General features: G+C 36.4%; 209 protein-coding genes, 2 tRNA genes and 2 riboswitches (2 of these 213 only partly in view). Of the genes, 83 read left to right on the forward strand and 128 right to left on the reverse strand.

Going from position 1 to position 230,686, the window contains the following annotated elements; all coding sequences use genetic code 11:
* The 4 genes from obgE to J2T03_RS15720 form a co-directional block, all read left to right on the forward strand.
* Nucleotides 1–665 carry the 3' portion of a GTPase ObgE gene (gene obgE / locus J2T03_RS15705; RefSeq protein ID WP_307212451.1) on the forward strand. Its footprint begins 319 nt before the window's first position, so 665 of the gene's 984 nt are visible here — the last part of the coding sequence; the start codon falls outside the window, past its left edge; its stop codon occupies nt 663–665.
* A 15-nt stretch (nt 666–680) separates the two neighbouring features.
* Nucleotides 681–1,460 (forward strand): hypothetical protein, encoded by a 780-nt coding sequence (locus tag J2T03_RS15710; RefSeq protein WP_307212453.1) that lies wholly within the window; start codon nt 681–683, stop codon nt 1,458–1,460.
* Between the two features lie 63 nt (nt 1,461–1,523).
* Nucleotides 1,524–2,012: a DUF6438 domain-containing protein gene (locus J2T03_RS15715; protein WP_307212456.1), complete on the forward strand. Its 489-nt coding sequence runs from the start codon at nt 1,524–1,526 to the stop codon at nt 2,010–2,012.
* Between the two features lie 88 nt (nt 2,013–2,100).
* Complete coding sequence (locus J2T03_RS15720; protein ID WP_306843782.1) at nt 2,101–3,396, forward strand: DEAD/DEAH box helicase; 1,296 nt, start codon at nt 2,101–2,103, stop codon at nt 3,394–3,396.
* A gap of 173 nt (nt 3,397–3,569) precedes the next feature.
* Here J2T03_RS15720 and J2T03_RS15725 read toward each other — a convergent pair whose 3' ends face one another.
* From J2T03_RS15725 to J2T03_RS15765, 9 genes are all read right to left on the reverse strand, one after another.
* The gene (locus J2T03_RS15725) at nt 3,570–4,724 is read right to left on the reverse strand and encodes a hypothetical protein (RefSeq protein WP_307212459.1); all 1,155 of its coding nucleotides are present in this window, start codon (nt 4,722–4,724) and stop codon (nt 3,570–3,572) included.
* 9 nt (nt 4,725–4,733) lie between these two features.
* Entirely contained in the window at nt 4,734–5,498 is a 765-nt protein-coding gene (locus tag J2T03_RS15730) for a TatD family hydrolase (RefSeq protein WP_307212461.1), read from the reverse strand.
* Between the two features lie 4 nt (nt 5,499–5,502).
* Nucleotides 5,503–6,030, reverse strand: coding sequence for a DUF4269 domain-containing protein (locus J2T03_RS15735; RefSeq protein WP_307212464.1), 528 nt, complete (start codon nt 6,028–6,030; stop codon nt 5,503–5,505).
* Nucleotides 6,023–6,982 (reverse strand): GSCFA domain-containing protein, encoded by a 960-nt coding sequence (locus J2T03_RS15740; protein WP_307212466.1) that lies wholly within the window; start codon nt 6,980–6,982, stop codon nt 6,023–6,025. Before J2T03_RS15740 ends, J2T03_RS15735 begins: the two co-directional genes overlap by 8 nt.
* Nucleotides 6,983–7,062: 80 nt before the next feature.
* The gene (locus J2T03_RS15745) at nt 7,063–8,034 is read right to left on the reverse strand and encodes a polyprenyl synthetase family protein (protein WP_306843776.1); all 972 of its coding nucleotides are present in this window, start codon (nt 8,032–8,034) and stop codon (nt 7,063–7,065) included.
* A gap of 105 nt (nt 8,035–8,139) precedes the next feature.
* A complete protein-coding gene (locus J2T03_RS15750; RefSeq protein ID WP_306843775.1) occupies nt 8,140–9,282 on the reverse strand; it encodes an inorganic phosphate transporter in 1,143 nt (380 codons plus the stop codon).
* Nucleotides 9,283–9,300: 18 nt separating this feature from the next.
* Complete coding sequence (locus J2T03_RS15755; RefSeq protein ID WP_116013646.1) at nt 9,301–9,939, reverse strand: DUF47 domain-containing protein; 639 nt, start codon at nt 9,937–9,939, stop codon at nt 9,301–9,303.
* A 150-nt stretch (nt 9,940–10,089) separates the two neighbouring features.
* Nucleotides 10,090–11,799: a DEAD/DEAH box helicase gene (locus tag J2T03_RS15760; RefSeq protein WP_306843774.1), complete on the reverse strand. Its 1,710-nt coding sequence runs from the start codon at nt 11,797–11,799 to the stop codon at nt 10,090–10,092.
* A gap of 203 nt (nt 11,800–12,002) precedes the next feature.
* Entirely contained in the window at nt 12,003–12,140 is a 138-nt protein-coding gene (locus J2T03_RS15765) for a hypothetical protein (RefSeq protein ID WP_307212469.1), read from the reverse strand.
* A gap of 153 nt (nt 12,141–12,293) precedes the next feature.
* Between J2T03_RS15765 and J2T03_RS15770 the strand changes: the two genes are divergently transcribed.
* Complete coding sequence (locus J2T03_RS15770) at nt 12,294–12,956, forward strand: DUF2461 domain-containing protein (RefSeq protein ID WP_307212471.1); 663 nt, start codon at nt 12,294–12,296, stop codon at nt 12,954–12,956.
* 257 nt (nt 12,957–13,213) lie between these two features.
* Here J2T03_RS15770 and J2T03_RS15775 read toward each other — a convergent pair whose 3' ends face one another.
* The 11 genes from J2T03_RS15775 to J2T03_RS15825 all read right to left on the reverse strand — a co-directional run bounded on the left by J2T03_RS15775 (nt 13,214) and on the right by J2T03_RS15825 (nt 23,440).
* Nucleotides 13,214–14,272: a diphosphomevalonate/mevalonate 3,5-bisphosphate decarboxylase family protein gene (locus tag J2T03_RS15775; RefSeq protein WP_307212473.1), complete on the reverse strand. Its 1,059-nt coding sequence runs from the start codon at nt 14,270–14,272 to the stop codon at nt 13,214–13,216.
* A gap of 57 nt (nt 14,273–14,329) precedes the next feature.
* Complete coding sequence (locus J2T03_RS15780; protein WP_307212475.1) at nt 14,330–16,099, reverse strand: AMP-dependent synthetase/ligase; 1,770 nt, start codon at nt 16,097–16,099, stop codon at nt 14,330–14,332.
* Nucleotides 16,096–17,109, reverse strand: a complete 1,014-nt coding sequence (locus J2T03_RS15785) for an NAD-dependent epimerase/dehydratase family protein (protein ID WP_307212478.1) — start codon at nt 17,107–17,109, stop codon at nt 16,096–16,098. The genes J2T03_RS15780 and J2T03_RS15785 overlap by 4 nt, the downstream gene beginning before the upstream one ends.
* A 370-nt stretch (nt 17,110–17,479) precedes the next feature.
* A complete protein-coding gene (locus tag J2T03_RS15790) occupies nt 17,480–18,484 on the reverse strand; it encodes an MvdD family ATP-grasp ribosomal peptide maturase (RefSeq protein ID WP_307212482.1) in 1,005 nt (334 codons plus the stop codon).
* Nucleotides 18,481–19,434, reverse strand: coding sequence for an MvdC/MvdD family ATP grasp protein (locus J2T03_RS15795; protein WP_307212485.1), 954 nt, complete (start codon nt 19,432–19,434; stop codon nt 18,481–18,483). Before J2T03_RS15795 ends, J2T03_RS15790 begins: the two co-directional genes overlap by 4 nt.
* An 81-nt stretch (nt 19,435–19,515) precedes the next feature.
* Nucleotides 19,516–19,743: a microviridin/marinostatin family tricyclic proteinase inhibitor gene (locus tag J2T03_RS15800; RefSeq protein ID WP_307212487.1), complete on the reverse strand. Its 228-nt coding sequence runs from the start codon at nt 19,741–19,743 to the stop codon at nt 19,516–19,518.
* A 55-nt stretch (nt 19,744–19,798) separates the two neighbouring features.
* Entirely contained in the window at nt 19,799–20,035 is a 237-nt protein-coding gene (locus tag J2T03_RS15805) for a microviridin/marinostatin family tricyclic proteinase inhibitor (protein WP_307212489.1), read from the reverse strand.
* Between the two features lie 36 nt (nt 20,036–20,071).
* Nucleotides 20,072–20,317: a microviridin/marinostatin family tricyclic proteinase inhibitor gene (locus J2T03_RS15810; RefSeq protein ID WP_306843764.1), complete on the reverse strand. Its 246-nt coding sequence runs from the start codon at nt 20,315–20,317 to the stop codon at nt 20,072–20,074.
* Nucleotides 20,318–20,431: 114 nt separating this feature from the next.
* Nucleotides 20,432–21,211 (reverse strand): alpha/beta fold hydrolase, encoded by a 780-nt coding sequence (locus J2T03_RS15815; RefSeq protein ID WP_307212490.1) that lies wholly within the window; start codon nt 21,209–21,211, stop codon nt 20,432–20,434.
* Between the two features lie 109 nt (nt 21,212–21,320).
* On the reverse strand, nt 21,321–22,040 hold the full coding sequence (locus tag J2T03_RS15820; RefSeq protein ID WP_307212493.1) for a pyridoxine 5'-phosphate synthase: 720 nt from the start codon (nt 22,038–22,040) through the stop codon (nt 21,321–21,323).
* A 131-nt stretch (nt 22,041–22,171) separates the two neighbouring features.
* Entirely contained in the window at nt 22,172–23,440 is a 1,269-nt protein-coding gene (locus J2T03_RS15825; protein WP_307212495.1) for a mechanosensitive ion channel family protein, read from the reverse strand.
* Between the two features lie 121 nt (nt 23,441–23,561).
* Between J2T03_RS15825 and J2T03_RS15830 the strand changes: the two genes are divergently transcribed.
* Nucleotides 23,562–24,053 (forward strand): DUF456 domain-containing protein, encoded by a 492-nt coding sequence (locus J2T03_RS15830; protein WP_306843758.1) that lies wholly within the window; start codon nt 23,562–23,564, stop codon nt 24,051–24,053.
* Between the two features lie 12 nt (nt 24,054–24,065).
* Nucleotides 24,066–24,575 (forward strand): hypothetical protein, encoded by a 510-nt coding sequence (locus tag J2T03_RS15835; RefSeq protein WP_307212497.1) that lies wholly within the window; start codon nt 24,066–24,068, stop codon nt 24,573–24,575.
* Here J2T03_RS15835 and J2T03_RS15840 read toward each other — a convergent pair.
* Nucleotides 24,562–25,203, reverse strand: coding sequence for a uracil-DNA glycosylase (locus tag J2T03_RS15840; RefSeq protein WP_307212498.1), 642 nt, complete (start codon nt 25,201–25,203; stop codon nt 24,562–24,564). The genes J2T03_RS15835 and J2T03_RS15840 overlap by 14 nt on opposite strands.
* Before the next feature lie 43 nt (nt 25,204–25,246).
* Nucleotides 25,247–25,756, reverse strand: a complete 510-nt coding sequence (locus J2T03_RS15845) for a GNAT family N-acetyltransferase (RefSeq protein ID WP_307212500.1) — start codon at nt 25,754–25,756, stop codon at nt 25,247–25,249.
* A gap of 107 nt (nt 25,757–25,863) precedes the next feature.
* Between J2T03_RS15845 and J2T03_RS15850 the strand changes: the two genes are divergently transcribed.
* From J2T03_RS15850 to J2T03_RS15860, 3 genes are all read left to right on the forward strand, one after another.
* Nucleotides 25,864–28,011, forward strand: coding sequence for an endonuclease MutS2 (locus tag J2T03_RS15850; protein WP_307212503.1), 2,148 nt, complete (start codon nt 25,864–25,866; stop codon nt 28,009–28,011).
* 248 nt (nt 28,012–28,259) lie between these two features.
* Nucleotides 28,260–29,057 carry a hypothetical protein gene (locus J2T03_RS15855; RefSeq protein WP_307212508.1) on the forward strand — a complete coding sequence of 266 codons (798 nt, stop codon included), beginning with the start codon at nt 28,260–28,262 and terminating at the stop codon, nt 29,055–29,057.
* 52 nt (nt 29,058–29,109) lie between these two features.
* Nucleotides 29,110–29,288, forward strand: a riboswitch (cobalamin riboswitch).
* A gap of 115 nt (nt 29,289–29,403) precedes the next feature.
* Nucleotides 29,404–29,787: an acyl-CoA thioesterase gene (locus J2T03_RS15860; RefSeq protein WP_307212513.1), complete on the forward strand. Its 384-nt coding sequence runs from the start codon at nt 29,404–29,406 to the stop codon at nt 29,785–29,787.
* Nucleotides 29,788–29,940: 153 nt separating this feature from the next.
* Here the strand turns inward: J2T03_RS15860 and J2T03_RS15865 are convergent, their stop codons facing one another.
* Nucleotides 29,941–30,531: an HD domain-containing protein gene (locus J2T03_RS15865; RefSeq protein ID WP_307212515.1), complete on the reverse strand. Its 591-nt coding sequence runs from the start codon at nt 30,529–30,531 to the stop codon at nt 29,941–29,943.
* Nucleotides 30,532–30,549: 18 nt separating this feature from the next.
* Nucleotides 30,550–31,233: an FG-GAP repeat protein gene (locus J2T03_RS15870; protein ID WP_307212518.1), complete on the reverse strand. Its 684-nt coding sequence runs from the start codon at nt 31,231–31,233 to the stop codon at nt 30,550–30,552.
* Nucleotides 31,234–31,519: 286 nt separating this feature from the next.
* On the opposite strand from J2T03_RS15870, the gene J2T03_RS15875 reads away from it, so the two are divergent.
* The 5 genes from J2T03_RS15875 (at nt 31,520) to J2T03_RS15895 (ending at nt 36,159) form a co-directional block, all read left to right on the forward strand.
* The gene (locus J2T03_RS15875; RefSeq protein WP_034728860.1) at nt 31,520–31,849 is read left to right on the forward strand and encodes a PadR family transcriptional regulator; all 330 of its coding nucleotides are present in this window, start codon (nt 31,520–31,522) and stop codon (nt 31,847–31,849) included.
* Nucleotides 31,850–31,860: 11 nt separating this feature from the next.
* The gene (locus J2T03_RS15880; RefSeq protein ID WP_307212521.1) at nt 31,861–33,576 is read left to right on the forward strand and encodes a PspC domain-containing protein; all 1,716 of its coding nucleotides are present in this window, start codon (nt 31,861–31,863) and stop codon (nt 33,574–33,576) included.
* Between the two features lie 310 nt (nt 33,577–33,886).
* A complete protein-coding gene (locus J2T03_RS15885; protein WP_306843740.1) occupies nt 33,887–34,489 on the forward strand; it encodes a 1-acyl-sn-glycerol-3-phosphate acyltransferase in 603 nt (200 codons plus the stop codon).
* A gap of 77 nt (nt 34,490–34,566) precedes the next feature.
* Nucleotides 34,567–34,998: a PaaI family thioesterase gene (locus tag J2T03_RS15890; RefSeq protein ID WP_307212524.1), complete on the forward strand. Its 432-nt coding sequence runs from the start codon at nt 34,567–34,569 to the stop codon at nt 34,996–34,998.
* Nucleotides 34,999–35,193: 195 nt separating this feature from the next.
* Entirely contained in the window at nt 35,194–36,159 is a 966-nt protein-coding gene (locus tag J2T03_RS15895) for a chorismate-binding protein (RefSeq protein ID WP_307212528.1), read from the forward strand.
* A 102-nt stretch (nt 36,160–36,261) separates the two neighbouring features.
* On the opposite strand, the gene J2T03_RS15900 is transcribed toward J2T03_RS15895, so the two are convergent.
* From J2T03_RS15900 to J2T03_RS15950, 11 genes are all read right to left on the reverse strand, one after another.
* Nucleotides 36,262–36,456: a hypothetical protein gene (locus tag J2T03_RS15900; RefSeq protein WP_306843734.1), complete on the reverse strand. Its 195-nt coding sequence runs from the start codon at nt 36,454–36,456 to the stop codon at nt 36,262–36,264.
* A 5-nt stretch (nt 36,457–36,461) separates the two neighbouring features.
* Nucleotides 36,462–37,064 (reverse strand): MarC family protein, encoded by a 603-nt coding sequence (locus J2T03_RS15905; protein WP_111960736.1) that lies wholly within the window; start codon nt 37,062–37,064, stop codon nt 36,462–36,464.
* A 44-nt stretch (nt 37,065–37,108) separates the two neighbouring features.
* The gene (locus tag J2T03_RS15910; protein ID WP_307212530.1) at nt 37,109–38,848 is read right to left on the reverse strand and encodes a BatD family protein; all 1,740 of its coding nucleotides are present in this window, start codon (nt 38,846–38,848) and stop codon (nt 37,109–37,111) included.
* On the reverse strand, nt 38,848–39,597 hold the full coding sequence (locus tag J2T03_RS15915) for a tetratricopeptide repeat protein (RefSeq protein ID WP_306843730.1): 750 nt from the start codon (nt 39,595–39,597) through the stop codon (nt 38,848–38,850). The genes J2T03_RS15910 and J2T03_RS15915 overlap by 1 nt, the downstream gene beginning before the upstream one ends.
* 101 nt (nt 39,598–39,698) lie before the next feature.
* Nucleotides 39,699–40,706, reverse strand: a complete 1,008-nt coding sequence (locus J2T03_RS15920; RefSeq protein WP_307212532.1) for a vWA domain-containing protein — start codon at nt 40,704–40,706, stop codon at nt 39,699–39,701.
* Entirely contained in the window at nt 40,706–41,698 is a 993-nt protein-coding gene (locus tag J2T03_RS15925) for a VWA domain-containing protein (protein ID WP_307212535.1), read from the reverse strand. Before J2T03_RS15925 ends, J2T03_RS15920 begins: the two co-directional genes overlap by 1 nt.
* Nucleotides 41,691–42,587, reverse strand: a complete 897-nt coding sequence (locus J2T03_RS15930; RefSeq protein WP_373425315.1) for a BatD family protein — start codon at nt 42,585–42,587, stop codon at nt 41,691–41,693. Before J2T03_RS15930 ends, J2T03_RS15925 begins: the two co-directional genes overlap by 8 nt.
* A gap of 44 nt (nt 42,588–42,631) precedes the next feature.
* Nucleotides 42,632–43,495 carry a DUF58 domain-containing protein gene (locus tag J2T03_RS15935; protein WP_306843723.1) on the reverse strand — a complete coding sequence of 288 codons (864 nt, stop codon included), beginning with the start codon at nt 43,493–43,495 and terminating at the stop codon, nt 42,632–42,634.
* A gap of 75 nt (nt 43,496–43,570) precedes the next feature.
* Nucleotides 43,571–44,029 carry a GNAT family N-acetyltransferase gene (locus J2T03_RS15940; protein WP_307212538.1) on the reverse strand — a complete coding sequence of 153 codons (459 nt, stop codon included), beginning with the start codon at nt 44,027–44,029 and terminating at the stop codon, nt 43,571–43,573.
* Nucleotides 44,029–45,033: an AAA family ATPase gene (locus tag J2T03_RS15945; protein ID WP_073060603.1), complete on the reverse strand. Its 1,005-nt coding sequence runs from the start codon at nt 45,031–45,033 to the stop codon at nt 44,029–44,031. Before J2T03_RS15945 ends, J2T03_RS15940 begins: the two co-directional genes overlap by 1 nt.
* 288 nt (nt 45,034–45,321) lie before the next feature.
* Entirely contained in the window at nt 45,322–46,617 is a 1,296-nt protein-coding gene (locus J2T03_RS15950) for a hypothetical protein (protein ID WP_307212542.1), read from the reverse strand.
* Between the two features lie 135 nt (nt 46,618–46,752).
* Here J2T03_RS15950 and J2T03_RS15955 point away from each other — a divergent pair, with 135 nt between their 5' ends.
* The 7 genes from J2T03_RS15955 to J2T03_RS15985 all read left to right on the forward strand — a co-directional run bounded on the left by J2T03_RS15955 (nt 46,753) and on the right by J2T03_RS15985 (nt 55,097).
* Entirely contained in the window at nt 46,753–48,090 is a 1,338-nt protein-coding gene (locus tag J2T03_RS15955; RefSeq protein ID WP_306843718.1) for a peptide-N-glycosidase F-related protein, read from the forward strand.
* Between the two features lie 252 nt (nt 48,091–48,342).
* Nucleotides 48,343–48,816, forward strand: a complete 474-nt coding sequence (locus J2T03_RS15960; protein WP_306843716.1) for a DinB family protein — start codon at nt 48,343–48,345, stop codon at nt 48,814–48,816.
* A gap of 114 nt (nt 48,817–48,930) precedes the next feature.
* The gene (rlmB, locus tag J2T03_RS15965; protein ID WP_307212544.1) at nt 48,931–49,680 is read left to right on the forward strand and encodes a 23S rRNA (guanosine(2251)-2'-O)-methyltransferase RlmB; all 750 of its coding nucleotides are present in this window, start codon (nt 48,931–48,933) and stop codon (nt 49,678–49,680) included.
* A 98-nt stretch (nt 49,681–49,778) separates the two neighbouring features.
* Complete coding sequence (locus tag J2T03_RS15970; RefSeq protein WP_306843712.1) at nt 49,779–50,828, forward strand: DUF6263 family protein; 1,050 nt, start codon at nt 49,779–49,781, stop codon at nt 50,826–50,828.
* Nucleotides 50,829–50,972: 144 nt separating this feature from the next.
* Nucleotides 50,973–51,200, forward strand: coding sequence for a hypothetical protein (locus tag J2T03_RS15975; RefSeq protein ID WP_306843711.1), 228 nt, complete (start codon nt 50,973–50,975; stop codon nt 51,198–51,200).
* Between the two features lie 31 nt (nt 51,201–51,231).
* A complete protein-coding gene (locus J2T03_RS15980; protein ID WP_307212547.1) occupies nt 51,232–53,772 on the forward strand; it encodes a YfhO family protein in 2,541 nt (846 codons plus the stop codon).
* Nucleotides 53,773–53,798: 26 nt separating this feature from the next.
* On the forward strand, nt 53,799–55,097 hold the full coding sequence (locus J2T03_RS15985) for a glycosyl transferase family 1 (RefSeq protein ID WP_307212550.1): 1,299 nt from the start codon (nt 53,799–53,801) through the stop codon (nt 55,095–55,097).
* A 41-nt stretch (nt 55,098–55,138) separates the two neighbouring features.
* Here J2T03_RS15985 and J2T03_RS15990 read toward each other — a convergent pair whose 3' ends face one another.
* On the reverse strand, nt 55,139–55,783 hold the full coding sequence (locus tag J2T03_RS15990; RefSeq protein WP_307212552.1) for a hypothetical protein: 645 nt from the start codon (nt 55,781–55,783) through the stop codon (nt 55,139–55,141).
* A 116-nt stretch (nt 55,784–55,899) separates the two neighbouring features.
* On the opposite strand from J2T03_RS15990, the gene J2T03_RS15995 reads away from it, so the two are divergent.
* Nucleotides 55,900–56,868 (forward strand): YpdA family putative bacillithiol disulfide reductase, encoded by a 969-nt coding sequence (locus J2T03_RS15995; protein ID WP_306843704.1) that lies wholly within the window; start codon nt 55,900–55,902, stop codon nt 56,866–56,868.
* Between the two features lie 65 nt (nt 56,869–56,933).
* Here the strand turns inward: J2T03_RS15995 and J2T03_RS16000 are convergent, their stop codons facing one another.
* The 3 genes from J2T03_RS16000 to J2T03_RS16010 form a co-directional block, all read right to left on the reverse strand.
* On the reverse strand, nt 56,934–58,964 hold the full coding sequence (locus J2T03_RS16000; RefSeq protein ID WP_307212557.1) for a TonB-dependent receptor: 2,031 nt from the start codon (nt 58,962–58,964) through the stop codon (nt 56,934–56,936).
* A gap of 61 nt (nt 58,965–59,025) precedes the next feature.
* Nucleotides 59,026–60,195 (reverse strand): MFS transporter, encoded by a 1,170-nt coding sequence (locus J2T03_RS16005; protein WP_307221105.1) that lies wholly within the window; start codon nt 60,193–60,195, stop codon nt 59,026–59,028.
* Nucleotides 60,196–60,481: 286 nt separating this feature from the next.
* On the reverse strand, nt 60,482–62,155 hold the full coding sequence (locus J2T03_RS16010) for a glutamine--tRNA ligase/YqeY domain fusion protein (protein ID WP_307212561.1): 1,674 nt from the start codon (nt 62,153–62,155) through the stop codon (nt 60,482–60,484).
* A 156-nt stretch (nt 62,156–62,311) separates the two neighbouring features.
* Between J2T03_RS16010 and J2T03_RS16015 the strand changes: the two genes are divergently transcribed.
* Both J2T03_RS16015 and J2T03_RS16020 read left to right on the forward strand, forming a co-directional pair.
* The gene (locus J2T03_RS16015; RefSeq protein ID WP_307212564.1) at nt 62,312–63,442 is read left to right on the forward strand and encodes an alpha/beta hydrolase; all 1,131 of its coding nucleotides are present in this window, start codon (nt 62,312–62,314) and stop codon (nt 63,440–63,442) included.
* Nucleotides 63,443–63,884: 442 nt separating this feature from the next.
* Entirely contained in the window at nt 63,885–64,037 is a 153-nt protein-coding gene (locus J2T03_RS16020; protein WP_307212566.1) for a hypothetical protein, read from the forward strand.
* Here J2T03_RS16020 and J2T03_RS16025 read toward each other — a convergent pair.
* On the reverse strand, nt 64,034–65,053 hold the full coding sequence (locus J2T03_RS16025) for an o-succinylbenzoate synthase (RefSeq protein ID WP_307212567.1): 1,020 nt from the start codon (nt 65,051–65,053) through the stop codon (nt 64,034–64,036). The two genes, J2T03_RS16020 and J2T03_RS16025, sit on opposite strands and share 4 nt — an antisense overlap.
* On the reverse strand, nt 65,053–66,069 hold the full coding sequence (fbp, locus tag J2T03_RS16030; RefSeq protein WP_040998657.1) for a class 1 fructose-bisphosphatase: 1,017 nt from the start codon (nt 66,067–66,069) through the stop codon (nt 65,053–65,055). The genes J2T03_RS16025 and fbp overlap by 1 nt, the downstream gene beginning before the upstream one ends.
* Before the next feature lie 325 nt (nt 66,070–66,394).
* Here fbp and J2T03_RS16035 point away from each other — a divergent pair, with 325 nt between their 5' ends.
* The 5 genes from J2T03_RS16035 (at nt 66,395) to J2T03_RS16055 (ending at nt 72,442) form a co-directional block, all read left to right on the forward strand.
* Nucleotides 66,395–67,633, forward strand: coding sequence for an aspartate kinase (locus J2T03_RS16035; RefSeq protein WP_306843690.1), 1,239 nt, complete (start codon nt 66,395–66,397; stop codon nt 67,631–67,633).
* Between the two features lie 22 nt (nt 67,634–67,655).
* Nucleotides 67,656–69,497, forward strand: a complete 1,842-nt coding sequence (locus tag J2T03_RS16040) for a lysophospholipid acyltransferase family protein (protein ID WP_306843688.1) — start codon at nt 67,656–67,658, stop codon at nt 69,495–69,497.
* Between the two features lie 106 nt (nt 69,498–69,603).
* Nucleotides 69,604–69,676: transfer RNA gene (locus J2T03_RS16045), tRNA-Phe, on the forward strand.
* 250 nt (nt 69,677–69,926) lie between these two features.
* The gene (locus tag J2T03_RS16050) at nt 69,927–71,147 is read left to right on the forward strand and encodes a site-specific integrase (RefSeq protein ID WP_307212569.1); all 1,221 of its coding nucleotides are present in this window, start codon (nt 69,927–69,929) and stop codon (nt 71,145–71,147) included.
* A gap of 107 nt (nt 71,148–71,254) precedes the next feature.
* Nucleotides 71,255–72,442: a hypothetical protein gene (locus tag J2T03_RS16055; RefSeq protein WP_307212571.1), complete on the forward strand. Its 1,188-nt coding sequence runs from the start codon at nt 71,255–71,257 to the stop codon at nt 72,440–72,442.
* Between the two features lie 184 nt (nt 72,443–72,626).
* Here J2T03_RS16055 and J2T03_RS16060 read toward each other — a convergent pair whose 3' ends face one another.
* From J2T03_RS16060 to J2T03_RS16070, 3 genes are all read right to left on the reverse strand, one after another.
* Nucleotides 72,627–73,706: a GIY-YIG nuclease family protein gene (locus J2T03_RS16060; RefSeq protein ID WP_307212574.1), complete on the reverse strand. Its 1,080-nt coding sequence runs from the start codon at nt 73,704–73,706 to the stop codon at nt 72,627–72,629.
* Nucleotides 73,707–73,940: 234 nt separating this feature from the next.
* Nucleotides 73,941–76,616, reverse strand: a complete 2,676-nt coding sequence (locus tag J2T03_RS16065) for a DUF4365 domain-containing protein (RefSeq protein WP_307212577.1) — start codon at nt 76,614–76,616, stop codon at nt 73,941–73,943.
* Between the two features lie 202 nt (nt 76,617–76,818).
* On the reverse strand, nt 76,819–77,187 hold the full coding sequence (locus J2T03_RS16070) for a hypothetical protein (protein WP_307212580.1): 369 nt from the start codon (nt 77,185–77,187) through the stop codon (nt 76,819–76,821).
* A gap of 1,294 nt (nt 77,188–78,481) precedes the next feature.
* On the opposite strand from J2T03_RS16070, the gene J2T03_RS16075 reads away from it, so the two are divergent.
* Nucleotides 78,482–78,811 carry a hypothetical protein gene (locus tag J2T03_RS16075; RefSeq protein ID WP_307212583.1) on the forward strand — a complete coding sequence of 110 codons (330 nt, stop codon included), beginning with the start codon at nt 78,482–78,484 and terminating at the stop codon, nt 78,809–78,811.
* 1,355 nt (nt 78,812–80,166) lie between these two features.
* Nucleotides 80,167–80,484 (forward strand): hypothetical protein, encoded by a 318-nt coding sequence (locus tag J2T03_RS16080; protein WP_307212584.1) that lies wholly within the window; start codon nt 80,167–80,169, stop codon nt 80,482–80,484.
* 141 nt (nt 80,485–80,625) lie between these two features.
* Here J2T03_RS16080 and J2T03_RS16085 read toward each other — a convergent pair whose 3' ends face one another.
* The 3 genes from J2T03_RS16085 to J2T03_RS16095 form a co-directional block, all read right to left on the reverse strand.
* Nucleotides 80,626–82,008 (reverse strand): RagB/SusD family nutrient uptake outer membrane protein, encoded by a 1,383-nt coding sequence (locus J2T03_RS16085; protein WP_307212588.1) that lies wholly within the window; start codon nt 82,006–82,008, stop codon nt 80,626–80,628.
* Nucleotides 82,009–82,118: 110 nt separating this feature from the next.
* Nucleotides 82,119–85,337 carry a SusC/RagA family TonB-linked outer membrane protein gene (locus J2T03_RS16090; RefSeq protein WP_307212591.1) on the reverse strand — a complete coding sequence of 1,073 codons (3,219 nt, stop codon included), beginning with the start codon at nt 85,335–85,337 and terminating at the stop codon, nt 82,119–82,121.
* A 188-nt stretch (nt 85,338–85,525) separates the two neighbouring features.
* Entirely contained in the window at nt 85,526–86,815 is a 1,290-nt protein-coding gene (locus tag J2T03_RS16095) for a TlpA family protein disulfide reductase (protein ID WP_307212593.1), read from the reverse strand.
* A 667-nt stretch (nt 86,816–87,482) separates the two neighbouring features.
* Here J2T03_RS16095 and J2T03_RS16100 point away from each other — a divergent pair.
* Nucleotides 87,483–87,779 (forward strand): hypothetical protein, encoded by a 297-nt coding sequence (locus tag J2T03_RS16100; RefSeq protein ID WP_307212596.1) that lies wholly within the window; start codon nt 87,483–87,485, stop codon nt 87,777–87,779.
* 185 nt (nt 87,780–87,964) lie between these two features.
* On the opposite strand, the gene J2T03_RS16105 is transcribed toward J2T03_RS16100, so the two are convergent.
* From J2T03_RS16105 to J2T03_RS16120, 4 genes are read right to left on the reverse strand one after another with little or no spacing between them, the layout of a single operon-like run.
* Nucleotides 87,965–88,834: a thiopeptide-type bacteriocin biosynthesis protein gene (locus tag J2T03_RS16105; protein WP_307212599.1), complete on the reverse strand. Its 870-nt coding sequence runs from the start codon at nt 88,832–88,834 to the stop codon at nt 87,965–87,967.
* Nucleotides 88,835–88,852: 18 nt separating this feature from the next.
* The gene (locus J2T03_RS16110; RefSeq protein WP_307212602.1) at nt 88,853–91,087 is read right to left on the reverse strand and encodes a lantibiotic dehydratase family protein; all 2,235 of its coding nucleotides are present in this window, start codon (nt 91,085–91,087) and stop codon (nt 88,853–88,855) included.
* On the reverse strand, nt 91,088–93,286 hold the full coding sequence (locus J2T03_RS16115) for a prolyl oligopeptidase family serine peptidase (protein ID WP_307212604.1): 2,199 nt from the start codon (nt 93,284–93,286) through the stop codon (nt 91,088–91,090).
* A gap of 11 nt (nt 93,287–93,297) precedes the next feature.
* On the reverse strand, nt 93,298–93,474 hold the full coding sequence (locus J2T03_RS16120; protein WP_307212606.1) for a hypothetical protein: 177 nt from the start codon (nt 93,472–93,474) through the stop codon (nt 93,298–93,300).
* 208 nt (nt 93,475–93,682) lie between these two features.
* On the opposite strand from J2T03_RS16120, the gene J2T03_RS16125 reads away from it, so the two are divergent.
* The 6 genes from J2T03_RS16125 (at nt 93,683) to J2T03_RS16150 (ending at nt 100,169) form a co-directional block, all read left to right on the forward strand.
* A complete protein-coding gene (locus tag J2T03_RS16125; RefSeq protein ID WP_307212609.1) occupies nt 93,683–95,425 on the forward strand; it encodes a helix-turn-helix domain-containing protein in 1,743 nt (580 codons plus the stop codon).
* Between the two features lie 256 nt (nt 95,426–95,681).
* Nucleotides 95,682–95,882, forward strand: coding sequence for a hypothetical protein (locus J2T03_RS16130; protein WP_307212612.1), 201 nt, complete (start codon nt 95,682–95,684; stop codon nt 95,880–95,882).
* 26 nt (nt 95,883–95,908) lie between these two features.
* Nucleotides 95,909–96,118, forward strand: a complete 210-nt coding sequence (locus tag J2T03_RS16135) for a hypothetical protein (RefSeq protein ID WP_307212615.1) — start codon at nt 95,909–95,911, stop codon at nt 96,116–96,118.
* A gap of 53 nt (nt 96,119–96,171) precedes the next feature.
* The gene (locus J2T03_RS16140) at nt 96,172–96,951 is read left to right on the forward strand and encodes a GLPGLI family protein (RefSeq protein WP_307212618.1); all 780 of its coding nucleotides are present in this window, start codon (nt 96,172–96,174) and stop codon (nt 96,949–96,951) included.
* Complete coding sequence (locus J2T03_RS16145) at nt 96,944–99,556, forward strand: carboxypeptidase-like regulatory domain-containing protein (protein ID WP_307212621.1); 2,613 nt, start codon at nt 96,944–96,946, stop codon at nt 99,554–99,556. The genes J2T03_RS16140 and J2T03_RS16145 overlap by 8 nt, the downstream gene beginning before the upstream one ends.
* 253 nt (nt 99,557–99,809) lie before the next feature.
* The gene (locus J2T03_RS16150) at nt 99,810–100,169 is read left to right on the forward strand and encodes a tetratricopeptide repeat protein (protein ID WP_307212625.1); all 360 of its coding nucleotides are present in this window, start codon (nt 99,810–99,812) and stop codon (nt 100,167–100,169) included.
* 319 nt (nt 100,170–100,488) lie between these two features.
* Here J2T03_RS16150 and J2T03_RS16155 read toward each other — a convergent pair whose 3' ends face one another.
* On the reverse strand, nt 100,489–101,055 hold the full coding sequence (locus J2T03_RS16155; RefSeq protein WP_307221108.1) for a cysteine hydrolase family protein: 567 nt from the start codon (nt 101,053–101,055) through the stop codon (nt 100,489–100,491).
* Nucleotides 101,056–101,515: 460 nt separating this feature from the next.
* Between J2T03_RS16155 and J2T03_RS16160 the strand changes: the two genes are divergently transcribed.
* Both J2T03_RS16160 and J2T03_RS16165 read left to right on the forward strand, forming a co-directional pair.
* Nucleotides 101,516–101,588: transfer RNA gene (locus J2T03_RS16160), tRNA-Phe, on the forward strand.
* Between the two features lie 348 nt (nt 101,589–101,936).
* Complete coding sequence (locus J2T03_RS16165) at nt 101,937–102,302, forward strand: helix-turn-helix transcriptional regulator (protein ID WP_273637280.1); 366 nt, start codon at nt 101,937–101,939, stop codon at nt 102,300–102,302.
* Between the two features lie 374 nt (nt 102,303–102,676).
* Here J2T03_RS16165 and J2T03_RS16170 read toward each other — a convergent pair whose 3' ends face one another.
* The 15 genes from J2T03_RS16170 to J2T03_RS16240 all read right to left on the reverse strand — a co-directional run bounded on the left by J2T03_RS16170 (nt 102,677) and on the right by J2T03_RS16240 (nt 127,197).
* Nucleotides 102,677–104,434: a hypothetical protein gene (locus J2T03_RS16170; protein ID WP_306843657.1), complete on the reverse strand. Its 1,758-nt coding sequence runs from the start codon at nt 104,432–104,434 to the stop codon at nt 102,677–102,679.
* Nucleotides 104,434–105,792 carry a PKD domain-containing protein gene (locus tag J2T03_RS16175; RefSeq protein ID WP_307212626.1) on the reverse strand — a complete coding sequence of 453 codons (1,359 nt, stop codon included), beginning with the start codon at nt 105,790–105,792 and terminating at the stop codon, nt 104,434–104,436. Before J2T03_RS16175 ends, J2T03_RS16170 begins: the two co-directional genes overlap by 1 nt.
* A gap of 26 nt (nt 105,793–105,818) precedes the next feature.
* Nucleotides 105,819–109,082, reverse strand: a complete 3,264-nt coding sequence (locus J2T03_RS16180; RefSeq protein WP_307212629.1) for a SprB repeat-containing protein — start codon at nt 109,080–109,082, stop codon at nt 105,819–105,821.
* A gap of 31 nt (nt 109,083–109,113) precedes the next feature.
* A complete protein-coding gene (locus J2T03_RS16185) occupies nt 109,114–111,207 on the reverse strand; it encodes a fibronectin type III domain-containing protein (RefSeq protein ID WP_307212632.1) in 2,094 nt (697 codons plus the stop codon).
* A 159-nt stretch (nt 111,208–111,366) separates the two neighbouring features.
* Nucleotides 111,367–112,863: a hypothetical protein gene (locus J2T03_RS16190; RefSeq protein WP_307212633.1), complete on the reverse strand. Its 1,497-nt coding sequence runs from the start codon at nt 112,861–112,863 to the stop codon at nt 111,367–111,369.
* Nucleotides 112,864–112,890: 27 nt separating this feature from the next.
* Complete coding sequence (locus J2T03_RS16195) at nt 112,891–113,523, reverse strand: hypothetical protein (protein WP_307212635.1); 633 nt, start codon at nt 113,521–113,523, stop codon at nt 112,891–112,893.
* Between the two features lie 86 nt (nt 113,524–113,609).
* Complete coding sequence (locus J2T03_RS16200) at nt 113,610–114,101, reverse strand: pentapeptide repeat-containing protein (RefSeq protein WP_307212637.1); 492 nt, start codon at nt 114,099–114,101, stop codon at nt 113,610–113,612.
* Nucleotides 114,102–114,422: 321 nt separating this feature from the next.
* Nucleotides 114,423–115,028, reverse strand: a complete 606-nt coding sequence (locus tag J2T03_RS16205; RefSeq protein ID WP_307212638.1) for an REP-associated tyrosine transposase — start codon at nt 115,026–115,028, stop codon at nt 114,423–114,425.
* Nucleotides 115,029–115,196: 168 nt separating this feature from the next.
* Nucleotides 115,197–115,694 (reverse strand): CPCC family cysteine-rich protein, encoded by a 498-nt coding sequence (locus J2T03_RS16210; protein ID WP_307212641.1) that lies wholly within the window; start codon nt 115,692–115,694, stop codon nt 115,197–115,199.
* Nucleotides 115,695–115,871: 177 nt separating this feature from the next.
* Complete coding sequence (locus tag J2T03_RS16215; protein ID WP_307212643.1) at nt 115,872–116,183, reverse strand: hypothetical protein; 312 nt, start codon at nt 116,181–116,183, stop codon at nt 115,872–115,874.
* 36 nt (nt 116,184–116,219) lie between these two features.
* Entirely contained in the window at nt 116,220–116,792 is a 573-nt protein-coding gene (locus tag J2T03_RS16220; RefSeq protein WP_307212644.1) for a hypothetical protein, read from the reverse strand.
* A gap of 4 nt (nt 116,793–116,796) precedes the next feature.
* On the reverse strand, nt 116,797–117,276 hold the full coding sequence (locus tag J2T03_RS16225; RefSeq protein ID WP_307212645.1) for a pentapeptide repeat-containing protein: 480 nt from the start codon (nt 117,274–117,276) through the stop codon (nt 116,797–116,799).
* A complete protein-coding gene (locus tag J2T03_RS16230) occupies nt 117,260–117,781 on the reverse strand; it encodes a hypothetical protein (RefSeq protein WP_306843640.1) in 522 nt (173 codons plus the stop codon). The genes J2T03_RS16225 and J2T03_RS16230 overlap by 17 nt, the downstream gene beginning before the upstream one ends.
* A 2-nt stretch (nt 117,782–117,783) precedes the next feature.
* Nucleotides 117,784–122,463, reverse strand: a complete 4,680-nt coding sequence (locus J2T03_RS16235) for a fibronectin type III domain-containing protein (RefSeq protein WP_307212647.1) — start codon at nt 122,461–122,463, stop codon at nt 117,784–117,786.
* A gap of 51 nt (nt 122,464–122,514) precedes the next feature.
* The gene (locus tag J2T03_RS16240) at nt 122,515–127,197 is read right to left on the reverse strand and encodes a hypothetical protein (protein ID WP_307212648.1); all 4,683 of its coding nucleotides are present in this window, start codon (nt 127,195–127,197) and stop codon (nt 122,515–122,517) included.
* A 1,586-nt stretch (nt 127,198–128,783) separates the two neighbouring features.
* Between J2T03_RS16240 and J2T03_RS16245 the strand changes: the two genes are divergently transcribed.
* The 3 genes from J2T03_RS16245 to J2T03_RS16255 are packed head-to-tail and all read left to right on the forward strand — an operon-like array spanning nt 128,784 to nt 130,794.
* Nucleotides 128,784–129,959: a thioredoxin family protein gene (locus tag J2T03_RS16245; protein ID WP_307212650.1), complete on the forward strand. Its 1,176-nt coding sequence runs from the start codon at nt 128,784–128,786 to the stop codon at nt 129,957–129,959.
* Nucleotides 129,960–130,583 (forward strand): DUF3575 domain-containing protein, encoded by a 624-nt coding sequence (locus tag J2T03_RS16250; protein ID WP_307212652.1) that lies wholly within the window; start codon nt 129,960–129,962, stop codon nt 130,581–130,583.
* A 4-nt stretch (nt 130,584–130,587) separates the two neighbouring features.
* Nucleotides 130,588–130,794: a hypothetical protein gene (locus tag J2T03_RS16255; RefSeq protein WP_306843624.1), complete on the forward strand. Its 207-nt coding sequence runs from the start codon at nt 130,588–130,590 to the stop codon at nt 130,792–130,794.
* Nucleotides 130,795–130,902: 108 nt separating this feature from the next.
* Here J2T03_RS16255 and J2T03_RS16260 read toward each other — a convergent pair whose 3' ends face one another.
* Nucleotides 130,903–132,099, reverse strand: a complete 1,197-nt coding sequence (locus tag J2T03_RS16260) for an exo-beta-N-acetylmuramidase NamZ family protein (RefSeq protein WP_307212653.1) — start codon at nt 132,097–132,099, stop codon at nt 130,903–130,905.
* Between the two features lie 4 nt (nt 132,100–132,103).
* Between J2T03_RS16260 and J2T03_RS16265 the strand changes: the two genes are divergently transcribed.
* Nucleotides 132,104–133,333, forward strand: coding sequence for an ABC transporter permease (locus J2T03_RS16265; RefSeq protein WP_306843620.1), 1,230 nt, complete (start codon nt 132,104–132,106; stop codon nt 133,331–133,333).
* Nucleotides 133,334–133,590: 257 nt separating this feature from the next.
* Nucleotides 133,591–134,574: a PLP-dependent cysteine synthase family protein gene (locus J2T03_RS16270; RefSeq protein WP_307212655.1), complete on the forward strand. Its 984-nt coding sequence runs from the start codon at nt 133,591–133,593 to the stop codon at nt 134,572–134,574.
* Nucleotides 134,575–134,639: 65 nt separating this feature from the next.
* On the opposite strand, the gene J2T03_RS16275 is transcribed toward J2T03_RS16270, so the two are convergent.
* From J2T03_RS16275 to J2T03_RS16285, 3 genes are read right to left on the reverse strand one after another with little or no spacing between them, the layout of a single operon-like run.
* A complete protein-coding gene (locus tag J2T03_RS16275) occupies nt 134,640–135,167 on the reverse strand; it encodes a hypothetical protein (protein ID WP_307212657.1) in 528 nt (175 codons plus the stop codon).
* A 43-nt stretch (nt 135,168–135,210) separates the two neighbouring features.
* Nucleotides 135,211–135,513, reverse strand: a complete 303-nt coding sequence (locus J2T03_RS16280) for a chaperone modulator CbpM (RefSeq protein WP_307212658.1) — start codon at nt 135,511–135,513, stop codon at nt 135,211–135,213.
* 3 nt (nt 135,514–135,516) lie between these two features.
* The gene (locus tag J2T03_RS16285) at nt 135,517–136,431 is read right to left on the reverse strand and encodes a DnaJ C-terminal domain-containing protein (RefSeq protein WP_307212661.1); all 915 of its coding nucleotides are present in this window, start codon (nt 136,429–136,431) and stop codon (nt 135,517–135,519) included.
* Between the two features lie 92 nt (nt 136,432–136,523).
* On the opposite strand from J2T03_RS16285, the gene J2T03_RS16290 reads away from it, so the two are divergent.
* On the forward strand, nt 136,524–137,723 hold the full coding sequence (locus tag J2T03_RS16290; protein ID WP_307212663.1) for a dicarboxylate/amino acid:cation symporter: 1,200 nt from the start codon (nt 136,524–136,526) through the stop codon (nt 137,721–137,723).
* A 59-nt stretch (nt 137,724–137,782) separates the two neighbouring features.
* Here the strand turns inward: J2T03_RS16290 and J2T03_RS16295 are convergent, their stop codons facing one another.
* From J2T03_RS16295 to J2T03_RS16305, 3 genes are all read right to left on the reverse strand, one after another.
* Nucleotides 137,783–138,166: a DUF779 domain-containing protein gene (locus J2T03_RS16295; RefSeq protein WP_306843610.1), complete on the reverse strand. Its 384-nt coding sequence runs from the start codon at nt 138,164–138,166 to the stop codon at nt 137,783–137,785.
* Nucleotides 138,167–138,351: 185 nt separating this feature from the next.
* Nucleotides 138,352–139,386, reverse strand: a complete 1,035-nt coding sequence (adhP, locus tag J2T03_RS16300; protein WP_306843608.1) for an alcohol dehydrogenase AdhP — start codon at nt 139,384–139,386, stop codon at nt 138,352–138,354.
* 323 nt (nt 139,387–139,709) lie between these two features.
* Nucleotides 139,710–141,239: an aldehyde dehydrogenase family protein gene (locus J2T03_RS16305; protein ID WP_307212664.1), complete on the reverse strand. Its 1,530-nt coding sequence runs from the start codon at nt 141,237–141,239 to the stop codon at nt 139,710–139,712.
* A gap of 180 nt (nt 141,240–141,419) precedes the next feature.
* Between J2T03_RS16305 and J2T03_RS16310 the strand changes: the two genes are divergently transcribed.
* The gene (locus J2T03_RS16310) at nt 141,420–142,352 is read left to right on the forward strand and encodes an AraC family transcriptional regulator (RefSeq protein WP_307212665.1); all 933 of its coding nucleotides are present in this window, start codon (nt 141,420–141,422) and stop codon (nt 142,350–142,352) included.
* A gap of 71 nt (nt 142,353–142,423) precedes the next feature.
* Here J2T03_RS16310 and J2T03_RS16315 read toward each other — a convergent pair whose 3' ends face one another.
* The 10 genes from J2T03_RS16315 to J2T03_RS16360 form a co-directional block, all read right to left on the reverse strand.
* Entirely contained in the window at nt 142,424–143,752 is a 1,329-nt protein-coding gene (locus tag J2T03_RS16315; RefSeq protein WP_307212668.1) for a hydroxymethylglutaryl-CoA synthase family protein, read from the reverse strand.
* A gap of 148 nt (nt 143,753–143,900) precedes the next feature.
* Nucleotides 143,901–146,408 (reverse strand): M1 family metallopeptidase, encoded by a 2,508-nt coding sequence (locus tag J2T03_RS16320; RefSeq protein ID WP_307212673.1) that lies wholly within the window; start codon nt 146,406–146,408, stop codon nt 143,901–143,903.
* An 11-nt stretch (nt 146,409–146,419) separates the two neighbouring features.
* Complete coding sequence (locus tag J2T03_RS16325; protein ID WP_307212675.1) at nt 146,420–146,650, reverse strand: hypothetical protein; 231 nt, start codon at nt 146,648–146,650, stop codon at nt 146,420–146,422.
* Between the two features lie 84 nt (nt 146,651–146,734).
* Nucleotides 146,735–147,529 carry a thymidylate synthase gene (locus J2T03_RS16330; protein ID WP_306843594.1) on the reverse strand — a complete coding sequence of 265 codons (795 nt, stop codon included), beginning with the start codon at nt 147,527–147,529 and terminating at the stop codon, nt 146,735–146,737.
* A gap of 153 nt (nt 147,530–147,682) precedes the next feature.
* Nucleotides 147,683–150,445, reverse strand: coding sequence for a M4 family metallopeptidase (locus J2T03_RS16335; protein ID WP_307212678.1), 2,763 nt, complete (start codon nt 150,443–150,445; stop codon nt 147,683–147,685).
* 411 nt (nt 150,446–150,856) lie between these two features.
* Entirely contained in the window at nt 150,857–151,297 is a 441-nt protein-coding gene (locus tag J2T03_RS16340) for a hypothetical protein (protein ID WP_307212680.1), read from the reverse strand.
* 138 nt (nt 151,298–151,435) lie between these two features.
* Nucleotides 151,436–152,782 carry an alpha-amylase family glycosyl hydrolase gene (locus tag J2T03_RS16345; RefSeq protein ID WP_307212683.1) on the reverse strand — a complete coding sequence of 449 codons (1,347 nt, stop codon included), beginning with the start codon at nt 152,780–152,782 and terminating at the stop codon, nt 151,436–151,438.
* A 128-nt stretch (nt 152,783–152,910) separates the two neighbouring features.
* Complete coding sequence (locus J2T03_RS16350) at nt 152,911–153,507, reverse strand: IS1096 element passenger TnpR family protein (protein WP_306843586.1); 597 nt, start codon at nt 153,505–153,507, stop codon at nt 152,911–152,913.
* Nucleotides 153,508–153,640: 133 nt separating this feature from the next.
* The gene (locus J2T03_RS16355) at nt 153,641–154,672 is read right to left on the reverse strand and encodes a sensor histidine kinase (protein WP_111956847.1); all 1,032 of its coding nucleotides are present in this window, start codon (nt 154,670–154,672) and stop codon (nt 153,641–153,643) included.
* A 46-nt stretch (nt 154,673–154,718) separates the two neighbouring features.
* Nucleotides 154,719–155,396 (reverse strand): response regulator transcription factor, encoded by a 678-nt coding sequence (locus J2T03_RS16360; RefSeq protein WP_027379708.1) that lies wholly within the window; start codon nt 155,394–155,396, stop codon nt 154,719–154,721.
* Nucleotides 155,397–155,594: 198 nt separating this feature from the next.
* Here J2T03_RS16360 and J2T03_RS16365 point away from each other — a divergent pair, with 198 nt between their 5' ends.
* Together J2T03_RS16365 and J2T03_RS16370 are read left to right on the forward strand one after the other, a co-directional pair.
* A complete protein-coding gene (locus J2T03_RS16365) occupies nt 155,595–158,243 on the forward strand; it encodes a TonB-dependent receptor plug domain-containing protein (protein ID WP_307212686.1) in 2,649 nt (882 codons plus the stop codon).
* Between the two features lie 28 nt (nt 158,244–158,271).
* Nucleotides 158,272–159,471, forward strand: a complete 1,200-nt coding sequence (locus J2T03_RS16370; RefSeq protein WP_307212689.1) for a hypothetical protein — start codon at nt 158,272–158,274, stop codon at nt 159,469–159,471.
* 143 nt (nt 159,472–159,614) lie between these two features.
* Here the strand turns inward: J2T03_RS16370 and J2T03_RS16375 are convergent, their stop codons facing one another.
* The 7 genes from J2T03_RS16375 to J2T03_RS16405 form a co-directional block, all read right to left on the reverse strand.
* Nucleotides 159,615–160,853: an amidohydrolase gene (locus tag J2T03_RS16375; RefSeq protein WP_307212692.1), complete on the reverse strand. Its 1,239-nt coding sequence runs from the start codon at nt 160,851–160,853 to the stop codon at nt 159,615–159,617.
* Between the two features lie 82 nt (nt 160,854–160,935).
* Complete coding sequence (locus J2T03_RS16380; protein WP_307212695.1) at nt 160,936–161,778, reverse strand: AraC family transcriptional regulator; 843 nt, start codon at nt 161,776–161,778, stop codon at nt 160,936–160,938.
* A 70-nt stretch (nt 161,779–161,848) separates the two neighbouring features.
* On the reverse strand, nt 161,849–163,183 hold the full coding sequence (locus J2T03_RS16385) for an amidohydrolase (protein WP_307212696.1): 1,335 nt from the start codon (nt 163,181–163,183) through the stop codon (nt 161,849–161,851).
* Between the two features lie 374 nt (nt 163,184–163,557).
* Nucleotides 163,558–164,841, reverse strand: a complete 1,284-nt coding sequence (gene hemL, locus J2T03_RS16390) for a glutamate-1-semialdehyde 2,1-aminomutase (RefSeq protein ID WP_307212698.1) — start codon at nt 164,839–164,841, stop codon at nt 163,558–163,560.
* A gap of 75 nt (nt 164,842–164,916) precedes the next feature.
* Entirely contained in the window at nt 164,917–165,978 is a 1,062-nt protein-coding gene (locus J2T03_RS16395; protein WP_307212700.1) for a glucosaminidase domain-containing protein, read from the reverse strand.
* 16 nt (nt 165,979–165,994) lie between these two features.
* Complete coding sequence (locus J2T03_RS16400; protein ID WP_307212701.1) at nt 165,995–166,903, reverse strand: 1-aminocyclopropane-1-carboxylate deaminase/D-cysteine desulfhydrase; 909 nt, start codon at nt 166,901–166,903, stop codon at nt 165,995–165,997.
* 186 nt (nt 166,904–167,089) lie between these two features.
* Entirely contained in the window at nt 167,090–167,416 is a 327-nt protein-coding gene (locus tag J2T03_RS16405) for a hypothetical protein (protein ID WP_307212704.1), read from the reverse strand.
* 40 nt (nt 167,417–167,456) lie between these two features.
* Here J2T03_RS16405 and J2T03_RS16410 point away from each other — a divergent pair, with 40 nt between their 5' ends.
* The 3 genes from J2T03_RS16410 (at nt 167,457) to J2T03_RS16420 (ending at nt 170,030) form a co-directional block, all read left to right on the forward strand.
* Nucleotides 167,457–167,636, forward strand: coding sequence for a DUF5522 domain-containing protein (locus tag J2T03_RS16410; RefSeq protein ID WP_040998584.1), 180 nt, complete (start codon nt 167,457–167,459; stop codon nt 167,634–167,636).
* Nucleotides 167,637–167,641: 5 nt separating this feature from the next.
* Complete coding sequence (locus J2T03_RS16415; RefSeq protein ID WP_306843566.1) at nt 167,642–168,169, forward strand: DUF4136 domain-containing protein; 528 nt, start codon at nt 167,642–167,644, stop codon at nt 168,167–168,169.
* 334 nt (nt 168,170–168,503) lie between these two features.
* Nucleotides 168,504–170,030 (forward strand): endonuclease, encoded by a 1,527-nt coding sequence (locus tag J2T03_RS16420; RefSeq protein ID WP_307212709.1) that lies wholly within the window; start codon nt 168,504–168,506, stop codon nt 170,028–170,030.
* An 87-nt stretch (nt 170,031–170,117) separates the two neighbouring features.
* Here J2T03_RS16420 and J2T03_RS16425 read toward each other — a convergent pair whose 3' ends face one another.
* The 17 genes from J2T03_RS16425 to namA all read right to left on the reverse strand — a co-directional run bounded on the left by J2T03_RS16425 (nt 170,118) and on the right by namA (nt 186,230).
* Entirely contained in the window at nt 170,118–170,519 is a 402-nt protein-coding gene (locus J2T03_RS16425) for a hypothetical protein (protein WP_307212711.1), read from the reverse strand.
* The gene (locus J2T03_RS16430) at nt 170,485–171,045 is read right to left on the reverse strand and encodes a LemA family protein (protein WP_307212714.1); all 561 of its coding nucleotides are present in this window, start codon (nt 171,043–171,045) and stop codon (nt 170,485–170,487) included. Before J2T03_RS16430 ends, J2T03_RS16425 begins: the two co-directional genes overlap by 35 nt.
* Nucleotides 171,045–171,827, reverse strand: a complete 783-nt coding sequence (locus tag J2T03_RS16435; RefSeq protein ID WP_306843561.1) for a hypothetical protein — start codon at nt 171,825–171,827, stop codon at nt 171,045–171,047. Before J2T03_RS16435 ends, J2T03_RS16430 begins: the two co-directional genes overlap by 1 nt.
* Nucleotides 171,828–171,889: 62 nt before the next feature.
* Complete coding sequence (locus tag J2T03_RS16440; protein WP_306843559.1) at nt 171,890–172,681, reverse strand: hypothetical protein; 792 nt, start codon at nt 172,679–172,681, stop codon at nt 171,890–171,892.
* 8 nt (nt 172,682–172,689) lie between these two features.
* The gene (locus J2T03_RS16445; protein ID WP_307212717.1) at nt 172,690–173,400 is read right to left on the reverse strand and encodes a hypothetical protein; all 711 of its coding nucleotides are present in this window, start codon (nt 173,398–173,400) and stop codon (nt 172,690–172,692) included.
* Between the two features lie 11 nt (nt 173,401–173,411).
* Nucleotides 173,412–174,035 (reverse strand): hypothetical protein, encoded by a 624-nt coding sequence (locus J2T03_RS16450; RefSeq protein WP_307212719.1) that lies wholly within the window; start codon nt 174,033–174,035, stop codon nt 173,412–173,414.
* A 4-nt stretch (nt 174,036–174,039) separates the two neighbouring features.
* Nucleotides 174,040–176,862 carry an OmpA family protein gene (locus J2T03_RS16455; protein WP_307212720.1) on the reverse strand — a complete coding sequence of 941 codons (2,823 nt, stop codon included), beginning with the start codon at nt 176,860–176,862 and terminating at the stop codon, nt 174,040–174,042.
* Nucleotides 176,863–176,873: 11 nt separating this feature from the next.
* Nucleotides 176,874–177,362 carry a DUF4280 domain-containing protein gene (locus J2T03_RS16460; protein WP_306843551.1) on the reverse strand — a complete coding sequence of 163 codons (489 nt, stop codon included), beginning with the start codon at nt 177,360–177,362 and terminating at the stop codon, nt 176,874–176,876.
* A 2-nt stretch (nt 177,363–177,364) separates the two neighbouring features.
* Nucleotides 177,365–178,405, reverse strand: coding sequence for a hypothetical protein (locus J2T03_RS16465; RefSeq protein WP_307212723.1), 1,041 nt, complete (start codon nt 178,403–178,405; stop codon nt 177,365–177,367).
* A gap of 16 nt (nt 178,406–178,421) precedes the next feature.
* Nucleotides 178,422–179,462 (reverse strand): hypothetical protein, encoded by a 1,041-nt coding sequence (locus J2T03_RS16470; protein WP_306843548.1) that lies wholly within the window; start codon nt 179,460–179,462, stop codon nt 178,422–178,424.
* A 53-nt stretch (nt 179,463–179,515) separates the two neighbouring features.
* A complete protein-coding gene (locus tag J2T03_RS16475; protein WP_306843546.1) occupies nt 179,516–180,934 on the reverse strand; it encodes a T6SS phospholipase effector Tle1-like catalytic domain-containing protein in 1,419 nt (472 codons plus the stop codon).
* A gap of 52 nt (nt 180,935–180,986) precedes the next feature.
* A complete protein-coding gene (locus J2T03_RS16480; RefSeq protein ID WP_307212725.1) occupies nt 180,987–181,961 on the reverse strand; it encodes a DUF2931 family protein in 975 nt (324 codons plus the stop codon).
* 64 nt (nt 181,962–182,025) lie between these two features.
* Complete coding sequence (locus J2T03_RS16485; protein WP_157963379.1) at nt 182,026–182,196, reverse strand: hypothetical protein; 171 nt, start codon at nt 182,194–182,196, stop codon at nt 182,026–182,028.
* A gap of 1 nt (nt 182,197) precedes the next feature.
* Nucleotides 182,198–184,129 (reverse strand): type VI secretion system Vgr family protein, encoded by a 1,932-nt coding sequence (locus J2T03_RS16490; RefSeq protein ID WP_307212727.1) that lies wholly within the window; start codon nt 184,127–184,129, stop codon nt 182,198–182,200.
* 157 nt (nt 184,130–184,286) lie between these two features.
* Complete coding sequence (gene tssD / locus J2T03_RS16495) at nt 184,287–184,691, reverse strand: type VI secretion system tube protein TssD (RefSeq protein ID WP_307212730.1); 405 nt, start codon at nt 184,689–184,691, stop codon at nt 184,287–184,289.
* Between the two features lie 185 nt (nt 184,692–184,876).
* Nucleotides 184,877–185,170: a DUF2752 domain-containing protein gene (locus J2T03_RS16500; RefSeq protein WP_307212733.1), complete on the reverse strand. Its 294-nt coding sequence runs from the start codon at nt 185,168–185,170 to the stop codon at nt 184,877–184,879.
* A gap of 7 nt (nt 185,171–185,177) precedes the next feature.
* Nucleotides 185,178–186,230: an NADPH dehydrogenase NamA gene (namA, locus tag J2T03_RS16505; RefSeq protein WP_307212736.1), complete on the reverse strand. Its 1,053-nt coding sequence runs from the start codon at nt 186,228–186,230 to the stop codon at nt 185,178–185,180.
* 99 nt (nt 186,231–186,329) lie between these two features.
* On the opposite strand from namA, the gene J2T03_RS16510 reads away from it, so the two are divergent.
* The 3 genes from J2T03_RS16510 (at nt 186,330) to J2T03_RS16520 (ending at nt 190,220) form a co-directional block, all read left to right on the forward strand.
* Nucleotides 186,330–186,812: a cytidine deaminase gene (locus tag J2T03_RS16510; RefSeq protein WP_111956797.1), complete on the forward strand. Its 483-nt coding sequence runs from the start codon at nt 186,330–186,332 to the stop codon at nt 186,810–186,812.
* A gap of 286 nt (nt 186,813–187,098) precedes the next feature.
* Nucleotides 187,099–187,272: riboswitch (cobalamin riboswitch) on the forward strand.
* 31 nt (nt 187,273–187,303) lie between these two features.
* Complete coding sequence (locus J2T03_RS16515; protein ID WP_307212738.1) at nt 187,304–189,163, forward strand: TonB-dependent receptor plug domain-containing protein; 1,860 nt, start codon at nt 187,304–187,306, stop codon at nt 189,161–189,163.
* A 13-nt stretch (nt 189,164–189,176) separates the two neighbouring features.
* The gene (locus tag J2T03_RS16520) at nt 189,177–190,220 is read left to right on the forward strand and encodes a hypothetical protein (RefSeq protein WP_307212741.1); all 1,044 of its coding nucleotides are present in this window, start codon (nt 189,177–189,179) and stop codon (nt 190,218–190,220) included.
* 153 nt (nt 190,221–190,373) lie between these two features.
* Here J2T03_RS16520 and J2T03_RS16525 read toward each other — a convergent pair whose 3' ends face one another.
* From J2T03_RS16525 to gldB, 11 genes are all read right to left on the reverse strand, one after another.
* Nucleotides 190,374–191,795 (reverse strand): CCA tRNA nucleotidyltransferase, encoded by a 1,422-nt coding sequence (locus J2T03_RS16525; protein ID WP_307212743.1) that lies wholly within the window; start codon nt 191,793–191,795, stop codon nt 190,374–190,376.
* A 42-nt stretch (nt 191,796–191,837) separates the two neighbouring features.
* Complete coding sequence (locus J2T03_RS16530; protein WP_307212745.1) at nt 191,838–192,182, reverse strand: nuclear transport factor 2 family protein; 345 nt, start codon at nt 192,180–192,182, stop codon at nt 191,838–191,840.
* A 107-nt stretch (nt 192,183–192,289) separates the two neighbouring features.
* The gene (locus J2T03_RS16535) at nt 192,290–192,838 is read right to left on the reverse strand and encodes an L-threonylcarbamoyladenylate synthase (protein WP_306843528.1); all 549 of its coding nucleotides are present in this window, start codon (nt 192,836–192,838) and stop codon (nt 192,290–192,292) included.
* A 283-nt stretch (nt 192,839–193,121) separates the two neighbouring features.
* Nucleotides 193,122–193,547: an IS200/IS605 family transposase gene (gene tnpA / locus J2T03_RS16540; protein ID WP_307212748.1), complete on the reverse strand. Its 426-nt coding sequence runs from the start codon at nt 193,545–193,547 to the stop codon at nt 193,122–193,124.
* Nucleotides 193,548–193,696: 149 nt separating this feature from the next.
* Nucleotides 193,697–194,203: a DinB family protein gene (locus J2T03_RS16545; protein ID WP_306843525.1), complete on the reverse strand. Its 507-nt coding sequence runs from the start codon at nt 194,201–194,203 to the stop codon at nt 193,697–193,699.
* 73 nt (nt 194,204–194,276) lie between these two features.
* Nucleotides 194,277–194,729 (reverse strand): GNAT family N-acetyltransferase, encoded by a 453-nt coding sequence (locus tag J2T03_RS16550; RefSeq protein ID WP_307212750.1) that lies wholly within the window; start codon nt 194,727–194,729, stop codon nt 194,277–194,279.
* Nucleotides 194,730–194,734: 5 nt separating this feature from the next.
* A complete protein-coding gene (locus tag J2T03_RS16555) occupies nt 194,735–195,217 on the reverse strand; it encodes a DUF4440 domain-containing protein (RefSeq protein ID WP_307212752.1) in 483 nt (160 codons plus the stop codon).
* A gap of 18 nt (nt 195,218–195,235) precedes the next feature.
* On the reverse strand, nt 195,236–196,375 hold the full coding sequence (locus tag J2T03_RS16560) for a cystathionine gamma-synthase (RefSeq protein ID WP_307212754.1): 1,140 nt from the start codon (nt 196,373–196,375) through the stop codon (nt 195,236–195,238).
* Nucleotides 196,376–196,387: 12 nt separating this feature from the next.
* Nucleotides 196,388–196,945 carry a hypothetical protein gene (locus J2T03_RS16565; RefSeq protein ID WP_307212756.1) on the reverse strand — a complete coding sequence of 186 codons (558 nt, stop codon included), beginning with the start codon at nt 196,943–196,945 and terminating at the stop codon, nt 196,388–196,390.
* Nucleotides 196,946–196,976: 31 nt separating this feature from the next.
* Complete coding sequence (gene gldC / locus J2T03_RS16570; protein ID WP_116010852.1) at nt 196,977–197,303, reverse strand: gliding motility protein GldC; 327 nt, start codon at nt 197,301–197,303, stop codon at nt 196,977–196,979.
* 188 nt (nt 197,304–197,491) lie between these two features.
* A complete protein-coding gene (gldB, locus tag J2T03_RS16575) occupies nt 197,492–198,475 on the reverse strand; it encodes a gliding motility lipoprotein GldB (protein ID WP_307212759.1) in 984 nt (327 codons plus the stop codon).
* A gap of 55 nt (nt 198,476–198,530) precedes the next feature.
* On the opposite strand from gldB, the gene J2T03_RS16580 reads away from it, so the two are divergent.
* The 7 genes from J2T03_RS16580 to J2T03_RS16610 all read left to right on the forward strand — a co-directional run bounded on the left by J2T03_RS16580 (nt 198,531) and on the right by J2T03_RS16610 (nt 202,496).
* Complete coding sequence (locus J2T03_RS16580; RefSeq protein ID WP_307212761.1) at nt 198,531–199,169, forward strand: leucine-rich repeat domain-containing protein; 639 nt, start codon at nt 198,531–198,533, stop codon at nt 199,167–199,169.
* Nucleotides 199,170–199,177: 8 nt separating this feature from the next.
* The gene (locus J2T03_RS16585) at nt 199,178–199,702 is read left to right on the forward strand and encodes a GNAT family N-acetyltransferase (RefSeq protein ID WP_307212763.1); all 525 of its coding nucleotides are present in this window, start codon (nt 199,178–199,180) and stop codon (nt 199,700–199,702) included.
* Nucleotides 199,703–199,706: 4 nt separating this feature from the next.
* Complete coding sequence (locus tag J2T03_RS16590; protein ID WP_307221110.1) at nt 199,707–200,240, forward strand: GNAT family N-acetyltransferase; 534 nt, start codon at nt 199,707–199,709, stop codon at nt 200,238–200,240.
* Nucleotides 200,241–200,251: 11 nt separating this feature from the next.
* On the forward strand, nt 200,252–201,046 hold the full coding sequence (gene nadE, locus J2T03_RS16595; protein ID WP_307212765.1) for an NAD(+) synthase: 795 nt from the start codon (nt 200,252–200,254) through the stop codon (nt 201,044–201,046).
* A 22-nt stretch (nt 201,047–201,068) separates the two neighbouring features.
* Nucleotides 201,069–201,584: a ribonuclease domain-containing protein gene (locus tag J2T03_RS16600; RefSeq protein WP_307212767.1), complete on the forward strand. Its 516-nt coding sequence runs from the start codon at nt 201,069–201,071 to the stop codon at nt 201,582–201,584.
* Nucleotides 201,585–201,666: 82 nt separating this feature from the next.
* Nucleotides 201,667–202,188: a matrixin family metalloprotease gene (locus tag J2T03_RS16605; RefSeq protein WP_307212769.1), complete on the forward strand. Its 522-nt coding sequence runs from the start codon at nt 201,667–201,669 to the stop codon at nt 202,186–202,188.
* Nucleotides 202,185–202,496, forward strand: a complete 312-nt coding sequence (locus tag J2T03_RS16610) for a barstar family protein (RefSeq protein ID WP_307212772.1) — start codon at nt 202,185–202,187, stop codon at nt 202,494–202,496. Before J2T03_RS16605 ends, J2T03_RS16610 begins: the two co-directional genes overlap by 4 nt.
* An 82-nt stretch (nt 202,497–202,578) precedes the next feature.
* On the opposite strand, the gene J2T03_RS16615 is transcribed toward J2T03_RS16610, so the two are convergent.
* Complete coding sequence (locus tag J2T03_RS16615) at nt 202,579–203,895, reverse strand: T9SS type A sorting domain-containing protein (protein ID WP_307212775.1); 1,317 nt, start codon at nt 203,893–203,895, stop codon at nt 202,579–202,581.
* A 149-nt stretch (nt 203,896–204,044) separates the two neighbouring features.
* Between J2T03_RS16615 and J2T03_RS16620 the strand changes: the two genes are divergently transcribed.
* Together J2T03_RS16620 and J2T03_RS16625 are read left to right on the forward strand one after the other, a co-directional pair.
* Nucleotides 204,045–205,694 (forward strand): helix-turn-helix domain-containing protein, encoded by a 1,650-nt coding sequence (locus tag J2T03_RS16620; RefSeq protein ID WP_307212777.1) that lies wholly within the window; start codon nt 204,045–204,047, stop codon nt 205,692–205,694.
* Nucleotides 205,691–206,821: a hypothetical protein gene (locus tag J2T03_RS16625; RefSeq protein WP_307212778.1), complete on the forward strand. Its 1,131-nt coding sequence runs from the start codon at nt 205,691–205,693 to the stop codon at nt 206,819–206,821. Before J2T03_RS16620 ends, J2T03_RS16625 begins: the two co-directional genes overlap by 4 nt.
* Before the next feature lie 42 nt (nt 206,822–206,863).
* Here J2T03_RS16625 and pafA read toward each other — a convergent pair whose 3' ends face one another.
* Complete coding sequence (pafA, locus tag J2T03_RS16630; RefSeq protein ID WP_307212780.1) at nt 206,864–208,510, reverse strand: alkaline phosphatase PafA; 1,647 nt, start codon at nt 208,508–208,510, stop codon at nt 206,864–206,866.
* Nucleotides 208,511–208,613: 103 nt separating this feature from the next.
* Between pafA and J2T03_RS16635 the strand changes: the two genes are divergently transcribed.
* From J2T03_RS16635 to J2T03_RS16675, 9 genes are all read left to right on the forward strand, one after another.
* On the forward strand, nt 208,614–209,393 hold the full coding sequence (locus J2T03_RS16635; RefSeq protein ID WP_306843509.1) for a hypothetical protein: 780 nt from the start codon (nt 208,614–208,616) through the stop codon (nt 209,391–209,393).
* Nucleotides 209,394–209,452: 59 nt separating this feature from the next.
* Complete coding sequence (locus tag J2T03_RS16640) at nt 209,453–209,794, forward strand: VOC family protein (RefSeq protein WP_307212782.1); 342 nt, start codon at nt 209,453–209,455, stop codon at nt 209,792–209,794.
* Between the two features lie 23 nt (nt 209,795–209,817).
* Complete coding sequence (locus J2T03_RS16645; protein WP_306843507.1) at nt 209,818–210,351, forward strand: GNAT family N-acetyltransferase; 534 nt, start codon at nt 209,818–209,820, stop codon at nt 210,349–210,351.
* A gap of 84 nt (nt 210,352–210,435) precedes the next feature.
* Nucleotides 210,436–211,059 carry a TetR/AcrR family transcriptional regulator gene (locus J2T03_RS16650; protein ID WP_307212785.1) on the forward strand — a complete coding sequence of 208 codons (624 nt, stop codon included), beginning with the start codon at nt 210,436–210,438 and terminating at the stop codon, nt 211,057–211,059.
* Nucleotides 211,060–211,128: 69 nt separating this feature from the next.
* A complete protein-coding gene (locus tag J2T03_RS16655) occupies nt 211,129–211,866 on the forward strand; it encodes an SDR family oxidoreductase (protein WP_307212787.1) in 738 nt (245 codons plus the stop codon).
* 321 nt (nt 211,867–212,187) lie between these two features.
* On the forward strand, nt 212,188–212,556 hold the full coding sequence (locus tag J2T03_RS16660) for a hypothetical protein (protein ID WP_307212792.1): 369 nt from the start codon (nt 212,188–212,190) through the stop codon (nt 212,554–212,556).
* A 26-nt stretch (nt 212,557–212,582) separates the two neighbouring features.
* Nucleotides 212,583–213,095 carry a hypothetical protein gene (locus J2T03_RS16665; RefSeq protein ID WP_307212794.1) on the forward strand — a complete coding sequence of 171 codons (513 nt, stop codon included), beginning with the start codon at nt 212,583–212,585 and terminating at the stop codon, nt 213,093–213,095.
* A 117-nt stretch (nt 213,096–213,212) separates the two neighbouring features.
* A complete protein-coding gene (locus J2T03_RS16670; RefSeq protein ID WP_307212797.1) occupies nt 213,213–214,136 on the forward strand; it encodes an alpha/beta fold hydrolase in 924 nt (307 codons plus the stop codon).
* A 37-nt stretch (nt 214,137–214,173) separates the two neighbouring features.
* On the forward strand, nt 214,174–214,713 hold the full coding sequence (locus J2T03_RS16675; RefSeq protein WP_307212799.1) for a hypothetical protein: 540 nt from the start codon (nt 214,174–214,176) through the stop codon (nt 214,711–214,713).
* Nucleotides 214,714–214,862: 149 nt separating this feature from the next.
* Here the strand turns inward: J2T03_RS16675 and J2T03_RS16680 are convergent, their stop codons facing one another.
* From J2T03_RS16680 to J2T03_RS16690, 3 genes are all read right to left on the reverse strand, one after another.
* Nucleotides 214,863–215,789, reverse strand: a complete 927-nt coding sequence (locus J2T03_RS16680; protein ID WP_307212803.1) for a malate dehydrogenase — start codon at nt 215,787–215,789, stop codon at nt 214,863–214,865.
* A 116-nt stretch (nt 215,790–215,905) separates the two neighbouring features.
* Entirely contained in the window at nt 215,906–216,457 is a 552-nt protein-coding gene (locus tag J2T03_RS16685; protein ID WP_307212806.1) for a biliverdin-producing heme oxygenase, read from the reverse strand.
* A 27-nt stretch (nt 216,458–216,484) separates the two neighbouring features.
* Complete coding sequence (locus J2T03_RS16690; RefSeq protein ID WP_307212809.1) at nt 216,485–218,674, reverse strand: ATP-binding protein; 2,190 nt, start codon at nt 218,672–218,674, stop codon at nt 216,485–216,487.
* 565 nt (nt 218,675–219,239) lie between these two features.
* On the opposite strand from J2T03_RS16690, the gene J2T03_RS16695 reads away from it, so the two are divergent.
* The 5 genes from J2T03_RS16695 to J2T03_RS16715 are packed head-to-tail and all read left to right on the forward strand — an operon-like array spanning nt 219,240 to nt 225,223.
* Nucleotides 219,240–220,400, forward strand: a complete 1,161-nt coding sequence (locus J2T03_RS16695) for a porin (protein WP_307212810.1) — start codon at nt 219,240–219,242, stop codon at nt 220,398–220,400.
* 21 nt (nt 220,401–220,421) lie between these two features.
* Nucleotides 220,422–221,852, forward strand: coding sequence for an anion permease (locus tag J2T03_RS16700; RefSeq protein ID WP_307212813.1), 1,431 nt, complete (start codon nt 220,422–220,424; stop codon nt 221,850–221,852).
* A 17-nt stretch (nt 221,853–221,869) separates the two neighbouring features.
* Nucleotides 221,870–222,526 (forward strand): succinate dehydrogenase cytochrome b subunit, encoded by a 657-nt coding sequence (locus tag J2T03_RS16705; RefSeq protein ID WP_307212815.1) that lies wholly within the window; start codon nt 221,870–221,872, stop codon nt 222,524–222,526.
* A 12-nt stretch (nt 222,527–222,538) separates the two neighbouring features.
* The gene (locus tag J2T03_RS16710) at nt 222,539–224,455 is read left to right on the forward strand and encodes a fumarate reductase/succinate dehydrogenase flavoprotein subunit (protein ID WP_307212817.1); all 1,917 of its coding nucleotides are present in this window, start codon (nt 222,539–222,541) and stop codon (nt 224,453–224,455) included.
* Between the two features lie 12 nt (nt 224,456–224,467).
* On the forward strand, nt 224,468–225,223 hold the full coding sequence (locus tag J2T03_RS16715) for a succinate dehydrogenase/fumarate reductase iron-sulfur subunit (protein WP_307212819.1): 756 nt from the start codon (nt 224,468–224,470) through the stop codon (nt 225,221–225,223).
* A 75-nt stretch (nt 225,224–225,298) separates the two neighbouring features.
* Here the strand turns inward: J2T03_RS16715 and J2T03_RS16720 are convergent, their stop codons facing one another.
* Nucleotides 225,299–226,258, reverse strand: a complete 960-nt coding sequence (locus J2T03_RS16720; RefSeq protein WP_307212821.1) for a hypothetical protein — start codon at nt 226,256–226,258, stop codon at nt 225,299–225,301.
* A gap of 61 nt (nt 226,259–226,319) precedes the next feature.
* Nucleotides 226,320–227,333 (reverse strand): nucleoid-associated protein, encoded by a 1,014-nt coding sequence (locus tag J2T03_RS16725; protein ID WP_306843492.1) that lies wholly within the window; start codon nt 227,331–227,333, stop codon nt 226,320–226,322.
* Nucleotides 227,334–227,748: 415 nt separating this feature from the next.
* Between J2T03_RS16725 and J2T03_RS16730 the strand changes: the two genes are divergently transcribed.
* The 4 genes from J2T03_RS16730 to J2T03_RS16745 all read left to right on the forward strand — a co-directional run bounded on the left by J2T03_RS16730 (nt 227,749) and on the right by J2T03_RS16745 (nt 228,928).
* On the forward strand, nt 227,749–227,910 hold the full coding sequence (locus J2T03_RS16730; RefSeq protein WP_307212823.1) for a hypothetical protein: 162 nt from the start codon (nt 227,749–227,751) through the stop codon (nt 227,908–227,910).
* A 4-nt stretch (nt 227,911–227,914) separates the two neighbouring features.
* A complete protein-coding gene (locus J2T03_RS16735) occupies nt 227,915–228,271 on the forward strand; it encodes a DUF7674 family protein (protein WP_306843490.1) in 357 nt (118 codons plus the stop codon).
* An 81-nt stretch (nt 228,272–228,352) separates the two neighbouring features.
* A complete protein-coding gene (locus tag J2T03_RS16740) occupies nt 228,353–228,484 on the forward strand; it encodes a hypothetical protein (RefSeq protein WP_306843489.1) in 132 nt (43 codons plus the stop codon).
* Between the two features lie 48 nt (nt 228,485–228,532).
* Nucleotides 228,533–228,928 carry a DUF7674 family protein gene (locus J2T03_RS16745; RefSeq protein WP_306843488.1) on the forward strand — a complete coding sequence of 132 codons (396 nt, stop codon included), beginning with the start codon at nt 228,533–228,535 and terminating at the stop codon, nt 228,926–228,928.
* A gap of 338 nt (nt 228,929–229,266) precedes the next feature.
* Here J2T03_RS16745 and J2T03_RS16750 read toward each other — a convergent pair whose 3' ends face one another.
* Nucleotides 229,267–229,785, reverse strand: a complete 519-nt coding sequence (locus tag J2T03_RS16750; RefSeq protein ID WP_307212826.1) for a thioredoxin family protein — start codon at nt 229,783–229,785, stop codon at nt 229,267–229,269.
* 155 nt (nt 229,786–229,940) lie between these two features.
* Nucleotides 229,941–230,686, reverse strand: the 3' portion of a protein-coding gene (locus J2T03_RS16755) for a RagB/SusD family nutrient uptake outer membrane protein (RefSeq protein WP_307212829.1). 793 nt of this gene lie beyond the right edge of the window; 746 of the gene's 1,539 nt are visible here — the last part of the coding sequence; the start codon falls outside the window, past its right edge; its stop codon occupies nt 229,941–229,943.

Consider the following 230,686-nt stretch of genomic DNA (forward strand, 5'->3'; position numbering starts at 1 on the left):
AAATCCTTGAAGACAAGCAGGAAATTATCTTGATGCAGGGAGGAAAAGGAGGAAAAGGAAACGAACATTTCAAATCATCTACCAACCAGACTCCAAGGTATGCACAGCCAGGAATGGATGGCGAGGAAGGCTTTGTTGTTTTCGAACTTAAAATTTTGGCCGATGTAGGTCTAGTTGGTTTTCCAAATGCCGGAAAATCTACGCTTCTTGCATCCGTATCTGCTGCAAAGCCTAAGATCGCGAATTATGCATTTACAACACTGACTCCCAATCTTGGTATAGTGGACTACAGGAATTACAAATCATTTGTAATGGCTGATATTCCGGGAATCATTGAAGGTGCTGCTGAAGGAAAAGGTTTGGGACACAGATTCTTAAGACATATTGAAAGAAATTCCATCTTATTATTCTTAATTCCGGCTGATTCTGAAAGCCATTTCCAGGAGTTTAAAATTCTGGAAAATGAATTAACGGAATACAATCCTGAACTTTTGGATAAAGATTTCATCATTTCTATTTCGAAATCCGATCTTCTGGATGATGAGTTGAAAAAAGAAATTTCTGCCGAATTCCCCGAGAACAGGAAACCATTATTCTTCTCCGGTGTCACGGGAGAAGGCCTTGTAGAACTGAAAGACGCAGTCTGGAAAAAACTTCACGGATAAAAGATGATACACTCATTGAAGAAAATAACAGCGAGTGCTGTTATTTTTGTTTCATTTCTGCTGCCTGCCCTGGCTTATGCTCAGGACAGCTTTTCATTCATGGAAACATCCAAACAGGATGAGCCGGCTCCTTTAAACCATAAGGCGTTCTTTAAGTATGAATTCAATAGAAGATTAAAGTATAAATTTACTTACGATAAAGCAGAAGATCATGGAACAAGTAATGAGGTGAGCGATACTGTAGAATATTACACGAATGAAACGGATCTCACTGTCCTGTATTTTAACAACAGCAGAAATGGGATTATCTATAATTTAAGCAAAGAAACTAATCCTGTACTTCCTGTTTTGATCAAGGAGGAAAGCAAAGATATTAAACCTGGAAATTTTGATTATTTTAAAGGTGATATTGCTTTGGAGTCGGAAATTGCTGAAATAAGGAAAAGAAAAAAAGTAAAAACCGATCAGATTTTAGAACTGGTTGAAAAGAAAGCTGAAAATAACCTGACTCATTACAAGTACAACCTTATTCGTAATAATAAAGGGAAAACAAATCTGGGAATCATTGAACTGGATGTTACCAATAGTGATCAGGATTTCAACAACAATATCCTGTATGATATGGAACCTTTGTTCTTCAAAAATAAAATCATGTTTGACAAAGGCGAAATAAAAAACTATTCCCATTACAGCTCTGCAAAAAAGAGGACAAAGCATTATGAATCAATGAATAATGACTCCGTACTTTTAAGATTATCATTCACCAAAGGCTGTTGTGTTTCATCTCTGGAATAGCTTCTACACCGAGACTGTTCTGCATTTGGAACAATTATTGAAAGAAACCAGAAAACATCCGCAATGAAATATATATTAAGTCTCTGTGCATTTATATTTTTATTATCCTGCACAACCCAGAAAACCGATTCCCAATATGCCAAAATTGAATATCAAGCGGGAGCATGCTTCGGATCCTGCCCTATCTTCACGATGACTATCAATCCGGACAGGACAGCCATACTGGAAGCGGAACATTTTAATTTCTCGAAAGATTTTTCGAAAGATGAATTTTCAAAATCGCTTGAAGGAACTTTTCAAGGGGTGATCAAAGAAGGAGATTATAATAAATTGGTCAGCCTGCTGAATGGTCTTGATGTAAAAAACCTGAAAGACAAATACGGAACAAAAAATATTACGGATCTTCCGACGTCATATCTTAGAATTAATTTTACGGACGGAACTTCCAAAAACATAGAAGACTACGGCAAAAGAGGAAGTGAAAAACTGAGAGAAACTTATATGTTCATTGAAGAACTGAGACATAATCAACAGTGGACAAAAGTAAAATAATCCGTTTAAAAATATTTAGACTACCTTTGCATCGTATAATTCCTTCACATTGAGGGAATTTTATTTTAAATTAAAAAAAACAGTTCATTTGAATTTTACAGACCTAAACTTAATAGAACCTATTGCAAAAGCAATTGAAGAACAGGGATATACTAATCCTACGCCCATTCAGGAGAGATCTATCCCTGAAATCTTAAAAGGCAGCGACTTTTTAGGATGTGCACAGACAGGAACAGGAAAGACAGCGGCGTTCGCCATTCCTATTCTTCAGAATTTATCAAAAAACAAGACCAAAAATAACCATATAAAAGCCCTGATCTTAACGCCGACAAGAGAACTTGCCATACAGATCGAGGAAAATATTAATGCATACGGGAAATACCTTCCGTTAAAACAGCTCGTGATTTTCGGAGGTGTAAAGCAGGGAAACCAGGAGGCCGCCTTAAGAAAAGGCATCGACATTCTGGTAGCAACCCCGGGCAGACTTCTGGATTTTATCGCTCAAGGTATTATCAGCTTAAAGAATATCGAAATCTTTGTTCTTGATGAGGCAGACAGGATGCTTGATATGGGCTTTGTACATGATGTAAAAAGAGTCATCAAACTTCTTCCGCAGAGAAGACAGACTTTATTCTTTTCAGCGACAATGCCTTCTGAAATCCAGAAACTGGCAGATTCTATCCTGAATAATCCTGTGAAGGTAGAAGTTACTCCGGTTTCTTCCACTGCAGAAACGATCAAACAGTCGGTTTATTTTGTTGAAAAAGACAATAAGCTGAACCTTCTTTCCCATATTTTAGAGAACGATATTGCAGATTCTGTACTGGTATTTTCGAGAACGAAACACGGTGCCGACAAAATTGCAAGGAAACTGCAGAAAGACAATATCTCTGCAGAGGCTATTCACGGGAATAAATCTCAAAATGCAAGGCAGAACGCCCTGAATAATTTTAAGTCCGGAAAAACAAGGATTCTGGTCGCTACAGACATTGCTGCAAGAGGTATTGACATCGATGAGCTTAAATATGTAATCAACTTCGAACTTTCCGATGTTTCTGAAACTTATGTTCACAGGATTGGAAGAACAGGAAGAGCGGGAGCTGAAGGATCTTCAATTTCTTTTGTAGACAGCCTTGACCTTTTAAATTTAAGGAATACTGAGAAACTTATAGGAAAGAAAATTCCTGTTATAAAGGACCATCCCTTCCATACAGATGATCTTGTAGCACAAAAAAGAGATTCTAATAACAAGCCTATGGCTGCCGGTGGCGATAGAAGACCCCCGAGATCACCAAAGCCGCAGAATAATAACAATAAACCTGCAGGCAGCACCCCAACCAGTTTCAAGAAACCTAAGAATAAAAATTTCACCAGAAAAAAATAAAAAAAGCCCTTTCCAACGAAAGGGCTTTTTTTATATAGAGATTTCAAGCTAGAAAACAATTGTTCCCTGACAGGCAAATTTGTGTTTTGCGATTTTAAACATTAAAAAGATGAGTGGCTTGGTATAAATAAGATATTTTAAGAATCTATGTTTAAACTCACTGATCTGAATACTTAGACTTTCTCTATTTCTTTCCGAACTGAAAAGCAGTAAGCAATAATGCTGAAAGGCAGACAGGCTGCCAGATAGGTAGTTGAGAAAAGGTTATGCTGGAAACCAAATCCGGAAAGCAAATACTTTTCCAGTACAAAACTGAGCATCACCAGAAAAACAATACATGTCGAAAAGTAGAATACATCATTTATTGTTCTTGCACAAAACGACATCGCCAGAGTTGCCCCCAGAAAACCCAGCATGACAAATTTATTGCTCTGTCCCTGAAGCGTCAGTGGATTGTGTTGTATAATGTAGTCAAGATTTTCAGCAGGAAAAAAAACGCTCAATAGTAATATGGCTACAGTCAGTATAAATGCTGCAACTGTTTTTATTTTACGGTTTATACCTGTTGCTAAAAAAGGCTTGAGTAAAAAAATAATCAGCGGAATAACTGCCACACTCCTTGTCAGAAATAAAATACCCAGGCACACTCCCAACAGCATTGGTTTCTGAAAATAATCTCCTTTAAACTTACTGTGCCAGAAAAGGATGAATGCGGCCACGAAAATAAAAGAGGAAATAAAATCACTCTTGCAGACCGCTTCGTAAATGTAAGACAGGGATATTCCCAACATCAGTATAGCCGTGAACCTGATCAGATTATTCTTAAACTCCAGAAGAACAGCGTACGAAAACAGCAAAAAAGCAGCTACCTGAAGATAGCCCACATTTCCTAGAAGATAAGCAGGAAGAGCCAGTAAAAGCTGCCCGGGAAGATATGAGGATAAATTCCCCATAAAATTCCGCGTGTTATAGATATATTTCCCTTGAATCCAGTAGTCTAAAGAAAAATCCAGTGTCTGCCAACGGTCTATATTCATTTGGTAAGGATCTTTTAAGATGTGGCATAAAGCAATATACCCAACTCCTAAAATCCCCGTCAAAACATAGACAAGCTTTACATTAATCTTTTTTACCAACAGTTCATTCTTTCTTACAAGAAACAGGAAAACATGAACAGCAATAAAGACAGCAATCAGTATACTCATGGGTATAAATGACTGTCGGATACCATATTTGGTCAGAAATAAAAAATTAATCACAAAATAGACTGCAAACAGCATTAAACTGCTTACTTTACTGTTTTTTGTAGAGGTTAAAATTTTATTCATATGAATAAGTTAACGGGAAAAAATTCTCTTTGCATTTTCCGTAGTTATTTTATCAATTTCAGAAAAATCCTTACCATAGATATTTACGAGCTTTCCGGCTACGAGGTCCAGGTAAGAGCTTTCATTTCTTTTTCCTCTGTGCGGAACCGGAGCCAGGTAAGGTGAATCTGTTTCCAGAACGATTTTATCCAGAGGAATTTCATTCAGAAACTGATCGATCTTTCCATTTTTGAATGTCACAACTCCGCCTACCCCCAATATAAAATTCAGATCTATAGCACGTTTAGCCTGTTCCAGATCTCCTGAAAAGCAGTGGAAAATTCCACGAAGCCTTGGATGTTTTTTTCTTTCCAGGACCTCAAATGTTTCATCAAAGCTTTCTCTTGTATGGATCACGATAGGAAGATCCTTTTCTATGGCCCAATCGATTTGCTGTTCGAAAGCCTTAATCTGGATATCCAGCGTTGTTTTATCCCAGTAAAGGTCGATCCCGATCTCTCCTATTGCTGGAAAATCCATCTTTTCCAGATAATTTTTAACGATATCAAGCTCTTTTTCCCAGGATTCAGGCTTTACATAGCACGGATGAAGCCCCATCATTGAAATAATCTGCTCCGGATATTCAGCTTCCAGCTGAAGCATCTTTTCATGAGATTCTGAATCAATGGCAGGAAGATAAAATTTTGTAATTCCTTTGTCTACAGCTCTCTGTATAGCCTCTTTTCTGTCTTCATCAAATTCTTCAGCGTATAAATGGGTATGTGTATCAATCATTGTCTTAAAATTTTAACAGATCTTCATAAGGGCTTTTCAAACCCATCAGTAAACCGAAAGCCGGTTCAGTCTTGATTCCCTGTTTCTTAAGTTCTATTATTTTATGTTTAAAATCTGTTCCTTTTTCCTTTAATATTTTGTATTCAGCAAGCATATGCCGGTAAGCATTCTGTTCAAGTGAGGGTTTGTTCTGTCCGAAAATCTCTATTGGAAATTCTTCCAGCATAAAGTTCAGAACAATACTTTTTTCTCCGTTAATAATATTATTTTCAATTTTCACTTCAGTATCTACAGGAATTAACCGGCTGGACATAATGTAATCCAGGAAATCTTCTTCAGATTTAAGATCAACTTCGCAAATGATATCCAGATCGCTGTTTTCAATATCAATTTCAATCGGAATTGTTCCGGCAAGAACTGGAGAATAGGGTTTTAATTTCTCAAAGACCTGGTATTTATCAAGAACTTCATAAGCTCTTTTCTGTTTTTCATTTCCGGATTTTAAATAACTGAGATTCGTGAAATCAATCATTTATAAAAATTTTATGCCTTACTTTTTCTCTCTGGGCTTCAATTCTACGTCCTAATTTTTCTCTAAACTCAATATATTTCGGATCCTTTTCATCATCAGTCCTGTGTTCCAGTGCTTTGCTGATCTTAAAATTTTCTTTGATAAAACTTTTTGTATCATCTGAAAAATAAGCTTCCCCGAATTTATCAAAGATGTAATGAACAGCCTGCGATGTCGGATGAATCATATCTTCCTTATAAAAACGGTAATCACGCAGATCATCCATGAGTATTTCATAAATAGGCAGGTAATGGCAGTTTTCCAGCGGCAAAAGAGCTTCATGAACAGCCGTGATCAGTTTGGATTTGCTGAGCTGATTCTCAATCATTCCATCTTTGGTATGTCGTACGGGTGACACGGTAAACAGGATCTGTACATCATCCCTGCAGATATCTTTCAGGTTTAAAACCGTATTATAGATGGAATCTGTAAGCTCCTGATGGGAAAGCAGCCGTTTTTCAAAAAACTTCTGCGGAATCTTGTGACAGTTGGCCGCCAGTTTTTTCTTGGGGATGAATTCATAAATAAATGAAGTTCCGTACGTAATGATCACCCATCCTGCATCCTGTAAGAAACTGTTTCCTACTTCTATCCCCATATTGATCCTGTCCAGCGTTTGATGGACATATCTTCTGTCGAAGCTGCTGTGATGGTCCAGGGAGATAAATTCGTCGTTAAAAGTGATCAGCTCATCTTCTGTATAAAACTCTGAATCATGGAGCCTTTTAATGGCATTACTGATCGAAAAGGGATTAAAAATAGTTCCGAATGGATTATTGACCGTCTGAAGCTGCCCCTGACCCAGCAAATCTGCCATTTCTGATGCAAAACAGGATCCTATTGAAAATATTCTATCTTCAACATCAATCTTTTTTTCTGACTCGGGAATGTCAACTTCAGTTCTGAATTTCATTTTCTTAGGTAGCAGGTAGCAGGTAATTGGCAGCAGATGTTTGACGGCTATGAACCTGCTACCTAGTATCTGCAATCTTATTAACTCTCTCTTCTCAACAGATAATTAGCCAGTTCTATAAAAGGTTTCTTTTTTTCTTCAGGAATGTTAATCTTCTCGAGGTAACTCTGCCCTATTTCGTTGTGCTTTTCGATCAGACGTAAGGCTTTCTCATCCACTTTAGTTCTTCTAAAGATCTTTTCTACTCCGTATACTTTATCAATATTATCGGTTTTCTTCCCATACCAGTGGTCCAGCTCTCTTCGTTCTTCCTCAGTAGCATATTCTCTGGCTAAAAGATAAAGCACCGTCTTTTTATTTTCGTAAATATCTCCGGCATGCTTTTTCCCAAACTGAGCCTGGTCTCCAAATACATCAAGATAATCATCCATGATCTGGAAAGCAATCCCGATATGTTTTCCAAAATTGAAGATAGCTTTGGCATCTTTAAAATTGGCTTTTGCAATAAGTGCCCCTATTTCAAAGGAAGATGCACTCAGAACTCCTGTTTTATAAGTAATCATTCTGATGTAATCATCATATGTTACATTCTCCTGGGTTTCAAAATTAATGTCGTATTGCTGTCCTTCACACAGAAGAAGTCCTGTGTGGGTAAAGATCCTAATACATGCCTTGAAAATTTCAGGTTCAAGATCTTCGAAAAACTTATAAGCTTTCAGCATCAGCCCGTCTCCGGAAAGGATTCCGACATTGATCCCATGAAGGGTATGGATAGTAGGTTTATTTCTTCTTAAAGGAGCCTCATCCATAATATCGTCATGGATAAGAGTAAAATTATGGAAAAATTCAATGGCCAGTGCAGGTTTTATTGCTTGTTTAAGGTCTCCCCCGAAGAGATCACAGGCCATCAGTACCATAATGGGACGAAGACGCTTTCCGCCATGGGAAATGATGTAGTTCATCGGGTCATAGAGTTCCGCGGGCTTGTCTTTAAAAGTATACTTAGTGATGGCTTCAGCAACGATCTGCTGGTATCTGTCTAAAAATTCCATAAAAATTTTTTAAGTTTAAACAAAAATACAATTTTTCAAGGCTTTATAAAACAAAAAACTTCGTCCCGAAGGACAAAGTTTATATTCTGTATTTGAACTTTTAAATTAAGTCAGAAATGTTACGATAAGGTAAGTAATTCCTGCAACGATTGCTGAAATCGGGATTGTAAGTACCCAAGCCCAAAGAAGGCTTACTGTAATACCCCATCTTACAGCAGAAACTCTTTTTGTTAATCCAACACCGATGATAGAACCTGTGATCGTGTGTGTGGTAGATACAGGAATACCAAAGTGATCCGTGATGAATAATGTGATTGCTCCTGCAGTTTCAGCACTTACCCCTTCAAGAGAAGTTACTTTTGTAATTTTAGTTCCCATCGTCTTGATGATCTTCCATCCTCCGCTCATGGTTCCTAAACCAATGGCAAGGAAAGAAACTAAAGGAACCCAAAGGTAATGCTCTGCAAAGTAATCAAAACGTCCTGCTGAAGGAATGCTCAGGTATACAGGATCCTGCAGCATCTCAACATGATAGTAGATCAGGGCTGCCCCAATGATTCCCATTACTTTCTGAGCATCATTCAATCCGTGTCCTAAGCTAAATAAAGCTGAAGAAGCCAGCTGTAATCTTTTGAAAGACTGATCAGCCTTATGTGGATTTGACTTTTTGTATAGGTGAACAATAATTAATGTAATTATGATTGAAATAATCATCCCTATTACCGGCGCCATAAAAATGAACAGGAAGATAGGAATTACTTTCTCAAATTTTACAACACTCTGTGTCGTTACCTGATGAAGAGCATGCTTGCATGTCTCAAAGAAGCCTAAATTTGGTTGTGCTACGGCCACATCATGATAATCCAGCATGAAAGCATTCATCAATGCTGCTCCCAAAAAACCACCAATTAAGGTATGTGACGATGAGGAAGGAATCCCAAACCACCACGTTAAAAGGTTCCATGCAATAGCTGCGACCAAACCTGAAAATATAACTTCAAGGTTGATAAAATTCTCATTAACGGTTTTGGCAATGGTATTACCAATTTTAAATTCGCCAATAATATAGGCTGCAATAAAAAATGCTGCAAAGTTCCAGAGTGCTGCCCAAAGTACAGCCTGAAAAGGAGTTAAAACCTTTGTAGAAACAATGGTTGCAATTGAATTGGCTGCATCATGAAAACCATTAATATAGTCGAAAATTAAAGCCAAAGCAATAATAACCGTAAGTAAAATCGGAAATTCCATTTCGTAAGTTATAATTGTTTAAGCGTATTTAATCATGATGTTCTCAATCGTGTTGGCAACATCCTCTGCTTTGTCAGTTACTATTTCAAGATAATTAAGTACAGATGAAACTTTGATAATGTTAATGGCATCATTAGTTTCAAAAAGATCTACCATTGAGTTGGAAAGCAGGTCATCTGCAATGTTTTCAATAGAGTTCACTTTGATACATGCTTCTTTTACCTGATCCATATTTTTGAAGCCCTTAAGGTTTTTCATTGCATTCTGGATCTCAAGACATGCCTTGTGGATCAATAATGAAAAATCTGAATAAGCCTTCATTTCAGGCGATTTGTACAGGAAGATGTATTTTGTGGAAGCGTAGATGTAATCAGCGATATCATCAAGGCCGGTTGCCAGTGTGTGAATATCTTCACGGTCGAACGGCGTAATGAAGTTTTTTCCTAATTCAACAAAGATCTCATGGGTAAGCTCATCGTTTTTATGCTCGTAGTCACTCATTCTTTTCAACATTGTATCATCGTTAAGATCGAAATCTTTGATACCGTGATTAAAGTCTTCAGACATTGCAACTAGGTTCTCCGTTACTTTTTCAAAAAGCACAAAGAAAATTTTATCTTTTGGTTGAAAAGCGTGGAAAATATTACCAATCCCCATTTTTATGTATTTATAATTTGAGTGCAAATTTCTTAAAAAAGGATTTGCCCTGAAACAATATAACATTAAGTTTTGTTAACATTAGGTTAACACTTGATTATCAAACAAAAAAACCGGCTAAAAGCCGGTTTTATATATCTTTGAGATGCCTTAGTTTGCTACTTCAGCTCTCATTTCTTTTCCTTTAAATTTCATTGAAGGAATATTACTCATTACATTTTCCTGAAATGATTTTTCCACTTCAAAGAAAGAGAATTTTTCTAGGATTTCAATATCACCGATTTCCGCTCTTTTTTTGCTTTTTCCGGCTGTCGCTTTATTGATGATATCTAATACATCAAGCTTTTTCAACTGATCTTTTTTCCCAAGGTTGAAGAAGAATCTCACCATGTTTTCGTCCTTTCTTCTAGGCTTTCCTCCACGGTCTCTGCTATCTCTGCTTCCTCTGGTGTCACGATCTCCACGATCTCTTCCTCTGTCCCTGTCTCTGTCACGCCCTCTGTCTCTTCTTGAGTAATCATCATCTCTGCTGCTGAACTTCTGCTCAACAAGATCATGCTTATCTTTGTAGTACAGCGCAAGATCTTTCAACTGGAACTGTAACAATTTATGAACAAGTTCTTCTTTAGTGAAAGCACTTAGATCAGGAATTAAGCTATCATTAAATTCAAAGATATCTTCTTCGTGCTCTGTAAATAATTTTTCGAAAACTCCTCCAACCTGAGCTTTGATAATATCATCACCTGTTGGGATAAATTTTTCTACAATATCAATCTTAGTTGCAGATTTGATCTGCTTCAGTTTCCGGCTTTCTTCCGGCTTTATTAAAGCCATTGAAATACCGTCTTTTCCAGCTCTACCCGTTCTTCCACTTCTGTGAACGAATACTTCCGGATCATCAGGTAAAGAATAATGGATAACGTGCGTTAAAGAGTTCACATCCAATCCTCTTGCGGCAACGTCAGTCGCTACAAGGATATCAATGTTTTTCAGTCTGAATTTCTTCATTACCGTATCTCTCTGCGCCTGGGAAAGATCTCCGTGAAGAGCATCCGCTGCATAACCATTCTGCATCAAGAAATCTGCAACTTCCTGAGTTTCCATTCTTGTTCTGCAGAAAAGAATAGAATACTGGTTAGGGTTTGCATCAATTAATCTCTTAAGAGCTTCTTTTTTCTGACGGTAACCTACCACATAATATTCATGCTTAATGTTCTTTTTAACCTCGTTAATAGAACCTACAGAAATACGGTGCGGGTTGGTAAGATAATTTTTAGAAATTCTCTCCACTTCCTTGTTCATCGTTGCCGAGAATAAGAAAGTCTGCTTTGTGTCCGGTGTTTCACTTAAAATTGTTTCCAACTCATCTTTGAAACCCATAGAAAGCATTTCATCAGCTTCGTCTAAAACTAACCAATGAATGGCCGAAAAATCAAGTGCTTTTCTGTTGATAAGGTCGATTACTCTTCCCGGAGTACCCACGATAATCTGTGGTTTGTCCTTTAAAGAACGAATCTGATCCATAATACTGCTTCCACCGTAAACCGCTGTGGTTTTGATGTCTTTCATGTACTTGGAATAATTTTTTATGTCTTTAGAAATCTGAAGACATAATTCCCGTGTCGGACAAAGGACCAAAAATTGGATTTTGCGACTCGTTTCGTCAATCATATCCAAAATCGGAAGCGAAAACGCTGCTGTTTTGCCTGTCCCTGTCTGCGCAAGTGCGATCAAATCGCGAATATCTGAAAGAATGAAAGGGATAGTCTGTTTTTGGATTTCTGTCGGGCTTTCGTAACCCAGTTCGCCAACTGCCTTAAGGATATCAGGACTTAAATTGGACTCCGTAAATAAATTCATTAAATATTTTAAAATTTTTGCAAAGATACAACAAATATTTGATTTGTTTTTGAATAAAGTTTTAAATATGTAATCTTTAATTCAGAATCCTTTAATATTTTGTTAATTTTTAAAAAATTAAATCCAAAAAAACATGGCCTGCGTTAAAAACATGTTAAACATTATTTTTTTTTATTAAATTGGATTGATTTTTTCGGTATTATTTATGAATTTTCAAAAATAACATGATTCATGGTAAATTTTTCTTTAAAAATATTTTTCTTCCCAATCCCGATCTTTCCTTTAACCGCCACAGTTTTTAGGTATTTATTACTCAAATAATTAAGGATTTTTTCTTTCATCTTCAGTTATTTTTATAAATTATATTTTTTTTAACTGTAGTAATTGCTGCTTTTATTTAAGCATACGATGCTCTGTATAATTTTGGTCAACATCAGTTTATTTTTTAACTTGGCTTAAATAATTCAACAGCATATCATCTTAAACATTAAAACATGAATATCATAAAGCCGGAAACTCTAACCTTTCTAAAAGATCTTACTGTAAACAATACCCGTGAATGGTTTAATGAAAATAAGGCTCTTTATACAGCAGCCCAGGAAAATGTTATTGCCTTTCTAGACGGACTGATCAAAGAAATGTCCGGTTTTGATGAAGCATTGGGAAAAATTGACGGCAAAAAATCATTATTCAGAATTTACAGAGACACCCGATTTTCAAAAGACAAATCCCCTTACAAGACTAATTTCGGAGCCTCTCTCGGTATGGGTAAAGGGAGCCAGAAAGGAGGTTATTATCTTCATCTGGAACCGGGAAAATCTTTTCTGGCGGGCGGTATCTATATGCCGGAATCTTCTGTCCTGAAGGAAGTGAGGAAAGAAATTTCGTTGTATGGTGATGATTTTCTTAAGATCATCAACCAAAAAGAGTTCAAAAAGCATTTTGCAGAACTGGATCAGGATGATAAGCTGAAAAAAATTCCTCAGGGATTTGAGAAAGAAGATCCTATGGGTGAGTATTTGAAATTAAAGAATTTTATTGTGGTCTATACTATGAAGGATGAAGAAATCCTGGATAAAAATGCCATAAAAAACATGACCAAGATCTTTAAGCTTATGAAGCCTTTCAATGATTTCCTGAATGCACCTTTTCAATAAAATTCCGATTAACCTGCTTTGCGTAAAAACTGCATATTTTTAACACAAAGGTAGTTAGCTTGGAATTTTAAGGTTGAACAGATCAATCACATTGATTTGATGAAGCTAAAACATTATAGTCTGATCAATTGTTGCAGTCTTTTTTAATTTGTATTAAAAGAATCTGCTTGATCTGCTAAATCTGCAAGCGCAAAGGTCTCTCGTAGATTTAGCAGATCAAGCAGATATTGATTTTCTTTATTCTTTATCCTTTATCCTTAAAATTTCATTATATCCTTCACTACTCCATTCTTCTGGGTATGCTGCAGTAATTCTGTTTCGATGAAAGCTTTAATCTTGTCTTCGGATCCGCAGTTTGGAAAAAGAAGATGAACATTGGCTCCTGCATCTAGTGTAAAGAATAGCGGAAGACCTGTTTCCCTTCTAAAATCCCAGATCTTATTGATCACTTCCAGTGTTCCGGTTTTCATCAGGATAAAAGCAGGATCACTCATCATCATCATGGCGTGAAGAGTAAGCGCTTCATGTTCTACAAGCTTGATAAACTGTCCTATCTCCCCACTTTTAAGAATTTCTTTCATCGGAACAAAGTTATCTCTTGCTTCCTGAAATCTTCTTTCAGCATAAGGATTAGTATTCATCAGGCCATGCCCCACGGTTGAGGAAACACTTTTCTGGCCTTCATGAATCAGCAGAACCCAGTCGTTAAAGTTTTTAAAAATATCATGAATTTCTGTATCAGGATATTTTACCGCAAACAGGTCCGAACTTCCTTCTACCTCATCTGATGTTCCCCAAACTACCAGCCCGTTGTATAAGCTTCTGCACGCGCTTCCGCTTCCCAACCTTGCTAAAAATGACGCTTTTCTTAATGATTCTTCTTCAGATTCGCTTCCTGAAAATTCCTTATCCAGTTTCATCAGGCATTTAGCTATAGCCCCAAATCCGGAAGCAGAGCTTGCAATCCCGGAACTGTGAGGGAACGTATTTTCTGTTCTGATGATATATTTCCCTTTCAGTATCCACGGAAGATACTGCTCTATATTTCTAAAATATTTTTCTATTTTTTCAGCAAATTTCACCTCTTCATTTCCCGACAAAAAGGTTTGCACAGAGAATGTTTCGCCCGCAAAAAATTCCATAGAAGTATTGGTTTTACAATGATTCAGAGTATAACTTATACTTGGGTTGGCGGGAATCTGGTTATCGTATTTGCCCCAGTATTTGATCAGGGCAATATTGGATGGGCAGCTTTCTGAAACGGCCTGGGTATGGATGGTAAAATTTTGTTTTCCTAAAAATTCCTGTGTTGTCATAGTGTAATTTAAAATAATAAAACTCTTGTGCGTTTTGTAGTCGATTAAGCTCTATTTTTAATACATTTTCTCTATAATAGCTGCATATTTTTTAAGAACCACATTTCTTTTGACCTTCAATGTAGGTGTAATTTCGCCGGTATTGATGTCAAATTCGGCGGGCATTAATGTGAATTTTTTCACTTTTTCATAATCCGCCAGGTGAACCTGTAATTCTTTAATTTTTTCTTTATACAAAGCAATGATCTTCTCATGCTCCACCGCTTCTTCCCAATTGGTAAAAGGAATGTTGCTTTTCTTCATAAAATCTTGCAAGAACTCAAAATTGGGAACGATAAGAGCTGAAACAAACTGTCTGCCCTCCGCCACAAGCATGATCTGCTGGATAAAATTATTATTGGTAAGAAGATTCTCAATTTGCTGAGGGGCCACGTACTTTCCGTTGGATGTTTTCATCAGGTCTTTTATCCTGTCTGTGATGATCAGGTTTCCTTTATCGTCAAATTTACCGGCATCTCCGGTTTTGAACCAACCGTCTTCCGTGAAAACTTTCTGTGTTTCTTCAGGCTTGTTGTAATATCCCTTCATGATGCCGTTTCCTTTGGTCTGGATCTCATCATTTTCACCGATACGGATCTCCACACCGGGTAAAGGTTTTCCGCTCGTTCCGTGCTCAAAATGTGTTAATGGGAAAAGTGTAAGTGTTGCTGTTGTTTCAGTCAGTCCATAGCCTACCGTGACATGGATACCCACCGAATCAAAGAATTTTGTAACTTCAGGTGACAGGGATGCTCCTCCACAAGGTAAGAACCACAACCTTCCACCCATCTTTTCTTTAATTTTACTGAAAACCAGCATATCTGCTACAGATTCCTTCACTTTTAACCCGAAAGGAACCGGTTTTTCGTTTCTTCTCAGTTCCGCAGTCTGCCACCCTGCTGCCAATGCCCAGTTGAAGATTTTTTTCTTCAATGATGAACCTTCTTCTGCTTTTTCCAGCACTCCGGCATATACTTTCTGGAAAAATCTCGGCACAGCACACATCATGGTAGGCTTTACTTCTTCCAGGGTTTTGGCAATATTCTTTGGATCTTCCAGGAAATACACTCTTGCCCCACCATATAAACAAAGTAGGCTCCAGCTTCTTTCGAAAACATGGCTCAGCGGGAGAAATGCCAACGATAATTCTTCTTCAAAGTTTTTGAATTTAAAAAATTCAAAGTGGGAATCGAAAGCTTTGATGAAATTCCCATGAGTAAGCATGACACCTTTCGGTGTTCCTGTAGTTCCGGAAGTATAAATCAGCGTAGCTGTATCGTCATATTCTTTTTTGCAGATCTCCAATTTAGAAGAGGACTTTGCAATGAAGTCTTCAAGATAAAAACTATTGAATTCTTTCTTGATCCAAACTGATTTTTTGGAAACAATAATGGTTTTCAGCAGGCTTTCTTCTTTCTGCAAAAGTTCCAGGCATGCATCATACTGCTCCTGGCTGCCAACAAGCACAGCTTTTGCGGAAGAATCATTAATGATATATTCTGCCTGCTCCGCATTATTGGTGGAATAAACAGGTACGGTAACAGCACCAATGGCCATTGAAGCCAGGTCAAAGATCATCCATTCAGAGGAATTATCCGAATAGATGGCTACTTTATCATTTTCCTGAATTCCTGCATTTTTCAGTGCATTTGCTGTTTTAAAAACGATTTCACTGAATTTTTTCCAGCTCAGCTCTTTCCAGGCTTCGTCTTTCTTTTTAAAGCCTATTGCTGATTTTACCGGATGTTTTTCTACATTTTTAAGGATAATTGCTGCTGCAAGATTCATGAATTCAGCTTTTTGTCGTTAATATAATTTTTAAGATGAAAATCAATGCTCTCTTTTACAGGAATAAATTGATAATCAAGTTCTTTTTTAATTTTTTGGTTGGAAATGGTATTGAGTGATGATATGGATTCAACGTTTGATTTTGTGATGATTCTCAGTTTCGGAATCAGCCAGCCAAAAAGGATATTAGCGAATCTTCCCAGATTCAGCTGAAATTTCGTGAGGATCTTCGCATCTTTCAGACCAAGCTGCGACCTGATCTGTTTTCCCAGTTCAGCATATCTTTTATTTTCAGAAATAAGAATAAAACGTTCTCCGAAAGCATTCCTGTCCATCAACTCAATGGAAATTTGAGCAGCATCTCTTACGTCTATATAACTTGTTCCGCCGGAAAATGTAAATCCATTTTTCTCAAAAGTAGGAAAGATATCTCCACTGCTCTGTCCCCAGTTTCCGCTTCCGATGATCATTCCCGGATTTACAATTATGGTGTTCAGCCCTTCAGCAGAAGCCCTCCAGACTTCCATTTCGGCAAGATGTTTAGAGATGGCATACGCAGAATGTTCTTCTTTGGAATTAAATTCTGAACTTTCGTCTAGTTCTCCATTTTCATTAAAAATATCCAGAACGGCGATGGTACTTACGTGCAGAAATTTTTTAACCTCCGAATCTTCGCATGCAAACAGCAGATTTTCTGTCCCTTTTACATTGGTATGGTACATTTCTTTTTCATCATGAGGATGAAAGCTTACTTTTGCGGCACAATGATACACTTCTTCTACGTCTTTTAAAGCAATCTGCAGTGCGTCCAGATCGTCAAAATCTACATCTACCCAGTCGATCCTATTAAAAAGATCATCAGGGTCTTCTGTATAGAAGCCATAAGAATGCCTTACGTCGTTTAAATTGCTGCCCGGTCTTTTGGAGGCACGTACGTCTTTTCCTTTTTTCAGAAGTTCCAATACGATCACCCTTCCCAGAATTCCCGTTGCACCCGTTACAAAAATCATTAATTATTTACTTGATTGCTGACTAAAATATGACAATATTTCCTATCCGGCAATTCTTCCTTTTTCTGTAAAGATTTATGAAAAACTGCTTATGCAAATTTGCAATTTTTAAAGCAGAATTCCACTTAATTTAACCAATATTATCATTATGAAGGTCTTTATATGCAGCAATCTTTCTGTCAGTAGAATAACAGATCAGTAATTTGAATCACAAAAGTCACATTTTTTTAATACTTAATTTATTAAATTATCTATAGAAAAGTGCTTCCGGAAATCTGTGATTTTATCTTACGCGTATTTCTTTATAGAAAATGATTAAAACTTTAGTTATTCTTTGTGACTTTTGTGGTTTTAAGTAGTCATGCCCTTTCTAAGCCAGAACCATATTATTCCTTCTGGGAGCCTTGTCACAAAGAACATCTGCAATACTCTTGGAAATCAGATTATCTTCGGTTAAGTTATCTAACCAGAAAAATTCGCCTGCGGCATTAATCTCGATGAAATAGTACTCGTCTTCGGGAGAAACAATGATGTCTATCGCACCATAATCTACATTGTAAACATCTAAAAGCTCCAGAAGTTTTGCCTCAACATCAGAAGGAAGCTCTGTTCTCACCCATTTAGTAAGTAGGTTCACCCCGTCTTTTCTCCAATCAACTTTTGCATCTTCAGACTGCTGTGAATCTATTTCAAAAGCATATACGTCCTGCCCTACGATGGTAACACGCAATTCTTTTTTCTTCTCTATTTTTTTCTGGAACTGCATCGGGCAATATACCAGTGAATCCAGTTCTTCAAGTTTGTCTTCACTTACTACATTGGTAAAAACTACATTTTCTACGCCGTCTTCATAGATAGCAAAACCGGTCTGCATTTTGGCTATTACATTCTGATGCTTTAGAATGAATTGCCTTGCTTCTTCGGGGTTATTGGTCAGGCAGGTTTCCGGAATCTTAAGTCCTAGTTTAACAGCAATTTTCAACTGTTCTTCTTTACTGTCCAGCCTTCTGTAAACTCCCGGTTTTCCCAATGCATAAGCATCTACAGATTCTATAAATCCAAAAAGTGTGTTACGGATCTCTCCCATTGCGGCACCGTAGAATTTTTTATCCATTTCTTCTTTTACCCCGTTTCCTATGTTATAAGCTCTCCGGTACCAAACCGCAGCAATATCATCAAGACGGTGTTTTGCCTCTTGGGTTTCAAGGATACTTACCCACTCACCATCCTGAAATACAGTAGACAGTTTATTTTGTATAGGATACAGATCTACATCGAAGCGAATGACCTCACAGCCGTTTTTCTTTATGTACTCTGCTACTTTATCAATTGAAAAATTATCTTGAGTATGCGTAATAATTAGTATTTTATTCATTGGATATTGATTCTTTTTATAAGGTTATCGGCAATTTTTTCTGCGATGGGAAATCCAAGTTCTTTCTGGAGCATTCCCCATTCTCCCTGAGGATTTACTTCAAGGAAATAATATTCTCCGTCTTTTCCTCTAATCATGTCTATGGCTCCGATATAAAGCCCCATTTTTTCCATCATGGAAGCAAGACCGGCCCTGACATTTTCCGGCAGTTCATAGGCGGACCATGCATAATTTCCATAAGCTATCCTCCAGTCCGCATTTTCACTATTATTGATTTTTCCGGTAAAAAACTCTCCGGCTATGTAAACGATTCTTAATTCATATTCTTTATCAACATAAGGCTGAAAGATCATCGGACAGTAAGTAATATCTGCAATATGCTCCAGGGTATCTTCTTCAATGATCATGGTTGAGATAAGATTCTCGCCATTCATGGTTTTAGCTGTCAGACTGTGAAGTTTTGCAACCGCTTTACCATTGCAGAATTCATGAAAAAAGGCAGTGATCTTTTGTTCATCGTTGGAAAAAATAGTTTTAGGGATGGGCAAATTATTTTCTTTTGCCATTTTCAGCTGAAGCATTTTGTTTCCATCAATCTTTCTTTCATTTTCATAGGGATTGATCCATGGAATATCTTCCAAAACAGAGATCAGGTTATAACGTAGATTTGCATACGCACTTAGGAATATTTTTTTGTAATCTTCATCCAGTTCTTCAGGAACGGTTATTCCCCAGGCCTTTCTGTGCCACACTGCTTTGATATCTTTGGAGTGAACGGTATTTCCATACTCATCGGTCAATTCAAATGAATTTTCATCCACGCTGATCTTCTGAAGATGATTCATACGGTCAGAATTCAGTCTGAAATAAGGAACATCCTTAGAAGCAAGATATTCAAAAAAGATATCGATATTGTAAAAATCCTTTGAGTGGGTAATGCAGAGAATCATTTGCCGGTTTTTATTAAAAAAGGAAACTTAGTGGTAAGTTTCCTTTGAAAGATTGTATAATACGATTATTTCTTTAAAGTATTAGTCTAATGGTACTGTTGGGGCATCGTCATCTCCGTCAGATGGATACTTCATTGTATGCATCAGATCATCTTGAGGGGAAGTTACTGTATCAATTGATGGTTTTGTGATCACATCTCTTTCAGGAATAGTAACCTCACCACCTCCTTTCACTGTTTCAGGATCTTTAAGCTGCTTTTCTAAAAATGACGCAAAAAATGGTTTCTTTTGTGAATTTTTGTCTTTCATAATAATTTAGTTTTTGGTTAAGATATGCTTGTAATTTCTTATTCTATAGAGAAATTTAAACAACGTCATCATCACCGTCAGAAGGATACTTCATGGTAACCAAAAGATCCTTACTTGGAAGTGTCACATGATCAAAAATCTGCGCTGTAACATTATCAACCGAAGGTGCTGTAGCGATATCATTATCAGTGTTTGTAATAATTCCGCCTCCCTGGATGGTTTCCGGATCTTTGATCTGCTTTTCCAGGAATGAAGCAAAAAAAGGCTTCTTTTTTGAATTCTCGTCTTTCATGGTAATTGAGTAGATTATGTTATTTTGTAATGCTGATTATAGTGCATCCAGATCTCCGCTCTCGTCGCTGTCGGAAGGATACTTCAGTGTTACCAACTGATCTTTTAGCTGCGATGTTGCATTATCAAGAAAAGGTGAAGTCGTGACAGTGTCTCTCGTGGGCACAGTAAGTATATCAGTAGTGGGTGTCGTAATTCCACCTCCCTGAATGGCTTCAGGATCATTGATTTGTTTCTCTAAAAATGAAGCAAAGAATGGTTTTTTTGAGTTTTTCTTTTCCATAAGTTATTATATTTAGTTTTATGAAAACTAAAGTACAAAAAATTTCAATACATGGGGATATATCGATCTATTTTAAGAAAATTTTAACTAAACCAATAAAAAGACAGAATTAAATCAACCCAAACTTAAAAATTCTTTAACAACTTTCGCAAAATCAACTGGGTTTTCGGCCTGAACCCAATGTCCGGCATTTTTTACTGTAACAATTTTCGCTTTTGGAAACTGCTGTTTGATCCCATATTCATCCTGAGGAAGGATATAATTTGATTTTTCGCCTGCAATAAATAAAGAGTCACCTTCGAAAACTCCAAATTTTACAGCATTAGAAACGAATTCGTTATATTTTTCAGATAAAGTCTTAAGATTGAATCTCCAGTTCAGCTTTTTATTGTCGTCCCAGTATAGATTTTTTGCCAAGAACTGGATTGTTGACTTTTCAGGAATATATTGGCTTAATACAGCTTCTACATCGCCACGCGAGGCAACTGTATTGAAATCTACCGTCTCAAGGGCTTTAATAATTCCCTGATGATGTGGAGGATAAGCTTTTGGTGAAATATCCACTACAATCAGCTTTTCTACTCTTTCGGGATACTTTAAAGCAAACTGCATCACTGCCTTTCCACCCAGAGAATGTCCCAAAACATGGGCTTTCTGGATACCGTAATGATCCATATAACGGGCAATATCATCTGCCAGATCATCATGCGACATGCTTTCGGAATGAAAGCTTCTCCCGTGATTTCTAAGATCGATCAGGTGTACGGGAAGGTATTCTCCTAAGTCTTTTCCAAAACTTCCCCAGTTGTCGAGCATTCCAAAAAGTCCGTGAAATACAAGAAGCGGCGTAACCGTAAGATTTTCGCCAAATATTTTTGAATTTAAGATTTCCATTTTTTAGAGTTAGAGGTTAGATGTTAGAAGCTAGAAATTAGAGATTGGGGTTAATATTTAAAGTTCGTCTTTAACACTAACTTCTAAACCCAAATTTCTAATTTCTTCTTTACCATTTTGCCAGTCTCTTCAGATAAGCCTGAACTGTATTTTCAAGTCCCATATAAAGGGCTTCAGAAACCAAAGCATGTCCGATTGAAACTTCAAGAAGATTAGGAATATGGTCGGCAAAGTATTTTAAATTTTCCAGGCTCAAATCGTGACCCGCATTGATTCCCAAACCGAATTCTGTAGCAGCAACCGCTGTATCATAATAAGGTTTTATAGCCTGTTCTTTATTGGTAAGATAGTTTTTTGCATAGGCTTCAGTGTAGAGCTCAATTCTGTCAGCTCCTGTTTTTGCAGCATGTTCTACCAGCTCAGGAAGAGGATCAAGAAAAACAGAGGTACGGATTCCTGCATTTTTAAACTCTGCAATAATTTCGGTCAGAAAGCCTAAATGCTTTTTTGTGTCCCACCCGGCGTTGGATGTAATGGCATCATCTGCATCAGGAACCAGAGTTACCTGCTCGGGTTTTACTTCCAGAACCATATCAATAAAAGAGCGGTGCGGGTTTCCTTCAATATTGAATTCAGTCGTAACCAGCGGCTTAAGATCATATACGTCTTTTCTTGTAATGTGTCTTTCATCAGGCCTCGGGTGGATGGTAATTCCCTGTCCTCCAAATTCCTGGATTTTTATGGCAGCTTCTGTTACGCTTGGTGTTTCACCTCCTCTGGCATTTCTTAATGTCGCAATTTTATTAATGTTTACGCTTAGTTTTGTCATTTCTTTATTTAGATGTTATTTTCTTAAGAAATTAGATATTAGAGGTTACTTCTTCTATATCTCTAAAGCCAGATAAAAGTAAACGGTCGAATTCCACTAACTTCTAATCTCTAGCTTCTAACTTCTCTATTTTATACCTTTACACTTATCTGCATCACCTGAAGATCAAATTCTTTAGAAGCCACCAGAAGATGATCGAAAATATCAGCCTGGATCTGCTCAAAGTGCTCCCATTTGGAATCATTTGCAAAACAATATACCTCAAGAGGAAGTCCCTGTGGTGTAATATCCAGCTGGCGGACCATTTTAGCTCCTTTTTGATCTATATCCGGATCATTCTCTATATATTTTTGGGCATAATATCTGAAAACTCCAATATTGGTAAGCTGTCTTCCATTGATCGTTTTATCATTATGTTCCAGATCCTGCTTTTCTTTTTCAATTTCCAGTGTTTTTTCTTTCAGATAATCTGAGATCAGGTTGATTTCTTTTAAGCGTTCAATATCTTCTTCATTCAAAAATTTAAAAGAATTGATGTTAAAATAAATTGACTTCTTAATTCTTCTTGTATTGGATTCGGACATCACCTGAAGGTTTCTGATCTCTGTAGTCAAAAGGTCATATGTCGGAATTGTAGAAACGGTTTTATCAAAATTCATGATCTTCGTTGTCAGAAGACTGATATCTATAATATTTCCCTCCATACTGTACTTCGGAATGCTTACCCAGTCTCCTACCTTAAGGTTTTTGGAAGTAGCAACGTGTATCCCGGTTACAAAACCTAAAATGGTATCTCTGAAAACCAGTACCAGTACAGCCGTAATAGCTCCTAAACTCCCGACAATAGTGGTTCCTTTAATTCCAAACATGACGCATACTCCCAATACGGAAAATATGAAAATTCCTAAGATCTTTACGGTTTCTGAAATAGCATTCAGCGCCATGATTTTATAAAAATCCTGCTTTATGGTAAAATAATTCCTGAAACCTGTTAATGACCTGTAAAGCATACCGGCAAGGATAAGTACAAGCCCCAAATTGATAGACCTGTTTATAAAAATATTTGTTTTAGGAAGTGCCGTTGCCGGAAATATAGAAGGATGTATTCCTCCTACCACCAAAAGCGCCGCAAAATGAGCCACAGAATTGGAAATCTTGGACTGATAAATAGATCTGATAACAGGATATTTTTCATCATTCCGGAAAAATCTGAAAATAAAGTTGATCGCAAATTTAAAAACAAAATCTACCACTAAAAATACGGCACACAAAAGCGCCAGCTTGATAATTATATGAACAATCCAATCCATTCCGCCAGGCGTTACCTGACTGATATAGATATAAAGCTGGTCACTTATTTCCTGTAAAAAATTCTTAGTGTCTTGTATTTCGTCTTTCATTACGGCAAATTTATAAATTAAGAATGATGATCTTACTATTGACAATCAATTTTCATCCCAAATATGAAAAAGGTTCCTGCAAATCTTCTTTTTTCCTATCTTGCATTGATAATTTAAAAGAATGGATACAACCCTAATTAATATTCTCTGTCTTATTTTATTGGTTCTCGGAATACTGGGAACTTTCCTGCCCGTACTTCCGGGACTTGTGCTAAGCATCTGCGGGCTTTTAATTTATAAATTCGGGACGGATGCTGATCTGCCAATGATCTATATCTGGGCATTTGGGATCCTCACAGCAATTTCTGTAGTTTTGAGCTATGTAATTCCTGCAAAGACCAACAGGAAATATGGAGGAACCCGCTGGGGAAGCATCGGATCCATCATCGGAACCATTGTAGGAATTTTCATTCCTATTCCCTTAGGATTTCTGATAGGAATGTTTGCAGGGGTATTTATCGGGGAGCTTCTTCATGACAGTAAGGATATGAATAAGGCGTTACAGTCTACTAAAGGCGCCTTTATCGGCTTCATTTACGGAACAGGTTTTAGTCTTGTGGTAGGTGTGGCAATGTTTTTGGTAGTAGTTCTAGATATGCTTGATATTATTTAAAAAAAAGAAAATATGTTCCATAAAGCCATCATACTCAGCCTGGGACTGCTCACTTTAGCAGGATGCAATGCCCAAAAGAAAACAAAAACTCCGGAATCAACTGCCGGAACCTCCTCTCCTATGAATGAAACCAAAAATTCAGCACAAAAAGGAGGCGTCATTTATTTTAATCAGGGAGAAAATAAATTCCTTAAAGAATATGAAATGAATGTGACCTTCAAAGGTATTTCTCAAGACAGCCGCTGTCCTGAAGGAGTTGTATGTGTTTGGGCAGGAGTTGCCGTAGCACAGGTAGAAGTAATGGGAACCTACACCCGGCCTACCATCTTAAATCTTGCCACTTCTGACCATGGAGGACGAGATTATCACAAATCTGCAGAATTCAACGGATATATCATTTCACTGGAAGAATTAACTCCTTCTCGGAAAGCGGAACCCGGAGGAAAAGATCTGGATGGAAAATACAGAATCGGAATCAAAATTACAAAATCTGACGGGTCATTAAATCCTACCACGAAATAGGCTTCTTCCCTTTTGAAACCAGATATTCATTGATCTTTGAGAAGGGTTTGCTTCCGTAAAAACCTCTATGTACAGAAAACGGTGACGGATGCGCCGATTTTAGAATAAAATGCTTAGCCGGATCAATGAGTTCGGCTTTTTTCTGTGCAAAAGCTCCCCATAGAACAAAAACTACATTTTCTTTTTTATCTGAAATTTCCTTGATGATAAAGTCTGTAAATTTTTCCCAGCCTAAATCTTTGTGAGAGTTCGGTGAATGAGCACGAACCGTTAAAGTGGCGTTCAATAATAAAACGCCCTGTTTTCCCCAGTCATCGAGTTCCTTTGATGTTCTTATAACTCCCAGGTCATCCTTCAGTTCCGTGAAGATATTTTTAAGGGACGGCGGTGCCGCTACCTGCTCCGAAACGGAAAAACACAAACCATTAGCCTGATAATCATTATGATAAGGATCCTGCCCGATGATCACCACTTTTACCTCTTCAAAAGGTGTAATTTCCAGTGCTCTGAATATTTGGTTTTTAGGAGGAAATACTTTGGTCTTTGCATATTCCTCCTTTACTTTTCCCCAAAGGCTGGTAAAATACTCTGTGTTTTTTATCGGGGCTAAAACTTCTGTCCAGGTCATGGCTTGAATTTGAAAATATGTTAATTTGATAATTAATTTAAAGCTAAATATTCTTTTTTAAACGGAAAACAATATTGTCAGGAAAACCGTCATCTGTTCTTCCCTCTTCCAAAACAAAATTATGTTTTAAAAGAAGACTTTTTGAGTTTTCGTTGAGCTTACTGGTAAAAGCTAAAATTTCCTGTAAATGTAATTCATTAAATCCGTAATCTAAAACAGCTTTTAAGGCTTCAGACATAATTCCTTTTCTATGATAGTCAGGTAATAATTCATAGCCGACTTCAGCCGTTTTTCTGTCTTCTGAAAAATTCCAGAGACAGATGGTTCCGATAAGATTCGACTGATTTTTACAAGTGATTCCCAAATAAACAGTCTGATTATTTTGAGTTCTTTCTTTGATGGTTAAAATAAATTGAAGCGCATCGTAATTGTTTTTTGGTGAATTTCTCTGCACAAATTGATTAATTACCTCGTTACTTCGAATCCGCAAAATATCTTCAGTATGGCTTTCGCTGATTTCTTTTAATAGTAATCTTTCGGTTTCCAGTTTCATATTTCAAATTTAATAAAAACTAGGAAAACAACACTTTCAAATTCTCAAATTAGCTCATTTTCAAATTGCCCGGTAAGACATTCACATTTTCTCACTAAATTTGCAGTGTGTATATAAATAAAGAAGATTTAAACGAATTAGAGTTTCCGCAATTGCTCGCGGAAATCTCTCCATTTGCGTATTCTCCGAAAACGAGAGAAAAAATTCTTCAACTTCGTCCCATGGAAATTGACGAGGCGGAACTTTCACTGAAAAAAACGTCGGAGTATCTTTCGAGTTTTGAAAGTTCAAATGCAATTCCGTTCGATGAATACGAAGATATCGAAAGTGAGCTGAAATTAATGCTGATCGAGAATTACCGTCTGGAAAACAGTGCTTTCATTAAAATAAAAACCTTAACCGAACAGATAGGAAAACTTCAGAAATTTTTCCCGACCATGCCCGAGACCTTCCCTAGTCTAATAGGTGATGTTTCTGTGCTGGAATTTAAAAAGGAAATCATTGATAAGATTGATAAGGTCTTTAACCGTTTTGGGGAAGTAAAAAGTGATGCATCTCCTGTGTTAAAAGAACTTAGAGCTGAAATTCAACATGCTAAAAAGGCAATTCAGGAGAATTTCAACCGTGCACTGTTCAATTACGGACAAAGCGACTTTCTGGATGATATCCGCGAAACTATTATTGAAGATCAAAGGGTTTTAGCTGTAAAATCCGGGTTCAAGAAAAGGGTGGCAGGAAGAGTTTTAGGAATTTCAAAAACAGGTTCTATTACTTATATCCAGCCGGACAGCGTTGTAAAGCATTACTTCAAACTGCGCGAAAGTGAAGAGGAAGAGAAGAAAGAGATAGATAAGATCCTTAGAAAACTGACTGCAGAACTGGCAGAATTCCAGCCCCAGCTTTGGAAATACCAGGTCTATATTTTTGACCTGGACCTTACAAGAGCGAAAGCTAAATTTGCTGAGGTTGTCAACGCAATCCTCCCGAAGATCAACCGTCACAGAACATTAAAGCTTAAAGACGCGTACCATCCGTTGTTATGGCTGAGAAATAAAGCTGAAAACAAAACGATTCACCCTCAAAGCCTGTCATTAACGGATCACAACAGAATTATCTGTATCTCCGGACCGAATGCAGGAGGAAAATCCATCACACTGAAAACCGTTGGGTTGCTACAGCTGATGATCCAGAGCGGAATTTTAGTTCCGGTACATCCTAGGTCCGAAATGTTCTTCTTTGAAAAGATCATGACGGATATCGGGGACAACCAGTCGATCGAAAATCACCTGTCTACCTATTCGTCAAGGCTTAAAAAAATGTCGGGGATCATCCGTGAGGCTGATGCCAATACACTTTTACTTATTGATGAATTTGGAACCGGATCAGATCCTGAACTTGGTGGTGCCCTTGCAGAGAGTTTCATGGAATATTTCTATGATAAAAAGAGTTTTGCCATCATTACCACGCATTATACAAATATCAAACTGGTGATAGAACAGCTTCCGAATGCTGAAAATGCGGCAATGCTTTTCGATGAAGAAACACTGGAACCGATGTATAAGCTGGAAGTAGGACAGGCAGGAAGCTCATTTACTTTTGAAGTAGCAGAGAAAAACAGAATTCCAAGATTTATTATTCATGCTGCTAAAAAGAAGGTAGAACATGACATTGTCAATCTTGATAAAACGATCGTAAAGCTTCAGCAGGAAAAATTTGAAGTTGAGAAACTGAAAACCGATCTTGCCGAGAGGAAAGAATCTGTGGAAGACAAGCGCGATAACCTCCAGAAGCTGAACGAGCAGCTGCAGCAAAAGCTTTTCAACTTTCAAAAATTATATGAAGAGGAACATCGAAAGCTTCAGTTTGGAAATAAGATTGAAACGTTTATCGACAGCTACGTAAAAGGTAAATCAAGAAAAGACGTTGTAAAGGATTTTGTGAAACTGCTGGAACAGGAAAAATTCAGAAAAATAGGCGCTGATAAAGATGAATCGAAGCGTCTTCAGGTTGTTAAAAGAAAGATCACGCAACAGCTTAAGAAGGAAGATGTAATCGAAAAGATTGCTGAAACCAATGAAAAGCTGGAAGAAAAACGCAAAACCGACCGAGCCGTCTGGATGAAAGAAGGCCAGCGTGTCCGTATTCCGGGAAGTACCAGTGTAGGAACTATTGAGAAAATTTCCAAGAATAAAGTGATCGTGAACTATGGAACTTTTAAGACGACGATTAATGCGGATGAACTTGAGAGAATTTAATGAAACAACATTTTGACCATTGTCAAATATAAATATTAAGATATGATAGCGCTGAGTTTCTCAGTGCTATTTTTGAATTTCTAAATAACCTGAGATTTCTTTACTTTTTTGAATAATAAATAACTTTGATAGGAAGAGTTTTTACCTTTTTATGGAAATATTGATTATTTCAATCAAAATACAGTTATATTTTACTGATCAAAAAAACATTTAATTTATATATTTGAAGGATCAAAAATTTCAAAAAAATGATTTCCATAAACAAAGCATTGTACCTTTCCGCTTTCAGCCTTTTTTCTCTGGCATTTGTCAAGGGACAGAATAAAGTTCCTTTTGGTGTTGTAAAAGCTGAAGAAGGCTATGCCAATGTGCGTGTCCACAAGGATGACTACAGAAAAATCGTAGACAAGATCCGGATGCGTAAAGGTGATGTATTTGTTTATGTAAAACCTGCTCCGGGAGAAACGGAATGGGTATGGATAAAATATCCTGAAAAGCAGGATGAGGAAAAACCTTTTGTGAGATATGAGAATCTTGAGAAGGAAGGAATGGTCAATAAGGAACGTATTGCTTTTATAGATCAGCTTCCTCAGTTTACTCCTTCCAAATCCAAGAATGGGAAATCACTTATTTTCACAGATAACAGCAATCAGAAAATACCGACTTCACAAAGAACCAAGGTGGTTATTGATGTTTATCCGTCGAATGCCGGCTACAGAAAGCAGGAAAAAGATGCCGACGGAAAGATCCTTACGATAGATAAAGTAAAGCCATGGGGCATTAAGGACGGACTTCCGGAAGGGATGACAGAAATTAAATCTATCAGAGTACAGCAGCCGGGAAGAGGTTCTGTATTTGTAAGGGAAGCTATTAAAAATATGTTCCAGCCTACTATGGATTTCAACAATGTCGGAGTAACAGCTCTTGACAAAGATCATATCTATCTTTATATGATTAACGGCTCGGGAGAAAACAGATATGTCACACTTTGGACCATCAAGGAAGGACGGGTGATGAGCCAGATTATTTACAATAATCCGGAATAATTGCTGCTTTTCACAGTAATATTCTTATTTTTGCACTGAAAAAGTTTAACGCTAATTCATCACAGAAACTGGTTCTGCTTAACGCAGATTAAAAGGGAACCGTGTGAAAATCACGGACTGTCGCGCAACTGTAAGTAACCGAAGTCTTTATCAAGGATCCACTGTGCAGGGCACGGGAAGGAGATAAAAGATGTTACAAGTCAGGAGACCTGCCTATTTCTTTAAACAAGAAACTTTCGCGATTTGAAGTTTATTGATCTGATGGACTGCTTCAGGAATTTCTGTGATTCCTGTCACTGTTCTGTTATTTTGATCTATTTCATTTCGCATTAATTAATAATGAAATATGACTACAGAAGAAAGAATTGCAGCATCCGAAACCAGAATTTTCAAAGCGGTTTTCCCCAACACTACCAATCATTATGACACTCTTTTCGGAGGTACTGCCATGCAGCTGATGGATGAAGTAGCTTTTATCACGGCAACCCGTTTTGCAAGAAAAAGAGTGGTAACCGTAAGCAGCGATAAGATTGATTTCAAAAAACCTATTCCCGCAGGAACTATTGTGGAACTGATCGGAAAGGTTTCCTATGTCGGAAAAACAAGCATGAAAGTGAATGTAGAAATCTATACAGAGCAGATGTACTCTTATGAAAGGGAAAGAGCTATTGTGGGAGATTTTACCTTTGTGGCGATTAATGAGTTTAAAAAGCCGATCAGAATAATGTAAATAAATAGTTTCGGGCGGCCTTTGGCCGCCCGAAACTATTTATAATATATAAAATAATTGTATTAAAAATTCTATTAGGTCTGATAAGTGAAACGCCCTTGTTTATCTTAAAAAAACAGCAATTTAAAAATCTTAGTCTCTCTTTGTGATAATCTACCGAACCACCTTGTCAGTATCCAGACTTCTGATCAGTAATGTTTCAAAAGCCTCTCCCATCTCATCTGATGCCCTCCTAATAGCATTTTCCAGCATGTTTCTGATCTGCTTTTCAGTAACGCCGGCTTCCGTCCAGCTTTTTCCTGAAGTGTGAGAATTCAAGATAAATGGCATGATACGGTCAATGGAGCAGGCAAAAATAGCATCCGGTGTCTTTTCTTCTTCAAATTCAAGCCATAGCTCAAGAAATTCTGTGCGCAAAGGCTCATCCAGGATTCCAAAAATTTTCTGCGCTGAAACCTTTTCCCTTTCGAATTTTCCTATCATTGCCTTTTCATCAAAAAGGAAAGTGTCTCCTGCCTCTATCTCAACTAAATCATGAATGGAAAGCATTCTTATTACCCTTAAAAGATCAATATCCGCACAGTTTTTAGCGTATGGATAAAGGATTTGCGCCAAAATAATGATCTGCCATGAGTGTTCGGCAGTATTTTCCCTTCTGGAATCATCGGCATTATAGTTTCTTCTTTGTACGTTTTTCAGGGCATCAACTGCCAGGATAAAATCGATTTCCTTCTGTATCTTCATTTTTATTATACTCTTATATTAATATTGGGATGATTTTTTAATTACCCATTTGTTGTTGATCTTTTCTCTTATGGTTACTTTTGGCGGTTCTTCACTCAAATCTCCAATTTTTTCATAAACCAGATCTAAACCTTTATTGGGAATCACCTGATATTTGTAGGTGTAATGTAAAGAAGCCCCGGATCTGGCATAAGTGGTTAATCGTTTTCGCTTGGGATCCACCTCAAACATTCCCTGGTAGGAACTGGCAATCTCAGTAAGTTCTTTACTCAGGACAAATTGTTTCTTCGTGGAATTAAAAACATACACATCAAAGGAAGCACTGCCATAGTTTCCGCCACTCCCGTTTCTTATCGCTACATCTTCCGTACCGTCAAAGTTGAAATCTCCAAAAACCACAGGATCATCGTGGACCATTCCGTGAGTTAGTGTTATTATATTGGTATTTGATGCTTTTACCTCTTTATCAAAATACATGACAAAATCTCCAGAAGCAAGAGTCTGTAGCTTACCTCCGCTTTTACTGAATAGTATGATATCAGCTTTATTTCTACAGGCATCAGCTTGGCATTCTTCAACTGTAATCTCTGCATTATATTTCTTGGATGCATCTTCAATGGCAAAGCGATATTGTCCGAAGCACAAAGGGCCGAGCAGCAGCAATGCATATAAAGATCGGCAAAATAGAAATGTATTGGTCATTTGGAGTAACATTAATTTTAAAAATCCATAACAAAAATACGAATCATCAGTCAAAATTTGCCATTTTTTTGATTGATTTTCAATTGATTCTCGTTTACTCAAATTTTCAATTAAAATTTATCACATTGAAAATCAATTAATTAAACTATTTATTTAAAAAATTTACTACTTTGTATTGCATATTACCATTTTAATTACATATCTTTGTAATATAAAATCGGAATAAGGTTTATCTAGCTAGGAACATTATTCTGAAACTATAACTAATTAACAAAACTTATTAAAGATGAATACTGAAAATACCAAAGCGCAAATGCGCAAAGGAATTCTGGAATTCTGTATTTTAAGTCTCATCAACCATCGTGAAATGTATGTTTCCGACCTTATCGATGAACTTAAAAAAGGAAAACTGGATGTAGTGGAAGGAACCCTCTATCCTCTCCTTACAAGACTGAAAAATGGCGAGTTCCTTTCCTACAGATGGGAAGAATCTACAGGAGGACCACCAAGAAAATACTACCAGATTACAGAAAAAGGAAAGCTTTTCTTGGACGAACTTCAAAATACCTGGGCAGAACTGACAGCGTCAGTAAACCAAATTACTCAAAAAATTTAAAAAACAAAGCTATGAACAAGACACTCTCAATAGGACTCGCAGGTTTTTCTTTCACTATAGAAGAACACGCATATATAAAGCTAAGCGATTACCTGAATGCACTGAGAAGCTCATTGGATGCTTCAGAGGAGGAGGAGGTAATGCATGATATAGAAATAAGAATGGTAGAAATCTTCAGAGATTCTTTAGGAAAACGTGAAGTTGTAAATGATTCTGATGTAGAAAGAGTAATTGCTCAGATTGGTTCTCCTGAAAAGATCGAAGAGCAGGAAGAAGCTTATTTTTCTGAGAAAAACTCTAAAAAAACCCATACTTCAGGTACTGAATATACAGATAAAAAGCAATTATTCCGTGATCCTGAAAGACAAAAGATCGCAGGAGTATGTGCAGGACTTGCTCATTATGTAGGAATGGACATTACCGCGATGAGAGCTATCTGGCTGGGAATCTTTGTACTGGGGATCTTCACAGCAGCTATTTCTTCTTCACTGATTGGACTTCTTTATGTAATTCTCTGGATCGTACTTCCAAAAGCAGAAACAGCTGCAGATTTCCTGAAAATGAAGGGAAAGCCTATGAACTTCGACAATCTTAAGAATGAGTCTAATAAATTGGTTCAGTTTGCCAATGAATCTACTCAGAGAGTTGGAGAAATTTACATCGAAAACAAACCTTATATCAATAATGCAGGGAGCGGAATCTGGAATGTAATAAGATATATATTAGGAGCGATTTTTGGAGTTTTAGCATTTTTAATGCTTATTAGTTCATTTGTGGTATTTGCATTTATGGGAAATAACGATTTTCCTCCTATAAATCATATGAATTATTTGTTTGATGACGGAAACATGAAATATGTACTGATGGCTATGATCATTATCGGAAGTTTAATTCCTGCAATGATATTTGCCCTGTTAAGTATCAAATTAATTTCACCAAAAACGAAATTAAGAAATACAGGATGGGTTTTGGGAGCACTATTCCTTGGACTGATCGCAGTATCCACTTATTTCGGAATCAACATGGCGAAAAAAGAAATGTTCCTGAAAGGACACAAGGAAGATACGGAAGAGATTTCCATCAATACAACTTCTGATAGCTTATATGTCGATATGAAACAGATATCAATTCCACAAAACTTTACAGGGTACGATGATGATCTTTATTCTGACAAAGTATCTGTGTTTGAAAAAGACTGGATACATGTAGACGTTACGAGAAAATCGGATATTAAAACACCTTACCTGATTATTAAGAAGGAAGCTAAAGGATACAATCTTCCTCTTAACGTAAACGTTCCGGTAGAAATTGTTAACAACAAAGTGATTCTTCCAAATTATATTAAATATCCTTATGAACACAGATTCAGAGATTACAGTATTGATTACGAACTGGTAGTTCCTCAAAATATGATTGTCCTTCCAGTAAAAAAAGACGGAATCAATTTTAACGGAGATCTGAACGGAGACGGAATCAACGACAGTGATCAGGAAAAAGATGAAGACGGAAAAATCAGAATCGAAAAGAACAAAATTTCTGTAAACGGCTCTACCATAGAATATAACTCTGATGACAAAGACAGCATCATCATCAATGGGAAAAAAGTTCCGAATTCCCAAGCCGATCAAGTAATTGATTCCATGAAGTCTACACTTAAAAAGGCTAACAAAAATGTAGATATCAAAATTAAAGACGGAAAAGACGAAATTTCCATACAAACTAAATAATTAACTTCAGAGAGTGCAGAAGGTGTGAATGGAAGGCAACCGTTTGAAATTCACACTCTTCTTCTCTCAGAAATTAGAAAAATATTATTATTTAGTTCGCTATATAAAAAAAATGTTATACATTCGTGTAGTTAAAAAATAATTAACCAAATCATTAAAAAACACCTTAACCATGGTACAAGTTGCACTAGAAATTGTAATGAAAATCGTAGATTTAATCAGCGGTTTGTTTTAAGAGCGATAATATTTCAATATATTTGTAAAGTATAACCTGTTTGGTTATACTTTTTTGTTTTTAATCTAAAGATATATGAAAAAACTGATAGGTAAATTAATGTTAAAGATATTGGGCTGGAAAGTTGTCCTGCAGGGCGATGCGAAAAGTCTGAACAGATGCATCCTTGTCGTTGCACCTCATACACACAACATGGAATATCTGTTAGGAAATCTTGCCTATTGGTCTTTAGAAAAACCTTTGAAAATCATCATCAAAGATGCCCATACAAAAGCATGGTACGGAAGTGTTGTAAAAGCACTTGGTGGTATTGGTATCGACAGAAGCCAGAAAAACGACTTGGTTAATTTTGTTGCCAAACAGTTTGAAAAAGAAGATTTCAGCCTTGTGATCACTCCTGAAGGGACCAGAAGCTGGGTTCCGAAGTGGAGAAAAGGATTTTATCATATGGCATTGGCCGCAAAAGTCCCTATTGTTCTTGCTGCAGGTGATTTTAAAAGAAATATTGTTTATTTAGGGTATACCATACCTTATGAAAGGATCGCTTCAGTTCCTTTTTCAGAAATCATGGAGGAAATTCAGGATTATTATATAAAAAATGATATTGTTCCTAAAATCCCAGCGAACTGGAACCCGAATATTATGGGAACCGGCAACGAAGATGAAGTTAGAAGTTAGAAGTTAGAAGTTAGAAGTTAGAAAATTTACTTACTCATTAGATAATCATTTATCATTCATTATTTATCACTTATAAAATGAAAGGTCAGACCAAAGAAGAGCTCCTTACGTTCTTAAACAACTGGGGAGAAAATATAACATTAGCAAAAACGCTTGAAATACAGTTCATCGATATTGACGTTGAAAATGAAATTTTAATAGCTACCATGCCGGTACAGCCAAAGGTACACCAGCCTTTCGGAATCCTGCACGGAGGAGCAAGCTGCGTACTCGCTGAAACTTTAGGATCAAGCCTGTCCAATATGTTTATCGACGGCAGCAAATATTACGGGGTAGGAACCAATATCAATTCCAACCACCTGAAAAGTAAAAAAGACGGGATTGTAACAGCTACAGCACGTTTCATTAGAAAAGGAAAAACCATGCATGTTTCTGAAATTGAGATCAGGGATGAAAAAGGGGTACTGATCAACCATACTACGATGACGAACAATATTCTCCTGAGATAATTCGGAATATCAATAAAAAATAAAAGATTCAAAAAATTTGGGTCTTTTTTAATGCTCTTATGCAAAATATTTCGTTAAAAACAGTTCTTTTAATTTTGACAGTTTTAAGACTAATAATACCTTTGCTAAAAGGAAAATCAACTTGGGAATTTCCTACTTTTTTTCCGGGTGATTTTCAAAACCTATCTACAGCTCATGATTTATTTCAAACTTCCTTTCGACGAAACATTATATTCAACTGATCCAAAAACAAACGGGGAGTCCGTAAGTTTTCATTCTTTTGACCTGTTGAGGCAGATCAGTTTTCAAGGCAGTATTACCGAAGCTTCAGAACAATTGGAACAGGACAGCATTACCAGTGAAACTCTTTTGAAAGATGAAAGCTTTTTCAATGCGGAAACAAAAGAAGAGTATATCAACAGCCTTCATCAGGTTATTAATGTCATTAAAGACCATCAGCTTCCCAAACTGGTATATTCAAGAAGGAAGATTTTCAAAGATTTCAACCGGATAGATTTCAAAGAAAGTTTTAAAAAACTATGCACATCTTATCCTAATGCATTCAGATATATTTTCAATGACGGACAGAATGCCTGGATGGGAGCTTTTTCAGAGACTCTGGGGAAATTCAACAAAACAACCCATGAGTTTGAAACCATGAGCCTCGCAGGAACTCTTCCTGTAGCTGAGGCGTGGACAGAAAAAGAAATTGAAGAGCAAAAACCTGTCACCTCTTATATTCAGGATACGCTTAATAACTATTCCGGAAACATACAAGTATCAAATACCTACGATCATATATCAGGAAATATCAAGCACCTCCGGACAGATTTTAAAGCTCATGTCAAGCCTGAAGATCTGGACAGCCTTATCAATGATCTCCATCCTACTCCCGCAGTCTGTGGTATTCCAAAGGATTTCTGTAAAAAAAGTATTCAGGAACTTGAAAAATTTCCGCGTGAACTGTATTCCGGTTTCAGTAAAGTGGAAACAGATGAAGATATCATGTATTTTGTCAACCTGCGATGTGCAAGGCTCTACAAAGATTCTGTACATGTATTTGTAGGCGGCGGCATTACTGCCCTGAGCAGCCCTGAAAAAGAATGGAGAGAAACAGAGCTAAAATCGGAGGCAATTTTAAAGAATCTAGTGGTTTCTTAGCAAAAATTGTGGCATCGAGAGTCTCAGCCATCTCTCTCAAAAACAAAAAAACCTCCTTCCCACGAAAGAGGTTTTATTATATAGAATAATGTAATCTTTTAATTATTTCTTCACTCCGATTTTGCTCCATGTATCCAGCACGAAAAGCAAAATGAGACCAAGCACTGCTGAAGCGATTGAAAATACAAACTTCAGGTTATCTTCTGATAAAAGGTCCGTCTGCCAGTCCAATGCATAAAGATTGATGGCAATAAAAACGATAAACACAACTAGAAATACTTTATAAAACTTCTGCATGATTCTTAAAAATTAATATAGTTCAGCACCAATTGGGCAAAGTTTGCGGTAAATAATTTTATTGAAATAGCCAAAAGAATGATCCCGAAAACCTTTTGAAGAATAGACAGGGTAGCCTCCCCCATTTTGTTTTCCAGCCATTTCGCTGATTTCAGCACCAAATATACGAAAATTGTATTGAGAATGATTCCCAAAATAATATTAATATCATGAAATTCAGCTCTAAGGGATAAGGTTGTTGTAAGTGTTCCAGCCCCTGCAACCAATGGAAACGCAATAGGAACAATGGATGCAGCCTTTGCTTCGGTAGTTTTGTTAATCTCAATACCTAAGATCATTTCAAGAGCTATGATAAAAATCACAAAAGCTCCTGCAATAGCAAAGGAATTTACATCTACACCGATCAGCTTAAGAATTTTATTTCCTACGAAAAGAAAAACAATCATAATGGCACCGGCTGTGATGGATGCTTTCCCAGCTTCGATCTGTCCAAACTTCTGCTGAAGGCTTACGACAATAGGAACAGAGCCGATAATATCGATTACAGCAAAAAGAACCATAAAGCAGGTAACGATTTCTTTAATAGAAAAATCATTAAATATTTCCATCTCTTTGTAATTAAAAATTTCGCAAAAATATGAAAAAAAATTGATTATTTGCTAATTCGTGAATACAAATTAACAACTGCTTTTAAAAGTTCCTCTATCCCTTCTGATGATTTCAGAGGTGAGTATTTCTCCATTTGGATTCTCTGCAACAGATTTCTGTACTCTTCTGCAACAGAAAGTCCTTTATAGCTTTCCAAGAATACTCTGAATTCCTGTGAAGAACTCTGAAAATACTGTTTTCTGACATCCATATCCATTTCTTCCAGAGTATCAAAGAACTTTTGATAATCTCCGTTATCTTTAAGATTTTCAAGATAACTGAAGTAATCGTTAATATCCGTTTTCAGTGTTTCCCTGATCTGTTTTTCTGTTTCAGCCACAGAACCAAGCGGTTTCGGGGATGCTGTTTCTTTAACTAACGTTCGTTTTTTTTGCCATGTCTTAAATAACAGATACATAATAAATAACCCGATAAGAATGGAAATATTGGTTAAAAGAATGTTCCAGTGGAATTTACTTTTTTCCTTTACTTTAAATGTTGTCGTCTTCAGAACAGGGGTATTTACCGTTTCTAAAAGCGTGTTGGTATATTCGTTCACCTTCTCAACAGTGGTACGGGATTCCAGAATCTGATCATGGGAAAATGCATTCAGGGCAAGCGTTTTCTTCCCAAGGTCGATATATTCGTGACTGGCCGGATCAAAGAATGCAAACTGCTCGGTCTGGATCGAAATGGCACCCGCTTTTTTAGGAATGATAACATAGTTAGCCAAGATCTCACCTTTCATTCCTGTGATTCCTGGAGCCACTTTGGATGTAATTTTAGGAGTGAAGACCTCATAATCCGGAGATGAGATAATTTTAGGAAGGTGCATATCCGGAAGATTTCCCTCCCCAGAAACTTTAACAATAACATTGATCGGTTTATCAACCTCTATTTTATTCTTTGATGCATTATATACATTCACGTTGAAATTACCTACTGCATTTTTAAAGTATTCAGGTGATCCCTCCGGAAGCTTTTTTACATTAAGCTTTACTTTATTGGAAACAATTTTATTCTTATTCGAATAAGAGCTTACCGATGCCGATACCGATGGAACATCTACATACCCTGATTCATTAGGAAATACCATAAATACAGCCACAACCTGGGAAGCCATATTTCCGGCACCCGAAGGATCTATTTCCGATTTGTTTAAGTTTACAGGATGTACATTAAGATTATCCTGACGAGGGAGACGAACATCTTTCACTTTTCTGAAGTTATCCATGTTTTTGGAATATACCCTCAACACAGCTACTGTAGCCTGATCCTGATAAACCTCACGGTCTTCTATCTCCATATTGAGATAGATTTCGTTGGCAAGATTGCTGGCTAATGATCTTTTTTCAATAATCTCTTTTATATTGACATCAAAAGGCTCTGTTTTGTAAATCTTATTATTGACTGTTACCAGTACGGAACCGATCTTGATTTTACCTTTCTTTTTCGGCTCAAGAGCTATTCTGGATATTTTCTGGGTAATAAGTGTATTGGTAGCCGGATCAATTAATGTATTCGTCATTGATCCGCTTCCTATGATATTGAATTTGGAAAGGTCAGGAAGCTGAAAACGGGTTTGCGGCTCAAGATCTATTCCATTAAGTTCCAGAACAATTGTAAGATTTACAATATCCTTTCCATTATATTCTGATTTATCAGATTCCATAAACAAGTTGACCTGTCCGTAAGAAATTACGGATGCAAAAAGGAATAATATGTAAATCAGTTTATGCTGCATCACCAATCTTTTTCGTTGCTTTGGGGCATCGAATAAGAATTCTTGTTTAAGATTCTTCTGGCGGTTTCTTTTTCTTTTTCGTTGACTTTATCTAATATCGCATTTTCAAGATTCTTGGGCATTTTTCCTTCATTATCCTGGTTCTGCTTAGGAGTATTTCCCTGCTCGCTTTGCCCTTCATTCTGCTGGCCATTGCCCTGATCCTGCTTTTGATCTTTTTGGTCACCTTTCTGATCATCATTTTTATTCTGATCATTTCCTCCTCCGCCTTTTCCTGAATTGTTCTGTTCGTTTTTCTGCTTTTGCTGTTTCTCTTTTTCTTTCAGCTTGGCAATTTCATAATTTTTCCGGGTTGCTTCATTATAAGGATTCTGCTTCAGAGCCTGCTTATAATAGTCAGCCGCTTTTTCCGGTTGGTTCATTTGCATGTATGTATTGCCCAAGTTATGAAGAGCAGCCGTTTTATCCGGCAGAGTTTGAGAAAGCTTCTGAGCTTTGTCAAATTCAGCTTTGGCCTCTTCATATTTTTTGCTTTTATACAATGCATTTCCCAAATTATAATGGGCTGTAAAATCTTTTTCATTTTCTTTTACAGCTTCCATATACTTTGAGGATGCTCCGTCATAATCTTTACCGTTAAATTTCTGATTACCTTCATAAACTAAAGTTCTATAGTTTTCCTGCCCAAACAGTACGTTTGAGAGTGAGAAAGCTATAAGAAACGATAAAAAAATGATTTTAGTATTCATTACCTGCAAAATTATTCCTTTATATGTTAATAAACAGACTTCTATTTGTTAAAGTTCGGTTAAAGTACTTATTTAAAATATTGATAAACAAAGTATAAAAACTAAATATTAAAATCTTTTTTCGGGTTCAAGATATAAATTAAAAAGAAAAAGAAAATGGAAACTATTAAAAAATACTGATAATAGTGATTGGCATTCTGGGACTTCACCAAAGTCTGTGCAGATGAGGATTTTTTATTCACAGCATCAATGATCTTATCGGGAGCTTCATGGATATTATTTCCGTCTACGTAATCGCCTCCTGTAGATTCTGCCATCTTTTTAAGAGCTTCCGTCTGTCTCTTAGAGATCACTGTTCCACCATCCATATCGGTTTTATAGCCCATCAGCTGTCCAAAAACATATTCCGGAACCGGTGCCCCTTCATCCGTCCCTATTCCTACTGATGTTATGGAAATCCCCTCTTTATTAGCCAATCTTATGGCTGCATTATCATTTCCTTCATTATCTTCACCGTCACTCAGCAGAATGACTTTTCGTGAGCCTTTGCTGACATTTTTAAACTTTTCTGCTACAGCCTGCATTCCTTTCAGGAAATCAGTCCCTTGGATCTTCATAGAATTTGTTTCTACTGCACTTATGTAGGTTTCAGCGGTCCCGTAATCTGTAGTAAGCGGCATAATAGAAACTGCTTCACCGGCAAAGATCACAATCCCTATCTTATCATTCTTCATCTTCTGCATGGTAGCCAGCATCAGGTTTTTCGCTTCTGCAAGGCGACTGGGATCAATATCTTCAGCATTCATGGAATTCGAAACATCGAGCATAAAGATGATATTGTTAAGCCTTTGATTGGTTTTCACTTCCTCAGAACCGTTCAATAAATCTATGATCGAAAATATGAGGAAAAGTGTTCCTAAAAGATACAAAGCAGGAAAAAATTTTGTAAACCCAGATTTTTTTTCGAATAAACCGTCATGAAACCTGATGTCTGCAAAAACCTCTCTTTTTTTCTTTTTCCATCTTAAAAAACGGATCAAAAAGAAAGAAAGCAGCGGCAAAAGCAACAGCAAAAATAAATACCAGTAATTTCCTAAAGACCAATTCATCAGCTTAAAAATTTATATAACACCCATCGCAGCAATGCATCAAAAAATAGCATTCCCAATGCGATCCAAAGGAAAATTTTAAAATATTCATCATAGTTGTACAGCTTGGCAACCTTGATATCAGTTTTCTCCAATTGATTGATCTCATCATACACTTCTTCCAGGCTGCTGTTGGAGGTCGCTCTGAAATAGCGTCCGCTTGTCGTCTGAGCTACTTCTCTCAGCGTATTTTCATCAATTGTAACTTCTGTTTCTGTGAAGATCAGATCTCCGAAAATGTCCTGTGAGGTAGGCATCAGGGCAAAACCGTTGGTCCCTATCCCAATGGCGTATACTTTTATATTATTATTCTTGGCAAGCTCTGCAGCAAGCTGTGGAGGAATTGCATTCTGGATATTGCTTACTCCGTCCGTCATGAGAATGACCACCTTACTTTTAGCTTTGCTTTTGATAAGATGGTTTACTGCCACAGAGAGCCCTTCTCCGATGGCTGTTCCCGGCTCGAGGCCTGCAGAATTAAGGTTTTTAATTTCATCTATAACCACCTGATGGTCAGAAGTCACAGGTACTTTTGTAAATGCTTCTGCAGCATAAGCCACCACTCCTATCCTGTCATTCGGACGTTTCTGGACAAATTTTACAGCAATATCTTTTAATGCAGTAATACGGTCCGGACTAAGGTCTTTGGCCAACATACTCAGGGAAACGTCTATGGAGAGCATAATGTCTACCCCTTTGGTATCATCTCTGTCCTGGGAAACCGTAAAAGTCCTCGGTCGGGCCATAGCAATAATCAACGCAGAAAGGATAATATATTTCGAAAGTTTAAGCAGAACAAGCACAGCACGGATTCCTCCACTGCCATCCATATTCCGGACTGTAGGGACTTTTATGCCCTTCTTCTGCTTTCCACCCGCATCTTTAATAAAAAGGGGAATAAACAGCAGAAAAAGCAGCAGGAACCACGGACTGTAAAATTCAAAATCAGGCATCCTTTCTTAAGTTTTCAAATTCTAAATCTTTTGATGATCTCTTCACAAAATCGCGGATATCTGCAAAATCTTTTTCCATGGTGGTCTGATCAGGGAAAGTCTTGGCAAATTTCACCAGGTCTCCTCTTAAAAATACATCTTCCACTATTTTTTCATTTTCCTGGGAAATGGTATTGTTCTTTTTCATGACATCAATAAGATCATCTGTAAGAAGAACATCTGCAGGGAGATGGTATTGTTTGGCAATGAATTTCCTGGATATATCTATCAGCTCAACATAGAACGCACGGAAATCGCCTCCTTCAATATATTTTTTCTTTTTTAGGGAATCCAGCTCTTTTAAAGTCTGGTTGGTGGCAACAGCAGGTGAACTTTTTGATTTTCTGCCCCATTTGATAAACATAATAATTGCAATAATCAAAGCGATAACTGCCAAAGCCGCTAGAATATAAAATTTATAAAGCTCCCAGTAATCTTTAGTTTCAAGCTTTACTTCCTTATTATTCATGATATCATTGATCTGGTCTGCCTTTTGGGCGGTATTCACCACATCTATTTCATAAGGAATGGTCTTTAAAATCTTACCTCCTACATTAAATTCCAGCTCTGGAATGGTAAATTTCCCTTCTTCATATACTGAAAATTCAATTTTTCTTTCGTAGGAATTCTGGTTTTGCCCAATGCTGTCTTTAATTTCTTCAAAATGGAAAGGCAGCAGTTCATTCTTAGGGGCAGCAACGACCTGCAGCTCATGCACATTGTCTATCTTAATAACCAAACGGTTGACCTCGCCTAAGGCAAGCGTTTTCTTTTCCAGATTGGAAGATAATATCTGCGAAAAAGCGTTTCCACAGATTAAAAAAGAAAGTATGAATAATATTTTTTTCAATTTCAAATAATGATAGTTGAGGCCGGAGCCTTTGTTATTGATATTTACTTCTTCTGAAAATAATTATACAGCATTTTAGAATAATCAGCACCAGTGCTCATATTCATAAAACTGGCTGAACTGGTGGCAAAATCTTCTTCCAGAGCACGGACTTTCTGCTTTTGGGCTTCAGCAAACGTATATCTCCATCTTGCACTTGAAGTATTGGCCCAGACTTCTTTTCCTGTTTCAGCATCATACAGAAGAGCATAGCCCACATCAGGAATTTCATTATCTTTTTCGTCATAGATCCGCATACCCAGCAACTGATGTTTTTTTGATGCTACTCTAAGCATTTTGGAATCATAAGGATCTTCAAAGTCTGAAAACAGAAAAACCAGAGACTTTCTTTTGAAAATTCCCATCATATATTCCATTGCCTTATCAATATTTGATACTGCCGGGACATAATCTGCTGTCAGAATATTACTGATAATGGAAAGAATATGTTTTCTGCCTTTCTGGGGCGGAATTACTTTATACACTTTGTCTGCAAACAGGATCAATCCTACTTTATCATTATTTCCTGCCGCTGAAAACCCAAGGCTGGCAGCAATTTCTGCTACATATTCCCTTTTCAGCTGACCTTTGGTTCCGTAATCCATCGAAGCGGAAATATCTACCAGGATCATCATGGTTAGTTCTCTTTCCTCTTCCATTACCTTGACAAACGGTTCGCGGAAACGGGCTGTTTTGTTCCAGTCGATCCTTCTGATCTCGTCTCCGAACTGGTACGGACGGACTTCAGAGAAAGTCATCCCCTGTCCTTTGAAAGCACTGTGATACTGTCCCATAAGCGAAGCTTCCGTCTTCTTTCGGGTACGGATCTCTATCTGCTTTACTTTTTTTACAATATCTTTTATTTCCATAAATGCGTTGCGGGTTTCGAGGTTTTGGTATTCAGGTTACAGGGTTTGTGTGCCCCGCTTCCACCTTCTCTTCTTCTAATCCTTCAATTCTATCGAAACATTCAGCCATTCATTATCAAATTTCGGACTGTATTTCTTATAAAAATTAATAGCGGGTTCATTCCAGTTCAATACCTGAAAAACCATTCCGCTGTATTGGTTTGATTTCCCATATTCCAAAGTAGCATCGAACAGAAGTTTTCCGATCTGCCTTCCTCTCATTTTTTCAGTCACTACCAGATCTTCGAGATAGAGTCTTCTCCCCTTCCAGGTTGAAAATCTGTCATAATACAGGGAAATTCCCACAATTTTATTATTCAGTTCTGCAACAAAAGCCCCCCAAACCGGAGATTTCCCGAAACCGTCTTCCGTGAACTCATCCAAAGTTATAGTCACCTCATGAAGTGCCTTTTCATATTCCGCCAGTTCCCGGATCAGCTCCAGCATGGCAGCACAATCTTCCTGAACAGCTTTTCTGATAACTACTTCACTCATTATGGTGCCTGAATTTTTGCCAAAATCCTGTTAATGATTTCTTCTGATGAAATTTCTTCTGCTTCCGCCTCGAAAGTAAGACCAATTCTATGTCTTAATACATCCTGAGCCAATGCTTTTACATCTTCAGGAATTACAAAAGCTCTTCCCTTCAGGAATGCATAAGTTCTGGATGCAATGGCAAGGTTAATGGATGCTCTGGGAGAAGCTCCGAATCCGATATAGTTTTTAAGTTCTGAAAGTCCGTAATTTTCCGGATAACGGGTTGCAAAAACCATATCCAGAATATATTTTTCAATCTTTTCGTCCAGATAGATCTGGTTGATCAGTTCTTTGGCGTCTACAATATCCTGCAGTGATATCACAGGTTTGATGACAGGCTGATGAGAGGTGGAAACCATTCTCATGACCGTTCTTTCATCTTCAAAATTAGGATAATCGATCTTACATTTCAGCATAAAACGGTCGCTCTGTGCTTCAGGTAACAGATAAGTTCCTTCCTGATCGATCGGGTTTTGAGTTGCCAATACCAAAAACGGCTTCGGAAGTTTCATGGTTTCATCCCCAATCGTTACCTGCTTCTCCTGCATCACTTCAAGCAATGCAGACTGTACTTTTGCCGGCGCACGGTTGATCTCATCCGCCAGTACAAAATTGGCAAAAACCGGTCCTTTCTTTATCGAAAAGTCATTGTCTTTGATATTGAAGATCATGGTTCCTACCACATCCGCCGGAAGCAGGTCAGGCGTGAATTGTATCCTGGAAAATTCACCATGAACAGCTTCTGCCAGGGTTTTAATCGCTAAAGTTTTTGCCAGCCCCGGCACTCCTTCCAACAGGACATGCCCATTCCCCAGAAGACCTACCAGAAGGCGGTCTATCATATATTCCTGGCCAATAATCACTTTATTGATTTCCTGTCTCAGAAGGGAAAATAAGTAATTTTTTTCTTTTACTTTTTCCGTCAACTGGCGGATATCTTCAGCTTGATATGTATCTGACATAACTTTAATTAAAATAGGTGGTAAATTTCTGATAAATACTGGCATTAATCAACATAATGAATGCCATTTTAGAGTTAAAGTTTGTTAAATATTCCTTTATTTATAATGGATCCAGGTAATGAATCAAAGTTTTTTTCATATAGAATCTATTACCAGGCAGGAAGCCACAGCTATTAATTTCCTTTAAAACAGCCTGTTGGATCAGCTGCTTTTTTATGTAAAAGACATATTGATTCTCATGATAGCTCCTAATTATCATCTATAGCATTGCAGGATGTTATTTACAGGCTAAAGTTTAGTAATGGTAATAGTAAAAACCTTTTCCGGCATATCGGTTGCTTCTTCGTAGGCTCCGACATTTATAAAATATTCGGTTCCTGCCGTTGTTGTGAAGGTATAGGTTTCTGCAGCTCCGCCACCACCATTATCCACTGCACTTACACACGCCAAACTGTTGCACGCACCGCTGTATATATCCATTTGAGGATCGTAAGCACTACCTGCAGGCATGGTTGTTTTAACAGTGAACTGACCTCCGTCTCCGGTAAATTTAAACCAGGTACCATCGTTCATCGCATCCGGACATGCAGTTATGAACCCACCATTGTTAGTAGCAGATACAGCATCACTCTGGGTGTAGGTGTAAGGAAAAGCAGATGCCGCCAAAGCTCCGGAACACGCATCATTAACAGGTACAGGAGGAACTGTAGTAAAAACAACATCTGTACAGCCGGAGGATGTAAGGCTTCCAGTAACGGATGTGACTTTCAGATAATAAGTAGTATTCGGATTAAGAGGAGCGGAAGGAGAAAAATCTGTAGCAGTCACTACCTGCTGATTAATAACTTCTGTACCTCCTGCAGTTGTTCCCAATGAAATTTTATAAGAATTAGCTCCGGAAACAGGAAGCCATTTAAAATTCGGAGTTAAAGAAATGAACTGGGCATTATTGGCTGGATCATTAACAAAAGGGCACGCAGGTGTAGAACTAGGTGTTAATCCCGAAATTGTCACTGCAGATTTATAATCCGCTCTTATTCCTCCGGGTGGCGTTGCAGGATCAACGATCATACGGTCTCCTTTATAATAAAGTGTGGAATACGGGATATGCTGATAAACACGAAAGGCTTCATCAAAATTATTAATATCAATACTTTGAGAATTTTCCTTTGCGGCAATGACTAAATTATCACTGTTATTATAGGCAAATGGTGTTGTAAAAGTAACTTCTACCTTATTATTAGTTTTGGTGACACTACCTGCAAATACCTGAGTCAGCTGTGAAGCAGGAATCCAGTCTGTTCCGGACGTGAATGTTGTTTTTGTGGTATGCCCAATATAAACGGTCCAGTCTGAAGAATCATTAATACTGGCCGAAGGATCTACATAAAATGTAAGACCTGTAATATTCCCTGCTGCAGCCGCATTTAATTCCTGTTTAGGATAGATCTGCTGAACATAAGAATAGGAAAAAAAACTACTTATAGGAGCCGTTCCGACATTTGGGCTTGTAATGTTTAAATGTATTTGGGCATCAAGCATTAAAGCTATCGATAACAAAGATAAAAGTAAAATTTTTTTCATTATTGATTAATTAATATTGAACATTGCGCTAATTTAATTATAAAATTTCAATTTTTCAAGCAAATGTGAATTTTAAATACAATATAATAATATTTTAAATGAATATTTAATATATTTGTGGTAAACACCGACAATATGTATCAAAAGCTATTTTTTCTAAGCATCCTTTTTGCAGGGCTTTTTCAATCGCAGACCACAAGCAGAATGAATTTAATTTCAGATGCAGTTTATTATGACGGTTACGCAGCCACAGTATCCGATCCGGTACCTGCTGGTCTTATCAGACTCTCAAATACCAGATATGCAAGAAAACTTACAGATGCTGAACTTAATTCCTTCAAGGCAAAAATTGCGATGAGAGTGGCCATAGGTGCTCTCTGTGATAATTATGACCGCCTGGGAAGTGTTTATTTAGCTATGATACCCAAAAACCAGCCGACCTATACTATCAACGATGCCAATGTAAAAAGAATTGAAGTGAGCAGGTACATTACTCCATTTATGAGTAAAAATCGTACTCCTACAGAGGTTCCTTACACTTATGATTTAAGTAATTTGTACAGCGTATTTCATGATACCGCATTACGTGCTTCTTATGATATGTATATGGAGCTGGACGTTTTTGGTGTTCCTTATGCAGCGCAGACACAGGTTGCGGGATGTGCAGGCAGAATTGATGTTTTTTCGGGAACCCTTACTTTCTTTTCAACAGATGCCGGAGCTACTCCCACAGACTATAATACTCTTGTTCCTATATTAACGTATAACAGATTAAATAATTACAACAGCACTGATGTGACAGGCGAAACCGTTAGAATCGTCACTTTCAATCTTCCAAATGCAGTGGCTAATGCCCGTTTCTATGTAATATCCACTCCTCACGGTGCCAACAACGGTGGTGAAGAATACGTAAGAAGACAGAACTATACCTTTATAGATGATGTACAGATGCTTACCTATACTCCCGGAGGAATTTCCTGTGAACCGTTCAGAGTATATAATACGCAGGGTAACGGGATCTATGGCTCCGCTCCGAAATCATTTGCAGAATGGACTTCATGGAATAACTGGTGCCCGGGCAACTCAGTCCCTGTCAGAGGTTTTACAATGCCTACTATGACTGCCGGAAGCCACACCCTGAAACACACCATTCCAACTGCTGTTTTTAACCAACAGCAGGGAGAAGTATATTTATCTGTCTATATGCAGGGAAAAAGCAATACCGCATTGGATGTAAAGGATATCAAGACTGTAGATGTCAGCATATACCCTAATCCTACTTCTGATTTCGTTAATATAAGATCAAAGACAGGGGTAGCTTCGATAAGCCTTTACAGTATTGACGGAAAAAAATTAGCTGAAAATCATGGAGAAAACGGGATAAATGTTTCCAGCTACAGCCCCGGAGTTTATTTTTTAAATATTACCATGAAAGATGGAACAACATTCAAACATAAGATCATGAAAAAATAAAAAGCAGTTCATTCTATGTGACATTTCCAAAACAAATATCACGATAAAATCATATCCAGATTGTTTGAATCTGAAAAACAGTAAAGAACTCCTCATGAATAATTTTCAGAGGAGTTTTTTATGATGGACAAAAAGAACATCACAATTAACATCTTTTTTCAGGATTTAAGAACATTTAATTCAATCCCTTATCCAAAAAATTGTCACTTCCAGTTTATTAAACTATTTTTGGTGATTAAAAATTTTTGTAAAATGAATTATCATTTTCAAGCACACAGACAAGTGAGAAAGAACCTTTTAAGTATTCTGCAGAACACTTCCCACGAAGATCTTCTGCTGATTCCTGATGGTTTCAACAACAATATGTACTGGAATATTGCGCATACGGTTGCCACTCAGCAGCTATTGCATTATTATCTGAGCGGAAATCCCTTCAGAATAGATAAATATTGGATAGAAACCTACAAAAAAGGAACTCTTCCGAACCTGAATGTACAAAAATCTGAAGTGGAAGACCTTGAGTTTTTACTCACTGAAACTTCAAAGATTTTGATGAAAGATTATGACAGCGACTTCTTTTCAGACTACACACCGTACACAACAAGTTTCGGCATGGACCTGAAAAGCATCCAGGATGCCATCATCTTCAACAATATGCATGAAAGCCTTCATTACGGCTATACCATGGCACAGAAAAGAGCAATACTAGGAGAGAACGGAAGATAGTGAATCTTCACTGCGTAGGTCAATGGTCAAATGTGAATTTTATCCATACCAAATTTGACTTATGAAGTAAAATTCACCATTGACTATTCACCATATAATTTATAATAAATTTCAATGAAAGACGATTTTATTTTCGGGCTGCGTCCCGTGATTGAAGCAATTGAAGCGGGAAAAACGATTGACAAGATCTTTGTGCAGAATGCACTTCAAGGTCCTATTTATGCTGAGCTGAAAACGATTTTAGCCAAAAATAAAATTCGTCCCAACTATGTTCCAATTGAAAAGCTGAACCGTTTTACAAGAAAAAACCACCAGGGAGTGGTTGCTTTTATTTCAGACGTTCCGTTTCACAGAGTGGAAAATATTGTTCCACAATTATTTGAAGAAGGAAAAACGCCTTTCCTGCTGATCCTGGACAGACTCACAGACGTGAGAAACTTCGGAGCCATCTGCAGAACAGCAGAATGTGTGGGGGTAGATGCAATTATTATTCCTGAAAAAGGAGGAGCACCCATTAATTCAGATGCCATCAAAACATCGGCGGGAGCGCTTTATAATATCAAGATCTGTAAGGAACCGAATCTTGCGCATGCCGTAGATTTCCTTCAGCAGAGCGGTATTTCTGTATTTGCAGCTACTGAAAAGGCTCAGAAACTTATTTATGATGTGAATTTCACAGAACCCTGCGCCATTGTAATGGGAAATGAGGAAACAGGAATTTCTAAAGAGGTAATGCATCATTCCGACGAAAAAATAAAGCTTCCTATCGAGGGAAAAACACAGTCGCTAAATGTTTCTGTAGCATGCGGAGCCATTTTGTATGAAGCGGTAAGACAGAAAATTGTAGCAGCCTCAAATCTTTAATCAGTCAGGGCATAAGTATTTTATCGTGATGTTTTGTGGTATCGTTATTGATGCACAGAACGGAAATATCAGTAAAATTTAAACTTAAAAAAAATCAAATGAAAAACGTAGCAGCATTAATGCTAATCTCATCTATAGCTCTTGTATCTTGTAAAAAAGAAACAGCAACCATTACTAAAGTAGATCCTAAAACAGGAAAAACAGTTACAGTAGAAGTTCCTGCCGATTCTGTGGCTAAAGTGGCTGAAAACCCAGCAATTAAAGACTCTGCAGGAGTTTTCACCCAAACGTTTAAGCTGGAAAAAGGAAAAACCTATCCTCTTACTACGTACCAGAGAGATGTAAAAACAATGGAAGATCCTCAGGGGAAAACGATTACAGCAACCAGCGAATCTACGGATGAAATGAGCTTCACCATTAATGATATCAAAGGTAACGTATATGATATGACCCTTAATCTTGTAGCTAAAAGAAATTCGCAGAGTGCACAGGGCAAAACGGTGATCGTAGATACCAAACTGGCTATTCCGAAGGAAGATGACCTGAAGATGATCTGGAATATCAATAAAGCATTGACCGGAAATAAGCTTAATATGAAGATGGATACTAAAGGAAATGTAGTTTCTATTACAGGTTTTGATGCTGTTTATACTAAAGTTACCGCTGCTGTAGGAACTCTGATCAAAGATGCCAATCAGAAAGCAAGCGTTGTAGCCAGCCTTAAAGAAACTTTCAATGAAAAAGTGCTGAAAGACCAGCTGAATAAAAACTTAACGATTATTCCTAAAAAAGGAGTGAAAATCGGTGAAAAATGGACCACTTCTGAAAATGCAGATCCAAGCGGAAGCATTAAAGTAACTTCAAACTACATATTGAAAAGTGTAGGAAACGGAACTGCAGAAATCTCTGTAACGGGAGGAATTCCTAAAAAGACTGAAAAGAAAACGCAGGGACCCATTACACACAGTCTTAGCAGTGAGCTTGCCCAGAACGGAACCATTAAGTTTGACCAAAGTACAGGATGGATCACCAATCAGAATATTGATGTAAAAACAACGCAGGTTGAGACTATTTCAGACGGAAAACAATCACAGTCTATGAAAAGTACGTCCAAATCTTCTGTAATGGTAAATCCTTCTGCAAAATAATTGAATTAAAGACGTTTTAGAATCAAAGTGTTTGATGGTGAGAGTGTTTTTTATTGTTGATCATAACTTTCAGTACAATTTTATAAACCTTGAACTTCAAACTTTGAACTTTAAATCATAAACTTTGAATTTAAATTAGAAATTATGAAGTACATTCTTGAGTTAGTTCTCTCTGCCATCATTATTTTCTTTGTCTGGAATATTCTGAAAAGGGTATTCTTCAAGACTTTTTACAGTTACAGATTTGATAACAATAAAAATAATAACAGGCAGCAGGATTCAAACAGCTCGAATAAGAATAAACAGAACCTCAACTGGGATGCAGAAACAGTTGACTATGAAGAGATAAAAGAAACTAAAGACAAAAGGTAAAATTCCAAAGAAATAAAAGATAATAACCCGTATGGCTAAAAATAAAAACTTAATTTATATTGCAATTTCATTAGTTGTATTTATAGTTTTAGCATTTTTATACTCCACTCCTGTTTTTTCAGGAAAACAGCTTTTTCAGCACGACATCGTACAGTACAGAGGAGGTGCAAAAGAACTTCTGGACTACAGAGCCGATACCGGAAATGAAACCTACTGGAGCGACTCCATGTTTGGTGGAATGCCGACCTACCAGATGGGAAGCCAGTTCAAAGGTGATATCATCAAAAAGATCGACAGCAACCTGAACTTCCTTCCAAGACCGGTCAATTATCTCTTCCTCCTTTTTGCAGGATTTTTCTTCCTTGGAATGGTAGCCGTCAGAAACTGGAAATACGCTTTACTGGGCGCCACTTTCTTCGGATTGTCCACCTATTTTTACATTATTATAGCAGCAGGACACAACGGTAAAGTAAATACCATCGAGTATTTCGCACCGCTTCTTGCCGGAATTATATTGGTTTACATCAGGAAAAGCTACATCTGGGGATTTATTACCACGACCCTGTTTATGGGCCTTCAGATTGCAGCCAACCACCCACAGATGACGTACTACCTGTTTCTGGCATTAGGATTTTTATTCCTGTCCGAATTGGTAAGAGCCATTCAGAAAAAGACTCCAATGAAACATTTTTTGATTTCATCAGGAATTATTGCCGCTTCATGCGCCATTGGTGTTGGAATGAACTCCCAAAGAATCATGGCCAATTCCGAATACATCAAAGAAACCGTACGTGGGAAACAGATCCTGACAAATGAAAGCCATACTTCAGGACAATCAGGACTGGATAAAACCAGCATCCTGATGTGGAGCTACGGAAAACTGGAAACCCTGAATCTTTTCATACCAAGGCTAATGGGTGGCGGAAGCCAGGAGCCGGAAGCTAAAGAAATGATGAACAGGGTTCAGGAGCTTATCCAGGAAAATGTAGGATCACAGGCTGAAATGGACAGAATTTCGAAAGGCTTCAGCGGTGTTACCTATTGGGGAGACCAGCCAGGAACTTCCGGTCCTGCCTATCAGGGAGCTGTAGTATGTTTCCTCGCCTTATTGGGATTCTTCTTTGCATGGAAAAAATACCGCTATTGGATCCTTGGAGCTTCCATTCTGACCGTTTTGCTGGCGTGGGGAAGCAATTTTATGCCGTTGTCTGATTTCTTTATCGACTACGTTCCTTTTTACAGCAAATTCAGAGCACCATCGTCTATATTAGTAGTTGTAGAATTATTATTTCCTTTAATTGCTATTATTGGCATCTACAGGTTCTTTACAGACGAAAAACTGACAGAGGAATATAAAAAGAAAATCCTTACCTACATAAGTGGCGGAACTTTGGGACTGCTTCTGATTCTTCTGATTTTTGGAAAATCACTGCTTGGTTTTTATACGGATGGAGAAAAAACATATTTTCCGCCTTTCCTGCTAGACTATCTGGCTGATGAAAGATTTAAACTGTTCAGAGTTGATGCCATAAAAGCATTGATCTATGTAGCTATAACGGCCACAGTCCTTTTCATGACCATGAAAAAGAAACTGAGCCAAAATATTGCTTTGATCATCATTGGAGCTGTAAGTTTATTTGATCTCTGGACGGTAAACAGGCGTTATCTGAATGATGAAAATTATGTAGACAAAGTATTCGCTGAAAATCCTTTCCAGACAGAGAGTTCAGATCTTCTGGCGGAAAAAGTTCAGGGAAATCCGAATTTAGAATCTATTCTGGCGAATGTCAACGTTAATAAAACGCTTGAAACTATTGCTGAAAGAGACAAAACACATTACAGGGTTTTCAATAATATTTTAGGAACATTCAGCGAAACGAATACATCATATTTCAAATCTTCAATCGGGGGTTACCATGCCGTAAAGCTGAGAAGATATGATGATGTGATTAATGAATATTTCCAGATCATGGACTCTGTGAAAGTACCGAATATCCTGAATCTTCTGAACGCAAAATACTGGGTAATGGGAGGTCCGGAAAATCCTCAGGCAATGCCGAATCCTAAAGCCAACGGAAATGCATGGTTTGTAAGCAATCTTAAATTTGTGAACACACCGGATGAAGAAATCAAATCTATCGGGGTCATCGACAGTAAGAAAACAGCCGTCATTTCATCGTCAGACAAATCATATTTTACGGGTAAAACGGTTCAGGCAGATTCTGCTGCGTTTATCAATTTAACGAAGTATCAGCCGAACGAACTGGAATTCAAATCTCAGTCTAAAACACCTCAGCTGGCTGTATTTTCTGAGATCTATTATCCTCATGGCTGGAAAATGTTTGTGGACGAAAAAGAAGTTCCTTATATCAAGGCAGATTATCTTTTACGTGCGGTACACGTTCCTGCAGGAACTCACAACATCAGAATGGTCTTTGAACCTGAAGTGATTGAAAAAGGTAAATGGCTGTCACTTTTATGCTTCGGACTGTTTATCGCACTGAGTGCATTCGGGATCTTCTGGATGAATAAAAATAAGAAAAAAGAACAGCTTGTTGAAAAAACTGTTTAACGTTTAAAGTTTATTGTTCAAGGTTAATGGAACAAAAAAAAATACTAATCATCACCTATTACTGGCCTCCTGCGGGAGGTCCTGGTGTTCAAAGATGGCTGAAGTTTGCAAAATATCTGCCCGAATTCGGCTGGAATCCCGTGATCTATACTCCGGAAAACCCAAGTTATCCCCTTCTCGATGAAAGTCTTCTGAAGGATATCCCTCAAAATCTGGAGATCATAAAAACCAAAATCTGGGAGCCTTATCAGCTGGCCGAAAAACTGAATAAAAGCAATAAAAAATTCAAAGCCGGGCAATTTGATGTCGGCAAAAACCAGAGCTGGAAATCCAAGCTTTCTATTTGGGTGAGAGGAAATTTCTTTATTCCGGATGCAAGAGTATTTTGGGTAAAACCCTCTGTAAAATTCTTAGAACAGTATTTAAAAGAAAATAAAATAGATGTTGTGGTCACTTCCGGACCGCCCCACTCTCTTCATATGATCGGCCTGGGACTGAAAAAGAAATTCCCTACCCTGAAATGGATTGCAGATTTCCGTGATCCATGGACAGAAATATCTTATTACAAACATTTAAAGCTCACCAAAGGTTCCGACAGAAAACACCGTCAGCTTGAAAGTACTGTTTTTAAAACAGCTGATATAACATTGGCAACAAGCTATACCGATGCTGAAAATTTCAGGAAATCAGGAGCCAATGCAGTATGTATTACAAATGGATTTGATGAAAGTGACGCTTCTGTCCCAACCGATGTAGCGGATGAAAAGAAACAAAAAACCTTTACTTTAAGCTATATCGGAGTTCTTGAGCAGTTGAGAAATCCTGAAAACCTCTGGAAGGTTCTTGATGAGCTAGTGAAAGAAAATCAAGAGTTTGCAGATAACTTCACTTTGAAATTTGCAGGAAGAGTTGATGATAAAATCCTTCAATCTATTGAAAGCTCAAACCTTAAAAATCATATCCTGAACCTTGGTTATATTTCCCATGACAGAGCTGTTGAAGAGATGGCCAATTCAAATCTGTTATTGATCACCAATTTCCCAAATGAATCTTCCAGAGGAATTATCCCCGGGAAAATATTTGAATATCTGGCAACTGGAAAACAGATTATTTCTTTCGGCCCTGACGCAGCAGACGTTTCAAAGATACTTACGAAAACTGGCGCAGGAAAACATTTTGGTTATGAAGATTCTAAAACCGTCAAAGATTTTATCCTTGAGAAATATGAAATCTGGAAAAAGGGAAATCTTCTTGAAAACACTCAGGATATTGAACAGTTCTCAAGAAAAAACCTAACTAAAAAGCTTGCTGAAATTTTAAGTTAAGCTTACTTTATATCCTCGTCCAGTTGCCTTGGCCGTGGTTATTAAATCGTCCATTGGTCATTGACAACAGCTATCAGATATTGTTTTCCCTGGAATTCTTCAAAAACAAGACGGATGGTCTTCCAATCCATTTCGCCATTCTTTTCAGTACCTTTTATATAGTTCTCAGTAAAGTCTTTACCGGGATATATTTCTTTTAAATTATTAAGTGAGTTTCCGCCACCCAGGAATTTATTTAATGAATACTGTGCAGTGGTAAAATCTTTGGAGAAAACCCATTTTGCAAAATAATCATTGATGGTTGCTTTGTACGGATCTCCTGAGCCATCCTGAGCACCCCAGGTAAACACCGTCTTTGTCGGCTGAAATTTCACAAAGTCCTCTTTAGAAAAATGCTTGTCTTCTTTTGGACTAACAAATCCATACATTGAGAAGGAGACTCCTTTCTCCGGATGAATAAATGATGCAAAAGTTTTATAATCTTTACTTTTTAAAGCCTGCAGAATCCCATCGTTAGCTGCCTTTACAGCTACCTCATCCGTTTTCTTTTGTTGTATTGCCGTCTCAATATTCTTTTCTCTGGCCTGAGCCATAGAATCTATCACATTGGGAATAGGCTTTTCTGGATTCTTCTTACAACCTGCTAACAAGGTTAATGACAATACTGGAATAATGAAGTTTTTCATCTTTTCAATTTTTAATTCATAAAAATACCAAAACTGGTGCCAATACAATACTTATGATAGATAAGTTCTGTTGTCAATTTTCTGTTTAATATAGTGGTTTTAAGTAAATTTGTTTTATGGAAATTTTAGATATCCTTATTATCGGGGGCGGACCTATAGGCCTCAACTGTGCTCTTGAAGCCCGGAAAAACAATCTGACTTACCTGATCATAGAAAAAGGGACTATTGTCAATTCATTATACCATTATCCTTTATATATGCGTTTCTTCTCCACGGCAGAAAAACTGGAGATAGACGGTATCCCATTTATTTCAACAGCTCCAAAGCCCGGCAGACAGGAAGCTCTGGAATATTATCAGGGGATTGCAAGACAAAAGGAAATCAACATTAATCTCTATGAAAAAGTTCTGAAAGTTTCTAAAACCGGAGATGTCTTTGATATTGAAACCTCAAAAACAGCTTATAAAGCGAAGAACGTCATTATTTCCACCGGATTTTATGATATCCCGAACCTGATGAATATTCCCGGAGAGAACCTACCAAAAGTAAAGCATTACTATACAGAACCATATCCTTATGCAAAGCAGAAAGTGGTTGTAGTAGGGTCAAGTAATTCCGCAGTAGATGCTGCCCTGGAAACCTACCGGAAAGGAGCCGATGTAACCATGATCATCCGTCATTCCGAAATTTCCAAAAGTGTAAAATACTGGGTAAAACCTGACATTGAAAACAGGATTGCAGAAGGAAGTATCAAAGCTCATTTTAACTCAGAAATAATGGAAATTACCGAGAATTCTGTTATTTTTAAAGATAAAAACGGGCAGGTCAACGAAATTGAAAATGATTTTGTTCTTGCCATGACCGGTTATCTTCCCGATTTTGAGTTCTTAAAGAACTCCGGACTGGAACTACAGGGTGACTGCCTGAATCCAATGTACGCCCCGGAAACCATGGAGACCAATGTCCCGAATCTGTATCTGGCCGGCGTTGTATGCGGAGGAAAGGATACCCATCTCTGGTTTATTGAAAATTCACGTATTCATGCACAGATGATTGTTCAAAATATACTTTCCAAGCAATATTAATGATGCCTTTTGCAGATGTATAGATTTGAATTGAAATTTGTAAATTCTGATGGAATTATAATCTGCTAAAATTCAACATTGGCTCCAAAGATAAAGTTCCTTTTTGCCGCAGGATTATAGAAACGGCTTCCAAAGGCATTGATATCAAAACCGGCAACGTAATTTGTATTGTAAAGGTTCTGAATCTGCAGATATACATTTAGTTTTGCCCCATCAATCTGTATTGGAAATCCTAACCGGACATTTCCTACCAGGCTAGATTTTGACCAGACAGAATTGCCGTCATTCAGAGGCATTTTTGAAATATAATAATGAGAATAGTCTACAGTAAGCTTTTTAAAAAAAACAAAATTGAATAAACTGTTTACCGTTGTGTCCGGTACTCCTGTAACCTTATTTCCTGAAAAATCATTGTCCAGCTGTTTGTAGTTTCTGAATTTAAAATCATAAAAGCTTCCGGAAAACCTAAACTTAAAGCTGCTGAATATTTCATTTTTAAGATTAAAATTTTTAGACTCTAAAAGAATTTCTATCCCTTTCTGCGTGATATTCCCCTGATTGGTAAAATATTCCTGTCCGCTTTCATTTTGCCTTCGTACGATAGCATCTTTCATTCTGAAATCAAAATAACTTCCTTCAATAAAAATACTATTTCCAAACTGCTTTCTGAGGCCGATCTCTTTATTCCAGCCGTATTCAGGAACAAGATTAACATTAAACTCCTGGTTGGACGACCGGATTTCTTCACTTGTAGGAGCAGAATTTCCTTTTCCTATTTTTCCTCTTATAGAAAATCCCTTTCCCAGCAGATAAGTAATTCCAATGTTCGGAAGCCACTGTTCTTTAAATTTCACTTTATCCTTCCCAGAAACCGGATACATCCTCTCCCATTCGTAGGAATTTGAATTTAAGCTTATCGAAATATCGGTAAAAAGCTTTTCATTAAAATTCAGTTTTTGTGATAGAAAATAAAAGCCGGAATTATTTTTTAACTGATCAAAATTCTGAGGATCACCAGGTATTCCTTTATTATTGTTATAATTCTTAACCAGAATATTTTGATTTCCACCCTCAAATCCTAACCTCAACGCTAAGGATATATTGTTCCAGCTTTTTTCATAATTAAAATGGGTCCTCAAGGCGAAATTCCTTTCAAATCTTTTTTCAAAATTCGTGATGAAAGGATTTTTAAAATCCACATAGGAACCCTGTACTAAAATAAAGTGTGAAAAATTTGGGTTAATAGCAGTTTCATGTGAAATTCCTGCTAAAACCATTTTATTGCGGATTCCTGCATTCTGTTCCTTTGCGCCTAAAAGCCCACCAGCAGCTGGCCTTGCCTGCTTTCTGTCAGATTCCATCTGTTGCAGGGTAAGTCCGCCCGGAGTTTCATAATCCAGATCAGAAAATAATAGTACAGCATTCAATGAAGCCCCGGAAGCATATTTAAAATGATCTTTAAGATAGATCTGCTGCCTCTTTACGGCCGACTGCTCACGGTAAGAATCTGTCTGGTAATAATTCTGGAAAAGCTCAAAAAAATGTTTTCCTTTCTGACCGGCAACATTAAAATTCTGTTCGAAGGTTCCGTAACTTCCTATAGAAATTCCGGCAGATAAATGATCTGATTTTCTGGTCTGCAAAAGTACTGTTCCACCGGTTACGGCACCGTAATCTCCACTTTCCGGGCCTTTATAGATCTCCATCCTTTCGATAAGTTTCGGGGATATGATATTAAAATAGGTATTCCCGGAAGCATCCGACAAAATGAAATCATCCAGATAGACTTTGATATTCCGTACGCCAAAAGGAGACCTCAGTGTGCTTCCACGGATTGATATCCTGTAGCTGGCCGGAGAGCGCTCTTCCATTCTGGCTCCCGCAATTTGATTGACAGCTTCCAAAAGTCTTTCCGGAGGATTCTGCTCCAGAAGATTTTCAGAAACAACAGCAACGGATTTTGTAGAGGCCATAAAGGGAACCGGTTTCTTATAGACATCAATTTTCACCTCAGATATCAGAACAGCAGTATCCTTTTTCTGTGAAAAGAAAAACGACACAGTGAGAATAAAAAAGAATGCTAATAATCTCGTCATCAGCACAAAGCTAAAAAAGTTTTACTGTATCTTTATGTATAATATAAAAAACACGTGGTCTTTAGCTATTAATTTCCCTTTTTTTAAGCATCCAGGGAATCACAAAATAAAACCCGACAGCAATGCCCACAGCCAATACTCCCGTTCCTATCCACAGGATATTGAAGCCTAGTTTGTCTGCAGTCATGGTTCCTACATATGGAGTAATGATAAAAGCAAGCGCAACGGATATTCCGTTCATTCCCATATAAGCGCCTTTATTGTTTTTGCCTGAACGCAGGGCCGTTATTGTAGACATAAACGGAAGTGTCCAAATCTCGCCAATGCACAGCAATGTCATGGAAACAACAAGTGTAAGAATGGAATGATCAAAGACCAGCATTACATAAGAAACCCCACATAATACAGTTCCGATGAACAAAGTAAAGGCCAGGTTGAAATATTTTTCCGCGATCTGTACAAAGCCCATCTCCAGAAGTACAATCAGGAAACCGCTATAGCCGAGAATATAACCGATACTCTGCTGGCTTAGATGCGCAGTATCCTTATAAAAAATAGTAAGTGTGCTGAATAACTGGAAAAAACAGATGGCAAACAGCATACAAAAGAAACTGTAAAGCAGGAATTTTCCGTCGCGGTATGGAGAGTTTTCTTTTCTAACGGCAATAGCTTCTTTTACTTTTTTCGGCTTCAGTGAGGCCAGCTTATTCCGTTTTCCGAAGAAGCGGATATACATCAATCCTGCCAGCAGTGCGGCCAGGGCATTACTGAAAAATAAAAATTCATAAGAAATAGCAGATAATATTCCTCCCAATGCAGGCCCAATGGAAAACCCCAGGTTTACAGCCATCCGGTTAAGCGAAAAAGCCCTGGTGATATTTTCAGGTTTAGCATATTTTGTAATGGCTACTGAGTTGGCAGGACGGAAAGTCTCGCTCACGATACTCTGGATAAGAATAATAGCGGCCAGCCCCACTTCTGTTTTAAAAAGCGGAATAAGGCAAAATAAAGGTACGCTCAGAAGCAGGCTCAGGCTCTGAACGCGGTATTCACCAATTTTATCGGTAATTAGCCCTCCCAGCCATGATCCCAATACGGAACCTATTCCGAAAAAGCTGAGAATAATCCCTGAGTTTTCAATACTGAAATGAAGATGCCCCGTCATATATACTCCCAAAAAAGGAAGCACCATAGAACCTGCACGATTGATGAGCATGACCAGCGCCAGCATCCAGCTTTCTTCTGAGAGTCCTTTGAAAGAACCCGTATATACGCTAATTAATTTCAAAATATTATTATTTTATGGGGAAGAAACTCGAGTGAAGGTGCAAAAATAGGCAAATTGTCCAAGAATGCCTTTTAAAAGGCACTTTTTTTTATCAATTATATTGATAGAGGGTATAACACATGAATGGGAATTAATAGAAAAATGATCTTTATTGTTCAATTGTAAACAATGAAAACAAAAAAGCAGGACCTTCAACAAGTCCTGCTTTATACTTTTAATTATTCTAATATTATTCCGGTTTGAATGAATCTTTCAATGTTACCGTACGGTTAAATACCAAATTAGAATCCGTAGAATCCTTATCTTTTGTAAAATACCCGATTCTCTGGAACTGAAGCGGCTCTCCTACAGCAACATCTTTTAAGCTTGGCTCGGCAAATCCTTTAATGGTTGTTACAGATTCAGGATTGATGAAGTTCAGGAAATCTACATCCTTCTCTGCATCAGGCTGCTCTACAGTAAAGAGTTTATCATAGATTCTTACATCTACCGGGATTGCATGAGTAGCAGATACCCAGTGAAGAGTACCTTTTACTTTTCTTAAGCTTTCTTCGGTTCCGCTTCCGGATTTGCTCTTTTCATCATAGGTTGCATAGATCGTAGTGATCTCACCGTTTTCATCCTTCTCTACTCTTTCCGCTTTGATGATGTAGGCTGATTTTAAACGAACTTCCCCGCCTAATTTCAGCCTGAAGAACTTATTATTAGCCTCTTCCTTAAAGTCTTCTCTTTCGATGTATAATTCTCTGGAAAAGGGAACTTCTCTTGTCCCTGCATTTTCCTGTTCAGGATTATTTTCAGTTTCAAGCCATTCTTCCTTACCTTCAGGATAATTTTCAATAACTAACTTAACCGGATCTACGACTGCCATCACACGTTTTGCCACTTTATTCAGATCTTCACGCACACAGAAATCAAGCAATTGGATCTCGATCAGGTTTTCTCTTTTGGCAACGCCTACTTTTTCAATGAAATTTTTGATCGATGCCGGTGTGAAACCTTTTCTTCTCATTCCGGATATGGTAGGCATTCTTGGATCATCCCAACCTGTCACTACTTTTTCAGCAACCAGCCTTTGAAGCTTTCTTTTGGAAGTAATCATATAAGAGACATTCATTCTTGCGAATTCTCTTTGCTTAGGCGCTATTTTAGATTCATCATATACCTGCTCCAGATACCAGTTATAAAGCGGTCTGTGATTCTCAAATTCTAATGAACACAATGAGTGCGACACTTGCTCCAGATAATCTGATTCACCGTGGGCCCAGTCGTACATCGGATAGATCTTCCATGCCGTCCCTGTTCTGTGATGAGGTCTTTTCAGGATTCTGTACATCACAGGATCACGTAAATTCATATTCGGGGAAACCATATCGATCTGCGCACGAAGAGACATTGAACCTTCCTCAAATTCTCCGTTTTTCATTCTTTCGAACAGATCAAGAGATTCTTCTACCGGACGGTTTCTGTACGGCGACTCTATTCCCGGTTCTGCAGGATTCTTTCTCTGCTCCGTGATCACTTCGGAAGGCTGCTCATCTACATAAGCTTTTCCGTCTTTAATCATCTGTACGGCCCATTCATAAAGCTGTTGGAAGTAGTCGGATGCATACAGCTCTTTATCCCATTTGAAACCTAACCATTCAACATCTTTTTTGATAGAATCCACGAATTCCTGCTCTTCTTTCTCAGGGTTCGTATCGTCGAAACGAAGGTTAACGGGAGCGTTGTATTTTTCGCCCAGCCCAAAGTTGATGCAGATGGCTTTCGTATGACCAATATGCAGGTAACCGTTAGGCTCAGGAGGAAAACGGAAACGGATCTGTTCTTTTTTCAGACCGTTTGCCATATCATCTTCAATAATTTGCTCAATAAAATTGAGTGATTTTTTTTCTTCTTCCATTTAAATTAGCTTTTATTGTATGCAAAAAAAGTTTGGCAAAGTTACGGAAAATTTAGAGCTTACGGAAATGATAATCTAAATGCTGAACGGGTAATAATTTCATTATTTTTAGTTAACTTTAGATAAAACTAAAAACTGTTTCCAAAATTACTGACTATGGCTGTTTACATCCTAAGCAATCGTAAGATCGTCCGTCACAAAGGCGAAAAGGCAGATTCATTTTCCAATGATGAATACTCTATTCCCAATTTCAGGATCGCAAAATGTGATTTTGACACTTATAAAGAGCCTACTGCAGCAACCAGAAAGAAGAAGGATTCTACCAACCGTAATATTTTAAATTACAAATTATTTTCTGAGCCGGAAAAGCAGGGCTATGAAGATGTCCTGGAAGTTTTACGGAATGAAAAAGGCATAAAAACTTCAACACTCACAGCCAATAATCTCGGTGGAACCCAAAGAATGTTCTATGAATTATACAAGAATATGTCTTCTACAAAGGAAAGAAGCGATGTTCTGATCTTCATTCATGGGTATGCGTATGATTTTGATGATGAACTAAGGGCAATTATCGATCTTAAAAAACTGTTTGTCGATAATCCGGCATCACCCATAGAGCATATTCTGTTCGTGAGCTGGCCCGCATCAAGCAGTATTATTCCACTGACTTATTTTGATGATAAGGCATCAAGTATTAATTCCGGATCATCACTGATGCGGCTGTTTTATTTTTACACCCAGTTTTTAAAAGATATTTTTTCAACCCGCGACCTGGCTCCATGCAATCAAAGAATACACCTGATGGCCCATTCTCTTGGAAATAGGGTTCTTCAAAGTATGTTGTACAGCCTTAAAAAGGAAAATATCCTCCGCGTTATCGATCAGGTCCTGCTTTTAAATGCTGATGTAACGTATAAGGTTTTCGAAGATTCCGAAGATTCATATAATAAGCTTCCGCTACTGGCCAACCGTATTTCTGTTTATCTGAACAGAAAAGATACAGTCTTGGGAATTTCACAATTCACTAAAAATATCCTGACTCCCAGACTAGGTAAAAATGGCCCAAGCGATATTGAGAGAATGAAAGATCTCGTTTCCATTATTGACTGTACTTTTGTAGAGGACGACATCCTGAGCAGCCTCAAATATCAGATAGGAAATCATTGGGGATATCTTTCCAGCTCAATGGTTCAAAATGATATTTTCCAGAATTTACATGGAATTGACAGAAACCTAATCACAGGCAGAATAAAGAATAACGAAAATATTTTCACAATTATTTCTTAAAGATTAATTAAAAACTCTTATAAAATGAATTATATGTTAAAGTTTTGTTTATTGCTTTAAATGGCATAAAGATTGTAAATCATTATAAAGAGAAATAAAATATTTTATCATGAAAAGAATTAAAAACAAGTTTTCCTACATAGTAAGATATATTAAGAAAGCAATTTTTGTAAAAGACGTGATTTAATAGTGAGTATCAACCTCTAAAATAAAATTATCCGACCCTAATACTACTTTTTTAGTTTCATTTTTACAATCCAGCTCTATCTTCTTTATTAGTTTAAAGAAGCTTTTTGTACATCTCTTAATTTAAGTTTCAACAGATAATATTGACAAAATAATTCCTTATCTTGTGATTTTAGTTAATTTGAGTTAAATTCTTGTGTAATAAAAAAAAGAGATTGATATTTACCATATTAATCAAATTTAAAACCATTTTACTATGAAAAACATGAAAAAACTTAAAAAAGCTGAACTAAAAGTAATTAAAGGAGGTATAGTTCCACTTGGTTGTAACAATTGGGATACAAGAAGAAGATGCTGCACATCATGGGATGAAGAGCATATGTACAACCCTATCTGCCCAGAGATTTAATTACTTTCTCTGTGGGTTTTAAAGCAGAGCATCTCATTGTTCAGTTCTAACCTAGATTCAAAATTATTTACAAATAAAGATCCGGTTCCCAAACCTTGCGGCATCGGATTTTTTTTTGTGAATGTATACTGTGCAATAGCATTCAGTCCAATATTACTTTCGAGGGCAGAAGTGATCCACCAGCCAATATTCTGCTCCTCTGCAAGTGAGATCCATTCGTCTGAGCCGGCAAAACCACCAACCAACGCAGGTTTAAGAATAATATACTGCGGTTTAATGGTTTCCAAAAGTTTTCTCTTTTCAACAGGATTTGTAATTCCTATCAGCTCCTCATCTAAAGCAATGGGAGTTGGAGTTTCTGAACATAAAAATGCCATATTTTTCCAGTTTCCAGCCTTGATAGGCTGCTCAATAGAATGAATATGAAGATCTGCAAGCTGCTGCAGAACGATTTTAGCTTCTTCCCTACTAAATCCGCCATTGGCATCTACACGGAGTTCCAGCTTTTCTTTTGAGAATTTTCCTCTTAATTTTTGAAGGATTTTGTGTTCAGATTCCCAATCGACGCCAATCTTCAGCTTAATACAGTGGAATCCTTTTTCAAGCTTTTCCTGGATCTGCTCTTCCATATACTGAATATCTCCCATCCAGATGAGCCCATTGATCACGATAGCAGATTTTCCTTCAGTAAATTCACTTGGAAAATACAGATGATCTCCGTATTTCAGATTCAAAACCGCCTGCTCATACCCGAACCATATAGACGGAAATTCTTTCAGTTCTTCTTTTAAATACAGATAATTCTGATTAATATTTTCACAGAGCCATTGCAGCTTTTCTTCGTAATCCGGTCTGTCATCAAAACTCAGCCCCCTGAATAAAGCACACTCTCCTGTTCCTATTTTCCCGTTTGCTTCAATTTCGAAAATAAAGGTTTCTTTTTCATGTAAAACGCCGCGAGACGTTCCGCTCGGGCGTTTAAATTCTAATAAATATCTGAAATATTTTGCTTTCATTATTTTACACTGTCAATCCGCATGAATTCCTCTGCTTTTTCTACCATTTGAATACTTCCGCAGAAAAACGGAATTCTCTGATGAAGCTCCGTAGGTTCTACTTCAAGAATTCTTCTGAATCCGTCCGTCGCTTTTCCTCCAGCCTGCTCTGCAAGGAATGCCATAGGATTACATTCGTACAGCAATCTTAGTTTTCCGTTCGGAGCCTGGGAATAGGAAGGATAAATATAAATTCCTCCTTTCAGCATATTTCTGTGGAAATCTGCCACCAGAGAACCAATATATCTTGAGGTATAAGGACGGTCTCCTTCTTCCATCTGGCAGTATTTAAGATAATTTTTTACACCCTGAGGGAACTTGATATAGTTTCCTTCGTTGATGGAATAAATCTTCCCATTGGTAGGAAATGTCATATTAGGATGAGAAAGATAATAGGTTCCCAATGAGGGATCCAGCGTAAATCCGTTCACGCCATTCCCAGTAGTATAAACGATCATGGTAGAGGAACCGTAGATCACATATCCTGCTGCAATCTGGTTGATTCCTTTTTGAAGAAAATCTTCCAGCTGAACCGGAGTCCCGGGTTCTGTTACCCTTCTGTAAATAGAGAAAATAGTTCCAACGGAAACATTCACATCAATATTGGAAGATCCGTCCAAAGGATCGATCAGCACGACATATTTACTTAAATGACCGTTTTCGCCACATTTAATGTCAATAAAATCATCATTTTCCTCTGAAGCAATACCACAAACAACCTCTCTCTGAGACAAAGCCGTAATAAAAATTTCATTGGCAATCACATCAAGTTTCTGCTGTTCTTCGCCCTGGATATTTTGGTTTCCGGCAGCTCCTGTTATATCTACAATTCCGGCTTTATTTACTTCTCTGTTTACCACTTTTGAAGCCAATCTTATGGCGCTCAGAAGACGGGAAAATTCACCTGTAGAATACTGAAAGTCGTCCTGTTTATCTATAAGAAATTCTCCTAAAGTCTGTAATGGTTGATTTGACATATTTTTCTTTTTACGTTTTCCCCAAATTTCGGAAAATTTATCGGAGAAAGAAAGCTTTTATTAGAAAAGACCTTAACGGTTGTTTTTCAATATCATACGAAAGCAACAATGATGTAGGCTTAAAATTATCACTGCATCATTAATCCCCATTTGATGATAATAAATCAATGAAATTCTGATAATATTCATTAAGTTTCAATTTTAATTAAATCTTAATTTCATCTGGCCGCCAGAAACTTTCATATCTCGTTGTAAATTTATAATTTTGACCTCCGTAAAAAACTCATGTAATTTTTAATCTAACAATTTTATTTTTAACAAATTAATGAAAATTTTCAAGTTTGGTGGAGCATCTGTAAAAGATGCCGAGAGTGTAAAAAATGTGTCCATGGTTTTACAAAGCCAGGGATTTGCCAAATGTCTGCTGGTTATTTCAGCAATGGGCAAAACGACAAATGAATTGGAAAAGGTTGTAGAACTTTATTTCAAGAAGGATAACTATCAAACTGAGATTGAAAAGATAAAACGAAAACACATCGAGATTGCGGAAGGCCTGTTTCCTGAAAACCATGCAGTTTTTGCTGAGATCAATATATTTTTTGATGATATCGATTCTTTCTTAAGAAGAAACAAATCTCCTAATTACAGCTTCGTCTATGACCAGGTCGTAAGCTGCGGGGAAATGATCTCTACAAAAATCCTGAGTGAATACCTGAACGAAATTCAGTTTACCAATCAATGGCTGGATGCCAGAGATTATATCAAAACCGACAGTTCTTACAGGGAAGGTACGGTAGATTGGGTAAAAACAGAGGAATTCATTTCAACTTTAAATACAGATATCTGCTATGTAACGCAGGGATTCATCGGTTCTGACGACAATAATTTTACGGTAACTTTAGGAAGAGAGGGTTCTGATTACTCTGCCGCTATTTTTGCATATTGTCTGAATGCGGAAGCCATGACAATCTGGAAAGATGTTCCGGGAGTAATGACCGGAGATCCAAGGAAATTCAGTGATGTTTCTCTTCTTTCAAATATTTCTTATGAAGAGGCCATTGAAATGGCTTATTACGGTGCAAGCGTCATTCACCCGAAAACGTTACAGCCTCTACAGCAAAAAAATATTCCTTTTTATGTAAAATCTTTCGTAGATCCTACCAAAGCAGGAACTAAAGTGGGAGCTTCAGATAAAAACCAGCATGAAGAATCTTACATCTTAAAAGAGAACCAGGTTCTGTTAAAGATATCAACAAGAGATTTCTCATTCATTGCAGAAGACCATATGAGTCTTATTTTCGGATATCTTTCCAAATATAAGATCAAGGTATCTCTGATGCAGAATTCTGCTATTTCATTGGCTTTATGCCTGGAAGACAAATTCAACCAGGTGGATGAGCTTAATGATCAACTTCAAAAAATATTTAAAACTAAAGCAGTTAAAAATGTATCTTTATTCACAGTAAGAAATGCGAAGATGGATCATATTGACAAATTTTACCAGGAAAAAAATGTATTATTGGAGCAAATTTCCAAAAATACGGTCCAAATGGTAACACAATAATTTTAACTGCGACTAAACACATATGAGTTTAATTTCGAAAAACGATCTTATCACAGCTTCCGGCTTAAGCAAAATTGGGTTCCTGAAAAACCCGGTCGCATCAGCTGTGATGAGCATTGCCAAAATCAATGAAGTTAATAGATTATACAACAAATTAAAAGATAAAGAAGGCAAGGATTTTTTCGACTCATTTGTAAGAGAAAGAAACTTAAGCTATATCGCTTTTGAAGAAGATCTGGCAAAAGTTCCTAAAACCGGACCATTTATTCTGGTCTCAAACCATCCTTTAGGTGCTATTGACGGAATTTTAATGTGTAAAATACTTTCGGAAGTACGTCCGGATTTTAAAGTAATGGGGAATTTCCTTCTGGAAAAGATTAAACCCATGGAACCGTACGTGATTTCTGTAAATCCTTTTGAAAACAGAAAGGAAGCTTACAGCAGCACTTCGGGAATGCGTGAAACCCTGAAGCACCTTCAGAACGGAGGCTGTGTAGGTATTTTCCCAGCCGGAGAAGTCTCCAATAAGAATAATCCTTACGGAGAGATCCTCGACAGAGACTGGGAAAAACCAGCCCTTAAACTGATCAGAATGGCTAAGGTACCAGTAGTTCCTTTATATTTCCATGCTAAAAACAGCCGCCTGTTTTACCAGGTCGCCAAGCTTCATCCAAGTTTACAGACACTGATGCTTCCTGCGGAAATGATGAACGACAGGGAAAAACCGATCAGAATCAGGATAGGAAAGCCAATCACTGTAAAGGCCATGGATGAGATGGAAACCATTGAAGAACTGGGGGAATTTCTGAAGCGTAAGGTATATATGATGAAATCTTATTACGAAAAGAGAAAATCATTGGCCCAAAGCATCAATCTTAAAAATTTAACGTTAAAGTTTCCGCTGTTAAAAGAAGAAAATATCGTTCAGAATATCATTGATGAAACCCCTAAGGAAGACATACTGAAAGATATCAACCGATTGAAGGGTACAGACAAGATGCTGTTCAGCAATGGAAATTACGAAATCTATTTCACAACTTATGAGGAAATTCCTTCTGTAATGAGAGAGATCGGCCGCCAGAGAGAGCTTACTTTCCGGGCTGTGGGAGAAGGAAGCAATCTTCCGTTTGACCTTGATGAATATGATAAGCACTATCATCATCTTTTCCTTTGGGACAGCAGTGCAGAGAAACTTGCCGGGGCCTACAGAATGGCTTTAGGGAAAGAGGTTATGAAGAAATACGGTATCAAAGGGTTCTACACAAGTTCTTTATTTGAGTTTGAACAGGACATTCATCCATTCTTCAAAAAAGTAATCGAAATGGGCCGTGCTTACATCTGTGAAGAATATCAGCAGAAGCCACTGCCGCTTTTCCTTTTGTGGAGAGGAATAGTTCATGTATGTTTAAGAAATTCCGATCATAAGTTTCTGATGGGCGGTGTAAGTATTTCCAATAAATTTTCTGAGTTTTCGAAATCTCTGATGATTGAATTCATGCGTTCAAACTACTTTGATTCAGCAGTTGCACAGTATATCACACCAAGAAACGAGTACAAGGTAAAACTTCGCGACCGGGATAAAAATATTTTCTTTGAGGAAATGGAGTCTGATCTGAATAAGCTTGACAAAATTATTGATGATCTTGAACCTGAGCTAAGATTACCTGTTCTGATCAAGAAATACATCAAACAGAATGCGAAAGTGATTGCTTTTAATGTGGATCCGAACTTCAATGATGCTATCGACGGATTGATGTATATCCGAATCAGTGATCTTCCGGAAAGTACGATAAAGCCTGTATTGGAAGAGATGAGTGATCATATCAGAAAGGAACAGGAAAATAATTCAGCTGAAAATCAGTAGGTTTTATTTTTATTTTAAAAAAGTACAGTTAATACTTGCTTCATATAGGAAAACTTACTACTTTTGCATCACTTTAAAACAACGAAGTAATCAACAAAAATATAATGGTTTCTTAGCTCAGTTGGTAGAGCAATGGATTGAAAATCCATGTGTCCCTGGTTCGATTCCTGGAGAAACCACTGGAAATTAAACAATTTCTAACAAAACCCCTCAAATTGTACAATTTGAGGGGGTATTTTTTTGATCTTATATCAAAATAAATCAAATTCTCTCAAAGTAAAGGTGCCCTTTTCGGTTACCTGAGCTTATTAATTTTTTAGGTAACCGAATTTCTCCGAAAGTCCCGCTATCAAAGCAAGCCTGTTCAAAATTTGAACATCTTGACTAGCGGGTCACAGAAAAGTAATTTAACCTTTAAAATCAATAATCATGAACACCAAAGTTTCGGTATTATTCTATGCTAAAAAATCTAAAGCAAAAAGCAATTTGTGTGTCCCAGTTTATTTAAGAATTACAGTTAATGGAAAACGAGCTGAATTCTCAACAGGTAAAACTGTAGAGGCATCTAAATGGAGTTCGGAAATGAGCCGTTTAAAAGGCAATTCTGAAGAGGCACGCACAACAAACAAGTATTTTGACGTTTTGCTATCAAAGATCCTTGAAATCGAAAGAAACCTTATTCTATCAGGTGAATCCTTTGACGCAATGGATATCAGGAATCTTTTAACAGGAAAGCAAGAGACAGAACGCTATCTAATCTCGATTTTCCAAGAGCATAATAACAGAATGGAAAAACTCATTGGAAAAGAATATGCACTGGCTACTCTCAAAAATTATAAAACATGTTTATCCCATTTAAAAAAGTTTCTATGGAACTTTTTTAAAAAGTCAGATATTAATATCAAAAAAATAGAGCCTGCATTCCTCAATGATTTTGATTTCTTTCTTAGAACAGTGGCAAAATGCAATAATAATTCTACAGTTAAGCATTCCAAAAATCTAGCAAAGATTCTGAAAATATGTTACCATAACAATTGGATTGAAAAGGACTTGGTGGTGTATTACAAGGGAAAGTTTAATGAGGTTACCGCAAATTTTCTTACAGAGGAGGAAATTAAAACCATGCAGGATAAAGATTTTTCAGGTCAGGGATTAAATCTGGTGCGGGACATTTTCATTTTTAGCTGTTATACAGGCCTAGCATACATTGACATTTATAATTTAACGAAAGAACATATTTCTACAGGAATTGATGGTAACTTATGGATTATGACCAACCGACAAAAGACTAGTACTATTTCAAATATACCTTTGTTACCTATTTCTGAAGAAATCATCCGAAAATATGAAAATCATCCTCTCACTTTGGAAGCAGGTAAATTACTGCCTGTTTATACCAATCAGAAAATCAATGAATATTTGAAAACCATTGCCGATAATTGTGAAATCAATAAAAAACTTACATTTCATGCTGCCCGACATACATTTGCCACAACAGTAACATTAGGAAATAATGTATCTATGGAAAGTGTGAGTAAAATGTTAGGCCATAAAAGTATTAAAACGACTCAGCATTATGCTAAAATTCTGGATAAACAAGTCAGTGAGGACATGAAGAATTTAAAAAGCTTGTTACAAAAAAATAATTGACTGTTATTACTTACCCTAAATAATGATTGATGTATGAAATTTATAAGTATATTTAATAAAACAAATGAAAATTTATTCAGGTAAGAATCTTCCCAAATTACACAAAAATGACTCAGGAAAAATATTATTTTGAAAATCCCAAATCTTCTATAAGATCTTTAACAGAGGATGAGATAGAAGCCGCAATAGCAGATTATGAAAATGGAGTTAAAATTTCAGAGATTTGTCAGAAATATCCTAAAGTAAAAGTAAGTAGTTTTTACAAACAACTACCATACAAACTTAATCAAGAGAAATGTGAATATTGTAATAATCAAATTTACACAAAAGTTAGAAAAAATGGTTATGGTAATGATTTAGCTAAATTATGTATCTATTGTAACCATGATTACACAAAAAATTGTAATTGTGAACAGTGCTTTCATAATACAAATGTGGCTCTCGAAGAAAAAAGGAAAGAACTGCAAATTGTTTGGAAAAACTTTTATACTGAATACTATAACCTAAATTATACACTAAATGATATCAGTATTTTTGATGAAATATATTTAGTATTACTCATACAATCATATAAAGGTACATTTGAGAATACATTGGACTTCTCGTATTTTAAACAACTTAAGTTTCAAGTTCATGCATCATCTCATGAATATTATTCTGTAATAAACAACCTTATTGACAGAAAGATTCTGATTCCCAACATATACTATTTTGATTCGTATGATTATATTTATTCATCAGAACCGTCTCTTCCAACGATCAACTCTACAAAAATAAACTGGATTCCAAATATAATTAAAACCTCCGGTACTTTACTTTCTGTTTCAGAATTAGATAAAATCTTAAAAGAAAGGACTTACTCAGTTGAAGACAAAAAAATTTTATGGAGAGAAGTTTATTGGTCAGAAATCAAAAGTTATATAAATGACCAATCAAATAAATATTTAAAGATGGTAATTGATGATCAGACCATTGAACAGGTCGTTGATGGTCTTCAGCCAACTTTTCCACTATCAAAGGCTTATAATCTAATTTATATTGCAATTAATGCTTCCCATAGGTATATGCAAGATTATTCTAAAAATGAAAGAAAAGTAAATTCATATTTCAGAAATAAGATGAACGAACTCATCTTAAGATATCAAGATCATAAAAACCTGAAAGACTATAATCGCTTATTGTATATTGAACTAAGTTACTTTAATCAGTATGTTCTTAAAAATATTCTTAAACAGGAAAATGCATATTTTTATCTTTCAACAGATAAGATATTGGATAATCCGATAGTAGGCTAATATGAATTAGTCACGATTTAATCTGAACACTTATCATCAAATTAAATAACTTTAAAAATAGGTTAAGTATTATGTGTAATAGGTACTACTTGATCTGACAGTTTGGATGTACGGTTACTAAAAAACTGTCAGTTATTCTTTAAAGGATAATCTCTTTTATTCTGTTAACTAAAATGGATAAGTCTCATATTGATTTTGTTCTATTTTCCCATTTCTTCAAATGTGAAACAATTTCTTCATAAAAACCTTCTGCACGTGCTTTACTTACTGCCCCACCAAATCTTGATCGAAATTCACTTCTAGTTTTGCATTGCAATGCTGCTTGTTTGCAACTTTCATAAGTCCAAGTACCTTTTGGCGATCTTTTATAAATCATATGGTCACATACTTGCATCCAATTATTTCTATGAGCTGCATTGTAAGCATTATTACTATTATCTTGAAAATCACTTCTAGTTTTGTACTTAAGTGCTTCTTTTTGACACTTTTCAAACGTCCACTTTTTTTCGCTCCACCCCAGTCCACCTGCTTTTGCTTTATTTAAAATTATCCACTCATTTTGTTTATAGATTTTAATTGTCTTATCTTCTAATTTCTGAGCCTTATCAGCAGCAATGTATGATTTTGAAATTGATTTATATACCGGATTCAGGTTATTTTTCAAAGAATAATTATATACTGGCGATGTTTTTTCTTTTAGATGTTGTGCCTGCCTCCCTTCCTTGTTACAGGTTAAACCAACATATACAGCGTTATTTGGAAACTCATAAGCATATACCAATCTTTTATTTTGATTACCTACTGCATTCATGTGAGAACAAATAAGAGGAATCCAACCTTTTCTTAGACTAATACTATAAGCTGATGAATTATCTCTTTTGAAATGAACTTTGGTTGTATACTTTAGTGCTTCTTTTTGACATTGATCAAAATTCCAAAATTTATGTGGCTTCCGCCGAGGAGTCATATGCGAGCAAATTTGATCTAAAAAGCCTTCAATTATCGCACGATGATAAGCAGATGAAGAATAGTGGACAAAATCAGTTCTATTTGTATATTTGAGTGCTTCATTTTTGCACTTATCGAATGTCCATACTTTGTTCCAATTTCTTAGTTCAGGGTTTTTGTAAATTTCTCTTCTTCTTGCATTTCTGCAACTGCTACAACGATGCCTACGACCACTTTTAGTTGCTTTGCTAATGGCAAAATCATGAATGGATTTTTCAATCTTGCATTTTGTACAAAACCTAGTTAGAATGTTCATACATGAAATATATTATTTACCCCCAAGCCTAAACCCTTGTTTCGACTGCCAGATAACTACGAAGTAATTACTAAAAAAACTCATATTTCAATGAGGGATTTTAATCTTAAAGAAGCAGCGAGGTAATTGTAATCTTAGTGGTTTATGTATCCTAGCATTTGTCATTTCAATCGAATCGCACCCTATAAAGTTTGCTACCCGTTCAAAGTAATGACTACTATTTCTTTTGCACAATCAATCTACCAAGTTTTCTAAATAAAATTTTCCAATTTCATTATCATAGTCGCTTTTAAGATACTCTTTCAAATAATCAAGAAGAGGTTTTGATTTTTTAAAAGTATTAATATAATATTTTAAATTGTTTCCTATTAACCAGTAAGGATTGAACTTAGAATAATCAAATGTATCCAAATGTACTAGCCAATCGTAATAATCTTTTTTAGATGAAACATTATAATCAATATACTTTTCTAATTTTTTTAGAGAGAATCCTAATTTAAAAAAAATATTAATTGCCTGATCCAGTCTATAATTCTCTGGTGAACCAAATGCCTCTCTTTCTTTTGATAAGTTAGGAATTCCCTCAATGAATTTTTCTAATAATTGATCTCCTAAGCGAGGCACAATAGTATCCAAAACAACTGCTGTACTATATAATTCAGAATTAAAATTGTTTTCTAACTCTTTACAAACCTTTTGTTTGATTCTATTCTGTAGTTCATCATCTAAAAAACTTAATCCATACCAATACTTAAAATAGTTATCCTTTTTGGAAAAATCAATATCCTCAATATTTGAAACATCATTAATACCTTTGATTATATCAATAATTTCTTCTGAGGTAGCTTTTTCAAAATAGAGTTTTGTAAGAAAAGAAAAATTAGATATTCTTACATTATCATCAACACCAAGTTTAATAAGTTCAAATAAGTTCTCCTTAGAGATTATATCTTCTTTTTCTGAAACAACCTTCATTAAATCTGAAACAAGAGATAATCTTTCAATCTTGTTTATTTTGATGAATTTTAAAAGTTTTGAAAAAAGAATATTTAAATTTTCTTTATCAATTTCAACTTTAGAAATAATGCTGACTATATTTTGAATAATATTACTAATTTTCTGAACTAATCTATATTTATCTTTATTTTTTTCAAGATTATTAACTGATTTTATCAAATTATCTATATAAATCTTAAACTGTCCTAAAATAAGATTGGAACTTTGTATTTTAATACTTTTTATTTCATACTTATTTAACAAAAATGCAGCATCTTCACTTTTAACATAGAACATCCACATTTCAAGTATTTTAAAATCAAATTCATACTTTTCATAGTCAGGGTTTCTTAATGTATAAATAATGAGTATACCTTCTAATATTTTTCGACATAATTGTTCATATTCGTTGTATTGATTGAGAAGAACAAAATTAAATTTAAAGAAATTATGAATTCTCAAGAAATTACTTTGTAATTCAAGTAATTGTGTGTTTGATGTCCACCCCCCTTTTCTATCTCTTAACCAAGTTTTTTGTAATTCAAAAAGCAAATTGTCTATGTACACAATATTCCGGTAAACAAATCGAAAATCTTTTAAAGTCTTATATATATCTAAAAAATGTTGTGCTTTATCTAAAATAAATTTTTCTTCCGATTTATCATCTACATCTTTAAATCTCTTTTTTGTTTCATCATCAAAGTAAAAACTACTTTCGCTTAGTTGCTTTAATTCTAACAAATTTAATTTCGCAATCAGATAGGTGATAGGATTTTTATTTTTGTCTTCATTTCTGTATATATCTAAAAATATATCTATTGACTGTTCTACATTTCCAAATAAAAATGAGGCGTATGCTTTCCTTAGTTTCTCATAACTCGAATACTCAGGTTTATTAAGTTTTAAAAGATTTTCTGTTTTTCTTATATCTAATCTCTCGAAAGTACACCTTTCACAGTTGCAAGTTCCTGAAAGAAAAAGATTATGGATACAGAACCTATTTCCTTCTTTTAATATTCTGCCTCGAAAATAAATATGTTCAATTGCATTTATGCGAAAGAAACTAATTATAGATTTTATTTTTTCTTCTTGTTTTTCTACAAAAGTATGGCCACCGGAAATTTTATAAGTTTTTCTTTTTCTGTTAACATCGAAGTCTTTTATTATATTATAAAATTCCTCATTATTTGTAGATATACTCATATCATTAAGATATGTATTTTCTCCAAAAGTATGATATAATATTTCGCTTAGAATATTTTTAGGGATAACTTTTATACACTCAAACTTTTCTATTATGTAATTAAGTTTATCAATGGTATGTAGTCCTTCCGTTTCCTTTTTAAAAATGGAGTAATCCGATTTATGAGATTCAAATAGATTTCCATGTAACTTTTCAATTTGTTTAATCTTTGCTGTACTTATTTCATCAAGAAATTTATCAAAATTCTCCTCATTGAGAATATTATCTTTCGGGATGTATATTTGAAAACTCTTTACCTTTTTATTTTTTTGTTCACTTATCCTATTTAGAATAGTGTCATCATTTTGAATAAAATAATAATAAATTTTATTTGATACAATATCACAGAGGGTAAAAACAAAAGGATCAGAAATTTTATTATACCACGAAATCGGATGTCTTAAACTTGTTAAGGGATAAGAAATAACGTCTGCATTTTTTTTTGATTTTACAACTGCATTTTTGCCCTTATTTTGATTAAGAAAAATAAATTCATCAACGGACTCTTCTCTATCAACGATTTGATAGAAAAAGTCGATTCCGATTTCCCTTCTTCCAGACTCATGTTTGATCATTTTTAAATTTTTTGACCTAAACAATTCAGATAAAGTATCATTGAGAAGTGAATTAGCTTTATCTTCAATTTCTGTATTATCTAATTTACTTGACATAAATAGCAGTCGTTAATTTTATTGTATTTATGCAATATTAAGTATTAAGTACCATAGAATCTAGCAAACACTAACTATTTATTAATAAAATTAGTTTGCATGTCTAAAACTATCAAAGAAAAATGGAGCTATTGCTTTCTAAAAAACATAGCTCCATTTTTCTTTTTTTTCATTGTTAGAAATGGATTTAGATCCGAGAAGATTAACAATTTTTAGCAATTAAATAATAAATTTTTGTAAAAACTTTGTTTTGCTGTTCTTTCAGTTCAGTAATTGTTTTTAGTTTTTCATTAAACCCTTTCAAAGCTTCGACATTCATAAATTTTTGAGCATTGACTATTTTTGCCACTTGATTGATATTAGTTTCAATCTTTACGAAAATATTGTCCTGTTTTTCAATAAATGCCAGGATTTTTCTTCTTTCATCATCAAAAATTCTGTTCTCCACTGAATTGGTAATTAAGCTGCTCAAAGAAATTTGTTTTTTGAAACAAAGCTTTTTCCAGCTTTCTTTCCTGTGTTTTTGGATTCTTATGAAAATACGTGCTTCTTTTTCGCCATAGTTCTTCATTTGTATATAATAATTTGATTGAAAAATATTTGCAAAATTGAAGTATAAAAACCGTGAAAGCAATAGTATTCGTAGGGTTTGGGCTAAATAAGAACAAGCTGGAATAACGTAGAATTTCCAAAGATTAAAAAAGAATATACTGGGTTAATTTGAATCCTTTTAAGATTTCAAAAAATAAAAACTGAGTTCCGAAGTTTTTCCCCTTTTTGCAAAAAAGCAAGATCGTCTTTGTAGTACAACTTGAAAAGTTTGTACGTACAAAGACACATCTTGCTCTCGCTCTCGCTCTCGTAAGCCACACTTTTTTTAGAGCTCTGAAAAAAATAAGACACAACAACACAAAAATATGACAATCACCTACTTATGTTGTTTAAAATATTTTTTGCTATTGAAAGAAAAAAAAGATGATGAGTTATGGAAAGAAAAATAAGCCGACCTGTATCCATTTTATGCAGGTAAGGATGTAACCTGATACTATTTACACAGGTATATATAATAAGGTGGGTAAATTTTACGCAGGTTGGATGAAAACCTGCGCAATTTTCACACAGGTTAGGCCTTAAAGTATATCATTACATAAAATGAGAATGTAGCTCTGATACTATTTTACACAAATATTATGATAAGGTGAGTAGATTTTACTCAAGTTGAAGGAAAACCTGCGTAATTTTTACACAGGTTAAGGCATAACCTGTGTCTATTTTACTCAGGTAAAAGGAAAGCATAGGTGTTTTTTACTCATATTGGAAGAAAACAGAGGTAATTTTATATAAGCTCAGATATTTATGATTGAATTGATTTGGTTTCGAGGACACTCGACTTTTTTCTTTGTCCTTTACAGTCGTAACAGCTGGATTTGTCTTTTTTATATTGGATGTGTTCTATTAATGTTAAGTAATTATGATTGAATTGATTCGTATGACTGAGGTTCCGACTTTTTCTTTGACAATGACCATAGTACAGGAACAGGCACATAAACCGGAATGGAAAGCATTGAAATGGAGGCCCCGAAATCTTTTTGTACGCAGGATTCAGGAGTTTCTGAAAAAATTATTGGACTCCAGTGGAAAGAATTTTTTGAGATACCCAAAAAGATTTTTTTATGTGAATGATGCTGTCCTAAGTTTGCAAGAGTAAAAAGTAACAACAGATAGAAAAAATCAAATAGTTTTACTTACCATTCAAGGCAAATCACAATACAGACTTCTAAAAAATAAAACTACAAGCAAAGTAGATTACAGAAGAACTACAAAACAGGAATAATAGTACATCTAATAACAAGAATTCTCTTCTGGTGTCCAATCCAAATATTTTTGCTGGTGAAAGAAAAAAATATCTGGATTCTGTTTTAAGTACCCTTGAAAAATCGATAAGGTATGAAAGGTTTAGAAATCCGAATAAAGACCGATCTGATTCCCAAAATCTTATTCAGGAAATGAGTAATATCTGTGAAAAAACGGCGAAGGAAAATAATATTCCTTTTTCTGCTTTGGATGAGATTTTTAAGGATTCGGGAATTGTAAAATCTTTATTGTTTTTGTTAAAAGGAGGATCTCAGGAAACAAATAATGACATTTCACAAGAAGAAAATCAACAAAAAAGCAGAAAAAGAAGGCTCAGATAAGGGATGAAAATTAAAAAAAGATAATGAGTCTTGTAAATAAATATAAATTTCTGTAAACGACTATTAACACTCACTTAAAAGAGATTTTTTAGTGGAGCCGATTTATAAATCGGCTCCTAAAAATTTATAAATCGGATCCACAAGTATTTTTTTTAAACATTTATTCCTTATAGTTTTGAAATAGAAATCAAGAAATTAAAAAAAATTATACATCATGTAAAAAGACAATTTTAAAATAAATGTTAATTTTTCTCATTTTTCATGATGTTTTGGACAAAATATGTAACAGTATGATTATATAATTTATAAAACTTTAAAGGGTGAAAATTAAAAAAAGAAAATGAAGTCTTGTAAAAAATCTAAATTTCTGTAAACGACTATTAACACTTACTTGGGAGTTGTTTTTTAGTTGATACGATTTATAAATCTGCTCCTAAAAATTTATAAATCGTATCAACAAGTATTTTTTTTATGCAGGTATTCCGTATAATTTTGAAACAGGAATCAAGAATTAAAAAAAACTTACTTAAAAAGAAATCAAATTCCGGTAAACAGCTATTGACATGCATTTTATAAAAGTTTTTTTGTTGTCATGATTTAAAAAATTTGACGTCAAAATTTTTAAATCACACCAAATTATATTTTTTTATGCATTTATCCTTTTTTTACTTTTGAAAAGGATCAGAGTTTTTAAATAATCATAATATACACATAAAAATTAAAATTCAAACAAGCGTCATTTTTTGCAATGTTTTTGTCACTTTTTACTATGTTTTGGACAAAATATATAATAGTATAATTATATATTTTACAGAACTTTACATAACCAAACCCAAAATACTAATAACATGAAGAACTCAATTCAGTATCAAAAAGATCAGTAATACAACTGTAGTGAAGAACAAGTAACTACAACCAATCCATTCGGAAATTTTTTCATATATCAATATATAGAAGGAGTGTACACTTAGAAACAGTACCATAGCTTACATGATCATAGGCTACGGAAGAAGAGAATTTGCCTTAATGATTCATTGTTTAACCTTTAACATCAGATTGTCGAAAGCATCTGAGTCCTTAAATATAAAGAGGATCAGAGATAAACTATCTATCAGAAACCTCTTTAAAGAGTTTTATCAAATGTATTTTTTAACCAAAATCCGGCAGGAATATTTTTATATTCTAAGTCTGGCAAGTGCTTTAGAAAAAAGAAGTAATCAATTCAGGTATAGCTAAGAATTTCGGATTCTTTACATACATATTATTAAACAAAGGCTTCTTTGGGTACATGCTAAGCTGCCGGATGATTAAAGTTTTTAAGGTAATCTTTTTTGATCAGAAAAAAGACCAGCAAAATGAAAATTAAGCAATTTTTAAAAATCAATGTATTAGCCATCGCTGCGCTATTATTATTTACAGGCAGTATTATGTCGTTTACATTAATGGAAAAGAAACCTGTTCTGGCGACGACCTATTTCTATAACAGCGCTGATATTTCAGCGGGAGCTTTTGCCAATCCCAGCCATTGGAACACGACCAACGCCTCGGATTGTGAGACAGACGGGGAAAGACCTTGTAGTATTGTGGTTCCTGACGGACAGACACTGGGAAGTGTATTGGCAGGAAAAACAAATGCTCAGGTACTTTCTATGAGCCCTAGCCGTAAGCCATAACGCGTTTATTGATTAGAAGGAAAATTAGTTAATAGGAAGGCTGGTCATTGACCAGCCTTTTCTTCATACTTATGTTTTCTATCTTCTTTTTTTATGATGATTATCTCAAAAGTAGTTTTTTTATATTCTTAAACTACTTTCTTATCTTGGATTCTGTGGCATCCCTGTGAGCTTAATAATATCTTCAGGAATAGCAATAGCATATCTAAGATCATTAGGAGGAAGCAAGTAAGTTTGTCCTTTAACAGTTCTGGTAAGGGTTATTCCTGCTCCGTCACGGTTATAACGTTTTATATCCGCCCAGCGAAGCCCCCGAAATAAAAGTTCCTTTTGTCTTTCTTTTTTAATAATCTGCAAAGCTTCTTCTTTGGAACTGGCAGTAAAAGCCATAAAAGTTCCGGTTTTCCATCTTGTGATCAGCAAATCATTAAGCATTTTCATAGCATTGGTAATGTCACCAACGTGAGCATAAGATTCTGCTGCGATTAAGTATAATTCATCAACGGTAACTCCTGTCATTTTTGCTGTGGAACCTCCGGTGTAGTTTCCTTTGAATAGTACCTCTCCATTAGGGTTTACCCTAAAATAAACTGTTTTTCTAAGGTCATTATCACTATAAGACTGATACAGGTTCAAAGGTATTTTTGCTACCGCAAAACGAACAGGTCCCGAAATACGCATCGTAGCCCTTAACAGAACTTCCGCATTCATATCTTTTATAGGATAAGAATCTGCCGGATTTAGCGTATTAAAATCCATCAGGGTATTTTGAAGGCTTAGTGCCTGTAAAGAGTAGGTTAAAGCTTTCTCATAATCTCCCATAAGGAGATAAGTCCTTGCGAGATACCCTAGTGCCGTCACCTTTGAAGGTCTTGTAGCAGCGATCTGTTTTACGGGAAGTAAGTTTACTGCTTCATGTAAATCTTTTAAAATCTGGTCATAGGTCTGTTTAACAGAAGATCTTACGGAAGGAATATTCATATCAGGATCTAAACGAAGGGGTAAACCTAAATCCCCTTGTGCTGTAGCACTGTTATAAGCCAAACACCAGATCTGTGCTGCATCCAGATAACGGATCGCTCTTAAAGCCAGTGCCTGTCCTCTTACATTTTCTGCCCCCGAAATAGCATAAGTATCCAGATTATGAAGTACGGCATTAGAAATATAAATGGCTTTGTAACAATAAAACCAGTCATTTCCCACACCCTGATTGGTGGAAACATAATCTTTTTGCCAGGTATACAGCCTCTTATCTTCCTGATATTCCAGCGCATCAAAATCGGCATCCGACAAATAAAATTCATCCGACGAAGCCATTCCGCTGGAAGCAAAATTGCCCAGTACGTCAGAGAGTCGGTCTAATAACGCCTGATTGTCTTCAAGAGTTGTAGGGGTAGCAAGATTAGAATCTGACTTTTCATCCAAAAATCGGCTACAGCCACTTAAGATTGTAGATAGTATGACTAATACCACGAATACGGCAGAATAGCCTTTAATTCTTGATTTATTTAGTGTTGTATTCATTTTTATATTCATTTCTTTTTTTCAATATCAATTTTGCAATATCCTGCTAAGGCTATTCACTTAATAATATTACCTGTGAAAATTCTGCAAAACAGAATAGCTCTATAAGCTTAAAATTTCGCTCTAAGTCCGATGGTATACACCGATGGAGGTTTTAATCCGTTTCCTCCCAGATTAAAATCAGGGTCTATTTCGCTTTTATTAGCCTTCCATAATAAACCAAGATTGCTTAAGTTCACAAATACACTGAGGTTTTCAAAAACGTTGGATTTAAAAAGGCTTTTATCAAATTGATAAGTAAGGTTAATATACTGCAAACGGATATGATCTCCTTTCTCGACCAGCACACTGGAACCATTATAAAAAGCATCCCTATTGGCATCACTCTGAAAAGTATTGGAAGGAACATTGGTAAAAGCTTCATCCCCCGGTTTCTGCCACCTGTTGCCATAATCACTGTGTCCTGTCCAGCTGTTAAATAAACTCGTATAGTTGATAGAGCTTCTCCTAAAGTAATACCCCAGTTTATAGGTAATCCCAATATCCATACTGATGTTTTTGTAGCTAAAAGAATTAATGAAAGAACCGTAAACCGTAGGTATTGCCGAACCAAAGAATTCTAAGTCTCCTACTGAGGTTCCTACTCCGGTAAGAGCAGAATAATCCTTACTGACCTGCCCGTTAAGATAGCCCATCGGGTCTCCCGTCTTGGGGTCTAATCCCGCCCACCTGTACGCAAAGATGGAATACACTGGCTTTCCTTCGATTCCTGAAATGGGTACGGAAGAGCCATTCCCGATAAACTGTCTGGCTAAGGGATCTGACAGGTAATATTGGGTAACCTGATCACGATAGGTACTGAAGTTAAAAATCGTATTCCATTTAAAAGTTTTATCAATGTTGAGGGTTTTGAGTTCCACATCAATGCCATGTCCTTTTATCTCTGCCACATTGGACAGCATATAATCGATCCCTGTGGTATAATCCATCTGAGCAGGACCAAAGAGATTGGTTCCTTTTTTGGTAAAATACTCCACCGAGCCACTGATCCGGTTATTACGGGAAGCAAAATCCAGTGCCACATTAATCATCCGTGAGGTTTCCCAGCGAAGCTTGGGATTGTAATAATTATCAAACCTAGCCATAGAAGTTCCGGTATAACGGGAAGGGTCTATATCATAAGCAATGGTGCTTACCGCTACCATTGAAGGGTCTATATTCCCGTTAAAACCATAAGAACCCCTTAGCTTTAGATAAGGAAGCCAGCCTACTTTATAAAAATTTTCTTTGGAAATTTCCCATAAAGCCCCCACAGACCAAAAGGGATTCCACTGATCATTAGTAGTCAATCCAAAGAGATTACTGGCATCTCTTCTGAAGCTTCCAGACAAAGTATATTTATTATCATAGGTATAGGCAGCATTGGCAAAGAGGGACACAAAGCGGGTGGTACGTTTTCCCAAAGATTCTATTCTTTGTATAAATTCCATACTTCCGGTGGGAAGTAAAGGATATTGGTGGGTGTAATCTACACTGCCGGAAGACATGCGGTCTTCATTAAATCCATAATAACGGTTGGAATCATAAGTCCTGACCGCATCACGACTTTCACCTCCTGCTAATACTGACAAACTATGCCTATTCCATTTACCGGAATAACTGAGCTGTCCCCTGATATTGTTAATCACGGTTAAGGCTCCGGATTTATCCAGAATACCTCCTTTGGGAACAATAAAAGTGTAGTTTTCATTTCCATTACCACCATTACTATTTTCCTGTGCAAAAATATTGACATAATTTCGGGCAAAGTAGCTTTGTGCTCCATGAAGATGGTCTGAGGTGTCATGCTGGCGTTGGTACTGGTATTTAATATCTGCATCAAGACCTTTGACAATTTTATAGTTGATCCCCACATTAATCATTACTTCTGTGCCTTTCGTTTTTACCTGGTCATGCTTCCAGTCTGTTAAGGGATAATAATTCCAGTCCAGAAGTTTTCCCTGTTCAAAGCTGTCTTTATAGTTTTGGTCATAACTTTTAAATACGGCTAATGGATTACCGTTATCATCTGCCAGCTGCATATAAGGGACAAAGGAATTTCTTCCCATGATGATTCCGCCATAGCCTGTGCGCACGCTTTGGGTTTTACTTTCTGTATAGTAGATTCCTGTGGAGAGGGAAAGCTGTTTCAAAGGCTTCCAAACATTCTGGAAGCGAAGGTTCATTCGGGCATATTTCTCACCCAAATTTCCGGTATTATCATCATAGCCCAGTGATGAGCTCCATGAAAGATCAGAGGCTCCACCCGAAAGGTTAAGGAAATACTGTCTTTTTTCTGAAGGCTGGTACATATAACGACGGAACTCTTCTTTAGTATCGATATTTCTCAGGAGATTAATCTTCTGGTTCGCTTCATCTGAGGTGATCAGTCCGTTTTTTTCTTTATTGAGCAAATCCACCACAAGAGACAAAACAGGATGTGAGGGAGAACTGATATCACTGTCATAGAAACCCTTCTTAAAAAGTTCTTTTTCAACATCAATGAAATCTGAGGATGAAATGGTTTTAAGATAGCTGAAATCAGGCTTAGGGCTTAAGCTGGTGTTCCATGTAAATTCTACACTTAACGGCTGATTGAACCTTCCCGTTTTGGTGGTAATGACAATTACCCCATTCGCAGCTCTGGCTCCCCAGATACTGGCTGCTGAAGCATCTTTAAGAACGGTAATGCTTTCCACTAGATTAGGGTTGATATTGCTGATGTCCCCTTCATAGGGAAAGTTATCGACAACAATCAAAGGTGCTTTGGGTCCGTTAATGGTACTGATACCCCGTATCATAAGCTTAGGTTCTCCTGAGATTCCTCTTTCAAGGATAACCCCTCCGGCAACGTTTGCCAGCCTGTCCAGAATATTGGTGCTAACTTGCTGGTTCAATAATTTATTACCCGTAAAGGTAAATGATCCTGTCGCTCTTTCTTTAGGGATTTTCTGGTATCCTGTAGAAATGTTAACACCCTCTATATTGGTTACCTTATGAGATAATACAATTTTTAAAGGTTCATGAAGTGGCAAGGTTACTTCAATAGTTTTGGTAGTATAACCTGCATGGGAAACACTAAGCGTAAGCTTCTCTTCTTTGGTCTTTAACTCAAAAAAGCCCTTCTGATCGGTGATGATAACGGATTTTGTTTTTTTATTTTGTACCGCAACACTTGCACCCTTTAAGGATAAAGCGTTTTCTTCAGTGGTAACATAACCCGAAAGGCTATGCTGTGCCAATATGGGCACAGAACAGCACAAGAGTACGGGTAATAGGAGTTTTTTCATAGCAAATAAATTAAAATCTGAATTTTGAATTTTAAACTTTAGGAATGGAAATTTTAAGCAGTAACAAGTAAGTAAATCATTGAATCCATAGATTTAATCTGCACGTCCATCGGCAAAGGTTTTATTCTTATATATTGATATAAGTATGTAAGTATATAAACACTGGACTCCTCATAAACACTTTACCATTACTTATCCTTAATAACAAACATGTTAAGTTCCCGCTCTGCTTCCACAAGGTTAAGGTCATATTTTGAAAGTTCTTTTCTTATGGAAGCTATATCTGAAATTACTCCCATTTTTAAATCAATATTTCCTGTATATCCGGTTTCGTCGATTATGGGGAGTGGTACTGAAGGAATTGCATTTAAGCTGTTGACCAGTGCATACACAGAGGTATTCTGAACATCTGTTTTAGGTAATGAAAATAAAAAACTCATTTCAGAGCCTTTGGTTTTTAGCTTATCTACGGCTGATGTTCTTTTTAAAACCAGACACTTTACCCTTCTTTTCTCTATTTTAGTGCTATAGTTAGCGAACTCGCTTAAGTTCTTAAGCATTAAAGGATAAAGGGAATCAGCCTTAGCCAAAGGGACAATATACTCGTAGCTGTAAAGGTTGTGGTCTTCCACTCCTCCCTCCGCATTTTTGATATAATCTAGGGGTACAGGATTTTTAACTTCTATAATTCTTCGTTTCTCACTAAAGGATTCTTTCTGTTTTTGGAAAATCTCATCGGCTATAGTGGAAAAAATCTCTAAAAGGGAAAGATTGGTAAATTGTCTTCCATATATAACTTTTCCTTCTCTGTGAAAGCCTGAGCCAAAGCCCATTCCTCTTATTCGTCCTTTAGCAAATACTGAGTAATTAACCATGCTAAGACTTTTTTCTCGGTCAAAGTCTTCCGAGAGCATGAGCGGTCTTTCTCTTCCTATTTGTACGACGGTTTGAAGGGAGGAACCTTCTCCACCTAAGATTTCATTGATAGTCTTTTCACTGACCTGAGCACCATCGGTGGTATTGAGCAGCTTCCCGTCTTTGATCCATACGATATATGGAACTCCTTTATGAGGAAAGAGTTCATGAAATAGTTTATCTCCTGTTACCGATATCATTCCTTTAAAGCGTTGTCCGTTTTTAGTGGCAAAGAATTTTTCAAGGGTAGTACGGTCTTGGTTGCTGACTGCTAATATTTTGATTTTATCTCCAAACTTCTTCTGTAGTTCTTCCATTTTTGGGAACCCTTTAAGACAGGCACTACACCACGTATTCCAGAAATCCAGAAGGATGAGCTTGTTTTTATCTGTGGACAGGTTTAAGGTCTTCTCAGGGTGATTCACTACTTCCAGCGGTATTGTCCATACTGATGAAGGAACAGCATCACCAGGCTTAAGTTTCTTTTGCTGGCTGAAAGCCGGAAGAGAGAGCATAAGGGTAAAAACAAGGGACAGAAGCCCCCTGTAAAAGATATTTTTCATATTTTTACTTGAATATTATATTTTATAATAGTCCTTCCCCCTCACTGTGTAAATTCGAGCATACTAAGTGTCGGAAGGGCTTTTCTCTTAATACATGAATCGTATTGATAGAAATGATTAGCTAAGAATTTTCAGATCCTATGTACAGTGCTCTGACTTTTGCTATAGCTAGGGAAAATATATCTCATAACTATATTTACCCTTTGCTACATGCAAAAAATTTGGTTGATAAGGATGAGAAAAATTTCATAAATAAGGATTGCTCCCGCAATGGTTGTACACCCATTGTAACTGTCATACAATGCGATACATGGGATTAATCGAAAATGGCTTAGAGAAATGTAGAATGTGTACTAGCAACATGGAAATAAAAACGGCATGGGTATTCTACATTATCTAATTCGGGGTACTGGTATACCTACATGCAGATAAGAGGAAGAAACCCACGCCTAGGTCGTGAGCTTACTTACTTATCCTCTCGCATGTAAAAATTACCAGTTTTCGAATTGAGATTCTAAGCAATAGCTTCTATTTTTCGTTGAAGTATCGCAAAGTTACTGTTATTGTAACTTATTTTACAAAGATATGAAAAATAATTAAATCGTTCGCTAAAGCGAACGATAAATTTCAATTTAATCTATTCATTTGATAAATGAATACTGTGAATATGCAAAATAAAGAAGTTTTAAATAGAAAAAATGTACTTGTTAATAAGCATTTGTGTAATTTCATTGAAAGTAAATTTCTACGTGAATATCATGACCAAGAAGGTAATATCATTTCTCAAAATAAATATGCCAAACTTTGTGGTATAACTTCTTCTACAATTTCAAAGTTGAAACTACCTGAAGGTTATGACGTTCCAATGTCAACAATTTATAATATCCTTAGACATGAATGTTATTCTTTAGAAAAGTTCTTTAAAGAGTTTGAAAATACAAAAGGTATAAATATACCAGATTAAAGTCCTTATATTAATTGGATTTTTTTTATTTGTCAATTTGTTATGGCCAATTTTAGGTTAAGCAACTGTTGTGATAATCAAAAAATAATTTCTCCATATTTTTAAGGAAAGTAAAAAAAATAGTTATGCCTACAATAATTTACTTAACGAATTATCTACTGTTCACATATGATATTGATGATGATTCACTCATTGGTGTGGTTATCTAGATAATGATAACACACATTTTTATAATACCTAAACTGATAATCATAAATCAACATCTCAAATAATCTTTGATTAGAAACAAAAACCCTGTTGATATTCATATGAAATATGCTTTGAAAAAAACTTTGTAAAGATATTTCTAAAGATTGATTTTCATAGTGATTAATAATATTCTGCAATGCTAAATTACTTTCTTCAATATTGGAAATAACAGATTTTCTCTCTTCCAAAAACTCGTCTGATTGAAGAAAGTTTAAATATTTTGGTTTAAACTCTCGATATTTTTTATCGAGTTGAGAATTAAGCTTTTTATCTGCATTAAATTCCTGTTTAAAAGCAATGTTAAAATCTTTGATCCAACCCAGCTTTTCCTGAATTGTAAAATTGAGTTTGTTCAAAATCTCATCAATATAGAAAAGAGAAATTATGATTTTCTCTTCATCATTGTAAGACAGGCATTGCAGGGTAAATTCACTGTTTTTGTAAAATAGAGTTTCAGCTTCTACAATGGTGTTTTCCCCGTAACGTTCGATTTCCCTGTTGTAAGTATCAATTACAATATTTGAAATTTCTCCACTTTCAATATATTCATGCAGAGCCTTATTAATTTTGTCAAGGATTTTGCTGTAATCATCAATATTATTTAACATAAACCTCACCCTCAAATGTGGTTTCGGATCATTATAGTGGATAAAAAACCATTTTGAAACATAATCTTCTTCTTGAAAATTTTCAACTAAAGGTTGTAAAGCTTCTTCCAAAATAATATCAGCAGTTTTTACTCCTGTATAGATTTTAAGATACAGCCATTTACTTCCGGGAATAAATTTTCTTTTTTCCATCGTCATTTATATTCTTCTTTAATATTAACTCTTGATTCCGTGCCTGTTCTCTTTGTACATAGGAAAAACAAACTCACGTTTAAAATTGTCGTTCTCGTTATACAAAAACTCTTCAATAATGATTAATTTCAGTTTTATTATGGTATCAATAAAAATTTTTACCAGATCATAATTTTCAAGATTAATGGTAAGTTTATTATCAGACTGTACCCATTGTATCCACTGTGGAATCTGTCTTTTGTATCTCCAAATTCTGATTTCCGACAATAATTGTTCTTTATTCTCAGTGTCATAATTTGTGAGTATTGAAAACCGGGCAAGCTCCTTTTCTGTAATTTTCCATGAAGCTTTTGATAGAATAATACTCTTGTATTCAACTCTTGGCAAGAACTGATAAATATTTCTTAAATCTCCCCAATTAAAATAAAGCCCTGACCGTGTGTTTTGACCATGTAGGTCACATAAGAAGTGATAAATAGGCAAAGGATTAGCCGAATAATTATGCGAATTCGTTAAATAAGGTTTGACTTCTTTGTTTAGCTTTTTAGAACGTAAAACAATTTTATCATTTTTCAAAGAGATATACAGGTCATTTACTGGTATTTGATTTTCTTCTAATAAAACCGATTGCGCAAGAAAAGGCATTTCATATTTCCTCAATGTAGGTCTTCTAATTACATTTCCAATTCGGGCTTCGGGTAAGTGAATAATTTCAGCTAAAATACAGTCAGTATTTAATTGTTCTTCTCTTTTTGTGATTATTTTTGTTAAGTTGTGTACTTCTGATTTCTCTGAACAAAACCTTGCTAGAAGATTAGCCGCACTGCTTCCACCTCCACCATTTATAAAGAGTTTTTCTTGATTGTTTTCAGATACTATTTCTGCTATAACGGAAATAGTATCTGGCAGATCACTCCAATTTTCTTTAAAATCCTCGAAGTCTTCATCCAATAATTCTATTTTATATTGATTATTTAATAAAGATTCTTGGATTTTTTCATTTAAAGTTTGTTGAAAAGAATCAAGTTCAATTTTTAAATTTGTTTGATCCTGAGATATAGAAAACTCCAAATTATCAATATAAGGATATAAATTTTTTGTAGCAATATCTTGTCTATAGCCAATACCAATTTCTGTATCCAACACAAAGGCTAAAGGCATTTCTTTAGTTTCAAACCTTTCATAAAAAGCTTTTTTAAACCTCTTTAAATGAGTATCTTTTTGAGATATTGTGATTTTATTTAAAAAACTAATTGCTTTTTTTAATTCTTTTTTCCAATGAGGTGATAAAATTAATTGTTCTCTGGAATATAGATCGGTTTGGAATAGATATTTTTGATCATATTCTGTATTAAACAGTTTAATTAAGCTCTCGATTTCAGAATATAAAGAAACTGGATTTCCAATTTTTTTGTCAACTTCATTTAGTTTGATTTTTATGGAAATTAGAGTTTCAGCTTCGTTTTTTGATCCTATTCTGCTTAAAACATCAATTATAACATCTAAAAAATCCTTTCCAGATACATTAGGCTCCAGCTCACTCATTAGAACCTGATTGTCTATGAGCTCATCTATAAACTCTTTGGCTTCTTCTTTTGTAATTTCATCATTAATCAGAATATCTGAAATCTGCTGTATTGTTTTGCCTTGTTTTGAGAAATCTAATATGTTCTGTAATTCATTAGAAAGTTGAGCTGATGAAATAATATAGTCTCTTTTTCCATTAGTATATTCGTACTCTACATAACGAATCCTATTTCTCACTTTATAAATACTGTTATTGGGATAAAATAAAATTTGATTTCTTATCTCTGGATCTTTCACTAAATGATGTGATAAAACAACCAAGAAGTGCATATCCAATTTAGTATCTCTAAAAATATTATCATTTGTAGATTTGTATTTATGATTAAATATGTATGAAGTTTGGCTAAACTTTCCTAATCCAACTTCAGTAAATAATCCAAAAGGGATTGAGCGGGTGCTCATCCTGCTATAATATTTTAGTAAACTGTTTTTAAGTTTTTGATCCTTGTTTGATAGCAAATCCTTTTCTGAGCTAAGCCATTCATTAAGCTTTCCATACAGATAAGGCGAAGCAAGGTAAATCGCCTCCTGAAAAACAGGATCAGAATACATTACTTTTAGTTCTGTAGCTGAGATCTGGTCTTTGCTTGCTATTTCCTGAAATTTTTTACATGAGAATAATGGAGTACGAAAAACGTACTCATCGAAAAACTGATAAGGAAAATGTGACATCTATTTTTTATGATCTTTTTTAGGCTGATAATCAGGATGTCCTAGTTGCCAGAATGCAAATGCGAAGATATTAGATAAGTTAGAATATCTTTGAGCAACAGGAATGTCTCCGCCGTGTCCGCCTTCATAATCGATATTTAAAAGAATAGGATTTTTTGAAGTACTATTAGTCAATAATTTAGCCACAAACTTAGTAGATTGCCACGGTGCAATTCTGGGATCATTAATTCCGGCACAAATTAGAGTAGCAGGATATTTTTTTCCTTTTTTGATATGCTGATAAGAATCCATTTCCAATAGTCCTTTAAACTCTATTGAATCATTCGGATTTCCATATTCTTTCATGCTTGTTTCCTGAATACCATTATTATCAAATCTTGTAGTATTCAGTACACCAGATTCCACTATTGCTACTTTAAATAATTCTGGTTTTTCTGTCATTGCTCTTCCTATAGCAATACCACCAGCACTCGCTCCCCAAATAGCAATTTTTTCAGGTGAGGTAAACTTTTTATCAATTAAATATTCAGCACTGGCTATTAAATCTTTCCAAGTATTAGGCTTTTTATTTTTTTGTCCATCAATATGCCATTGAGCACCTTTTTCTCCACCTCCTCTTACGTGAGGAATAGCAACTATACCACCTTGATTTACCCATAATAAATAACTCTTGGCAAAGAATGGTGTTGCAGACTCGCCAAAGGCTCCATAACAGTCCAGAAGTACCGGATTCTTTCCATTTCTCTTAATGCTTTTATTATAAATTAAAGACAATGGCACTTCTATCCCATCATAAGATTTTACGGAAAGCTCTTCTACTACAATGTCTTTAAACTCAGGATACTCAATAATAGGAGCAAGGTTTTCTTGCTTAAATGTATTAGTCGATAAATCATACTTAAAACGTTGTTCATCATTGGCCCATCCAGAACAATTGATCCATATATCAGAAAAAGTTTTTCCTTTTGATTGTAAATCTATACTACCTGAAACATATGGCAACTTGATGGAAATATCTTTTCCATTTTGATATAAGTACAATTTAGCCTCTACGCCATTTTTGGCAGTTACATAGTAAATACCATCTTTTGTAAGGGCATACTGCTTAATTACCTCATCTTTTTTTTCAGGAACCAATACTTCTGGTTCTTTAAAGTTTTTAGTCGTAATATTAGTTTTGCACAATTTATAATTTGGCGAATTATATCCTGACAAAAAATAGATATCATTTTCTGATAATCTTATTGAAAATGCTTTACTGTCTTTATCATACAATAATTTCCAGTCTTTACCTCCTTGCAATAAATCTTTTTTATCAATAAAAAATGCTTTTCTATAATTTTCTGCATCTACCAGTATTCCTATATAATACTGGTCTTCCGGATTGAACGTCAATATAGCAGGATATTCTGTTTTGCTAATTTTCAAATCAGCATTATTGGTGCTCGAAAAAACATCATTTAGCTCTTTAGGATCTTTTCCAATTCTATAAAGTATAGACTGAGTGTTTTTTCTGAAATCCTTTGATTGTAAATCAACGATTGGATAATAAATATAGAAAAATCCACTGTTATCTCCTAACCACTTAATTCCGCCAATATTGGAGGGGTTTGTATTAATAATAGCTTGTGGATAAATATTTTTTGTCTCCACATCCATTACAATTACTTCTGACAACTCTTTACCTCCTTGAGTTAAAGAAATTGCTATTTTACTTCCATCCCAGCTAGGACTTATAAGATTAATAACAAAATTGTTCTTAGAACCATCTGCTGTTTTCTTTGATGAAATAAAGTTTGTAGGATCATAAAGTAAATTTTCTTTTCCGTTAAATCCATTTCTATAGTAAACTTTTGCAGTCCTTTCTCCTACATTTCTTTTTAAATAAAAATATTTATCATTACTGGTTATTTTTAAATCAAATACAGAGTATCCCTGCTTCTTATCAAACTCTAATCTTTTATCTAAATAATAATTTTTATTTGGGATTGAGTTCAAAATAGAAGTAGTGAAGCCTGATTGAGCTTTCATCCAATTTGTAACTTTAGGATCTTGCAGATTTTCTAAATTCCTATACTCGTCAACAATTTTAACCCCAAAATAATCCTCTGTAACAGGGATTGATGGAGCCAGGTCATTTAATTGCGCTTTTAGGAGTATTGTAAAAAAAAGAGTAATGATAAATATTTTATTTCGCATCCTATTAAAAATTATTTTGTGGTTGGTCTTCTTATACCATCATCAAAAGCAATGCTCCCATCATCTCCATTTGCACAACCATCAATAAATTGCTTGGTCCCACCATATATTTTGTTGGGGTTATCAATTTTTGCCATTTGTAATTTTTTTAACGATAACTTTTTTTCAGTTTGGTTTTTCTTTTTCATTATGAAATAATTTTAAGTCCAATTGCTTACAAAGAAAGCAATATTTTCTCAATCCTAGGAAAAGACATCCATAAATTCATGAATTTATAAATCGAAAATAATAATTAATTATCTGATTGCAAATCTGTTAAATTGAAAATATTTTATTTTCTGTAAGTTTAATTTTTATTGTTAAATAAACAATATTTTTGTAGAAAAATGAGGTCAGATGGTGAAAATAAAATTGCTTTTATTATTAGTTATTGTATGTAATTTGTTTTACTCACAAACAAGTAATGCTGAAAATATCAAAAAAAGTATTTTAAAAGAAAATACGTATGAAGAATTGGAAAGCGAATTCTATAACAGTAATAACGGAGATATCAATCTTAAAAGAAATATTGCAAAACATTATCTGCAAAAAGCTAAATCCGAGAAAAATAATACTCAAATAGCTGAAGGTTATGTGATGCTACATTTTGATGAAACTTTACCGAATGCGTTAAAGTATCTTGATAGCTTACAGCTTATCACAAAAAATTCCAAAGAGGATTATTATCCCGCCCGAACCTATCTATTGAGGGGAAATTTATATTTTAAATCTGACAATCTTCAAGCAGCATTGAATAATTATGTATTAGGTTTAAAATATGCAAAAGAGAAAAGAAATAAAAGACAAATTGCCATTGCTGATATTAGTATTGCCTATTTGAATAATTATATTGGGAAACATGGAGAAACAGCCAAAACCCTTAAATATTATTTATATAATGTTGATTATCTCAATGAGGATGAGCGTAATAATCTTAAATTAAATCTGGCAGATGCTTATATAGAAATTAATAAAATGGATTCTGCATTCACACTAATACAGGAAGGTTTACAATCTTCTAAAACAAGTAAGGATACTTATGTCTACCACCAAAACCTAAGTTTACTGGGCTATTATGATTTAAAATTAAAAAAATATAAGGAATCTGTCCAAAATTTGCTGAATTGCAAAAAGTATTTTTTTTCAACAAATGACCCAAGCAAAAGAAATCAAAACTACACACTTTTAAATCTAGGAAAGGCCTATGCTGGATTACAAGAAAAGGATAAAGCAATAGAAAATTTCATTAAAATTGATTCTATGGTTCTCAAAACAAATTATGTTTTTCCAGAACTTAGAGAGGTATACACATATCTTATTGATTATTATAAAGGAATGAAGGATAAAGAGAAACAATTATATTATGTTGAAAGATTTTTAAAAGTCGATAATACATTAGATTCTCAGTTTAGATATATTTCCCGAGAGCTCCCTAGAAGATATGACACGCCTAAATTATTGCAAGAAAAACAAGATATTACCAATGAATTAAAAAAGAAAAAAATGTTTTTTTACATTTCTCTCGGTGTTTTAATAATAGTTCTTTTGTTATTCATAAATATTTATCTTAAATATAAAAAAGCTGAAAAGAAACACAGAAAAATTGCTCAAGATTTAATCCAATCCGTTAATGAAAATAAAACAAAAAAAGAAATCGAGCTTAAAGAAGAGATACTCCGAAATGACCTCCTGCAAAAGAGCTTGGAGAGTGCAGAAGATAAAGCAAACAAACCTATTTCCGAAGATATAGCCCAAATGATTCTAAAAGAGCTTGATATTTTTGAAGCTAAATATCAATTTCTAAATACTGGAATCACTTTGGGAAGTCTTGCGAAAAAAATAAGGACAAATTCTAAATATTTATCTGAAATTATTAATACTTACAAAGGGAAAAATTTTGCAAGTTATCTAAATGATCTCCGTATCGATTATGCTATCAAAAGATTAGCAGAAGATAAAAAATTCCGTTCCTATAAATTATCTGCTATTGCAGAAGAACTTGGATATAATAATGAACAAGCATTTGCTTTAGCCTTCAAAAAAAAGACCAGAACTCCTCTTACTATATATATTAAAGAGATTAATAGATCACAAGAATAAAAAAAATAAAAACATTTTAATTAATTGTTTTACAACAGATTAAAAAATATAGATTCAAGAATTTATATCTATAAATTCTTGAATCTATAGACAATTTACTTTTCTAATGGTAAATTCTTATGCATCTTTGTTCCAACAAAAAACACAACAATATATTTTTTGTATGTGCGCAGTATAAATATATATAAAATGTTATTTGTTACTACCATGTCATGGATTGTATAATAAAAATCATTAAATTTAAATAATTAACAAAATGAAAAAATTAGCTTTATTATCAGTAGTAGCTGTAAGCGCTTTTACTCTTAGCTCATTTACAACAGTAAATAGAGAAACAAAACCTCTTAAACCGCAAGGATGGAAAGTAACTTGTGCTGATGGAAGTTATGGAGGTTCTTTTATATGTGATTGTTCTCAAACTCAAGCACAACGTATTGCAGATTTAATGTGCAATTAAAATTTTAATAAACAAATCAAAAAAACATGAAAAAATTAGCCGTATTATTAGTAGTGGCAGTAAGTGCACTTGCTCTTAGTTCATTCACTACAAAAAATGTGAAAAAAGAGAATTCTAAACCTTTAATAAGTAAAACATGGAAGGCACTATGTGCTGATGGTAGTGTTGGAGGATATTTCACGTGTGATTGCTCACAAACCAGAGCAAATGAGATTGCTCATGTAATGTGCAATTAAAATAACAAATAAGGGTTCTGTAATTCATTTTATAGAACCTTAAATATATTATTATGAAAAAAATATTTTTAATAAATTTTATACTACTTTCAATTTTTTGTTTTTCACAAAAAGGGTATGTAAAATATGGCTATTTTCATGCTCTTACCATTGGAAATGCTAAAGCACCTGAAAGTGAATCATATTTAGTCTTTAATAAACAATCATCTTATTACGTCACCGCAAAAGAAAGTTTAGAAAAAGCGGCTGATAGGTCAGACCAAAAGACATTTACAAATGACGAAGGAGGAGGAAGCATCTATAACGGTAAAAAAATGAGTGAAGAAGGAGACCAAGTAGTTAATCATTTGGCAAAAAAAACGATGTGGTCTAATTTACTATATAAAAAACAGGTTTATGTAAAGGAAACTACACCTATAATCAATTGGAAAATAGGGAAAGAAACTAAAAAAATAGGGAAATTTACCTGTAAAATAGCAACAGTTAATTTTAGAGGGAGAAATTATACAGCATGGTTTACCCCTGAAATTCCATTGCCATATGGTCCATGGAAACTGCAAGGATTACCTGGATTAATTCTTGAGGCATATGATACAGGCAAGTTTGTATATTGGAAAGCAAAAAGTATTGAATATCCTTCAAATACGAAAGAAGAAACAAAATACTTAGACATTCCTGTAAAAGAGAAATTTTTAACATATACAGAATTTAAAAAATTCCAAAAAGACCAACTTGATAGGCTTATAGAAAAAAACAGAATTGCTAAACAAAGCTATCCTGAAATACAGCTAGAAGGAGTTAAAATATCAGATATGTTTGTTGAGTGTGAGTAAGACTGAAAAAATATTTTCTATCATTCTTTTTTTTGTATTTTCATTTTCATTTTCACAGGAAATTCTAATAAAAGGAAAAGTAACAGATAATCAAAACAGGGGTATTGAAAGTGCTTCTGTTTTAATATTGGATAATAATGATGAAACAATTGCTTATTCTTTTTCTGATGAAAAGGGGTATTATAATTTAAACTTTGATAAAAAGGGAGTTAATGGTATGGTAACATTAAAAATATCCAGTTTAGACCATGCACCAAAAGAAATTAAAATTAACCCAGAATCTGTAATATTAAAAGATGTTGTCCTCGAAGACAAAATTGAAACGATAAAAGAAGTAATACTTGAAGGGAAAAAAGTAAAAATAAATCAAGACACTACATCTATAAAGGTAGCAAGTTTTGGAAATAAGACAGAACAGACAGTAGAAGATATTTTAAAAAAACTGCCGGGCATTGAAGTTTTAAATGATGGTTCTATTAAAGCTCACGGAAAAAAGATTGAAAAACTTCTTGTTGAAGGAGAAGACCTTTTGGATAAAAACTACAAATTATTATCTAAGAATCTTGATTCTAAAACCTTAGATGAAGTCCAAATTATAGATAATTTTGAAGACAACCCAATTTTAAAAAAATTAAACAACTCAGACAAAGTTGCTATTAATCTGAAATTAAAAAAAGGACTTAAAAACGTTTGGTTTGGAAATATCACCCTAGGAAGTGGTGTATTATCTGAAAACCGATGGAAAGAAAGCTTAAATTTAGGGCTATTAAAAAAGAAAATTAAACTATTCTATTTTGGAGATTATAATAATCTTGGGGAGAAAGCAACAGATTTAATAACAAGTAATGTATTGGAAAACAGTCAATTTGGAAATGACCGTTTTGAATATAAAACAAAACCTTTATACGGTATTGCCAATAATGAATCTCAGTTTTTTGCTAAAACGCAAAGTATTTTCAATAGTGCTTTTTTAAATTCATTAAGTTTTACAAGCAAATTTAAAGAGAATTTATCTTTACGAGGTGTTGTCTATCTGACTTATGATAAACAAAAACAAAATTCCTCTTCCGAAACAATATTTAATATTGGAAATAATCCTATTTCATATACAGAAAATAATTTTTATAAAAATGGAAAAACATTAGCATCAGCAGAACTCGAATTAAAATACTATCCCAACGATAAAAACTATATAACCAATCTTTTTATTTTTAAAGACAATCCCAATAAAACGAGTAACGACTTAATTTTTAATTCTGATAATATTAATCAATCCTCAAAATCAAAAAATTCTACTTTTTATAACCATTTTAATCATACTTACGAGCTATCATCTAATAAAGTACTTAATAATTATTTTTATTTTGGAAGTGATAGAGTAAATGAAAAGACAAATATATTTTCACCATTATTAAACTCTTTTTTAGATTTAAACTCCGATAGCAACTTATTACAAACTGCAAGTAATAATATTTTGTATTCAGGAATTAAAACTAAATTAATTACTAAACTAAAAAGACTTGACATAACAAACAGTTTACAAGCCGAATACAATAGTGAATTGTTTAAGAATAAATTATTATCTACTGATTACAGTAATCATGTTAAACTTAATCAATTCAAAATAATTTCTGACAATTCAATTCGATTTAATTTTTCAAAAATATTTGATATAACAGGAAATATTAGCTTCCAAAACATCAATTATAATTACAACTACATTCACAAAAACATTTTCTTGATAAATCCTTCCATCTATTTAAATATCAAAAAAACAAAGTTAGGCAGTTTTACTTTGTCTTATTCCGAAAACAGTACCTTGCCTGAAATTAATCAGTTAACAGATGATTACCAGCTAACCGATTACCGTTCTTTTTCGAGAGGAACAAACTATCAGACCCCATTAAAAAACAGTATTGCCTCTTTTGCTTATTACATATATATTGACGACAAACGATTTTCAATCAATACTACCCTATTTTATTTAAAATCTAAATCAATACTCAATACTGAAAGTATAATAACAAATGATTTCAGTTTCAACTCATTTCAACAGACTTTTGGGGGTGAAAGCTATAACTTCAATTTCAGCTTTACTAATTACATTCGTAAGCTAAATATTTCATCAAGAATTGAAACTAACAACATTTGGAATTCCAATCCTATAAATGTTAATTCTAATAATTTCTCAATGTCTAAAGGTTATGCAAACAAGATAAAATATTCAGCTACGACGTATTTTAAAATTCCTGTGAACTTTGACTTCGGATTTTCATATAACTATAATCAAACTATTTTTAATGACATAAAAAGCACAAATATTACAAAAGATTTATTTTTAAATGTCAATTATAAAATATCAAAAACATTATTAGCAGAATCTAATAATTCATTATATTTTATTTTCTCTCAAAAATATTCTTTTAACAATTTAGTTCTAAGCTACAACCCTATTGATAGTAAATTTTCTTATCGTATAATATTCAATAATATTTTAAATGAAAAAGAATATGTCTATACAACTTTAAATAATTATACTAATTTTACATCAAGAATTCAATTAGTTCCGAGATATTTATTAGCTTCTGTAAAATATCGTTTCTAATCATTCATAAATTAAAGAATAAAGCATGAATTACACTCTTGCTTTTTCATTCTTGATAGGTTTTCATTATATACATTGTTAAATTGTAGTCCGTACAACGGAGGATTAAATTACTTGATAAAGCGGTTTTATTAAACCCTAAAAAACATTTAGGCTTTAGGGGTGGATAAAATTAGAGAAGCTTAAAGATTATAAAGGGGCAATCATTGATTTAGAGTGGCTGAATACCTTAACCCAAAATATTGTAGATGAAGTGCAAGGAGAAAATATTAACTACCTTCTTGCAATATCATATCAGGGATTAGGTAATTATAAATCTAAAGATTATTATGAAAAGTTCTTTGAAACTACGGATAGTGCGACTTCATATTTAAAATCTATAATTTATGTAAATTATGGCACATTGTTGGAAAAACTAAACTTTAACCAAGAAGCTTTAAAACAGTATAACATACCACTAAAGGGTCATTTTATTTCAGAAGCTTATTTTCACATGGGAGAAGTATATGAAAAATTAGGAAGAAAAGATTCAGCAATTTTTTACTACAAAGAAGCACTTAAACAATATGACAAAGGATCCAAACTGAAAGACGCTCTTCAACTTATCATTTAAGAAAGAAAAATAGATAGCAAATCAATGTTTTGATAGTATTTAATTTTAATCAAAATTAGTATATAGAAACTTGTTCATAAATCAAAAAGTTATTACATTTGTATCATACGATTTGAGAAATAATTGTTAAAATTTCCTCGGTGGAATATTAGGTTACCTTTTAAAATTAAATTCTTTAAATCCTTTATTAGAAGGGTATAAGAAAGAAAACATATATTCCTGGAGAAACCACTTTAAAACCTCTAATTTATTTTAGAGGTTTTTTTGTTTTTTTATGTGGTAGACTTTCATTTAAAAATACTTCAATACAAATAAGACTTTATAATTCTTTTAATAATTTTTCTGAATCCCAGACAGAAGCAAATTCATCATTTAAATTAGCAAGGGCTGTCAAATGGATCAGTTCAGCATCATATTTTTCACCATTTATCCCTACCCTGTCAAATGCTGCTGTTGCATCTGAAATCACATACGTTTCAAACCCAAAGTTTCCAGCCATTCTTGCTGTCGTTGAAACACAGTGATTAGTGGTTATTCCTACAATCACTAAGGTGTTTATATTCTGCTCTTGCAGTTTTTCTTTTAAATCTGTTCCGATAAAAGCACTGTTTACATTCTTTGTAATAACAGATTCATTAGGTAGGGGCAGAACATGATCATTAAATTGAAAACCCGGATTCGACTCATGCAATTTAGACTTCAGATTCGCAGAACTGTGCCTGATATGAAAAACAGATAGCCCTAAGTCTCTCCACTTTTCCAGCAATATTCCACTGATCTTTTCTGCATTTATATTATTCCTGTTACCACCCCAATACTCTTCATCCAAAAATCCTTTTTGAATATCAATCAAAAGCAGGGCTGGTCTTCTATCTCTTAATTTTATCATTTATAAATTATTTTGCAAATTTTTTATAGTTAAATTTTAAGTTTTCTACTTTACCTGTCAATCTTTTATTTTGTAAATATATATGATAAATACCCAATCTACAAATACCCAATCAATTGTGCGGAACGAACAAAATGTAATTATGGGTATTAAAGAATTATCACCAATCATCAAATAAAAAAAGTCTGGAACTTAGCTGTCAGAAATATATGCCAAAACCCTGATCAACGGTCGATGAATTCTTTCGATCTGCTACTGTCTAAAAACAGGAAAACTGAGATTCCCACTCAAGAGCAAAAAATAAAGAGATGTTTATAAAAGGACTGCATTGATTTGTAAGCAAATACATATCAGGAAAAATACACTTCCAAAATACTTTTAAAATTTAACTATAAAAAACTTGCACAATATTACAAATAGTTCTATTTTTGCACCCACGTTAAACAACGAAACAATAGGTTTCTTAGCTCAGTTGGTAGAGCAATGGATTGAAAATCCATGTGTCCCTGGTTCGATTCCTGGAGAAACCACAAGAAATGAGACAATTTCTAACAAAACCCTCAAATCATGCAATTTGAGGGTTATTTTTTTGATCATATATCAAAATAGGACAAATTCTCTCAAATTGAAGGTGACCTTTTCGGTTACCTGAGCATATTAATTTTTTAGGTAACCGAATTTCTCCAAAAGTCCCGCTATCAAAGTAACGCCTCAATGCTTCTACGCTAAAATTTTGATCTTTTGTATAAAGCCAAGATAGCTTTTGCCATATAGCAATTGTAAATCTATCCGTACATTTATTTTACAAATATATAAAAATAATTATTCGATACAAATTTGTATCGAATAATTATTGAAAATATTCGAATTTTTACTAGATGCAAGAATATAGTAACGAGCAACTTGATGCTTTAGCTTTACAGATTGGTTGTATGCTGAGAGTAGAAAGGTTAAGAAAAAAAATTTCTCAGGAAGATTTGGGTTTATTAATAGGTTCAAATAAAACTACTATTGGCAGACTAGAAAGATATGAGAGTTCTACAACTTGGAAAATTTTATTCAAAGTTTGTCAATCATTAAAAATCGATTTTAAGTCTCTATTTGTATTGAAACCTTTGGACTTTATTTTATCAATAATCAAAGAAGCTTACAGTCTGGAAGAGAAGCTAACTGCTGAAAAAGAACAGTACTATGTAAATTTAGAAATTGAAGCAAAGGAAAGATTTAAAAGAATTAAACAGTAAAATAGACTTATAAAAAAAATTATTATCTTTCTTTCCTCCCAAGCGGTCAACTTTTACAGAAAAGGGCTTTTTTTATTTCTTACTGTACAAAATATACACCCTTATATATCATTGTAATAAAGGCCATTTCAGAGGTTATTAAAGACCTTTATAAGATTAAGGGAAAAGATGCTATTAGAGGAAAATTATGAATATTATAATGGGGCACATTCGTAAAATATCTCACAAATTATTTTAAGAATGTGCCTTTGAAAATTGACAGCTTTCTTTACGAAATTCTAACCGGATAGCTTCACGAGCATTACATATCCTCGGGTGCAATGTTTTTGATTTTAAACCCTTTATTATAATACTGAGGTTATCGAATTATCCTATTAAAAACTATAATTATATCCCACAGTACAGGTCATTTCATTTAAGTTAGGATTTTCAACCGCCTGGTCTGTATTTCTGAACATCTGGATAAAAGCAAGATCAAAGCTATGTTTCTTCCACGGCATATAGTTTGCCCCCAGCCTGAAATTCATGACATTGATATTTGCCGTTGAACTTCCTGAATGGTTATAGGATGCTCCAATACTCGTTTTCAATTTATCTTCTTTAAGAAAAGCCTTTGTAACTGTTAATGCCGGCCCCCAGATGTTTGATTTTTGGGAAGCGGCATACATGTGGGTAAAATTAACCGATGTAGCAATATTCATTTTCCTTTCCGGGAATCCGAGCGTATAATTGACATTGGCGTTATGAAATCTTGATAAGCCGCCTTTTCTTACTATACCGTTTTCCCTGTTGACCATCTCGTTTAGGGAATAGTTGATATTGATATTCTGTACTTTTTCCTTACTGCTGGAAATAATATAATTAACATTAATATTAGTATTCTGTGAGATCTGCTTATAATCTATCGAATCTTTTGGCTGTTGAATGAGTAAGGGATTATTATTAATGGTATTGAACTGGTTAAGCTGTTTATTCGTAAACATGGTAAAATTAGAGTAGCTTGCAGTAACCATCAATTTATCTGATGCTTTCAGGTTTGCATTCACAGCCCCTACCCAACGGCTTGTCTGTTTAAATTTTTGGTTATCGAGATTATCTCTTTGTCTGCCAATATTAGCAGAAAGGGCTAATCTGTCCTTCAATAAAGTGAAAGATGAGTTCAATGTAATATTTTCCAGATCATTATTGAAATAATAAGCTCCAAGCGTTTTGTACCCCGGATCTATTCTTTCATATTTTACGCCTACCATCCCTTTTTTAAGCTTCAAATTGACTCCGCCATTATATGCAGAATAGTTCTCCATAGACGAATTAGGGGAAAGAAACCTGGCTGCCAATCCTTTTTTTTCTGCACCGCTTGAAGTGGCCCTCAGATCATTAACCAAGGCGGTATTGGCATATTCTCCAAAGACTTCAAGATTTTTATCGATCATAAAGCTTCCTGTCATGGATAGTACCAGATTCTCCTGTGGCAACACTCCCTTTACATCCGGAGCTGCTGACAGCGAACCCACATCATCTTTTGCATAAAATCCGATCAGCCCCACTTTATATCTTTCTTGCTCCCATTTCAAATGAGCACCATATCCCATTCTTTTGTATGCAGGAATCGTATTGGGATTACCATCATCCTCAATAGCTTTATTAAGCCTTCCTGTCATCAAAGCAACTTTAAGAGGGATATTAGGATTCAGCTCCAAACCGGCACCGGTAAATAACAACCCATTAAATGTATAAGGAGAAAATGTCATATTCGCGTCCCCGATATAAGCCTTTATCCATTTGTATTTTGGGGCAATACTTATCCTGTTGAATTTAAAAGGGACCTGGTATCCTAGTTGACTTCCCTGATTGGTTAAACTGTAAGATATAGGCATAGACCATTTATACAACCCTAAATTTAAATTTCCATTCAGAAAATAGGTAAATGGGGCTCTTCCATTATATACATTGGAGCTGTAAAAAACAGAATTGGCAGAAACTCCGCCGCTTATTTTAAAAGGGTTCTTTTTGAGCTCTTCCATTGTTCTTTTTCCCAGATTTTCCAAATCTACTTCCTGTGCTTGATACATGGCACTGGCAGAAACAAATAGGGACAGCATGAAGCTTCTTATATAGATTTTCTTCATCATTAAGGCTGCTTTTGAACTTTAATATCTACCAAAATATAAGAGCTTAAACCATTAGCCACAAAGCTCTTAACCTTAACAGCTCCTTTCCTTCCATCAGATGTCTGAAAAAGAATTACCCTTGGAACCACAGAATTACTGAAAGGTGATTTTCCAGCATTGGTTTCTGTTACGGTAATGGTATTAAAATCATTTCCGGCATCCAGAGCATCAAACCCTGATGAAGAAAGCTGTGTCCCTACCAGTTCCTGTGAGTTGATTACTTTAGTATGAGTAGCATTCGGAAGAGCTAAAAATCCGGTATTCTGGACTTCATCAGGCGATACGAACTGATTGTAAATAAAGGAGGAATTCAATCCGAAAAAAGCAAAATCTATTTTGGAACCATTGGTTGCATTTACTTCATTCTGCTTAAGCACAGTTCCCAATTCGGATGAAAAGAAAGAACCTACCGTTGAACTGGCACTGCTTATTCCCAACTGAATATTTGAAAATGATAACAGATTGGCATCCGGTAAAACGGTTACCTGTTTCTGTAAAATCTTAGTTTCTTTATCGTTGATTGCTTTTAAAATAATCGTATATGTTCCTGCCGCCGGTAAATTAATGTCTGGGCTAACCGCTGTTGAAGTTGCAGGATTAGCGCCTACAATGGTCCATTCATACGTAAAGGCATTAGTCGACATATTATTCAAGTGTAATAATACCGGAGCCTGATAATCATTATCAATAGGATCAACAGTCCAGTTAAAATCTATGGTCATTGCCGGCTTTATGGTAACTGTTTTCTGGGTTGAATAAGTTTCCAGTCCATTGGAAATTGTTAATTTAATAATATGGTCGCCCGGTGTTGTAAATACCACATCCGGGTTTTGGGCATTAGAAGTTGCAGGACTTCCTCCCTCAAACTCCCAAAGGTATTGTGTAGCGCCTAAAGATTTGTCTATCATATGTAAGGTTACCGGAGAAATATCACTTCCCTGCATCTGCCATTCGAAATCTACATTCATCGCAGCATCAGCTTTTACCTCAATTTCTTTCTCGTCTACATTTCCATCTTTATTGGAGGCTTTTAATTTTATTTTATACACTCCAGGACTGGCATATGTAATAGGTTGCGGACTTTTTTCGGTGGAACTCGTAACCGTTGCTCCTTCAAATGACCATTGATAGGTCTCCGCTCCTGTTGATTTATTGGTAATTTCCACTTTTACAGGCACGGAATAGTCATCGTTTATCACTTTTATACTAAAATCAGCCTCTACCGGAATACTTTCTTCCACTACGCACGCATTGAATGTAAATGCAAGTACAGCGATAAGAAAAAAGTATATCGTTTTTAGATTCTTGTAAAATTTCATCTGTTAATTTTAATTTGTCATGGTTATTATTGTACAAGCATTTTCTTTACCAATGCCTCATTACCTGTTTCGAGTATGATCAGATAAGATCCACCCGGAAGTGACGTATTGAACGGTACTGTAAAGTAAGTTGATGGAGTCAATTTAGTAGCAGGATAGACTTCATGAGAAATCATATCAATAATTCTGATATTAATGATAGCTGCTTTTTCCAGGCCTACCAACACTTTAAACACACCGTTATTAGGGTTCGGAAGAATGGTAAACTCCCTAACATTAGAGGCTTTATCAGGATTCAGGTTTACTCCTGTAGTATTTTCTTCAACAATTACCTTTTTATAGAATGTTTTTTCGCATGCTCCCTGAGTTCCTTTCAGACCTATTTCATAAGCTCCAAGCTTAGAGAATTTCAATTCTAAGAAATCCTTTGTTTTATTAATAATCTGGATATCCGGCGTATCAGGAATGACCCATTCTACCGTTTGTGGCTGCGTTGGAGAAGTATTAACCAATACTACGGTTGCTTCTCTGTAGGCATGGGTGGTCAGCATAAACTGTGGATTCAAAACTTCTGAAGAGTTTTTGATTATTACACTGTCAGTAGCTGTACAGCCTTTTGAATCTGTAATGAGTATAGTATACGTTCCCGCATTAGATAAAGTAATTGACGGATTTGTAGAAATTATATTCCCATTTTGATCTTTCCATTGATAGGTTGCTGCCGGATCACTGATTGCTACATTATAAGTTTGGGTATCTCCTAAGCACAATGTAATGTCCTTTCCTAAATCTACGGTAAGCTGTGCCGGATCTGTCAGCGTATAATTTCTGAAAATACTGCATCCATTAGCATCTGTGACTGTAACTGTATAAACTCCTGAAGTAATTGATGTATTATTCAGTCCTGTTACTCCATTTGACCAAACAATATTGTATGGAGCTTTTCCTCCTGAAACCTCTATTTTAATTTCACCGTTATTGGCACCAAAACATATTGGGTTCTGCACGGATAAATCATTAATTAATAACTGGTCTGGTCCTTGAATTTGGACACTTCCGCTTGCTTTACAGTTTTTAGTATCATTAACCAAAACAAAATAGTTTCCTGCCGAAAGACCTGTTACCGTAGGTGTCGTATCATTGGTATTCCACTGATAGGTGTATCCACCCGTTCCTCCTGTAGCGGCGACGGAAACCTGACCACTGCTTTGGTTATAACAGGCAATTGTATTAGCAGAGAGTGTAATAGCCAGTTCTGCCGGAAATACTAAGGTATATTGTGTATCTGCGGTATTGTTATTCGCATCTTTCACCAATACTTTATAGGTCCCTGTGGTAAGATTGCTTAATGTAGATTGTGTAGCTCCCGGTATGTTTTGGAAAAGCCCACCATTTAAAATTTGCCATTGATAAGTATAAGTTCCTACACCACCTGTTACAATAGCTTTAAGGATACCATCTTCTGCTTCATCGGGAACACCGTTGTTATCCAAATCCGGCTTATACTGGTAATTATTAGCTATATTACAGGATATCTGTTTGTCAACCTGGATCGTAACCACAAGCGGCTCTGGCTGAGGCATGATGAATTCCTGAGATATAATTCCGCAGTTTCCTAACTGGCTGGAAGCATTGGCGTAATTTTTATCTTTTACCGTCAGATAATAGTTTCCGGCCGCAAGCCCACTTAATTTAATGGTATAAGGGTTATTTACCACATCAGTGGTAATTCCTGTAGTGATTACCGGGCCTGTGGGGCTGTCTTTTCTCCATTCAAAATTGTAAGATCCGTCTGTATTGGGTGTTCCGCCAATCACCCTTACAGAGATGTAACCATTGCTTAATCCATATCCTGTAGGCTGAGAGATTTCAATTTCAGTAGTTGGTATTGCAATCGCTGCGCTGGGTTGAGTAATAGTAACCGTGATTTCTTTTTCTGCGCCATTTTCTTTGGCCACACATAAGTTGGAATCTCTTACTTTGATTTTATAGATTCCTGCTGCAAGGTTCTGTATCTGGGTAGTATTTCCACTGCTGAAATTTGTCCAATCCAAAAATGGCTGTCCATCTTTGGTTACTTTATACTGAAACTGGTTTTGCCCGCCTGCAGCAGTTAAATTAATAACCCCGTCACTTCCCTGGAAACAGTACACATTGGTTTGTGATGTCATGGAAAAAGTAACCGGAGCGGGTTTTGTTATCTCAAAATTAATGGTGTGATTTGGGCTGTCGGTATACGTGGCATTGGTTCCATAAGTTCCTAACATATCCAACTTATAAGTTCCAGGAGGAAGATCTTGTAAGACGTATGATGTAGCCGTTTGTAAATCAGCCGTAATATTTCCGTTATTAGGTAATTGAATTGCACCACCTGTAACTGTATTAATCAATGATATTTTTAAAGTTTCCCCTGATAAGAGTGTACGGTCAAAATTTAAAGTAACACTCCCGTCTGAAGTGTCAGAGCATCTCGTTGGTGTAACTGTATTTGAAAGCACATGTGGAGCAGATTTTATCATGGTTAAAACGACAGGCGAAGAAACAGACTGATAAACTCCGTTGGACAAACAAGAAGCCACTCTAAAGTAAATGTTCTGGCCAGTATATTGTGAGTAATTATTTCCAAAAAGATCTTTTGCAGAAACGCTTAGCTTGTTGAGATTTGATAATGAAGGCGATATATCAACCCAGGTTATATTATCCAAGCTATACTGATAATGATATAAATTGGCTGCAAATCCCTGTCTTGCATATAAATTAATTTTGTCCTCAGAAGGCAAAACCGTATTAGGTTGATTCGTACCAGAAAGAGTTTCAGATATAAGCGTATGTACAGGAAGAAATCTGAGATCATAATTAAACGGAGGATCAAAATGATCACTATTTTCTGCATTAGGAAAGTACTCTTCAACATGTATTGGAGCACATATATCTGTGGTCCGGAAATAATCTCCTTCGTGAACCTCAGTATTTGAGCTTTGTTTGATCCAATTTATAAATATATTATAGCGAATCCCTATAGGTTTCTTAGTTGTTGTGTAAATATTAGAAAAGTTATACGTAGGATTATTGGGATCATCATTAAACAATGGCTTATAAAAAATTTCATCTCTTGAACCATCTTCATAATACATATAAACATGAATCTGCGAGTTGCTTGAACCGTTTTGTATATTATGTGTTAAAACAGCATAAAAATTTTTGAATTCCACTTTATATTCTGCCTGACCTCCTTGCCCCCAAAGGAAAACATTGGTTATTATTAATAGTAGTAATAAAATTTTTTTCATTGTCTTATTTTATTGTATTTGTGTTTGATGTTTAATATTCAATTGTAATTTTTTCGGTTTTAGACAATTGATTGCTTTTCAGCATCGGTTTTATAAGATACGTGTAAGAATTACCTGTCTGAACCGATTTATCTTCGAGAAAATTCTGGGCTCCATTTAACGTTCCCCACATCGTTGGCTTTTCGGTGCCTTTCTGACGGTAGACTAAAATTTCCCCGGTATCTTTCCCATTGATCTTCCAATTAAGCTCAATTTGTTTTTTATTTCTGTTCGCTGAACCTGAAAGATTGGTCAATACTGATAAAGCCTCAATCCTGTTGCTTCTGAGTGTCATTTCCTGAGACTTATCAGATTTCAGCTTGCTTTTATCAATGGCCAACAAATAATACGTGTAGCTTTTATCTGCTTCTACCTCTTTATCGGTGTACGTATAGTCCGGTTTTATATCTTTAGTCTCATAAATCATTTTCCAGCTTTTTTCGGCAGCATCCTTCGTCTTACGGAATAATTGGTGAACTTCAACATCATCACTATGGCTTCTCATCCAGCTAATGGTAATTTTACCATCATCTTCCAGCTTATATTCTGTAAAAACCGGGGTTTGAGGTTTTACTTTATCAGGCTTCTCCAATTCAAGAATGACTGATGGTGTGGATTGATTTTTTCTCCTGTCTGTTGCCGTTACATAATAATATACCTTCGAGTTAAGGTTCTCTAAAACGACCTTATCTTCAAAATGATTTTTGGTAATGGCCTGAGGAGTTACACGAACCAATTCGTCTCCTTTCTGTATTCCTCTGAAAATATGGTAGCCTTCCAGATCTTTTTCAGTATTAGCTTTCCATTTCAAATGGGCTACTCCCAGTGAATCTATTTTCCCTTCAAACTGTAGTGGTGTTTCCGGCGGTGTTGTATCATTAGGCTGGGCAAGAACCGAGAACGATTCTCTTTTATCACCGGCTTTACCAACGGCCTGTACCTTATAGTAATTGGATGGCGCCAAACTTTTTGTAATTATACTTCTGCTGCTCACCGGGATCTTGTTTTTAATCACTTTATAGGTGTTCTGCAGATCTGTTTCAGAATGTAATAATTCAAACGACGTAATATTTTTTTCATCTTCCTGAGGGAATTCCCATTCCAGTTTGATCTCTTCATTTTCATCGATAATAAAATCTGAGATTCTTGGTGTTGCCTCAAGGCTTTTCTTTCCTGCTCCTGAAACCACATCGGAATAAGGACCGTAGTCTCCAAAGATTGTCTTTCCGCGAATACGGTAGCTGAATGTAGAAGTATTTTGAGCCAGAGAATCCACAAAGGTCATTCCCTGCACCTGTCTTCCATCGTTGTCATTCATATTCATCACAGGAAGATCACCTAAGGATTTGAAGCTGGCTCCATCCTGAGATTTTTCAACATAATAAGCTGTATATGTATCTCTCAATTGTAGATATTCCCATGAAAGGGTAACGGCTTTATCTTTAAATATTCCGATAAAATCAAGGGGTTTAGGAAGCTCATGAGTTGCAGAAGTAGTAGCTAAAGCATCGCCTTTCTGTACTAACAAGGTTCCTTCGGAAGTATTGATACTTACGGTATAAAGGTATCTTTCATTGGATTTCACATTAGTGTCTGTGTAAGCCCAGCCTGCAAGTTTTGCCACTTCAAAATCCAAGTCAGCAGCCATTAATGCATAGGCAAACCGCTGCTCAACTTCCTGAGATTTATTGACTACACCTTCCAGCTTACCCTGCTTCTCTCCCATTTCCACCTCGAAACTATCTCCGAAAAGAGATTGCGCAACAATGGCTGCATTATCATTTTTTTCGACAATTTTTTTCCATTCGTTTTCGGAAGCGGGTTTGAAGATTCCCAAATCTTTTTCTTCTGCTTTTGGAAGAACCTTTCCGTCACGGGAAAGGGTGAATCTTTTTAATGAAAATCCGATTTTATTGGCTTTTTGCCAGGCTATAGGCTCGTCTACCGCCCATCGCAGAGAAATACGGTCTTTTTTTTCGTCTACTTTTAGACGGATATGAGGGATGATGGCTTTGTCTTTATCCTTCTGCTGTCCCCACAATAAGCCACAGCAAAGCAGGACTAAGAGTAATAAATATTTTTTCAAAATACAATGTGTTTTAAATTTCACGTGTTGGGTTTTGGCTATCTAGTTTTTTATTATTAAATATTTCTAAAACATTCAGCTCAAATGTAGTTTTGCTTCAATATGATTTTTGTTTAAAATCTTCCTGCTTTATTGAAAAACAGGAAGACATGTTAATTATTACTTTTTACAACTGCTTTGATAATCATTCAAAACATTGATGAGTCCTTCTTTTGTTTTGGTATCATACTTTGAAAAATCTAAAGCCGGACAGCTTACATATTCATCAAATATTTTCTTAATTTTTTCCGGTTTTCTTTTCCCAAAACCTGCTTTATCCCCCATATAGGCAGCCTTAGACTGATTATTCAGTTTCAGGTAATAATATTGAGGGTTTTTAACATGATTCAATACGTAACTTCCGTTATTTTCTGCCTGAATCTCAAAAAACTGGCTTTCTCCCAATATGCTTAATTGAGAGCCACTACTGTTTCCTGTGCCAGAATCTTCTGTTCCCTGAGTTCCCAGAAAACATCTTTCGCCAGCACAGAATTTTATACCGTCTTTTGCTTTGAAAAATTCATTTTTGCCCTCAATATTCAATGTAACAGTACCTCCGTAATTAGTAAGGTCACCCATGCCCTTCTCTCTTCCTAGTTTTGCATCTATCGATTCGAATTCTATCGTAATATTTCCTTCTTTTTTAGCGCCGTTTTGATCAATAACATAGCCGGAAATGTTATAGATGTTTTTGGAGTTGGCTTTGGCATTATTTTCAGCTTCCTGTTTTTTCTGATTGATCGCATCATTTTTTTCTTTTGCCATTCCTTCAAAAACCGGCTTCATATCTCCTAAAGTATATCCGTTGGCATAAAGTTTTTTTACCATACGGTCTGCTATTTTGTCTACCAGTAAAGGTAACAGTTCCAGTTTTTGAAAGTTCATCCCGTTTTTAGCAGTCATTGGAATTTCTTTATTATCATAGGTATAAATTTTCAATCCTTTATCTTCATTTGTCATATCACTATCTGAACACTGTAATTTTGCTATAAGTATTTTATTAATATCGAAAACGCGGTATTCCAAATATTTATCCATCATTGCCGTACTCGAAAACTGTGATTGCGAAGCGTCTATATATGCTCTTGTAAGAAATCCTAAAAATTCCCCATTTTTATTCTTGATATTTCCATTAAAATCTACCGAAATTCCCAGATCATCTTCATTTTTTGCTTCTGTTTTTTGAGAAGTAATACCATTTTTTCTTGTATCAGAAAGAGAGCGGTCTTCAGTAAGGAAAAATTCATTTACTTTTGCTTCATCGATCCCGTCTTTTGTAATAAGACCCTGTGCCATGGCATTTTGTACAATTAATTTTCCCATACTCAGCGTAAAGGTACCTTCTGTATGATTGGCTTCTTTTACGTGTCCGTTTGTTCCTGTATACTCTATCCATCCATTATCTGACTGTGTACCAATGGTTCTTCCGTTAATTACTGTAGCATCAAACTGTAATTTACCGTTCATATCACTAAATTTATAGATTCTACCTTTATCATCTACTTTTGCAACTGCTTTATTATCAAGAAGCAATTCTCCTTTTTTAATCTTTATTTCCTGAGAGAATGCAGAAATACTTACAAATAATACTGCGGTTAATAATAATTTTTTCATCATTGTATATTGTTTATTCTTAATTTTTATCTATTTCTTAGTATAGTTTACAAATTCATCCACTTTATCATAAGGAATACTATTATGAGGTGATTTAATTATCAAAGTATTCCAAGGCTTCCATTCATCTGAAAGTTCTGTATTAGTTATTTGGTAGTGTTCCAAAATTCCTTCTATAAAATAATCTTTCAAAGGCATTTCCAAGACTCTTTCAAATCCATTTTTGGTCAGAACGATTTTATATTCCAATTCATTTTTCTCATTAATATGAAAAGTAAATACCCCACTATCCCAAGAACTCAGATACTCTAAATCTCCATCATTATCATGTCGTGTTGGGACAAGACCATTATCTTTTTCAAACTCAAAAATCATTGACATCATTCTATCATTTGCCCAATGGTGAAAGACATTTGCATAATCTATCAAATTTTCGTTTGCTTTTTCACTTTCCCATTCATATAAACTCGAGTATGTCCCTTTTGGTAATGCATTTGGGTCTGGAAGCTTACTCGGTATTGTTTTTTCAATAATATCATCCGCTTCCTTTTTTATAAATTTCTCCCCAGTATCCTCAATTCCATCCTTTAATCCATCTGCTCCTTTTTTAAAGAAACCTGCTCCCATTGCCATCGATACAATGGTAACGCCATCTTTACCCATTTCATGGTAAGTAATGTGTCCCGGGCTATTGGCATAAGCGTCCCACTTGGTTTTAATAGCTCCTGTAGTAACAAATTTAATGCTGTCTAATTATTATCAAAACCTTGTGTATCTATGATTAAATTGTCTAATATTCTCGTGTTGTCAGTTTTTGTACTGTTTAAAAAAAAGGAATTAGTGATCTTATTTTTACTAATTAATGTATTAGTAAAATCATTACTAATAAATTCACAACATAAAAATGTATTATTTTGAATAGAAGTTCCAATCCATTTAGAGTCTATAAATAAACAATTTTGAAAATTAGAATTATTCACATCGGCTTTTCGAAAATTAACGTCTAAAAAAATACAATTCTTAAAAATTGAATTTATGATCAATGCTCCTCCAAAATATGTACTTTCAAAAATAATTGTAATTACATTTGAATCTCCTATAATAATCCCCTCTAAATCTTTATTTTTAATAATTAGATCTTTTACAAACACTTCTTCTAAAGTGCCTTTTCTCCCCAAAGCACCTTTTGATGATATAAATTTATCATAATCAATTATTATTTTATTTACATTTTTATCCATTATTTTAATATTGAATTTATTTCAACTATTTTATTTAGTTCATCTGTAGAAAGTCCATTCCTCATTGCATTTCGCAATAAGTTTAAATCAGAATCCGTCATATATGTACAATCTAGTAATACTTTTCTTCCTTTGCTGATCTCAGATTTAAATTTGTCAATCATTCCAGGTACAAGCTGGTTGAAATATTTGGTTGAAGGTGGGGCTTTTACATCCCAATTAATATTATCTCCGTCAACAAAATCAACCTCTGCTGTGCCTCTTCTAATTGGTTTTTTAAATATCCCTGCTGCGCAAAGTCTCAGACTTTGAGCAAATCATTCATTCATCATAATTGTCATATTTCCAAAATTCATTCTTTTTTGTTACGTCAATTATCGGATTTTCAGCTAATTCAATTCCTAATAATCCTTTACCTGTAAGATAATTGCTCGCCGAAGAGTATATATAATGTTGTGCTTTTTCTACAATACCTGCTCTTATTGGGTTTAGGTGGATGTAGTTTAGCTTATCCCACATAAAATGTAGGGTGTATATTTCTTCTGCATGATTTCCGTATTGCCAAAACTGATAATTTTTATTTCTGCTATGGCTTTCTATAGCCTTTTTAAATAAATCCAGCATCCATTCTCTTCTGCTTTCGGGTTCTGTTTTTATGGCTTCTAAAATATTTTTGCTTGTAAATTTTTTCAAATCTCTTATCAAATCTGATAGCTTACCTTCTTTGGATTGCACTATTAAATGAATATGATTGCTCATTATTACGTAGCCGTACAAAATCATTCCTTTCTCTTTTATGCAATAATCTAATGACGAAATCACAATATCTTTATAAATCTTTCTTGTGAAAATATCTACCCAATCTACTACTGTACAAGTAATAAAGTGTGGTTTTTCTTGGTCTCGTATAATATAGCCTTCTTTCATTTATTATTTTTTTCATTGTTGCTCAAAGTCAGGAGACTTTGCGTAGCGGGGGTACATCAGGCTGATTTTTATCTTCCTTATAATTATTATTTTTGTTAGTTTTTATTCAATGATCTTCTACTCTTGTAAATACTTATTTACGTATTATCAATTTAATGTATGTCAAATTTATTTATCAAAAATTATTTCTATACTGTTTAATTTTTTTTCAAAATTATTTTTATAATCATTTAAAGTACTTCCATTTACATGACTAAATTTATTTATTTCATTAGATGTGGTACCATCATCTTCCCAATGGCATAATCTGCAAACATCATATTCACTAATATTATCTAAAGTGAAATATCCACAACAACTACATCTATAGAGCTTTTCATTTTTACCAACTATTTCTATATCATAATTCGCGAAAAACGTTTCCACAATTTTTTTTAGATAAGAATTAGAAACACCTTTTAAAATTATTTCTTTAAAATATTTAATAAGAAATTTTGAAACGGCTTTGTCATAAATCGTATTATATTTTATATTTTCTCCTTCGTTTTCACCACTTCTGTAAATATAATCCGCATTCAAAATCTGCTTTAGATCTTCCTCATTGGAATTTATAATTTTATAAATTGCCAATTGAGTTTTTGCATATTCTCTAGCTATCTTTTTCATTATTTATAAATTATATCTGCTTTGGTTAATCCTGTTTTTCTTAATGCTTCATCAAGCGTCCCACTTGGTTTTAATAGCTCCTGTAGCAGCACTTTTAATACTTTCTAAATTAATATTTTTTACGGCTTGTTTTCTGTCATAATTTTAATTGATTATATATAAATAAAACATCTGTCCTCATTGTTCAATATCCTCATAAGGTACGACTTCACCTTCACTAGTAACATTAATTAAAAATAAATCTAACCATCTGTAAGCTTCTTCTTCCGTATTATCAAACAACAGTAAATTTGCTGTTTCATGAATTAATCTCAAAGCTTCCCCATTCTGTAACTTTCTATAAATTATAAGTTTTATAATATCAACAAATTTGCTTTTGTAATATTCATTATCTCTAAGTTCTTTTCTCACTGAAACAATTGCATCAATATAAAAATTATATTGAAAATTTGCTCCTAGCAATGATTTAAGTATCTCTAATTCTTTCATAATAATTATCTAATATCAGGAAATGCACTTTCTTATCTATACATTAATCTTTTCAATATGTAGATAAGACCATTCTTCATAATTTTTAAAATTATCTGGTAATAAGCCATTATTTTCAAAAAAACTATTAATTAAATCATAATCGATAACATTACAATCTTCACCTAGTTTTGGAATATTGAAATCATTTTTCATACTTTTTGATATTCCAAAATTATCAACCAAGGAAATTCTGTCAAAGCCATTATTGTTTGAGTATAATTGCAGTAGAGATAATTCTAACACACCACTACTAAACTTTGCAATTCTACCATTACCTAAAGTAGATTGATAATAGCCTAAAAGTATAATTGTATTAAACTTTTTTGAAAGCCTTCTTAAAAATTCATCATATAAATAAATGGAGTAATTGAATTCAAATTCTATTTCGCACCAATTATGATTATAATTATTAGATAATATAATTGTTTCATTTCCATTTTCTGAATAAAGCCACCATTTAGAATCATTTAAGGTCTCTACTTTACCAATAAGGAAATATTCTTGGAGTTCATATAATATAACTTCAATATTTTCCAATTTTATAAAGGTTTTTGAAAATGTTCCCATTATTTTAATCTAATATAAAATTGCTTTTGATAAAAGTATCAGGAGAAAATATTAATCCCTCTGGATTACAATTAATAATTCGACAATTTTTTAAAGTATTACTTGAAATGTCAAAATAAATAAAATTACATTTTAGAAAGTATGTACTTATAAATGAACTTGATAACATATCTGTTTTATAATAATTCGTTTCATAAAAGATTGTATTTTCAAAACTAACCTCATGCATCCCAAAATCAATAGATTCAAATTCACAATTATTAAATAAACATTGTTTGAAAGTAGATTTGTTAAAATATACTGTTTCAAATTTTATATTTTTAAAAACACAATTTTCGAAAATATTATTTCTCAATCCCGTATATTCAAACTTTATATTTTCAAATATGTAATCTGATATATGTAGGTTGTCAATATTTGATTTCGCTCCGTCTTGGTAAGACATAATAATAGCATTCAAATTATCATTATTTATTTTTTTCATGATACATTTGGGCAATATCCAATTTACTTTCCAAATAAAGAATATTTGCTTTTTTTATAAAATAATGTTCCAATTCCCCATTTAGACAATCATATATGATAGATTTTATTCTGTCATAAAACAAACTTTTTATTTTTTTGCAATCTCTAAATCTATTAACATTTTTTTTCTCTACATATAAATGTGCTATTAATCTTGTTATTTGAAAACTGTTTTCCTCTGTATTTTTTAATTTGCTAAGCACTAAATCTATAGCCTCTACTAAATCTATAATGCTCTCTTCATAAATAAAAAGACCCAATTTAAATCCCTCTGTTTTTTTACTTGATTTTGAGCGATAAATTCGTTCTAGTTGCTTTTCTTTACTATTTATGTTATTCCACCTTTCATCAGTATCTACCTCATAAGAATAAAACTCATTATTTAACCATATAAATTCTTCTTTTAAATTTTTATATGGACCTACGTAGTTTGAATAATTTTCCTTTATTATTTTCCAATCCATAATTACAGCTCTTTAATTTTATAAATTTTCACATCTGAAGATGTTGAATTATTTTTAATTTCTAACAATTTATATTTACTATTAGTTTTTAGTAACACTTCAAATTCAGAACTATTAATTGATTTTAAATCAGTCCCTGATTTTGCTTCGATTTCCCACATTACACTACCATTATTACCTCTCATAAAATCACTAGCAATATAATCTTTAGTTGAAGTAGAAGTAAATCTTCCATTAAAATTAAAATCTTGTCCAACACTTAAAGTTTTTGCAAAATCAGATTCGGCTTTTCCTGCCCCTCTAAAAACAGTACCATTATATTTTGGTAATTTAGACTGTGCAGATTCCATTAATTTTTTCATTTCATTATATTCTGCTGTCATAGGCATCTCACCTGCTAATGCTTTATTAAAATCACTATAATAATTGTCTTGTATAAATAATTTTAAAGATGCTTCTTCAGCGACTGTCACTCCATCTCCAAATTTTCTGATATGAGAACCATTTTCTAAAGGTTCATATATTTGTTTAAATTTAGGATTTTTAAGCAAGTCTTCTAAACTACTAGCGATATCTCCTACTTCCTTTTTAACAAATTTTTCTCCCGTATCTTCAACTCCATCCTTCAATCCGTCTGCTCCTTTTTTGAAGAATCCTGCTCCCATTGCTATCGATACAATAGTAACACCATCTTTACCCATTTCATGGTAAGTAATGTGTCCAGGGCTATTGGCATAAGCGTCCCATTTGGTTTTAATAGCTCCTGTAGCGGCAGTTTTAATACTTTCTAAATTAATATTTTTTACTGCTTTCCAAAGTCCATCTCTTACTTCTTGTTTTGTAGAAACATCATACCCTAATTTTATCAATTGTGGATAATCCATAATTTCTTCAATCACCCCATCTCCAACTCCTGCAAATGTTGGCGGTATATGAATGTTAGAATTACTGTAGCCTTCATCTTTATTCCAATAATTTTTTGGTAATGCTGCATCTTCCCAAACGCTTCCCCCAAGCTCACCAAGTGTTTTCAGCCAGCCTCTGCCATTCATCTTACGTACCCAAAACTCGCCACCATCTTCTGTGGTTTGCTTTTGCTCTGCAGATTCATTCCCGTCTAAACCGCCTAATTCATTAAGCTTCTCATTCATCAGAGTTTTTACCTGTTGCTCAATTCCCTCTTTTTGGTCTTTGGTTTTAACGTTTCCTGTTTTCTTAAGCTCAAATTCCGCAGAGAATTTTCCGTCTTTGTTCTTGAAGATTTTTATTTCATATTTTCCCTGAGAATCAGTAATAGTATCAAATAAATCTCCTTTATCCTGAACAGTCTGCTGACATCCGGTAGAAGTTATAATATCTACTTGTGGAAGATTTGATACTACTGATATATCCGCAATAGCTCCTCCGAAATATTTGTTAGATGAAATCTGACTACCTGTAATATCCATTTCTCCTTTATGGATTCTGTATTCAGATTTATTATTTCCAAGATTTACCCAAAGTATATAATAGACGGAATATTTACCGGCTCCATTATAGTTGTAGCTAGTGTCTGCAAATAAAATTCTGTTCCCTAGATTATCTTTTTCCCAGCCACTTTTATCTTTTTTAACTTTATAAAAACCATCAAATGTTTTCTGGTTAAGCTGATACTGAGTAGCGTTATCCCAATAAAAACCATCAGGAGTTTTAAATCCGTGAAGCACATTATTCTGGTAGCTCTGCGGAGGAGTACAATAGAATGATATTTCCGTCCCTTTAACGAGTTTAATAAGTTTGTTGGATGGAGTTATAAAATATCCGTCTTCATTTAGTATGAATTTTTTATCAACATCTTGTCCACTACTTTGTCCCTGGAACGCATACAGTTTAAACGCAGGATCATTTACCTGCTTCCAATCCAAATGAGAAAGCTCTTCCCCTGTGCTGTAATCCATTAGCAGATCTGTAGCTCCTTTTGTCGTCTGGTAAGCTTTCCAAGGGTGCTCCAACTTAAATACACCATGACCTAATTCATGGGCACCCGTTTTCTGCGGAGCATTGTTATACACATATCCAAACTGACCATTCAGACGCATATATCCATTCTGACCTGTAGAAGAAGTCTTGTTGGTAACGAATAATACATATCTTGCATCAGTACCTTTGTAAAGCACGTTGATCTGCTGTTGCTGAGAACTGTAGGTACTCATGAGATCAGCATCTTCGCTACTGATCGTATTACCGCTTACAATGCTGCTGATATCTAAGACAGGTTCTTCTTTTACGGTAAAGCTAACCCCGATCTTATTATAAACCTGATTGATCTTATTGCCCTGTGCCTGTAGTTTAGATTGAGAATTGGCATCTAATGGCACCAGGCTTACATTGACCGTTTTAGGACTCAGATGTACCAGTCGGAAATTGCTGATTACTTTTTGTTTTCCTGTGCTCTCTTTCGGCATCAGTACAGCAATTACCTCTTCTTCGGCATAATCAAATGTTCCCGGAAGTTTGAGCTGGTAATTTCTCTCTGTATTTGTCTTACTAAGTTCTATAGCTTCAATAGCCTTCCCTAAGCTCAATGTCTTAAAGATAATTTTGGCATCTTTAAGTGCAGGATCAGTAATGCTTACTTTAGCATCAAACAATTCTGTCTGTTTGTTTACTGTAGCTTTATAAGGAACATATACCGTATTGTTTTCTGTATCTTTTACTGAAGGATATTTAGATTTTGGAAGTTTTGTTTTATCTGCGGTATCATACGCGAATTTTCCGTTGGCATCTTCTTTCCATTCGATTTTAATACCTTTTGCAGTGTATTGGTTAACAGCCGCTGTATTTCCACTTCCGGTAACGCCATCGGTATTTGATGAAGTTGACGCTCCGCCTTCTGCCTCTTTACCAACTTTAGTTACATTTCCATTTTCATCAACCGTCCAGATATTCCCATCTTTATCTTTGATCTGATAATCTTTTCCTCCAGGGAAATCCTGCTGACTTGAGGTCCCTCCCGTACCAAAATCACCATAAACGGTAACTTTCCCCGGAGGTGGCGTAGCCGTATAAGTGACATTCGTAATAACATAATCTACGGTAACATCCTTTACTCCTGCATCACCAAATGTTTCTCCTAAACCTCCCGAAGCATAATGTACTGCAGTTTCATTCGGATCATAAGTGGTTTCAATAACTCCTTCGATCAGTTTTTTATCGGTATTAAGCTTAATATTGGTAAAGCTTACCTTGATTTTTGTATCTGCCAAATACGGAACTTCAATATATCCTGTCCCAGTATATACTCCACTTCCCTGTGCTGATAATACCGTAACAGGGAAATCTCCTGCCATAAAGACTTCATTATTTCCTAATTGAGTATTTAATGGAGTTTTATTGGCGATATCAATGGCAGGCATAATCCCGCACTGGTAATTATTATCTACATCATTAGCATCAGTTGTGAAATATTGTATTCCGCTATATGAATAGGCGTTTCCTCCGGAATTGCCGTTTTCAAATGGATTGGTGTTATTAAAAGTCTGTATATTTCCACACACAGAACCGATACGGTATTCGTACTCGGTTTGGTCTTCCAGTCCGGTAAGAATGGCAGAAGCCTGGTAACTTTGCTGGCTTACCCATTCTGCCGTGCTTCCTTTTTTACGGTACTGCACATTATACAGACCTGCCGGTTGACCTGCAATGCTCCATTTTAGTTCTACCCTTCCTCTGCCAACATTTTTAGCCATTAAAAGTGTAGGAACGGCGCAGTTTTCTACATAGTCAAAATAAAAAATCTCGGAGAAACCATTGTTTTTATACACTCCGTTATCGTCCGTTGGATTAGCTCCTAAAACCGGATTTCCAGACTTAGCCTGTACCTGCCATGCATATCTCTTGCCCGGTAGCAGCTGGGTTTTATCAATTCCATAATATAAGGTAGGAGCATAAGTTTCTTCTGTCCAAAGTGCAGGTGCAGAAAGAAATCCTGAAATCGGACTCTGCCCCTGATCCCAAAGCTCTTTTAAGGTAAAAATATATTTCGTGTTGGGTGCAATCTGTCTCGGCATCCATTGGAACACAATACCGGCTCCTCCGCTGTAAGGTGAAAGCGCCTGCACTTTTTCGGCATTTTGAGGCAGCGTAAGCATGGGTGGATCATACTGAACCATGAACACCGTAGCACAGGCTTTCGCTGAAAGATTGTTTTTAGTAAAATAATCATAAGCCTGAAAACAGAACTGGTAAACGCCATCAGACAACGGTTTGGAATACTGAACAGCATTGATTCCCGATAGATTCTGTAGTTCAAATAAGGATCTGAGGTCTACATTGGTCAATGTAACATTGTTACCCGGATAAAGCATAAAAGGATTCATGCCCACAATAAAATCATTGGATCTCGCCAGTGGAACGGCATTTAAACCCGCCTCCAGGGAAAATTTAATTCCTGTCTGATGCTGAGGTTCTAATAAATCAGTCATTAAAACCTGCAGCTGAAGCTTGTTATCAGTACTTGTCGCATAATCCCCTATTTTTAAACTATAGGGTGGTATTACGACAGGAATCAGTTTAACAGGATACTGCTGGGATTTTACAGCAGTAGGAACTAATCCCAAGACTATAATCAGGAATATGGTGACAAACTTCAAATAGGAGTTTATCAGTATTTCTTTATATGGATTAAAATAACTCTTAGTCATCTTTCGGTGTTCGTATTTGTTGTTTTTGAGTAAATAAGTAATTTTACTTACTTATTTAAATTCATAGTTTATTTGTTTTTCTGTTCCCTGCTTATTACCCGGCAACGTATATTTAGCTTTCACATTGTATCTGGTTTCAGGGATAATTCCATAGGTTGATTCCAGCAAAGCATTAATCACCTGTGGTCTTGTATTAGCCGGAGAGCCTACATATTTAGACGCAGCTTTCGAGATCAGCTCGTACCAGTCGGATTTATAATAGCTGAATAAATCATATTTGAATGGGAAGGTTTGTTTTAAGAACCCGTTTCCTTTATCGCTTCCTAAATACTGCATATAGGATGTAAAGACAGGGAATGCTTTTACCGGTGGAATTCCTGCAAAATCGTCTTCACTTTCAGCTCTGTTTAAGGTCAGCTCATCAATCGGATAGTTATTGTAAATCAATCCTTTAAATTTACCCGCAAAAGAATCATCCATTAATGCCGTAAGATCAATAAGAGGTTTATTGTCTGTATATTTCGATCCTGAAATTTCAGTGGCATCAAAATATTCATCAGCATTCATATTATTCTGAAGAGTAACCACATCGGAGCTTAGTTTGATCCATAAAGGATTAAAGTTCAATGAGGACAGTTTATTCTCGAAAGTAGTATACTTACTGGTTCTGAAAGTATAGGCCAGTCTTTCGATCTCTCCATCTTTGGAAAGACTTTGAGCTTTTTTCACTTCTGTAGTTACCGATACGGCAGAATCATCGGTATTTTCTTCTGTTTTTACGGTCTCTTCAACTGTATCATTTCCTGTGGAAGCATTATTCCCATTTTTATTTTTAGCAATTAATGCAAATGTGTAGTCTTTCTGTTTACCAAGATTAGGGGTATTGAAGTTGACCGTATTATCATTGGCATTATAAGAGAAATTGCTTTCAGTTGGTGATTCAGCAGCAAAAGCGGTCACAGTGTTCCAGTTAGGATCATCAAATAAATAATCCTGTCCACGCTTAAGCTTTATATAACCTGTATTGGCTTCTCCGGTGTAATAATTTTCCTGTTCAGGAACCGGATAGGCATATTTGATATTGCTTAAAGGAATAACATTTGGTGCTGATCCTGTTGTAAAGATTCTTTCTTCTATTTCAATTGCTTTTTGTCCGTCTGCCATTACCACTTCATACATTCCGTTCTTTTTCTCCATAAAGCTCACCTGAGCAATTGCTTTCAGGGTTTTATTTGGAGGAAGAATATCTTCAGAAACAAAGTTGGCAACATCTTTAGAATTGGCATATTCTATGACTCCTTTAATTTCTTTACCCTGATCATCTACAATTGTCATCTTATCGACAACAACCTTATAGGTATGATCGCCATCGTCCTCAGGAATAACAATAGGCTCATTAACCCGCACTGCAAATGTTGCCTGCGGAATAGCAAATACGTCTACATCTGTTTCCTCTTTTTTAGGGGTAAGGTCAGAAATGATTTTCATGCCTCCAAGAACGGATGAGTTTTCTAGTACACATTCTTCTCCAAATTCCATCTTGAATCTGAATCTTCCTTTGATCATACCTCCAAGCAGATTATAATATCCTCCAAGGTATCCTCTCACCCAATAAGGATTAGGTCCTTTTGCCTGTAATAAAGAAGCAACTCCTGCTTTGATAATCGGAATTTTCTTTTTGATGAACCAAAGTTTTATTTTAATTCCAAGCTCACCCTGTAAATAAACATAAGCCTGTCCGTTGGCATACCATCCATTGATACCGATCTGCTCTCCGCCGCGGTTTGAACATTTTGCCTCACCATAATTTTTCAGCATAATATCTGTTCCTAAACCTGCCTGGAAACGGGCGTAAAGGAATAAAGCGGTCATATCTCCGGTATCAAATTTAAGGTGGGTTCCAAAGGCAAAACCTTTTCCATCCCCTAAAGCGTTAAGGCTGCTCATATAATCAAGGTCATTGAGCTGAAGCCCTAAAATCTCTGCAACTTCAGGCGGTGGTGGCGGACTTCCCGGAATACGGGTTCCTACCATAAAGTAACTTCCGGATTGGAGATAGAAACTTCCCAGACCAACTTTCAATCCAATCATATCGGTAGGTGTCCCGATGTGCATATACCACTCATCAGGTGCAACGTGAATCACAGCCCAACCGGCTCTGCCATTGGGACCGATTCCTTTAATAATTCCGTGGGCAATATCTACAAAAACATCCAGGCTTGCATGAAAAACACTATTGTTGAAATCGTAATTCATGGCAAGCTTCGCATAAATTGCTCCCTCTACTTTTTCAGTTAGAGGATATTGCTCGTCAACAGCTTTGGTATCAAGGAAAGAATTTACATGACTGTTATTTTTCAGATCATTCAGGAATCCGGGTTTTCCTGTCATTTCTTTGAACTTATCTTTTACTCCTGCTAAAGGATCACCGGGAACTAATTTGGATATATCTGCCATCACCACAGCTTCTCCAATAAATCCGATATTAGCCAAGCCTCCATTCGGATTAGTAGAAATGTTAAAACCGGCCATAATACTCACTGCTTTGTCACTGGCTACTGAACCATAAATTCCGGCTCTTAGTGCCAATCCGACTGTATTATCCGGCTTTAAAACCAATGCTTTATTGGCATATGCGGGATTTAAAGACATATCTCTATCCGGAACCATGTGATAAAATGCTCCGCCTGTAAATCCTGTAATCGTTAAAGCGGTTGCCTGAATTTTAAGTCCTTTGACTGAACCTTCAAATCCCCAATAACGGAAAGTACTGTTTCCGTAAGCAGCATTAACTTCAACCTCTATTCCTTTTGGTGCTCTCAGTTCAGCTTTGAGTTGTGCTGTAAATCCATTTCCATATAATGGATCATTACGCATTATCTGGAATTCGCCCGTTACAATAGCAATGCCGATATCTACTTTTCTCAGTCCCAGTTTTGTTAAACTAAAACCATCGTATTTCCATCGTTGTTTATTATTTTCGTTAGTAATAAGACCTCTGATCATCATTCCCCCGGTAGCGGAGAAACGCTCTTCCTGCAGACCTACCGTAACATCAAATCCTAAACTAACCTGTGAGCCATCTGCAATGACCACTATATCTTTAATGCTTGCTGGGAAATTAGCCAGCTTCTGCTCGCCTTTAACCCCAAAATACTGCGCTGTGATGTAAGGTGCTTTTGTTTGTAGCGTCAACCCCTGAAATTTCACCCCTTTAAAATCAGCATCTTTCTTTTCATTAGGGTCACTACTTTCTGCATATTTTGCATTGGCTCCAATATCCAGGCTTCCGTTAAGAATGGCTTTGGGTAAAAATTCACGGTTTTTTACCCGCATCTCAATGGTTGATCCTGCATCGATCATTGCTTTTGCACTCCAAATATCAAATTTAATCTGATCAAAAGTGGTAACAGAAATTAAATACTCTTCTTCGGTTATCATTCCACGATATCCTAAATACTTTGGAATACTAGTATTTTGATTATCATCATTTTTTTGAATCGGAAGTTGAATTGTCCCTTCTAAATTAGCACCTACTATTTTAGAAGCAGCCAGATCAATCCCTAGCTTATCAAGCGAATACCTCCAAGCATTTTCTTTATTGGTTACCCCTCTATCAATGGGAAATACATTATTGGCTGCAAAATTCCCTGATACACCATAAGAGTCAATCAGAAGATTATTCGCTTCAAAAGAAACCCTGCTATCGATGTGGTCCTCCGTTTTAAACTCCTGGGGTAATCCGATGCTTAAAGTTTGAACATATAATCCTCTCCAGGATTCTGCTCCGCCAATAAGATATCCATGGGTATTGTAATATTGAGGGAACATCACACTGGGATCAGTCCGTAAATCACTCAAATCCAGAACGGCATTATTGACAAAGAATGAAAAATATCCTTTATCTTGGTTTTTAATTTGGGAAGTAATCGCAAATGGTGTAATACTTACTTTGACCAAAATATCATTCCAGTCTGCGGCTTTAAAAGCAAAATCTCCACGAACCCTGTTGGTCTGACCGTTACTGCCAAACTCAGGTAAAACACTTCCATTACCGTCCAAAGGAACCAGAACATTCCTGGATATCTGCACATTTCCTTTTAAGGATAACTCTTTTATACCGTCACAATCAATGATTACATAAGTATTGTCATTGACGCTTCCTCCGTTCAGCTTATTAATCCTTCCTCCTTCAAGGGTAAGCATCCATTGATTTTGGTTGAAAGGCATATTGATATCGCCAAGCAGCGACAATTTGGCGTCTCCAATAATCTTTCCTCCATAGGAAAGTTTAACATCTTCTGCACCAAAGAACAGCGTTTTTTTTTCGCCTTCTGCTCCTTGTTGCGGAGTTACTACACGGGCATATACATTAATTAAAGCATACTCAGGAGTGAATTTAGCTTTGGTAACAACGATGCCGTATTCTACGTTGGATATATTTTCTTTAAGTCCAATCGGCAATTCCGTAAGATCATTGGGATTTATTGTATTCGTAAAATGGCCGCTGGCTTCAAGCGTATTGAAAGCACCGATTGCTTTCCCTATCTCAGCATCTGTTTCAGGATCGTTATCCGAATTAATTATAAAATGATCGGAATACAGTTCCGGAATGGCAAAACTGTTCTTACCCGTTATATTATACTGAAGTGAATCTTTATGAACAGCAAATACATTATTGCAGCCCACAAACATATATACGGGAAGTATTAAAAGAAAATAAATATTCTTCATCAAATTGTATTATTTTTACAAAATCATATGTTTTTTCATTTACGCAAACAACAATGTGAAAGATTTCAAGCATTATTAACAGAATCATTCTTAATTATTGTTATTTTATGCCCTATGATTGACCAACAATACCAATGATGATACCATTATTAATTCTTGAAAAAACTTTTTAATTGAGTCGGTAAAAATAAATAAAACAGCAGGTTATGTTATAGTATTTTCCCCATATTCATACCGTAATTTAACGGATATCGATCATATACTACTCCTTATGGGAACTTTGAAGTAAGTACTAATCGCTATCTGCACCTATTACCACTACCGGCTACCGCCGAGTTTGCTTGATCTTATTTATTACATATAATTCATTATTAAATGTTTATGCAAAGATAAAAATTAATTTTACTGAAAACAGGCTTTGGAGAAATTCTTTTCCCAATGATTTGATATAAAGTGTAAAATGATAGAATAATCGAAGGGTAAAAGCGATTAAACTTGAGAATTCCCTCTTTTAGGAAATGACATTGTTGAAAGCAACAAAAATCTTACTTTTGATAAAGGATTTAAAAATCATCTCTGAAAGATTTTTCTATCAAATCAGAAAGTTCTTAGAATATCCGGGCTGAATAAAAAAACAGAAATGGATCAAAAGAAAATTATAGCAGCAATCATATTAATAGCAGGATTCTTGACCTCTATTTATGTAGGAATAAATATATCTACAAAAAACAATATTTTTTTGTATGACTTTGTTATTAACAAGCATTTCTCTATTATTGACATAGCCATTGCTAGTTCGGAAGAAACCGTTTTCAAATCTCAGCTAATAAGCATATTGCTATATCTATTTTTTATCATTTTGTTCTTGAGGCAAGGAAACAAAAGCTTCATTGTATACATTTTTTGTAGCTTAATCCTTTTGGACATCATTTTTGAAACTTATTGTACTTATTTAGTTTTGAATGATAAATATCCAGGACAACATCTCAGATTGAATATAATAATTTTTCTATTGGGTTTATCAGTATTGAAAAAGTTTAAATCTTCAAGAGCAGGTTATGAAAATGCTCAATGAGTCGTTATAGCATAATCAAAATTTGCTCACTATAAAGAAAATTTATATTTTTGTTTTGAAGCAATTTGAGCAAATTTGTCTTATTTGCCAAGGTGGAATAATCGGTTACCTAGTAAATTAAAAATCTTAAAATCCTTATTTACAAAAGGATAATAAAGAATAAAATATATTCCTGGAGAAACCACAAACCGTCTTAATAAGGACGGTTTTTTTGTGCATATACCACGTCCAATTGACTATTATAAAATCCATTCTCACCTATTTTATTCTGATTTTTGCCGAATTTAATAATCTGTATTAAGTATACTTTGAGCTTGTCAAAAAAGCTGTGGGAGCTATTTCTTAACAATCGTAATTATAAAAGGGATGAAAACAATAAACAGGTTTGGGAATATTTTTTATTTAATGGATCTTAACAGTCTTAAAGTTCGTTAATATAGAGCCTATCTGGGCAAATTCATCATCTATTTTTTGGAAAATAACTATCTTCGCTTATAAATCTAATTTGAAAATGAAGAAGATCATCTCCGGGGTATTTGTTTTCTGCTCTGTTTTTATACTTGCTCAGGAAGCCATACAGTTCCAGGAACTACCGTTCAAAGATATTATAGCAAAGGCAAAAAAAGAAAAGAAACTTGTTTTCATTGATGCCTATGCTGTCTGGTGCGGGCCGTGCAAGATGATGGAAAAAAATGTATTCACTCAGAAACCTGTCGGAGATTATTTCAATTCCAATTTCATCAATGCAAGATTCGACATGGAAAAAGGTGAAGGAAGAGAAATTGCTGCCAAATATGGTGTACGCTCCTATCCTACTTATCTTTTCCTGAATGGCGAAGGTGAACTGATTTCTCAAAATTCCGGTTATATGGAGCAAAGCATGTTTGTGGCCATGGCCCAGGATATAAATTCTGCAGGCAACAAAAAGGGTTCTTTAAAGGAACGTTTTGCCAATGGAGAGAAAGATCCGGAATTCCTGATCAATATTATGAAACTGAACTCTTCCTCAGATTATGATTTCGCTAAAAAAGCTTCCGAACGGTATTTTGAAAACAAAAAGAAAACAGAAGAAATTTCTAAAGAGGAAATAGGCTTCCTTTTATTTTTTGTAAAGTCAACCGAAGACAGTAACTATGGCACATTTACATCCAGGAAAGCTGAAATTATTAAATATCTACCGGAAGAAACTTACAATGAATTTGACAATCAGCTGAAGCTTTCAAAAATCGTAGAACAGTCTATTGATGATAAAAATAAAAGGATCAACGAGGAATATTTCATGAAGATGGCTGAACCATTGGTAGGAAAACAGCTCGCCCAATCCAAACTTAATCAGACGAAGCTTAGCTACTACGAACAGAATTCCAATTTTTCGGAATTTGAAAAAGCAGCTTTAGAATATTATAAAAATTCTGATGCCTTCGAACCTAATGAGCTATTGAGAGCAGCTTGGATATTCAGTGACCACATCAAAAATCCCGCATCATTGAAGAAAGCCTCGGAATGGGCAGAAAAATCTGTAATGCGTGGCGAAACATCAGAAAACACCTACATTCTTGCAAAGCTTTATTTTCTTACCGGAAATAAAGAAATGGCCAAGAATTATGCAGAAATGTCAAAAAATATGGCTGTTCAAACCAACAAAGACACCAAACTCGCAGAAGAATTATTGAAACAAATAAAATAAATGCTAAAACACAAATTTCTTACCACATCTCTCACACTATTGTCCGCAGCAATGCTGACAGCTCAGGAACAAGAACAGGAAAAGGGTCTATATATCAAAGGAAATGCACTTCTGGCTCCAATTGGACTCATCAATATTGGTCTGGAAAATCAACTGACTTCGAAGATTACCATGCAAGGCGACGTTCTGATCTCCCCATGGAAGTCTTTTGCAGGACATGAATTTCAGTATTATTCTCTTTCTCTGGAGGGAAGATATTATTTTAATGAAGCATTCAGTCATTGGTATGTAGGAGCAAATGTTGCAGCCTCGGCATTTGTACTTCAAAAATGGAACTATTGGAAGGATACTCTATATATAAATGATAGAAATGAAGTATTCAAATCATCAAACTTATACCAAAAAGGAGTATCACTTATATTAGGGGTGACAGGCGGATATCAATTTAAGGTATCTGACCGCTGGAATATTGATGTATATGCAACGGTAGGTACATCACAGGACTTCTACAAAGGATATGACCGTACTACCGGCAAGCGGTATGAATCAGCTCAGAAATATAACAAAAGCGGAGAAATCCTTCCTTACAGAGGAGGTGTCATGATTTCTTATAAATTAAAATAACAGCATGAAACTGTTCGGAAAAAATCATATTATCATTTCAGTAATCACTTTTGTGATCCTTTTTTTAATGAATTATCTCGGAAATGACCTGCCCGACAAACTGGAAAGGGCATTAATGACAGCTTTTGCAGGGGTAATAGGTTTATCACTTGGGCTCTTCATTCTTAATAAAGGTAAGAACGATAATAAGCCTCCACAGAATTTTGACTGATAAAAAAGCGTACAATTAACTGTGAATTTGGTTTTGCCAGTGAATCTTTTATAACAATCGGATTCACTATTAACTGGCGAAGCCAAATTGACTATTGACTTTCAAAAATTAGTCCTGATACATAACATACTTAGTACGGATCTTTTCGAATTTCTCCAGGTCACTTTTCCATGAAGCTTTAATCTCCTGAGTTGATTTTCCGGCTATAATCTGTTTTCTTAACTCATCAGTTCCAGCCAGCTTATCGAAGAACAAATTCTCCAGAAAGAAGCTTTGCTTTGTATTCTTATAGCCTTTATAAGATTTAATCAACCATTCAAGATTCAATTCTCTAAGATCCTTCGGATAAGCTGAAAGATCTTCACCGTAACAAAGCTTTCCGTTCAGAAAAGGATCTTTTGCTCCAAAATTAGGTTTTGGTGTAAACTGATAAGGAAATTCCTGCGTCCATGGAGAACCATAGATCTGGAATGGCAGATCAGTGCCTCTCCCCACAGAAACCTGAGTTCCTTCAAAAAAACATAAGCTTGGATATAGATTGATAGATTTATCGTTAGGCAGATTCGGGGAAGGTTTGTCTAAGATTGGATAGCGTTGCTTTTTGTGATAATTTTTCATAGGGATCAGGGTGTATTTTGCCTGAACTCCATTTTTCAGCCATTTTTCGCCATTGACCATTTTCCCGTATTCTCCTATCGTTAATCCGTAGACTACAGGAACTTCATGCATTCCTACAAAACTTGACCATTTCTTTTTTAAAACGGGTCCGTCTGTATAACCGTCGTGTGGGTTCGGGCGGTCCAGCACCATTATTTCTACATTGTTCTCTGCTCCGGCTTCCATCAGGTAGGTTAAAGTTGAGATATAGGTATAGAACCTGACTCCAACATCCTGGATATCAAAAATTACAATATCAATTCCTTTGAGCTGTTCCGGTTTTGGCTTTTTATTGTTTCCGTATAAAGAAATAATCGGGATTCCTGTCTTGGTATCCACTCCGTTCTTTACTTTCTCCCCTGCATCCGCATCTCCTCTGAAGCCGTGTTCCGGAGCGAATATCGCTTTAATCTTAATATTATTTTTGACCAGGAAATCTACCACGTGATTTTTATCGCTCATCAGTCCGGTCTGGTTAGTCACCACGCCTATTGTTTTATTCTTCAGCATCGGCAGATAAAGCCCAGGCAGGTCTGCACCGGTTTTGAAATCCGGCTGATCTTGAACCTGAGAATAATATTGGTTGAATACTCCTAAAAAAATTAGGCAAATAAGAAGTAAATTTTTAATTTTGAAATCTAAATTCATAAGCTTGAAATTTCCTTTATATTTCTCTAGAAAAATAGCGTTTTCCAAAGATAACAAAAATAACCTTTCAAGAGTTATCATCTTCATCGGCAGGCTTTCTGTAGCTTTGGGGATCATTGTTTCTTTGATTACCGTATCTACGGGCTTCGGTTCAAAGAAAGCCATCAAAGAGAGGCTGGCAGATTTCAGCGGACACATTACGGTACGGTCCACAAGATCCAATTCTTCTTACAATACGTCTGTTCTTGACAATCAGGGACTGAACATTCAGAAAATCAAAACCCTTCCGGATGTGGAAAGTGTTCAGAAGTATGCAACCGTGACGGGAATTATGCGTAATGAGCATAATTTTTCAGGAATTATATTTAAAGGGATCGGAAAAGATTTTGACAGCCTGAGATTCAAAAAATTTCTCGTTGCCGGGACCACCCCAAAAGTGACAGAGAATGGCTTTAATAATGATGTGACTATTTCACAGAAAGTAGCTAATGATCTTCACCTGAAAGTTAAAGACAGTATCGTTACTGTATTTTCAAAAGCAGACCAAAAGCCGATATACCGTAAATTCAGGATCATAGGAATTTATAAAACTGATATTAAAATGATTGACGAGCAGTTCGTTATCGGGGGAATCAATCATGTAAGAAAAATTCAGGAAATGAAGCCTGATGAAATAGGCGGTCTTGATATATTTTTTAAAAATGTAAATGACATCGACAAAGATTTTCCGGAAATTGAAAAACTGATCGGCTATAAAAACTATGCTGAAAAGGCAACGGAAAAATTCCCGCAGATTAATGACTGGATCAGTATTTTTGACACCAATATTGCCCTGATCATCATCATTATGCTGATCGTGGTTGTAATCAATATCATTATGGTTCTTTTGATTCTGATCATTGAAAGAACGAATTCCATCGGACTTCTAAAAACGCTGGGGGCAAGTAATTCACAGATAAGAGCTACGTTCATCAATTATACCCTGATTATTATGATCCCGGGACTTCTGTATGGAAATGCCATAGGTCTGGGCCTGATTCTGATTCAGAAATTCTTCGGTATCATTAAACTTAATCCTGAGAACTATTATGTAAGTACAGTTCCGGTAGATCTCAATCCTGTTGCTATTGTTTCCATTTCATTGGGAATTTTGCTTATTTCCGGGCTGGCTTTGATCGTTCCAAGCTACCTGATCAGTAAAATATCTCCGGTGAAAGCAATTAAATACAACTAACAATGTGAAATGTGAAGGAGTCAATTGTCAATGATAAAAATAGTGATCAATTCTATTTTAGTTTAAAAATTCACAATTCACAATTCACCATTCACTTTATACAATTATTAACGAAAGAGGATACAATCAGCCCAATTCATTGATCGTAAGTAAAAAATTTACTATTGACAATTTACCATTCCCATTTATAAATCATAATCTTTAAATTATACAGCTAATTTTTAAAGCATTATCTTTGTACCGCTTATAAAACATTTATGAAATACGCAAAAAATATTCTTGAAACGATAGGGAATACACCTCTTGTGAAACTTAACAAAGTATTGGGAGAGGACTTTCCTGCTTTAGTTTTAGCAAAAGTAGAGACATTCAATCCTGGGAATTCTGTAAAGGACAGAATGGCCCTTAAAATGATAGAAGATGCCGAAAAAGACGGCAGATTAAAACCTGGAGGAACCATTATTGAAGGGACTTCGGGAAATACAGGAATGGGGCTGGCTCTTGCAGCCATCATCAAAGGCTACAAATGTATTTTTGTAACCAATTCCAAACAGTCAAAAGAGAAGTGCGACATCCTTCGTGCTGTAGGAGCAGAAGTAATTGTGTGTCCTACGGATGTGAAGCCTACTGATCCCCGTTCTTATTATTCAGTTTCCAAAAGACTGGCTAAGGAAACGGAAAACGGATGGTATGTAAACCAATATGACAACCTTTCGAACAGAGCAGCTCATTATGAATCTACAGCGCCTGAAATCTGGGAACAGACGGATGGAAAGCTTACACATTTTGTAGCAGGTGCCGGAACAGGAGGTACTGTTACGGGCTGTGGAACCTTCTTCAAGGAGAGAAATCCGAACATCAAAATAATTGGTGTCGATACCTACGGTTCTATCCTGAAAGAATTCCACGAGACGGGTGAGCTTCATTACGATCATGCTTATACATATATCACTGAAGGAATCGGGGAAGATATTATTCCTGAAAATTATGATATGTCTGTTATTGATCATTTTGAAAAAGTAACGGATAAAGACGGGGCTATCTATGCCAGAAAGCTGGCTAAGGAAGAAGGGATTTTTTGCGGATATTCTGCAGGAAGTGCAATTGCTTCTTTAATTCAGATGAAAGATCAGTTCACGAAAGATGACGTAATCGTAGTACTTCTACATGATCACGGTTCAAGATATGTGGGAAAAGTTTACAATGACGAGTGGATGAAGGAAATGGGCTGGTTGGATTAATCAAAAACGAATAAAGTAATTTACTTTTACATAAATAAAAATCAGAGCAAAAACGCTCTGATTTTTTATTGTTTGATGTTTTTCTTTATAGCCTGTTTTAAGATGTTGTAATCCCCTTTATTCATTGATTTTTCGGGAAACATGTAATTGTATTTTCCTTCCAGGGCAATAAATGAATCATTGATATCATATACCTTGAAATCTTCCCATTTGCTGAGCTCTTCCTGATGATTAAGATTAACGTTAAAAATTTCATCATTAAAACGGATCTCATAGATTTCAGAATCTTCCAACGACTCTAGGTACCTGTTAACTTCTTTCTTCCAGCGGGAAACCTTGTTGATGCTTAAAGAAAGATAAACTGTGCAAAGCAGGAATAAAAAGCTCACGAAATACAGAATTCCAAACTTCTCTTTGCTTAAATCATCTTTAAAACAAAATAAGATCAACAGAATTAATCCTACAACTGCCGTAGTAACCGTTTTCCCTTTGGTAGTCGGTGAAAAAAACAAACTTCCCTGATTACCGCTGAAATAAATTTCCTCGAAATCCTGTCTGTTCGCATTGAGTTTAATGATTTTCTCTCCATTCATTTCTCAGAAATATTTAATTTGTTTTAAAGATTACAAAACTAAATCAAATATCTTCATATTGGTTACTTATTGCAGAAAGTTTATTCATCAGATCACGATTTTTTTTCTTTAATTCCTCTATTTTCTGAAGCATATCATTAATGACCTCTAAACCCGGCAGATTAATTTCCAGATCATAATGCCAATTTGTAAATCTTTCAAAAACAGGCAAATCTTCATAGAGTAAGTACCGGATTTCATTCTCTGTTTCTACACTCAGCAAACCTACATCCACCAATTCATCAAAAAAAGTGATTTCTATATTGTATATTTTTACGAGTTCCTCCCGTGATATTCTTTCACTCATGGCCTAGGAATTTTTAAGTTGTTCAAAAAGTTCTTTCTGCTTATCCGTCAGATTGGTCGGCAGCTTCACCTCATACGTCACAAAAAGATCTCCTGCCTGCCCTTCTTTTTTATACACCGGAAAACCTTTTCCTTTCAGCCTTACCGTTGTTCCGTTCTGGCTTTCGGGTTTTACCTTAAGGTTAACGCTTCCGTCCAGTGTATTTACTTTTACATCCCCACCTAAAACAGCAGTATACAGATCTATTGAAACCTTGGTTTTCAGATCATCTCCTATTCTTTCAAAATTCGGATCCACAGGAATATTGAAGGTGATGTACAGATCTCCGTTGGGACCGCCATTAAAGCCGGGACTTCCATATCCTTTCAATTTGATCTGTTGTCCGTCATATACGCCTGCCGGAATTGTGATTCTTACTTTTTTCCCGTTGATCTCAAAAGTCTGCGGATGAGTCTGAGCAGCATCCTTTAAATTTAAATTTAATTCCGCATGAACATCCTGCCCCTTGAATTTTCCTGAAGAACTTCCCCTTGAGCTTCTTCCAAAACCTCCGCCGGCACCGCCAAACATACTTTGAAAAAAGTCTGAAAAATCTTCGCCTTCACCGAAATCAGCACCGGAAAATCCGCTCCCTCCATAATTCTGCTGCTGATACTCTCGTTGCTGTTGCTGAGCTTTTTCATACTCTTCCCCGTGTTTCCAGTTTTCCCCATACTTATCATATTTGGCACGGTTTTCAGGATTACTGAGAACTTCATTGGCTTCATTCAGTTCTTTGAATTTCTTCTCCGCCTCTTTGTCGCCGGGATTGAGATCAGGATGAAGTTTTCTCGCCAGTTTCCGGTAAGCTTTTTTGATGTCATCCTGTGTTGCGCTTTTATCTACGCCTAAAATTTTATAGTAATCTATATAAGCCATAGAAACGATATTTACTCAAATTTATGAAATTTACCCCTGAAAATTATTTAAGAGAATGTTAAAATAAACCTATCTTTGATAAAAAGCATTGCATGAAAGAGGTACTGAAAAACTACTCAGGAATTATATTTTTACTCTTAGGAATTGTTGCAGGAAGCATTATAGGTATTACTGCTCCCAATATCGTAGAATATATTAAGCCTTTGGGAGATATCTTCCTGAATCTCCTTTTCGTGAGTGTGGTACCGTTGGTATTTTTTGCTGTTTCCAATTCTATTGCATCTCTGGAACAGCAGTCTAAGTTTGGAAGAATCATTTTGGTGATGTCCTTTACTTTTCTGTTTTTTATTTTAACTGCAGCTATTTTTACGATCTGTGTAGTTTATGTATTTCCGGTTTCCGGTGTTTCCGGCAGTTCTGAATTCATTTCCGAAACCGTTAGTGAAGACAGCTGGGGTAACAGGATTGTAAGCTTTTTTACTGTTGGAGAATTTACCCAGCTTTTTTCAAGACAAAATATGTTGGCTCTTCTTATTTTTGCCTTCATGACCGGATTTGCAGCCCGCAAGGCAGGAGAAAAGGGACATCCATTCAGGGTTTTTATCGCTTCTGGATACGAAGTGATGAAAGAATTGCTCTTACTGATCATGAAGCTTGCGCCTATTGGTCTTGGGGCTTATTTCGCTTATCAGGTAGCCACTCTAGGGCCTCAGCTTTTTGGTTTTTATGCTAAACCTTTAGGGCTTTATTATATTGCAGGAATAGTTTATTTCTTTGTCTTTTTTTCTTTGTATGCTTTTATGGCAAACGGACAAAAGGGAATCAAAAGTTTCTGGACAAATGCTGTCTACCCTACTCTAACCGCTTTAAGTACCTGCAGCAGCTTTGCCACAATGCCGGCAAATCTTCTGGCTGCCTCCAAAATCGGCATTCCGAATTCCATTGCTAATCTGGTGATCCCAATTGGAACTACATTGCATAAAAATGGCTCTTCCATGTCTTCTATTATCAAAATATATGTTGCCTTTCTGATCATTGGAAAAGATTTTTTTGATCCGGCGAATTTACTGCTCGCTTTGGGAATCACCATTTTTGTAAGCATTGTAGCGGGTGGAATTCCGAACGGCGGATATATCGGCGAAATGCTGATGATCTCAGTGTACAAATTACCACAGGAAGCTATTCCGGCGGTAATGATCATCGGTACCCTGGTGGATCCTTTGGCTACTGTTTTGAATGCCGTGGGAGATATTGTGGCGGCTATGTTTGTGAACCGGTTTGTGAAGGTCTGACTATTATTTCCTGCAAATCACGCAGATTAAACAGATTTTATTTTTTATCAGGAGTTTATTTATTCACTCCGTTTTACAGGCTCCAGGTTTTCATATTCTTCTTTGGTGAAAAGTCTGTATTGAACCTTGAAAGTCTTGCCTAATGGAGTTTCCAGAGAAAAGCCTCCCGGTCCAAAACCATCTGTGACATCCAGTGTAAAATGAGAGTATTTCCAGTATTCAAATAAGTCGCGATCTATCCAGAATTCATGACCGTTTATGGTTCCTATCATAGCATCGTTCATTCTGGGGAAGAATCCTCCTTTCTCGAAGCATTGCGGTTGAGTGCCTTCGCAGCATCCGCCAGCCTGGTAAAACATCAGGGGGCCATATTTATCCTCCAGTTGATAAATAACATCAAGTGCTTTTTCTGTTGCTGATAATCTGGATATTGTCGTTTCCATTTTTCTTTTAATTAAACAAGTTTGTTTCTATTAAGGTACGAAGATTAAATTGATGATAGGTTCATATACCGCATTATGTTTTGCCAAATGCAAAGGGCAAAGTTTTATATTCCTGCAATAATCTTTTTCCGGTTAAGAAAAAGCCCGGCAAAATAATTCCGCCGAGCCCATCAATCTATTATAATTTAATTTGAACCGGCAATATCGAGTACAATTCTGCCGTCTATCTGTCCTTTCTTCATTTTATCAAAAACATCATTGATATCTTCCAGCTTTGCAGATGTTACCGTTGCTTTCACAAGGCCTTCATTGGCAAAATCCAGCGCTTCCTGAAGATCTTTTCTTGTTCCAACAATAGAACCCCTTACGGTTATTCTCTTTAATACTGTTTCAAAAATCGGGAGTTCAAAAGAGCCGGGGGGAAGACCATTAAGGGCAATGGTTCCCTTCCTTCTTAATACATCTATTCCTTGTTTAAAGGCAATGGGAGAAACCGCTGTAATGAGTGCTCCATGCATCCCACCGACTTCTTTATGTAAGTACTGTCCCGGATCTGTAGTTTTTGCATTGACTATCAGATCTGCCCCTAGCTTTTTCGCCAGTTCAAGCTTGTCATCTGCAACATCAATCGCTGCGACATGCATTCCCATTGCTTTGGCATATTGGACAGCCACATGCCCCAACCCTCCTATTCCGGAAATAGCTACCCATTCTCCGGGTTTTGTTTCGGTTTCTTTCAATCCTTTATAAACGGTTACTCCTGCACACAAAATGGGTGCGATTTCCAAAAAATTAACATCAGATTTTAAATGTCCCACATATCTTGAATCGGCAATAACGTATTCCGCGAAACCTCCGTCTACACTGTAGCCTCCATTTTTCTGAGCTTCACAAAGTGTTTCCCAACCCGTAATACAGTAGTCGCAGCATCCGCAGGCACTGTAGAGCCACGGAACGCCTACAGCGTCACCTTCTTTCACATATGCTTCCGGTCCGCAAGCTACTACAATACCTACTCCTTCATGTCCGGGAATCAAAGGCATTTTGGGTTTTGCCGGCCAGTCGCCATCCACGGCATGTAAATCTGTATGGCAGACTCCGCATGCGATTACTTTTACCAGTACCTCATATCTTCCGGGTTCTCTTACCGGAACTTCTTCTATTTTCAGTGGTTGCCCATAGCCCTGGACTACTGCAGCTTTCATTGTTTTTGGGATCATAGTATTTGAGTTTAGTTTTTTAGTTAATGATGATTTTGAATGGTGAATTGTCAATGGTAAATCGTGAAGCTTACTAATAGCCGAACCTTAGCTGTTGACTTTTCACATTGAAAATTTCACTTCCCGTAGCGTAACAGAATTTCTGCTTACCTGAAATGTTTCAGATAAGAATGTCTGTTTTTCGCGTGAGGGATAGGAAGGGCGGCGAGGAACGAGCCGGTGCAGAATGAAATGGAGCACCGAAACGAAGTGAAGCCCTGGAAAGCCCGACCGTTTTGCCCCGGCTCTGCCGGGGCAAACGGGCACGCCCTAATATTTAAAAATTAAAAGAAACCTAATTTGTTTTTGTTGTAGGAGATCAGCATATTTTTGGTCTGACGGTAATGATCAAGCATCATTTTATGATTTTCTCTACCGATTCCCGACTGCTTGTACCCTCCGAAAGGTGCTCCTGCAGGATAAGAATGATACTGATTCACCCAAACTCTTCCTGCCTGGATCTGGCGCGGAACATTATACAGCTGGTGTGCATCTCGTGTCCAAACCCCTGCACCAAGTCCATAAATCGTGTCATTGGCGATTTTTACAGCTTCTTCTTCATCTTTGAAAGTTGTGAATGCCAGTACAGGACCGAAGATCTCTTCCTGAAAGATTCTCATTCTGTTGTTTCCTTTAAAAATAGTCGGCTGGATATAGAATCCATCTTCTAAGTTTTCTCCCACGTTGTTTACATCCCCACCTACAAGAACTTCTGCTCCCTCTTCTTTTCCTAACTGAATGTAGGAAAGAATTTTATCTTTCTGAATTTGGGAAGCCTGAGCCCCCATCATCACAGTTTTATCGAGCGGGTTTCCTACTTTGATCGCTTTTACTCTTTCGATTACTTTTGCAATGAAAGCATCTGCAATATCCTCTTGTACTAAAAGTCTTGAAGGACACGTACAGATTTCCCCCTGATTAAGGGCAAAAAGTACAGCTCCCTCAATCGCTTTATCTAGAAATTCATCATCAGCATCCATTACTGAACTGAAAAAAACGTTTGGAGATTTTCCTCCTAACTCAAGGGTTACAGGAATGATATTTTCTGTAGCATACTGCATCACAAGGCGTCCTGTAGCTGTAGAACCTGTGAATGCTGCTTTTGAGACTTTAGGATTGGTCACTAAGGCTCTTCCCAGCTCTGCTCCAAAACCATTCACAATATTAATAACACCTGCAGGTAACAGATCGCCTATAATTTCCATTAGAACCAGAATGGAAACCGGAGTACTTTCGGCAGGCTTCAATACAACACAGTTTCCTGCTGCTAAAGCCGGAGCTAATTTCCATACAGCCATTAATATTGGGAAATTCCAAGGGATGATCTGGGCGATTACCCCCAGCGGTTCGTGAACGATCAGGGAAACCATATCCTTATCCAGTTCGTTGTGAGAACCTTCGTCTGCACGGATCACGGAAGCAAAGTATCTGAAATGGTCTATAGCAAGAGGTAAATCGGCAGCCAGTGTTTCTCTTACCGCCTTTCCGTTGTCGATGGTTTCAACAATGGCAAGGTATTCAAGGTTCTGCTCGATCCTGTCTGCAATTTTGTTTAATATAATGCTTCTTTCTGTAGATGAAGTATTTTTCCAGGTTTGGAATGCTTTGTCTGCAGCATTTACAGCAAGTTCCAGATCTTCTTTGGAAGAGTGTGCTACCTGCGTAAAGTTTTTACCATTCACCGGCGAAACTACATTGAAATACTGTCCGTTTACAGGAGGTGTAAATTTACCGTCAATGTAATTATCATATTTGTTTTTGAATTCAGGCCACTGAAAAGCGGTCTCTGATTTCGGTTCTGTCATAGTGCTCATATTAATGTAATTTTATTTTTTTCGTAATGCCAAATTACATTTACCCATGAAAAAGTGATAGCACAATCGTGTAAAAAAACATCACAATAGTGCAGATGCTTAATTTTATAATTTTATTAACAACAGTGTAGGGCTAAAATTTATATATTTGAGTGATTGGGTTTTACAAAATGTTTAGAAATGAATAACAATAATAAATTTTTATTAAATACTCCTGAATTAAAGAAGGAGAACCAGTTATTGAACCTTGTTGAAAACCAGACAAAATTCAACCTAAACAACTGTGAATTCAGCATATACGAGACACACAAGGCTGCTTTCGGAGTACAACTTCACTTTGAAAATATTGCTTTTACAGCTATGCTGAGAGGCAAAAAGCATATGAAACTGGACAATAAGACAAATTATTTTGACTATTTTCCCGGTGAAAGCATTCTCGTCGCACCCGGTGAAACCATGGTCATTGATTTTCCTGAAGCGGACGAAGCCCCTACCCAATGTATTTCTTTAAGCCTTAATCCTGATTTTATAGAAGATTCTCTTAACTATTTAAATTACAGCCTTCCCAAAGTGGATGAAACTTCCCAATGGAATATCCAGCTGGATGAATTTTTCCTTTTTAATAATAAGTCCTTAGCTTCTGCTACCAACAATATCATGAGGATTGCAATGGATGATAATTCCCAGAAAGATATCATGGCAGATTTTGCCCTGAAAGAACTCCTGATCAGGCTTATGCAGACCCAGGCCAGAAGCATGGTGGAAAAAAATATTGCTAAAAATAAATCCAGGATAGGTTTTGCAGTAGATTATATCCGTAAAAACCTTCACCAAAAGCTGTCCATAGACAGTATGGCAAAACTGGCATATGTGAGCAAATCTAATTTCTTTAAAATGTTCAGGGATGAACTGGGAACTTCACCGAACGATTTTATCCTGCAGGAAAGGATCAGCAAGGCAAAAGAATTACTTGCAGGGCAGAACAGCATTAAGGAAACCGCCTATCAGACAGGATTCTCGGATACCAATTATTTTACAAGAGTGTTTAAGCAGCTGGTGGGGGTTACTCCAAAGAGCTATCAAACCTCAACGGTATTTTCTGAGCGTTACTAAGATCGTAAAGTAATATTTTAAATAAAAAAGCATCCCAAAGATGGAATGCTTATAGTTTATGAAGATAATGTTTAATCTTTATAGTGATAATATCTCGCTCCTTTCAAAACAGGATCTTCAGATTCTACTGAGATGAGTCCGAAACCTTTATAATCTTTATTAACAGAAGTCTGAAGCTGTTTTCTATGAAGCTTTTCATAGGTTTCAAAATCAACTGCCTTTCTGTTTTTTAGGCTTTCAAATAAGTTCCATTTTGAAACAGCTGTCTTCCAGTTTTGGGATATTTTTCCGGCAAAAACTTTGGATTTCGAACCACTTCCGTATCCTAAAAAGCCTATTTCTGCGCCTGTCAGCTCTTCGCCTTCGCTAAAAGCAACCTGCATTGCAGAAAGAAATGCCATAAAAATGGAAGCCGTATACATATTTCCTATTTCTGAAGATGCCCGCTGTGATCTTTCAATTTTTTCACTGATAAAATTGAGATAATCTTCAGATTTTGCAACAGCTTTCTGTTCGTCAGGAGTTTCGTAAGGAAGTCCGTTTTCTAAGCTGTAAATCTCTGTAAAAACTCTTTTTCCGTGAAAGGCATACGGAAGGTGGAAAATAAGGTATTTCCAGTCTCCATAAGGCTTGTTTTTTCCTGTAATTTCTTTATAATGCTGGTAAGCTTCCCTGATTCTGTCTTGGTAGCATTGGTTTGAATATTGTCCGTCAAAAACCGGCTCATCCGTAAAGATCTCAATTTTATCAGGAAATGTTTCCGGAGCTGAATTCAGATCTTCCTTAGTGTAGGCTCTTCTTGGTTTAAAAAAGTCAAAAACACCTTCGGTAGCTACTCCCCAGTTATTTTCAATTTCCAGAAGATCCGGTTTTGATGAAATAAGCAGGGCAACCGCACCTCCTCCCTGGGTATATTCTCCGGAAGAAGCCAGTTCGTATTTTGCATAATCGCTGGCGATAACTATTGCTTTTTTGTCGGGATTCACTCTTACAAAGTCAAGAGAATTATGCAGGGCATCTACCGCTCCGATGCAGGCGAAAGTCATATCCACCACATCGCAATTTCTGAAACATCTTTCACCAAATTCTTTTTCCAGAACTTTTTCAATCATCTGCATCGTGTAGGAAGCCGTAGGTTTTGCCGCATCGAGAGCACTTTCCGTTCCCAGATAAATCCTGGCTATATCTTTAGGATTGAGATCATGATCTCTGATCAGTTTCAACAAAGCTTCTGCTGCAAAGGTAGCCGCATCTTCATGAATATCAGGAAATCCCATTTTATGCAATCCCAATCCTTTTTCCAGTTTTGCAGGTTCAATTCCTCTTTTCTCCGCCAGATCTTTGATCTCTAAGTACAAAGACGGCACATAATAGCCCGCAGCCTCAATTCCAAAAGTCATTTTATTCTAAATTTTTATACGAATTTATAAAATGATGTTTGAATAAGCCTTCAATTCACAGACATAATTTGCTTTTTAATATAAAAATCATAAAAAAACCGCTGTTCGATACAGCGGTGTTATATTCTCAGCAATTTTAATGATCTGTTTATTTAAAATCTTCAATAGCTTTATTTATGGCGTCAATCTGTTTGTTGATGCTTGCAGCACTCTGAGGATTCTGTCTTAGCAGTTCCATTTTTTTACTTAGTCCATCTTTCAGCATCTGGGAAATCATCATTTTTACCTGAGGATTATCTCCCATTTCACCTTTTGCATGGCTGATTATTTTGGTGATATTTTCAGTCGCTTTCAGATTATCTGAGCTCATGATCCAGTTATACCCTTCTTCTGCAGATTTACCCAGTTCCGGGTTCTGGAACTTAATAAACGGATAAAAGGCAACAAGCGGAGTGATATTGGACATCTGTGAAGTCACCTTATTCTTTACAATCACCGGAAGCAACTGCCCCAGCAATTCGTCCGAAGCTCCTTCAAGATCTATTTTATCAGCCAATGTATTGGCTTTTGACGGATCTATGGCTACAACAGCGCTTAATGAAGTTCCTTTTACAGCATTGGAAACAGCATTGACTCCTTTTTCAAAAAGAGGAAGATATTTCTTATCCTTAGTCTTAGCCAGTGCGGAAATTGCAGCAGCCTGAACCAATGTTTTCGGATCATTGGAAGCTAATTTCTCAACATCAGCACCCAGGGCTTTCATCTGTTCAGCATTTGAAAGATCCATCAGCTGAAGGGCTTTGATTCTTGTTCTGAAATACGGATCTTTTAATGCAGCAGCCAGTAATTTTGTAGCCGCCGGATTTTTTCCTACCTGATCTTTTACAGCAGATAAAGCCTTATATCTGCTTTTAAATTCTTTAGAATTTATAAACTGCATCAGGTTTTGCTCCGGAGTTTTGGTATCTGTGATATCAGCCAGTAAAATTCCGTCTGCGTTGATGTTAACAAGATCAGGAGTTTTGGAAGCATCAAAATTAAATGTATTCTTCGCTTCAGCATTTACCCATACGTTATATCTTTTCGGCTTTCCGTTGTCATATACATCGATCGCAAGAGGAAACTCAAACGGCTGCTCTTGTGTCTGGTTGATCGTTACCGCCACCTGCTTTTTTACCGGTTCGAAGGTCAATGAGTAATTCAGCTTTGGGTTTCCGCTTCCGAAGTACCATTGGTTGAAGAACCAGTTCAGATCTTTCCCTGAAACCTTTTCAAAAGAAAGTCTTAATTGATGGGCTTCTGCATTCTGATACTCATTGGTTTTTAAATAATCATTCATTCCGGCAAAGAAAGCATCATCACCCAAATAATTTCTCAGCATATGAAGGATTCCTCCTCCTTTCTGATACGTTACAAGATCAAAAACATCTTCACGGGAATCATAATTGAATCTCACGAGATCTTTTTTGAAATCAGCCGGATTATGGATGTACATATTCACATCGGTCATCTGGTGGTAGTCTGCCTGATCTTTACCGTATTTATACTCATTCCAGAGGTATTCAGAATAGTTGGCAAATGATTCATTTACGGTTAAATTACTCCAGCTTTCCGCTGTCACAAGATCTCCGAACCAATGGTGAAACAATTCATGGGCAATGGTGTCTTCCCATTTGTTTTCATCGATCAGCTGTCCCGGTTTCTGAAGGATATCACTTCCGTGAAGGGTGGCTGTTGTATTTTCCATGGCTCCGCTCACATAGTCTCTTCCTGAGATTTGTGCATATTTTGCCCACGGATAATCATAGCCCATCTTTTTGGAGAAAAACTCGATCATTTCAGGAGTATTTCCATAGATCTGTTTTGCGTAAGGTTCGTATTCTTTTTCGATATAATAGTCTACCGGAATATTTTTCCATTTGTCTTTAACAATGGCATATTCGCCTACGCCCATAAAGAACAGATAAGTGGCATGTCTTTTATCCATCACCCAATGATCAGTTCTTAAATTTCCTTCTTTCTGCGAATCCTTTAAAATACCATTGGAAAGGGTAACATATTTATCAGGAACGGTCATATAAATTTCCTGGGTAGTCTTCTGATTCGGTTTATCGATGGTTGGAAACCACGCAGAAGAAGACTCTGTTTCTCCCTGTGTCCATATCTGTGTCGGCATATCAGGATCCTGTCCCTGTGCATTGATGAAATACAGTCCTTTGGCATCATTAATCGCCATACTTCCCTTCTGTTTCACTTCATTAGGTCGTGCGGTATATTTGATGTACACTGTATATTCCTGATTTTTCTGATAGGTTTTGTCCAGACTGATTTTCAGAATATCATCTTTATATTCATATTTCAGAGGTGATCTTTTTCCGTTGCTGTCAAGAGCCACTTCATGAATCAGCATGCCTTTTGCATCAAGTGTCAGTTCGTTGGTAGGATAGAAATACGGAGTGGCCGTCAGCCATTCTTCTCCACCCATCTGCTCTTTCTGATAATCAAAATTGACTTTAAGCTTGGTATGTTTAAGTTCCGTTACTTTCGTGTGTGTTGCTCTGTAAGCCTTTTCCCTTCCTGAAGTTTCGGTCTGTGCTGATACGTTCGCGGAAAAGAAAATCCCGAGTATAGCAATGGACAAAATCGCCTTTTTCATGTTTTATTTTATTATTTCTTAGAATTATTTTTTGTTATTATATCAAAAATGTCATTAACCAGGGTTTCGTAATCACCCGTTTTCAGCTGTTCTTTTGTTTTGGCAAAAGCTTTTTTCAGCTCACTTTCGGGGTTTTCATCATCAATGATTTCTGCCGAAGCCACGCCTTTAATCTGAAGTAAGATTTCTTTCAGTTTTTCAACATCGATGTCCTTTTCAGGAGTAATTTTAAGTGATTTCATAGTAGAAATAAGATAGGTCCGGAATTTCCATTAAAAGTTACAAAAAAAGTGAAGACTGGGCTCCACTATATTTTATATGACTAATTAAATTGCTACAGGAGCTTTGATTCCCGGATGCGGATCATAATTTTCCAGGGTAAAATCTTCAAAATTAAAACTGAAAATATCTTTTACCTCAGGATTAAGCTTCATAACCGGAAGAGGCCTTGGTTCTCTGGAAAGCTGCTTATTGACCTGTTCAAAATGATTGTTATAAATATGAACATCTCCAAAACTATGAATATAATCTCCTACTTCCAGATCGCAAACCTGAGCTACCATCATCAGCAGTAAGGCATAGCTTGCGATATTGAACGGCACTCCCAGAAACACATCAGCACTTCTCTGATATAATTGCAGCGAAAGTTTTCCGTCTGCTACATAGAATTGAAACAGAGCATGACATGGGGCAAGTGCCATATTTGGTATCTCAGCGGCATTCCATGCGGAAACGATCAGTCTTCTTGAATCAGGATTTTTTTTGATCTGGTCTATTACTTCAGTAATCTGATCTACTACTTTCCCATCGGCTCCCTGCCAGCTTCTCCATTGTGCCCCGTAAACCGGTCCCAGATCACCGTTTTCATCAGCCCATTCGTCCCAGATGCTTACTCCGTTATCATTGAGATATTTCACATTGGTATCACCATTCAAAAACCAAAGCAACTCATAGATAATGGATTTCAGATGTACTTTTTTTGTAGTCACCATCGGGAAGCCTTTTGACAGATCATATCTCAGCTGGTACCCGAAAACACTTCTGGTTCCTGTTCCCGTTCTGTCCGTCTTGTCTGTTCCATTGTCTAAAATATGCTGTAAAAGGTCTAGGTAGTTCTGCATTTTGAAAGTGCTTTTAAGCTTCAAATTTAAAAAAAATTAACCGATTTTGAGTTATTATGGTTCATAAAAAAACAGCTGTGAAAATTATTTCCACAGCTGTTTGATGTTATCATTTACTTGTTGAATCTCTCAGAATTCGTTAAAAATCAGTGATTAGTTTTTAATAATTTTCTGGGTAATTTTCTCTTTCCCGTTATCCAATGACAGGATATATACTCCCTGAAGCAATGATTCAACGTTGATAGACTGGGATTTTGTTTCTCCTGACTGAACAACACTTCCACGGGCATCAATAAGCTGATATCTGAATTCTGAATCGGACTGAGATTTAATTTTAATCACATCCTTCACCGGATTCGGATAAACGCTGATGGTTACATTATCCGTTGAAGATTCAGCAATCAATGAAGAAACGGTACCTGTAGAAGTTATTTTTAATGTATAATCTTCAACCTGTCCGTAGCTGAATGTGCCACATGAAGACGAAGGTACTGCATTGTATTTCATGATCACTCTCATTCTTGTATTTCCTGTAATAGCAGTACTTGGAATTGTTATATTGCCGGACACAGGAGAAGCTGTGCTTGCCGTTTTTGACCAGGCCAATTCTCCAATATCTGTAAAGTCTCCATCACCATTATAATCAATATAGACAGCATATCCTTCACTATATGTTATAGATGACCAGTACGGCGTTATTGAAATAGAATAAGAATTTCCTTTTACAACATTTCCAACAACTGAAGTAAAATTCTCATATCCGGCTGTCCCTGTAGAAGACTGGTTGATATCCGCAAACTTCACATTACTGATACGCTCGTCTGATGTAGAATTGGCAGAAGATGAGCAATAAACTATAGTAGTTCCGCCAGATAGAGTCGTTACGTTCACAGTATTACTTGCTGCAGAAATATTCCCTGCTGCATCTTTTGCTTTTACAGTGAAGCTATACGAAGTAGAAGGAGACAGCCCTGTTACTGAATACGTTGTGGCAGAAGTAGATCCCAGAAGATTCGTTCCTCTATAAACATCATACCCTGTTACTGCAACATTATCCGTAGATCCGCTCCACGATAATGCTGTGGAGTTTTGTGTGGTAGAAGATGCAGACAGCTGAGGCGAAGTAGGAGCCTGAGTATCTGTTATTGGTGTTCCACCAGTATATGCCGTTCCTAAGCCTACCGCATAAAATGCATTCTGAGTAGCCTTATGTTCCGCTGAATCAGCACCAAAAAGATCTTTTGCGGATTGAATACCGTATGTCATAGCATTAGCATAGGTAGAACTTCCTGTTAGGTAAGACGTCTCTAATCTGTAAACGATTTTTGCAGCTTTTTCAAACCCCACTCCGGTAACGTTATAGTTGTTTCCTATATCATTTGTTCCTGTACCTCCGGTTACCAATAAATAAAACCAGAAGTTTAAGACACCGCTATTGGTATGAACACCACAATAATCATTTTGCTGTTGGCTAGGGGTTACACATCCTGTGGTGGTTGCATCTTTCCAATAGGTTCCTTTATAAGTATCCGGCTGTTTGGATAATCCTGAATTTGGATTGCTCATGGATCTTAGATAGTTAGGAGATATTTTGGTAATATCTTCTCCAATCAAAAAGTTTTGCTTTTCCGGTGCATATGCATTTTCAACAATTGCTCCCCAAATATCAGAAAATCCTTCATTCAATGCTCCGGGTTCCCTTTGGTACACTAAAGCAGCTTCTTCCTGACATATAGCATGTCCTAATTCATGGGCGGTCACATCAAATGCAGCAAGCGGTTTAAAATTGGTAGCCCCATCACCATACACCATTGCACTTCCAGTCCAGGCTGCGTTTTCCCACGAATTTCCTACATGCACATAATTATCGAGTATAGCTCCCTGATTGTCATAACTATTTCTACCGAATGTATCTTTAAAATAATCGTATGTTTTCTCTACTCCCCAATGAACATCCAGCGCTACATCATTCCCGGTCGCAGAATGTTCTGCCGTTGTCCAGTTGTTATCTGTATCAGTAATATTATTTTTTGTAAGAATGCTATAGTTCGCATTATTGTTATTATAGGTATTTACTCCTCCTCCTCTTGTATTATCTTTTAATGCATATTTTCCGTTAACAAGAGTGGTTTCAATAGATTTTGTCCCACTGTATCTTGTTTCAGCATTTCCGATGACAAACATTGCTTTAAAATTCTCTCCCAATTTATTTTCCGGTCCAAAAACATTTACATTTTTCAGTTCTTTACCATGAGCATTTTCTCCTGCATGCTTCATGATCGGGTCATCAAGCAATACGGCACCTGATTTTGCATCTATATATACATGAGATCTTAAGAAAGGTTCTGCAGAAAAAATATCAAACTTGTAGGCTAATAAAAGTCTGTATTTTTCATTGGAAGCCTCCACAGGTAACAATACAAGTTCTCCTTTAGGCTGATATCCGATCTCTCGTCCATACGCTGTATTAGACATTAAAACTTGGGCACCTAAATGTTTAATGGCTTTGTTAAGAGCATCGGGTTCTGAAACATCTGCCTGGGTATTGACATCGCTGGTATCATATATTTCTCCATTCATGCTTACGAGATTGCCTTTTACATAATGCAGTATGTAATTAGCAAGTTCTACCTTTACTCCATTATGATAGAGCTGGTATTTTTCATCAGAAAAATCACTAAATAGTTTGGCAGATTTAATCTTAACCATTTTAGAACCTGCAGGAAGGTTTAAAACCTCGGAGAAAAATTTTCCATTGTCGGACAGTGCAAGGTCTCTCGCATTTGTTCCGGGTTTGAATGTAATCAGTGATGAATTGCCATTATCAATTCTTTGCTCAACATATCTTTGAGCTTGTAAAGCAATGCCGCTTACCAAAAGCGGAACAAAAACCATAAGTGTCAATTTGTTTTTCATAGACAATAATTATTTGGTGTGTTATCAATCCAAATATAACAATTGCACCAATACAATAAATAAAAAAAACAAAATATAATTACGAAATTCATATTTTTAACTAAAAATCATTAAAGTATAATCAATTAAAAACTATAATTAATATAAAAAAAATTAACCAAAATATTCCAAATAAAGAAAAAATAATATATCAGAACTCTGACATCGATTTAAATTTTTAACAATAAAAATTTATTAATATTTATCTCAAATTTCCTTTATTTCCTTAAATTAACCTTATTAATTGGTTTGGTTGTCTCTAAAATTTTCTTAATTTTTAACAATAATTGATCATGAAGGGAACCAAAATTAAGACTGTCTGTTCGGTCTTGAGAAAATTTTACTTCAATTTGTTATTTTCACATTCATAGCTCACCAGATATATATAATCTTTTGATGAATATTGTTTATAACAAATTCTTCTCCTGATCTTTTCCCCAGAATCGCTTTCACCAGTGGAGACTCTGCAGAAACAGTCATGATCTTTTGGTCGCCGGAAATAATTTCCCCTACAGATACCGTAACATAAAACAAACCTTTGTCTGTTCTGACTAAGGCCCCCACCTGTACCTTATCTGAAGGTTCAGCTGATATTTTCCGGATAACGGACTGCTGATTCAAAGATTCATTGAGCTGCCGTTGAAGATTATTGATTTCCTGCTGAAGCATTTCGCGGCCGGTTTCATATTTGTCGCCCATAGAACTTTTGGTATCATTACTAGAGGCACGGGTTTCCACAATCAGGTTTTCAAAAGACTGAATTTTGTCAGCAATCTTTGTTTTTATGAGGTCTAATAATTCCTGTTTGTTCATATCATAAAATTTCGTGTACATTTAGCTAAAGCTGGTTACAAATATGCATAAAATAAGCGGGCTAAAGCCCGCCTCTATTGAATATTTTTAATAATTTGAATCTCCTCTTAAAATAAAACAGATGTAAATATTTCTGATTTACTTTTCAAAAACTGCATAATCTGAAACTTTAAATGTAAAATCTTTTCCGCTGTCAAAATCTCTTTTTGTCTTGTCAAAAACATTACGGAAAGTTCCTGAAAGATTTTGGTCTTCGATGGTGAAGTTTACGGGCTCTTTTGACATATTCAGGACTACAAGCACTTCGTCTTTTCCGTTCTTTCTGACATAAGCCAAAATTTTGTCGTTGGCTGTGCTATTTAAAAGATAGGTGGATACATTGGGATCTCCGCCTCTTAATGCAGGATTAGAGGCTTTCAGTTCCAGCAAAGTTTTATAAAATTCACCCATCTGATAGGTACTGGTCCATTTGATAACATCCTTTTCAAAAAATTCGAGCCTTTTCATATTGGGGAGCTCCTGACCAGAATATAGCAGGGGAATGCCGTTCCATGTTGCAGAAAATACAGCCATAGGCTTGGTGATTACTCCATATTTTTCATATTCCGTTCCATTCCAGGAATTTTCATCGTGGTTGGTGGTAAACCAGGCTCTCATGGAAGCATCTCCTACGATGGAATATTTTTGCAACAAATCTTTAAGCTCCTGAAGGGGCTCGTTTTTCTTATAATAATCTGCAGATTTATGCATCCATTTCCATGAGTAGCTTGCATCAAAGACTTTTCCATATTCAGGGCTTTCGAGCTCATCAAATTCTCCCAGCCAGAAAAGAGGTTTTATTTTTTCGACTTCCGGACGTGCCTGCTGCCAGAAATCCACTTCAACCCAAGAAGCAAGATCGCATCTGAAACCGTCAATACCGGTTTCTTTTACCCAGAATTTCATGGCATCTATCATTGCCAGCCTCATTTCCTGATTTTTGTAATCCAATTCAATGATATCATCCATGCCTGAAGCGATATGGAATTTCCCGTCAGGGTCTTTCAGATAGAATTCCGGATGTGTTTTTGTCCAGATATGATCCCAGCCGGTATGGTTTGCTACCCAATCAATGATTACTTTAAAACCCAGTCGGTGGGCTTCGTTCACCATATGCTTAAAGTCATTCATGGTTCCAAACTCCGGATTAATGGATGTGTAATCTGAGGCTGCATACTGACTTCCAAGACTTCCTTTTTTATTTTGCTGGGCAATGGGCGTTATGGGCATGAACCAAAGTGTTTTTATTCCCATTTTTTTCAGGCGGGGCATTTCTTTTTCAAATGCCTTAAATGTTCCTTCCTGTGTATATTGTCTTAAATTGACTTCGTAAATATTGGTTGTGTGCTTCCATTCCTTTGGCAGATCCATAGTATTCTGAGTATTTTGAGTGGTACAAGAAACAATTCCCAGACCAATTATTGCTAATAGAATTAATTTCTTCATTCATCTATTTTTAACAAAAGTAAGGAATGTTTTTTTGTTAAAGGGAATAGTGAAGATGCAATTCAAAAATTCATCCGTAATAATAAAAAAGCCCCGGATTTCTTTCCAGGGCTTATATTGTTCAGATATTATCTCTCATCATCATTATCATCTTCTTCTTCGAAAACATCATCGTTGTAGTTTTCTTCTTCTTCATCATCGAAACTTTCATCATCTTCATCTTCAAAATTTGTACTTCCTCCGAAGTCATCATCGAAACTGAAATCATCATCCATCAATGGCATTGCAGATCTTTTTTTAGATCCTCCGCTTCCGCTTTTGCTTGGTGCTTTTAACGGAACGTTTCCAAATCTGTACACCGTGATAGGATAATTAACTCCTTTTGTTTCTTCGATGATTTCTACGAGCTCACAGTATAGCTCCCAAAGATCAAGAAGCCCGTACTGGAACTGAGCTTTGTCTCCTACATTTCCAAAAGCTTCATCAATGTACACATCCGACATAATTTCGCCATCACCATCATCACTCATATCTTCCAAAGGAACACTTTTAATTATTGTCCCATCGTCTTCCAACATATTAAAAGTGGAAAGTTCGTCTCCCTGTAGACTGAACGCACTTTTAATACCCAAATGTAAGTTCCATAGTGACTGTTTCCCTTTTACTTCAATATCTCGGAAAATATCCTCTTTCGCATCTAATATTACGCGGATCTTGTAAACCATATCAGTTTCTTAAATTACTTTTTTGCCTTAATTATTATGATAAATCTCTGTTGCAAATATATAATAAATGACATGTGACAAAAAAATATTTCAGGATTTTTTAAAATATTTTTTTTTCTTACATTTTACCAGATTATTTACTTTTTTCGAGCATAAAACTGAATTTAGTCCCTTCAAGATAGACACTTTCTACGGTAATATTTTCGTTATGGGCTTCCAGGATATGTTTTACAATAGCAAGTCCAAGCCCAGAACCTCCTTCTCTCCTGCTTCTGCTGGTTTCAACACGGTAAAATCTTTCAAAGATTCTCGGAAGGGCCTCAGCTTTAATTCCCATTCCATTATCGATCACCTCAATCAGTACTTTATTTTTAAGAACACTGGTTTTGACGGCTACTTTTGCTTCCTGCCTGTTGGCATAATGAATAGCATTGGAAATCAGGTTAATAAAAACCTGTGAAATTTTCTGTTTATCGGCATCTACAAAGATCTGTGGATGAAGGGTCTGGATCTGCAGGGTTGCATTATGTTTTTCAGCTTCAAATTCAAGAAGCTCGAAAATTTCTTTGATTAGAAGATTAACATCAAATCTTGAAACCGTAATACTGATCTCTCCTGCCTCGAGACGGTTGATCATATCAAGATCTGTAACGATCGCAATCAGTCTTTCTACGGATTTATCTATCCTTTCCAGATATTTGTCGCGAATGGTAAGATTGTCAACACCTCCGTCTCTGAGGGTTTCCACATATCCCTGAATGGAAAAAAGAGGAGTTTTAAGCTCATGGGAAACATTTCCGATGTATTCTTTACGGTAGCTTTCCATTTCCTTCATCATATCGATTTCCGTTATCTGCTGCTGGTTAAGATCGGAAAATCTTTCACCCAGTTCTTTAATGGTGATATTCTCGTTATTGTCATGAACAATTTCCTGCGGAAGCATTTGTGAAAGCCCACGAACCTGTTTTTTCCCATAATAGTTAAAAAGAAGTTCAAGAACCACATAATTGATCATAAAAATGAGGATGAGGCAGGTAAACAGGCCAATTTTAAAGAAAGGGGTCTGGTAATAGATATCCTTCAGTGAATCAAAGATGATCACTAAAAGAAACATCACCAGTGTCAGAAGACACGAGGCGACGAGTGTAAGTCTGTAAAATTTCAATTTTACAATTTTTTATAGGTTTATGTAAAGATAGGAATTTAAGATATTAAACGATAAGCTTATAACCGATTCCTTTTAATGTCTGGATGGTATTAATTCCTAGTTTCTCTCTCAGCCTTCTGATGTGGACATCGATGGTTCTTTCACCTACGATCACGTCATTGCCCCATACTTTTTCCAGAATTTCTTCTCTTTTAAATACTTTTTCAGTGTTTGAAGCGAGAAGATAAAGCAAATCGAACTCTTTTTTAGGAAGCAGGAACTGCTGTCCGCTTTTGGAAACCCTGAAATTGTCTTTGTCTATCACCAAATCACCAATTTCAATCAGTTTAGCATTATCTGAAACCTGAGAAGTCAGCTGTAATAAAGCATTCACTTTAGAAATCAGAATTTTCGGTTTGATCAGCTTTACAATATAATCATTAGCTCCGGCTTGAAATCCTGCCAGCTGGGAGAATTCTTCGCTTCTTGCGGAAAGGAAAACAATTAGTGTTTTCTGAAGCTCTTTTACTTTACGGAGTTCCTGACAGGTTTCTATGCCATCTTTTTCGGGCATCATAACATCTAACAGGATAAGATCGGGGATGATCTCTTTGGCTTTATCTATTCCTTCGTTACCGTTTGTGGCTGTATAGATATCATAGCCTTCTTTTTCCAGGTTGTAAGACAGAATCTCTAAAATATCCAGTTCATCGTCTATTAAGAGTATTTTCTTTTGGTTCATTTTCAATTTTTACAGAGTCAAAGTTAATAAATTTTAAAGCACAGATGAACAAATGTATTATCGTTCACATAAAGTTAACAATAACTCCCTTTTATTAATGTTTAGTTAAAAAAAAATTAAAACTGGCTAAACCACTTACCCCATTAATCTTTTATTCCTTTGCACCGAAAGAATCTAGTAAATAAAGTAAGTAAGATAATGAAAATTAATAAACTTAGCATTGCGGTCGTATTTTTATCCGGATCAATGTTTTACGCTCAGGAAACGAAGCAGGACACGATCATTAAGGAGAAAAAAATTGATGGCGTAGTAATCCAAGGAAGCAGCAACAAGAAAACGGAGGCTGCGGTATTAGGAGAACAAAAAAAAGCGGTTATTCAAAAACAGGCTGTAAGTGCTGAAGAGATTTCCAGAAAAGGGATCTCAAACGTGGAACAGGGACTTACGAAAGTGACGGGAATCACTACAGTGGAAGGAAGAGGACTTTTCGTAAGAGGTCTTGAAGAACGATACAATTATTTATTGATCAACGGTCTTGGATCGCCTTCCAATAACCCGTTCCAAAAGATTATTGCCCTGAAGCAGTTCCCAACGGATGTGGTAGGAAAATTAAATATCTATAAAACCTTTAATTCTAACCTTTACGGAGATTTTGCCGGAGCTACTTTTGATATTGAAACACTTACGATTGATAAACCTTTTACAAAGGTGGAATTCAGTGTGGGAGTGAATACTTTGAGTACATTCAGAAACAATTTTAAAGTAGCTGAAGGTGCAGATGGAATGAACGGATATTTAGGATTGAATTCCCAAGACAGAAGACTTCCTAGCGAAATTAGAAATTCAAGACCGGATAACTACAAATTTACTCCGAGTGAATCCTTAAACTCGTTTAAAAATTCCTGGAATGTAGACAATGTAAAATCAATGCCAAATACAAGTATTGGATTCACAACTGCACAGAAGGTAAAAATGGGAGAAACTGGGAATTTAGGAATTTTATTCTCTTTAAATCAAGCCACTAAATTCGAGTATAAAGACGGAGCTAACAATCAGTTTAGAGCACAAGGTCAAAACTCGCCTATTGAAAACATGAATTTCCTTAATCGGAAACAATACAACTACGAAACAGAATCTTCAGTTTTATTAGGATTAGGATATAAAAATAGAGGAACCAATATTAACTTAAATGCTATTTATTTACAAAATGTCAATAATATTATTGAAGACAATTTTGGATATAAAGATCAAAGAGTTCAAAATATAAAAGATGGTTTTTTTAGGACCAATCAATTGGATATTTCAAGATTTTTGGATTTGCAATTGACTGCCTCACAAAAAATCAACGACAGAAACCAGTTAAAAGCAGGAGCTAGTTATGTAATCAATAACTACAGCCAGCCAGACAGAAAAATTATTGAAGGAAACCGCAGTAATCCTTTAACTGGCGAACTTCTTTCTGAGGGGAATGTATTAATGAATTATGGAGGAAATAATCTTATCCGTCAGTATCTAGATGTAGATTCTCGATTCTATGGTTCTGCCTTTGCTGAGTATCAGCTGTCTTTAGGTGAGAAAGGAGACCGAAAGGAATATCCTCTTCAGATTACGTTGGGTTACAATGGTTTTACAGATTTTAGAAAAACCTCATACCGATTTATTTTTGGACGCCCGGAGTCAGCATTTAAGAACGACCCTTTCATCGTAGATGTAGATAAGCCACAAGCTATATTTGATGAATCAATAAGAAAAGGTGATTTATTTTATCAGGAAGGTTCAGACATTTCTCAGTTTTATTCAAGCTTTTATCAAATAATAAACGGAGGTTATGCTAACGTTAATTTTAAGCCAGACGATTCCTGGGATATCTTATTAGGAGCCAGGTATGAAAATGACATGACACTTATCCGTTATTCTGAACCAAGTGCTGACAAGAAGATCAACTTAGAAAAAAACAATGATTTCTTTTTACCGTCATTGGCTGTAAAAAAAGCTCTTAACAATAAGAACAATTTAAGATTCTCATTCAGTAAGACCATTACTCGTCCAATTCTTATTGAAACGATGCCCATAACATACATCAATCCTGATAATGTGAATATTGTAGGTAATCCGGAAATTAAGAATAGTGAAAACTATAACATTGACCTAAAATGGGAATATTTCCCTACTTCAAAGGAGATGTTTGCTGTAAACTTATTTGCAAAAAGGATAGATAATGCAATCGAACGTTCATTAGTACCATCCGGAAATGCGACAGGTTCTACAATCACTTTCTATAATGCTAAAAAAGCAGACTTATTCGGAATTGAGCTTGAAGGAATTTTAAACTTAAATAGAATTTCAGAATCTCTGAATAACTTTACTTTAGGTGCCAATGCTACCATCATGCATTCTAATGTTGAAAGAAGCCAAAAACAATTGGTCATGGAAGAACCAGATTGGTTTGCAACTACCGGAGAAAAATTACGTAAAAGAGGTTTGCAAGGTGCCGCTCCTTATACAATAAATGCTGATTTGAAATACGAATTGAAAAACCGTAACAACTTATCACATACATTCTCTTTTGTTTACAATGTTTCCGGAAGTAAAATTTATGCCACAGGGGGAGCAGGAACAGACAATTACTACGAAAAGCCATTCAGTCAATTCGATTTTGTATACCAGGGGCAACTAACAAAAAACTGGAACTTGAAATTTGCAGTACTTAATATTTTAGACAGCAAATATAAAATCCTACTTGGTGACAAAAATTATCTACCGGTGAATTTTGAACAAGGAAATAATACACTCACAGACTATTACAGAGGTATTTCATTTAATTTCACTGTTGGCTATACATTTTAAAATAAATAAAAAATAAAAAAAGTATAAAATGAAAAGAAGAGTTTTATCATTATTATCGTTAACAGCTGTGTTAACTCTTGCATTAAATTCGTGTACTATCGAGGTAAATGATGGATTAGGCGAAGAAACTGTTAAACCAAATCCAGATACAACAGTATTATCTGGTAACATTACTAAAGACATCACATTCAAAAAAGGAAATTATACACTAGACGGAATCGTTAAAGTAACAAATAACGCAACTATCACAATTGAAGCAGGTGCTACGTTCAACGTTTCAACCTCTAAGACAAGCGGTTTAGTAATCCTACAAGACGGCAATATCAATGCTGTGGGTACAGCTGCTGAGCCTATTGTATTTACCACATCTACTAAAACTCCAGGAGATTGGGGTGGCATTACATTATACGGAAGCGCTCCTATCAAAGCTATCAATGGGAATACATCGGCTCTTTCTGAGGATGGAAACAATGTATATTATGGAGGAAATGATGCCAATGATAATTCCGGAACCATGAAATTTGTTCGTGTAGAATACGCTGGTAAAAAAATCGGTGACGGAACTTCAGAAACCAATTCTATGACATTCTATGCTGTAGGAGCTGGAACTACTCTGGAAAACCTTGTTACTTACAAAGGAACAGATGACGGTTATGAATTCTTCGGTGGTACTGTAAGTGCAAAAAACATCGTCTCTTATGGTAACTATGATGATTCATTCGACTGGCAGGATGCCTGGAGCGGACAAAACAATACGAATTGGTATGCATTCCAAACAGGTACAGGAAACTTCGGAATGGAAATCGAAGCTTCAAGTAATGCTGATAATACTGCCCCAAAAATATCAAATATCACTTTAATCAGAAATGCCAATACAAACCCTGAAGCAGTAAATTCTCCTGAGATCTCTGCTATCCAGTTTAAAAAACAAGGAACTGGGATTTTCTCAAATGTTTATATCAGCGGTTATAAAAATATCGGGACTCAGAAAGCTTACAGCGTACTTATCCAGGACGCAGCTACAGAAACAAATCAGGTAAATAACGGAAAAATAGTTGTTGCTCCTCTTAATTATTTAAACTCTGACAATGCTGGGGTTTGGGGATATGCATTTACTCCAAACGGTGGAAAAACTTTCACCAATGCAGCTACTGTTACAAAAGTATCTCTTACTCCTGGAGCTTGGGCTACAGTAGACGGAGTAAACCTTTTAGCAGGATTACAATAAGTAACTAGTTTCTTCATATCAAATTTAAAAGCCATCAGAATTCTTTCTGGTGGCTTTATTGTTCAAATAAATTCATTAAAAGCCATCAGAAAATCCAATGGCTTTATTTACAAAAAACAAGTATATTAAAAAATATATTTCAATTAAGGTCTCCAAAATAAGTTCCCTCCATACATCAGGGCTTCTATTTTGGAGAGTCTGGAAACCGCTTCTGCAGAACATGAAGCATCTGCAAATACAACAGAAGCATCATCGCCTGGTTTGGGCCATTGCTGTTTTCCATTTTCATCCAGCGGAAGAATATTTTGAGTCGCAAACTGAAGTGCTCTTGATAAATCAAATTCAGTTTCATATCCATACAGTTCAGCGATCAGATTTGCTTTCTGAAGCATATTTCCCGATCCGAAGGTACTCCAGTAGTCCTGCACATTATCATTTCCGATCAGAACCTTCACTCCATACTTTTTCAGTACCGGAATCGGCATTACCGTTCCTCTGAAGGGCACAGAAGAGGCAATTCCCACTTTTCCTTCAGCCAGTCTTTCTGCAATCTTTTCCGTTTCTTTTGGTGAAAGATGCCCCAAAGCAAAAGCATGGCTTACAAATGTTTTTTCCTGAAGCAGTGGATTTTCAATTGCTTTATCGATGAGATAATTGATTGTCTTCATTCCCGATTCTCCTGCTTCATGCAGATGAATATCAATTCCTTTTTTATGATCTAAAGCCAGCTGTACCGTGAAATCAATTACTTTTTCAATATTCCCGTCAATACTTAACGGATCAAGACCTCCGATAAAACCTACACTTTTCAGCTGTGCCGCTTCTTTCATCAAAGGAACCGTATCTGTATAATACAGGCCATGCTGCGGGAAAGCCACAAGTTCAGCTTTAAAAGAATCTTTTTTATGCTCTAGTGCCTTTTCAAGGTTCTCAAGTGACTGTAAACCAGAAGTAGGATCAATATTAAAATGAGCTCTTGCAAAATGAGTCCCGTAATGCTGAAGCAGGCTGATGAGCTGTTCTGCTCTTTCCACAGAAGTTTTTAAAAGTTCGGGGATAATTTCCTGTTCATAGGCTATCATATCCTTCACCGTTCTCCGTTTCGGTGAAAGCGCCTGCCACGGAAGTCCGTATAATGTCTTGTCCAGATGAATATGCATATCTCTGAAAGCAGGAAGCATCAGAAAACCTTTGCCATCCAAAGCATCAGAAGCCGGATCATTCGGTTTTACAGCTTTGATCGTTCCGTTTTCTATTTCAAGGCTGAAAAGGCTGGTTTTCGTCCTGATCACTTCTCCTTCATCATATTCAAAACCCGTCTCGAGACGGACATTTTTAAGTGAATACGTTTCTTTTGCGACCAACTGATAGGGAAATTGCATGACTTATCTTTTAACAGGACAAAGTTATCACCAACCTGCTTCAAAACCGGTGTATCAATTATGCTTTGTGTTGTACAGATTATTATTTGAACTGTGACGGAGTCATTCCCGTCTGTGCTTTGAAAAATTTGGAAAAACTGGCATGATCATAAAAGCCGAGATCATACACGATATCTTTTACAGACATTTCCGATACTTTTAAAAGACGTTTCGCCTCCAGCAGAATCCTGTCCTGAATAAGGGATGAAGCAGAAGCGTTCAGATTTTTTTTACAGACAATATTTAAATAATTGGCAGAAATATTAAGCTTTTCCGCATAAAATGAAACCGATCTTTCTGTTCTGAAATGTTTATCGATAAGCTGTAAAAATTTAGAGATAATAGGATTGGAATGATACATTTCAAAATCTTTGAAAATTCCTTCCACCGACTTACTGACCAACAGACCGATCAGCTCGCTCCGTTTCTGAATGACTTCCCAAAAAACATTCTTTTCACCCACTTCCTTCCGGATAGCCTGAAATTCATACAGGAAAGCCCGAAAAGTTTCTTCTGAAAGATGAATAACCGGATGATTCTGATAATAGGAAGCTGAAAACCTCAATGAAGGCAAAAAACTTTCAAACCAGTCTCTGCTGATCATCAGTTGATAGCCTACCGTTTCTTTTTCAATCACCCATTGATGCACCTGATCCGGAAAAACCAAATGGATCTGGCTGTTCCCCACTTCATATTCTGTGAAATCAATGGTATGACTTCCTTTTCCATGTTCAAAAAGATTAATGATAAAAAAATCATGCTTGTGCGGTTCATCAATGGAACGTTCCCCATGCAGCTCATTGAACAGCAGATGACAGCCCTGAAGCTGGTTTTCGCTGAACTCCTGAATTCCCAGGATTGGAAAATAATCTGTATGATATCCCACGTGCTCTGATTTTCTCTTAAAATTAGTGAAATTTATGCAAGAAATCTGGACAGATGGAAATATTTTCATTTCAGTATGCTACGTTTCCCTTGTGAATTAAGGATTTTACGTCTGAGATTCTTGATACCGCTTCTGCCGAGCAGCTGGCATCCATCAGGACAAAATCTGCATGGTCTCCGGTTTTAGGCCATTGCTGCACCCCTTTATCATCCAGCGGAAGAATATTTGCTGTTGCAAGCTTCAGGCTTCTTGAAAGCAGGAATTCTGTAGAAAACCCATACAGTTGTGCCATCAGATTCGCTTTCTGAAGTACGCTTCCCGTACCGAATGTATTCCAGTGGTCTACAATGCTGTCGTTACCGGTCAATACGGTTACATTATGTTTGTATAAAGCGGGAATTGGCATTACCAGACTACCGAAAGGGATAGTAGAAACAATTCCAATCTGGGCTTCTGCCAGTTTTTCTGCGACTTCTTCCTGTTTTACTTTATCCAGTTTTGCCAGAATGAAACAGTGACTCAGATATGTTTTCCCTTTCAGAGAAGGATTTTCATTGATCTTTTTAATTAAATATTCAACGGTATTCAATCCGGATTCTCCAGTTTCATGGAGATGGATGTCAATCCCTTTTTTATGATCTAAAGCCAACTGAACGGTAAAATCTATCGTTTTTTCAATAGTTCCATCAATTGTAAACGGATCCACTCCACCGATAAAATCAATATCCATCTGAGCCGCTTCTTTCAGATAAGGTACCGAATCCGTATAAAAGACGCCATGCTGAGGAAAAGCAACCAACTCAGCGCCAAAACTTTTCTTTTTATGTTCTAAAGCTTTCTGAAGATTTTTTAATGAATCTAATTTCGAGGTCGGTTCTATATTGACATGGCTCCTTGCAAAAGAAGTTCCCTTCGACTGCAACAGCTCAATCATCTTTTCTGCTTTAAATGTTGAATTTTTCAGCATTTCCGGAAGCATTTTCTGTTCCAGCGCAATCATTCCTTTTACACCGCCTGTTCTTTTTCTAACGGCCTGCCATTTATCTCCGTAGAATGTTTTATCCAGATGAATATGCATATCCTTAAACGCTGGAAGCATCAACATTCCTTTGGCATCCACAGCTTTTGCATTGGGCTGATTCGGGGTAATATTTTTGATTTTTCCGTTCTCAATTTCAATATAAAACAGACCGGTTTTAGTAGAAACAACCTCTCCTTCCTCATACTCAAAGCCGGTTTCCAAACGAACATTTTTAAGGCTTAACTTTCCGCTTGCCGAAATGCTCTGTTCTTTTAAAAAAGGTGACGCTGCCATAATTTGAGGAATTAAAGTAAGCCCGGCCGCTGCCAGCGCTGAATTTCTTATAAAATCTTTACGGGATATCGAATTATCAGAAGTCTTCATTTCCAATTTTATTTATGACAAAAATAACAAGAACGGAAATGATCAAGGTGTATGGTTTATTACAATATCTGTATGATTTATTGGATGGTTAATTTCTTTGTCTTGAAACAAAAGAAACAAAAGTTCAAGACTGGAATTCTCGGCTAAAAACGAATTCTATTCTCTAAAAATTCTAAAACTTGTGCGGTTACCATCTATGTTTAGAATGAAGCTTTATCCCGCACTCAAACAATAGAATTTTCTTAACGTTCACAGAAATCATTTTCTTAACGCCTCCACTTCCTATGTCGTTTCTAAATACTTAATACTTTTTTGGTGGAAATAAAAAGACCAGATCATACATCTGGTCCAATATTAATTTTATCTGCTGAATCTTAAGAATATTCAAATTTTCTTACCGCTTCAAGCGTCATGTCAATTTCTCTATCTTTGATTGCGTCACTGATGAAGTACGTTTCGTAACCACTGGGTGGAAGATATACTCCATTCTTCAGCATCTGGTGAAAAAAGTTATTGAATAAAGAATGGTTGGAATCTGCTGCTTCATCAAAATTAGAAACCCTGTTGGTATGGAAAAATACGGACATCATGGATCCTTTTCTGTTGATCTTGTGAGCAATTCCTTTTTCATTTAAAATCTTCCCGATCCCGAAATCTAATGTTTCCGAAGTTTTATTGATTCTGTTAAAGAATTCAGGGTCATTTTTGATAAGCTGTAAAGTCTTCAGTCCCGCCCTCATGGCCAATGGGTTTCCACTTAATGTTCCAGCCTGATAAACGCCACCTTTTGGAGCTAAATGGTCCATAATTTCGTCTCTTCCTGCAAAAGCACCAACCGGAAGTCCACCACCGATCACTTTTCCGTAAGTAACCAGGTCAGCCTTTACATTGAAAAGTTCCTGCGCTCCTCCGAAAGCCAGTCTGAAACCGGTCATAACTTCATCAAAGATCAATAAAGCTCCGTTTTCATCACAAATTTTTCTCAGGTTCTGAAGAAAGTTATTTTCAGGAAGTACACACCCCATGTTTCCGGCAACCGGTTCAATGATAACGGCTGCAATTTCGCCCTGATTGTGACGGAACAGGTCTTCTACCTGCTCAAAATCATTGTAACGCGCTAAAAGAGTATCTTTAGCTGTTCCTTCCGTTACTCCCGGAGAATTCGGGTTTCCGAAAGTAGCAGCACCACTTCCCGCTTTGATCAGAAATGAATCTGAGTGGCCATGATAGCAACCTTCAAATTTAACGATCTTGTCTCTTTTTGTGAAGCCTCTTGCCAGTCTTACAGCGCTCATACAAGCTTCTGTACCTGAAGATACCATCCTGATCTGGTCTATATTAGGAACATTTTCTACAATGAACTTTGCAATTTCTGTTTCCAGTTCTGTAGGTGCCCCGAAAGAAAAGCCTTTTTCTGCCTGTATTTTCAGATCTTCAAGCACTTCGGGATGCGTGTGTCCTAAGATCGCAGGACCCCATGAATTGATGTAATCGATATAGGTATTGTCGTCAGCATCTGTAAGGTAAGCTCCTTTTGCTGATTTCATGAACACAGGAACACCTCCTACTGATTTGAATGCTCGAACCGGAGAATTGACACCTCCGGGAATGTATTTGTAGGCTTCATCAAATAAAGCCGAACTTCTTTGGTATTTCATATTTTAGTTGAGTGTTGAAGGTTTACAGCCGGCAGTGAATAAAGGTACTGACAACCGGACACCTGCAACAAAAAATTAGTTTCTGGGCTTTTTATCAATTAAATAAATCAGCTGGCCAGCAGACGGTTTCTGGCCTTCGTCCATTCTGTTTTTTGCGTATAATTTATTTAATTTGATTCCGAATTTCTGAGCGATATCATGCATATCTTCACCGGATTCGGCTTTATAAACAGCTGTATTTCCTGCAGAGTTTTTAGATTCAAGGAAAACAATGTCATTTTTCTTCAAAACATTGCTGCTAAGCTCATTCCACTTAGCCAGCCTGCTTTCGCTTACCTTGAATTTGTCTGCAATGAATTTAACGGTAGTATCTTCAGGAATGACAATATATCTTAAGCCCTCGTTCGGATGGCTTTTGATAAGAATTGAGTTTAAAATTTCAGCTTTTGTTTTAATCTTTTCTACTCTTTTCTGCTGCTGGGCATAAGAGGTCTGTTTATAAGGAACTTCTACTGTAACAGGATCTTTAGGCTTCTTTACCATCATTTTTGAAGGTTCAAGCTGTGCCATGAATGTTCTGTCATCTTTCAGATCCGGATACATTTTAAGAACGGCGTACAGTACTTCCTTTGAGCTGGTATCGTCGTACTCATACAATCTGTACTTCTCAATTTTACTGATCAGGATCGAGGCATAGCGGGGATTGGTTGCATAACCTGCTTTTTTAAGTCCATGTGCCCATGCTTTGTAATCTTTCATATTCAGATTGAAAAGATTCGCATAATATTTCCTTGTGGACAAAAATATAGAGTGATCTTCGTAGGACTGCCTCGGATCGTCATAGACACGGAAACATTCATTGGGAGCATCATCTGTGTGCTTCATGGTTTTTCCTGTCCAGTCTTCCTTACATTTTATTCCGAAATGATTTTTACCTTCCTGAGCCAGTCTGCTCTGCCCTCCTCCGGTCTCTAAGAGACCCTGGGCTAATGTAATAGAAGCCGGAATTCTGTATTTTTCCATTTCTTCTACCGCATATTTAGCGAATTTTTGAATGTACTGATCTTCAGTAGCCCAAGCCTGAGCTGAGAATTTTGATAAAACTAAAAGGCTTATGATTGAGAAAAGTCTTTTCATGTTTTTCAATTTTTACTTATATAATTAAATTTCTATTCTGTTTTTCCAAAAGCAGATTGGCTCCTTCAATACCCTGTAATCCTCCGGTATGGAAGCACAAAATCCTGCTGTTTTCAGGAAAGTATCCTTCATCGATCAGTTCGAAAACTTTCTGCATCATTTTTCCTGTATACACCGGCTCCAAAGGGATACCGTACTTCTCTTTAAAATCATTGATAAAACGGATGTTTTCATCTTTTATTTTACCATAACCTCCAAAACACGAATCTATTAGATTAAAATTCTGCCTTGAAGTTAATTCTAAAATTTTATTCCCGAGTGAAGCATCGTCAACGGCCTTAAATCCTATAACTTTCTGATCTTCTTCACAAAACTTGGCAATACCGGCAACTGTGCCTCCGGTTCCTACCGCGGTGCAAAGATAATCAAAATCTTTTGTTTGGTCGTTTAGCATCATTTTAATCCCTTCTACAGCTTCTTCGTTGGTACCACCTTCGGGAATAACCAGAGCATCGGGGAATTCTTTATGCAGAAATTCAGTTAATATTTCTTTATGACGATATTCTTCACGGGTCACAAATTTCAGGTTCATTCCGTTTCTTTTCGCCAAAAGCAGTGTAGGATTATCACGCCATTTGCTTTCCAGTTCTTCTCCTCTTATTATTCCCAGTGTAGGAATACCGGACAGGTTTCCCGTAGCAGACACTGCAGCAATATGATTGGAAAATGCTCCCCCGAAAGTAATGATGTAAGGATTTTCAGGATTTTTCTCCAGATAGGTATTGATGTTGTAAAACAGTTTCCAGTATTTGTTCCCTGAGATTTGAGGATGAATAAGGTCTTCTCTTTTGATAAAGAGTGTTATATTCTTATTAACAGGTATTTCCTGAAGGGGAATAGTTTCTGCCGGAGCTTTTAATAGCATTTTTGTTGTTTAACTATTATCTGCAAAATTAGTAAAAGATTTGGATTTGGTTATTGTAACTTGTATCAATAATTTTTGTGACAATTGGATTCTATTTTAGGTTTTGGCTAAAGCCGATGAAATGTAGATGATTTTTTACAGGTGGGCTAAAGCCCATCCCTATTGAATTTTAAGGTTTACATTTTCCTACAAATATTTCCTGAAACCCCAGAATTTTCTTTTCTTCAGATAGCCCAAATCACGCTCATTTGTATACGCTTCTTTTTCAAACGAGATCCTTTTATAGGCGAGGAATCCGTCTTTCAGTTTGAAAAGCCAGTAATAATATTCTATGACATAAAAAATATAAAAGAAAACAACGAGCATTTCCAGCTGCTGTCTTAAATGGATTTTTTCGTGGTTGATAAGTACTTTATTTTCCTTATCTTCGGGTTTCCTAATGAAGATAAAGGGAAAAAGAGCAATGCCGTTAATTTTTAATTTTTTTAATGGCTTTTGGCATATAATTATCATACTAACAAATATAAAGTTTTTTGACTTAGAGATTTAACTTATGGCCCAATATGACATCAAAGAAGGTGAAGACTTTTACTATAATGAACAGGGGTATAAAGTTTTTACAGAAAAATTTCATCTGAAAAGGGGATATTGCTGTAAAAGCGGATGCAGACATTGTCCTTACGGGTACGATAAAAAGACTGATACATTTATTAAAAACGATAAAAAAAAATAAATAAAATGAAAAAATATATTTTTATTTTGTTAGCATCGGCTGCATTAGGCCTTACATCGTGCAGTCCATTTCAAGTACGTTCGGATTATGCTGAAACAGCTAATTTTACGACTTATAAAACATATAAAATTAGAATTGACGATCTGAAACTGAATGACATTGATAAAGACAGAGTTTTAAACGAATTATCAAGACAACTTCAGAGCAAGGGGCTTCAGTCCGGAGAAAATCCCGATCTGATCGTTAATGTAAAAGCCAATCATAAAAAGATTACAGACATCAACAACAGTTCACCATATGGAATGTGGGGCTGGGGTGGTCCTTTCGGATGGGGGGTTGGCATGAGCAGAACATGGACCAGCAATTATAATGAAGGTGCATTAATCGTTGACCTCATCGATTCTAAAACCAATAAACTGGTTTGGCAGGGAATCGGAAGCGGAATTTCCGTGGACTCTCCAAGATCTAAACAAAGACAGATTCCTGAGATCATGGCTGAGATTATGAAAAATTATCCTCCTCAGAGAAAATAAGATTATTTAAATCAATTATCAACATATTAGATCCGGCACAGTTTTTCTGTTCCGGATTTTTTTATCCAAAAGAATATTAAAAGTTTCCTTACCTTTTTTTGTAAACATTAAGCTTTCTCAATTTCTTTTATCCGTCCTTTTATCTGGAAACAAAAGAACAAAAAAGTCCAGAACTGGAACCCCTCGCTGAAATTATTTGTTATTAAATTTATTGACTGCAGAGTTGAAAACAATCTGGCTCTCTACAAAAACTGCATGCTCTACATGTTAAAATTAACAGTAATGTAATTTTTTATTCGTGAAAATATAGTATTCTTACAAAAATTTTATTAGTATGAAAAAATTTATCTTATTTACTGTAATAGCAGGGCTTGCCAATGCCCAGGCTCCTGCAGGATACTACAATTCAGCAAACGGACTGAGTGGTGCAGCATTGAAAACGGCATTAAGTTCTATCATTACAAACGGACATCAGGACAAAGGGTACAGTGGACTTTGGACCGCTTACAAAACCACAGACATCGACAAAAATTATGAAAACGATGGCTCGATCATGGATATCTATTCAGAGAAACCTTCAGGAGCCGATCCTTATAAATACATTCCGGGCACTAACCAGTGTGGCACATATTCTGTAGAAGGAAACTGCTACAACAGGGAGCATATTGTTCCTCAGAGTTTATTCAGCCAGTCTGCTCCCATGGTATCGGATATACATTTCATCAGGGCTACCGACGGAAAGGTAAATGGGATGAGAAGCAATTATCCGTTCGGAAAGGTAGGTACCGCAACATTTACTTCTCAAAACGGCTCAAAGCTTGGCAGTTCTTCATCTTCGGGATATGCAGGAACTGTTTTTGAACCGATTGACGAGTTTAAAGGTGATGTAGCAAGGATGATCTTTTATTTTGTAACACGTTACCAGAGCAAGCTTTCTACTTTTTCTTCTGGTAATATGCTGGGCAGTTCAACATTTCCCGGACTACAGACCTGGGAGCTGAATGTTCTTCTGGCATGGCACAATCAGGATCCTGTTTCACAAGCTGAGATCAATAGAAATAATGCCTCTTACACTTTTCAGGGGAATAGAAATCCTTTTATAGACAATCCTAGTTATGTAGGTCAGATCTGGGGCTCCAGTCCGGGAACTCCTGATCCGGGAACCCCTACTCCAGGGACGGAATGCATCAATGAAACATTCGGAACAATTCCTACTGCCAGCAGTTCTTCTTATTTAACGAGAACCTGGACCGGCAGTGGCATTTCATGGACTGCTACAGACGCAAGAACTGACCAGACCATCAACAGCCAGGCTATTACGGTAAGAAGCGGTTCTTTAACTTCGGGAAGTTCAGCGAACGGTATCGGATCACTTACGGTAACAACACAGCTTAAGTTTTCCGGAACCAGTGGAACTTTTGATGTAAAAGTAAACGGTACAACAGTAGGAACTGTACCTTACAGTGCTACTGCTGCAACTACAACCATCAATAATATCAATATCTCCGGAAATGTTACGGTAAGTCTTGTTAACACCTCATCAAGCAACAGAGTGGCTATTGATGATCTTAAGTGGACGTGTTATTCAGGAACGGCTAAACAAGCTCTAAGAATATCGGCAGAGGAAAATATGGTTCAGGAGCTTCAGGTTTATCCTAACCCAATCTCAGGACAGGAAATTTTTGTAAAGGGTGATACCAAAAATATTAAAAAAGCAGAGATTTTTAATCTTCAGGGGAAAACACTTCAGACAATTGACAGTCCTTTTAAAAACGGAAACTCTGTTAAGATAAAAAATCTTGAACAGGGTGTTTATATTTTAAAGCTTGACCAGTCTGCTTTGAAGTTTATTGTGAAGTAAACGGTTTTAATGAAAATATATAGCCGGCTCAATGTTCTTGAGCCGGCTTTTTTATATATGGTATTGATTTAAGAAAGATAAAATGATTTATCTGCTGGCGTTGTCTTTTTCTTTAATTATTTTAGACCAATCGGTAAACATTTTGGTGATGGTATTGGCATTAATCATGCTGAAAAAGAACATTCCTGCGAGTACCGTAAGCCAGCAATAGGCTAGTTTTACTCCATTTTTATCGGTAATAAAAAAAAGGATAAGCATGGCAAGAGATCCCAGTACAAATGTAAACATAAGCGTATACAACAATACATGGATGATGTACATATTGAATTTAAGCTTTCTGAAGATCCATCCTATCAATGCAATTGGAACAAGCAGAAGCAGTGGCAGAAACATAGCTCCGAAAATGGTTACCTCCGGGTAATCAGCTATTTTGTCTTCTAATCCGAAAAAGGTCTTAAAACCGAACCCCATCATAATGTTTCTCAGCATTTGTTACCTCCAGTAAAGTTTTGTCTTTATATCCTAGCATTTTCGCCAATATAACATTGGGAAATTCATGAATCCCTATATTATAAAGATTCACACTGTCATTAAAAAATTCTCTTCTGTCTGCTATTTTGTTCTCCAGTTCGGAAACCCTTTTCTGCAGTTCAAGGAAATTAGTATTGGATTTCAGCTCAGGATAATTTTCTGAAACAGCAAAGAATGAAGAAAGTGCTTTTGAAGTCTCATTAGCAAGCTCGGTTCTTTTATCTGCATCAGTACTGTTATTATAAAATGTCCTGAGCTCTGTAAGGCGGGCAAGAATTTTTTCTTCATATTCCATAAAATGTTTGGCAACAGTAACCAGATTGGGAATTTCATCTGCGCGCTGCTTCAGGACTACATCAATATTACCATAGGCTTTATCAACATTAAATCTGAGCATGACCAGCTTATTATAAAGATTGATCAAAAAGCTGATGAGAACTACTCCCAGCAAAATAAGTAATATGATAGCGACCGTCTGATTCATTATTGTGTAAGTATATAAATAATTATTAAAAGGATGATGGAGCAGGTAAATATAAACGACCTCAGCAATGGCTGATATTTGTTCCAAACATTGATTCCTGATGCTGATGTAATTCCGAGGACTTTATAATGTTCATCTTTTCTAATGAAAGGTACTCCGTTTTTAGAATCGACATAGCCTACCAACAGTATTTTCTGCCCATTTTTTAAAAGGGTTTCTGTATATCTTTTGCTGTTGGTGCTGCTCACATTGGTTTCTCCTAACAAAACAAATTCAATTTTATCCGGCTCTACTTCTATCGTTCCGGTATCATCTGTAACCAGGAAGGCATTGCATTGTGTTTCTCTGTGAACGGTTGTGTATGAAAGCCTGCCATCGGAATCTTTGCTGATATTTTCTATGGTATAGTAATATCCGATACAGACTTCATGATCCACCGGAGAGGTCAGCGGCTCTTTCATGATCAGAGTTCCTTCAATCTCTGCCAGACCTTTTGCCACGGAATGGATCTTAGAGGTCGGCAGCGATGACTGCAACCGTAAAAAACGTTTGGCAGCCGTAGGTTTCATGAAGGTAAAAAAAATGAGCACAAAAATCAGTAAAGGAATAAGAATGACAGCCTTTGCTGCGTAGGCATCATAATTATTGGCAATTTCAAAAGCATATTCATGCAGCGGCATTTTATCTTTAAAAATTATCCACAGAATAAAATAAATAAAGCATGCGGCTATTATTCCTAAAATGATATATACGATGTATGGTCTACCTTTTTTAACTCCCATATATTTTGCTCTGAACACCCAGTAAAATCTCTGAATATTATTCCGGCATTTCTTTCTTTTTTCTAAATGACTTCAAATTCTTCTTTTCCCTGTGGGATATGAAACATCAGTTCCAGCATCAGCTCCTCACCGGTTTGTTGATTATAAAGGAAAAATGCAGGTTCCCCATTTAATTTTTTATAGGTGGCCAGTTTTCCGTTACCATAGATTTTTAAAACCCTATCTTCCTGCAGCGGCATCATTTTAAAGCCATTATTAAAATCTTCTAATAAGCTGTTCAGTCTTGCTTTTGCATCTTCATCGCTTAAATACATGGATAAAGCCATATTTTTTTCACGATTCTTTATCATTTCAAAGTAAGGTTCATATTGTTTTGAGCTGATAAGACTGCTTATTTTTTTGTATGCCGAATCCAGTTTGGCAGCAAGGTAAGAATTATCTTTTGAAATTGACAGCAGATCACGGCTTTGCTCCCATTTTATCATTTCATAAGGAATTTCAGCCTGAAAGGACGATTTGTGATGTAATGAAGGCAGCTTCTTTGCAGTCTCTTTTTCTGAAAACTGAAAATTACCGCAATCTTTTTCATGGACAAACTTATCATTAAAAACGTCAAATAACTTAACGGTGTATTGAAATGCTGTCCTTGAATCTATATACTGTTCTCCTGCGACCGGCAGAAGCTTAATTTCAATTTTCTGCTCACCGGAACTGCTTATTCCAAAATTAACAGGAACATTGGGAGACATCTGTCCTTCAGTTTCCAGGGCAATAACGGGGATGTCATTCACCAGAATTTCGAATTTGCAGTAAACAGCAGTAAAATCAATGGTATAATAAGGTTCTTTAGCCATTATTGTTATTATTTATTATAAAACATATCGAGACTTCGATAAGAAATCCATTCTTTATATTTCGGGCTGGTTTTATCTAAAGCAAAGATCTTCAATGTATTTTCATTAGGTTTCTTAGAAAGATTAACGGTGTGGATGGTGAAGAAAGTTGTTTTGGCTTCTTTATCCTCCCAAACCTGTATTGTTTCTTCTATGTGATCTGTTTTGAATTCTCCGTTTTCATCCAGGAAGATCGGCCTTTCTTTGGTGTTTACCTTCTTATCTGAAAAGTCTGCCTTATGGCCTGCTTTTTTTTCAATAGCACTCAGAATGGCATCTGTATTCGGATTGTTCTGCAATACCATTTCGTAGCACCATACTTTTTTATCATTCTTTGAATAAAAAACGGAAACATCGTCCGTAGCAGACTGCAGTGTATTACTAAATAACGACAGGTTCAGGTTTTTATCTTTTGGAAATTGAAATTCAACATAATCCACTGAGGTATTAAAATCGCCTGAAGCATTGTCATTGGCCGTTAAGCCAATTCCTTTGAGGAAATCTTCCCCGTTGGTTCCGAATTTCAGATCTTTAAAATCCATTTTTCCCTGTGTGCTATTTTCTGTTTTATTGGCAACACTGGTACTGGCTGTCTGGGAAACCAATTTGCCTGTTCCTTTTTCCTGACAGTTCATAAGAACAAAGCTCAAAACAATTTGGCATATAACGATCTTTTTCATTCAACTTTTATTTAGTTTTCTTCTTTATTGTATATACTATACGGGTAATTTTCTACCTTTTTATTATTTTTTATCCTGAATTTTAAGTACTCCGAATATTTTGTAGTCTGAGTAGCATTAATGATCAGTGTGGTAAAGTTAGTATTTAAACATAATAGATCCGATTCTTTTGTTTTTTCTCCTTGTATTTCGGCATTTCCGTTATTCAGAATATATAACTTTCCGGAAGTTTCCCAGATGATGTTTCTTTCTGTTTCGTTTCCTTTATCAAAAGCAGGTTTCCCAAGTTTTTCAAGAAGGAGTTTTTCCAGCTCTTCACTTTCTTTCGGGGTATATAGATGGATTTTATATCCGTTTATATTTTTTGAATCTCCTAAAAGTTCAAGGTAATTTTTTCCTGCATAGGTTGCAGAATTACTTTTAATTTCATTTGTGAAAGACTGTCCATACAATATAAAAGCATTCATATCTTTCACCTGATAGGCGGTAAGGCTTTTATCTAATATAGATTTTTTCTCCGTATAGTCGATTCCGCTTAAAATATTTTCTTTTTTTACGGGGAAAAGAACATTGGATAGGTCTTTTTTTGCATTACTGCATGATATAAAGAGAGACATGATTAAAAGTATAAACATATTTTTAATTTTTCTTTTTTTCCCAAAGTAATATTTTGTTATCATAACCTACTAATTCTGCCAAATATTTCATAATATTAAATCCATCAAAAAATGTGCGGGTTCTGTTATAGTTTACCGGAGTCCAGTCTGAGCTTACCTTTTTATAGGTGAATCCAGCTTTTACCATGATTACTACAGTTCCTACACACGGATCTATGCTTAAGCTTGGAATATAATAAATCCCGGCCGTAGAATCGTATTTTAATTTATGTCCCGAAGTAATTCCCATAGTTGCTCCTGCACTTAATTTTCCTTCCACATGTCCTTCCAGCTCAGGTTTTTTTGTAGTTCCTATAACAACAAACATTCCTTTTAATTCGAGCCCTGACTTTAATTCAACAGTAATGTTTGAGCTCAGATCAAAATTAACTTCTTTATCTCCTTTAACGGTACTGAATGAACCATCGATAACACCATCTACTTTTCCTTTCACTTCAAGATCAATGTACATTTTAAAGTTGATGACCACATGTTCTGTTTCGTAGCCTTTGCTTGCCCATTCTCTGATCATATTGAAGATTTCAAGAGCCAGTACATTTCCTGTTCCGGCTGTAGCTACGGCCACTCCTGCCTGAACAACCAGAGCTAAAAGGTCAAAAACAATAGCCAGTTCAATCAAAGGTTTTGCTTCGATAAAGAGCATCAGCTTGGTTCCTATGTCAGAATGTGCTTCATTAACATCTGCTTCCCATTCTGCTCCAAAATATAGTGCGGGTGCATTTAGTTTTATTTCAAATGGTAATTTTCTTCCTACTCCTTTGGACACAACACCTTTTGTCTGCGATGTGATTCCCTGCGACATTTTTTTAACGGAAGAAATAATAGAGAAGAGTTTACTGATCTTATCTTTATATTTCAGAGTAAGCTCCGGTTTACAGTAATAGCTTCCATCTTCTTGTTTATCATAAGAAGCTTTAAGCTCAACTCCGAATTCTACATCTGTATATTTTCCTTTCTCTTCATTGGCAAGGCTCAATGCTTTGCCTCGAAGTTCTTTGTGCTTTTCAGGAGTCATTTTTTGCCATTTTATACTTAAGCTGTTGCTCAGGTTGATAAAAAAGGCGAATCTCCACTTTATATCCGGATATGCTTTTATTAATACCGTAGTTCTTTTCTCATTGCTGTAATATCTGCAGGTATGTACGTGCATATGAAACTGATTCGGGCTGGAAGATGCAGGCCAGATATATTGCATAACGGTCATTGATTGGGCATCAAACCCAACTCCTCCTCCAAAATTATACCTGCTCAGCGGAGCATAGACTTCATAAGGGAATGTTGGTGTCTGAAAGCTTTTTTTTGTATCTCCTTTATCTATTGCCTGCCCCACATCGACGATATAAATTTCTTTTTTATGTTTGTTTTTGGCATCTCTGAAACAGCTATTGGTATCAAAGCCTGTCACATCAATGATAAGTTCTTTTTTCGTGGCTGAAGTAGGAGCTACTACCGCATAATGGATAGTCTGGGCGTCGTGGGCATTGAATACAAAAGAGATGTCTACTCTACGGTTGTTTTCGTAATCTTTCTCATTTTTGTATTTGATATTATCTCTTCCCATTTTATCATCTGTAGGATCTACTTCCCCTTTTCCTACCGAGATGATTCTTCTGGGATCCAATCCTCCGTCTGCAAAGAATTTTTTCACTATATCAGCTCTTCTTTGGGAAAGTCCTTTATTATAATTTTCTTTTCCTATAACGCAGGCATAGCCACTAAGATTCATGGTGGAATCTTTGTGCTCGAGAAGGAATTTGAGAACATTATTCAGGATGGCAACTCCATCTTTATCAATGACTGTGGAATCAAATTTATAATAGATTGTTCTCTGAATATGTTCCTGAAGAGCAGCAGATTTTATGAGTTTGACACCATCTCCGTTTTTAAAGACTGTAGCTGTTGTATTGTTGGCTTTGCCATCTTTTGTTTCAGTTTCCGTTATTTTGATGACTTCAAATTTACATGGCTCGAGTCTTGCGGAATTTACATCCGGCTTGTATACTTTTGTCGGGGTCTGGTTTTTGCTGACATTGGCATTGGTGGTAACCACTTTATTCTTGACATTCAGGTAGATAGCATGAAGATCATCACCCATACTATCTTTGATGTACTTTTTGGAACCGGAATCTTTTACTTTGACATAAAATTCTTCTACATTCTGGATATTGTCCACATGGGCCATCCATGAGTAGGTATTTTCTATTTTTAAATTGACCTCACCATCTATCACCTGTACATTATTGTATACATGAACCAGCTTGTCATCTTTTGCGGACTGCTGGTTCCAAAGCTCAATAGTCAGCGTATTTCCGTTGAGACCTTCTGTGGTCAGATTAAGATACACAATATGTCCGTAGGAAATATAATTGACTTTATTCTGGTTTTTGATGCTGGTCTTACTTCCTCTCTGGGTAGTCCATTTACTGGTAACAATTTTGGGTTCACACCAGCCTTTCACATAAAGTCCCACATTATTTTTGGTATCTCTTTTACCGGAAAAACTGGCCTCAATGTAGAACTGATAACTACCGCAGTACTGCTTATCAATATTGAATTTATACCCTGTGGAAGATGGAACCTGATAGATAATAATTTTGCGGTCGTTGGTCTGCCTCATCCAAATCACAGGTTTCTTTTTATCTTCGGCCGTTGTATCCGGCAGCCATTCTTCTACCTGGAAAGTGACATCCTGGTTCGGGACAATAGTAACTCTCTGACCCGGAACAGACATTTTTGGATAATACCTGCCTTTTGTAACCTTTATTTTTTTTACTCCTTTTGCCATTTCTTTGTCGTTTAGATTACACCATCCTGCCCGCCATACTCAGGCTGTTCTTTATACATTTCTTCGGGACTGACCAACGGGTTGATCTGCTGCTGTACATCCGGATCAGCATTTTTAAAGTTCTGCGGACTGCCTTCTGTTCGCTGGCCATGGTCTATGATCTCAATACATGGTGTTCCGGCAATGGCACAAACGGCCTTGCTATCTTCCAAAATAATATAGCCATTGTTATTGAGCTGCACTTTATCGTAAAAATTCTGCCACTCTGTTACCATAATTTTGCATGGCGGCGGCGGAACTCCCATTTTTGTACAGTTTCCGAAGGTATTTTTTTCAAATGTAGCTGCTCCTATTTCTTTCGTGGTTACGATAAGCTTTTTGGAGGCATTTTTATCATTAGCATATTCTTTCTGGTGGGAGAGCACTTTGAGTTTGTCCGGAACCTGTCCGAACTGGCATTTGCACATAGCACCCTGTACTACAATATGTTTTTCTGCCATGGCTAAAATTCTTTATTTGAAATTACTAATCTGCTTAAATATTCATTTCCGAATTCCAGTTGTACAAAAGAGGAATTCATCTTAAAGGTAACGACCGTTAATGCTTTGGAGGAGTTTTCATCGGTATCCACTGTGGTTTGGTAAAGCTGTGCCTTGTACCTTGCAAACTTCTGCTTACATTCGGATGGTGAGCTGTCATTGAATACCAGTCCATGCGGCAATCCTGAAACGCTGTCACTTCCGTAATACTGAATGGCATAATATTCTTCTCCGCTATTCATATGGGCGTAGATCATATTAAAATCGTCGAAATCCCAATTGGAGTATGTTTCCCCTTTACAGTCTTTACATTCCAATTCACTTGGACTTACCTGTAAAAGTTTTGTAAAGGTCTCTGATGTAGCGGGTAATGAAATAAACTGTTTCTTACCAAACAGACTCTGAAGCTTTTTTGAAGTTTTTTTCTGCTTCGGATTATCTGCAACCATATCTGTTGTTGTCGCAGCAGTTGTATAGGTCGTAACAGCAGTACTATCGGCCTCTGAAACGTCATTATCATTCGAAGGTTCTGCGGGCTTATAATTTAAAAGAAATTCTTTGATCTCTTTTTCAAGTTTACCGGTAGATTTGGTCAGTTTGGTATCGACTTCTTTTTTAGACCAGCTGTCCGGCACTACTTTTTCAAGAAAAACAGTGACTTTCGTGCTTTTAGAAGAAACTTTTTTCATATTGACATTCCACACTGCCTGCTGGATAAACTGTTTAGGCTTTGCCCCGCTTTTCAATGCTAAATTCAGATAAGGATTTTTCTCATCACCTTCATATTTTAAATTATAAAGATTAACAGTAGTTAAGAAATCGCTATCAGATACAGCAGCGTCCTTAGCTTCATCCTTTGTGAAATCATTCTGGAAATAAGAAATAGAGTTCTGTAAAGTCTCCATATCTTTTGGGATATTAAACTCTACTTTCTGTCCGAAATACAGGCTGAAGCTCAGTATAAAGGTAAGTATGGATATTTTATGATTCAATCTGGTTTTCATTTTGTTACGTTTTTCCTTAGTCTGTCAATTCAGCAACGACTACTGATATTTTCTTTTTTTTCTCAAGTTTTATGCTGCATTCTAAATACATTGATTTTAAAAGTAAAGTTTCCCCGTTCAGATAGGATACTATTCTGAAATTTCCTTCATGATTCATGACCGGGTGATCTTCAATGATCATGGAAAAAGGGGCTTTATTCATGAAATCATATACTGATCTTTCATCATTCAGTCTTCCTTCTCCTTCCATATTAATCAGGCCGGTTTCTCCTTTCAGGGGATTTATCTCTAATTTTATTTTGTATTTCGGCTCTACAGGATTACTGACAACAGGGAAACCACTCTCTATTTCTACCTGATAATCCCACCCGAAACTCTGATAAATCCCAAAGAACAGGGTCCTGATGAAATAATCGTCTTTTAAATAAAGACTTACCGCATCTGGTTCATTTATTACTTTTTCTATCTTTTCGCAGTAACTGTCCACTGTTTCTCCTTCAAATTCTTTGTACAGTTCTTCTTTTACGGCCGGCCATCTTTCTTTAAATACTGAAAGGTTTTCTACAGCATTGAACTTTCCCTGCTCATCTACGCTGATCTGTAACGGATACAAAACCTTAGATGTTTTATAAGCCAGCAGATCAGCTATTTCATTGACTTCTTCTTCGTTCAGATACAGGTTGGATGTCCTGTCTATTTCAAAAAAATGAAGTTTATTCTCAGTTTTAAGCCATCGTACTGATGTTTCATACTTGAGTTCATTTTTATGATCATTATTTTCGATATTAATAGAAACTCCATATCTGTACAATGAATTCTCAGGCCGGAAAACAAGACTGTTTCCTCTTCCGAACTGTACCAGTTTGTTTTTATCCGTCACAGCTGTTATGGGTAGAAATAGTTCTTTCTGACCTGTAAGCTCAATCAGGATCATATCTTTTACGTTGCAGTGGTTATTATGAAATAACTTTAAAGCATCTGCGTCTAGGTTGTACAGCAGACTTATGCTTTTTAAGCTTTCTCCTTTCTGAACGGTATGTATATTAAATTTCTGCATAAAAATAATCCGGCTTCGTGTTCTCTGTCCTTGTTTTGCTTATCCATAAGCCATTAATGGAGCACTCTTACCCTGTCTGATGTCGGGTCCATTCCTATACCTTCTCTTCTTGCTGACCTGTGCAGATATTTGTTTCTTAGGGTTCTCAGGTCATCCTGTTCTTTCATTTCCTTCTGATAGTCTGCATATTTATGTTCCGGTATCGGTATTCCGCCATATGCTCTTTCAAGATCTTTATAACGTTTAAAGATATACTGTTTTCCATCTCCCATGGCGTAAGGTCTTAAGCGGTTTTTTATTCTCACCAACAGGGCATTTGATGAAACAGAATACTTCTCGTCGGTAATCTTCTTTAAGGTCAGGGGAACTGTTTTTTGGACACCATATTCCGCCATAAAATGTAAAGGAATATAGCTGTATGCTTTTTTTATAAGTTTACGTTCTCCCCTCAATGACAGATAAAAACCGGGTGTAATCGTAAGCTCTTCTTCTTTATACCAGGATTCCGCGACAAGCTCTCTTTTGAATTTCTCTAATTTTGCACTGGTTGTCCAGGACGTTTCAAGTTCTTCCCAGATTTCCGGTCCGTCTTCGTAAGCTCCACCTACGTCACAGTGTACCCCCGGAAATATTTTTTCTATACCTACATGCACATTCGTAAGGTCAAAATTTTCCCTGTGTTCATTTTCTGCCACAAAATGAATCACACTCTGTGCTCTGCCGATATCATTCAGGCTAAGCTCTTTCACATCATTGTGAAAGTTCGGCGTGGCAGAAAAGTTTTTTGAATAGGAGGAAACAGTATCATAAATACCCAGAAACCTCACTTTCAGCACACCCACTGTAATTCCGGCTTCCTGCAGCTTAAGTCCCAGATGCCCCCATTTCGGAAGCTCTTCACTTTGTATTCCTCCTGCACCGTCGCTGTCGTAACGGGCAGTTACCGTGACACCTTGATGTGAAACGGTTGTAGTGGTAGCTTTATATTTGGATTTACCTATTTCGTGGACGAAATTACGGGCAGCAGCAGCCCCTCTGCTGAAACCAAAAACATCAAAAGTAAGGACTGCAATTTTATCTGCCTTTTTTGCATTCTTTATATTTTTTACTTTTTTCACGATCTCTTCGCAGCCTTTTCTCACCTTCCCACGGATCCCGGTAGTGCCTGTTCCGAAGGCATAGCCAAGCATAGAATCTTCTTCTTTATCTTCGGTACCGATACCTTCTATGTAGATGCCAAAATTTTTATCATAATTGTCCCATAAACGCGCCACGTTGCTCCAGTCGTTATTATAACTGTTGTTATCGGTGGGGTCACCTCCATTTTTCTTGTAGTCGGCCGTTTTGTTTTTTCTTTCTGTGGTATTGGTTTTATTATTCAAAGTTCCGTCAAAAAACACCCCAAGAGTAATGTCTAACACTTCCTCTTTGGATATTTCCGGTGTATAATCTCCAAATTTATTATTGTGCATCGTTCTTATTTTATTTTTTGTTGACAGACTGATGTTAATTTTATGAAGGATGTTATTCTATTGCACGTGAAAGTCTGACTTTTGCTTTTGTAACCGGCAGTTCTTCTTTCTCGCCCTTCAATGATAAACTCGCTCCTGTATTATCTGCATTGACTTTAATGATAAAGTCAATATTTTTTTCTTTTCCCAGCTTCCCGAATAAGTCAAAAATTTCTTTTTCGTCAAAAGAGTCCACCCATACGCCGTATCTATTTTTATTCTTATCTCTCCAGTAAAAACCGCAGAATTTTGGGACAGCACGTTTTTTATAGGTATCAGCTGTCAGGCTTTCCCCAAAGAGGTTTTCCTGTTCCCCATTGTAATTGGTGAATCCGAAATCGAGCCACTCACTGCCTTCCGGAAGAATCACTGCGGGTTTCCAGTTATATCTTTCTCTGTACACTTCATAAATATCCGGAGCAGGGTACCCTTCTTTTTCTATTTTAGTTCTGATCTCAGGTTTAAATGTTTCATAAGAAGGATCTTTAAGCATTCTGTCTGCAAAACCTTCTTTCAGCATGTACTGTGCGTTGTCGTACGCTTTTTCCTTGGTAATAATGGTATCATGAGCCTGAAAAGCCCCTACTTCTTTCTGGTTTCCCGGACCGTTGATCCATAAGACCACCTTCCCTTTTGGGGCAAGACCGACAATAAAATTACTGTATGTGGTCTTTTTACCATTATCCTGATCTATAAAACCTTTATCAAAAAGATCTTTTATTTTTCCTTTATCCAGGTCCCATTTTCCGGTATAGAATTTATTTTCTACCAGAGAGTACCAGGTAAATTCCAGCTTATGGGGAATATCCATCTGCCCGGTTTCTACACTCATCGTTCCCCCTTCATTTCCCCAGCCTGTATTCTGTGTGCCCCAAATAGCATCGAAGCCGTAGGTAAAATCATCGGCGATGAGGGCTCCTTTGTAAATTTCCATCGGATATTCCTGCGGTGCCGAAAGGGTTCCCAGCCAGCTGTATTTTTGTTCCATTTTTTTATTTTGACAATTGATTAATGAGAAACTACTTACAATAAAAAGAATCAGAATTCTTAATTTATTTGTTTCCATGAGACATTATTTTCTTATTGCTTGCCAAAACAAGGTTGTTCTTCTGCGCCTCTACATTAATTTTCTGAGCAATTTTTTCAACCTTTTTGCCGACATTCAGATGATAAGAGTCTGTGACTTTTATCTGTATATTCTTAGCTGTTTTAATGATTGCCATATCAGAAAAGTTTTGATTTTTCAGCACTGTTGAATTCTACAATCTTACCACTCTGCATCGTCATATTTTCAAGCTCGCTGAACATGGATATTTCTCCGGCTATTTCATTGGATGTTTCGGACTGTCTTTTGAATTCTTTTTCCACCATTTCGGTTCTCGTATCCGAAGTTTCACGGATATCACCGGAAGCGGTCTGTACAATATCTTTTCCGGCTGTAGAGATAATACTGTTGTTGGCAGAGCTGTTGATTCCTTCTCCCGCACTGATCGAAATTTCTTTTCCGGCAGTAATGTTGATATTATCCCCTGCATTCAGGGTGAAATTTTTAGGAGCTTTCATGCTGATGTTTCCTGCACCATCCATATAGTAGATATTTCCGCTCGGGTCCATAATCTTTACGCTTCCTTCTTCATCATTCATCAGAATTCTGATTCCGCTCCTGGTCTGGATGGATTTCAGATGATTATTGATTCCTCCACCCAAGGCTATTCCACCATGAAACATACCTCCCATGACGAAAGGTCTGTCCGGATGGCTGTGGACAAAATTTACCATCACCTGATCTCCCACTTCCGGAATGGCCACGTATCCTCTGTTCTGCGTGATCTGGTCCGTTCCTCCAGCATCAGGGCTCATCATCCTGATAAAATGAGTTGTATCGCTCGTCTGCCAGTCAAACTGCACCTGTATCCTGCCCTGCCCTTCCGGATCTGTATTGGATATAACGACGGCAGTCTGTGGTTCAGCTTTAGGAATTTTATATTCAGGTCTTGGAAGGAATCCCGTATCCGCTGCTATCCCTGTAAAACTTCCTTTATAATGTCCTATCGTATCAATCTCATGTTCAGCTTCCGTGATCATAATCCTTGTGAAATAGGAAGTTTCATTGGAGTCTTGTTTCCGCATCTGAACATCGGCTATGCATCCTGGATGAAGGAATGGAACGGTTGTATTTCCTGAAATGGAAAAAACGTTCACCGCTGCGCTTCCCGAGGCGCTTTTCTGTGAATATTCTACGTCCAGATGGGTTGTTGCCTTGATAGGCGCTATCTGAAGCGAAGGGGTTTTGTAAATACTGTTGTTGTGATCATAAGCTGTCTTTGCAATATCACTTACATGCTGAATAGGCGTAGAACCCGAAGTAAGTTTTTCATTCTTATTGCTGTTGTACCCATAAAACTGTGGCTTGGTATGGATTGCTTTCAGCTCAACCTTAATATCATTGGCGCTGCTTCCGTAGGTCAGGATAATAGGTTTATTCTGAGGCGGCAGTTTCCCGAAATGCAGGACTTCACCATCATAAAAGAACTGTTCACCATATGCTTCTGCCATTCTTGCCAGATAGTTGTAATGGGTTTCGTCGTACTGGCTGCTGTAGACGATCTGGGAAAAATTATTGGCATCTACCCTGACATCAAAACGGCCTTTATCAATTCCTTGTTTGATCACCTCTTCAGCAATAATCCCTATATTAACCGGCTGACTTCCTCCAAAGCTCTGGATATGGGAAGCTCCATCCAAAAGAATGGTTGGACTGGATCCTGTAAGCACAATATTTCCCAGGCTCATTTTTTCCTGGCTGAATGCCACCCCGGTAATGATTCCCACAAAGGTTCTCTCGGGGCTGTTGTCTATACCTTTATATGAAATAACTGCAGTGAGGCGCTTTCCCAGGAATTTATTGGCTTCTTCCAGAGAATGGGTCTGGCGGTCTCCCAGCGTATCATGGGCCAGCGTGAGTGTAAATTCATGATGGCGCTGGGCACTCTGTTTAAGTTTGAAATGCTTATAAAATTTGATAATTTTTCCTTCTATGACTAAGGAAAGCTTAACCAGACGGTTGATACCGGTATGATGATTTTCGGATACCCCATCTGCATTCTGTGCCGGGCGAAAACCCGCTCCCTTTGATTTTCCAGGTGTAGTAGACATATTTTATAAAGTGATTTGGGTTAAAATGGTATATTATTCATCCAATCGGGAATTTTTGAAAATAAACAAAGATTCCTTGCCAGAAAATAGTGTTCATAACAGGTAAAAAAAGACCGTCTTGAGGGACAGTCTCTTTGTATTTTGTACTACTCCGGACCTAGCTTAATGGCCAGAATCCGTCATATAGTGAATTTCCATACGTAATGCTTTCTGCACTTACGACAAAGCTTATTAGCATATTGTTGCTGTCGACAGCATCAAAATCCACTTCGTGCTGAATTACATATCCGTTTTCCCATTTCAGGGAGATCAATGTTCCTTCTTCATGCGATTTATTGAATGTAACTTCACCGCTTGTCGGCTTATATTTACCATTCAGTAAGCTTTCCAGAACATCAGACTTTTCAGTAGCTTCAATTGTTACTTTGATCAAAGCGTTCGATGGATCAGACGCTACACGTCCTGAAACATCTGTAGATCTTGATACGCTGTAATTAAGCTTTAACAGCTTTTGTCCTTCACCTCCATTGAATTTTAAGATTCCTCTTGAATTTGCTGCCATATTCTTACATTTTAATCATTAATGATTATACTATTCATAAAGTTTGTTTAACAAAGATAAACTTCACGCTCTAATTTAAAAAGTTTTTACTGAACATATTTATATTTTGTAGTAATTCTACGACTTTTTTTCTACTCATATCAATTAAACATTAAAAAAATACAATTCTTCGCTTTGTTTTTTCTTCAATGAGAATGCATGTAAAAATGTTTATAATAATAAGATATGAGCATGATAACCACATTTACAACAATCATTATTATCAGGATTTTACCGTATTTTCTTTTCTTATCTACAAAACTCAGACCCAGTGTAAAAAGAAACAGGAGTAGTGTATAAACAGCCGGATACAAATGAAAAGCTTCTGAAAACCTACCTTCAAATACCAATACGACTGCTCTCTGAGCACCGCATCCCAGACATTCTATCCCCAGAAATTTCCTGCTGGGACAGGTCAGCATAAAGTCTTCGATCTTCATTCTGTTGTTATGATGAAATTTTCGCTCTTGTATATTGATGCGGGAAGAAGCAGTCTTCTTTCATCTCAAATGACCCCTGAACGGCAATATACGGGTTTCTTAAAATCTCCCTTGCCACGAATATGAGGTCAGCATCTCCTTTTTCCAAAATCTCTTCAGCCTGTTCTACCTTTGTGATTAATCCTACTGCTCCGGTTTTTACTCCTGCTTCTTTTCTGATCTGGGCTGAAAAAGGAACCTGATAACCATCAAATACAGATATTTTTGCTCCATGGATATTTCCTCCGCTTGAAACATCTACCAGATCTACGGAATGTTCTTTTAAAACTCCGGCGAGCTTTACACTGTCATTGATATCCCATCCGTTTTCGGCATATTCGGTTCCGGAAATCCTTACGAAAAGTGCTGTATTTTCATCCAATTCTTCGTTGACAGCATCAACAATTTCCAAAAGAAAACGGATTCTGTTTTCAAAGCTTCCACCATAATCATCTGTCCTGATGTTGGACAGCGGTGATAAAAACTGGTGGATAAGGTATCCGTGTGCCCCGTGAATTTCCATTACATCGAAACCGGCTTTTACAGCTCTTTTTGCTGCTGTTTTAAAATTCTGTACCTGCTCTTTAATCTCGTCAACAGTCAGAACATGTGGGATTCTTTCAGTGGAATGATAAGGAATAGGACTCGGTGCAACGGTTTCCCAGCCTTCTTCAACAGGGATCTGCAGGTTATTCCAGGTAGACCCTTTTCTACCGGCATGGGCAAGCTGGATCCCAATTTTACTTTCTGAACGGAAATGAACAAAATCAACAATTTTCTTAAGTTCTTCTGCCTGCCGATCATTCCAGATTCCCATACAATGGTTGGTAATTCTTCCCCGTGGCTCTACTCCGGTGGCTTCAACCATGATAAGTCCGGTCCCGCCCTGAGATCTGCTTCCGTAATGGACAAAGTGGAAATCATTTGCCAATCCATTTTCGCATGAATACATACACATAGGAGACATTACCCATCTGTTTTTCAATTCTATATTTCTAAATTTTATTGGTGTGTATAACATTTTAATTTTTTGAATTTCAATTTAATGATGAATAAAAAAAACATTGTCGAAATGATGAAAAAGAAGTAAATTTGGCCCCCTTTTTAGTCTTACTAATATATGAAAAAAGACATACAGATCAGTTACGAGCATTTTAAAAACAGCAGTGAACTGAACGATATAGAAAAAACCTTATTTGAGAGAGCAATACAGGCCCGTGAAAATGCTTATGCGCCCTATTCAAATTTCCTTGTAGGATGTGCCGTCTTACTGGAAAATGGTGAAATTTATTCCGGCAACAACCAGGAAAATGCAGCCTATCCATCGGGGTTATGTGCAGAAAGAACAACTCTTTTCTGGGTGGCAGCTAATTTTCCGGATGTAAAGGTGAAGAAGATCTTTGTCGTGGGAGGTCCTAAGGAATTTCATGAGAAAAATCCTCCGATCCCGCCTTGTGGGGCCTGCCGGCAAAGTCTTATAGAATATGAAACAAAACAGAACGAAAACATCATCCTTTATTTTTCAAGCATGAATGATGAAGTGGTGAAGGTGCATTCTATTAAAGATCTGCTGCCGTTTTATTTTGATTCATCATTTTTGTAGAAGTGAATTTTGTCAATCGTGAATTTGCTTCGCAAGTGAATGGTAAATTAAAGCTTAAGAATCAAGAGCCAAGATTTCAGATCTCAGACTCTTCTCAATGATCAATTTTGCTGCGTAAATGAATTGTTAATGTAAAGAACTATTTTCAATTTGTAGTGCCATGTTCATTACTGATCATCATATTTAAAAAAAATTCTTTAAGAAACAAAATTGGCCATTCATCATTGACATTTTGCCGTTTCACATTTCTACTTTTTTGTCTTTTTGTGCAATAAATTTAAAAAGTTATCTTTGCAAAAATTTTGGTTTCCAGCATTTTGGAAATAATAGGGAATTGGGTGTAACTCCCAAACTGTCCCCGCAACTGTAAATCGCAATAGATTTCTGTAAAAAACCACTGTTCATACGGGAAGGTGCAGAAAGCGAAAGTCAGGAGACCTGCCAAATTTATAACTAAAAACATATTACTTTCGGAGGAAAAGTAAAATAGTATGAATATAAAAAGGTCTTTATTACTGCTTTGTTCGTCTTACGGCAGCTTTCTCTTCGGACAGGAGAAAGCGGTTGACACCATTTATATTTTCGACAGCCAGATGAGCAAGGTAAAGCTTTTCCATCCGGTACGTTCGATCACCCCAAAAGATATTGAAAAGAATTCAGCCAATCTTTCTGAACTTTTACGCTTTCAGTCTTCTATTTATGTGAAAGAAAATGGACGCGGGGCTGTTTCTTCGCCTTCATTCAGGGGAACAACGGCTCAGCAGACAGCTTTTGTATGGAACGGGATCAACATTAATTCCAGCTTTTTGGGACAGGGAGATGTAAATAATATTCCACTTTTCGGGTATGATCAGATTGATGTAAAAGCTGGCGGAGGAAGTGTTGTTTATGGTAGCGGAGCTATTGGAGGAAGTATTCATTTAAATAATATTCTGGATTTCAACAGGGGTTTTAAGGGTTCTGTTTATTCGGAGGCGGGCTCTTTTGATACGTATAATAATTTTCTGCAGGCATCTTTCAGCAATGATAAATTAAGCGTTAAGGTGTCGGGAAGCTATTTCACAAGCCAAAATGATTATAAAGTCCCTGAGTTTGTCGTAGGAAGTACTGGATTTCACAATACTAACGGAAAATACTATAATACTTCAGTTAACATCGGAGCTTCTTACAAAATTGCTGACCATCAGACTATTTCATGGCAGAATCAGATGTTCGATGCATCACAGCATTATCCTATTTTTGAACAGAATGGCACTAAAACAAAATATAATGCTCAGACTTTAAGAAGTTTAATTGCATGGGATATCAATAAAAGTAATCTTTCGAACAGCTTAAAAGCAGCTTATACAGAAGATAATTTCCAGTATTTTTCAGGTCTTAACCAGCCTAAAACAAGCGGTGCAGAGGGAAAGAACTATATTTTCAAAAATGATTTCAACTATTTCATCACTCCAAAAATCAACATTAATGCGATCGGGGAATTCCAAGTGAACAAGGGTGAAGGTTATCAAGCAGATAAAGACAATCAATCCGGAATCGGAGTTATCAGCAGAAATGTAGGTTCACTATCCGGTTTAATCAGGTATTTTGCCACAAAGGAGCTTCGTTTTGAAGCCGGCATCAAGAAGGATTTTGTGGAGGATATTTCTTCTCCGCTTCTGTATTCTTTTTCGGGAAAATGGGATGCTTTACGATGGTATCGTATGGGAATAAGCTTTTCAAGAAATTTCAGGTATCCTTCTTTTAATGATCTTTACTGGCAGCCGGGAGGAAATCTGGATCTGCTTCCGGAAACGTCCACGAATATTGATATGAACCATGAGTTCAGCCTGGGTGATTTTAAAATTATATTGAGTCCTTATTACATGGACATCAAAAATCTCATCAACTGGCTACCTACACCTTATGGATACTGGGCACCCGTAAATACGTATAAAGTTGAATCGTATGGTCTGGAATCACAGATTAAGTGGAATAAAAAATTCGGAAAACATGACCTGAAGCTGGATGCAGGATACACTTATTCAAAATCTGTCAACAAGAATACTGAAATGCAGATGATGTATGTTCCGATCCATAAAGCTGTTGGAAATATTGAGTATGGCTATTCTTTCCTTAAGCTATACGCACAGGGGCTTTTCAACGGCCTTACTTATACGACTACAGATGAGCAAAGGTCTACGGCTATTGATCCTTATTTTGTTTTAAATGCCGGAGTTTCTGCCGCACTTTTCAAGAAATACACTTTGGGATTTAAAGTAAACAATGTTACCGATACAGTTTATCAGACAGTATCTTTATACCCTATGCCGAAAAGGAATTACAGTATTTATGCAACTATTAATTTTTAAACTTAAAAATATTATGAAACTGAACAAACTTCTACATTTTCTTTTTGCTTTTACACTCCTTTTGGGCATCGTGTCCTGTAGCAGTGATGATAATGATGAGCAGGAAATATTCTATGGCAACGGTTTTTTAATCGCTAATGAAGGTACTTTCGGAAAACCCGAAGGAGACGTAACGTTTGTAAGTGCAGACCTGAACCTTAAACAGGATAACGTTTTTGCCCTTAATAACGGAGGAGCAAAGTTAGGTGACGTTTTACAGATGGTTGCTTTCAATGGTGAAAATGCTTATCTGTTATTGAATAATTCCAATAAGATCCAGATCGCAAACCGTTATAATTTTAAAGCGAATGGCGAGATTACCGCTGAGCTTAATGCTCCGCGATATATGGCTTTTGCCAACAACAATATTTATGTAACAAACGATAAATATTTAGGTGCCAAGTATGTAAGCATTTACAAAGCTTCAGACCGTTCTTTCATCAAAAAAATCACTTTCACAGATGCTGCTGAAAGAATTGTAGAAGCCGGAAACAATATCTTTGTACAGAATGCTTCATTTGGTTTTGGAAATAAGATCACTTACATCAATACTTCTACTAACGATGTTCAATCTACGATTACGTTACCAGCCGGAAACATCAACAAGATCATTTCAAGCAACCAACATGTGTATGCCATTGCTGCGGGAACCGCTGATTCTTATATTTACGAGATCTCAAGCACAGGAAGCATTACAAAGACAACTACTTTAACAGGTATTGCCAACGCTACAAACCTTGAGATTGCCAATGGTAAGTTTTATTTCACTTCAGGGAAAAATGTATACAAGATGGATATGAGTGCTACAACAGCACCTACATCACCGTTGTTTACTGTTGCGAACAGTGTTGATGCCTACTCTGCTTTATATGGATTCAGCGTGATCAATGACAAAATTTTCACTTCGGATTCCAATGGATTTACCCAGGCCAGCAAAATTGTAGTTTATAATACTTCAGGAGCTATCATCAGATCGTTTACAACGGGTATAGGCTCAAATTCAGTTTATGCAAACTAAGACATTAATACTCCGGTATTATCTATAAATTTTATTTTTTTTCATCATTTGTGTTTTTCAGGCCGCTTCTCCGAAGCGGCCTGATTTTATCACTGATTATAAAAAGGCTTCGGCGGGACTTTGTCCCGCCGAAGCCTTTTTATAATTTTAAGTTTAATTATATTTCAGCCCCAACTTCTCAGCTTCTGCAATCACAAACTTTTCAGCTTCTTCCTTATCATTGGGGATCTCACCTTCCAGGATGGCTTCTTTAACTTTTTCTTTGAGGATTCCGATTTCTTTTCCAGGTTTCAGATCAAACATCTGCATGATTTCTTCTCCTGTAATCGGTGGCTGGAAATTACGCACCTGATCTTTTTCCTCCACCTCTTTGATCTTCACTGCTACATATTCAAAATTTTTCTTGAATCTGTCCTGTTTTTTGAAGTTTTTGGTTGTAATATCTGCTTTACACAGGGTGAACAGATCTTCCAGATCTTCACCGGCATCAAATAAAAGTCTTCTCAATGCAGAATCCGAAGCATCATCGGTGATCAGGGCAATAGGACGCGATGAAAGCTTTACCATTTTCTGAACATATTTCATATCGCTTCCCAGCGGCTGTTTCAGCCTATGGAAAAGGGTCTTGACCATTTTTGAGCCTAAAAACTCATGGCCGTGGAAAGTCCATCCTGTTCCTTCTACAAATTTTTTGGTTGGTGCTTTACCAATATCATGCAACAATGCGGACCAGCGTAACCAAAGGTTGTCTGTATTTTCTGAAATATTGTCTACAACCTCCAGGGTGTGATAGAAGTTATCTTTATGGGTCTGCCCTTCCACTTCCTCTACTCCTTTCAGCTCGATCAGCTCTGGAATGATCAGTTTTAAAAGTCCCGTCTCTTCCATCAGGCCTAATCCAACGGAAGGTTTTTTAGACATCATGATTTTATTGAATTCCACCATGATTCTTTCCATAGAAACGATCTTCATCCTTTCTGCCTCCTGTTTTATAGCGTTCAGTGATTTTTCTTCAATGACAAAATTTAATGTTGAAGCAAAACGGACGGCTCTCATCATCCTCAACGGATCATCAGAATAGGTTTGTGCCGGTTCTAAAGGAGTTCTTAAAATACCTTTTTCTAGATCATCAACACCGTTGAAAGGGTCTATCAGCTCTCCAAAATTAGCTTTATTCAAAGAAATTGCCATGGCATTGATGGTAAAATCTCTTCTCTTCTGATCGTCTTCCAGTGTTCCGCCTTCTACTTCCGGCTTCCGGCTGTTTTCTGTATAGCTTTCTTTTCTGGCTCCTACAAATTCCAGCTCGAGATCTTTGTATTTGATCATAGCTGTTCCATACGTTTTGAAGACAGAAACTTTTAATTTAGGATCAATATCATTCGCAACAGTTTGTGCAAGCTCAATACCGCTTTGCTCCGTCACAAAATCAATATCTGTAGATGCTGTCCTCTTCATCAGAAGATCACGGACATAACCGCCGACAATATATACCGACTGATTGTTTTTTTCAGCGGCTTCAGCAATGACCTTGAATAATTTTAAATTTTTATTTTGGGTAAGATTAATTTTCATCGTTAATAAATAGTAGTCTTTTTCTAGCAATATATTTTTCCATTAATCATAATGGGCATGCATTTTATTAATTTTCCCTTCATCATCAAAAAACATAACTTCCACAGCATGCTTATCCATAATAGACCGGTAGAACAATGCCACCGAATTTACTCCCATCGTCGATCTTATCAGTTCAAAATGCAGATCAGGAAACCTATCCAGTGCTTTTCTCCAATATTCGCAGACTGCTTCTTTTCCTTTCAATGTACTCTCTTTTCCACCTGTAGCCAAGGTAATCATTGGTGTTGTCACCGCTACATCCTCGGCATAATGAGACAGTATATTTTCAAGATCATGGGAATTCCAGGCCCGGATCCATTCTTCAGCAAATTTTTGGTGGTTCATGGCATGTTTTATCAGTTGAAGGATGCAAAGATAGAAATTAAAAAAAAGAAATCCTGTCGATATAACATTGACAAGATTTAAAATTGAAATAATTATTGCTGGAGATGCTATTCACGAAGAACCTTAATCCTGTTGTCACTCCATATTTTTATTACTGAAGAACCTGAATATTTCGAAATCTTTTCTCGATCTTCTTCAACCGCATAATCTACCAGCTTAATGATTTCCGGTGAAATATCCGAAAACTTCAAGGGACTTTTATCTCCACTGAAATTGGCAGAGGTAGAAACTAAGGGTCTGTTCAGCTTAGTGATCAGTTTTTTACAGAAATCTGTTTTTATCAGTCTGATTCCTATGCTCCCGTCTTCAGCAAGCAGTTCCTTGGGAAGCCCACGGGGATTTTCATAAACAATAGTTACCGGCTTTTCACTAAGATCAATGATTTCCCAGGCCATTTCAGGAACATCTACCAGGTCCTGAAGCCTTTTTTCAGACTCCACCAGAATGATCATGGATTTGTTTTTTTCCCTTTTTTTGATATCAAATATTTTATTGACAGCTTCTATATTGGTGGCATCACAACCGATTCCCCAGATGGTATCTGTTGGATAAAGAATCGTTCCTCCGGATTTTAATATTTCTATAATGTTTTCCATAATTTAATAAGGTATAAAAACCTGTATAAAGGTAAAAAAACGGGAATGCTCATCCAAAATAAATGGAATAAATGTTTTGTTTTGATGAATATTTTAAATTGGGCTAAAGCCTGAATAATAGGTTTTCTTTTGTTGAATGGGCTAAAGCCCATTTCTATTGAATATATTGGTCTCTTAAAAGTAATGTATAAGCTTTTGACAGAAAATGTATATAAAAATTCAATAGGAACGGGCTTTAGCCCGTTTAAAATAAGGTTCCATAACATTTGGCTTTAGCCAAAACCTATAAGAAATTATTCCTTTCAAGAAATTCCTGATATTCTTCTCTAAAACTTTTTCTCTGATGATGTTTCTCCTGATTCTTAATATATTCTCTCACAGCCTCAATCTTTGACTCCGAAACAGAAACGGCAAAATATTCATCTTGCCATGAAAATTTTTCCCGAGTAAGTTGATTTTTATTAATCCAAAAAGAAGATTCTCCCTTTAACAATTGTACTATTTTTTCCATATTCTGACCCGATCCTAGTGAAATCAGACAATGGCAATGATCTGAATAGCCGTTAACCATATCTAAATAAATTCCTTTTTGAGAAGCATTTTCCTTGATATGTTTCCAGACCTTAATCCTTAAATCAAATGTATCCAGATGTGGAACTCTGTTTTTTGTGGAAAAAACAAGATGAATATAAATTTTAATAAATGACATTTGTGTTGTTTTAACCAAAAATAATATTTTTAATCTATGTTTTGGCTAAAGCCATATATGACTGATTATCCAAAAAAAACGGGCTAAAGCCCGTTCCTATTGAATTTTAAATATCATTCACAATTTATCATCGTTCTTGATTATAAAGCCTATTTCAATCCCGGCAAATATCTCTCCTCAATAATATTCAAATGGTGATAATTATGCCCTACGATCAGTTTCCCGATTGTTTCTACAGTGAGTTGATTTCCATTAGCTGTCCCTATATTAGTTAAAACAGATGGTTCAAGGGTTTCCAATAGAATCTGAGAAGATTTTCTGACAAGCTTATATTCTTCCAGTAAAGATTTCAAAGATCTCTTATCCGCAAAAGAATTGGATGCATATTCTTCCTCATCAAAGCCCGGCAATTCTGCTTTTTCTCCTCTTGCAAAAGCCAGAATTCTGTATTGGAATATTCTTTCAGTGTCTGACAAATGAAGTAGGAGCTCTTTCAATGTCCATTTTCCTTCTGCATAAGCAAAAAGAGACTGTTCCTCCGTAAGATTCGAATACAGTTCTATGGTCTTTTCTCCAGATCTTTTTAATTCTTCAATCCAGTTCTCAGAAGGAATCTGGTCTAAATATCTTTGTACGTATTTTTGAAAATCAGTCATATTTTTTAGTTATAAGTGATAATTGATGTATTGTTAATGACCATTGAGCATTCACAATTGACTATTCACATTTTTAATTTTCCCTGTTCGTCCATTCATAAAAATTCACAGAGTCATACAGTTCGAAGCCACAGGCTGGGTACAACTGATTCCCGACCTCGTTGCTTTTCCCCGTTTCCAAAAGCACTCCACAGGCATTTGATGATCTGCAAAGCTCTTTGGCTTCTTCGATCAGTTCTTTAGAATAACCTTTTCCTCTGTGATTATCGTTGACATAGAGGTCATTCAACAGCCAGTAGCGCTGCATCCTTGTGGATGAGAATATGGGATACAGCTGAACAAATCCTGTCAGTTTGCCATCCTGTTCCACTACAAAAATCTCAGAATCTTTATTCTCTATTCTTTCTTTGAGAAAATTTCCAGCAGCAGGAATATCTGATTCTTTATGATAAAAGATTCTGTACTGGTCAAATAATTCTGCCAATTGATTTAAATCTTCAAAAGTAGCTTTTCTGGTATTTTTCATATTGATTATAAATGATGATCGTAGCTCAATACCCTTTTCATCTTCCACTGCTTATCCTCCATTATCCATAAAATAGTAAATTTTGCCCGGCTCCCCTGATTCCATTTCCCATTGGAAAATTCGAAAAATTCATGTTCTCCTTCTTCTATGAAAGCGTACAGAACATTATTGTTATACAAAGGATATACTTTCATGCTGTTGGGCACAAGATCCCGTTTTACCTTATTGGGACCACCACAGATATTGTTTTTAATGGAAGCGGTAAAGGCTTTTTCTCCGGAAGTGATTCCTCCTTTATCATGATAAAATTCCAGATCATTGCTGACTATAGATTTATAATGAGAAAGATCGCACTTATTAAATCCTATATCAAATATCAGACTGTCCAGCTTTTTAGCTGTCTTATACAGTTCGTCGGTAGTTTTCACCTGTGAATATACCATCTGACTGAAAAAACTTAAAATCAGGAAAAAATGAATCTTTCTCATTATATTTATCTTAAAATGTTAAGAAAACGCTTTCTCAAGATCTGCAATAAGATCTTCAGCATCTTCGATACCAACGCTCAAACGAACTAAATCGTCTGTGATACCCAGCTCCTCACGTTTATCCGCAGGAATGGAAGCATGGGTCATCAGTGCAGGATGATTGGCTAAAGATTCTACTCCTCCTAAAGATTCTGCCAAAGTGAAAACTCTTACTTTCTCAAGGAATTTAACAGCATCTTCTTTTTTACCTGATTTGAATGTGAAGGAAACCATTCCTCCTGATTCCTTCATCTGGGATTTGGCAAGTCCGTATTGAGGGTGAGATTCCAATCCTGGATAGATTACTTTATCAACAGCTGGATGCGTTTCAAGATATTTCGCTACAGCAAGACCATTGTCTGAATGACGCTGCATTCTTAATGCTAAAGTTTTGATTCCTCTTAAAACAAGATAAGAATCGTGAGGACCTAAAATACCTCCACTCGCAAACTGAATAAAGTGAAGTTTTTCACCCAGCTCAGCATCTTTTGTGATTAACGCTCCGGCAATTACATCGGAATGACCTCCTAAATATTTTGTAGCCGAGTGCATCACGATATCTGCTCCCAGATCAATTGGTCTCTGAATGTATGGTGTTGCAAAAGTATTGTCTACAGCAACCAGAATATCTTTCCCCTTTGCTATTTCAACTACCGCTTTAATGTCTACCAGCTTCATCAAAGGATTCGTAGGCGTTTCTACCCAGATCAGTTTTGTTTTATCCGTAATAACATCGGCAATTTTGGAAACATCATCAAAATTCACAAAAGTAAATTTAAGCTGGTATTTTTCAAAAAGTCTTGTGAACATTCTGTAAGTACCTCCGTAAAGATCATCTACTGCTACTACCTCATCACCGGGATTCAGTAATTTCAAAACACAGTCGATGGCAGCCAGTCCTGAACCGAAGGCAAGACCTCTGGCACCGTTTTCAATGCTCGCTAAAGAATCTTCCAAAGCCTGTCTCGTAGGGTTGGCAGCTCTTGAATATTCATATCCGGAATGTATTCCCGGGCTTTTCTGTGCAAATGTAGACGTTAAAAATACAGGAACATTTACAGATCCTGTTGCAGACTCATGATGCTGCCCTCCGTGAATTACTTTTGTATTAAAATTCATAATATTTTTATTTTATAAGCCTCCCATGAAAAAATCAAGGCTCTTTGAAACGTTATCAGATTTTCTTTTCACGTCCAGCTTTCCGTTAAAGGCATAAGCCAGAACGTCTATTTCTTCCGGAACTTTATCGGGAACTGTGGTTGTGAAAGAAACTAAGTATGCGCTGTTTTCGTATTTATCTTTACCCGTTTCTTTCAGTTCTTCAAATTTTCCGTTGATTTTGAGAATTATTTTTTTCAGGGAATCATCTATATAAGCAATATCTAAACCGTTTCCTTTAATGAAATCATCCATACTGGGAACAAGCTCCATGACAGATTCGCCTTCCATATCATGTGGATGAAGGCTTCCCTTTAGCATGTCGGTAGGAATTTCCTTTTCTTTGAATAAGGCAATTTCCATATCCGCGTTTTCAGAAATCTTCTCCGTACCGGACATATCTTTATGTTCAGCCGGAAGTTTTTCTGCAGTTGCGACAGAATCCAGTGTTTTGGTTTCTTTCAGTTCGTTTTTTTTATCGCAAGCGGCTAACAATACCGCTGTACTGATGAGTAAAAGTGCTTTTTTCATATAATTTTGTGATTGGTGCAGAGTTTTGGGATTACATTCTGATAGCTGATTTTACAGCAAATTCATCGGCAATCTGCTCAAGCCACTGTGCAACATCTTCTTCTCCGGTGGCTCTCTGGTAGGTACTCCCTAAAGATACCAAAATCTGGTGAATGAACATCTTCATCTGATCTACCGGCATTTCTTTGGTCCAAAGATCGATTCTTAAAGCTTCCATTGTTTTATCATCCCAAACAGAGATCATCGTCGCTTTCGTTTCCTCTTTTTCCACGCCGCCGTCCTGAGCGTTCCATGTTATATTTTCAGGAATGTGGTTCTCATCCAACTCTACATCTATTGTAATCTGAGTTTTTCTCATATCAATCTAAAATTTTTCCGCAAAGTTAATACTTCTTCAGCTTATCTAAAATTTCTACGAAGTTTATCTTCATCAGGAAATGCTGATTAATGTAAAAAATTTCACATCATTAAGATGAGAAGAATGCCGAGTTTTTTTAAACAAAAAAAACCTCCAAATTACTCTGAAGGTTATTATATTTTTGACCGTTACGGTGTCTTCGGTTTATAAACCGCTTCATTAAAAATATTAGTAGCATCAAGCTTTAAAAAATCAACCAGTTTAGTTTCAGGTTTTTTCCTGAAATAGGCTTTACAAATCTGCCATCCGGTAAAGATTCCGATCTGAGGTGAAGATTCGTTATCAATTTCCGTATAAAATTTTGAGAATGGTCCCGGAGAAATGAAACGCTCCACCAGCCTTGGATCATCTCCAAAAATCAGGTTACTTTCTACAAAATAATTCCAGATATTGGCTTCATTGGCTACAGCCCAGTCGTATTGCTTTTTGGTATAATTCATTTTCAGATAATCTGGTGTATCCGGAAGAAAAGCATCCTGAAGCATCATGATTTTTCCGTTCAGAATGACTTTGTCTATGAATTTCTGGTGATCAGGAGATTCTGTGACAATACGCTCCGCAAAGATCTGTGAAACTTTGGGAACAATATTCTGCGGGTTCATCGATTTCTGAAAATACAGTTCAAGGCCTTTGTAATTGGCATTGCCATCCCCCATAAATCCGGTAATATCTATGAACAGAAGATTCCCTTTTGAATCATAAAAAATAGGATCCTGAACCATCTGAAGGGCTGATGAAAAAAGGTAAACCTTGGGACTTCTAAACTGTGGGAAATAGTATTTGATATGAGAAAAAAGATCCTGAAGTTCCTTCTGAAGTTTTGCCTGGTCTATTTTACCGGCTGCTTCTTTATAAATCTTGATTTCTTCTGCATCCGATCTTCTTTTACCGAAATCCGCATCGGAAACGGTTCCCTGGAACCAGGGAAACTTAGCCTTGAATTGGTCCAGAGGAATATCCTGATTATAAAATTCTTTGGAAATATCCGTTATCACAACTTTTTCAGCGGGTTCTTTTACTTCTACTTTCCACTGGTTTTCGGGTTCTTTTTTACAGGAACCCAAAGCGAGAACTAAAATGGAAGAAAGGGCAATAATTCTAAAAATCTTCATTATTTTTACATGAAATTTAAGTGTACAAAAATAAGGATTAAAAACACAATCGATAATGAAAATTAAAATATTTGCAACCTTCGGCCTTATTATTTCAGGATTTTCTCTGTTCTGTTCCCAAAAACTTAATTTTAAGGATCAGAACTTGGAAAAAGCGGTTCTTGAAAATTTTGACCTTAATAAAAACGGCTCACTGGAAAAACTGGAATCCGATATGGTCACCAATCTGTTTCTGGTTCAAAAAGGCATTACATCAGCTGATGATCTGCTTCTTTTTGGCAATGCTAAAATGATTGTGCTTGATGATAATACCATTTCGAATGTTTCTATTACAGGTCTCCCTCATCTTGAGCTGTTTTCCTGCACAGGCTGCAAGATATCTTCTTTCAGGGCAGAAGGTCTTAAAAACCTAGGTTCTCTGTATCTCGACAACAATCTTCTGGAGAGCATTTCATTAAAGGAAACTCCAAGAATTGACCAATTAACATTATCTTTAAATCAACTAAAAACAATTGATACCGCTCCTCTCAAAAATTTAAGAAAACTGAATATCGAACACAATAAGATCCGGAAGCTTGATATTTCCGGAAATCCGGGTCTTCAAACGCTGAATGTAGGCGGGAATATGATGAAAGAATCAGACATTAAAAAAGGGATGAAAACTGATATTACTATTTTCGGAGCTGAACAATAACGACTGCCATGAAACTAGAAACAGAAAGACTGATTTTAAGAAAATTTGAGGAAACTGATGTTGAACGGATGTTCCTTCTGGACTCTAACCCGGAAGTGATGAAATACATCGGCGTTCCAGTACTCAAAGAACAGAGTGAATCATTAAAGGTCATCAAAATGATTCAGAAGCAATATGAAGAGAACGGCACAGGAAGGCTTGCTGTCATTGAAAAGGAAACCGGACTTCTGATCGGATGGAGCGGTCTTAAACTACTGACCGAAGAGATCAATGGTTATAAAGATATTCTTGATCTCGGCTACCGTTACCTCCCTGAATCATGGGGGAAAGGCTACGCAATGGAAGCCGCAAAAGCATCCCTGAAACTTGGTTTTAATGATATGAATGCTGATGTGATCTATGCACATGCCCATTCCGGGAATGAAGGCTCCAACCATATTTTAAAGAAATTAAGCTTTGAGAAAACCAGTGAATTCACGGAACCCGATGGGATCTGTAACTGGTACGAACTCAGACGTGAAAAATATCAATAATAATATGCTGACGATACGACAGGAAGAGGAAAAAGATCACAAAAAGGTATCCGAACTTACGGAAGAAGCTTTCAGAAGCATGGAACACAGTGACCATCAGGAACATTTCCTTGTGGAACAATTAAGAAGTTCTGATGCCTTCATTCCGGAACTTTCCCTTGTTGCTGAAACTGAAAACGGTGAAATTGCAGGCCATATTTTGTTCACAAAACTTAAAATAGAGAACGGCTCCGAAACTTTTGAGTCACTGGCTCTGGCTCCTGTTTCCGTACGATCTGAATTCCAGAATCAGGGAATCGGTGGGCAGCTGATTCGTCACGGACATTCAGTTGCAAAAAAATTAGGGTACAGCTCGGTTATTTTAATCGGACATGAAAATTATTATCCTAAGTTTGGTTACAAAAAAACCAGTAATTTTGGAATCTCTTTTCCGTTTGAAATTCCTGAAGTTAACGGAATGGCTGTAGAGCTCACAAAAGACGGATTAAAAAATGTAAAAGGCGTAGTAAAATACCCTAAGGAATTTGGAATAGACTAAAAAAATAAATAATGCAGACCCAAAAAGTAATAGATCATATTGTAGCATGGTTAAAGGATTATGCTGTAAAAGCTAATGTAAAAGGATATGTAATAGGTGTTTCCGGAGGTGTGGACTCCGGGGTGGTTTCTACTCTGGCAGCAATGACAGGTTTAAAAACGCTTCTGATCGAAATGCCGATACGTCAGAAACCTGACCAGGTCAACCGTGCCTGGGAGCATATGAATGATCTGAAATCAAAGTTTCCTAATGTAGAAGCAATGTCTGTGAACCTGACGCCTGCTTTTGAGGAGCTTTATAAAACATTTGATGTAAAGGATGACCTCTATCCTAATGAAAAACTGGCTTTTGCCAATACAAGAGCACGTCTGAGAATGCTTACCTTATATTATTATGGTCAGATCAACAGTCTTCTGGTATGCGGAACGGGAAATAAAGTGGAGGATTTCGGAATCGGATTTTACACAAAATACGGAGATGGCGGCGTAGATGTCTCTCCTATTGCAGATCTTTATAAAACAGAGGTATATACACTGGCAAGAGCTTTGAACCTGGTTAAGAATATTCAGGAAGCAATTCCTACAGACGGCCTTTGGGATGTAGACAGAACGGACGAGCAGCAAATCGGGGCAACTTATCCTGAATTGGAAAAGATCCAGAAAGAATATGGAACCAAGACTGCAGATGATTATGAAGGCCGTGATAAAGAGGTATTCTTAATTTTCGACAGAATGCACAAAGCCGCCAAACATAAAATAAATCCTATACCGGTCTGTAACATTCCTGAAGAATGGAAAAATGATTAGTTTTGAGCTATAAATTTTATATATGAACGGTAAAATAAGATCGGTATTCTTTATTTGTCTGGGACTCCTTTTCGGAATGTCCGTGATGTATGTTTACAATAATTTCATTGCAAACAAAAAAGGAAATACAGAGACAGTAAAAACAGAAACTACCGGCTATGGAAGTACATCTCCGGATTCCCGGAGTAACAATACAAACCCTTCCTCCCAGCCTATTGATCAGCTGACAGAGGAAAAAACTGTTATTAATTATGTAAAGCAGAATCATAGACTTCCTGAATATTATATCACTAAAAATGAGGCAAGAAAACAGGGCTGGAATGCTTCAAAAGGAAATCTTTGCGACGTATTGCCAGGCAAGGCTATAGGCGGAGATAAGTTCGGGAACAGAGAAAAGAAGCTTCCTCAGAGTGAAGAATATTATGAAGCTGATGTGAATTACAGCTGTGGAAACAGAAATGCAGACCGGATCATCTTCACTAAAAACGGTGATGTTTATCTGACCAAAGACCATTATAAGAGTTTTGAGAAGCAGTAATTTGTATGTCCTCGTGGTTACATTATTCTTAGCATTTTCATGCTCAGAGAAGCCGCCACGACCCATAGATAGCAGTCAACCGATGACCATACTGATTCAACCATTCAAAGACTTCAACTCTGAAACCGTTACTGAAACAGCGAAAAAAATAAGAAAGATTTATCCTAATGTGAAAATTCTTAATACGATTGATCTTCCAAAAAATGCTTATTACAGGGATAGAAACCGCTATAGAGCAGATTCTATCATTAAATTTTTGGACAGCAGGACCAAAGAAGGGTTTGTAACCATCGGGCTTACCTCAAAAGACATCAGTGTCACCAAAGGAAAAGTAAAAGACTACGGAATCATGGGACTTGGATACAGACCTGGAAAGGCTTGTGTAGCCTCTAAATACAGACTGAATAAAAATAATACTGATGATCAGTTCTTTAAAATAGCTATTCATGAGTTAGGGCATACACAAGGACTGAAACACTGCCCTGAAAAAACTTGTTTTATGAGAGATGCAGAAGGTGGAAATCCCACTGATGAAGAAACTGATTTCTGCCATAAGTGTAAAACTTTTTTGATCAATAAAAACTGGAAATTTAATTCTATATGAAGACAATATATATCGATTTTACAGACATAGGCGATTACGAAGATTTCTATGCCCAATTAAAGGAAAAAGTTACCCTTCCAGAACATTTCGGAGATAATCTGGACGCACTTTCCGATATCATTACCGGAGGGCTGGAGCTGCCGCTTCACATTGAGTTCGTCAATATGACGGTAGACCAGCTTGATATCTTTGAAGATCTTCTGACAACTCTTGAAGATACAGAAGATGAAACAGAAGATTTCAGCTTTACCTATTATCTGGAGCAGTACGAGGACGAAGAGGGTGAAGATCCTGAAGAAGAAGAATAATTTCAATTCAATAAAAACAAAACTCGCAGAAAATTCTGCGAGTTTTTTGGTCAAGTCTTTTTAAGTGTTTCTAATTTTACTTTTACTGCCTGATAAATTTAAAACTTTGCGAAGTTTCCCCCTTCACGAAAATCTGCAGAATATAATTTCCTTTTGATAAAGAAGAAACATCTATTCTGTCTTCTACGGCAATGTCTGTTTTCACTTTCTGACCGACCATATTGTATATTTCCACCTTATCAATCCTGTTGATTCCTTTGAAATAAAGAATATCTTTTACCGGATTCGGATAAATAGATATGTTATTATTATTTCTTGTGCTTTCATTAGTAGAGAGTTGTATTTTCGAAAGATCCAGAAAAAATGCAACAATCTGGCTGGATGCATTGGTTCCTATCCCGGCGATCCTTTTGCCATCCCCGGATATTGCCAGAGGAAGTGCCATATTTACGCCTTGTGTATTGATTCCCAAGCTCACAGCATAATCATTAAGGTTCACCCGTCCTCCTGCCGCTGTCCATATAAAGCCTTCTCCAGACATTGGAGGGGCCCCAAAAGCTCTGAAAAATCCGATTACTTTTTTACCGTCGGCAGAGATTCCTGTTGCACCCCCTCTGAAGAAGACTGAGGAATTTGGATGGGTTATGTATGTCAGGCCGCTTACACTATTCCATACATAGGGATCGGGCATAGCGGAACCTATGATCGTTGTTCCGTCGGCAGAAACATCACCTGCTTCGCCTACGTAATCACCATTACTGTCTGTGATAAAACTTTCTACTCCGTTTACCCATTTTGCTCCACTTCTGGTTCCATCAACCTGATCTTGCCAGCCGACAATCACAGATCCGTCGGAATTAACGGCGTTGGCTCTGGAACTTCTGTTGGCCACTATACTTCCGAGATCAGTCACTCCGCTTGCAGCATTCCACTTTACGGCATGTGCACTTCCGGCAGTCACCCACCCCAGTCCTACAATGGTATTTCCGTCTGAGGTCATTCCCCACGTAGAACTTACGTGACCGTCCCAACCTGTAGTAACAAGTCCTCCATGGTTAGTCCATGATGCAGACGCTGTACTGTAGGTAGATATTTCATTAAATCCTGTCGCTGCGTTGGTCATGGAAGAACCTATTTTAGTTCCATCAGCTGTAATCAGTGTTCTTCCCGCAGCAGGATATCCGTTAGAGATCGAGCCGATCTGAACAAGACCAGTCAGCTCATCCCATTTAAAAATCTGACCGGCACTTGTATGCATGCTGACAATTCCACCATCAGAGATGCCTCCTACTGTATAATTTCCTATCGCCATTACAGTCAGCTGGGCATCAGTCACTGCAAATCCAAATAGAAAGCAAGTATATAAGGCTTTCATTGAAATCTTGTAAATCTTTTTCATAATTACTTAAATTTAATATTTTGAATTGGCTGAAACAATATTAATATTATATTTACTTTTTCAAAAGAATTTGGCTTACATAATTCATGAAATTCAAAAGAGTAAAAAATATAAATCACTAAAATACAACCCTATAACAAAAATCTACCTTGAAGACAGATCATAAAGAAGCTGTAAGAAACAAAAAAAAATTATTATTTTGTCAGAATATCTGGATTCAAAACATTAAATTTCTGTTCGCTATCCTGTGTTCAGTTTTTATCCAGGGACAATCGGGACCCGACTTCAGTATTTTAGCTGACAAAGCTTTTCAGAAGTTATATCAAAACCCTGATGAATGCATCAGCTATTCCCAGAGTCTGCTCATAAGTGATCAGAATCCGGAGCACAGAATAGTACTCCAGAATATCATTTCCCAAGCATATGCTATGAAGGGAGATTATGTACAATCTGTTAATATTTATAGCCAGAAGGAAGATTCGCGGGAAAAAGAAAAGCTGTCCTATTTCCTCCAGGCCGCCGGTGATTACAATCTTGCCGACCAATATCAGAATCTGGATCTTTACAGCCAGTCACAGCAGATTATTTCCAGACTTTTAGCTGATCCAAAATTATTAAATGGCGATAATCCAAGGATCAATGTGATTACGGCTAAACTTTACCAACTACAGGCGCTTAACTTCGGGATTAACAGGAATTATAATGATGCTCAGAAAAACCTCAGCAAAAGCAATCATTATCTCGGCTTTAACAATCAGGAAAACAGGGTCCTTGAAATAGAGAACAAAATTTTCAGAGCTTCTTTTTTAATGAAACAAAATAAATTGGAGGAAGCCAAATCCATTCTGGAAAGTACGCTTGTTTTTATTGACAAAAACAGGAATTATTATTTTCTTCAGGCATTGGCTTACGAAAATCTGTCACGCTATTATTTTTTAAAGGAGGACTATCATGCCGCTGTCGAAGTTCTTGAAAAGGGATTTTCCAGGATAGAAAACCTCCCGTACAACAGTTTAAAAGTAAAAATCTATGAATCTTTGTCCAAAAATTATTTAGCTCTTCGCAACGATGAAAAATATCATCAGTACAACAAACTTTATACTGAACTCCGGACTAAAATAGACTCAAACACTAAGGAAGGCATCCGTTATATTGTAAAGTTGGTGGAAACCAATCAGAATAACAATCTTGAGTTTCAAAATCAGAAACAGCTGAAAAAGATAAGCTGGATTTCCGTAGTATTCCTGATCATTATCATCGGACTTCTGGCCTGTTTTCTGATCCTGAAAAGCAATCATAAAGATCTCAAAAAGCAGTCTGAATTTTTTGAAAAACAGAAAAAGCTGGAAGTGGTATCTCAGAAGGTCATTAAGGATATTCCCAAGCAGGCAGTTGTTATCATTAAAACCACTGAAAAAGACCTGAATAAAATTTCCAAGGAAAAGGAAGATGAAATCCTACAGAAACTGGAAGAATGGGAAAAGCAGGAGCGTTACCTCGACAGAAGCATGACGCTTTCTGTACTCTCTTCACAAATGGGCGTGAATACAAAATATCTTTCTGAAGTAATCAACAGCAGTAAAGGGAAAAATTTCAACAGCTATATTAACGAACTAAGAATCAATCATATTGCCCGACTGTTGAGAACAGATCCTGTTTATCTTAACTATAAGGTCAGCTATCTGGCAGAATATTCGGGATTTTCTTCACACAGCGCCTTTGCAACGGTATTTAAATCAATAACCGGAATGTCCCCGAACGTTTATATCCAGGAAATCAGTAAAAGCAGAGCATTATGAAACTTGTATTAAAAATCATTCCCGTAGTTTTTCTGTGTCTTCATATTCTAGTTCCCAGCCAAAAAATTACTTTTGACTCTCTGATGAAAAAAGCCCGCCTTGAGATCTATGATAATCCGGACAATGCCATCAGAATTGGAAAGTATCTTATTGAAAAAGAACATGAGGTTCACAGGCAAATCAGCATTTATCAGCTGCTTTCTACTGCCAATATTGCAAAAAGGGATTTCGACCAATCTTTACTGTATCTTTTAAAAGCTAAAGAAACTGCACAAAAGACAGATGACATGAAGGTCCGCACCAGCATTCTGATATCAGCCGCCATACAGTATCAGCAGATGGAACTCTTCAGTAAAAGCCTAGAAACCCTTAACGAAGCAGATCAATTTCTGGCTAAACTTCCGGATAACCTGCCTGAAAAGCAGATTGAAACGGCAAGAAGCTATGCTATCCGCGGAATGATCTATAAAAGCCAGTTGAATCCTGAAATTGCCCTTGAAAAGTTTTTGACCTCCATTCAAAATTTTAAAAAGGTAAAACATAAACAGACGACTTATTCCAATATGAGTGTGGTCTATTATAACATTGGCTATTGCTATCTTAATCTGGCTCAACATGAAAAAGCCCATCAGGCATTTATTCAGTCTGCAGAATATGCGCGAAAAAACAAAGCGAAAAGTCTGGAAGCATTTGCTTTAAAGGGAACGGCTGAAATGTATAAACAGAAGAAAGAACATGAAACAGCTCTTCAGTTATTGATCAAAGCTGAAGACCTCAGCAAAAACACCGGCGATCTTATCCTCAATGAAGGCATATACAAAGAAATGTCTGAAAATTACCTGGCTATAGGGAAACCAAATCTTTACCAGAAATACAGTAAAAAATATTTTGAAATGCGTTTTCAGCATGAGCAGAACGAGCTCAGCTCCATCAACCATTCGATTAGCGACCATAACCTTGAAACTCTTAAGAAAAGCAGTGAAATGAAAGCTCATTATCACTATATCACAGCAATTATTGCAGTTTTCGGCGCCCTCATCATTGTCCTCTTACTTTTTTTAATCTTCAGGATAAGGAAACAGAATTTAAAATACAGGAGGGAGATTCAGAGGCTGATAAGATCGTAGATGAAAATAAAAAAAGCATTCCTTTCAGAATGCTTTTTATGATTATCTTCCAATGACTTCTATAATTGGGTTTCCTATATTTCCGCTCGGGAACTGAATTTTCAGTAATGATGAAATGGTAGGTGCAATATCTGTCATATTATAAGCTTGATTGCTTTCTCCTTTCTGGATTCCCCATCCCATAAAGATCAATGGTATGTGTGCATCATAAGAATTCCATACGCTGTGTGTGGTTCCTGTCTTGGAATAAGGAGGAAGCATGGAATCGTGAGAGATCAGCTGGATATCGCCGCTTCTCTGTCTGTTGATTCCGTTGATTATTCTCTGCTTGATCGGTTCCGGGATAGTTGCTTCCTGAACTTCATCCACAGATACCGCGTACAAAACAGTAGGATCTTTCTGTAGCTCCTTGATTGTGAAGTCTCTCAGGTCATTCAGTTCAATTTTATTATCCTGCATCAACTTTCTGTCAAAATAGATCTGATAGTTGTCTACTGCATTGATCAATTTATCAAATCCAAATTTATCCTTCAGCTTCTGATTGATATCTTTTTCCATTCCTTCTCCAAAGAATCCTGTAGCAATTTTATGTTCTTTCAGGAATCCTACAGAATGAGCTCCACCGTGGTCAGCAGAAAGGAAAACGGTGTACTCTCCTTTTCCTACCTTTGAATCCAGATAACTGAAAAACTGAGCCAGATCCTGATCCAATCTTAAATAAACATCTTCCACTTCAATAGAGTTCGGTCCGAACTTATGACCTGCATAATCTGTAGAAGCCAGGTTGACCGCTAAAAAGTCAGTAATCTGATCACTTCCTAATTTTTCACCTTCTACAGAAGCTTCTGCCAGTTTCAGTGTGAGCGTGTTTCCAAAAGGTGTATAGCGGATATTATCCTTTTTTGCCTGGTAATCCTGTGCTAAATTACTGTAGGGGAAAACAGGGGCCTTTGCACTACCTAGCAGTCCTTCCCAAGAAGAATTGTCAGGAGAACTTTCTGTATACTGATTTATTGGAAGCAGAGTATTCCAACCATTTGCAACTAATTTTTCAGGCAGGTTCTGCGAATTGAAAGATTTTACCCATTGAGGGAGATCATTCATATACCATGTACTTGTAATAAAGTTTCCGGTACTGTCATCAAACCAGAAAGCTCCGTTCGGAGTATGACCAGCCGGAAGGATGGACGCACGGTCTTTTAATGAAACTCCTATCACTTTTCCCTGGAAATTGGTAGCCAGTCTTAATTCATCCGTTACCGTTGTTGACCAAAGGTTTTTTGGAGAATGACTTCCTACTTTTGTATTGGCTGTTCCTACAGGCTGAACGCTTTCATCTGTTGTACAGTAAACGTTTTTTCCTGTTTCTTTATCCGTCCAGTCGTTCCCGGCAATACCATGGATCGCAGGTACGGAACCTGTATAGATGCTGGTATGTCCCAAAGCCGTAACAGTAGGTACATAGTTGATATGCACGTTATTTAAAGAATATCCTGTATTCAGAAGTCTCTTGAAACCATCGTTTCCGTATTTACTATAAAAACGGTACAAATAATCCCACCTCATCTGGTCTACCACTAATCCTACGACTAATTTGGGTCTTTCTAATTGAGAATTTTTGTTCTTCTGAGCATTGATTGTAATTACGGACAATAAAGCTGCTGCCGCAATTGAAATTTTCCTAAGCATCTAGTAAATTTTTGTTGACCACAAATTTACGGGTTTTGAAAGTTTTGGAGTGTGAAATTTTCTTTAAATTTGAGAACAGTCTAATAAACCAATAAGTGCAGAAATGATTTTAGGAGTATATTGGTATTTTAAATTCCCTGAAAATGTATATAGTTTTCAGTTTTTCAATTTTTTAAAAGGATTTGGAGGGCATGTTGACAATCCCGCTGAATTGGAAGCTAGAGTTTCGGTGGATCATCCCGAAAGTTTCATCAAAAAACTGGAGGAATTGCATTTCCGTTTTAAAAGAATGTATTTAGATATTAAGGTCAATGAGAACCAATTCCTGATCTCAACAGGTGATTATACTCTTTTTGATGAGCATTTCCAGTTTGTTTCAGAAATAGAACGGCTGCTGTTTCATCACAATGCAGTTCTGCTTGATCTGCCTTTTGAAATGAAATCAAGCAGAAGATTCAGCCCGGAAAATAAAAATTTTGAGACCATCGGACATAGATTTATGCAAATCACCGGTTCTGATTTTAAAAAAAACAATGCTGAAAATCTCTCTGTCAGGATCGATTGCAATCTGCCGGCAGCAAACAAAAAAGATCTGATCAATGATCTGATCCGGATATGCACTGAAGAAAATATTCAGGTGTTTTATTATTATGGTTGCGATTTTAAACAACATTCCAATCTGATGTTCATCTTCTCCAACGGAAGACAGATGGAAAATTCCGTTCAAGATGTAGACATCAATACTTTCGGAAACAAGGTCCGCCGCCTGGAACAGAAGTATCCGCTTCACTTCGGCCTTTTCGGTGGAATGGAATATTATCCGCGGAACGGCCCTTTTGTGGAACTGATCACTGATGAAGAATATATTTTAAATAAAAAATAAACTATTATTATGATCAAATTCAAATACGTCATTCTATATGTGAGGATGTGGAAAAATCAATGAGTTTTTATCACCAAACGTTTGATATGCCGATTAAATTCATTACCCCTGAAAAAGATTACGGAGAACTTCTTACCGGAGAAACCAGCCTTTCTTTTGCATCCATAAATCTGGCCAGCTCCAATATAAAGCAGGGATTTTTGTCTTCCAAATCTGAAGAAAAACCTTTCGGAATTGAATTGGGATTCACAACAGACGATGTTGAAAAGCTTGTAGAAAAAGCAGTTAAAAACGGAGCCGTACTTTATGAAGATATTGCAGTAAAACCTTGGGGGCAAAAGGTAGCTTATATTAAAGATCCTGATCATTACTTAGTAGAAATTTGTACAGAAATTCAATAAATACAATCAAATTCCATCTTTCCATGGAAATAAAAAAATTAGAAAAACTGACTGAAAACCCCGCACTACGCTGGGGGCTTAACGGGTACACTACAGACAAGATCCTTTCCATCTCTTTTGTTGAATATGGCGGTTCTTTTGAATTTGTATTAAAAGAAAAATCTATGCCCTACTTCAAGATCTGGGAAACCCATTCCACCGACATTGAGGAGCTTAATGAAATTATTGAAAAAAAGCATTCTTTCGGAGCTTTTGAAGAGGAAGAACTCATAGGCTGGATGATCTGTGAACACCGGACATGGAACAACAGCTTTTACATTGAGAATATTCTGATCAGTGAAGAATTCAGAAGAAACGGAGCCGGAGCCCAACTGATCAAAAGCGCTGTCCGGGAAGCCAGGTATTTAAACTGCAGAATCATTGAGCTTGAAACACAAAATACCAATTATCCGGCCATACAGTTTTACAGAAGAATGGGCTTCAGCATTACGGGAATAAATACAAGACTCTATGAAAATCCGGAGGAAACTGCAGTATTTATGACTTTAGATCTATAAGATAAAGCATTTTTTACTTCTAATCATTCATTCTTATAATCGACAGAAGCTATAAAACTTATTGAAAAATCTATATTGTACTGAATGGTACAATTACATACCTTTGTACCAGAAATAATCCCAATGGCAGGAAGACCTAAAATATTTGACGAACAGGAAGCTGTTGCAAAGGCAACTGAAGTTTTCAGAGACAAAGGCTATGATACAGCTTCTGCCGATGAATTACTCTGTGCCATGGGTATCGGGAAAGGCAGCTTTTATCTTGCCTTCAAAGGTGGAAAGCGGGAACTTTATATCCGCTCGATCACTCAGTTTTCAGAAATTTTTTATCAAAAGTTTTCAACCAGAATTGCGGCGTCTGAAGACAAAGTACAATTCATCAGACAGTTTTTTCTGAGCCTCGCTGACGCTTCTGATTGTGATAAAGAACGTGGCTGTTATTTAGGGAATGCCTTGGTACAGCTTTCTGAGAAGGATCATGAAATAAAGAAAATTACCGCCCAATTGCTGAAAAAGCTACAGATTTTGTTTGCAGAGACCATCAGAAATGCACAGGAAAACAGACAAATCTCCAGCACTGAAGATCCGGAAATTATAGGTTGGCACCTGAGCAATTTATGGAACGGGATCCATGTTACAAGAAGAATGGAAAGCTCCCCTAAAATTTTGAGAAACATTATTGAAATGAATCTTAAAATACTAATCTAAAATTTTTTATTCAATTATGTACTATTTAGTACAATATAAAATACTTATTAATTTAATACTTAAAATGTTATGAACATTACCAACAACACGATTTTAATCACTGGCGGAGGCTCAGGAATCGGCTTAGAAATTGCAAAAACACTGAACAGCTCTAACAAAATTATTATTGCGGGAAGAAATAAAGAAAAGCTTGACACAGCAGCAAAAGGGCTCGAAAATGTTTTTACTATTCAGGCTGATATTACCAATGAACAAGATGTAAACCGCTTAATTGAGGAAATTAAAGTGAATTTCGGCGAACTGAATATTCTGATCAACAATGCAGGGCATGCCTATGCTTATACAATTTCTGATACCTCAGACACTTACGGCAAGGCAGTCGCTGAGTTTGAAACCAATTATTTTGCGCCCATCCGTCTGACTGAAAAGTTACTGCCTTTACTGAAACAGCAGGAAAACGCCGCAGTTGTCAATGTTTCTTCTATTGTAGCATTTGCTCCGGGCTCGCATGTTCCTACTTATTCTGATTCTAAAGCGGCTCTTCATTCTTACACCAAAATATTAAGGCATGAGCTGGCAAAAGACACTTCTATTAAAGTTTTTGAATTGATGCCACCTCTTGTTAATACAGATTTTTCCGCAGAAATCGGGGGCAAGGAGAATGGCATCCCTGCTTCGGAGGTAGCAGACAGCTTTGTAAATGCTCTTATGCATGATACCTATGAAATCCGTGTAGGAAATACCGAGGTTCTGTACAACAGCTTTTTTGCAGGTTCTGAAGAAGCTTTTAGCATGATGAACGGATAATTTTTTTTACATACCGGTTGTTCGCTGCGGGAGAAGATCCTTTCTTCTCCCGCAGTTTTGCTGCTATCCATTCTACATTTTTTTATTTAAATTTTAAAAATATCATTTTATTGCAGATGAGCTGAATGTGCCCCAAGTTATTAACCGGTTTGCTAAAATTCTTACTGAACAGAATATCCGACCAACACCCAATGCTAAATAACGAAAAATAAACACCATTAATTAATCAATAATTAAAAATAAAAGTATTTTTATCACTAAAAAATGAAATATAATTTATTTTTTATATATTTATAGTAAACTAAATTAATATTAATTACTATGAAAAAAACATTTTTGTTTGCTATTGCGTGTACCTTTTTCTTGACATCATGCAATAATGAAAGCATTCCAACTGTGGCCCAGGAATCTCTGAAAACAGATGCTGTTCAGAATTTCAAGCGTGCCATTACAACCATGAATACCTCTAAAGATCTTCCCATGAGCGAAGAAAAGCAGAATTCTGAATATCAATTTCCTCAATTAAGTGAGAAAAGAAAGGATATCCTGCTTCCCGCCGCAAAATCTCTTATAAAATCTACGGGAATAAAGGATGAGCAAATTGAAAAAACCACCCATGGTGATAAGACCAAAATCATATTATGGGCTATGGAAATTTTCCATGATAATTACACGAATTCTTCTTTATAACCTTAAGCTTTAATTACCCAATCAATATGAAAAATATTTCATTATTCCTTTTACTATTAATTGGAACTTTCGCATATGCTCAGACAGGAAGCATGACTATTTATAATTTCTCTACCCAGAGTGTCAGCTACAATCTGATAGGCACCAATGACAACAGCTATCCCATAGACTGCCAGCCTATTGTGGAAGGCAATTCTGCAACATCATTAGCTCCGGCATCCACAGTGGTTTACTCACAATATAATACCAGCCATCTGGTAACCCCTGCCATCAATCAGTGGGCCGTAATTTCAGAGGCAATAGGAATTCCCAGCCAGATCTATAATATATCTGCAGGAGTTACTGTTCCACCTGTGATCGCTACCCCTACTTCCTGGCAATCAGTACGTCTTAATTTTTCAAATGGTGAAATGATACATCTCGCAAGAGACTGTGGCTATGTTGACAGCCATCATGGAGTTTTTAGCGGCTCGACAGCAAGCGGTATTACTGCAACATGGAACTATTTAGGAAATAACGTGGTTGTATTCATTAATTAATACAAATCATAACAGATATAATATCACAGCAGGTTCAACTATTGAGCCTGCTTTTTTATAGGTTAAAGGTAATTTGATCTAAAGTAATAAATATTATGGTTCAGCTGTTATTATTATATGAAAGCCATCCAATTATTTATATTTATCTTCATATCCTTGATTACTGTCACAGCTCAGAACCATGATCCTGATAATTTCTTTGAGACGTCAGATCACGTCAAGATCAAATACAAAATTTCAGGAAAAGGAGAAGCCTGTATTTATGTTCCGGGAGGTCCGGGACAGGGATATTCGTCATTTGAGCTTTTAGGAGGAAGTGCTCTGGAAAAAAATATGAAAATGATTTATATGGATCAGCGAGGATCCGGTGAATCGGAAAAATCGGAAAATTATCATCTGGATGCAATGGTTCAGGATATTGAAGAGCTGAGACAACATTTAAAGATGGATGAAGTTTTTCTGCTCGCCCATTCTTTCGGAGGAATTATTGCTGTGAATTATGCTAAAAAGTATCCTCAGCATACAAAAGGGCTTATTCTGTCCAATATTACCCTCCATTTCCTGAATAATGAATCCGTGAAAGAACAGATCGAATATGGAAACAGTCTTCTCAAGAAACCCAATAAAGCTGTTCCTGAAGATAGTCTTTCCGCAGAACTTTCAAAAATAAGTGCGGCATTACGAAAGAAAAGAATCGGATATAAATTTCTCACCGAGGATATTGAAACTATTAGGCAGATGGACAAAATAGATTCCCTTCATCCAAGGATCATAGATTTTGGTATGGCTGTGATCTCAAAACCTAAAGACTTCCCGGAATATTATATCGATCATGCGCCGATCACAAAAGACATTCAGGTTCCGACATTAATTATTACCGGAAAAAAAGATAAAGCCGTAGGAACACAGCATTACAAAACCTTTCAGTTTCCGAATCAGAAAGTAGTTTCTATTAACGGAGGACATCTTTTGTATTATGAAAAGAACAGGGAATTTGCGGAGACAGTATGGGGGTTTGTGAATAAACACCAATGGAAGTGATAACTTTTATTAAATTTGCTCACGTTTAAATACCCCAATGAGTACCAATAGAAATATCCTAGAAAAAATGTCAGATCAGGAGCTCGAACAATACATAAATCCTGAAAGTCGCTTTACTCCGGAAGCCGTTAAATACGCATCAGAAATTCTCCAGTCAAGGGGAAGAATATTCAGCGCTGAAGAGGAAGAACGGATTAGCGCCTCCATCTCATCAATACAAAATCACAAAGAAGCAATCATACACCCCAACCATACCAAAGCTGCGAATCTAATGTATTTGTCAGGAGCCCTAGGTATTGGAAATATGATCTGGATTTATGAATCTTTAAATTCACCATCCTCTATCACCGGTGCTATAGCCACTTTAGCCTTTATCTTCGGAATGGGATATCTGGCAAGCAAGGGAACTGATTGGATCAAATACGTTCTACTAATCATCTTTCTAATTGGATTGATTGGAATTCAGTCCATTTATTTAAACTTATTATCTGATCCTGTATTAGGAATATTAAGCATTGCACAGACCATTCTTCAGATCTGGACAATTATAGTACTCTTTCAAGTTCCTAAATCATAGAAAGTATAGTCTAAAATATTAACAATGAATCTGAAAAATGAATTTTCAGGAGACACTTATATAAGCCTATCTAATCATTCAGACTGTTTTGAAAAAGCTAAAAAACCGCGCCCTCCAGGCGCGGTTTCAATATATAAAGCTTAAATTAATTAAAACTTAAGATCGCCGTTCACTTCTCTCACAGCATTGGCTGCTTCAGCAAACTTTAACTGCTCATCTGCAGTAAGTGTTACGTTGACAATCTTTTCCACACCGTTTGCTCCAATAATAGCAGGAACACCTAGGCAGATATCATTTTGTCCGTATTCACCTTCAAGCATTAAAGAACAAGGGATCATTTTTTTCTGGTCGCAAGCGATCGCCTGAACCATTACAGAAACAGCTGCACCCGGCGCATACCAAGCTGAAGTTCCTAATAATTTAGTCAATGTAGCTCCTCCTACTTTTGTTTCTTCAATTACATATTTCTGTTTCTCGTCATCTAAGAATTCAGTTACAGGAACACCGTTTCTTGTAGCTTTGCTTAATAATGGAAGCATTCCTGTGTCACTGTGTGCAGCGATTACCATACCGTCTACGTCAGAGATAGGGCTTTCCAATGCTTCAGCCAACCTGTATTTGAACCTTGCAGAATCCAATGCACCACCCATTCCGATGATCTTGTGCTTAGGAAGACCTGAAGTTTTGTGTACCAGATAAGCCATAGTATCCATCGGGTTAGAAACTACGATGATAATAACTTCCGGAGAATTTTTCACTAAGTTTTCAGTAACTTCTTTCACAATACCAGCGTTGATACCGATCAGTTCCTCTCTTGTCATTCCAGGTTTTCTTGGAATACCTGAAGTGATTACTGCTACATGAGAGCCTGCAGTTTTGCTGTAATCTCCTGTTGTTCCGGTAATTTTTGTATCGAATCCGTTAAGCGATGCAGTCTGCATCAAATCCATTGCTTTACCTTCAGCAAATCCTTCTTTAATGTCTACTAAAACTACTTCTGAACAGAAGTTTTTCATTGCGATGTATTCTGCACAGCTTGCGCCTACAGCACCTGCACCTACTACAGTTACTTTCATATTGTATACTTTTTTTAAATTATTTTTTAGTTTAGTCTAAAAATTGAAACGCCCAAATTTAACAATTCCTGAAAATGTGGGCAATTTTTCAGAAATTTAATTAAGCTTCGTTGAAATTAATTGACGTTCAGTAAAAACGTATATAGTTTTTTTGCTCCCGACAGAACCTCATTGTAATTTTCCTCGGTAACTTCAGTATCTAAAACCTCTTTGAAGCTCTTCCACATGGATCCCGTATTTTCCTGGTAGCATCCAAAGAAATTGAAGGTCACATGATCAAAACCTTCCGTTTTAGAAAGCTGTTTGGCAATTACATTTCCACCTAAAGTAGAACCTTCGATCACGTACATTGCTCCCAAAGCTTCGTGTTCGCTGTTAAACTCAAGGCTGTGGGAAGCATCCTGATTTTCCAGAGAAAGGCTTTCAAGATCCTTTTCAATAAGGGAAAGCTTTCTTCTGCTGTTGAGCTGAAGCTTTTCTGAATACTTACCAGAAAGACTTCTGAATATTTTATCTTCGCTGTGAAGAAGCATCAGATAATTTGTATTGATAATCTTTTTGTAATCTTCTAATGTGAAGGTCTTATTAAAAATTTTTTCAGAATTGAAAAGTTTTTCCGCAGCATCGTGATATTCCGCTGTATTTTGCTTAAGATATTCTGATACCATAAAATAGGGGTTTAAAGTTTCCCAAATTTACGGTTTTTTGAACGTTAAAATAAAACATGTCCCCTCTTTATTGCTCTCATAATCCACATTTCCTCCAAGTCGTTTCATAATCCTGTGCACAATAGACAGCCCGACTCCATTTCCTTTGAATGTTTTAGCGTTATCCATCCTGTTGAATATTTTGAACATTTTATGCTTTTCCTGCTCAGGAATTCCAATACCGTTATCTGAGATCCTGTATACAACAATATTACTTTCTTCGTTTCCCTGGATTTCCACTTTAGGTTCTTCCTGATGAGATGAATATTTTACAGCATTATTGATGATATTTAAAAATACCTGATGAAGCATTGTTTTATCCGCAAGTACATCAGGACAATCCTTAATAGTGATTATGCTTTTCGGACTATCAAAAGTGATCTTTGCATTTTCCGATATCTTCTGGATCATGTTCAAAGGCTGCTGGCGTTCCAGCTCTATCTCGCTGTGCTTCGCACGGCTGAGCTGCAGTACATCATGCATCATTTCGGCCATATTGTCGATTTCTTCAACAATAGAATTCAGCTTATTTTTATTTTTTTCTGTTTTTTCAAAATTAGAAAGCAGCATCTGTGCATTGAGCTTCATTACGGTCAAAGGAGTTCCCAGGTCATGAGAAATCGTGTAAGAGAAACTGTCAAGCTCTTCATTCACCTTTCTAAGCTCATTATTCAGTGCTTTGATCGCATTGTACTGTTTGTGTGAGGTCTCCAGGATCACATCGCGAACAGCCTGTACCGAAATGATATCTCTGGAATTCCATCTCTTTGAGTTCCCTTTGATATTTTCTGTAAAAATCTGAAAAGAGGTCCTTGGTGAAACAATCTGTATTTCCTTACCGCCCTGCAATAATACTTCTATTTTCTTCTCGGGATTTCCGGCCCAGTCGATATGTTCATCAAACTCTTTGCGGAACCAGATCAACATTTCCTTTTTGCTCCTCTCAATAAAATAAATAATGATTCCGGCTGCATTTCCATCCAATTCCAGCTCCTCTCCATAATCTTTAAGAAAGCTTCTGCTCACAAAAATACTTTCAGCAGTATTCTCAAGAGCCCAATGGGCAATGGTATCAATAATTCTATTTTCAGGAACCACTCCAACAGTAACTGTATTCCCTTCTGAAATAATAGCTAAACCGTCTGCCTCAGGCAGCTTTCTGATCTTTCCTTTATTATCTGCGAGAGAATCAAAAAGATTGTTATGCTTTAAAAATTCTGCTTTCAACTGTGACGATTTTTCGTTCAGCTCCAGTCGGTATTTCAGTTCATTTTTAGATTTAAATGAAGAATAGGCATTGGAAGCAAGAGCTGTAAAAATCCCAGCCTGCACCCTGTCTTCAAGATCAATATGCTTGGCCTCCGAGTTCTGGCAGGTAACCAGACCCCAAAGATGATCCTCAATAATAATAGACACACTGAAACTGGAAGAAGCTCCGGAATTTTTAATGTACTGCCCATGAATAGGCGACATTCCTCTTGAAGCCACAAAAGTAAGATCAATATTTTCATTCGTCCGGCTTATCAGCGGAACCGTTTCAGCATATACATTACTGAATATCCTTTTTCTTTTCTTTAAATAAAGCTCTCTGGCCTGTCTTGGAATATCAGATTCAGGGTAATAAAGCCCCAGATAGCTCTCCATATTATCATTCCTTCTTTCTGCAATCACTTTTCCTGAGCCGTCCATCATAAATTTATAAACCATCATCCGGTCATAATTCACAATTTTAGAAAGCGTACTTAGCAACTGTTCCCACAGATCCTTTTCATTATCTATAACATAAAAATTATCATATTTATTGGAAATACGCTTATTGGGATTTTCCAGCACAGCTTCAAATTCAAGAAAAATGTGTTGGCCGCTTCTGAAAATGGAAAAATGATATTCTTTTCCGCCAATGAATACTTTATCAAAATGGGTTTCATTTTCTCTTTTTATAAAGTCATGCATGGAAGTATAAAGATCAGAATCAATAACGGTTCGGAAGATTTCGGGAAAATCAACAAGATTTCTTTCAAAAAGCTGTTCCGCATTTCCGATTCTGAATATATCCGTTATATTCTGGCTGAAAAAAGTAATGGATTGAGATTCTGCATCAATGCCAATCAGGTATCCAAAACTTTGTATATACCCAGGAATATGGATAGGTTCCTCATGACACTCTACAAAATTCATATATTTTTTTGATCTATCAAATATAACGATTTTTTTAACGGCATATTACTTTGTGGTATTAAATAGCAAAAGCATTGAAAGCATTACTATTCCTGCAATCAACAGGCTTAATTGATCTGATTTTCAGCTCAATTACTGTTCTTTTTTCAATATCGATTAAAAGACTCAATTTATAATATACTAAAAATTTTGCAGTAAATCAAGTTTAATTTTCTGATCATGATTCATTGCATGATTTCAGATTAGCATCTTAAATAATTATGTTAATTAAGCAAAATTTATTAAATTTATATCACCAAATAATGAATACGATTATAAAATATTAAATTTTTACATTATTTTCAATAGAATATTCATTTTAATTCAAATAACACGACTATGAAAAAGTTCCCTTTAATTATCCTCACCCCTCGCTGCCTATTAGGAGTCGAAATCAATGATGAGACTAGTATACGAAAAGCATATAAAGATCCCGAAAATACTATGATCACTACTTATTCATAATTTGGAGCAAGTACCTTTCAGATTCCCGGGATTTAAATAATAATCATTAAACACAAGTACTATGACCTTTTTTTCGCAAAAAAAGAGAAGCCTGCTATTATTCGCTTTGCTGGCAGCCTTTTCAGCTAATGCACAGATCCAGGACTCACTCCGCCCCGATAAACAGGAAGAAGATCATGTGAAATATCCTGTACTTCAGATTAAGGGACTTTTTCAGGCACGTTACCTCGTAGGTATGACCGAAGATGTTGATGTGAACGGCCTGCATCATGCGGACGGATCAGGAACCAGCAATAATTTTATGCTCAAGTATATGAGGGTTCAGGTACGTGCACAAATCAGCAAAAGAACAGAAGTCGTGGCACTCGCCAATTTTGCTGATTTTAAAAACGACCCCAAAAGCAGGGTCCTGGAAAATGCTTATCTGAAATATACTTTCAACCCTAAATTAGCCTTTACTGTCGGACAGTTCCGGCCCTGGTTCGGAATTGAGGAGACGTATCCTATTGACATCATCAAGTCTCTGGATTGGTCTAATCAGTATACAGAATTCGGAAAACTCGGCTGGACAAGTTTCCAGATCGGACTTTCAGCAACTGGGCAGCTTCAACTGGGCCCAATCCCTTTCCAGTATGCTGTATCAGTCGTCAATGGGAACGGAAAGAATCAAATCAATGACAATGATAATGGAAAGCAATATTCTACGAGATTGGTTTTCGGTCTGTCTAAAAAATACAATTTTAATGTCGGGCTGAATGGTGGAATCGGTGAAGTTTCGAGCAAAAAAGTATATGCAGTAGGTATTGACCTAAGCTCATTGATCCGATTTGATCCGAAATGGAGCCTTGATATGCAGCTGGAAGCCAAACAGGCAACCAATCATGTCCTTTACAATACCATCGATCCGGAACTCAGAGCCTCCAATCCTGATCAGTATCTGATCCGCGGAGCCTATTTCCTCCCGAATCTGAGATACGAGATCAATCATAAAAACCTCAGTGCCTTCGAGCTGTCATGCCGATATGAATATCTGGATACCAATTTCAGACTGAGCTCCAATCCAAGACAGACCATAACTCCTATGTTCGGACTGGAATTCCTGAAAAACTACGGTGCAAGGATCCAGCTGGGCGTACAGTTCGACCGTTACAAACATCAGGTAGAAAATACATCACAATATAATAACAATCTGTTTATAGTTCAGGTACAAAGTAGATTTTAACCGCTTAAATATTTATAGATCATGAAAGAAATTAATATCAAAAATATCGCGATAACGTTTGCCATTGCATTGATCATATGGTTTATTCCGGCTCCTGAAGGGGTCACTGAAAACGCCTGGCATCTGTTTGCTATTTTTGCGGCAACCATTTTAGGAATTATCCTCAAAGCAGCTCCTATGGGCACTATGTGTATGATGGCCATTGCATTTACAGCGCTTACGCAGGTAGTCGCTCCCGGAGATGCAGGAAAATCCATTACGAAAGCATTGTCAGGTTTTGGAGATAAGGTAATCTGGCTGATCGGGATCTCATTCTTTATTGCCAGAGGATTTATCAAAACCGGATTGGGGAACAGGATTGCCTTTTTATTCATCAGAATCTTCGGTAAAAGCTCGTTGGGACTAGCCTACGGACTTGGACTGGCCGATGTATGTCTGGCTCCTGCCATTCCCAGTAATACAGCAAGAGGTGGCGGAATTATCTACCCTATCATGAAATCTATGGCCATAAGTTTTGACTCAGTTCCTGAAAAACCGGAAACTCACAGAAAATTGGGCTCTTTCCTTACGCTCAACAGTTATTATATGAACCTCATCGCTTCATCCATGTTTCTTACCGGAACAGCAAGTAACCCAATGTGTCAGAAATTTGCAGCGAATTTAGGGATCAATATCACCTGGATGTCATGGGCTGCCGCCGGCTTCGTTCCCGGATTGGTGGCTTTCTTTGTCGTTCCTTTGGTTTTATACAAATTATATCCGCCTGAACTGAAAAAAACAGGGGATGCGCCGAAAATGGCCGCTCAAAAACTAAAAGAAATGGGGCCTATTTCCCGAAATGAATGGCTGATGTTATTGGCATTCTTCATTCTATTAGCACTTTGGATATTTGGAGGAGCGTTGTCAATTGATGCTACGACAACGGCTTTCATTGGACTTACCATGTTACTTCTTACTTCCGTACTGACGTGGGAAGATATCAAAGGAGAAAAAGGAGCCTGGGACACGATTGTGTGGTTCGCGGTTCTGGTGATGATGGCCAGTTCTTTAAATGAGCTGGGTTTCATCGGCTGGTTCAGTGATCTTATCAAAGTAAAAATAGGCGGATTAAGCTGGCAAGTAGCCTTTCCGGTGATCATTGTCGTGTACTTTTTCAGTCACTATATTTTCGCGAGCGCAACAGCTCACGTGGCTGCCATGTATGCAGCTTTGTTAGGAGTTGGCGTTTCTTTAGGAATTCCGCCTATGCTGTTAGCTATGATGCTTGGTTTCTTAGGTTCAATTTACGGAGTGCTTACCCATTACGGCCATGGCCCTGCTCCGGTATTCTACGGAAGCGGTTATGTTGAACTGAAAGCCTGGTGGCTGAGAGGTCTTGAAATCGGAATTGTTTTACTCATCATCTATATGGGAGTAGGAGGACTTTGGATGAAAGTTTTAGGATATTATTAATCAATTAAATAAAAAATATGCTGTCAACCTTGTCAAGAAAAATGCTGATGTGCCTTACAGGACTTTTTCTGAGCTTCTTCCTGCTGATTCATTTCTTGGGAAACCTCCAGCTGTTTCTTCCACCGGAGCAGGCGCACCTTCAGTTTAATGCCTATTCGCATTTTCTGTCCGGCAACATTGCGATCAAAATGGTTTCATATGTTCTGTATGCAAGTATTATCCTGCATGCTCTGGACGGACTGGTCATTACCCTGAAAAATAAAAAATCTGGCGGAAATTATCAGTCGGAAAAACGCGACAGAGCGAGTAGATGGTATTCCCGAAATATGGGAATTCTCGGTACCCTGATCCTGATATTCCTGGTGATTCACTTTCAGAATTTCTGGTATGTCTACAAATTTGGAAACCCACCGCTGGATGAAAACGGAAATAAGGATCTGTACATTCTTGTCGTAACGGTTTTCAAGGAATGGTGGTACGTCATCATTTATATATTATCAATGGGAGCTTTATGCTATCATCTGATCCACGGAATTCACAGTGCAGCCAGAACGTTGGGATTATTTCACCCCAAATTTGTGAAATGGTTTAAAACCGCGGGAATTGTCTATTCAGTCATTATCAGTATAGGTTTTGCACTGATGCCCGTTTACGTATTCTTTACTGCCCATTAAAACAGAAAAGTTATGATCTTAAATTCAAAAATACCACAGGGCCCATTGGAACAAAAATGGGATAATTATAAAAAGAAAGCAAAGCTCGTCAATCCTGCTAACCGTAAAAAGCTGGACGTTATTGTAGTAGGAACCGGGCTGGCAGGAAGCTCCGTTGCTGCTTCCCTGGGCGAAATGGGTTACAATGTCAAATCATTCTGTTTCCAGGACAGTCCAAGAAGAGCTCATTCTGTAGCCGCGCAAGGTGGCGTGAATGCCGCTAAAAATTATAAAAATGATGGTGACAGCGTTTACAGAATGTTTGCAGATACACTGAAAGGCGGAGATTTCAGAGCCCGTGAAGCAAATGTCTACCGTATGGCAGAATGTTCTTTAAACCTCATCGATCAGGCCGTAGCACAAGGGGTTCCGTTCGGACGTGAATATGGTGGCTACCTCAACAACCGTTCCTTCGGTGGGGTTCAGGTGAGCCGTACGTTTTATGCAAGGGGACAAACCGGGCAACAGCTGCTTCTGGGAGCCTATCAGGCGCTGATGAGGCAAGTTGGAAAAGGAACCGTGCAACTATATTCTCGACATGAAATGCTTGATCTGGTCATGATCGATGGCAAAGCAAGAGGAATTATTGTCAGAAATTTAGATACCGGGGAAATTGAAAGACATGCTGCACATGCCGTTGTTCTCGCAACCGGAGGTTATGGAAAGATTTATTATCTCTCAACCCTGGCAATGGGTTGTAACGGGTCTGCAATCTGGCGGGCTCATAAGAAAGGAGCTTTAATGGCTTCACCGAGCTGGATTCAGGTACATCCTACTTCCCTTCCGCAATCAGGAGATTATCAGTCTAAATTAACTTTAATGTCAGAATCATTACGTAATGACGGAAGAATCTGGGTCCCTTCAAAAGCTGAGGAAACCAGACCACCCAATGATATTCCGGAAAACGAAAGAGATTATTATCTGGAGCGCCGGTATCCTGCTTTTGGAAACCTGGCTCCGAGAGATATTTCTTCCCGTGCTGCCAAAGAAAGAATTGATGCCGGCTATGGAATCGGGCCTCTGAAAAATGCTGTTTATCTTGATTTTTCCAAGGCGATCAGAGAACAGGGAAAGGAAAAGATCCAGGAGAAATACGGAAATTTATTTGATATGTATCTTAAGATCACAGGATATAATGCCTATAATGAACCGATGATGATCTCCCCTTCTGCCCACTTTTCGATGGGTGGTCTATGGGTAGATTATGAACTGATGACTACCATTCCTGGGCTTTTTGCTTTGGGAGAGGCTAATTTTGCGGATCACGGAGCCAACAGATTGGGCGCTAATTCCCTTCTGCAAGCTTCTGTAGACGGCTATTTTATTGCTCCTTATACCATTGCCAATTATTTAGCCGATGAGATCCACACCGGAGAAATTTCACCGGATGCTTCTGAATTTGAAGTGGCAGAAAAAGCGGTAAAAGAACAGATTCAAGGTTTCATCAATATCAAGGGAACCAAAACGGTTGATTATTTTCATAAAACTTTAGGAAAACTTTTATACGATTATTGCGGACTGGCAAGAAATGAAGAGGGTTTGAAATACGCGATAGAAGAAATCAGGAAACTAAAACAGGAATTTTACCAGGATGTACGAGTTTCCGGACAAGGGAACCAAATGAATTCAGAACTGGAAAAAGCGGGCCGCGTTGCCGATTATTTCGAGATCGGGGAACTGATGTGTTATGATGCCTTAACCCGGAATGAATCCTGCGGTGCCCACTTCCGCGAAGAATTTCAAACCCCGGACGGAGAAGCACTTAGAAACGATACCGAATATCAGTTTATCTCTGCCTGGGCATGGAAAGGCGAAAGTACTGAACCTGAACTGATCAAAGAACCGCTGATATTTGAGGAAATACAGCCTACCGTAAGAAGTTACAAATAAAAAACAGAAATTATGGATTTACATCTTAAGATATGGAGACAGAAAGACAGAGAGAGCAAAGGAAAACTGGTCAGTTATGATCTGAAACAACTGAACCCTCATATGTCTTTCCTGGAAATGCTGGATACTTTAAATGAAAAACTCATTACTGAAGGCGACGAACCTGTAGAATTTGATCACGACTGCCGGGAAGGGATCTGCGGGCAGTGCGGTATGATGATCAACGGAATTGCCCACGGCCCTTTAAAAAATACAACGACCTGCCAGCTTCACTTACGGTCTTTCAAAGACGGTGAAACCATTTTAATCGAACCTTTCCGGGCAGAAGCTTTCCCGGTAAAGAAAGACCTTAAAGTAGACCGGTCTGCTTTTGACAGAATTATTTCTTCAGGCGGATTTGTCTCGGTGAATACAGGCCAGGCCCCTGATGCAACAGCGATAGCAGTTACCCATCAAATAGCTGAGGAAGCTTTTGATTCTGCAGCCTGTATCGGATGTGGTGCATGTGTAGCCACCTGCAAAAACGGAAGTGCTGCCTTATTTACTTCCGCAAAAATTACTCATATGGTCCTTCTTCCTCAGGGTAAAGAAGAAAGGAGCGAACGTGTCCTGAATATGGTCACTCAGATGGATCATGAACTTTTCGGGCATTGCTCCAATACGGAAGCCTGTGAAGTGGAATGTCCTCAGGGAATTTCTGTCCTGAATATCGCCCGGATGAATTATGAGTATGGAAGGGCACTGTTTTTCAGAAGAAAGAGTAAATAAAAGAAAATAAAAATAGCGGATAGGGCAATTTGCTTTCTCCGCTATTTTTATTTTGCTTATTATTCTATTTTCGTTCTAAACTCCCGGTATGGTTATTTTCTTAGGATCATTTTCGTTGTACAGGATTTCCACGGTTCCCTGTTTTGGGACAGAGGAAAGATCAAGAAGCCGTACAATTTTTTTGTAAGTTGTAATGTGTTCAGCGCCTTTAGTATCTTTAAAACTAACCTGAAACATAATTTGGGGCTGATCATTTACCGTCAATCCGGTTTGAGTGACACTGATGATCTGTGCTAAAGCACTTCTCCCGGCAAACAGGATCTGCTCTTCTTTTTTATTCTTTATAAGTTTTCCAACAATCAGCTTATATACCAACAGGGTTAAGAGGAACATGACCCCACTGAAAATAATCGGATGCATAAAGGTAAGGAACCTCCAGCCGAAATCAAATGATTCCCTCAGGTAAAAATAGCTGTAAAGTCCTATGACATAAGCAATCATGAAAACCACAATTACAATCCTCAAGATCATATTTTTAACTTTAAATTTGGTCTGTGCCCCGCTTAGAATAAAATAGGGTTCTTTCGAAATATCAGGATTCAGAAGAAGCTTAACCGTTTTTCCAACATCAAATCTTTTTTCCAGAGGTTTTGTATCATAGAACATCATTTCGTGCCGGATCAGTGTATTGCTGAGATTCCGAAAAGAAAGAACAATATGGATCAGATTGATATTGGTCCCGGGATTATATTTTACAAGCTTATAATCTGTAATTTCCGCTTCCCTCGGAAGTCCGTTCTGAACAATATGACTGATGGTATTTTTTTCCTTAAAAGTTTTAATGAGAAGATTGTTGATCAGAAAAACTAAAACATACAGCCATATCAGCAAAGAAAAACCGAGATATACATAGCTCACTGCCAATGTATTTCTCGGTTCCGTTGTTATTTCCGAAGTCGTCAGATAAATAAAGATCGGAAACGGTATGCAGAAAAAAAGCATATAGAGTGTCCAGAAAATGATCATAAATTTCATAACTGTTTATTTTGCGGTGCGATATAAAGTTATGATATTATTCTTTAACGGACTTTCCTCTTTAAACTTCTTTATCGAAATAAAGTCTGTAGTATTTTCCTTTATCGTCCTCACCCATTTCCAGCTTCTGCCTGTCGCCGTGGATATAGATATGGAAATTTTTATCCAGTTTGATAATGCTTTTGAAATGACGCTGGGTTTTCTTTACTGCCGCTTCACTGATCGGGAATTCTTCAGCAATGTTCACCTGCATATCCTGCTCGTAATCCGTTTTGAAATTCACGAAACTTTCAATCACATGCTGGTCTCCCAATACTTCATTGGTAAAGTCATCCAGTTTAAACTCTTCTTTTTCTTTGAAGAAATTAATGGATTTATTTAAAAAATCTGCCTGATCTGCCTTGGAAACTTCAAATTCCTGTGGAAGCTGTTTCGTGATATAATCTTTGTAAACCATCAGGGCTTCCTGGGTGTGGAAATATTCGTCGTCACGCTGTTTTACTTTCAGGAAATCTTCGAACCAGTAGTACATATCTCCGTTTTTGTTATTGTCAACCACAGAAAGTACATATCCGGTCTCTTTATTATTGTTGTAGATCAAAGCTGCCTTATCAATTTTAGACAGACCGATTCCTTGGTCTTTTTCTATGTCAAAAGTTTCTTCCTGAGGAGAAATCTTCAGGAAAGATTCTCTCTTTTCTGTTTTAAAAATCCCGATTTTATCTACTTTATCCGGACGGTCGCTTTCTTCCTCGAAAAGAACAATAAACAGTTCCCCGCCTTGAACTCTTGGGTTTTCAGCCGCTTCAAAAAGATGTTTTGCAATATTTTCAGATTCCCAAAGGAACTTTGCTTTGTCTTCAAAGATCTCGGAAACGGAACTGTAGACAGGATTATTGACCAAATACGTGTCACTGTAAAAATTGAAGGTCTCTTCTGATTTAAAAGAGCCTAAAAAGTAATCTTCAAGCAATTCTGCCATTCCTTCTTCCAGCTTCAGCTCTTCCTGAGACAGCGTTAAAGATTCTCCGTTGATTTTATTTCCTACTCGGTGTACTATAATTTTTGAAAACATGTCCTGAATAATTTGGAGTGCAAAGATATTCATTCTATTCTTTCTATCATATAAATAAAATGATCCCAAAAACTAAAAAGTTGATTTAACATTAAGTTTTGTTTGCTGTTCAAAAAATATTTAAAAGATCTGCTCCATCTGCAAAATCTGCTGATATTTTTAATTTTTATAAAAAAGAGTATATTTTTTTATCTCTCGCAGATTTTTCAAATAGAGCAGATTATATTTCATACAGATAATTAAATCATAAAAGAAGTTTCTTCATTTCGTTTTGATAAAAACCTTATCATTTTGACATGTTTTTTTTCGAATATGCCACTCACACAAAACACACAACAATCTGATTTTTAAATAATTAAATAAAATCTATTTTCAAAGGAACGCCATTGGCTTCATGATCTTCAAAACATACACAATGGACCTAAAGACCTTAAACCGCCTTGACAAGTTAAGAAGATTAAAAAGCAGAGGACCTGAAACTCCGAAATGGTTAAAACCTTATCATGTGCTTCTCATGGCTTTTCTGACCGTTTTCGTTTTTGGAGCCATCATTAAACTTTTAGAACAAAATCATTAATTATATGAACTATTCAGAAGCTGTCCAGGAAATTACTGAGATTATTCCTGACTTTGAAAAAGAACTTACAAAAAACAAGGCACAGAACCCATACAGCATGATCCGTACTTTCACAGAACGAATCAAAAGTATGGTCCGACAGAATGACAGAAATGTTTTATTCAAAAGCCTTCAAAAGATGGACAAAATTTACACAAACGGAGATACTGCTTTAAAAAATGCAGTAGAAGGAATTTTTATTTATTCTCTGGACAATTTTACATCTTTCTGCAGTGGGGAATACAGAAAAGTGATTTTCAGTCACATTTCAAAGGAGTTACAGCAGACCTACTCCAAACAGATTTACAATCATGGCATATAAATTTTTTATTACATTTTTTATGTGTTTCATTACAAAAGCACATTTTGTCTAAAAATTAAAACAGCTAAAAATCAACAGGTTATGAAAACAAAAATCAGAAGAATTTCCGACTGGAAAACATGGAAAACAACGACTAACAGACACAATACAGAGGTATTGCTTACTCACATTGCTGTGATCATAGGCGTTTTTATTATTGCTGCCATGCTGTAAATTTTGGTACACATTTGGCTGCAAGATAAGTACTGAAAAATATTAGTTATGATGAAAGTACAAATGCAGGCTATAAATAAGAAAATAGCCGTTGAATACTTAAAATTTTTCTATCCGCCACTTCGAAATGAAATCACACAGTTATCTGTTCAGGAAAACTTTGCAGGCGTTATCCAGGCTACCATCAATTATTTGAAGGATATGCTGCAGGAATCGAAAATCTACATTGTAGCCCATCACATTAAGCTGATGGACTGGATCTACAGAAACGGTGATTCTTATGTAAGAACCGTCATCGAAAACCTGTTTGTAAGATCCCTGGAGAGTTTTAAAAAGCATTCCAAGACCCAGCATTGGAAGCTCCTTTATCAGAACATGCCTGATAATTTTCAGCTTATTTATAATGAGCAACAGAAACAGGACGAGATTTTCTTCGGTAAATAAGGAATAATTTAATTTGTAAATAGGCTCTTCAGGCATTTTGTCTGAGGAGCTTTTATTTGAAGTTTTCGAAATTTGAAAAAGCGAAGATTTAGCGAAAAACATTGTTATGCTTGACAGATTTTTCACCGAAATATATTTCACTATACGGTGTAAAATGTGTAATTTTGAAAAATTTCCCGATAAACTTGATAACTATCGGAGATACTAATCTTTAGTCTGCTATTGATTATAAAAACTAACAAATTTTGACGATGTGTTATCAGATCCTAGAAATATCCTTTCATACATTTACTTGATCTGATAACAACCTCCCCTGACTGATGCCGGGGAGGTTTTACTTATTTATCTTTTTTCACAAAGACCTTCTGGATGATCTGAAGTTCTTCTTTGTTCATTTTTGAGCTCTTTTCCAGCTTGGCCAGAAAGGAAGACACTTCTTCAGGAGTTGCGGGTGATCCTAAATTCTCCCCTTTACTGTCGAAAGAATCTGCAAGCACTTCTCCTTTTGGATTTAGGACCAGCCAGAAAGGAAGTCCGGCATTTTCTCCTTTATATTTATTCATCAGTTCCTGCCCACCGGGATTTTCAAGCTTTTTCTTCTCTTCTCTTTCCTGAACATCGATATAAGTCGTCACGAATTTTTTATCGAAGATAGGCTTCGTTTCAGGAAGGTTCATATTTTTTTCCATCAGCTTACACCAGCCGCACCATGAAGCATGGAATACAAGCAGAACATTTTTCTTTTGGGCTTTGGCTTCGGTAAGGGCTTTATTTAAGACAATATCCGCTTTTTCCTGAGCGAAATTTAATTGAAATAAGATGAGTCCTAATAGAAAAAGTATCTTCGAAAATTTCATTTGAATTATTTTTTTGAGTTAAAAATTATACTAATTTAAGATTTTCTGTTTTATTCAGATCAAAATTCTCTTACTTGAAAAAGTAGATTCTAAATAATGATAACAAAAAATCCCCTCGCTGCCGCTCGGGGATCCTATATAAAACCTAAAATATTTTAAGGATTTTGTTCATATCCTGCTACCTGAACTTGAGATAAAGGAATCTGGTATAGATAATCATTTGTTGTAATCGTATAATTATAATTAAGTTCTGCAGCAGCCTGATTAATAACACTTACCGCCGTATTCCAACGTACCAGATCGTGCCAGTAAATACCCTCGCCGGCAAATTCCACTCTTCTTTCCTTGCGAAGGGCTGTCGTAAAATCAGTACTTGAAATAGACGCAGAAAGTGGGCTTAGTCCTGCTCTTTGACGAATTCTATTCACAAAAGGAACGGCTCCACTCGTATTTCCTTCATTATTTAAAACTTCCGCATACATTAAAAGAACATCTTCATAACGGATAATCGGGAAATTAATAGGCCAGTCATAACGGTTGGTGATGACCAATCCCGGTTCACGAAATTTCACGAAATAATTGGCATTGTCTGGCTGTCCGTTTTGTGCTATGAATTGAGTTTTAATGGTTAAAGAACGTCTTAAATCTCCCGATTCATAAGCATTAATCAATGATTGAGAAACTCCTAATTCAGCAGAACTGTATAAGCTGCCTTGTGCGTTGTATAAAGGATCTGCACTCCCAAAAGTTGGTGAAACATAACTTGGTAAATAAGAACCTTGCGATAAACCGCCGCTGATATGCTGGATTTCGAAAATATGGTATTTGTTATCATTTGCGCTTTTAAACAGATCTGCATAATTAGGTGCGAAAGTTACATATTGCCCTTCTCCTTGAATTA

The organism is Chryseobacterium lathyri (assembly GCF_030812195.1).
GTDB lineage: Bacteria > Bacteroidota > Bacteroidia > Flavobacteriales > Weeksellaceae > Chryseobacterium > Chryseobacterium lathyri_A.

Bases quoted from the DNA above. Each gene is read 5' to 3' on its own strand.
- J2T03_RS16665 (WP_307212794.1), top strand. From the start codon at position 212,583: ATGAAAAATATTTCATTATTCCTTTTACTATTAATTGGAACTTTCGCA.
- J2T03_RS16115 (WP_307212604.1), bottom strand. From the start codon at position 93,286: ATGCGAAATAAAATATTTATCATTACTCTTTTTTTTACAATACTCCTA.
- J2T03_RS15790 (WP_307212482.1), bottom strand. From the start codon at position 18,484: ATGAATAAAATACTAATTATTACGCATACTCAAGATAATTTTTCAATT.
- tnpA (WP_307212748.1), bottom strand. From the start codon at position 193,547: ATGTCATTTATTAAAATTTATATTCATCTTGTTTTTTCCACAAAAAAC.
- J2T03_RS15970 (WP_306843712.1), top strand. From the start codon at position 49,779: ATGAAAAACGTAGCAGCATTAATGCTAATCTCATCTATAGCTCTTGTA.
- J2T03_RS16720 (WP_307212821.1), bottom strand. From the start codon at position 226,258: ATGAAATTTATGATCATTTTCTGGACACTCTATATGCTTTTTTTCTGC.
- J2T03_RS16545 (WP_306843525.1), bottom strand. From the start codon at position 194,203: ATGACTGATTTTCAAAAATACGTACAAAGATATTTAGACCAGATTCCT.
- J2T03_RS15765 (WP_307212469.1), bottom strand. From the start codon at position 12,140: ATGAAAGAAAAAATCCTTAATTATTTGAGTAATAAATACCTAAAAACT.
- J2T03_RS16135 (WP_307212615.1), top strand. From the start codon at position 95,909: ATGAAAAAATTAGCCGTATTATTAGTAGTGGCAGTAAGTGCACTTGCT.
- J2T03_RS16515 (WP_307212738.1), top strand. From the start codon at position 187,304: ATGAATATAAAAAGGTCTTTATTACTGCTTTGTTCGTCTTACGGCAGC.
- J2T03_RS16400 (WP_307212701.1), bottom strand. From the start codon at position 166,903: ATGCTATTAAAAGCTCCGGCAGAAACTATTCCCCTTCAGGAAATACCT.
- J2T03_RS16080 (WP_307212584.1), top strand. From the start codon at position 80,167: ATGAAAATTAAGCAATTTTTAAAAATCAATGTATTAGCCATCGCTGCG.
- J2T03_RS15910 (WP_307212530.1), bottom strand. From the start codon at position 38,848: ATGCAGCATAAACTGATTTACATATTATTCCTTTTTGCATCCGTAATT.
- J2T03_RS15940 (WP_307212538.1), bottom strand. From the start codon at position 44,029: ATGAGTGAAGTAGTTATCAGAAAAGCTGTTCAGGAAGATTGTGCTGCC.
- J2T03_RS15880 (WP_307212521.1), top strand. From the start codon at position 31,861: ATGAACAAGACACTCTCAATAGGACTCGCAGGTTTTTCTTTCACTATA.
- J2T03_RS16455 (WP_307212720.1), bottom strand. From the start codon at position 176,862: ATGGCAAAAGGAGTAAAAAAAATAAAGGTTACAAAAGGCAGGTATTAT.
- J2T03_RS16485 (WP_157963379.1), bottom strand. From the start codon at position 182,196: ATGGCAATCATTAAAACAGCTAAGAATATACAGATAAAAGTCACAGAC.
- J2T03_RS16490 (WP_307212727.1), bottom strand. From the start codon at position 184,129: ATGTCTACTACACCTGGAAAATCAAAGGGAGCGGGTTTTCGCCCGGCA.
- J2T03_RS16600 (WP_307212767.1), top strand. From the start codon at position 201,069: ATGAACGGTAAAATAAGATCGGTATTCTTTATTTGTCTGGGACTCCTT.
- J2T03_RS15955 (WP_306843718.1), top strand. From the start codon at position 46,753: ATGTATCAAAAGCTATTTTTTCTAAGCATCCTTTTTGCAGGGCTTTTT.
- J2T03_RS16375 (WP_307212692.1), bottom strand. From the start codon at position 160,853: ATGCAATTTCCCTATCAGTTGGTCGCAAAAGAAACGTATTCACTTAAA.
- J2T03_RS15870 (WP_307212518.1), bottom strand. From the start codon at position 31,233: ATGACCAATACATTTCTATTTTGCCGATCTTTATATGCATTGCTGCTG.
- J2T03_RS16140 (WP_307212618.1), top strand. From the start codon at position 96,172: ATGAAAAAAATATTTTTAATAAATTTTATACTACTTTCAATTTTTTGT.
- J2T03_RS16640 (WP_307212782.1), top strand. From the start codon at position 209,453: ATGAGTTTTTATCACCAAACGTTTGATATGCCGATTAAATTCATTACC.
- J2T03_RS15935 (WP_306843723.1), bottom strand. From the start codon at position 43,495: ATGGAAATAAAAGATATTGTAAAAAAAGTAAAGCAGATAGAGATCCGT.
- J2T03_RS16120 (WP_307212606.1), bottom strand. From the start codon at position 93,474: ATGAAAAAGAAAAACCAAACTGAAAAAAAGTTATCGTTAAAAAAATTA.
- J2T03_RS16020 (WP_307212566.1), top strand. From the start codon at position 63,885: ATGAAAAACATGAAAAAACTTAAAAAAGCTGAACTAAAAGTAATTAAA.
- J2T03_RS15775 (WP_307212473.1), bottom strand. From the start codon at position 14,272: ATGACAACACAGGAATTTTTAGGAAAACAAAATTTTACCATCCATACC.
- J2T03_RS16345 (WP_307212683.1), bottom strand. From the start codon at position 152,782: ATGAAGAAATTAATTCTATTAGCAATAATTGGTCTGGGAATTGTTTCT.
- J2T03_RS16090 (WP_307212591.1), bottom strand. From the start codon at position 85,337: ATGAAAAAACTCCTATTACCCGTACTCTTGTGCTGTTCTGTGCCCATA.
- J2T03_RS16035 (WP_306843690.1), top strand. From the start codon at position 66,395: ATGAAAATTTTCAAGTTTGGTGGAGCATCTGTAAAAGATGCCGAGAGT.
- J2T03_RS16745 (WP_306843488.1), top strand. From the start codon at position 228,533: ATGATGAAAGTACAAATGCAGGCTATAAATAAGAAAATAGCCGTTGAA.
- J2T03_RS16690 (WP_307212809.1), bottom strand. From the start codon at position 218,674: ATGAATTTTGTAGAGTGTCATGAGGAACCTATCCATATTCCTGGGTAT.
- J2T03_RS15890 (WP_307212524.1), top strand. From the start codon at position 34,567: ATGAAAGGTCAGACCAAAGAAGAGCTCCTTACGTTCTTAAACAACTGG.
- J2T03_RS15805 (WP_307212489.1), bottom strand. From the start codon at position 20,035: ATGAAAGACGAGAATTCAAAAAAGAAGCCTTTTTTTGCTTCATTCCTG.
- J2T03_RS16000 (WP_307212557.1), bottom strand. From the start codon at position 58,964: ATGACGAGATTATTAGCATTCTTTTTTATTCTCACTGTGTCGTTTTTC.
- J2T03_RS16275 (WP_307212657.1), bottom strand. From the start codon at position 135,167: ATGAATGGAGAGAAAATCATTAAACTCAATGCGAACAGACAGGATTTC.
- J2T03_RS16290 (WP_307212663.1), top strand. From the start codon at position 136,524: ATGAAAGAGGTACTGAAAAACTACTCAGGAATTATATTTTTACTCTTA.
- J2T03_RS16325 (WP_307212675.1), bottom strand. From the start codon at position 146,650: ATGAAATCACTTAAAATTACTCCTGAAAAGGACATCGATGTTGAAAAA.
- J2T03_RS16130 (WP_307212612.1), top strand. From the start codon at position 95,682: ATGAAAAAATTAGCTTTATTATCAGTAGTAGCTGTAAGCGCTTTTACT.
- J2T03_RS15820 (WP_307212493.1), bottom strand. From the start codon at position 22,040: ATGACAAAACTAAGCGTAAACATTAATAAAATTGCGACATTAAGAAAT.
- J2T03_RS15990 (WP_307212552.1), bottom strand. From the start codon at position 55,783: ATGAAAAACTTCATTATTCCAGTATTGTCATTAACCTTGTTAGCAGGT.
- J2T03_RS16700 (WP_307212813.1), top strand. From the start codon at position 220,422: ATGAAAGAAATTAATATCAAAAATATCGCGATAACGTTTGCCATTGCA.
- J2T03_RS16710 (WP_307212817.1), top strand. From the start codon at position 222,539: ATGATCTTAAATTCAAAAATACCACAGGGCCCATTGGAACAAAAATGG.
- J2T03_RS16015 (WP_307212564.1), top strand. From the start codon at position 62,312: ATGGCTGTTTACATCCTAAGCAATCGTAAGATCGTCCGTCACAAAGGC.
- J2T03_RS16310 (WP_307212665.1), top strand. From the start codon at position 141,420: ATGAATAACAATAATAAATTTTTATTAAATACTCCTGAATTAAAGAAG.
- J2T03_RS15770 (WP_307212471.1), top strand. From the start codon at position 12,294: ATGAATATCATAAAGCCGGAAACTCTAACCTTTCTAAAAGATCTTACT.
- J2T03_RS16450 (WP_307212719.1), bottom strand. From the start codon at position 174,035: ATGTTTATACTTTTAATCATGTCTCTCTTTATATCATGCAGTAATGCA.
- J2T03_RS16695 (WP_307212810.1), top strand. From the start codon at position 219,240: ATGACCTTTTTTTCGCAAAAAAAGAGAAGCCTGCTATTATTCGCTTTG.
- J2T03_RS16230 (WP_306843640.1), bottom strand. From the start codon at position 117,781: ATGGATTGGAAAATAATAAAGGAAAATTATTCAAACTACGTAGGTCCA.
- J2T03_RS16330 (WP_306843594.1), bottom strand. From the start codon at position 147,529: ATGCAGAACTACCTAGACCTTTTACAGCATATTTTAGACAATGGAACA.
- J2T03_RS15885 (WP_306843740.1), top strand. From the start codon at position 33,887: ATGAAAAAACTGATAGGTAAATTAATGTTAAAGATATTGGGCTGGAAA.
- J2T03_RS16740 (WP_306843489.1), top strand. From the start codon at position 228,353: ATGAAAACAAAAATCAGAAGAATTTCCGACTGGAAAACATGGAAAACA.
- J2T03_RS15855 (WP_307212508.1), top strand. From the start codon at position 28,260: ATGATTTCCATAAACAAAGCATTGTACCTTTCCGCTTTCAGCCTTTTT.
- J2T03_RS16425 (WP_307212711.1), bottom strand. From the start codon at position 170,519: ATGCTGAGAAACATTATGATGGGGTTCGGTTTTAAGACCTTTTTCGGA.
- J2T03_RS16165 (WP_273637280.1), top strand. From the start codon at position 101,937: ATGCAAGAATATAGTAACGAGCAACTTGATGCTTTAGCTTTACAGATT.
- rlmB (WP_307212544.1), top strand. From the start codon at position 48,931: ATGAAAGACGATTTTATTTTCGGGCTGCGTCCCGTGATTGAAGCAATT.
- J2T03_RS15925 (WP_307212535.1), bottom strand. From the start codon at position 41,698: ATGCCTGATTTTGAATTTTACAGTCCGTGGTTCCTGCTGCTTTTTCTG.
- J2T03_RS16125 (WP_307212609.1), top strand. From the start codon at position 93,683: ATGGTGAAAATAAAATTGCTTTTATTATTAGTTATTGTATGTAATTTG.
- adhP (WP_306843608.1), bottom strand. From the start codon at position 139,386: ATGATCCCAAAAACAATGAAAGCTGCAGTAGTCCAGGGCTATGGGCAA.
- J2T03_RS16580 (WP_307212761.1), top strand. From the start codon at position 198,531: ATGAAAATTAAAATATTTGCAACCTTCGGCCTTATTATTTCAGGATTT.
- J2T03_RS15800 (WP_307212487.1), bottom strand. From the start codon at position 19,743: ATGAAAGACAAAAATTCACAAAAGAAACCATTTTTTGCGTCATTTTTA.
- J2T03_RS15835 (WP_307212497.1), top strand. From the start codon at position 24,066: ATGTTCCATAAAGCCATCATACTCAGCCTGGGACTGCTCACTTTAGCA.
- J2T03_RS16445 (WP_307212717.1), bottom strand. From the start codon at position 173,400: ATGAAAAAGATCGTTATATGCCAAATTGTTTTGAGCTTTGTTCTTATG.
- hemL (WP_307212698.1), bottom strand. From the start codon at position 164,841: ATGAAATACCAAAGAAGTTCGGCTTTATTTGATGAAGCCTACAAATAC.
- J2T03_RS16105 (WP_307212599.1), bottom strand. From the start codon at position 88,834: ATGACGATGGAAAAAAGAAAATTTATTCCCGGAAGTAAATGGCTGTAT.
- J2T03_RS16670 (WP_307212797.1), top strand. From the start codon at position 213,213: ATGAAAGCCATCCAATTATTTATATTTATCTTCATATCCTTGATTACT.
- J2T03_RS16220 (WP_307212644.1), bottom strand. From the start codon at position 116,792: ATGGGAACATTTTCAAAAACCTTTATAAAATTGGAAAATATTGAAGTT.
- J2T03_RS16645 (WP_306843507.1), top strand. From the start codon at position 209,818: ATGGAAATAAAAAAATTAGAAAAACTGACTGAAAACCCCGCACTACGC.
- J2T03_RS15845 (WP_307212500.1), bottom strand. From the start codon at position 25,756: ATGAAACTGGAAACCGAAAGATTACTATTAAAAGAAATCAGCGAAAGC.
- J2T03_RS16245 (WP_307212650.1), top strand. From the start codon at position 128,784: ATGAAGAAGATCATCTCCGGGGTATTTGTTTTCTGCTCTGTTTTTATA.
- J2T03_RS16410 (WP_040998584.1), top strand. From the start codon at position 167,457: ATGGCCCAATATGACATCAAAGAAGGTGAAGACTTTTACTATAATGAA.
- J2T03_RS16370 (WP_307212689.1), top strand. From the start codon at position 158,272: ATGAAAAGAAGAGTTTTATCATTATTATCGTTAACAGCTGTGTTAACT.
- pafA (WP_307212780.1), bottom strand. From the start codon at position 208,510: ATGCTTAGGAAAATTTCAATTGCGGCAGCAGCTTTATTGTCCGTAATT.
- J2T03_RS16235 (WP_307212647.1), bottom strand. From the start codon at position 122,463: ATGACTAAGAGTTATTTTAATCCATATAAAGAAATACTGATAAACTCC.
- J2T03_RS16055 (WP_307212571.1), top strand. From the start codon at position 71,255: ATGACTCAGGAAAAATATTATTTTGAAAATCCCAAATCTTCTATAAGA.
- tssD (WP_307212730.1), bottom strand. From the start codon at position 184,691: ATGGCAGCAAATTCAAGAGGAATCTTAAAATTCAATGGAGGTGAAGGA.
- J2T03_RS15780 (WP_307212475.1), bottom strand. From the start codon at position 16,099: ATGAATCTTGCAGCAGCAATTATCCTTAAAAATGTAGAAAAACATCCG.
- J2T03_RS16285 (WP_307212661.1), bottom strand. From the start codon at position 136,431: ATGGCTTATATAGATTACTATAAAATTTTAGGCGTAGATAAAAGCGCA.
- J2T03_RS16110 (WP_307212602.1), bottom strand. From the start codon at position 91,087: ATGTCACATTTTCCTTATCAGTTTTTCGATGAGTACGTTTTTCGTACT.
- J2T03_RS16095 (WP_307212593.1), bottom strand. From the start codon at position 86,815: ATGAAAAATATCTTTTACAGGGGGCTTCTGTCCCTTGTTTTTACCCTT.
- J2T03_RS16500 (WP_307212733.1), bottom strand. From the start codon at position 185,170: ATGAAGATCGAAGACTTTATGCTGACCTGTCCCAGCAGGAAATTTCTG.
- J2T03_RS16660 (WP_307212792.1), top strand. From the start codon at position 212,188: ATGAAAAAAACATTTTTGTTTGCTATTGCGTGTACCTTTTTCTTGACA.
- J2T03_RS15725 (WP_307212459.1), bottom strand. From the start codon at position 4,724: ATGAATAAAATTTTAACCTCTACAAAAAACAGTAAAGTAAGCAGTTTA.
- J2T03_RS16470 (WP_306843548.1), bottom strand. From the start codon at position 179,462: ATGCAGAAATTTAATATACATACCGTTCAGAAAGGAGAAAGCTTAAAA.
- J2T03_RS15760 (WP_306843774.1), bottom strand. From the start codon at position 11,799: ATGAATTTATTTACGGAGTCCAATTTAAGTCCTGATATCCTTAAGGCA.
- J2T03_RS15830 (WP_306843758.1), top strand. From the start codon at position 23,562: ATGGATACAACCCTAATTAATATTCTCTGTCTTATTTTATTGGTTCTC.
- J2T03_RS15745 (WP_306843776.1), bottom strand. From the start codon at position 8,034: ATGGAATTTTTAGACAGATACCAGCAGATCGTTGCTGAAGCCATCACT.
- J2T03_RS16100 (WP_307212596.1), top strand. From the start codon at position 87,483: ATGCAAAATAAAGAAGTTTTAAATAGAAAAAATGTACTTGTTAATAAG.
- J2T03_RS16170 (WP_306843657.1), bottom strand. From the start codon at position 104,434: ATGATGAAGAAAATCTATATAAGAAGCTTCATGCTGTCCCTATTTGTT.
- J2T03_RS15735 (WP_307212464.1), bottom strand. From the start codon at position 6,030: ATGATTGATTTCACGAATCTCAGTTATTTAAAATCCGGAAATGAAAAA.
- J2T03_RS16725 (WP_306843492.1), bottom strand. From the start codon at position 227,333: ATGTTTTCAAAAATTATAGTACACCGAGTAGGAAATAAAATCAACGGA.
- J2T03_RS16215 (WP_307212643.1), bottom strand. From the start codon at position 116,183: ATGAAAGAATTAGAGATACTTAAATCATTGCTAGGAGCAAATTTTCAA.
- J2T03_RS16070 (WP_307212580.1), bottom strand. From the start codon at position 77,187: ATGAAGAACTATGGCGAAAAAGAAGCACGTATTTTCATAAGAATCCAA.
- J2T03_RS16440 (WP_306843559.1), bottom strand. From the start codon at position 172,681: ATGGCTAAAGAACCTTATTATACCATTGATTTTACTGCTGTTTACTGC.
- J2T03_RS16560 (WP_307212754.1), bottom strand. From the start codon at position 196,375: ATGAATTTTAATACAAAAGTAATTCACGGAGGGCAGCATCATGAGTCT.
- J2T03_RS16320 (WP_307212673.1), bottom strand. From the start codon at position 146,408: ATGAAAAAGGCGATTTTGTCCATTGCTATACTCGGGATTTTCTTTTCC.
- J2T03_RS16655 (WP_307212787.1), top strand. From the start codon at position 211,129: ATGAACATTACCAACAACACGATTTTAATCACTGGCGGAGGCTCAGGA.
- J2T03_RS16085 (WP_307212588.1), bottom strand. From the start codon at position 82,008: ATGAATACAACACTAAATAAATCAAGAATTAAAGGCTATTCTGCCGTA.
- J2T03_RS16340 (WP_307212680.1), bottom strand. From the start codon at position 151,297: ATGAACAAACAGGAATTATTAGACCTCATAAAAACAAAGATTGCTGAC.
- J2T03_RS16270 (WP_307212655.1), top strand. From the start codon at position 133,591: ATGAAATACGCAAAAAATATTCTTGAAACGATAGGGAATACACCTCTT.
- J2T03_RS16530 (WP_307212745.1), bottom strand. From the start codon at position 192,182: ATGAACCACCAAAAATTTGCTGAAGAATGGATCCGGGCCTGGAATTCC.
- J2T03_RS16360 (WP_027379708.1), bottom strand. From the start codon at position 155,396: ATGAACCAAAAGAAAATACTCTTAATAGACGATGAACTGGATATTTTA.
- J2T03_RS16250 (WP_307212652.1), top strand. From the start codon at position 129,960: ATGCTAAAACACAAATTTCTTACCACATCTCTCACACTATTGTCCGCA.
- J2T03_RS15860 (WP_307212513.1), top strand. From the start codon at position 29,404: ATGACTACAGAAGAAAGAATTGCAGCATCCGAAACCAGAATTTTCAAA.
- J2T03_RS16465 (WP_307212723.1), bottom strand. From the start codon at position 178,405: ATGAAAACCAGATTGAATCATAAAATATCCATACTTACCTTTATACTG.
- J2T03_RS15750 (WP_306843775.1), bottom strand. From the start codon at position 9,282: ATGGAATTTCCGATTTTACTTACGGTTATTATTGCTTTGGCTTTAATT.
- J2T03_RS15730 (WP_307212461.1), bottom strand. From the start codon at position 5,498: ATGATTGATACACATACCCATTTATACGCTGAAGAATTTGATGAAGAC.
- J2T03_RS16650 (WP_307212785.1), top strand. From the start codon at position 210,436: ATGGTACAATTACATACCTTTGTACCAGAAATAATCCCAATGGCAGGA.
- J2T03_RS16735 (WP_306843490.1), top strand. From the start codon at position 227,915: ATGAACTATTCAGAAGCTGTCCAGGAAATTACTGAGATTATTCCTGAC.
- J2T03_RS16520 (WP_307212741.1), top strand. From the start codon at position 189,177: ATGAAACTGAACAAACTTCTACATTTTCTTTTTGCTTTTACACTCCTT.
- gldB (WP_307212759.1), bottom strand. From the start codon at position 198,475: ATGAAGATTTTTAGAATTATTGCCCTTTCTTCCATTTTAGTTCTCGCT.
- J2T03_RS15900 (WP_306843734.1), bottom strand. From the start codon at position 36,456: ATGCAGAAGTTTTATAAAGTATTTCTAGTTGTGTTTATCGTTTTTATT.
- J2T03_RS15810 (WP_306843764.1), bottom strand. From the start codon at position 20,317: ATGGAAAAGAAAAACTCAAAAAAACCATTCTTTGCTTCATTTTTAGAG.
- fbp (WP_040998657.1), bottom strand. From the start codon at position 66,069: ATGTCAAATCAACCATTACAGACTTTAGGAGAATTTCTTATAGATAAA.
- J2T03_RS16420 (WP_307212709.1), top strand. From the start codon at position 168,504: ATGAAAAAATTTATCTTATTTACTGTAATAGCAGGGCTTGCCAATGCC.
- J2T03_RS16025 (WP_307212567.1), bottom strand. From the start codon at position 65,053: ATGAAAGCAAAATATTTCAGATATTTATTAGAATTTAAACGCCCGAGC.
- J2T03_RS15715 (WP_307212456.1), top strand. From the start codon at position 1,524: ATGAAATATATATTAAGTCTCTGTGCATTTATATTTTTATTATCCTGC.
- J2T03_RS16060 (WP_307212574.1), bottom strand. From the start codon at position 73,706: ATGAACATTCTAACTAGGTTTTGTACAAAATGCAAGATTGAAAAATCC.
- J2T03_RS16510 (WP_111956797.1), top strand. From the start codon at position 186,330: ATGAAAAAAGACATACAGATCAGTTACGAGCATTTTAAAAACAGCAGT.
- J2T03_RS15975 (WP_306843711.1), top strand. From the start codon at position 50,973: ATGAAGTACATTCTTGAGTTAGTTCTCTCTGCCATCATTATTTTCTTT.
- J2T03_RS15755 (WP_116013646.1), bottom strand. From the start codon at position 9,939: ATGGGGATTGGTAATATTTTCCACGCTTTTCAACCAAAAGATAAAATT.
- J2T03_RS16200 (WP_307212637.1), bottom strand. From the start codon at position 114,101: ATGGATAAAAATGTAAATAAAATAATAATTGATTATGATAAATTTATA.
- J2T03_RS16205 (WP_307212638.1), bottom strand. From the start codon at position 115,028: ATGAAAGAAGGCTATATTATACGAGACCAAGAAAAACCACACTTTATT.
- J2T03_RS15985 (WP_307212550.1), top strand. From the start codon at position 53,799: ATGGAACAAAAAAAAATACTAATCATCACCTATTACTGGCCTCCTGCG.
- J2T03_RS15950 (WP_307212542.1), bottom strand. From the start codon at position 46,617: ATGAAAAAAATTTTACTTTTATCTTTGTTATCGATAGCTTTAATGCTT.
- J2T03_RS16040 (WP_306843688.1), top strand. From the start codon at position 67,656: ATGAGTTTAATTTCGAAAAACGATCTTATCACAGCTTCCGGCTTAAGC.
- J2T03_RS15785 (WP_307212478.1), bottom strand. From the start codon at position 17,109: ATGATTTTTGTAACGGGTGCAACGGGAATTCTGGGAAGGGTGATCGTA.
- J2T03_RS16675 (WP_307212799.1), top strand. From the start codon at position 214,174: ATGAGTACCAATAGAAATATCCTAGAAAAAATGTCAGATCAGGAGCTC.
- J2T03_RS16525 (WP_307212743.1), bottom strand. From the start codon at position 191,795: ATGAAAATTAATCTTACCCAAAATAAAAATTTAAAATTATTCAAGGTC.
- J2T03_RS15865 (WP_307212515.1), bottom strand. From the start codon at position 30,531: ATGAAGATACAGAAGGAAATCGATTTTATCCTGGCAGTTGATGCCCTG.
- J2T03_RS16585 (WP_307212763.1), top strand. From the start codon at position 199,178: ATGAAACTAGAAACAGAAAGACTGATTTTAAGAAAATTTGAGGAAACT.
- J2T03_RS15875 (WP_034728860.1), top strand. From the start codon at position 31,520: ATGAATACTGAAAATACCAAAGCGCAAATGCGCAAAGGAATTCTGGAA.
- J2T03_RS15905 (WP_111960736.1), bottom strand. From the start codon at position 37,064: ATGGAAATATTTAATGATTTTTCTATTAAAGAAATCGTTACCTGCTTT.
- J2T03_RS16475 (WP_306843546.1), bottom strand. From the start codon at position 180,934: ATGCACAATAATAAATTTGGAGATTATACACCGGAAATATCCAAAGAG.
- J2T03_RS16195 (WP_307212635.1), bottom strand. From the start codon at position 113,523: ATGGGTAAAGATGGCGTTACCATTGTATCGATGGCAATGGGAGCAGGT.
- J2T03_RS15895 (WP_307212528.1), top strand. From the start codon at position 35,194: ATGATTTATTTCAAACTTCCTTTCGACGAAACATTATATTCAACTGAT.
- J2T03_RS15840 (WP_307212498.1), bottom strand. From the start codon at position 25,203: ATGACCTGGACAGAAGTTTTAGCCCCGATAAAAAACACAGAGTATTTT.
- J2T03_RS16590 (WP_307221110.1), top strand. From the start codon at position 199,707: ATGCTGACGATACGACAGGAAGAGGAAAAAGATCACAAAAAGGTATCC.
- J2T03_RS16435 (WP_306843561.1), bottom strand. From the start codon at position 171,827: ATGGGAGTTAAAAAAGGTAGACCATACATCGTATATATCATTTTAGGA.
- J2T03_RS16385 (WP_307212696.1), bottom strand. From the start codon at position 163,183: ATGAAGACTTCTGATAATTCGATATCCCGTAAAGATTTTATAAGAAAT.
- J2T03_RS16625 (WP_307212778.1), top strand. From the start codon at position 205,691: ATGAAACTTGTATTAAAAATCATTCCCGTAGTTTTTCTGTGTCTTCAT.
- J2T03_RS16565 (WP_307212756.1), bottom strand. From the start codon at position 196,945: ATGAAAAAAGCACTTTTACTCATCAGTACAGCGGTATTGTTAGCCGCT.
- J2T03_RS15960 (WP_306843716.1), top strand. From the start codon at position 48,343: ATGAATTATCATTTTCAAGCACACAGACAAGTGAGAAAGAACCTTTTA.
- J2T03_RS16255 (WP_306843624.1), top strand. From the start codon at position 130,588: ATGAAACTGTTCGGAAAAAATCATATTATCATTTCAGTAATCACTTTT.
- J2T03_RS16295 (WP_306843610.1), bottom strand. From the start codon at position 138,166: ATGGAAACGACAATATCCAGATTATCAGCAACAGAAAAAGCACTTGAT.
- namA (WP_307212736.1), bottom strand. From the start codon at position 186,230: ATGTTATACACACCAATAAAATTTAGAAATATAGAATTGAAAAACAGA.
- J2T03_RS15825 (WP_307212495.1), bottom strand. From the start codon at position 23,440: ATGAAAGACGAAATACAAGACACTAAGAATTTTTTACAGGAAATAAGT.
- J2T03_RS16615 (WP_307212775.1), bottom strand. From the start codon at position 203,895: ATGAAAAAGATTTACAAGATTTCAATGAAAGCCTTATATACTTGCTTT.
- J2T03_RS16635 (WP_306843509.1), top strand. From the start codon at position 208,614: ATGATTTTAGGAGTATATTGGTATTTTAAATTCCCTGAAAATGTATAT.
- J2T03_RS15815 (WP_307212490.1), bottom strand. From the start codon at position 21,211: ATGGAAATCTTAAATTCAAAAATATTTGGCGAAAATCTTACGGTTACG.
- J2T03_RS16750 (WP_307212826.1), bottom strand. From the start codon at position 229,785: ATGAAATTTTCGAAGATACTTTTTCTATTAGGACTCATCTTATTTCAA.
- J2T03_RS16180 (WP_307212629.1), bottom strand. From the start codon at position 109,082: ATGAAAAAAATTTTATTACTACTATTAATAATAACCAATGTTTTCCTT.
- J2T03_RS16480 (WP_307212725.1), bottom strand. From the start codon at position 181,961: ATGGAACAAAAATACAGCTGGCTGGGAACCCTTTCGGCACCGCAGGAA.
- J2T03_RS16685 (WP_307212806.1), bottom strand. From the start codon at position 216,457: ATGGTATCAGAATATCTTAAGCAAAATACAGCGGAATATCACGATGCT.
- J2T03_RS16430 (WP_307212714.1), bottom strand. From the start codon at position 171,045: ATGAATCAGACGGTCGCTATCATATTACTTATTTTGCTGGGAGTAGTT.
- J2T03_RS16730 (WP_307212823.1), top strand. From the start codon at position 227,749: ATGGACCTAAAGACCTTAAACCGCCTTGACAAGTTAAGAAGATTAAAA.
- J2T03_RS15945 (WP_073060603.1), bottom strand. From the start codon at position 45,033: ATGTCAGATACATATCAAGCTGAAGATATCCGCCAGTTGACGGAAAAA.
- J2T03_RS16210 (WP_307212641.1), bottom strand. From the start codon at position 115,694: ATGAAAAAGATAGCTAGAGAATATGCAAAAACTCAATTGGCAATTTAT.
- J2T03_RS16225 (WP_307212645.1), bottom strand. From the start codon at position 117,276: ATGAAAAAAATAAATAATGATAATTTGAATGCTATTATTATGTCTTAC.
- J2T03_RS16050 (WP_307212569.1), top strand. From the start codon at position 69,927: ATGAACACCAAAGTTTCGGTATTATTCTATGCTAAAAAATCTAAAGCA.
- J2T03_RS16175 (WP_307212626.1), bottom strand. From the start codon at position 105,792: ATGAAATTTTACAAGAATCTAAAAACGATATACTTTTTTCTTATCGCT.
- J2T03_RS16010 (WP_307212561.1), bottom strand. From the start codon at position 62,155: ATGGAAGAAGAAAAAAAATCACTCAATTTTATTGAGCAAATTATTGAA.
- J2T03_RS16535 (WP_306843528.1), bottom strand. From the start codon at position 192,838: ATGGAAAACATTATAGAAATATTAAAATCCGGAGGAACGATTCTTTAT.
- J2T03_RS15920 (WP_307212532.1), bottom strand. From the start codon at position 40,706: ATGAATTGGTCTTTAGGAAATTACTGGTATTTATTTTTGCTGTTGCTT.
- J2T03_RS16680 (WP_307212803.1), bottom strand. From the start codon at position 215,789: ATGAAAGTAACTGTAGTAGGTGCAGGTGCTGTAGGCGCAAGCTGTGCA.
- gldC (WP_116010852.1), bottom strand. From the start codon at position 197,303: ATGAGAAAAACTCAGATTACAATAGATGTAGAGTTGGATGAGAACCAC.
- J2T03_RS16715 (WP_307212819.1), top strand. From the start codon at position 224,468: ATGGATTTACATCTTAAGATATGGAGACAGAAAGACAGAGAGAGCAAA.
- J2T03_RS16065 (WP_307212577.1), bottom strand. From the start codon at position 76,616: ATGTCAAGTAAATTAGATAATACAGAAATTGAAGATAAAGCTAATTCA.
- J2T03_RS16705 (WP_307212815.1), top strand. From the start codon at position 221,870: ATGCTGTCAACCTTGTCAAGAAAAATGCTGATGTGCCTTACAGGACTT.
- J2T03_RS16240 (WP_307212648.1), bottom strand. From the start codon at position 127,197: ATGAAGAATATTTATTTTCTTTTAATACTTCCCGTATATATGTTTGTG.
- J2T03_RS15980 (WP_307212547.1), top strand. From the start codon at position 51,232: ATGGCTAAAAATAAAAACTTAATTTATATTGCAATTTCATTAGTTGTA.
- J2T03_RS16315 (WP_307212668.1), bottom strand. From the start codon at position 143,752: ATGACTTTTGGAATTGAGGCTGCGGGCTATTATGTGCCGTCTTTGTAC.
- J2T03_RS16365 (WP_307212686.1), top strand. From the start codon at position 155,595: ATGAAAATTAATAAACTTAGCATTGCGGTCGTATTTTTATCCGGATCA.
- J2T03_RS16395 (WP_307212700.1), bottom strand. From the start codon at position 165,978: ATGAAAAGACTTTTCTCAATCATAAGCCTTTTAGTTTTATCAAAATTC.
- J2T03_RS15995 (WP_306843704.1), top strand. From the start codon at position 55,900: ATGGAAATTTTAGATATCCTTATTATCGGGGGCGGACCTATAGGCCTC.
- J2T03_RS16555 (WP_307212752.1), bottom strand. From the start codon at position 195,217: ATGAGAAAGATTCATTTTTTCCTGATTTTAAGTTTTTTCAGTCAGATG.
- J2T03_RS15795 (WP_307212485.1), bottom strand. From the start codon at position 19,434: ATGATTCTCTGCATTACCCACTCAAAGGATTTTTACAATATCGATATC.
- J2T03_RS16260 (WP_307212653.1), bottom strand. From the start codon at position 132,099: ATGAATTTAGATTTCAAAATTAAAAATTTACTTCTTATTTGCCTAATT.
- J2T03_RS16605 (WP_307212769.1), top strand. From the start codon at position 201,667: ATGACCATACTGATTCAACCATTCAAAGACTTCAACTCTGAAACCGTT.
- J2T03_RS16190 (WP_307212633.1), bottom strand. From the start codon at position 112,863: ATGATGAAAAAATTATTATTAACCGCAGTATTATTTGTAAGTATTTCT.
- J2T03_RS15915 (WP_306843730.1), bottom strand. From the start codon at position 39,597: ATGAATACTAAAATCATTTTTTTATCGTTTCTTATAGCTTTCTCACTC.
- J2T03_RS16550 (WP_307212750.1), bottom strand. From the start codon at position 194,729: ATGAAAAATACCAGAAAAGCTACTTTTGAAGATTTAAATCAATTGGCA.
- J2T03_RS16305 (WP_307212664.1), bottom strand. From the start codon at position 141,239: ATGAGCACTATGACAGAACCGAAATCAGAGACCGCTTTTCAGTGGCCT.
- J2T03_RS16350 (WP_306843586.1), bottom strand. From the start codon at position 153,507: ATGGTTTACAAGATCCGCGTAATATTAGATGCGAAAGAGGATATTTTC.
- J2T03_RS16460 (WP_306843551.1), bottom strand. From the start codon at position 177,362: ATGGCAGAAAAACATATTGTAGTACAGGGTGCTATGTGCAAATGCCAG.
- J2T03_RS16335 (WP_307212678.1), bottom strand. From the start codon at position 150,445: ATGAAAAACAAATTGACACTTATGGTTTTTGTTCCGCTTTTGGTAAGC.
- J2T03_RS15740 (WP_307212466.1), bottom strand. From the start codon at position 6,982: ATGAAATTCAGAACTGAAGTTGACATTCCCGAGTCAGAAAAAAAGATT.
- J2T03_RS16610 (WP_307212772.1), top strand. From the start codon at position 202,185: ATGAAGACAATATATATCGATTTTACAGACATAGGCGATTACGAAGAT.
- J2T03_RS16405 (WP_307212704.1), bottom strand. From the start codon at position 167,416: ATGATAATTATATGCCAAAAGCCATTAAAAAAATTAAAAATTAACGGC.
- nadE (WP_307212765.1), top strand. From the start codon at position 200,252: ATGCAGACCCAAAAAGTAATAGATCATATTGTAGCATGGTTAAAGGAT.
- J2T03_RS16415 (WP_306843566.1), top strand. From the start codon at position 167,642: ATGAAAAAATATATTTTTATTTTGTTAGCATCGGCTGCATTAGGCCTT.
- J2T03_RS16280 (WP_307212658.1), bottom strand. From the start codon at position 135,513: ATGAGTGAAAGAATATCACGGGAGGAACTCGTAAAAATATACAATATA.
- J2T03_RS16005 (WP_307221105.1), bottom strand. From the start codon at position 60,195: ATGCTGGCGCTGGTCATGCTCATCAATCGTGCAGGTTCTATGGTGCTT.